This window comes from Stenotrophomonas pavanii (assembly GCF_900101175.1).
Lineage (GTDB): Bacteria > Pseudomonadota > Gammaproteobacteria > Xanthomonadales > Xanthomonadaceae > Stenotrophomonas > Stenotrophomonas pavanii.
This window is the reverse complement of the sequence record NZ_FNFQ01000004.1, coordinates 1-230686: the sequence shown is the minus strand read 5'-3', so window position 1 is coordinate 230686 and position 230686 is coordinate 1. Positions and strand designations below refer to the sequence as shown.

The window sequence follows — 230686 nt, the reverse complement described above, 5'->3', positions numbered from 1 at the left end:
CGGCTGACGCAGATCAAGATGTCGCGGTAACCGCTTCGCGCGTCAACCCTCTTCATCCGTGAAACCATGCTGTGCACGCAGCATCGGGTCGGTATCGATCATGAACACATGGAACAGGTGTTTATGGTCCCGCGGCCAGCTCCCCTGCAACAGACGCCACGACGCCACATCCACGCGCGGCAGCTTCCGTTCCAAGTAGTAAACACGGCTGCCATCGCCCGAGAAGTGTCCGCCCAGCAAACGCCAGCGCGCGTGATCCACGCCGGGCAGAGGCTTCCCGTCGCAATAGACGCTGTTGTCGTCAACGGCGTACAGCGGATCCTGCGGGATTGTCTGCAGCAGATCGCCGCGCAGGCAGTGCTTCATGCGTCGGCCGCAGTACCAGCCGCCGTGATCGTCGGTACCGTAGCCGCCGCCCATACTGCGGAAGGTGGCGCAGTTGGCTTCGGCCAAGGCTTTCAGCGAAGTCCCGTATTCGAAGTAGAAATTGCGCTTGTCCAGCCAGTAATCACCGCACTGGCGGAAGCTGTCGCGGTCAATCGCGGGTGGAAAGACAGCCAAGCGTGGTTTCGGCTCTATGGATGCCAATGCACCAAACAGAAACGCCGGGCATCGCCCGGCATTTCAGTCACAGCATGGAAGGGATGAACCTCAGTACTTGCCGTCAAACGCGAAGATCGGCTTGCGCGTCTTCCACGCACCAGCAGTAAAGTCCGGGAACTCCAGCGTCTGGAAACCGTTGGCGATCGACTGCTCACTCAGTGGTGTGATCGCACTCCAGGTCACCGCATCGTAGATGTCGATCGGCATCGGTGCCTTGGCCTTCAGCGCTTCAACGAAGGCATGGATGACGAACCAGTCCATGCCGCCATGCCCTGCACTCGCGGCGGTGTCGGCGTTCTGCTTCCACAGCGGATGCTCGTACTGGTCCTGGTACTTCTTGAACTCCTCCCACTGGTGCGGCGGGCTACGGCCTTCGATGTGGATCGAATGGTTCACGTCCATCCACAGGCCCTTGGTCCCCTGCACGCGGAAGCCCATCGAGTACGGGCGCGGCAGCGAGGTGTCGTGCTGCAGCAGGATGGTCTCGCCGTTCTCGCAGGCCAGCGTGGTGGTCACGATGTCGCCGAGCTTGAACTTCACCTGGGTGCTGGGGTGGGTGGTGCCGCCACTCTTGGCCACGGTGTATTCGTGCAGGCCGCGCGCCTTGGTCGCAAAGGCATTGATGTGGGTGAAGCGGTTGCCACGGTTGATGCCGGTGTACATCGCGCATGGGCCGATGCCGTGGCTGGGATACAACTCGCCGTTGCGCTCCACCGAATGCTCGGTGCGCCAGCGTGCTTCGCTCCAGCCCTTGGGACCGAATTCCACGCCGCTGTCATACGGCTGGTTCGGGTCGCCGGAATTGAATTTCACGCCGCGCAGGTCGTGCTGGTAGCCGGCCTGCAGATGCACCAGCTCGCCGAACAGCCCCTGGCGCACCATCTGCAACGCCGCCATCACGTCGCGACGGTAGCAGACGTTCTCCAGCAGCATGTACGGGGTGCCGGTACTCAGCTGGGTCTTCAGCACGTCCCAGTGGTCCTGCAGGGTGATGCCGGCCACCACTTCGCAGCCCACGGCCACGCCGGCCTGCATCGCGGCAATCGCCATCGGTGCGTGGTATTCCCACGGCGTAGCGATGATCACGCCATCGATGCCCTTCTGTTCCAGCAGGCGCTTCCAGGCATGGGTATCACGATCCTGGCCATAGGTCTTCGGCGCCGGCTTGCCCGCCTTGGCCACCATCTCTGTGGCACGGCCCAGCATGATCGGCTCGATATCGCAGAGGGCAACCACTTCGACGTCGTCGCGGCGCACCAGCTCCTTCAGCAGCACCAGCCCGCGCATGCCGGTGCCGATCATGGCCAGGCGCACCTTGCGCCCGCGTGCCCAGGCCGGGCTCTGCGGCAGCAGGCTGCTGGCGGCGACAGCGGCGCTGGCCGCGATGAATTCCCTACGCTTCATGGCAGACATCTCTCCTCTTGGCAGCGTGCCGGCCACAGCCGGCACGCCAGGTCACGCAAACGGAATTACTTGAACCGGTAGCCGATGGTCACACTGTAACCACGGCCGAAGATGGTTGCGTAGTCACTGGAGTCACCCAGGAAGCTGTTCGGATCGTAGAACGGCAGGCGGTTGAACAGGTTCTTGACGGTGAAGCTCAGGTTCCAGGCATCATCCGGGCGCCAGGTGACGCTCATGTTGGCGGTCCACCACGACGGTGCACCATCGCACTTGCTCTTCTGCAGGGCCAGGTAGCCGCCGGTGCAGGTTTCCTTGTTGTTGCTCTCTTCGTCGATCTGGTCGGTGGCCCACTTGGTGCCGCCGACGTAGTTGACGAACATGCTGGTGGTCACCTGCTTGTAGGTCCAGTCGGCATTGAGCGTGGCGCGCAGGCGCGGGTTGTTGTAGTAGCCCACCACGTCGCCGTAGTACCAGCCGTTCTCCGCGTCCATGTAGAAGCGGTTGCGGTTGGCGATGGTGGCCGCCAGGCCGATGTTCAGGTTGCCCCAGTCGCCCAGCGAGAAGCGGCTGCGTGCGTCGATGTCGAAGCCGTCGATCAGGGTCTTGCCACGGTTCTTGTACTGGCCCACCACGCTGGCCACGTTGCCGGCCGAATAACCCGGCAGCACCGACGGGCAGCTCACGCCGCTGGCCGGATCGGCGCACATGGCCGCCAGCTGCGCCAGATTGGCACGGTCGCTGTCGGTGATCGGCGAGCGCGACATCGAGATGATGTCTTCCATGCGGCGATAGTCCGGCGCGACGATTTCATTGTTGCGGTAGATGAACCAGTAGTCGGCCGACACCGACAGCCAGCTGGCCGGCTCGTAGACGAAGCCGAGGGTGGCGATCTTCGCCTTCTCCGGCTTCAGGTCCTTGTTCGGCTGGGTCATGCGCGCCACGGTACGGCTGCAATCGACGTTCAGCAGGGTCTTGCCGAGATCGACGTCGCCCGGCCGCTGCGACTTCAGCAGCAGGTTGGCGATGGCATTGGTCTCGCCGCAGCGCAGTTCGTCACGGAAGCCACCGAGCTGTGCGAACACGCCGCCATTTCCGGACTCGGCCAGGCTCGGTGCGCGGAAGCCGGTGGAATAGGTGCCGCGCAGCATCAGCTGGTCGAACGCCTGGTACTTGAAGCCGATCTTCGGCGCGACGTTGGCGCTGAAGTTCGGGTACTTGTCCACGCGGACCGCCGCATCCAGTTCCAGCTTGTCGGTGATCGGTGCCACGGTCTCGGCGAACAGCGCGTAGGTATTGCGCTTGCCATCGAACCACGAGCCCCCCTGCTGGGTGATCAGGCCGTTGGCCGCGTCGGCATTGCCCGGGGTGTAGAAGGTCTCACGGCTGGCATTGAAGCCGAACGCGGCGCGCATCTCGCCGGCCGGCAGCTGGAACAGCGGGCCTTCGATCTTGCCATCCAGGGTATGCAGGCGGGTCCACGACTGGATGTCGAAGGTCGGGAACGCTTCACGGATCAGCGCGGCGTTGGCTTCACTGATCTCGCCGAACTTGTACGCCGGATGATCGGAGATGATCACCCGACCGGTGCCCGGATCGACCGTGTATGGGCCGAAGGCCTTCTCGAAGCCCTTGGTGTTGACGTTGATCGTCTGGTAGGTGGTGGAGTGCGTACCAGCGCTGGCGAATGCGGTCTCCCAGTTCCAGTCACCCACATTGCCACGTGCGCCCGCCAGTACCCGGTAGCTCTTGTCAGTGTTGCGCTGGCCGAAGTAGTTCGGGCCGGCATCCTGCAGCAGGTAGTTCAGGCCGACCACCCCGCCCATCATTGCCTTCAGCTGCGGGCTGGCGTGGTTGTATTCGTTGTTGGGGCCCAGGAACGGGTACAGGAACTGATTGACGGTGTTGCCGGTATTGCGCGAGAACCAGCTGGTCGGGTTGCCGGTGGTGGTGCCGTAGGTGCGCGGCGTACCGCCGTTGGCGCGCAGATCGATGTCGGTGTAGGTGGCCTCGGCAAAGATCTCGGTGTTGTCGCCGACCAGGAACGTGCCGTTGAGGTAGGCGGTGTTGCGCTCGGACTTGGCGCCGGCATCGATCTCGTTGTTCATCCAGGTTTCCCAGACGCAACGCGGGCCGGCCGCTTCACTGGTCAGCACGTTCCTGCAGCCCGGTGCGGCTTCCTGCACGCGGCGGCCGGTGACCGGATCGAACGCGAAGTAGGTACCCGGGTTGAACTCGCCCGGCTTGCTGCCCACGCCCAGGCGCAGGTTGTTGAGGTAGTTCGGGTTGTTGACGTAATACTGGTCGGGCCGCTTGTCGTAGAAGTCGCTGAGCGGAATCGCGTCGCGGCGGTACATGTTCACCGCGCCGTAGATGTTGAAGCGGTTCTCGGCCAGGTCACCGAAGCCGGCGGTGATGCTGGCCTGGCGCTCGCCGTAGGAGTCGATGCGCGAGGACGTATCGTTGGTGAAGCTGACCTCGGCACCCTGGAAGTTGCGCTTGGTGATCACGTTGATCACGCCGGCCACCGCGTCGGTGCCGTACACCGCCGAGGCGCCGTCGGTCAGCACTTCCATGCGCTCGATGGCCGCGGCCGGAATCGCATCGATGTTGACGAACTGGGTCTGGAAGCCGGCCGGTGCACCGTAGTACGACAGGCGGCGACCGTTCAGCAGGACCAGCGTGCCCTGGGCACCGAGGCCACGCAGATTGGCCTGCGAGGCACCGTCGGAACCGGTGAACAGCGACCGCGCATCCTGCTGCGCCGGGCGTGCGGCCGGCAGGTTGTCGAGCACCTGCAGCAGCGTGCGCGCGCCCATGTTCTGGATGTCCTGCTTGCTGATCACCTGCACCGGCGAGGCGGTTTCAACGTCGGTGCGGCGGATGTTGGAGCCGGTGACCTCGATGCGGGCCAGGTCAGTGGCCTTGTCCTTGCTCTCCTGGGCGAAGGCAGGAACGGCAACCGACAGCAGCACGCCGGCGATGGCCAGCGACAGCGGAGCGATCGAACGACAGGGGGGGCGGTGGTGGCGGGCGGGCAACATCGGGGTTCTCTCCTGGCAGGGGTGCAGCGCGATAAGTGAGCGCGTGGGCGTTCGGCGGGCAAAACGCTCCCGGGCCACGGCCACCAGGGCCATGGTCGGAATGGGCGGGGGGAGGAGCGGTGTTACGAGGGGGTCATGGGGCGACGATGCTGGCGGAGTCGCCCTCCTGGCCGATCAGTACGGCGTTGGCCCAGTTGGCGCAGACCTGGGCGGGTTGGCTGCCCTGCGCACCCAGCGTGCGCAGGCTCAGGGTGGAAAGGCCACGGATGTCCAGCTCCGGCTTGACCACGCCGGGCGCCTTCACCAGGCCGCTGTCGTACAGCAGGCGGTTGTCGCCCCAGACCTGGAACTGCAGGCCACCGGCGTTGCGGCAGGCGTCATCGATGCCGAGATCGGCGCGCAGCAGGTGCCAGCCGCCCTGCAGGCGCAGGTCGATCCGGCTGTTGGCGCCAACACCCAGGCCCCGGCGGAACTGCAGGCCGTTCATGCGCATGCCGGCGTCGCCACGGAACGACTGGTCGGCGCGCAGCTGGCTGGCCAGCGCGGCCGGCACCGGCAGCTCGGAGAGATAGCGCTGCCGGGCCGGTCGTTCTGGTTCCTGGTGTTCGAGGATGTGGAAAGTGGACAGCGCGATCGGGCCGACGTCGCGCGGCTGCAGTGCGTCGAACGCGCGGGCGCTGCCCTGGGCGGCGGTGACCATCGGGTCGGTGCTGCTGGCGCCGTCGCCTTCCGGGTTCTGCACGCTCAGTACGCGGAAGCGCAGCAGGCGGCCGGCATGCGCCGGGAAGTCGATGCGCTGCACGCCCTCCTTCAACTGCAGGCGGCCGCGGGCGATCGGCTCGCCCCACTCACCGTTGCTGTCGCCCAGGTACACCTCATAGTCGCGTACCTGGCCGTGTTTCCAGTTCTTGTCGTTGCGTGGCGCGATGTCGATGCCATCGATCATCTTCCGCTCGCCGAAGCCGATCACCCACTCGTGGGCGCCGGTGCGCACGGCCTGGTTGCGCACACTACGGAACCAGGTGGCCGGATCGTCGTCGAAGGCGTTCTCCAGTGCGTGGCCGGGCTCTTCGGCCGGGCGGTTGACCACCAGCAGGCTGTCGGCCGGCAGTTCGCGGCCCAGCACCGGTGCGGCCGGGTAGGCATCATCGGCGGCCGCTGCCGCCACCGCGAAGTCCAGCTGCAGCTGCAGCGGCTGGCGGATGTCCTGGGTGGCGGTACGCACATGCAGCGTGCCACGGCGGTCCTTGGCATCGAAGTACCAGCCTTCGCTGGCGTTGTTGAACGCTGCCGCATCGGCCAGCGCCGGCAGCGCGCGGCCACCGGCCTGCACCGCACGTGGTGCCTGCCGGCTGAGTACGCGCAGGCCGTAGCGGCGCTGGGCCAGCTGGCCGTTGTACTGGCCCTGCACGGCGTCGATCTGCACCTGCACCGGGCCACTGCCCTGCGCCGGCGCCTGCACGCGGATCTGCTGCGTGCTCGACTCACCCTGCTGGTAGCGGCGCGTGTTGCCATCGTCTTCGTACAGCGTGTACTGCGAATCACCCTGCGGGTACAGGTCGAAGGTCACTTCATCGAGCGGTTTTTCGCCATCGAACAGCATCGACGGGTACATCGGCAGGATCGCACCGGCACGCACGAACACCGGCAGCGTGGCCAGGTCCACCTGGCGGTCCAGCTGGCGGCCGTCGGCACCGGCCTGCACGCGACGGCCATCCCAGTAGTCGATCCAGCCGCCGGCCGGCAGGTGGATGTCGCGGCGCCAGCCACGGCTGGCCGCCTGGCTGCGGTACACCGGCGCCACCAGCAGGTCGCGGCCGAGCAGGAACTGGTATTTGTAGGTCTCATCCTGCGCATGCGGATCGCGCGGGTGGTCCCACATCAGGCCACGCACCGGCGGCGCGCCGGTCTGCGCGGCCTCGTGCACCAGCCCATACATGTATGGCGTCAGGCGCATCTTCAACTTCAGGTAGTCGCGGTTGATGCTGCGGTAGGGCTCGTCGTACCACCAGGGGTGCTTGCGCGCGTTCGACGACCAGCCGCTCATGCCCATCAGCACCGGGGTGAACGCCTTCCACTGCAGGTCGCGGGTGAAGGTCTCGGCGCTGCCGCCGAAGATCGCATCGACGTCGCCGCTGGCGTAGGCCATGCCGGACAGGCCCGAACCGACCAGGGTCGGCACGTGCCAGCGGATGTAGTCCCAGCTGCTGCTCTGGTCACCGGTCCACGCTACGGCGTAGCGCTGGATGCCGGCCCAACCCATCACCGTCCACAGGAACGGACGCGAATCGGAATTGTCGAGGATGCCGTTGAAGGCCTGGCGGTTGGCGTCCATCGCGAACTGGTAACCCTTGCCGGTCCAGGCCACGTCCAGCTTCTGCACGCGGCTGCCGGCCTTGCCCACTTCCCAGGCGATCTTGTCGACGCCGTTCTCGGTCCACAGGCCGGTGCGGAAACCGTAGCCAGCCAGCCCCTTCACTGTTTCCGGCAACTGCTTGTAGCCGCAGCCATAGCCATCGTTGGGCAGGATCCAGCCACCGGGCATGTCGTGGGCGCGGTACTGCTTGGCCACGCTGTCGATCACATCGGGCGTGGTGCCGGTCGGGCCGTCGCTCCAGCCTTCGGGCACGGTGCCGGGCTTCTTGCTGTTGTCGCCGTCGTTGTAGCAATCGGCATCGCCGTAGGACAGCGCCCAGCGCGCGACCATGTTCGGGCGGCCGGTCAGCTGGGTATAGCGTTCGATCAGCTTGGGCAGGTCCGCGCCGACGAAGTAGTAGGCATCGAAGCGGTCTTCGCGATGCAGCAGCGTGGCCTGGTCGCTCTGGCGCAGGTCGTAGCTGCCATCGCTCCAGGTATTGCGCAGCATGCCCCAGCCACGGCTGCTGAGCAGCATCGGCGCCGGGCTCGGCCGATCACCTTCTTCCCAGCCACCGGAATAGGACACGTCCAGCTCGCGGCCCTTGAACTGGTAACGGCCGTTCTGCTGGCCACCACCGAAGTAGCCCTCATCGGCCTGCGAAGACAACACCTGCACGCTCTGCGTGGCATCCAGGTCCAGCGGCTGCAGTTCCTGCCACAGCGCGGTGGGCTGGCCGTTGTCCAGCCGTTCCAGGCGCAGGCGCAGCGGCTGCCGCTGTACATGCAGCACCAGCGCATCGGTGCGCACGCGGATTTCCTGCGCGTCTTCTTCCAGCTGTGCCTGCACGTTCGCCTTGGGCTGTGGCAGCACGATCGGTGCGGCCTTGTCGCCGGCGCCGGTCAGCGTGCCGTTGCGGCCGGCCTGCACCCGGATGATGTCGGTGGCCGGCAGTTCGATGCGGATCCGCGCGCCCTTGTCGGTCTGCAGGTCCCAGCCCTGCACGCCGTCGCGGCTGTCGCTGGCGCTGACCGAACGCAGGTTGCCGACCGGCTCGGCCCGGGACGGCATGGACGCCAGCATCAGTGCCGGCAACAGGGCCAGCATCAGCGGCGAGCGACGAACGCAGTTTTCCACGCGGACTCCCAACCCGTTCACCGGGCGTTTCGAAAGCGGTTGGGCCGACTCTAGGGCAGCGATTCGAAAGATGTCAACAAATTGAAAGGAAAAAGGAAGATATATTCCAGTGAAACGAAAGTTGTTGCGTTGCAGTACTTTGTGTAAGCGCTTGCAGGCGCCTGTTAAGCATTGTGCGATACGGCATTCCGCCCACCCTTTCGTTTTCCTGTGGTCCGTGCGCCGGGAAAAGTCGCCTACCCGTTTTCTTTCTTTTTACTTTCGATGTTTGACATTTCGAAAGAAAACGCAGATGGTGCGCTGGCCTAACTGGAACCTCCGAATGGACGCCACCCTGCTTTCCGATGTCCCCGCCTGGCAGCGCCTGGGCGGAGCCGATACCGCTACCGAAATCGCCCAGCAGCCTGCGCTGTGGGAAGCCCTTGCGCTGGACCTGTCGCGTGCCCGCGACCGCCTGCAGGCCTTCCTTGGCGACAGCCTCAACGACCCCAACCAGCGCGTGCTGTTCACCGGCGCTGGCAGCTCCGGCTTCATCGCCGAGATGGTGGCCGACGCGATCAACGCGCAGTGGCCGGCCGAGGTGCGCGTGGTGCACACCACCAGCCTGCTGACCCACCCGGCGCTGTACCTGCAGCGCGACCGCCCGACCCTGCTGGTCTCGTTCGGCCGCAGCGGTTCCAGCCCGGAAAGCGTGGCAGCGGTGGATCGCGTGCGCAGCGACGTGGATGACGCGCGCTTCCTCGACATCACCTGCAACGCCGATGGCGAACTGGCCCGCCGTGGCGCCGGCCGTGCCGATACCTGCACCCTGCTGATGCCGTCGGCCAGCTGCGACCGCGCCTTCGCCATGACCAGCAGCCTGACCTGCATGCTGCTGGCCGCACTGACGGTGTTCGATCGCTCTCCGTGGGATGCGCGCGTGGCGCGCCTGAAGCAGATCGCCGCGCTGGCCCGCGAAGGCCAGGCACAGTGGGATGCACCGGTGGCCGCGCTGGCGCAGCGCCCGTTCAACCGTGTGATCTACCTCGGCAGTGGCCCGCTGGAAGCGCTGGCGCGCGAGTGCGCGCTGAAGGTGCTGGAACTGACCGCCGGCCGCGTGCTGGCACTGGCCAACACACCGCTGGGCTTCCGCCATGGCCCCAAGTCGACGCTGGATGGCAACACCCTGGTGGTGGTGCTGCGCAGCGTGCAGCCACTGGCGCGCCGCTACGAGCAGGACCTGCTGGAAGAGCTGCGCCGCGACGGCGTAGCGGGCCAGGTGCTGGCGATCGGCCCGCATTCGGACATCGGCGCCGACGACGACTACACCCTCAGCGTGCCGCCGCTGGACGATCCGTGGCTGGCGCCGGTGTGGCTGGGCTTTGCGCAGCTGTTCGCACTGCAGCGCTCGGCCGCGCTGGGACTGACCCCGGACAACCCGTTCCCGGACGGCACCGTCAACCGCGTCGTCAAGGGCGTCACCATCCACCATGGCTGAGCTGATCGCCCACGCCTGCTATGGCATCGACATCGGTGGCACCAAGATCGAGCTGGTGGCATGCGATGCGGCGATGCAGGTCACCTGGCGTCGCCGCGTCGGTACGCCGCAAGGGGACTACGAAGGCTTCCTGCAGGCGGTGGTGGCGCTGGTCGCCGAGGCGGATGCTGCCCTCGGCCGCAGCGATGCGGCCATCGGCATCGCCCTGCCCGGCGTGCGCGACCGGCGCAGTGGCCGCCAGCTCAGCGCGAACGTGCCCGCACTGACCGGCCAATGCGTGGCGCAGGATCTGCAGGCGCGGCTGCAACGCCCGTTGCATTTCGGCAACGACCTGCAGTGCTTTGCCTTGTCTGAAGCGCACGGCGGCGCGGCTGACGGTTACCCCAGCATGTTCGGCGCCATCCTCGGCACCGGTGCCGGTGGCGGCTTCTGCCTGCAGGGCCGGCTGCTGTCCGGCTTCAACGGCCTGGCCGGCGAATGGGGCCACTGGAGCGTGCCCGGCCACCTGCTGCAGCGCCACGGCCTGCCGCTGCTGGACTGCGGTTGCGGCCTGCAGGGCTGCGTGGAGCGCTATGTCTCCGGCAGTGGCGTGGCAATGATCGAACGTCATCTCGGTGGCAGCGCCGCCAACGCCAGCGCGGTGATCGCCCTGGCCGAGGCCGGCGATGCGCGCGCGCGCCAGGCGCTGGACATCCATCGTGACCTGCTCGGCCACAGCCTGGCCGCGCTGGTGCTGGCGCTGGACCCGCATGTGATCGTGCTCGGCGGTGGCCTTTCGCAGTACGCGCCGCTGTATCAGCAGCTGCCGGCGGCCATCGCGGCCCATCTGTTCCATGGCGTGCAGGTACCACCAATCGTGCCGCCGCGTTTCGGCGATGCCGGTGGCGCACGCGGTGCCGCGCTGCTCGCCTGCCAACCCTCGTTTTCCTGATGTCCGGAGCCTGACCATGTCCCCGCTGCAGACCCTGCTTGCCTCCCACCGCGCCGGCGCCAACGTCGGCCTGTACAGCGTCTGCTGCAGCAACGAGCAGGTGCTGCGCGCCGCCATGCATGTGGCGCTGGCCCATGGCACCGTGCTGCTGATCGAGGCCACCTCCAACCAGGTCGACCAGTTCGGCGGCTACACCGGCATGACCCCGCCGCAGTACCGCGATTACGTCGGCGCGCTGGCCGATGAAGAAGGCTTCCCGCGCGAGCGGCTGATCCTGGGCGGCGACCACCTCGGCCCGAATGCCTGGCAGAAGCGCCCGGCTGCCGAAGCGATGACCCACGCGCGCGTGCTGATCGAAGCCTACGTCGCCGCCGGTTTCCACAAGATCCACCTGGACTGCAGCATGTCCTGCGCCGATGACCCGGTGCCGCTGCCCGATGCCGTCGTCGCCGCGCGTTCGGCCGAGCTGGCCGAGATTGCCGAACGCACCGCCGCCGAACACGGCCTGCCGCCGCCGGTCTACGTGATCGGTACCGAGGTGCCGATTCCCGGGGGTGAAGCCTCGCTGGCCGAGGGCCTGCAGGTGACCACGCCGGTCGCCGCCGCGCAGACCCTGGCCATCCACCAGCAGGCGTTCGATACGCCACAGCTGCGCGATGCATGGCAGCGCGTGATCGCGATGGTGGTGCAACCGGGCGTGGACTTCGACCACAGCAGCGTGCACGAGTACAACCCGGAGGCCGCCCATGCGCTGGCCGACTTCCTCGAGCGGCAGCCGCGCATCGTGTTCGAAGCGCACTCCACCGACTACCAGCGCGAAAGCGGCCTGCACGCCCTGGTGCGCGACCACTTCGCCATCCTCAAGGTCGGCCCGGCGGCCACCTTCGCCTATCGCGAGGCGCTGTTCGCGCTGGCTGCGATCGAGGCCGAACTGCTGCCGGCTGCACAATGCTCGCGCCTGCCGCAGGTGCTGGACGCGGTGATGGTGGCGCAGCCGAAGTACTGGCAGTCCTACTACCACGGCGATGACGCCACACTGCGCCTGCTGCGCAGCTACTCCTTCAGCGACCGCTGCCGTTACTACTGGGGCGAGCCGGCGCTGGTGCAGGCGGTGCAGACCCTGTTCGCCAACCTGGAACAGCACGCGCCGCCGCTGGTGCTGCTCAGCCAGTACCTGCCGGAGCAGTACCGCGCCGTGCGCGAGGGCACGCTGGCCAACACCCCCACCGCACTGGTCCAGCACCGCATCGGCCTGTGCCTGGGCGAATATGCCCGCGCCTGCAGCGGCAACCGCGCCGGTAACCGCAGGCACGACGCAGCTTCGGCTGCCGGCGTTCCTGCGAACGGCTAATCTCTACCTTTCCCCGCGAAACCGAGAATGGCCATGCGCAACACCCGCTCCCGCCGGCAACAGATCCTGCAGCTGCTGATCGAGCACGGCTCGGTGCAGGTGGCCGATCTGGTCGAGCGCTTCGGCGTGTCGGCGGTGACCATCCGTGCCGATCTGACCCACTTCGAGTCGCAGGGCCTGGCCAACCGTACCCACGGTGGTGCCACGCTGGTGCGCACCCCGCCGCAGGAGCAGGACATCCACGAGAAGGATGCGCTGAACCTGCCACTGAAGGAGTCCATCGGCGCCTGTGCGGCGCGCCTGGTGCAGCCGGGCGACAACATCATCATCGACTCGGGCTCGACCACGATGACGCTGGCCCGCCACCTGCGCGCGCATCGCGACGTGACGGTGATGACCAATGGCCTGAACATCGCCTGGGAACTGGCCAACGCGCCGGGCATCAACGTGCTGCTGACCGGCGGCCTGCTGCGCCAGCAATCGCTCTCGCTGCAGGGCAGCCAGGCCGAAGCCAGCCTCAACTCGTACAGCTTCGACACCCTGTTCCTGGGCGTGGATGGCCTGGACCTGCAGTTCGGGCTGACCACCCATGACGAAGCCGAAGCCCGTCTCAACCACCGCATGGTCGAACGCGCGCGTCGCATCGTGGTGCTGACCGACGCCTCCAAGTTCGGCCGCGTCAGCCTGCACCGCATCGCCCGCCTGGACCAGATCCACGCCATCATCACCGACGCCGGCATCGATGACGCAACCCGCGAGGGACTGCAGCGGCTGGGCATCGACGTGATCATCGCCGAGCCTCCCGCATGACCGATACCCGTTCCCTGCACGGCCGCATCCTCACCCCACTGGGTTGGCGGCGCGGCCACGTCCACTTTGATTCGCATGTGCGCCAGCTGCAGGCGGATGACCACAGCGGCGCTGATGACCCGCAGCTGCCGGTGATCCTGCCCGGCTTCATCGACCTGCATGTGCACGGTGCGGCCGGCGTGGACCTGATGCAGGGCGGCGACGTGGCGCGCACCATCGCCCGCACCCATCTGCGCTTCGGCACCACCACGCTGCTGGCCACCACCATGACCGCCGGCCTGGACGAGATCGCGCACGCGCTGCAGGGTGTGGCCGCCGCCATGGCCGCGCCCGACGCCGATGCGGCATGCATCGTCGGCGTGCATCTGGAAGGCCCCTTCATCAGCCCGCAGCGATTGGGCGCGCAACCCGACCGCACCCTCGAGGCGACGCTGGCGCTGGTACAGCAGCTGCACGCGCTGGCGCCGATCCGGGTGATGACACTGGCGCCGGAAATCGGCGAGCACACCGCGCTGATTCCCGCACTGTCGGCACTGGGCATTCGCGTGCAGCTCGGCCACAGTGCGGGCACTTACGAAGAAGGCGTGGCTGCCCTGCAAGCGGGTGCCTCCGGCTTCACCCACCTGTTCAACGGCATGACCGGCGTCGATCACTATCGCCCAGGCATCGCTGCGGCCGCGCTGGCGCATGCGCAGTACGCCGAGATCATTCCCGACCTGCAGCACATCCACCCCGGTGTGATCCGCCTGGCTGCGCGCGCGATCCCGCGCCTGTACGCGGTGACCGACGCCACTGCCGCCACCGGCATGCCCGATGGCGAGTACGCACTGGGCGAGCAGCGCGTGCACAAGTGTGGCGGTTGCGTGCGCCTGGCCACCGGCTCGCTGGCCGGCAGCGCGCTGACCATGGACCAGGCACTGCGCAACCTGGTGCGCGTCGGCCTGGACCTGGCCGATGCCTCGCAGCGGGTTTCCACCTTCCCGGCCGACTACCTGGGCCTGGGCGATCGCGGCCGCATCGCGCCCGACGCCCGCGCCGACCTGGTGGTGCTGGACGCCGAGCTGCGCCTGCAGCAGGTGGTGGTCGGTGGGCGGGTAGTCGATCTGAACGCCGCAGACGCTTGATAGCTGCGTTCTTGTAGAGCCGAGCCATGCTCGGCTGCTTTTCGTACCGACATCGATGACGTCCGCGCCGTGCTTCGCGCGGCAAGCCGAGCATGGCCCGGCTCTACATGAAGCGCGCAAGCAAAATGCCCCAGCCACGCACCATCCCCGTTATTCCAGGAATACGCCGATGACCGCAGCCGCCGCACCTGCCGTACCCGCTTCCCCCACCCCGCGCTGGCCCGTACGCTACCTGCTCTTCATCGGCGGCCTCGGTGGCCTGCTGTACGGCATCGACATCGGCATCATCGCCGGTGCCCTGCCCTACCTGGAGGCAACGGCCAGCCACGCCTGGCAGCTCAGCAGCCAGCAGCTCGGCTTCGTGGTGGCGGCGGTACTGCTGGGCAGCGTGCTGTCCTCGCTGTTCGCCGGCATGGTCGCCGACCTGATCGGTCGCCGCGGTGCGATGCTGCTGGCCGGCCTGCTGTTCACCGCCTCCATCCCGATCATGGCGCTGGCCTCCGGCTATACGCCGCTGCTGCTGGGCCGCCTGCTTCAAGGCGTCAGCGGTGGCCTGATCGGCGTGGTGGTGCCGCTGTACCTGGCCGAGGTCCTCAGTCCCGAGCGACGTGGCCGGGGTGCGGCAATGTTCCAGCTGCTGCTGACCATTGGCCTGGTGCTGGCCGCACTGATCGGGCTGTACCACGCACATGCGGTGGATGCCGCCGCCGAAGCGGTGCGCTCGCTGCCGCTTGCACAGCAGGCGCAGGAACTGTTCACGGTGAAGGATCATGCCTGGCGCACCATCTTCTGGAGTTGCCTGGCGCCGGGCCTGTTGTTCTGCGCGGGCATTTTCTGGCTGTCCGAATCGCCGCGCTGGCTGGTGCGTCGCGGTCGCATCGACGACGCCCGCCGCAGCCTGCAGCGTGTGCTTCCCAGCGCAGACGTCGAGCCCACGCTGGCCCAGATCCAGGCGCCGGAATCGAGCAGCAGCGACGGCAGGCGCGACCCCCTGCTCAGCCGCCGCTATGTGGTGCCGTTCCTGCTGGCCTGCGTGGTGCTGGCCTGCACCCAGGCTACCGGCATCAACTCGGTGCTGGCCTACGCGGTGAACATCCTCAACCAGGCCGGCCTGTCCGGCTCGGTCGCCAACGGCGCCGACGTGGCAATCAAGCTGCTCAACGCGGTGATGACCGTGGTCGCCCTGCTGCTGGTCGACCGCAAAGGCCGCAAGTTCCTGCTGATGCTCGGCAGCGGCGGCATCTGCGTGGCGCTGCTGGCCGCCGCCACCCTGTTCTTCCAGGCCGAGCGCGGCCGTGCCGACGTGCAGCCGCAGCTGCAGGCGGCGGTCAGCGGCGACGGCCTGCAGCTGGTGCTGGACGACGCGCAGTGGCAGCGCCTGGGCAATGGCATCGACAGCCAGGGCCGGCCGATGCAGCTGACCGTGTCGTACGCCTATGGTGACTTCACCAATGTGCGGGCCCTGCGCAGCGACAACCTGACTGATCGCGAGCTGCGCATCGAGCGCGCCGGCACCGTGCAGGCCGACAGCGTGATCGGTGCCTTCTTCCGCAAACTGCATCTGAACCCGTTTGCCGACCCGGCCAGTGCCGCGCAGGCACCGCTGCGCATCGAGCAGGCCCGTATCGGCCCGGTACCGCCGCCGGCCCATGGCTGGGCGGTCGCTGCCTGCATCCTGGTGTTCGTCGCGTTCTTCGCGGTCGGCCCCGGCGTGTGCGTGTGGCTGGCGCTGTCAGAACTGATGCCCAACCGCATCCGCTCCAACGGCATGAGCATCGCCCTGCTGATCAACCAGTTCGTGTCGACCACCATCGCCGCGATCTTCCTGCCGACGGTGGGCCACTACGGCTACGCCAGCATGTTCGTGTTCTGGGCGGCGTGCACCTTCGTGTTCTTCCTGGTGGCCGCGTTCTGGCTGCCGGAGACCAAGGGCAAGTCACTGGAGGAGATCGAGGCACGGTTCGCACGGTAGCGGTCGACCTTGGTCGACCTCCGCGCGTAGCGCGGTGGCGCGCCCGTCACTGACCGGTGATGTGCCTGGCCAGCGCCTGCGCCTCGGCAACGCTCGGCAGCCCGCTCAGCATCATCGATTCCCCGAACGGGCCTTTCACCGTCGCCACCATCAGCACGCGGCCATCCACGCTGATCGCCGCTCGCTGGCCGACCAGTGCTGCCGTGCCATCGTGGATGCGCTGGTGCGCTTCGGGTCGATAGCGGATCTGCAGGCCAGGTTGCTTGTCCTGATCCAGCACGTAGCGCACATCGGCGATGTCGGCGCTACCGGCAATCGGCGGCTCGCGCAGGGCCAGGGTTTCACCTTGCCAGCGCGCCGGAGTGCCGTTGCCGGCCGCATCGACCGCGCTCAGGCGCACGTCCACACCGGCGCGCGGCGGGTGATCCTTGCCACCGGTCAGCGCGTGCGGAAGGCCACCCGGCGCGCAACCGCTCAGGGCCAGTGCCACCCCCAGCAACAACGATGGCACCGCCCTCATTTCAGCTTCCGCAGCTTGAAGGCCACCAGCACCTGCAGCAGCCCGTACAGCAGGCTGCCAATGCCGATCCACAGCGTGGTCACCGCCACGCCTGCATACGGATTGGCCGCGAACAGCAGCCCCAGCACCACTGCCAGCACGCCACTGAGGATCAGCAGCCACTCGCCCTGGATCTGCTTGCGCACGCGAATGGCGAAGACGATGCGATAGATGCCGGCTACCAGCAGCCATGCCGCCAGGAACAGCACCAGCACGCTGGCGGTGACCAGCGGGTTGATCACCGCCAGGATGCCGAAGCCCAGCGAGGCGATGGCATACAGCGCCAGCCAGCCGCGCGAGGCACCGCTGCCGCCGCTGATCAGTGCGAACAGACTGATGACGCCTTCGATGATGGCCATCACGCCCAGCGTCCAGGCCAATGCCATGGCTGCGGACAGCGGCCAACCGATGGCGATGATGCCGAAGCCGAGCGCGACCAGGCCATACAGCAGCAGGATCCACCAGCTACGGCCAACCGCCGACAACAAGGGAGACAGGGGGAAATTCATGGCCACTCCTTCGATCCGGAATCGGCTTCATCCTAGCCCGTTGCGATGAAGGGAGCGATCACGGCACCCGCGCGCACACCCACACCCGCACCTCTTCGGCGCCCACGCAGCGCAGGGTTTCGGCGACTTCGGTTACCGTGCTGCCGGTGGTCATCACGTCGTCGACCACCGTCAGACGCGTAGGCACCGGACCGTGGACATCGAACGCATCGAACAGGTTTTCCCTGCGCTGTTCGGCCGTGCGTTCGGACTGCGGCGCTGTGTGCCGCTGCCGGTACAGCCCCTGCCAGACCGGCAACGGCAGCAGCCGGCACAGCTCGGCAGCCTGGTTGTAGCCGCGCTGGCGCAGGCGCCGGCGGTGCAGCGGCACCGGCACCAGCGGCGGGCATGACCAGGGCGGTGGTGCGCGCTGCATCAACTGCGCCAGCAGGCGACCAGCCGCCAGGTCCTGATGGAACTTGTAGCGCAGCAGCAGCTGGTCCACCGGCGGCAGTATGCACGTCCCAAATTCTTGTCGCCCATGACAAACATTCATCACATATTCGAAATTTGTGTCGCTGAATTCGTGTACGTCATTGATCCATGAATCTCACGCACACTGCGCCACGCAGGCGACAAGAATTCATGCTCAAGCGCGGGGTGCAGCACGTGCATGAACTGCAGTGTGTCTGGACGTCCACTCCCAAGTTCACAGCAGGGGGATCGTGCCAAATAGGCCTGTGGTGTTTGTAATCTCAGTAGTCGCAGATCTCAGTCAACATCGACTCTCGGCCATCATGTGCGACGCGTCTTGCTTCATTCGAGAAGTAGTTGTCAGTGAGGTCGCCCTGCTCGATGGCTGCCGCTTCCTCTCCTACACGGATGGACCAATGAGCGGCGTTTCGGCCGAATACTTGCGCTGCTTACGTTCAACCAGCCACACCGAGCTGGTATTGCTTGGCCGTGGTCGCATCGGACCACGGCGCCTCGCATACTGGCCTATGTGCTGCCAGCGAGTTCCGCAGGAGCGTGGCTGCGACTTGCACGTTCGGATTAGACCAGTTTTATGCAGCGCACTGGCGGGACGGCGCCGCCAGTAACGGCCATGGAGTACCTGGCAGCCCTGGTCGAGCTGATCGTTGCTGCCGCCCCCAAGGGCCAATGTCCGGAGTAAAGGTCTTCCATTGCAGACGGACGTGCTGGTACACGGTGATTGACCATGCAGGCGGTGAGCGGCAGTGGTGACCACCGCAACATCCAGTCGATGAATTCCGGGAGACGCGCACTTCGAAGTCCTCCCGGTGGATAGATGATGTGTAGTGGAAACGACGGTCGGGCCCAGTCAGGAAGAACTTCGACCAGTTCGCCGCGGCGGGAATTCTGGCCTTGGCCGGATTAACGCCAACGACCTAGATCTCTCCTAGATCCTTGAGCACGGTTTGCCCCTTTTGCAGGAACCCAGCCAGCAGCCGGCCTCCCGCCACCCGCCGGCCCAGTTGCTCGTTGAGGTGGCTGGCCTGCAGGCGCGCATGGGCCAGTAGATCCGTCTGGGCCATGCTAGGAATCACAGCCTGGAGCGGTTCGCCTGGCGACGCCAGCTGCCCCCCAATCGGCTGGGCCACACAAGGGCGCTGGTTGCCGCTTTTGGCATATGCCGTGGCCATCATCCGGCCGTTCTTCGGCGACCAGCCACCAAGCACCAACTCGGTCCCGAGCTGCTCGATCGGCAATCCCGCCTTGGCTGCCGCCTTCTCGTAGTTTGGCCACAACTGGTCCACCACAAACCCCAGCTCGGCAGATAACTGTTCCATTGAGAAATCTGCGCGAAAGCTGGCCTGCAGCGCCAACTCATAAATGCGAAGGAAGAACTGCATAGAACCTCGCGTAGCAAACACAAGGTTGTGCTGAGGGATCAGCAGCAGCTTTGCCCCAGCGGAATGTGCCCCTGTGAGAGCATCCTCTGCCAAGGTATCTACCGCAACGACAAGGTGGTCACGAGTGAGCAAAAGGTTGAGGATGCTCATGGCGAACTCGTCCAGACGATCGCAGACTATCGCCTTCCCGCCCCTTGCCTGTCCAGACTGCCATGACCTCCGAGATCACAGAAATCCTTGACCGCCTCCACGCTTGCGAGGCCGCGCTTGAGATGCACCGCGGCTACCTCAAAGCAATGGAGTATGGGTTGCGGGTTTCGTTTCTAACACACCAAGACCAAGAGATCCTTCTCGACACGTGGACCAGACCGCTTCCCTCGATCGCTCATAGCCACGAGAGAGTCGGTGGTCAGCAATTTGCGGCCGCATTCCAGCAATCCCTAACAGTTCTCACTGAGCAGATCGGAGCTGAGTGCCATAGACCTTAAGCAGCCAAAGCGTGCAGCTCAGCGAGTGCGGCAATGTTTGCTCTCAGCCAAAAGGAGACGTCTCATCTACAGCAGCTTGACCGCGAGTTCCACTGAATCATGCCTTGTCTGAGCAGCGCGGCTTCCAAGCAGAGGTCCCTCGTGGCAGAACCAAGAGTGAGATGGCGAAGTCATAGTGGTCGGCAGTGACCTTCATTTCACGAAGACTTGTTCCACTTGCCACATATGGAAACCAGAGCTTAGCGTCCGTTTCAACGCCTATCGTATTCTTCGGCACGTCACTAGACGCAAGTACATCGTCTGGGACTGCGATGACCTTCCGCCGCGACGGGAAGAACGCCCCGCTACGAAACGCGGACTGGCTTGCTTTGGACTTCAGGACGTAACCATCGCGGTGAATAACTACCACAGCGTTGTGGTCCGTGTAACCAATCCAGCGAAGTAGTGCAGCAGTCAGAGATACGCCGTATCTATCGGCACAACCGCTTATGGCATCAAGACTAGCGTCAGTGCCCATCTGCGCACGAAAGTCGTCTAGCGGCATCAACAATGTCGACGCGAAGTAGTCCGCCTCGGCTTCAATATCCCGTTCATCCAGGTCGAGATCGACCATATCTTCATCGGTGCACTGAAAGCACTCGCGTTCATGGCGGTGTAATAAATAGTGCCCTAGTTCGTGAGCCTGGGTGAATTTGATCCTGCCGAGTGACCTTAGGGCACTGTTGTACAGAAGAAGCCAGCGTTTGCGCCTGTCATCCGGGAACAGAGCGCCGTCGAAGTTGTTGATCGCCTCCCCACGCACCTCGGTTATGGGGTCATCCCACTTGAAGATGTTCGCGGCCTCCAACGCCAGGCCCTGCACGTCTATAGGAAATCTAGGCGTGCCGTGGGCTTGCGAGATGGCATTTAGCAGATTCGTAAGCCTGTAAGCGGCCTTCGGCGGGGTCAGCGCCGCGGACCTATCCCTTTCTGAAGCTGTCGACGATCTTCCTGACACGTTCCCTGTCCTCCGGCTCAAGGTTGCTGTAGTTGCGGAAGAAGGCTTCATCCAAGTGCCTCTCCTCCGGGCTCCCGGCTTCTTCGTGAAGCAGGAAGTCGACCGTAACGCCAAAGACGCCAGCGATCGCACCCAGCTTCTCAGCTGAGGGACTGGGAGCTTCCTTGCGATTCTCTATCTCCCACAAATAGCTCTTACTGATGCCACTGGCATCCGCCAAGGCGTCGAGTGTGAGGCCGGACTTTTTCCGAAGATCTTTGACCTTGGTCTGAAAGGCTTTGTTCATGTTTGTGCATAAGGTCAGTGCAATCGCAAGTTGCACTATACCGAACAAGATGTTTGACAGTAGCGAATGTACACGGCACACTCCGCTTTGTTCGGTCAACCGAACATCCACTCATGCAATACCGATAGCGCCCAAGGAGGCCAGTATGAGCAAGCCCAGTGGACTCAAGCCGGGTCAGCCCGCCCCGACGTCGGGTCAGTACCAGATCATCGGCCCACGTGGGGGGCAAGGTCCCGAGCGCACCGTAGTGCGCCGGGAACCCCTGCCACCGACGCCGACCCGCGGATCAACCTACCGACTGGTCGATCCCACCAAGACAAAGCGCTGAGCTAGGTCGGAGGGGCGGTGCCTGGATGCGGCCGCCCCCTCTCCGGGCTGATCAAGCCATCAAATCCCGCGAGCGACCCGTGCGGACAGTCGAACCGAGCGCGCGAATCGTGTCATCAGGAGAGAAGCAATTGAGTACCAGTCTTCAATCGGCTGCACGTCCAGGCATCGCCTACGAGAACCAGCTCCTAGGTGCCTTCATCTACGCATTGGGTTACGAGAGCGGTAGAACTGGAAAACCCTTGCCTGTGAATCTGTTCCAGCAGACCCCTCTCGACGGCACGTTCGGCGATCTCATCGCGGGGGGGGACTGGTGTGTGGCGTTGGAGTTCAAGCGCAGCTGGCCGGCCGCACGCTCAGAACGCGGCAAGTGGCCACCGGCCAACCTTCAGCGCTATCTGGAGGATAAGCAGATGCAGGATATCGCCAAGAAGGCCCATTTCTTGTGCTTCGGCGCCAAGGATCAAGATGAAATAACGATTGGTGCAATGCGCTACTCCGCATTCTTGCGGGACCCCGAAGCGAGCAAAGGTCAGGCCACCAGAGGAACGGCGATGGTGGATCTCCTGGTTAACTGCACTGGGCTTGATAGACAAACGTCTCCGCTTGGCGTGGCACCAAGGGTCCTCGAATCCTATCTGAGGCGACTCAGCGTAATGAGGAAGCTGATGGGAAGCGGAGAACCGCCAGCGCAGTGGCTAGCCGTCGCCAGTACGGCGCAAGGCTACAGAATCCGGTCGGCTGATTCATTGGAGCAGCTCCTTGATATGCCAAAAACCCGCTCATGGGAGAGATCCGCTGAGTTGGGCAGAACGCCCGAGCACAAGAAGAGCTTCGACCGGGAACGGTAGGTCTCCCAATACATTGCCTTGCACCCCTGCGATGACAGTTGATACGCGCTACTCGCAATCGACGTCCGCTTTCGGCCAAAAGCGGACATTTGCCACGCCCGCAACAAACCTATCTAGTTCGCCGGTCGTACGTTTAGCACGCGTCCAATAAATTGAAGGCACAGCATGCTGTACCTTCGTAGCTTGCGCCTACGGACTCAGGAGGCCTTAAGGTTGGTTTTCATCCAGTCTCTGATTCCCTCAAGCTTCGCCCCCGCCTTCACGTTGAAAGTCAGATCCTTGTCCCAGGAAACCCCCTTGCCCTGCGCAAAAACAGCTCGATACTTCTTGATCATGTTTGACGGGTCGTCGGCCAGTTCCTGCATCAATTGCGGAGTGCTCCAGACACTGTAGCTGAAGGCCTCTCCGAAATGCTCTTCAAGAATTTCCGGCAGTTCTTCGTAGCGAATCGTGTCGCCTGCCAGATAGACGATCTCGTTCCGAATTGGCGGCGAGTGGAACATGATCTGTGCAGTCATGGCACCAATGTCGTCAGGAGACGTCAGCGTGACTGAGTTGGCACCTGATCCGAGCGCGTGGACACTTCTGTTGGCAAGGTCGATAACACCGAATTCAGGTTCGAAGAGATAGCTGGTGAACATTCCGGTGGAAATGACAACCCAGTCCATCGCCGACTGCGCGCGGAGATAGTCGCGCACGTCCAACTGCGCATCGAACAGATCTTGCGGCCCCCCGCGGCCGATGGCATCGAAGTCAGCGCCGAACTGCCAGGGGAAATATCGCGGGATGCCCGACTTCACCGCCGCGCGGGCCACCTTCATCGGGGTATCCAGCCCTGCTGCGTAACCAGCGCAACCAATTACAGTGTCATAACGAGAGAACAGCTCCGCCAGCTCGTCGACGGTTGCCTTGACGAGATCACCTGGGACAAGGGCCACACCAAGCGAACGGATCTCATCGATGACGGCGCGCTTTTCTGGCAGCGTAGATTCAATCGACGCATTCCGAAGCATCACACTGATTGTTGCGCCATGGTTGTTAGCCATGCGGGCAAGGTTGCGGATGACCGGCATCCCGAGTTCGCCGGCGCCCAGTACCAAGATCGAGCGAGAATCAATCGGTGTAGACATTGGAACCACCATGTGTGCTTAAGATGAAAGCGATTCTGCCCCTTCCACCCTTGCCACGTAAGAAGGCACACCGATGATACCGGACGCACCATTCATGAGTTCAGAAGATCTGCTGCGGCATTCCCAATCTATATGTGAGGGAATGAGCACTGATGATGACGGCCTTCGGCGTGAGGTTCTTATGCATGCAGGTAGCCGTTGGTCCTTGGGAATCATACACACGCTTGGCGTGTATGGAACATTGCGTCACGCGGACGTGGCGAGACGAATGACAGGAATCACTCAACGCATGCTGACGCGCACGCTGCGTCAGCTGGAAAGGGATGGCTTGATATGCCGGCAGGACTTCGGGGAGGTGCCCCCTCGCGTGGAGTACAGCATCACCCCTCTGGGGAAAGACCTTCTGGTGCTGATGATCCCTATGTGGACTTGGGTGGTGCAGCACGCTGAAGACTTCCGAAGCTGTCGACAGGAATTCGATGCAAAAACAGACGGAACCTCCTCCCTCTGATACGTCCAGCACCAGTCCGCTGCCTGAACTGCCTTGCAGATTCGTTGAAGAAGGCTCCCCTCGCCGCCCAGGTATGAGTGAGCCTTGCGATTTATGACCGAGCGGTCTAAAGTGAACGCATGCCCATTTCTTCAACCCCGACACCGCCACGCCGCGGGCGCCCACCCAAACCCGGTCGCGGGTTCGAGGATACCCGCGGTGAAATGATCCGTGTTGGTTTGGAATTGTTGACTGAGCGCAGCTTCTCAGCGACAGGCGTTGACGCTGTGGTGAAGAGTCTGGGAGTTCCAAAGGGCTCGTTTTACCACTACTTCGACAGCAAAGAGGCCTACGGCCTGGCTGTGCTTCAGGCGTACGACGCCTATTTCTGCCGCAAGCTTGATCGTCACCTCCTTGACGTAGCGCGGGATCCCTTGGATCGAATCGTCGCGTTCATGGCTGATGCCTGCAATGGACTACAGCGATTCCAGTTCCGCCGCGGGTGCCTGGTCGGCAATCTTGGGCAGGAAGTCGGCACCCTGCCCATCGCTTTCCGAGATTGCCTGCTGAGCGTGTTCAATGGATGGGAGCTTCGACTGGCCAACTGCCTACGGCTCGCCCAGGCTCGGGGTGACCTGTCCTCCGCCGCTGACTGTAAAGCGATTGCGAGTTACTTCTGGATAGGCTGGGAGGGCGCAGTCCTGCGCGCCAGGCTGGAGGGCGGCGTCGCGCCATTACAGATCTTCTCGCAGTGCTTCATTGCAGGGTTGCCTCGGTAGTCGCTTTTTTGCCCATTTCTAGTCGATCGGTCTTAATTGCGAGGCGTGATCGTACATCAACGTGAGGAGCAGATATGTTCAACGCAGTGCACATCAACAAGGTCGCAGACAAGCTCGAGGTTGCAGTCGCGCAACTGGCGGAGTCAGCGCTGCCACCAGGCAATGTCACAGTTCGTATTGCCTACAGCACCTTGAACTATAAGGATGCGATGGCCATCACTGGCCAGGGAGGCGCGGTGGTCAGAACGTTTCCCATGGTGCCAGGTATCGACTTTGTCGGCACTGTCAGTGAGTCTGCAGACGCCCGCTACAAGATTGGTGACTGGGTCATTCTCAATGGCTGGGGAGTTGGGGAGCGGTATTGGGGCGGACTCTCGCAGGCAGCCCGGGTAAATGCCGATTGGCTGATCCCCTTACCTCAAGGCATGAAACCGCAGCATGCGATGGCTATTGGTACGGCTGGCTATACAGCGATGCTGAGTCTGCTGGCCCTGGAGCGGCATGGGCTCACGCCGGAGGCCGGAGATGTCCTGGTCACAGGCGCCAGTGGAGGCGTAGGCAGCTTCGCCATTGCGCTCCTTGCGGCACGTGCGTACAGGGTGGTCGCGTCCACCGGACGCCTTGAGGAGGCCGAATACCTAAAAGACCTGGGCGCCGCCGAAATTATTGATCGAAGGACCCTATCCGAGCCTGGTAAGCCCCTTCAACAGGAGAGGTGGAGCGCTGCCATTGATTCAGTGGGAAGCCATACACTGGCCAATGCTTGTGCCGCGATCAAGGCTGACGGCGCCGTGGCTGCGTGCGGGCTGGCCCAAGGCATGGATTTCCCCTCCACGGTAGCTCCCTTCATCCTGCGCGGGATCAGTCTTCTCGGCATCAACAGCGTGACACGTCCTACGTCGGAGCGAATCCAGGCATGGGCTCGACTCGTAACAGATGTTGATGTGCGGAAGCTCGATGCGATCACCCATGAAATCGGTCTTGGGGACGTAATCGAAAGCGCACACGGGCTGATGGCCGGCAAGGTGCGGGGCCGTATCGTGGTCGATGTGAACCGCTGACGGCTTGCTTCAGTCGATTTGCAGCAACGTCTGCGCACGTCTTCAGGTGATAGGAAAGGCGACGTTTAGCGCGACGGTCGGCGATCTGCACAAGCGAAGCTTCCTGTCACAGTAACCGCGGGGCGGTCCGCTTTCCCCGCTTACAGTCGCCGGCGGGCGCGCAGCCGATCAGGGTCGTGCTTCGTAATCCCGCAGGTATGTCCGCTTCCGGCCAAAAGCGGACATCGAATGCCTGAAATATGACGCCCCGCGGGGCGAGTTCCGCTTGAACGAATCTGTTAGATCTCTGTACGCTGGATCGCTCTCAGCTTAGTCATTTGGTTGTCACCATAGGGCGTCAGCGTCCAATATGTAGCCGTGTCTTTCACGCTGCGATTCTTGCTGCTCTTGGTAATCAATCCTAGCGCGCGAAGTTGGATCTTCACGGTCTGGAAATCGTCTCGAAGCACAGCGAAATCAAAGAACTTTTGGCCTTTGAAACGCTTCTGTGAGTGCAGGTCTTCGTATTCCTTCGATCTCACAAGGCTATTGAGAGCTATCTGCAGGCCAGACTCATCAGACTCGTCGATCATGAGCGGTGCAAGCGCTGAGAAGATTTCGTCCCAGGTGAGGACAGAGTCCCCCGAATAGGTCTCTCCGTTGTGCCTGTACTCTGTTGTAGACGCTATGAAGCTATAAGCGAGAGAGACCTGATCACCGCCTTGCGCCAACGTGCTAGCACCTTGCGGTGCTTCAGTTGCTACCGCTGAAAGTTTCCGCTCCAGTTCATCCACTGTCCTACGAAGGGACAAGATCTCAGTAGTAGCACTCTCTGACGGAACCTGATCACCTCGCACCCAGCCAATACTGGGATGTGTCTTGATCAGTTTGACGAGACTGCGACTGACTTGGCTTCCGAGGTCAGCCGGAGAGTCCCAGAAGCGACACATGCGCTTCTGGACAAACTCTCGGAACTCTCCAAGCTTCTCTCGCCCGCTCTCCGACTGCTCCGATTTGCTCGTTGCGATCTGAGATGGGTCTTTGTGGACAAAGCCAAGAATTGGCATTCCTTTTTCCAGCGCGTATCGGTATTCCATCTCGGTGTAACTATGGCCGTTAGGGCCGATGCTGCCATAGCGCCCCCCTAGGATGACCATGTAGTAGTCACAATCATCAATGACCTTTTTGATGAGCGTCCATTGGTCTTCGTTTGCGGCTGGAAACAACTCCATGCCAGATGGGATGCAATCAAGTTCAAGCAATGCCTGCATCACTTCCTGACGCTCTTGCTGCAGGTCCGCGAACGTCGAGCTCACAAAAACCTGGTATCGCTTTTCCACGCAGTACTACCTCCAGAGACGGAACGTTCGAACTAAGCCGAGCCGCGAAGCGGCTTCGGCTCCAATGAATTGTTAGACGGCATCCGCGTGAACAGCTGAAGGTGATAACTGCCGTGTAGTGAAGGATAAGCGGAACCTGAGGATACAAAGCCAAGGCTAGCCAAAGCCCGGTGCATTGGGACGTTGCGTGTGCGCGAAGTGGCAAATACTCCACTGCCATCAGTTAGGGACAATGCAGCTTGTGAAAGAAGCCGAGCGTAACCATTGCCTCTGGCCTCCATGGCGATGAACACCCAGCCAAGCTCATACGGGTAAGAGTCCTGCGGCAGTTCTATCCCCGAGGAAGATGAAACTCTAGCGCGATACCCAGCATTGGGATGTTTGAGGGCGGCTACTCCGGCCAAGCGCCCGCCAAATTGCAGGAACGCCAAGTTAGCGGCGCTCATGACACGCTGTTTCAGCCCGCCGACTGCAACCTCTCCGCCTTGCTCTACAAGAGCGACAAAGTCACAGATTTCTGTGGCCGAGCAGTTGCTTGGGGTTTTTGAAAAGATCTCGTATGCACTGTCCATGCCAGCAACTACCTACTAGACGGACCCCTGCGTCCGGACTTAGTCTTCCCAAACGCACCGTGCGATGAGTTTCCTTTATTACAGCTTGATCTTAGGGCTACAGGCTCCGGCTAACAAGCCTGCCTATAACCGGACTCAGCGTTGGGCTCGGCGACCGCACCAATGTCCGCTCCGGGGCGAGAAGCGGACATTAGATCAACGCTATGGATTGAGCCACTCCATTGACCCGGTTGCAACATCAACTAGATAGTACCAATCCGTCCTGCCGTTGATCTTGTTGGCCTGGTCGAACGAGACAACCGGGCACTGACCTGGGACGACTGCTCCACAGACCAGCGGAAGGGCCAAAGTGTCCACTTCGGGTCGAATCGGAGAATAGCACCGGGCCAGGCGCCCACGCAGTGCTGATGTCCGCTTCCGGCCAGTAGCGGACATTCAACGCCTTAGTTAAGCGGCGCCGCGAAGCGGCATCGGATTGAACGAATTGTTAGCCAGCACTCTCTTCATTTGGACTCAAGCCAATGACGTTCAAAAGCATTCTCCCAAGTGGAGTTGTGCTGGGCGAGTGGTACGAGAAACTTTTAGTGAATGCGTCGATCTCGGGCTGCTTATTGCGATCTAACTTAAGATTTCGTTGAAGCAGTCCAAGGCCTTCTAGGTGTGATTTGTAACTCTCTTGAAGAGTGTGCCGGTCTTGTTCAACTTGGGGTGCGCCGATGTAGGCCCTGGCCGGCTGCAAGATGGATTTATGGGTCTTCCAGAACTCATCTGGCGCGCCGATATATGACCCAATGAATGAACGAAGCCAGATTACTTCAACGTCGTTGATCTCACCAAGAATTCGAAGAAGATGACGAGAGTCGTTTTGGCTTTCTTCCTCTTCCGTGAGGCTGTGTGAAACTAGAGATGCTAGGTACTCTCTGCGTTCATCGCTTGTCGAGCGCGCCGCCTGTCGCATGGCTTCTTCTGTGAGTTCTGCAAATTTTTCGTCAGAGAAACGACGATGAATAAAATCATCTTCCAATTGGTTGATTCGCCTATCCAAAGCGGCGGCAAATTTTGTGATTCTGTCAATTCTTTGATTAGGAATGATCGTGCCGGCTAATTCAACCAGCAGCGATCCAGCAAATGGAACTGCACCAAGAATCGACTTTGCCCCAGCTGCTACGTAGTCGATTGCTTTATTCTTGATTTCGGAAGGGCTGGAAGAGTCGTCTGTCATGTGCTGGCTAACGCCTGAATTAAGCCGCGGAGCGGCATCGGCTTGAACGAATTGTTAGCCGGTCCTTGTGCGCTAGTGATGCGCAAAGACCGGCTGCCCATTGCTTGTAGAGCGAGCGCCGCAAAGAACCATTGAGGCGGCCAATACCTGCCAGAATTCCTCATAGTCCGCGTTTCGTCCTTCGTCTTCAGCGGCCCAGAAGAACGGAACGGTCCCGCTTGGATCTCGGCCTGTGTTGGCGAGAACAATGTCATGCATGCGCAGCAATCTGAATTGCAGGAAGTCAGAGTAGAGCAGCCGCGTAACTGACTCCATTACCTCAGGTGAGAGGTAGGCGGAGTAGATCTGCAACGTGGTCGTGATCTCTCTTGCCCCTTCAGTCGCGGCTCGCTGGAGCATGGTGTGCCATTTGATCTCGGCAAAAGAGCCATCCGCGTACGGCGATGAAGAATTGAGATCTAGCGAGGCCAGGATACTTCGACGATCAGTGGAAAGGAGGTCCAGTGGGGACTCTGGGGTAGCGCAATGCTTTTGCCAAATTGCCGAGTAGGAAATTGGATGGACGGTATGGTTAATCGCCTTTAGCAATTGTGACCTACCAATTGCGGCAATCTGTTCCTTGGTTTTTTTGCTTTTTGCCTGATCGCTCTTATTCCGCGCCGTAACCAAGATAGATGCCACGAGCGCTAGAAGACCTATAGCCAGAACGCTCCAGCCAAAGGGCGTGAGCTTTAGTAGTCCGCTCGCCTTTGAGTCCCACTTAGGAGAGCCGATTACGGCTGCAACCGCCGCTATGAAAGCGATGAGTGGCGGTACATAGTCGAGAATGGTTGAGCGGAGCTTTTGCATTTAGCGGCTAACGCCTGAATTAAGCCGCGCTGCGGAGCGGCGGCGGCTTGAATGAATTGTTAGGTTGCTGCCGATAGAAGTTTGACGGCAACCAATGAAAGCCCCTGAAGCAGCGCTGCTGTCCCTGCGGCAGCCGCCCCCACCTACTCCACATCAATTGGCAACGTGCTGTGGCAATGAAGGCGTCGCCGAAAACGTCAATCTCCGGATGGCCATGACTCTGTCCTTCCGGAAGTAGCTTCACTCTTACCACGGACGATATGTACCAAAATATTGCTGCCAAGAACGCACAAGCCATAGAGCCCTAATTGAAGGCTGCGCTGTAGTCAATCGCCATCATCCCCCCCCCTGAATTCGTTCTGAGCAACCTAACTACCTAATAGACGGACCCGTGGGTCCGGTTATCCGACTTACCCACAAAGCACCGCATGGTGGGCTTTCCCCTTGATACAGCTCGATCTTAGGGCGGCGGGGTCCAGCTAACAAGCCAGCGTATGACCGGACCCAGCCGTGGGCTCAGGGACCATCGCAAGCTCGCTCCGGTAGAAATGCAGATGTCCGCTTTGGGTCGATAGCGGACTCTAGCATTCTTGGTCGCGCCGCCTGGCGCCGGCATGTCTGCTTTCGGCCAGAATCTCACGCTGTGAGACGCCTGATGCTGATGATCGCTCAGTCGACCACGAGATGGGCGGGGATCATGGAACGAGGAAACTGGGTGGTGGTGCGAGCGTACGGTCTATCGGCGTCGCTGCTGGTGCTGGCCGCGCTATGTGTAGCCATGCTTTCAGCTTGGCCCCAGAACCCTCTGCTTGCTGGTCTGAAGTCCATGGCCAGCTTGGTGCCTGTCGGCCTTGTGGCCGCAAGCCTGGGGCTGATGGGGATGGCTACCTACCGGCTGCGCAGGTGGCAGCGTGGTGCGGGCCATGACTGCTCTCATTGCGGTGGGCCGCTCGGCCCCGAGCGTGCCGGCCGCGCCCGGATGGGAGGTGCCTATCGGCGCTGCTATGCCTGTGGCTCCAACGTCAACCATCGACACTACCAGTAGACGGCAATGATCGGGCCGGTCGGGTGCTGTCCAGGTTCAGCCACTTGAGCGCAGTGGTTTGAGTCACGAGGATGGCGTACTCCAGCATGGTGCCGCCTGCGGCAACCTTGGCGCGATAGAAGCCGATCAATCGAGATCGTTGCCAGAAAGTCTAAGCCCGCAGGAAGAAGGCCATTGCCAAGCAGGGCTAGTGGATCCCACCCAAGCGGTGGGTTGGAACAGCGCCTTCACATCTAGACGGCACCACTGAAAGAGATAGCCTTGAATCGATTGTGCTGGAAGGGGCTCCCTGACGGGAAAATTACCAGATTCACTCCGCCTGGGTGGGCCGCACTTGGGAAGATTAGTCCGTCGATGGAAACGCCATCGTCTCGGGAAAAAGACTGAGCTACGTACTCACAAACGATCTGCGAGGGGACATAGTCAACATGTTCTCTGCCATCCTTATCGACAGGCTGTGTGATTGCCGTCACGAAGCCGGTCAAGAACAGCGCCCTGATGCGCTCAGACCTTAGGTCAGTTGCAAAGACGGAGGGCGCTCGGGGAAGCTCCACCAAGTCCACAACGTTAAGCAGTCGATCGGTACGGAAGACCGCGGTCGCGGGCAACGTGCCTTCGGGGGCCGCGCCGATCTCCGCAAGGGCGGTTTTCGCATCGAACGCGGCATAGAAGTATGGGATCCCTGCAGGGTTCATACGGCCGGCCGTGGCCTGCTCTTTCGGAGGCGGCCCTAGGGTCGCCCCTGATACCTCAATGGATCCGTCAGCCGGGAGATACCTTGCCCTGTACAGTTCCGTTCCGGTATCGAGCGGCCTGATCAAGGAGCTTATTTCCACACCGACGACTTCCAGCATGTCGGCGACGGGTATCTCCTGCGAGTCCGTATCCGTACGAACATTTCGGAAGTTGAATCGAGTCTGATGCTTCACCGCATAGGAGAAGCTCTTCCAGGAGTGGAGCATGAGTTCCTCGTCCTGGACATCCGCCCAATGCCCGCGCGCAGCTTCAACCCAGTATCCAGTGACATCAGCCTCGACAATATCCTCACGCAGCGCGTCGGCCGGATAGAAGCCGAGCTCGTCCAGAACATCGTCCGTGTCCAGGGTGGGAACGATCCACCCTCCGTCCATCCAAGGAGTACCCGCATTTGCAGGCTCGGCGTAGTACTTTCCCACCACTTCGTAGAGGTGTTCTTGAACGTGTTCGACAGCAAGAACAGGGATGCTGCTCTTGTCACAGTAGTCGCACTCGCCTTGGCAAATGTTGGCCTTCGACAGTCGCCAGATATCTGCCTGATTCAGGCAATCCTCGCAGGTGCTCCCCTCGATGGAGCTCCAGCCTCTCTCCTGATCCTCCATCCATTCGTGCTTTGCCCGTCCCATTGTTACGCCCCCGAGCGACCCATGCTGGCGCGAGTATAGCTACAGAGAGCGATGTCTTTGGTCGAGGCGGCCGGTCCTTGGGGCGGCTTCCAAAAGGGGCGCAAGATCCTACGCCGGTCCCAGGCACTGGGTAGCCGCTACTCATATCGGAGGCAATTCAGTTCTAGAGGGCAAGCCCAGGGCGCCTAAGTGCTTAAAACTATAGAGGAGGGGCTAGGGGTTTGGTATGCGCAATCTAACTGCCAGTCGCGCAATTTATGAACCAGTCGCGTTCAATGTGAATCGTGACAGAGGTTGAGCTTGATCCAACTATGAAAACCGAATCAGACACCCACAACAAGAGCTTCAACGACCGCCTCTACGACGAATACCTCAACGAGCAGTCATTCCGGACAGTACTGCACGCCGGCACCGAGATCGAAACCTGATGGCGGGAATACGACGTCGAACGACAAAGGAAGATGCGGAGCACTTGGCACCAGCTGCCCTAGCCCAACAGATGGCGATCAAGGCCACTGCAGTGCGACTTGGACTCCCCTGATCTCTGCTTCTGAAATCAGGGCATGCGGGAATCACCAGGCAGTCGATAGCGAATTTTCATATACAATAAGAGCATGTAAATCAAGTGTGACGAAATATGAACTGGATTGCGGGTGTCGATGAAGTAGGTTCTGAAACTCAAATGTCAGAAGGCTGGACTTACGCCATCCTGCCTGACATCGCCATCTCAGCAATTGATCGCGCCGTTTCAAGTTGTGACGTCAAAAATTTTCACGGGAAGAAATTCAAGAAGGCACAAGAGTCGCAGTATGAGACTTTTCTTTCTGCAGCACGGGATGAGCTGATTAAACATCAGAACTCATCTCTAACATTTACGCTTCTTAATCTCTCCTGGAAGAGTACGTTCATTGATTTCTCGAACCGGCTAGTTTCCGGGGGGCTGGGAGGCGCGGGCGTGAATGATAGCGATGCGCTAGCGATAGCCCAGCACCTCTTTCCCGGCCTTATCACTTTCCAGCGACTTACAGCGTCATCAAATCTGGAAGCTATCGATATTGAGATAGATTCAGATGATATTTCCAATAAACTCTCGCTGAATACAGTCTTGATCAATGGACGATCCGTGCCGGTAGCCAATCTTCTGCGCTGGGCATACGAGGCGCATAGAAAACAACGGTTTCAAGGCTCACCCAGACTCGGCACTGGCGGCATTCGCGCGTTGAGCGACGCCAAATCGCGCGCCATCCAATTGGCTGACGTATTTGGAAACTTCGCGCTTTCCTACATTTTCGTCCAGCATGGCGACCAATCCAAGAGTCGCATCGTCAAGGCGGGAATATTCGAGAGAGTTTTTGGTAACGAGATCAAGCCCGGCCCTATCCTTAGCGATACAAGGTTGTCAGGTAAAACCTTGAATGATATTGAGATTTCTCATTCGGGCGCGCTGACACTGCGGCTGGGCTAGTAGCAGAAGGCGAGGAAAGGTTACGTCGCCCGAGGGAGCGACCGCACAAGTACCACCAGTAGACCAAAACGTGATTATCGATCGCATCCGCTCTATCACCTCTATCCCAGCGTGGACGTGAGCGTACTCATCTACGATCGACACTCCTGACCTCTGATCGAGCACGACACTTCCAATGCTGCTTCGTCGAACATCCTGGTGTGCCCAGTCTCATTTCATCAGGCACAGAGCCGTGATCCACGCCGCAGCGGATCACGATAGTGCCGCATAGCACGATCATCTTCGGACGACTCCTGGCGCTTGGAGCATAACTGGCATTTTGACGCAGCCTAGCGCTGGCGCACACAGACTTTGGTTAGTTCGAAAGGGGGTTATCGGAATCGGAGGCCCGACAAACGTGCTACCCAGGGCCCAGTGGGCAACTTGAATGCTGTTTCCACAGGGAAACAAAGTTGGCCCACACCGCGCGCGGAGCATCCCAATGTTTCCCCGGGGAAACATCTCTGAAGCGTGCGGTCGCGAAGGCAGCAACGTTAAGTTTGCGCACATTCGACCTCGTCCGTGAGAAATCGCGCATCACGACATCGAAGTTGCGATCCGCAAACGTGCTTTCGTAACACACCTTAAGCCCTCGCAACTCCCTGATTCGTCAGGAAGTCAAAATTTCTGTCGCAAGCCTCAGATGGATGCTCATCAGCAAAGCATGCGGAACCTGCGCTACTGATCTTTGCTATCCGCGGGAAATCGTTTAGGTTCTCCCGATGCACAGTTCAATCCAGTTGCTGGCCCTTCGCGCAACCAGCGAAGACGATCTGGCAGAGCAAATCACGATGGATCACGGCCTCTTCGTGCCAGTGGCTGACGCTTGGCAGGCACTGGGCTATCCGTCGCAGGGAGCTGCGCGCCGAGCGGCCGCCAGCGACAGGCTAGGCATGGAGTGCATTCAGATCCCAGGGAGAAGAGCCCGCGTGGTGAGATCTGTCGATCTGGCCCATTGGCTCTTCCGTCACTTTGGCAGGTCAGCATGACCACAAGTACGGCAACCGACACAGGAGGCTGCGCACTGAATTAGGCCGAACCTGAAAAGCAAAGCCCGTGCTTAGGGGCACGGGCTTCGCCTACAACTGGGCTTGTCTGCTTTGGAGGCTAGACGAGCCCAAGATAGGATCTTCTTGGGTGCCCGTCAAGGCGGGACGGCTTTGCTTTGCGCCTAGAAAATGGGCAAGTCAAATGTACCGCGACAAGCCGATCAGGCCGGGGAGGGCGAAGGAACGACACCCTCAGTACGACCGGAGGACTTGGTGCGCTCCGATCTGCTGGTGTGGACCCCAGCTTTCACGCCCCGCACGCGTGAACGCCACATTGCCCCATTGCCACAAGAGGAAGTTGAGCGCCACGCAAGATCTCTTGGTGTGACTCCTCCTGGGATCGAGTATCTGATCTCGGCCATCCTCCTCCCCCCGGCCAGAAAGGTCGGAAACTCGCACGGAACAAACCGAATTGGCGAACGCCATGGCTACGTCCAGGGGAGCTTTCTCTCAGAGGACTCTGAAGCGCGTGTTCAGACCGAGTCAGATGGTGAGATGGCCTTTGCGGAGATCGTGTCCTGCAATCCGTCTACGTTGATCCTCTTGGATCAGCCCAGCACTGTCGCGGTGACCTACGCCGACTCAATTGGTCGCCGACAGCCACGTAGGTATACGCCAGACTACCTATTGGTCATGTCTGACAGAGTGGTCGCGATTGAAGTTAAGCCCTTACAGGCACTCCTGAAAAACCACCAACGTCGTCCAGACCTTTGGACGTTCCACGATGGAAGATTTTCCTTCGGCCCCGCAGAAGACCACTTCGGATCCATCGGTATCGACCACGAAGTTGTTCCGACTGAGACAATTCCTTGGATTCTCGCCCGTAACCTCTCTCTGTTGGCACCCGTCCCCCACCCCATCACCGATGCCGACCAGGCGGCGATCAAAGCAGTGCAACGTGCGGTTCATCGCAGGCAGCCGGTGTCCATTGAAGGGGTAATGAACCATTGCGGTCTGGCGAGCGGACTGCCGGTACTCCAGGCCATTCTGCTGCAGAAGGTATACGTGGATCTCTCCCGGTGCTGTCTGTGGGAACCCGACTCCTCCACAATCTGCTCAACCCTTGACCGGGCCACAAAGATTGGCATTGCGATCGAGCAGAGGGATCACGTGCTGCAGAGAGGCCTCGGCGAGGCCGAGCAGCTGTTCAATCCGCGATACCTTGAGAAAATTGGGTTCCGGCTTGCCGTCATCAACGGACAGGCCCTGGCCCTGTTTCCCGAATCAGCTGGGGTTAGCGAACGAACTGTTCAGCGCTGGCGCGCGAGCTATAGAGATCATGGACTAGCAGGACTCGCGCCAAGATCAGAGAACGCCGGCCGCCCCCGCTCGATTACGGATGTCAATCTTGACACCGCAGCTTGCCAGATAGCGTCTGATCGATCGTCAGGGAATGGGGTGACGATTGAGAAGTCCTATGCGAGCTACTGCGTGACAGTGGAGAGCATGAGCGCAGGGCCGCATGGGCTTCATCCAATGTCCAAGGCGTCCTACAACCGGCTATGGCACTTACGCGATCACAACAGGATCGACGCACTAAGGGCTGGAGGTAAACGAGCTGCCAATGCGGACGCGGGGCGTGTGGCCACTGAGAAACAAGCTCCACTTGCCGTCATGCCATTCCAGATCGCCCAGGTAGATCACTGCACTTTGCCCGTGGCCTGCGAGGCAAAGGGCGACGCGATCCTCAGCATGCTAGTTGACCAAGTGAAGGAGGAAGTACTCGCGTGGATAATTCTGTTCTCACCGCCAAGTTCGACTACAAACGCTCTACTCCTGCGCGATTGCGTCCGCAGGCATGGACGGCTTCCTAGGACGATCTACTCCGACGGCGGTAGCGACTTCCGCAGTGATGCCTTCCAGCTATCCCTTTGGGATCTCAAGATCAACTTCCTCCAGCGAGGAGCCGCACACCCGAAAAGTGGGAGTCAGGTTGAGCGTAGACATAACCTAGTTCAGGAAGCGGCCATTCGTGGAGCAACAGGCTTCAAGGTAGACGTAAAGAGCAGCCGCGCCGTATCTGCTAGTCATAGCCCTGAGGCCAGAAGTAAGCAACTGCGTAGCCGAGTTCTCAAGAAAGTCTCCTTGGCTATAGACATGATCAACCAGGGCACTGCGTGGGAAGGTGCGCCAAGCCTCATCGACATGCGCCATCACCTAGAGAAGATCTATGGAGAACAGGGTGTTCCGGTCAAGAAGGATCTCCATTTCTTCATTACCACTTCACCCTTCATTGAAATCCGCGGCTACACCAACCCTCGGGGCGCCATCCGCTGGGATCAGCGCTACTTCACCTCGACGGTCCTTATCTCGAAATCCATCACGGTTGCGAACCTCTCACCTCGACTTGATCCAGAGAGTGACGGCAACGTCATCTACTTCTATCTCGATAAAGCTTGGCATAGGGCAGTCTGTCGGAAGCACAGTCTTCGCGCAGGCATCAGCGACGAACTTCTCTCCGGAACCGCATCATTCGCCACCAGACCTTCGTCAGAAAGGGGGATCCATCCAATGCACAAGGCGATAGAGATGGAGCAGAGAGCATACGATCAGGCGGCGCGGGCTGATGACTTCGTTCCCACTGAAGGCTCTGTAAAGGCAGGCAGGAATTCGGAGCTCTCGGAACAGTCCAGACAGGGCTTGGCCGACAGTGAGCAGCTTCCTCCGACTTGCACATCCAGCCCGTGTGTGGACGACGGCTGGGATGACGTCCAGCCGGCACCTGTGGATCCTGCGACAGGTATCTCATGACGGCAGAGCCAACGTCATTCGAGCGCGATCTTGATCGCATCACGCCAAGACTCATCGGAGTTGTCGGGCATCGCAACTTCATAGCGACGGAGGTATTCCTTAGAACATTCTGCGAGAACATCGGCGGAGGAAATATCATTGCGATCATTGGCCCATCAAACTGCGGGAAGTCTCTTCTTCTCCTGAGGCTAGCCAAGCATCTCCGAGAGGTTGTCTTCAAAGCGGCAAAGCCAGAGTCAACACCCATCATTGGCGCTTTCGTCCTGCCTTCTAATGATTCTCGCGTAACGCCGAAGTACGTGATTCAGATGCTGCTCGGCGATGCTCGCCATCCTCTTTACGATCCGGTGAAGCTAGAGCAGTCGCGCCATCGCGGAAGTGCTGGATCCAAGACTGAGGCCGACCACCTAAAGCTGCTCAGGAACCTGTTCTCCATCAGCAGGATCGAGTTCGTACTGCTGGATGACGCACAGAGCATTGCACGCACGAAGAACGAAGAGTTCGGAGCCACGCTTCTGGAGGCCCTGAAAGTACTGTCAGGGCCGGGACAGAACCTCGTCCTCACCGGGGGATATGAGCTACTTGGTCCACTGCTAGCCCACAGAGCACACCTGGCAGCGAGAGTTACGATTGTCCATTTGGCCCCCTATGAGGGCGAGGCTGACTATGGCGCTTGGCAGAGCATCATCAAAGCTATCGAAAAGGCCAACCCCCATGGCATCGGCGAGGGTGGCGCACTGAGATCCTGCAGTCGCGAGCTCTACATCCAATGCCATGGGTGCATTGGTGTTCTGGACAAACGTCTCCAGCAGGTGATTGCGTACGCAGCCGCCTGTAACGAAAGCATCACCGCTAAGATGATTCGCGCAGTCAAGCCGGTGCAGGCCGAATGGTCCACGATTGCGAAGGACATCGAGCTTGGCAAGGCCGCCCTTGCTCAGGTTTCGGATGTGATCACGCCCGGAGCACCTCACATCGACTCAAACCGCGAGGGCGGCCGCTCCTCAGAGCGCACTGAGGGCACGAAGAGCAGCACCAGCCAAGCACGTAAGAATCGACCCGCCGGCAGTCGTCCATTCCAGCGAAAGCCTGCACGAGTTCCAGGAGGCTGATTGATGAACACCTTCTTGCTACCTGTCCAACCCCTATCGTTTGGAACTGTGGAGACCGAGTCGCTCTCGTCCTTCTACTCACGAGTGGCGATTCTTCACGGATACGGCAGCTCGCAGCTCCTACGAGCGCTGCGGGGCGCCTTCAATCCAGGTGCCGCCGCCGACGGCGAGTCCAGGCTTTACACGGGCAATGGGCTCAATGGCACAGGTCAATGGGTAAGGGGAGTTTCGGATCTCCTGGAACGGGGACTTGGCAGAACCGACCTCAGCAGGCTCACGTTGTTCGCGCTTCCGTCACACCTCCCCAGGACGAGCCGGAGCGTGCGTGCTGGAACAAAGAACATCGCGCGTCTACGCACCTGGTGCGAGATGTGCTTGTTGGAAGATGCCAGGCACCATATCGGTGCACATGACCGGCTGATCTGGAGCATCAGCTACATCGAAAGATGTCCATTCCATCGGGTGCGGCTTCGCGCCAGCTGCCCATCCTGCTTCCAGCCTCAGAAGTACCACAACATGAGGCTCGGCCTTGACCATTGCTACTCATGCAGTTCGTTTCTCGTTGGTGATAGAAGTCTCATCCAGCCGGACTTGCATCCCCACTACGGAGAGCAGGAGTGCGTAGAGCTGGTTTCCGCTATTGCATCCGGAGACATCTCCAGTATCGCCCCCGATGTTGTCCCCCGGTTCTATCGCACGTTGAATGCGATGTGTGTACCTTTACACCGAATTGATAGGCGCAAGATGAAGGAGAAAGTTTCTTCTCGGGGAGTGAAGAACTCCTCGACTTTGAGCAACTTGATCGATATTTCCGTGCGACACCAAGTCTCGATCGTGCAGCTTGCGACTGAGCCTGAGCTTGCTGCAAAAGCCTCCTTCGGACTGGCTCTGGCCTGCCCAGGCAAAGGGGTTCCCTTCGAAGGGCGTAGTTACAACGAGATCATTGATGACGTTCGCGCACTAATGGAGAGGGGACTTGCTGCCCCTGATGGAATCCGCATCCCAACACTCGCTGAGATCTCTACACTGTTTCACCTGCGCAGCTTCTCGTTCCGACTTGAGTTCCCAGACCTTGCTCAGAGCTACGTAGGGAAAGTTAGACGACAGGCGCAACTGATGCTACGGCGAGAGACGGGCATGGCGCTAATTGAGCGTCTTGAGCTAGAAGGGAAACTCCCATACCTCACCGATGGAGAAGTGCGGAGCATGCTCGAGGACGAGCTCGACATGAGCCACGGATCAGCCTGCACGCTGCTTCGTCAATGTAGGCGGAGGCGCACCGCCCGAACTCCTTAGACTGCCGAACCTTAGCGCACTGACCCCATCCTTAGTCCAACAAGGCTCAATGGAGTAGAAAGCATGCCCCACCTTCCGAGCAGCATCTCGAAGCGTGCCTTCTCAGCACTTGCAAGGATCGGTGAGATTAGTGAATTTTCCAAGCCTTCAATCCATTCATTGGATCAGGACGAGATCCTCAGTAAGAGCTTCAGCTTCCTCGAGTTTGAGATGCGCGGAATGCGCGTACTCCTAGCCTGCTCGCGCGGTGGGCACAAGTTGGACTGGATAGTAGCCATGCACCTGGCCTACCGAACATCAGGGCTGTACGACATAGTGACCGTCTCAGCTGAGAATCTTGTGACCGCGGAGCGGGTGGCATTGATGTCCGCCGGACTGTCCTACATAATCATAGATCGAGAGATCTTCATCCCAAATCTGAGCGTCAACACTGCCGCAAGAACTCCCGCCCCCCTTCCCAGTGCCAAGCTGTCGGTCGCGACACAGGCCGTGCTTACTCATGCGCTCAACAACGGCAAGTGCCGCTATGAGATTTCCGGGACGTTAGCCGAACTCGCAATTCCGCTGAAGCAGCTCCGCTGTGTCAGCCACGAGCTAGTTCTTGCCGGAGTTGGCGCAGTAGATCGCATCAGAGCAAGGTCTCATGTCGAGATGGATGAGTGCAGTGTCACTTGGGCGAGAGTGGAGCCAATGCTGTCGACTCCGGTCATCGAAGTTCTACGTGTTCCCACGCGCTCCGCGGCGCGCCTCGGACAGATGCGCGTCGCCGGTGAGGCCGCTCTCTCTTGGAGGGAGTGCAGCCAAGACGAGCATCCGCGTCACCTTGCAATACACCAACGTTTTCTGCGGTCAATGGGCAGTGGTCTGTCACCTTATGACGCAGGTTCATTCGCCGAAATTGAGATCTGGAATCGCTGCCCAGCGAGGTTGAGTCCGCATACCACTCAGGTTGATCCCATTTCGCTCTATCTCTGTAGACGCCGTCACGCCACGCTCGCTGAGCTTGGCCGACTGCGGCAGATCATCAGCGAAAGATGGTAGATGACATGACCACCCAAACTTGATCGGCACGATGAGTGCTGCACATTCTTCACTTGGTGACCTCATCGCGAGCGCACTGTCCTTATGTTCGGCGTCCGCTCTCGTCAGACCCTGCCCGAGATCGGAACGCTGCTTAGAAGGAGTTCGGAAAGGCAAGAAGAGGGCCGGTTTTGTGTCTACTTCTCCAGCGTCCGTTCTGTAGGCTGATGTAGGAAATTTCAGGGGGCGGAAATCCCTTGAGCCTCCAGGTACTCACGAACAGTGGCAAGTTCGCCGATCCGACCCGCACACATCAAGCGTAACGCTGTGTCTCCGTTGAAAGGAGCACCGGTGTTTGGACGGCGTACCCAAGTGTTTGCTTGCTGCTCATTAGGGAACAACGTGTGCAACGCACGATAGATACCGAGCAGATAACTGATCCGTTCTAGCGTCTCAGGCAGGAGGTCATTCACCTCGAACGCCTCCAATCGTGCCTGCGCGACGCTCACAGGTACTCCAAGAATACCCGCTTGTTCTTGATGGGTTAGATTCCAAGCTTCTGCAATTTCCATGAACGCCCGCAGAGCTGGCGCCGCAATGCCGGCCGCGCTTCTTTCATTGGGCCTTCTCATTGTACCGTTCTCATGGGTGCTCCTAAGCCGTGTTACTCCCTGTTAGTACCCGCCTGGCCGAGCTGACCCCTTCTGATGGGGCGGCGCCAAGGTGTTTTCCGTTCTGGTCCGTTCGACCAATCGTCGACGTGCAATGCTGAAACCATCGTCGTCAGGCGAATAGGGAGATCCAAACAGCGGAATCTGAACCCAGAGATGCTCTTGTCCAGGGTGTACGTACGGACCATGATCATCGAGCAGCAACGCCTCGCCCAGGCAAGGTGTTACAAGACGGAGGTCCTTTGTCTTTCCCGTCCAGTGAACGTAGTGCAGACCTGCGAACCAATCGGGGGCACTGCCCTCCCGACGCAGTAGATTGGCAATGCTCCGAAAGCGCTCCTCCGACACAGTTGTGAACATCATCAACTGACTGAATTGCGATTGAACATCTTCCAAGAACTGATGGAGGCCTGGCCTTGGAATCTGGCTGATCGCGTTGGAGATAAGCGTTCCTTCGAGGTCTAACGCCAAGATGGTCGGCTTCATTTTCTGCCTCTGCTAAGGGTGCATCCGTATACCTTGCTCCCGAGGTCACTCACTGTCCATATCGTGAGCCTACTGGTACGCAATTCTGTTCTTGCTGGTACGCACATCGCGTGAGCCAACTGGTACTTCTTGCATGTAGCTCGCAAAGGGACCACCTTAACCAAGCCGTGTCCCAGCGATCCACTCTGGCGAGAGACAATGCCAGACCTGACGGATCAACGCAGCAAGCCTTGCATCGCCCGCTTGCATCACGGCTCTCTTTCTTCCCGCGACGAGGGTGCCGTACATGTTTAGAACTAGCCTCTCCCATCCGCTACATGTCGCTACGCTCGCTGTAGGAAGTAATGGCGGCGCGATAGGCGTGACATTCGCACCGGGGAAGCATCAGAAGGCGGCCATGACGGGAACATGGAACCGCGATCTCAACGTGGATCTACGCGCGATTCACAGATGGGGGGCCACACACCTGATTTCCCTCATTGAGCCGTGGGAATTCGATGAGCTCAGGATCGTGGAACTGCCTCAACGAGCAACAGCTCTAGGCATCGCATGGTATGGGCTTCCAATTGTGGATGGTGCAGCTCCCGACAGGATCTTCCTGAAGGAATGGCAGGTACTTGGCCCAGCACTCTGTCAGGAGCTTCTGGGTGGACGTCGAGTTGTGGTGCATTGCAAGGGCGGACTCGGGAGAGCTGGCACCATTGCTTGTATGTTGCTACTGGAAACGGGGATGGCTGCGACTGGCATGCAGGCCATGGACCTAGTCCGTCAGGTTCGACCTGGTGCGATCGAGACACGTGAGCAGGAGGATTTCATCTGCGCCTGGAACACAGAGCGTCCGATATAGGACCAAGTATGCGACGCAACGCTCCAAAGGTGTACCTCAGCTAGAATTGAGTGGCACGTAGCTTTTGGACTCTACCGCAACTATCGGAAGAGATCAGCGACAAACATTGTGGAATTCTGCCGCCAATCATTTCTAACGTGCGTAGGCAGGTACAGCAGGCTGGCATGCGTGGCCCTCTGCGGCGGTGCTTCCTCGCGGCAGCTGCCGCAGACGATCAGGGCCGCGTCCGGCAACGGCAGCGCACAACGCAGGCAGGCACGACCGGCCCAGGGCAGTTCGGCAAGGCAGGCGCGGCACAGATCGAGATCATCATGGCCCGGATCGCCGCAGACCAGGCAGCGGAGTGGCAGCAGGATGCCCAACAGTGCGCGGGAGACACGGGTTGCCGAATGCAGGAGATCAATACGCATCCCCCATGCTTCATCGCGCCCCCCCGTGCGGCCATCGGCGAAGGACCGATGGCAGTGTCGGGGCTGCCCGCAACAGCGGAGGGTGCTACCGATCAGGAAGGGCGTTCGCCCTGCACAGGCCCGGTTGATGCAACGGCCGACGCCAGCAACACCTCCGCCAGCCCACGGTAGATCGGCACCCGGCATACCAGCCCGGACACGCCCCGCGCGATCAGCACCGTGGCCAGGATCGGCAGCAGCAGATCACCACTATCGGTCAGCTCCAGCGAGATCACTGCCGAGGTCAGCGGTGCCTGGGTGACGCCGGTCAGGTAGGCACACATGCCCAGCAGCACGAACGCACGCGGATCCACGCCCGGCATCAGCACCGCCAGGTTGTGGCCCAGTCCCGCACCGACCGCCAACGCCGGCGAGAACAGGCCGCCGGGAATACCGGCCACGTACGATGCGAGGTTGGCCAGCAGCTTCATCAACCCGAACTCGTGGCCGACCATCGCCTGCCCCTGCACCAGGCTGCGCGCCTGCTCGTAGCCGGTACCGAACGCGCCGTCGCCGAAGGTCAACGCCAGCGCCACCACCACCAGGCCGCAGCCTGCCGCCAGCAGCACCGGATGCCGCTGCCGCAGCTGGCCCAGCCAACGCGGGCGGCCCGCCGCACTGGCCAGCACCGCGCGCGCGAAAAGGCCGCCCAGCAACCCGGCCACCACGCCGCACAGCAGGATCGCCAGCCAGCCCTGTCCCAGCGGCAACCGCGCGCTCACATGGCCGAAGTAGGTGTAGTTGCCGAGCAGGCCCAGCGACACCACGCCGCCGACAATCACCGCGGTCAGCAGGGTGCCGGAGAACCGATGCTCGAAACGGCCGCTGAGCTCCTCGATGGCGAAGACGATACCGGCCAGCGGCGTGTTGAACGCCGCGGCAATGCCCGCTGCACCCCCGGCCAGCAGGAAATGCGAGAGCTCGCGGGGATCCTTGAAGCCGAACCAGCGGCCGAACAGGTACATCAGGCTGGCACCCACATGCACGGTCGGGCCCTCGCGGCCAACGGACGCGCCACCGAGCAGCGAAAACGAGGTCAGCAGCAGCTTGCCGGCTGAGACCGCAGGCGACAGATTGGTCTTCCGGAAGGGCTCATCGGGCTTGTCCAACGCAGCGATGACCTGCGGAATGCCGCTGCCCCGCGTGGGTTTCAGCACACCGGACGTGAGCCAGGCCAGCAGCGCGAAGATGCCGGGCGTTAACAGCAGGGCCCACCATGGCGAGTGCGCGGTGATGCGCTGGAACAGATGGAAGGCCGCGTCGCTGGCCTTGGCGAACAGGATGGCCACCAGCGCTACGGCCACAGCGCCGCCCCAGAGCGCGGCACGACGGCGCCAGGCTTCGCTGAGAACCAGCGCGGTGATGCGGCCGCGGAGGCGATGGAGATCGGTCATGGGGCACAGTCTGCGCGCCAGCGCTTGCGTTGGGCAGCGGCTATTGTGGCTGCAGGCCTTGCAGGATGCGGTGAAACGCGCAAGTGCGGGTGCTCGCCGATAGCACCTGCCGTGTGCAGATACCTACGCGTGCAGACGCTCCCGCCACCGGCGCTTCTCCACCGCACGCACGTTGGGCTGCTGCCGCAGCCACTCCAGATATCGCTGCAGATGGGCCAGCTCGTCATCAGCCGGATCACCGGTGAACTCACGCACCTCGACCAGATTTCCGTAGTTTCTGGCGTACTTGCCGGGCGTGTCATCGATACCGATCATCTGCTCCAAACGGAAGCCGTGGCGCTTCAGCTTGCCCAGCCGCTTCTGCGAGGTGTAACCGCCGGTTTCCCAATCACGGGCCATGCTGCACCGCGGCGCGGACCACAGGAACGCCAGCGGACGCCCCGGCATCAGCCGGTCCACCAGCGGTTCGGCGTACCGTTGCCCGGACGACGTCCACACACCCACCGTGAAATGGGCAAACGCATAGTCGAGGAATGCCTGCAGATGGGGCCGCAGGTAGACGTGGTAGCCGACGAGGCGGAAATCCGCGGGTCGCTCCAGTTCACGCTCGCTGGCATGCACCAGCGTCTCATCCAGATCGAGTATCAGCAGCTTTCCGCCCTGCGGCATCGTGTCCGGTTCCATGCGCATCCTTCTTTGCCCTAGCTGCCGCCATCTTCTGGATGAACTTCAGCATGTGTCCTTCCAGCAGGTAGATGTAAGCACAGTTCCAACGAGGTCCTGGTTGGCGCAAGCCTACTGCCGGATGCGCACTTCGCAGCAGCCCATCCGCGTGAGGTCGCCCTGCGCCTGCAACACGCCCCGTTCCACCAGCATGCGTACACGCTGTGCATAGAACACATCGGGAATTCCCGATCGGCACTTCGGTTGCAGCGACATGACCATGCCCACAATACAGGCGATCTTTCGGAACTGCCCGTCGCAGAGGGAGAACAGCTGCTCATCGATCGAGGCGATGTCCTCGTTGGTCAGCGCGGCGATGTTCTGCCGCGCCTGGTCAGTGAGATGGGCATCGTTGTCGGAGCGCTCGTCCGTATCGCGCAGGCAGCCATTGATGGCCAACAGGCGAACCAGCACATAGTGGCCGAAAGCCTCGAGCTCCTCTTTCGGCAACGTCGCCGGATCGAGCTGCCCTGCCGGGTAATCCTTGAAGGTCACGAAGACGTGGTGCTTCCACTGCCCTGGCGTGTCGGACTGGCGCAGATCATCCAGCACCACGCGCAGGCCGCCGTCGGGCAGTTCGGCAAGACTGCACAGGACGGCATCACGGCGGGGCGGGTAGGTCTGATAGCTGTCCAAGGGAAACTCGCGAATCCGTACGCAGCAGCAAACGTACACCGCAGAGTGTCGTTTTAGCACCCTTTTACACCGTAAACTTAGAAATCGGCAATTTGGTTGACAGTCCGAGGGCGCCCACCCACACTGCCGCCCTCGCTCCACTCGTATCCAAGGTCCCGCCATGGCTGCTGCCATCCGCCACGACTGGCAACACGACGAACTGCAGGCGCTGTTCGATCTGCCGTTCCCCGAGCTGCTGTTCCGCGCCGCCGCGGTCCATCGCGAGCACTTCGACCCGTCGCAGGTGCAGGTGTCCACCCTGCTGTCGGTGAAGACCGGCGGCTGCCCGGAAGACTGCGCGTACTGCCCGCAGGCACAGCGCTACAGCACCGGGGTGAACGCGCAGAAGCTGATGGACACCGACGCGGTGCTGGCCAAGGCACGCCAGGCCAAGGCCGCTGGCGCATCGCGCTTCTGCATGGGTGCCGCGTGGCGATCGCCGAAGGACCGCGACATCCCGAAGGTGGCGGCGATGATCGCCGGGGTGAAAGCACTGGGCCTGGAGACCTGCGCCACGCTGGGCATGCTCAGCGGCGAACAGGCGCGCGCGTTGAAGGACGCCGGCCTGGACTACTACAACCACAACCTCGACACCGCGCCGGATTACTACGATTCGATCATCCACACCCGCCAGTACCAGGACCGCCTGGACACGCTGGCGCACGTGCGCGATGCCGGCCTGAAGACCTGCTGCGGCGGCATCGTCGGCATGGGCGAGACGCGCGCGCAGCGCGTCGGCCTGCTGCTGGCACTGGCCACGCTGCCGGCGCATCCCGATTCGGTGCCGATCAACAAGCTGGTGCAGGTGGCGGGCACGCCGCTGCATGGCAGTGCCGAACTGGACCCGTTCGAGTTCGTGCGCATGATCGCGGTGGCGCGCATCGCCATGCCGCGCTCGATGGTGCGGCTGTCGGCCGGTCGCGAGGCGATGAGCGACGAACTGCAGGCGCTGTGCTTCGTGGCCGGTGCCAACTCGATCTTCTACGGCGACAAGCTGCTGACCACCGGCAACCCGGAGAGCGAACGCGACCTGGCCCTGTTCGCGCGGCTGGGGCTGCAGCCCATGGCGGTGCAGGTGGATGCCGAGGGCCACGACCGCGGTGGCACCGTGCACGCCGATATCAGCGCCGAAGCGCCCGCCTGTGGCTGCGCTCACGCGGCCTGAGACGGGCCGCAAGCAGGCGTCGCGGCAACGCGCTACCCTAGCCGCCCCGTCGCTGCATTCAGCCGCCATGGCCCGCCCCGACCTGACCGCCCGCCTCCACGCCCAGCGCGCCCTGCGCGATGCCCAAGGCCGTCGCCGCACGCGGCGCACGGTCAGCCGTCGTGATGGCGTCCGCCTGGAGGTGGACGGCCAGTGGCTGACCGGCTTCTGCAGCAATGATTACCTGGGCCTGGCCCAGCAGTTCAGCGTGGTCAATGCGCTGCAGGATGCAGCGGCGCGCGAAGGCGCCGGTGCCGGCGCCTCGCACCTGGTCTGCGGCCACCACGCCCTGCATGACGCGCTGGAACGCGAAATGGCCGAGTGGCTGGGCTATCCGCGTGCACTGCTGTTCGGCAGTGGCTTCGCCGCCAACCTGGCCGTGCAGCAGGCGCTGCTGAGCGAAGAGAACGACGTCTGCGTGCAGGACAAGCTCAACCACGCCAGCCTGCTCGATGCGACGCGGCTGGCCGGGGCACGCCTGCGCCGCTATCCGCACCTCGATGCCGAAGGCGCGATGCGCCAGCTCAAGCATGCGCCTGACGGTGCGGCGATGCTGGCCACCGACGGTGTCTTCAGCATGGATGGCGACATCGCACCGCTGCGCGCATTGTCGCTGGTGGCGCGCCTGCAGCAGGCGCTGTTCTATGTGGACGATGCGCACGGCGTGGGCGTGGTCGGTGACGGCCGCGGTGCCGTGGCCGCCGCCGGACTGGGCGTGGACGATGTGCCGCTGCAGCTGGTCACGCTGGGCAAGGCACTGGGCGGTTCCGGCGCGCTGGTGCTGGGCCGCGACGACCTGGTCGAACACCTGGCCGAAACCGCACGCCCGTACATCTACACCACTGCGATGCCACCGCCGCTGGCCGCGGCTGCACTGGAAGCGGTGCGCCTGGCGCGCCGTGACAACTGGCGCCGTTCGAAACTGGCCGACCTGATCGCGCTGTTCCGCGGCGAAGCGCGCCGCCACGGACTGGACCTGATGGCCTCGGAAACGCCGATCCAGCCGCTGCTGTGTGGTGACGATCATCGCGCCATGGCGATGTCCAGGGCACTGGAACAGGCCGGTTGGCTGGTCGGCGCGATCCGCCCGCCCACCGTGCCCGAAGGCAAGGCACGCCTGCGCGTCACCCTGTCCGCGCTGCACACCCCCGAGCAGGTGCGTGGCCTGGTGGAGGCCATCGCCAGCGCGCGCGACCGCGTGGACCTGGCGATGCGCGACGCCGCGCCGCCGCCATTGCCTGTCTTTGCCTGAGCCTGCTGTCGTTTTCCCATGCATATCGATGTCACCGGCCAGGGGCCGGACCTGGTACTGATCCATGGCTGGGCCCTGCAGGGCGGTGTGTTCGCGCCGCTGGTGCAACGCCTGGCCGACCGGTTCACCCTGCATTGCGTTGATCTGCCGGGCCATGGCCACAGCCGCGAAGACACCACGCCGTTGCGCCTGCCGTTCGTGGTCAACGCCATTGCCGCAGCCACGCCGCCGGCGGTGTGGTGCGGCTGGTCGCTGGGCGGCCTGTTCGCGCTGCACGCCGCCGCGACACTGCCGAAGGTGCGTGGGCTGGCGATGATCGCGGCCACGCCACGCTTCGTGCGTGGCGATGACTGGCCGCATGCGGTGGAGCCGGCGGTGTTCGAGCAGTTCGGGCGCGAGCTGGCCACCGACTTCGGTGGCACCCTGGAACGCTTCCTGGCGCTGGACGTGATGGGCTCGGCGCACGCCCGCGAGGAGCTGCGCACGCTGCGCCAGCACCTGGTCGAGCGTGGCGCGCCCAGCGAACGCGCCCTGCTGGAAGGCTTGCGCCTGCTGGAGAGCACCGACCTGCGCGGCGCGCTGCCGACGTTGGCCAGGCCCAGCCTGTGGATCGCCGGCCAGCGTGACCGGCTGGTGTCTCCGGCGGCGATGCAGGCCGCCGCGGCACTGGCCCCGGGTGCACAGGCACTGACCATCGCCCATGGCGGCCACGCGCCGTTCCTCGGCCATGCCGACGAGGTAGCCAGCGCCCTGCAACACTTCGTTGCCGGCCTGTCACCGGTCGATGGCGGACAATGAGTCCCCTCCGAATTCCGCAGGATTGACGCATGGATCTGGGTATCAACGGCCGCTGGGCACTGGTCTGCGGCGCAAGCAAGGGGTTGGGCCTGGGCTGCGCGCGGGCGCTGGTGCGCGAGGGCGTCAACGTGGTGATCGTGGCCCGTGGTGAGGCAGCGCTGCAAGTCGCAGCCGAAGCGCTGCGCGCCCTGCCCGGCGCGGCGGAGATCCGCGCGGTCGCCGCCGACGTCACCACCGAGGCCGGCCGTGCCGCGGCGCTGGCCGCATGCCCTCAGGTGGACATCCTGGTCACCAACGCCGGCGGCCCACCGCCCGGCGACTTCCGCAGCTTCGAGCGCGATGACTGGATCGCCGCACTGGACGCCAACATGCTGGCGCCGATCGCGCTGATCCGCGCCACCGTCGACGCGATGATCGCGCGTGGCTTCGGCCGCATCGTCAACATCACCTCGTCGGCAGTGAAAGCGCCGATCGACATCCTGGCGTTGTCCAACGGCGCGCGCAGCGGCCTGACCGGCTTCGTCGCCGGCCTGTCGCGCCGTACCGTCGCGCACAACGTCACGATCAACAACCTGCTGCCCGGCCAGTTCGACACCGACCGCCTGCGCGCCAACTTCGCCCACAGTGCGGGCAAGGACGGCAATGCTGCGGAAGTGGCCGAACGCCGCCGCCAGCAGATCCCCGCCGGCCGCTTCGGCACGGCGGACGAATTCGGCGCCGCCTGCGCCTTCCTGTGCAGTGCGCAGGCCGGTTACCTCACCGGGCAGAACCTGCTGATCGACGGCGGCGCCTACCCCGGTACGTTCTAAGAGACTCTCGCAATGCCGTCCCATTTCGATGCCCGCCATGTCCGCCGCGCGTTCGCCCGCGCTGCCAACAGCTACGACGCCGCCGCCGCTCTGCAGCGCGAGGTGCAGGCGCGGCTGGTGGAATCGCTGGACTACCTGGAAGCCCGCAAGCCGGAGGTGGTGCTGGACATCGGCGCCGGCACCGGCCACGCCAGCGCGCTGATGAAGAAGCGCTGGCCGAAGACGCAGGTCATCGCGCTGGACGTCGCATTGCCGATGCTGGACCAGGCCAAGCGCCAGGCCGGGTGGTGGAAGCCGTTCCAGCGCCTGTGCGGCGATGCCGCCGCGCTGCCGCTGGCCGACAACAGCGTCGACGTGATCTTCAGCAACCTGTGCCTGCAGTGGGTGGACGACCTGCCGGCGGTATTCGCCGGGTTCCGTCGCGTGCTCAAGCCCGGGGGCCTGCTGTTGTGCTCCACCTTCGGCCCGGACACGCTGGTGGAACTCAACGAGGCCTTTGCGGCCGCCGATGACCGCCCGCACGTAAGCCGCTTCGCGCAGATCGCCCAGTTCGGCGATGCGCTGATGATGGCCGGCTTCCGCGACCCGGTGCTGGACCGCGACCTGTTCACCCTGACCTATGACGACCTGCCCTCGCTGATGCGCGAGCTGCGCGCGATGGGCGCGACCAACGCACGGGTGGACCGCCGCCATACGCTGACCGGGCGTGGCCGTTTCGCCGCAGCGGCAGCGGCGTATGAACCGATGCGCCGCGCCGACGGCAAGCTGCCCAGCAGCTGGGAAGTGATCTACGCCCACGCCTGGGCACCTGACCCGGGCGCGCCGATCCGCGAAGGCGGGCATGACGTCGCCTCGGTGCCGGTGTCGGCGATTCCGATCCGGCGCAAGCAGACCTGATCGCCCGGTCGTGCCGGCCGCTGGCCGGCAACCTCACGATTCCCTGGTGGATCTCTGCCGGCCGGCGGCCAGCACGACCTCATGCCACGCCGTACGCAGGGTTGGCACGCACCAGACCCGCGCCGTGTCGGCGGCTGATCGCCCGGTAGTGCCGGCCGCGTGCCACGCCGTACGCAGGGTTGGCACCCAACAGACCCGCGCCGTGTCGGCGGCTGATCGCCCGGTAGTGCCGGCCGCTGGCCGGCACCTCATGATTCCCCGGTGGACCTCTGCCGGCCAGCGGCCGGCACTACCGCATGCCACCCGCCCAGATCAGGTTTCCGCCCTCAGGTATTGGCCGGCGAGCTCAGCGGCGGGCGCACCAGGTCGCGATGGAAGAAATAGATCTCCTGAACCAGGAAGCGCCAGCTGGTGTGGAAGCTGCGGAAGCGCGTGCTGGGCGTGGACGAGGCCAGCGCATCAATGCCCAGCGCCCTGCTTAACCGCAACGCGCGCGCCATGTGCAGCGGATCGCTGACGATGATCACCCGGTGCAGGTCGCGCTGGTCCATCAGTCGTTTGGCTTCCACCAGGTTCTGCACGGTGTTGCGCGAGGCGGTCTCGATCAGGATCGCATCGTCGGGCACGCCATGCCTGAGCGCGTAGCGCCGCGCCACCTGCGACTCGGAAAAGCGCGCGCCGGTGCCACCATAGCCGCCGGTGAAGATCAGCAGCGGCGCGTAGCGGGCTTCGTACAGGTCCAGGCCGTGGCGGATGCGCTCCTCGAATACCGGTGACGGCTTGGCGTCATAGGCCGCCGCACCCAGCACGATGATGGCGTCGGCCTTGGCCGCCTGGTCGCGCTCGCCGACCCAGACGATCCAGGCGGTCACGCCCAGCAGCCAGATCACCAGCACCACGAACAGCCGCCACAGCCAACCCAGCAGGCCGGTGCGGGGGCGGTGCCGGTCGCGGCTCATGCCGCCCCCCAGCGCAGTGCGGGCAGGTCGACGTTGCCGCCGGACAGCACCAGGCCCACGCGCAGGCCCGCGAACCGCTGTGGTTGCGCCAGCACGGCGGCCAGCACAGTGGCCGAGGACGGCTCGACCACCTGCTTGAGCACGTCCCACAGCAGGCGCATCGCGGCCATCGTCGCCGCGTCATCGACCACGATCACCTCGGCGTTGGCGTTGCGCAGCAGTTCGAAGTTGGGCGCGCCGACCAGGGTACGCAGGCCGTCGCAGATCGTGTCCGGGGTGAACGCGCCCTGGCGCTCGCCTGCGGCCAGCGAGCGCGCGGTGTCGTCGGCACCGGCCGGTTCGGCCAGCACCAGCCGGGTCTGGGGACTGGCCAGCTGCAGGGCCAGCGCGGTACCGCTGGCCAGGCCGCCCCCTCCGACCGGGACCACCAGCACGTCGAACGGACCGTCGCTGTGCAGCAGCTCCAGGGCCGCGGTGCCCTGCCCGGCCATCACCGCCGGGTCGGTGTAAGGGTGGACCAGTGACGCGCCGGTATCGGCCTGCACTCTGGCGCAGGTGGCCTCACGGTCGGCGATGGTCGGCGGGCAGCGCCAGAGCGTGGCGCCATGGCGGGCAATGTTGGCCAGCTTGGCCGCGACCGCGCCTTCGGGCACCACCACGTGGCACGGAATGCCGCGGGTGCGCGCCGCCAGCGCCAGCGCGGCGCCGTGGTTGCCGGACGAATGGGTAACCACGCCGGCACTGGCGCGATCGGCATCCAGCGACCACACCGCGTTGCAGGCGCCGCGGAACTTGAATGCGCCGCCGCGCTGCAGGTGCTCGGCCTTGAAGGCCAGCTGCGCGCCGGCCAGCGCATCGAGCGTGCGCGAGCGCAGCACCGGGGTCACGCTGGCGTGCGGCGCGATCCGCGCAGCGGCAGCCAGGACATCGTCGGCACGGGGCAACAGTGAATCGCTCATGACGCAAGATTAACGTATGCCCCCGCGCTGGCGACCCCGGCACAGGTCATGCCAGCATGAGGGCCTTCGCCTCCATTCATCCTGGCCAGTGAAGTTAAGGGCAGATTCAATGCCTGCGCACGAAGCTGGCAGCACAACCCGTCCTCTGGGGGGACCCACCATGAAAACGCGCCTGATGCTTGCCGGTGGCCTGCTGCTGGCCCTGACCGGCTGCACCACCTACGACTATGTCGGCGGTGGCCGCAGCGGCGGCTACTACCACGGTGCGCCGTCGGTGGAGTACCGCTACCCGGCCGGTTATCCCTACAACTACGGCTACCCCTACTACGGCGGTTATGGCGGCTACTACGGCGGCTATGGCAATCCGTACTACTCGCGCCCGATCTACCGCCCGCCGCACAACCACCGTCCGCCACCGCGCCCACCCGGCAACGGTGGCGAGAACCGTCCGCCGCCGCCGCCGCGGCCGTCGAACAACGGTGGTTCGCCGTGGCGGAACATGGACTCGATGCGTCGCCCGCCGCAGTCGAACATCCAGCCGTCGGCGCCGCCACCGCCGGCCCGTCCGGCCCCGGCGCCGAGCGCGCCGAGGATGAACGGTTCCCCGTGGCGCAACATGGATCGTGGGACGCAGCGCACAGTTGAGCGCTGAACCGTCTTGCATTTCACCCGGTCCAGGTTGCACTCTACGGAACCGGTGACGGCCCGCGTCACAAAGTGACAAAAACGACACGGGCCGCCGCAAAAAGCTCTACGTCGATATCCGACAGGAACATCTGGATCCCCCCTGTTCCGGCCCTGTCGGATGTCGGCACCTCTGAAGACAGACGGCCCCGCACTGCGGGGCCGTTTGTTTTTGGGGCACGTTGTTCTGGTGCCGCCGCCACGGCATCCACGCATGGCGTGGATCCACCCAAGGCCCGTCATCAGTAGATCCACGCCATGCGTGGATGGAGCTCCCCCGATAGCCTCCAGAAAAAACAGGGCCGGACAGTCCCCCGACTGCCGGCCCCCTGCTTCCCCACCGTGCGCCTGTACCGGCCCCTGTTCCAATTCCGGTCACGGGCGCCTGCGGCGCCAGCCACGGTGGGTGCTATTGGGTTATCTGCAAAAATCCTGCCAACTTTAGCGCTGATTTCGGCGCCGGCCGGCCGACGCCCACGTCCGGGCCCCGAATGGCGCTAAAATCGCCACCCCTGCGCCGGCCCCGGCCGCGCCCGCCCCAGCTGAACAGCCCCCATGAACCCGTCCTTCCATCGTTACGACGTCATTGTCATTGGCGGTGGCCACGCCGGCACCGAAGCCGCGCTGGCCGCGGCCCGTACCGGCGTGCGCACCCTGCTGCTGACCCACAACATCGAAACGGTGGGCGCGATGAGCTGCAACCCGGCCATCGGCGGTATCGGCAAGGGCCATCTGGTCAAGGAAATCGACGCCCTGGGTGGTGCGATGGCGCATGCCGCCGACCGTGCCGGCATCCAGTGGCGCACCCTCAACGCCTCCAAGGGCCCGGCCGTGCGCGCCACCCGCTGCCAGGCCGACCGCAACCTGTACCGCATGGCGATCCGCGCCATCGTTGAAGGCCAGGCCAACCTGACCGTGTTCCAGGCTGCCGTCGATGACCTGGTCATCGAAGGCGACGCCGTGCGCGGGGTCATCACCCAGACCGGCCTGCGCTTCGATGCCGAGGCCGTGGTGCTGACCGCTGGCACCTTCCTGGCCGGCAAGATCCACGTCGGCCCGACCCAGTACGCCGCCGGCCGCATGGGCGACCCGCCGGCCACTACGCTGGCGGCGCGCCTGCGCGAGCGTCCGTTCCAGGTCGACCGCCTGAAGACCGGCACGCCGCCGCGCATCGACGGCCGTTCGCTGGACTACAGCGTGATGGACGAGCAGCCCGGCGATTCGCCGCGCCCGGTGATGTCCTTCCTCGGCTCGGTGGACGAGCATCCGCAGCAGGTCAGCTGCTGGATCACCCACACCACCGAACAGACCCACCAGATCATCCGCGACGCGCTGCACCGCTCGCCACTGTACAGCGGCCAGATCGAAGGCATCGGTCCGCGCTACTGCCCGTCCATCGAGGACAAGGTGGTGCGCTTCGCCGAGAAGGCCAGCCACCAGATCTTCGTCGAACCCGAAGGCCTGGGCATCGTCGAGATCTACCCCAACGGCATCTCCACCTCGCTGCCGTTCGACGTGCAGCTGGAGATGGTGCGCAGCATCCGCGGCTTCGAGAACGCGCATATCACCCGCCCGGGCTACGCGATCGAGTACGACTTCTTCGATCCGCGCGGGCTGAAGGCCTCGCTGGAAACCAAGCTGGTCAACGGCCTGTTCTTCGCCGGCCAGATCAACGGCACCACCGGCTACGAAGAGGCCGCTGCGCAGGGCCTGCTGGCCGGTCTCAACGCTGCGCGCCAGGTGCGCGGGCTGGACGGCTGGTGCCCGCGCCGCGACGAGGCGTACCTGGGCGTGCTGGTGGATGACCTGATCACCCACGGCACCAACGAGCCGTACCGCATGTTCACCAGCCGCGCCGAGTACCGCCTGCAGCTGCGCGAGGATAATGCCGACCAGCGCCTGACCCCGGCCGGCCGCGAAATGGGCCTGGTGGATGATCACCGCTGGAGCGCGTTCGAGACCAAGCAGGCCGCCGTCGCCGCCGAGCGCGCGCGCCTGGGCGCGCTGTGGGCGACCCCGGCCAATGCACTGGGTCGCGAGGTACAGGACACGCTGGGCGTGGCGGTCAGCCGCGAAACCAACGTGCTGGACCTGATCAAGCGCCCCGAACTGGATTACGCGCAGCTGATGCAGGTGCCGTCACTGGGCCCGGCGGTGGCCGACGCCAAGGTGGCCGAGCAGGTGGAGATCGGCGTGAAGTACGCCGGCTACCTGGACCGCCAGCGCGAGGAGATCGAGCGCCAGCAGCGGCATGAAGCCACGCCGATCGCCGAAGGCTTCGACTACGCCACGGTGCGCGGGCTGTCGGCCGAAGCGCTGCAGAAACTGGAGCGCGTGCGCCCGCAGACCATCGGCCAGGCGCAGCGCATCCCGGGCATGACCCCGGCGGCGATCTCGCTGCTGCTGGTGCACCTGGAGCGTGCCCGCCGCGGACGCGTGGCGTAAGCGGTCGCACCTGCTTCTGGTGGGTGCCGACCAAGGTCGGCACCTACCAAGGCCTCCCGCCCCGGTAGATCCACGCCATGCGTGGATGAAGGCCTTTATGCCGACCCAGGTCGGTACCCACCGGAGCGGAAGACACACCCACATTGGCGGGCGCGTTACCGTGCGTCCGCGCCACCGCCCAGCACCTTGAACAGCGTCACCCGGTTTGCCGCTTCCTGCTGCTGCAGCGCGATCAGGTCCTGCTGCGCGGCAAACAGGCTGCGCTGCGCATCCAATGCCTGCAGATAGCCGTCCAGCCCGGTGCGGTAGCGCGCCTCGGCCAGCGTGTAGCTGCGCTGGCTGGCGGCGACCAGTGCCCGTTGTGCCTCCATCTGCGTGCCCAGGTGATCGCGCGTGGCCAGGGCATCGGCCACTTCAGTGAAGGCCTGCTGGATCGCCTTCTGGTACTGCGCGATGCCGATGTCCCTGCCGATCTTCGAGGCATCCAACGATGCCTTCAGCGCGCCGGCGTGGAAGATCGGTGCGGTGATGCTGGGCGCGAACGACCAGCCGCGGGTACCGGCCGAGAACAGCGACGACAACGCGGTGGAACTGTGGCCGTAATTGGCGGTCAGCGTCAGCGTCGGGAAGAACGCGGCGCGCGCGGCGCCGATATCGGCGTTGGCCGCCTGCAACGCGTGCTCGGCCGACAGCACGTCCGGGCGCTGCAGCAGCACGCTTGAGGGCAGGTTGGCAGGCAGCGGTGCCAGCGCCACGCTGCCGTCCAGTGCCTGCGCGCCGGGCAGCAGCGCCGCCTCCAGCGGCGCGCCCACCAGCAACTGCAGCGCATCACGATCCTGCGCCTGCTGGGCCTGCAGCCTGGCCAGCGCGCCGCGCGCGGCGTCCACGCTGGTCTGCACCTGCGACAGGTCCAGGCCCGAGGCCAGGCCCTGGGCATGGCGGGCTTCGGTGCGCTGCAGGGTCTGCTGCTGGCTGTCCAGGGTCTGCCGGGTGAACGCCAGCGACTGTTCGTCGGCCGCCAGCGCCAGCCAGGCCGTGGCCACTTCAGCCACCAGGCTGGTGCGCGCGGCACGCTGGTTCTCGGCGCTGGCCAGCCAGTTCTGCAGGGCCTCGTCCTTCAGGCTGCGGATGCGCCCGAACAGGTCCAGCTCCCAACTGCTGATCCCCACCTGCACGGCATCGGATTCGGTCACCTGGGTAGCGCCGGTTTCGCTGTTGGCATCGCTCACCCGCGCACGGGTGACGCTGCCGCTGGCGTCCACCGACGGCAGCAGCGCCGCGCGCTGGATGCGGTACTGCGCGCGTTCCTTCTCCACCTGCAGCACCGCTACGCGCAGGTCGCGGTTGTTCTGCAGCGCCAGTGCGATGACCTGCTGCAGGCGCGGTTCCAGGAACAGGTCGCGCCAGGCCGGCATCGCCAGTGCCGGTTCGGCCGCGCCGGTGGCGGCATTGCCGAACTGCGCCGGCACCGGTGCCTCGGGACGCTGGTAGTGCGGGGCCATGCTCACGCAGCCGCCCAGCACGGTGGTCATCGTTGCGGCCGCCAGGGCGCGCAGCAGCATCGGCTTCATGGGCTTGCCTCCGGGGCAGTGGCGTCGGCCGGCGCGCGGCCCGGGAACAGGCGGCGCACCAGCAGGTAGAACAACGGCACGAAGAACATGCCCAGCACCATCGAGGCGACCGTACCGCCGGCCACGCCCGTGCCCAGCGAACGGCGCGCGGCCGAACCGGCGCCGGTGGCGAACACCAGCGGCAACACGCCCATCAGGAACGCCAGCGAGGTCATCACGATCGGCCGCAGCCGCAGGTAGACCGCCTGCAGGATTGCGTCGCGGGTGCTCCTGCCCTGCTGTTCGAGGATGCGCGCGAACTCGACGATCAGGATGCCGTTCTTCGCTGCCAGGCCAATCGTGGTCAGCAGGCCAACCTGGAAGTACACGTCGTTGTTGAGGCCACGCAGGTTCATCATCAGCACGGCGCCGAATACGCCCACCGGCACCGCCAGCATCACCGCGAACGGCACCGCCCAGCTTTCATACAGCGCGGCCAGGCACAGGAACACGAACAGCAGCGAGATGGCGTACAGCATCGGCGCCTGGTTGCCCGACAGCTGTTCCTGGTAGGCCATGTCCGACCAGGCATGGCTGAAGCCTTCCGGCAGCGTGTCGGCCAGGCGCGCGATCTCGGCCATCGCCTCGCCGGAACTGACGCCCGGTGCCGGCTGGCCGGTGATCTCCATCGCCGAGACGCCGTTGTAGCGTTGCAATGCGGCCGGGGCACTGGTCCAGTGCGCGCTGACCAGCGACGACAGCGGCACCATCTGCCCAGCCTGGTTGCGCACGCTCCAGCGCTCGATGTCCTGCGGCTGCATGCGGGCTTCGGCCGTGCCCTGGATGAACACCTTCTTGATGCGGCCCTTGTAGATGAAGTTGTTGACGAAGTCGCCACCCAGCGCTGCGTTCAGGGTGTCGTTGATGTCCTGCGGATTCACGCCCATCGCCTGCGCCTTGGCGTCGTCCACCTTCACCGCATACACCGGCGCGTCTTCCAGGCTGGCGTAGCGCACGTTGACCAGCTTCGGGTCGCTGGCGGCCTTCTTCAGCAGTGTGTTGCGCGCGGCCACGGCGGCGGCATGGCCGGCACCGCCTTCGTCCTGCAGTTCCAGGGTGAAACCGCCGGCATCGCCCAGGCCGAGGATCGCCGGTGGCGAGGTGATGAACACCTGTGCATCGGGCACGCTGGCCATGGCCCGGGTGAGTCGTGCGGCGATGGTATCGGCGTCATCCTTGCGGTCGTCCCAGTCCTTCAGGCGGATGAACGCCTGGCCCACGTTCTGGCCGCTGCCGGTCACACTGAAACCTGCGGTGGCCTGGATCGACAGCACGCTGTCGTCCTTCACTGCCGCCGCACTGAGGCGGTCCATCACGGCACGGGTCTGCTCCAGGGTGGACCCGGCCGGCAGCTTCACCAGCGCGTTGAGCATGCCCTGGTCTTCATCGGGCAGGAACGCGCCCGGCAGGTGCCACAGCAGCAGGCCGGTGGCCACGCTCAGCACCATGTAGAAGAGGACGCCCAGCGTGCGCCGGCCGAGGAAGCGGTCGACGCGATGGCGCAGGCCGTTGGAGGTGCGCTCGAAGCGATGGTTGAACCAGATGAAGAACTTGCCCAGCAGGCTGGGCTCGCCACCGCGGTCGCCATGCGGATGGCCGCCCTTGGGAATCGGGTGCAGGATGCTGCCGCACAGCGCCGGGGTGATGGTCATCGCCACCAGCACCGACAGGATCATCGCGGCGGCGATCGTCACCGAGAACTGGCGATAGATCACGCCGGTGACACCGCTGAAGAACGCCATCGGCAAGAACACCGCGGTCAGCACCAGCACGATGCCGACCAGCGCGCCGGTGATCTGGCCCATCGCCTTCAGCGTGGCCGGCTTCGGTGCCAGCCCTTCGAAGGTCATCACCCGCTCCACGTTCTCCACCACCACGATGGCGTCGTCCACCAGCAGGCCGATGGCCAGCACCAGCGCGAACATGGTCAGGGTATTGATCGAATAGCCGAAGGCGGCCAGCACGCCGAAGGTGCCCAGCAGCACCACCGGCACTGCGATGGTCGGGATCAGCGTGGCCCGCCAGTTCTGCAGGAACAGGTACATCACCAGCACGACCAGCGCGATCGCCTCGATCAGGGTGATCACCACTTCCTTCAGCGAGATGGTCACGAACGGCGTGGTGGTGAATGCCACGTGGTAGGTGTAGCCGTGCGGCCAGTACTTCTGCAGCTGCTGCAGCCGTGCCTCGACGGCCTTGGAGACGGCGATGGCGTTGGCACCGGCATTGAGCTCGATGCCCAGCGAGGCCGACGGCTTGCCGTTGAACGTGCTGATGCTGTCGTAGCTTTCCGGTCCCAGGCCGATCGTCGCCACGTCGCCCAAGTGCACCACGCTGCCATTGGCATCGGCCTTGAGCACTACCTGCGCGAACTGCTCGGGGGTGTGCAGGCGGCTGCGTGCGGTGACCGTGGCGTCCAGCTGCTGGCCCTTCAGTGCCGGCTGGCCGCCCAGCTCACCGGCCGATACGTCGGTGTTCTGCGCCTGCAGTGCAGTCTCGATGTCCGACGGCATCAGTGCGTACTGCCGCATCTTTTCCGGGTCCAGCCAGATGCGCATGGCGTATTCCTGGCCGATCGGCTGGATGTTGCCGACGCCGCTGACGCGGCTGATCTGGTCATCGATGCGCGCCTCCATGAAGTTGGCGACATCGAAGTTGTCCATGCTGCCGTCTTCGCTGGTGAACGACAGCACCTCGAAGATCGAGCCACTGGACTTGGTGATGGTCAGGCCGTTCTGCTGCACCGCCTGCGGCAGCGTGGCCATCGCGGCCTGCAGCTGGTTCTGCACCTGCACCTGCGCGGTGTCCGGGTTGGTGCCGGTGGCGAAGACCAGGTTGACCTGCGCCGAGCCATCGGAAGCACTGGTCGAGGTCATGTACATCAGGTGGTCCAGGCTCTGCTGGGACTGCTCGATGACCTGGGTGACCGCGTTTTCCACGGTCTGCGACGAGGCGCCGGTGTAGGTGGCGCGGATGGTGATGGTGGGCGGAGCGATCTGCGGGTAGCGGTCCACCGGCAGGATCAGGATCGCGAGCAGGCCGAGCAGGCTGACCGCGATGGCGATCACCCAGGCGAAGATCGGCCGGTCGATGAAGAAACGAACCATGCGCGGCAGGCCTCAGTGCGACTTTTCGTCGGTGTTGCCGTTCGGGTCGACCGCCGGCATTGCAGCCAGCTGTGCCGTGGTGGCGGCCACCGGCTTCACCTGCTGGCCCAGCGATACCGCACTGCCGTTGCTGACGATCACCCGCTCGCCGGCCTTCAGGCCCTGGGTGATCTGCCACTGGTTGCCCACCACCTGGCCGGTGCTGACCCGGCGCTCGACCACGTGGTCCCTGGCATCGAGCAGGCGCAGCAGCGGCTCGCCGCGCTCATTGCGCAGCACCGCCTTCTGCGGCACCAGCAAAGCGCGCGCATCGGTGGCCATCGGCAGCACCGCCTTCAGGTACATGCCCGGCAGCAGCAGGCCCTCCGGGTTCGGAATGACCGCGCGCAGCACCACGTTGCCGGTGCCCGGATCGACCGCGCTGCCGACGAACTCCAGCGTGCCTTCATGGGCATAGCTGCTGCCGTCCTCCAGCAGCACCTTCACCTGGGCCTTGCCGTCGATGGCCTTCACCAGGCCGGCATCGAGTTGCTTGCGCAGCGCCAGCATCTGCGTGCTGGACTGGGTCACGTCCAGATAGACCGGGTCCAACCGTTGAATGGTCGCCAGCGCGGCATCCTGGCCGGCGGCAACCAGCGCGCCGGCGGTGACGCTGGAGGTACCGATGCGGCCGTCGATCGGTGCGGTCACCCGGGTGTAGTCGAGGTTGATGCGGGCGGCCTGCAATGCAGCGCGCGCAGCAATCACGTTGGCCTGTGCCTGCTTCAGCGCCGAGGTGGCATCGTCGGCATCCTGCTTGCTGGCCGCATCCATGCCCAGCAGCGCGCGGGTGCGCTCGGCCTTGGGCTGCGCCGACAGCACGCTGGCCTCGGCCTGCGCCAGTTGGCCACGGGCGGTATCGAACGCAGCCTGGTACGGCGCCGGATCGATCTGGTACAGCAGCTGGCCGGCCTTGACCTGCTGGCCTTCGGTGAACAGCCGCTGGCGGACCAGTCCGCCGACCTGCGGCCGCACCTCGGACACCTCGAACGGCACCGCACGGCCGGGCAGGGTCTGCTGCAGTGACAGCGGCTGCGCGCGGGCGGTGATGACGCCCACTTCGGGAGCAGCCGGAGGTTCGGTCCGGCCCGCCGAGCAGGCCGCCAGGGCCAGCAGCAGGGGCAACATCAGCGGACGGGGGGAGCGGGACAGCGGGCGCAGGAATGACATGGGGGGGCGTGGGGGCTTGCGTTGACCCGTGCACGCTGCCGTGAAAGTGTGCAGAGAATATGGAGATTGTGCGACCGGCTCAGCGGGCGCTTGCTTTCGGCGCCGCATGCGCCGCTAATGGCCCGGCGATGGCGAAGATACGACTCAAATTCGGCCTGACCGCGAAGACCTTCCTCGCGATCTTCACCGCCTGCCTGCTGGTGCTGGCAGTGAACGGTATTGCCAGCCGCGTGGCATTCCAGACCGGCTTCCTGGACTACCTCAACGACCAGGGCGATCTGCGCATGCAGCGCGTGATGCCACACCTGCAGCGCGAGTACCGCACGCACGGCGGCTGGGAGCATCTGCGCGGTGACAGTGACCGCTGGGCGCGGCTGCTGCGCCCGGATCTGGCCCATGGGCACGAGGGGCCCGTGCCGCCGCTGTCCGACCAGACCGGCGTTCCCTCCCGCCTGGGCCTGTTCGATGCACAGCATCGGTTCGTGGCCGGCAACCCGGACGCGACCAGCGACGACGAGCCGCACGCCGTGCAGGTCGATGGGCACACGGTCGGCTGGCTGGGCATGGTGCCGTTCCAGACCGTGATCGCCACCAATGACCTGAATTTCTACAACACCCAGATGCGTGCGTGGTGGGTGATCGGCATCGCGCTGCTGCTGGTGACGGTGCTGCTGGCCTGGCTGGTATCGCGCGCGCTCCGGCAACGCCTGGCCAAGCTGGCCGCAGCCACCCATCGGCTCGCTGCCGGCGACTACGCCACCCGCATCGAGCGCACCAGCGATGACGAGCTGGACGCCCTGGTCAACGACTTCAACCGGATGGCGCAGGCGCTGGATGATACCGAACGCAACCGCCGCGCCTTCATCGCCGATATCTCGCACGAACTGCGCACGCCGCTGGCGGTGGTGCGTGCCGAACTGGAAGCCATCGAGGACGGCATCCGCCCGCTGGACCGCGCCAACCTCGGTGCCCTGCAGGGCGAGATCCGCCAGCTGGGCAAGCTGATCGACGACCTGCACGACCTGTCGATGACCCAGTCCGGCGGCCTGGCTTACCGCTTTGCCCCACTGGACGTGGCGGCGCTGCTGCGCAGCGAGCTCAATGGCATGCGCGTGCGCTTCTCCACAGCGGGGCTGGCGCTGGAGGAGGATCTGCCGGCCGCGCCGCTGCAGGTCTCCGGCGACGAGCGGCGGCTGCAGCAGGTGCTGGCCAACCTGCTGGAAAACGCGCTGCGCTATACCCATGCCGGCGGCCGCGTGCGCGTGCAGGCTGCGCGCGCTCCCGCCGGCGTGCAGCTGATCGTGGAAGACACCGCGCCGGGCGTACCGGCCGACAAGTGCGCGCTGCTGTTCGAGCGCTTCTACCGCGTGGAGAGTTCGCGCAACCGCGCCAGCGGCGGCAGCGGGCTGGGCCTGGCCATCAGCCACAACATCATCCTCGCCCACCACGGTCATATCCACGCCGAGCCCTCGCCGCTGGGCGGGCTGCGCGTGGTCGTCACCCTGCCGGAGTCCGTATGAGCCTGTCCCCCGCCGCGTCCGCGAAGATCCTGATCGTCGAGGATGAGCCACGCCTGGCCTCGGTGCTGCGCGACTACCTGGCGGCCGCCGGTATGACCAGCGAATGGGTGGACGATGGCAGCCAGGTGATCGACGCATTCGCGCGCTACCAACCCGATCTGGTGCTGCTGGACCTGATGCTGCCGCAGCGTGATGGCGTGGACCTGTGCCGCGAACTGCGCGCCAGCAGCGATGTGCCGGTGATCATGGTCACTGCGCGGGTGGAAGAGATCGACCGCCTGCTGGGCCTGGACATCGGCGCCGACGATTACATCTGCAAGCCCTTCAGCCCGCGCGAAGTGGTGGCGCGGGTGGTGGCAGTGCTGCGCCGCTACCGTCCGGACCCGGCTGCACGCGCCAACAGCGGGCTGCACATCGACGAACCGGCGGCACGCGCCACCTGGAACGGCAGGGGCCTGGACCTGACGCCGGTGGAGTACCGCCTGCTGCGCACCCTGTTGGCTACGCCAGGCCGGATCTGGGCGCGCGATGAACTGCTCGACCGCCTGTACCTGGACCATCGCGTGGTGGTCGACCGTACCGTCGACAGCCATGTACGCAACCTGCGCCGCAAGCTGGCCGACACTGGCATGGAAGGCGAACCGATCCGCTCGGTGTACGGGATGGGTTACAGCTACGAACCCTAGCCGGTAGTGCCGGCCGCTGGCCGGCAACCGCAGAATTCAAGGTGCGCCCATGAGGTTGCCGGCCAGCGGCCGGCACTACCGGTGCGCAACTGCGTTACAGTCGAGCACGCTCGACATCAACGGATCACGACTGCATGGACGACATCCACCCGATCGCGCCGGACAAGCGCGCCGCCATTCTTTCCAGCCTCGCCGACATCGAACAGCGCCACGACGTGCGCGTTCTGCTGGCGTGCGAGTCCGGCAGCCGTGGCTGGGGCTTCTCGTCGCCGGATAGCGACTACGATGCACGCTTCATCTACGTGCATCGCCAGCCGTGGTATCTCACCGTCAACGAGAGCACCGGCCCCGGCAATGCGCAGCGGGACGTGATCGAGCTGCCGATCGACGATGCGCTCGATGTCAGCGGCTGGGATCTGCGCAAGGCGCTGCGACTGGTTTCAAAGTCCAACCCGACGCTGATCGAGTGGCTGCGCTCGCCGATCGTGTACCGGCAGGACGACGCCGCCGTGGCGCAGCTGTGGGAGGCAGCAAAGGCCTTCTATTCGCCGCTGGGCACGTGGTGGCACTACTTCAACATGGCGCGCTCGAATCATCGCGGTTACCTGCGTGGTGATACGGTGCGCACCAAGAAGTACCTGTATGTGCTGCGCCCGCTGCTGGCCTGCCAGTGGATCGAGCACGAGCAGACGCCACCGCCGATGGCCTTCGAGGATCTGCTGGACCGGCGGCTGCCGGAGGGCCCGGTGCGTGAAGCGATCGATGCCCTGCTGGTGGTCAAGCGCGCCAGCGCTGAGGTCGCCGCGGGACCGCGCATTGCAGCGATCAGCGACTTCATCGAGGGCGAGCTGGCTGCCCGCGCAGCACAGGCGCCATCGTTGCCCGCCGGACAGGGCGACAGCGCCTGGCTGGACGCACTGTTCCGGCAGATGCTGGCCGAGCACGCGCCTGCATAGGCGACCGCGCCTGCGTCTGGTAGTGCCGGCCGCTGGCCGGCAACCTCATGGGCGCATCTGGATTTCTGCGGTTGCCGGCCAGCGGCCGGCACTACCACGCGGTGTGCGGACCACGCAGGTATCATCGGTGCGAACGCCCTGATTTCCGGAGAAACCGATGAACCCGCTGCGCCCCTTCCGCGACAAGATGCCCGTCCTCGGCGAGCGCGTGTACATCGATCCGGCCTGCACCGTCATCGGCGACGTGGAACTGGCCGAGGACGTGTCGGTGTGGCCGGGCACGATCATCCGCGGCGACGTCAATTTCGTGCGCATCGGTGCACGCACCAACGTGCAGGACGGCACCATCATCCACGTCAGCCACCACAGTCCCTACAACAAGGCCGGCTACCCGACCCTGATCGGCGAAGGCGTGACCGTCGGCCATGGCTGCATCATCCATGCCTGCAGCATCGGTGATTACAGCCTGATCGGCATGGGCGCCTGCATCCTCGACGGCGCCCGGGTCGAGCGCCATGGCTTCGTCGGCGCCGGTGCGGTGGTCGGCCCGGGCAAGGTGGTCGGCGAAGGCGAGCTGTGGGTGGGCAACCCGGCACGCCCGGCGCGCACGCTGAGCGACAAGGAGATCGAGTCGCTGCACTACTCGGCCGACCACTACGTGCGGCTGAAGGACGAATACCTGGGCTGAGCGGCCAACGCCGCCATGCGGCTCTGCTAAAGTCTGGGCCCGACCAGGACCTGTCGAGACCCCCCATGCCTGTGGCTGCCTGCCGGAGAGGACTCCGGCGCCCACAACGAAGGCCATCGCGCTGATGGCCGCACCGATGCTCGATACCTACCGCGAGGTGGTGACGCCGGAGGGTGTGCCGCTGCAGCTGCCGGCGGCCGGCCCGGTGCCCCGGGCGATGGCCTGGCTGATCGATCTGGGCGTGCGCATCGCGGTGCTGGTGCTGATGTCGATCCCGCTGGCGCTGCTGGACACGTTCGGCTCCGGGCTCGGCCTGGTGCTGATGTTCCTGGTCTACTGGGCCTACCCGATCGTCTGCGAAGCGCGGTGGGGCCGCACCCTGGGCAAGCGCGCACTGGGCCTGCGCGTGCTCGCGCGCGACGGCGCGCCGGTGGGCTGGATGGCCGCCATCACCCGCAACCTGCTGCGCACCGTGGACATGCTGCCATTCGGCTATGCGCTGGGCCTGGTCAGCAGCCTGTTCGATCCGCATGGCCGCCGCCTCGGCGACCTGGTCGCCGGCACCGTGGTGGTGCATGCACCGGTACTGTACCTGCCGCCGCCACCGACCATCGACAGCGCGCTGGCGCCGCCACAGCCACTGCGGCCGGAGGAACAGGCCGCGCTGATGGCCTTCGCCGAGCGCGCACCACGGCTGTCGTCGGCACGCCAGCAGGAACTGGCCGGCATTGCCGAACCCCTGACCGGCACCCACGGCCAGGTCGGCGTGCTGCGCCTGTATGCCATGGCCAACTGGTTGCTGGGGCGGCGATGAAGCAGGAACAGTTCGTCGCCCGCTACCAGCAGGAATGGCAGGACCTGGAGCACTGGCTGCTGCTGCGGGCCGGCGCTTCGCGCCGCAAGCGCCGCCAGCGCAGCGAGCTGGCACTGGACGACAGCGCGTTCCCGCAGCGCTACCGGCGCCTGTGCCAGCAGCTGGCGCTGGCCCGCGAGCGCGGCTACAGCCCGCAGCTGGTGCAGCGCCTGCAGCAGCTGATGCAGCAGGGCCACAGCGTGCTGTACCGCACGCCGCCGACGCGCTGGCGCGGTGCGCTGGAATTCCTGGTGGCCGACTTCCCGCTGCTGGTGCGCAGCCAGGCGCGCAGCATGTGGGTGGCGCTGGCGATGTTCGCGCTGCCGGCGGTGGCCTGCTTCGTGCTGGTGCAGGTCTACCCGGACCTGATCCACATGGTGATGGACAACCGCCAGATCGCCGAGATGGAGCGCATGTACGATCCCGCTGCCGAGCGCCTCGGGCGTGACAGCGGGACCGACTGGATGATGTTCGGCCACTACATCCTCAACAACATCAGCATCGCCCTGCGCACCTTCGCCAGCGGCCTGCTGGCCGGGCTGGGCACGCTGCTGGTGCTGCTGTTCAACGGCGTGATCATCGGTTCGGTGGCTGGCCACCTGCAGCACATCGGCCATGGCGATCCGTTCTGGCGCTTCGTCGCAGGCCATGGGGCCTTCGAGCTGACCGCGATCGTGATCGCCGGCGGTGCCGGCCTGCAGCTGGGCATGAAACTGCTGGCCCCCGGCCGGCGCAGCCGCCTGGACGCGCTGGTCGAGGGCGGCCGCATCGGTGCCCGCCTGTGCCTGGGCGTGGCGTTCATGCTGCTGGTGGCTGCGTTCATCGAAGCGTTCTGGTCGTCGATTGCCGAAGTGCCGGCGTGGGGCAAGTTCAGCGTGGCCGGCGTGCTGTGGGCCGGTGTGCTGCTGTGGCTGTGGCGCGGCGGGCGCGGAGGCGGCCATGCGCATTGACCACCTGGACGTGGTGCTGCGCGCGCGCAGTGGCTGGGAAGCGATGGAGCTGGGCAGTGCCCTGTCGCGCCGCCACGCACGCGCGGTGTGGGGCAGCTGGCTGCTGGCCAGTGCGCCGCTGTTCGTGGTCTTCAACGCGCTGGGCTGGTGGCTGGATGCATTCGGCTGGGCGTGGCTGGCAATGTGGTGGTGCAAGCCGCTGTTCGAACGGGCGCCGCTGTACGTGCTGTCGCGTGGCATCTTCGGCGAGCCGGTGGGTACGCTGGCGGCGCTGCGCGCGCAGCGCCGCTGGGGCAACGCTGGCTTCTGGGGCTACCTGGGCTGGCGCCGCTTCAGCGTGCTGCGCAGCCTGTGCCTGCCGGTGAACCTGCTGGAGGGCAATGCGCCGGCCCAGCGCGGCGCACGCCGCCGTGCCGTGGCCGCTGGCGCGGCGGGTGCCGCTGCCGTGCTGACCGTGGCCTGCATGGCGTTTGAAGCGGTGCTGGTGTCCGGTGCGATCGGCGCGGTGTTCATGTTCATGCCACTGGAGCTGATGTCCGAATCGTGGCGGGCCGCATGGGACATGATCGGCCGGGACACGCCGGCCTGGGCGCAACTGGGCTTCAACCTGGCGTGCTGGCTGGCCTCGGTGCTGATCGGTCCGTTCTACGTCGGCGCCGGGTTCGGCCTGTACTTGAACCGGCGCACGCAGATGGAAGCCTGGGACGTGGAGATCGCCCTGCGCCGCCTGCGCGAGCGTCTGCTGCCGGCGGCATCGACGCTGGCCCTGCTGCTCTGCCTTGCGCTGCCGCTGGCCTGCGCGCCCGCGCACGCGCAGGACGCGCAGACGGTCGCTGCGCAGCCCGACGATGCCGAAGCGAACGACGACAGTGCGGGAGAACCGGCCACCGCGGAGAACGACCCGGCCAACACGCCCACCGTGATCTTCGGCGCGGCGCCGGTGGATACCGCCGGTTTCCGCCAGGCGGTGAACCGCGCCTATGAAGATCCGCTGCAGCGCCCGACCCGCCAGGTCACGCGCTGGAAGCCGATCGAACAGGCCGAGGACAAGAAGAAGGAAGAGAAGACGCTGCAGCGCGAACGCGGCGACACCGGTGAGCGCAGCAACCGCAAGGCCGGCATCGCCTGGCTGGCGCGCCTGGCCGAATGGGGCCTGTGGGGCCTGCTCGGCGTCCTGCTGCTGGTCCTGCTGTTGACCGCGCGGCTGTGGCTGCCGTGGCTGCGCGGCAGTGGCCGGCGCAAGGCCGAGGCTGCACCGCAGGTGGTGGAGGAACAGGTGGAGCTGCCGGTCGTGCTGCCGCCGGACGTGGCGACCCAGGCCGGGCTGCTGTGGGACCAGGGCCGGCCGCGGCAGGCGCTGGCCCTGCTGTACCGCGCCAGCGTGCGCACGGTGGGCGAGCGCAGCGGCATCGCGCTTCCCCCCGGCGCCACCGAAGCGCAATGCCTTCGCGCCTCGCGGCGCATGCCCGACGCCACCGACCGTGACCTGTTCGCGCGCATCGTGCGCATGTGGCAGTACGCCGCCTACGGTGGCCGCCTGCCCAGCCGCGCCGATTTCGATGCGTTGGCCGACACGCTGCGCCAGCAGTACAGGTGGCTGGCATGAGCCCGCGCCTGTTCTGGTCGCTGCTGCTGGGCGCGCTGGTGCTGTTCGGCGTACCGCTGACGATCCTCTACCTGCGCACGCATGAGCGGGTCACCGAGACCGTGCAGCTGCCGCCGCAGGGCGAGGCCGGCTACAACCCGCTGTACGTGCTGGGCCAGGCACTGCGCGCCGATGGCATCGAGGTGCACTCGCGCCCCCGGCTGGAGCTGCAGCAGATGGCACTGGGCCGGCACGATACGGTGGTGCTGCTGCAGGACAGCAGCGAGCTGCCGGCACCGACGGCCAGAGCGCTGCTGGACTGGGTGGATGGCGGTGGCCATCTGCTGGTGCGCACGCCACCACCGGCCGAGGACGACGCCAGCAGCACGCAGGGCCCCCTGCTGGACCAGCTGGGCGTGGACAGCCTGTACCAGCGCAGCCACTGCCAGCCATTCCACGTCATCGATGATCCCAGCCACGTCGAGTTCTGCGGCGGCCGTCGCTTCACGCTGGGTTTTGCCGCCAGTGCGCGGGCTGAACGGCGCTGGGGCAACGAGCACGGCCTGGTGTTCGCACGGCTGCACCATGGCCAGGGCAAGGTGAGCGTGCTGGCCGACATGGAATTCATGCGCGGCGAGGTGGAGTCGCCGGCGGCACGCCTGGCGTCGGCTGCGGGCAAGGCCAGCGACGGCCTGCACGATCTCTCGCACCGCGACCTGACCCGTTACCTGCTCGACCCGAATTACGGCAAGGGTGCATTCTGGCTGGTCTATGCCAGCCGCCCGCCGTCGCTGTGGGCGCGCCTGTTCTACCAGGGCTGGCCGCTGTGGGCGCCGCTGCTGCTGGCCCTGCTGGGCTGGTTGTGGGCCCGCTCGCAACGCTTCGGCAGCCTGCTGCCGTCGCCGGTGCTGGAACGCCGCTCGCTGCTGGAACACGTGCGTGCCAGTGGCGAGCTGCTGCTGCGCTTCGGCCACGGCGCGCGCCTGTACGACGCCGTGCGCGCCCTGTTCCTGCATCGCCTGCGGCTGCGCGCACCGGTAGCCGCTGCCCTGGACGGTGCGCCGCGCGATCAGGCCATCGCCGAACTGCTGAAATGGCCGCAAGGCCGTGTTGCCAGCGCGCTCACGCCCCCGCCACCGCACGATTCCTCCGCCCTGCGCGAGCGCATCCGCTTGCTGCTCCAGATGAGATCCCTGCTATGACCGAAGTCCCCGAGCTGCCGGCGGCCGCCAACGCCCGCCTGATCGAACGCGTCGATGCCATCCGCACCGCCGTTGGACACGCCTTCATCGGCCAGGCCGATGTACTGGACCAGATCCTGGTGGCGCTGCTGGCCGGTGGCCACGTGCTGATCGAGGGCGTGCCCGGGCTGGGCAAGACCCTGCTGGTGCGCGCACTGGCACAGGCCCTGGAGCTGGACTACGGGCGCGTGCAGTTCACCCCCGACCTGATGCCCAGCGACGTCAGTGGCCACGCGGTGTACGACCCGAAGAGCGAGAGCTTCAAGATCCGGCGCGGCCCGGTGTTCACCAACCTGCTGCTGGCCGACGAGATCAACCGTGCCCCGGCCAAGACCCAGTCGGCCCTGCTGGAAGTGATGCAGGAAGGCCAGGTGACCATCGAGGGCAAGGCCTTCACCCTGGCGCCGCCCTTCATGGCGCTGGCCACGCAGAACCCGCTGGAGCAGGAAGGCACCTACCCGCTGCCGGAAGCACAGCTGGACCGCTTCCTGCTGAAGGTGCTGATCGACTACCCGCAGCTGGAGGACGAGAAGCGCATGGTGACCGCGATCACCAGCGGCCGCGCTGCCAGCGATTTCGACCTGAGCCAGGTGCCGCGTGTGCTCGGTGCCGGCGAGCTGCTGGAACTGCAGCGTGCCACTGCGGCGATCACCGTCGATGACGAAGTGATCGACTACGCGGTGCGGATCGTGGCGGCCACGAGGCAGTGGCCGGGCATCGCCGTCGGCGCTGGCCCGCGCGGCAGCATCGCGCTGGTCCGTGCCTCGCGCGCACAGGCGGTGCTGGGCGGCCGCGACTTCGTCACGCCGGACGACGTGCGCGATATCGCCCGCCCGGCGCTGCGCCACCGCATCGCACTGGCGCCGGAACTGCAGATCGAGGGCCAGGGCGCCGACGACGTGCTGGGCGCGCTGCTGGCCAAGGTGGAAGCGCCGCGCCGATGAGGCCGGCCCCGCTGCTGCTGGCGCTGCTGCTGGCCTGGGCCGCCCTGGGCGGGCTGGTGCTGGGCGGATGGCTGCCGCGCTGGAGCTGGGCACTGGCAGCCGTGGCCATCGCGTTGCCCGCCCTGTGGGACCTGTGGCGGCAGTGGCGGCGTGCATCGCCGCAGGTGCAACGCGAGCTGCCCGAAGCGCTGGCACTGGGCGTGCGCCGCGAGGCGGCGTTGCGCCTGCAGGCCGAGCAATCGATGACCGTGCAGGTGTTCGACCTGGTGCCCGGCGGCTGGCCGCTGGAATCGCTGCCGCAGCGCGTGCACCTGCAGGCCGGTACGGCGTCCACGCTGCACTACCACCTGCAGCCGCTGCAGCGTGGGCACTTCCGCTTCGAGGGGGTGCACCTGCGCATGCGTTCGCCGTGGCGCCTGTGGTGGCAGCAACGCACGCTGCCGCCGGCGCTGGAGGTGCGGGTCTATCCGAACTTCGTGCCGCTCACCCGCTTCGCATTGTTCAGTGCCGACCAGGCCTCGCGGCTGGTCGGTGCGCACGTGAAGCGCCGCCGTGGCGAAGGCACCGACTTCCACCAGATGCGCGAGTACCGCATCGGCGACAGCCTGCGCCAGCTGGACTGGAAGGCCACCGCACGTGCGCGCAAGCTGATCTCGCGCGAGTACCAGGACGAGAAGAACCAGCAGCTGCTGCTGATGCTGGACAGTGGCCGGCGCATGCTGGCCAGCGAAGGCGGACTCTCGCATTTCGACCACGCATTGAACGCCTCGCTGGTGGTGGCTTACCTGGCGCTGCGCCAGGGCGACGCTGCCGGCCTGTACGCTGCCGGGGGCGAACGCCGCTGGGTGGCGCCGCAGCGCGGCATGGGCACGGTCGAGCACCTGCTGCGCGCCAGCTATGACCTGCAGCCACGTGCGGTGGCCACCGACTACCTGGCCGCCGCCACCGAGGTATCGCTGCGCCAGCGCCGGCGTGCGCTGGTGATGCTGGTCAGCAACGTGCGCGACGAGGACATCGAAGACCTGCTGGCCGCGGTGCGCCTGCTGCAGCAACGCCACCTGGTGTGCGTGGCCAGCCTGCGCGAGCGCGAACTGGACGGCGCACTGGAGGGTGACGTGCAGACCCTGGAAGACGCCACCCAGGCCGGTGCCGCCGCGCTGTACCTGCAGCAGCGCGCGAAGGCGCACGAGGCACTGCGCAGCGAGAAGGTGATGGTGCTGGACGTGACCGCCGACGCCCTGCCCGGCGCGCTGGTGGAGCGCTACCTGGCGGTGAAGCGCGAAGGGCTGCTCTGACCGGAGTTGCCGCCGCCGGGCATGGCCCGGCGCTACCGACGCATCTCGTTGGTGGGTGCCAACCTTGGTTGGCACAGAACCCACAGCGCCGACCAAGGTCGGCATCTACCAGCAACGGTTGCCCGCCAGCGGCCGGCACTACCCCTGCAACAACCGCCGCTGCAACCGCGCCACCGCGCGCTGCAGCAGCACCCGGTTGCGGGCCAGCTTCATCCACTGCGGCAGGCGCGAGAACATGGATCGATGATGGCCGCGGCCCTCGCGCAGCGTCGCGCTCGCGTATTCGTGCAGTGCCTGCAGATGTTCGGCGTTGTAAGCCCACAACAGGCCCGCGCGGGTCGATTCGACCAGGCGCAGCGGCAACCCGAAATGCGGATCGGCCGGCTCCGCGTCACGCAGGGGGCGCGTCGAGACGGTGACCTCGGTGCTGCGGTCGCACTGCGCGCATCGGGCGGGGAACGATGCAGGCGCAGGCATGCCAGCGGGAATCCGCCGGCATACATGCAGCCACTGATGCCCACAGAATCCACAGGGCTGGCGGCCCAGCATGCAGACCGCCCCCACCCAGTCGCCGCTGTCCAGCGCAGAACTGCAACCGGTGCAGCGGAAACGCGCGGTCCACCGATAGGGTTCCCAGCGGGCGATCACCCAACCGGGAGTGTCACAGCGATGGCAGCAGACGGCGACGCGGTCCGCGAAGGCCTGCAGGCTGCGCCCGTCATCGAAATGCCGACCCGGCACGGGCGTGGCACGCCCATGCCGGCCAGGCCAGCGCCGCACCGTCATCAGACGTAGATCCGCGTCGGCGCCTCGTCGACGATCGCGTGCGGCACGAAGCGCGCACTGTCGCGGGTGATCGCGCTGTCGTCCTCGCGGATGCCGATGCCGCAGGCGTGGTCACCGATCACCCAGCTGCCGATCAGCGGGTAGCCGCCTTCGAAGCGGGTCAGCGGATGGGCGCGCTGGATGATCGCCGGGCCATCGTAGGGACCGTCGCTGCGCTGGGTGCTGCCATCGGCCAGGTGCATCTCGATGTTGGCGCCTTCGCGCGAGAACAGCGGCTTGCGCACCCAGCCCGAGGCCAGCGTGCTGCCATCGTCGAAATGCGCTTCCAGCAGGTTCGGATGGCCGACGTTGCGCTGCCACAGCAACGGCAGGATGCCCTTGTTGCTCAGCACCGCCTTCCACGCCGGCTCCAGCAGCTGCACACCCGAGCCGGGCAGCGCGCGGCCGAACTCTTCGGCCATCAGGTCTTCCAGCGGGTACAGCTTGAACAGCGTGCCGATCACCGAATCATCCAGCGCGGTGAAGCGGCCGTCCTCGGACAGGCCGATGTCCTCGATGGCGATGGCCTGGCCATGCAGGCCGGCCTGGGATGCGCAGTCACGCAGGTACTCGACCGTGCCACGGTCTTCCTCCGAACTGCCGACCGCGCTGAAGTACAGCGGCGGCGGCAGCTGCGCGGCGAGTTCGCCGAAACGCTCGACCAGCGCTTCGTGGATCGCGTTGAACTGGTCGGCATGCTGCGGCAGGCGACCGGCATTGCGCTGGTCTTCCAGCCACTGCCACTGGAAGAAGCTGGCCTCGAACAGCGAGGTCGGCGTGTCGTAGTTCAGTTCGTACAGCTTGGCCGGGCCGGTACCATCGTAGGCCAGGTCCAGGCGCCCATAGAGGTGCGGCTGGCGCTGACGCCAGCTGTCGGCGATCCAGTCGCGGTAGTGCGACGGAATCGCCAGCTGGTCCATCAAGCGTTCGCTGCCGATGACATCCCCGACCAGATCCAGCGCCATCTGGTGCAGCTCGGCGCTGGGATCTTCGATGTCCTGCTCGATCTGGCGCAGGGTGAACGCGTAATACGCGCGTTCATCCCAGTACGGCTGGCCGTCGATGGTGTGGAAGCGGAAACCCGCCTCTTCCGCGCGTGCCCGCCACTGGGCACGCTCGGCAATCCGGATGCGCTGCATGGGTCGATCAGCCGCCGTAGCTGCCGCTGCTGCTGCGGCGTGCGCTGGTGTTGCCGAAGCCACCACGGCTGGCAGTGACCGCACGGTTCGGTTCGCTGGTGACCGGCGCCAGGCCGGCCTTGCCGGCGCCGATGCCGCTGGCGGTGTTCAAGCCACCGGTGCCACCCGGTGCCGGGCGCGCCCAACCCGCATTCCTGTCCTGGTAGGCCGGCGCCGACGCCGGTGCCTGCGGCGCCAGGCCGCCGCGGTTGCTCAGCATCTGCGACATGAAGAAGCCCATCATCATCGGGCCGATGAACGACGTGCCTGCCGAGGTGTGCTGCTGCACGCACTGCTCCGGCTTGTAGTCCTTCTCGCAGGCTTCCTTGCTGGCGTACTTCGGCGCCGCATCGGCGGCCTGCTTCTGCGCTTCGGCGAAGGCGTTGCGGCACGACGAGGGATCGCCGGTAGCCTCGGTGCAGGCCTCGACGGAGGTATACAGGCCTTCCTGCACCTTCACCTCCGGCTCCTTCTGGCAGGCGGTGAACAGCAGCGGCGCGGCGCTCATCAGCAACAGCGCGGTGGTGCGGGAACGTTTCATGGCCTCATGCCCTGTCGACGGATCAATGCCCCAATGATGCCAAATCCGGGCCAGCAACCGGAATCGGCAAAGTGCGAAAGATGAACGGCCTTTCATCTTCGTCGCTCTCCATCATCGACGCATGGCGTGGATCTACCGTGTCGACCAGGGTCGACACCTGCCAAGAGCAACGCAGAGCGCCGTCCCCCGCAGCCGGACCCACCCCGCCATCCCACGGATAGCCCCGCTGTTGCTGTTGAGGTTGCCGGCCAGCGGCCGGCACTACCGCGGGTGCGGGCGCAGCCCGGCCGGACCACCTCCGGTGGTTGCAGCAGCAACCGAAAAAATTGGCCATGATCGGGCGACCCCCACGTCGTACGGCCCGCCCGTTCCGCCCGCCATGCCCGAATACCGTTCCCGTACCTCCACCGCCGGCCGCAACATGGCCGGCGCCCGCGCCCTGTGGCGTGCCACCGGCATGAAGGACGGCGACTTCCACAAGCCGATCATCGCCATCGCCAACTCCTTCACCCAGTTCGTGCCCGGCCACGTGCACCTGAAGGACCTCGGCCAACTGGTCGCGCGCGAGATCGAACAGGTCGGCGGCGTCGCCAAGGAATTCAACACCATCGCCGTGGACGACGGCATCGCGATGGGCCACGACGGCATGCTGTATTCGCTGCCCAGCCGCGAGATCATCGCCGACGCCGTGGAGTACATGGTCAACGCGCACTGCGCCGACGCGCTGGTGTGCATCAGCAACTGCGACAAGATCACCCCCGGCATGCTGATGGCCGCGCTGCGCCTCAACATCCCGGTGGTGTTCGTCTCCGGCGGGCCAATGGAAGCGGGCAAGACCAAGCTGTCCGAGCACAAGCTGGACCTGGTCGATGCGATGGTGGTGGCCGCCGATGACAGCGCCTCCGACGAGAAGGTGGCCGCGTTCGAGCGCAGCGCCTGCCCCACCTGCGGTTCCTGCTCGGGCATGTTCACCGCCAACTCGATGAACTGCCTGACCGAAGCGCTGGGCCTGTCGCTGCCGGGCAACGGCACCACGCTGGCCACCCATGCCGACCGCGAAGCGCTGTTCCGCCGCGCCGGCCGCCTGATCGTCGAACTCTGCCACCGCTGGTATGGCGGCGAGGATCCGACGGCACTGCCGCGTGGCATCGCCACCCAGGCCGCGTTCGCCAATGCAATGACCCTGGATATCGCCATGGGCGGTTCCACCAACACCATCCTGCACCTGCTGGCCGCTGCGCAGGAGGCGGAGGTCGACTTCGACCTGACCCATATCGATGCGCTGTCGCGGCGCGTACCGCAGCTCTGCAAGGTGGCGCCGAACACGCCCAAGTACCACATCGAGGACGTGCACCGCGCCGGTGGTGTGTTCGGCATCCTGGGTGAACTGGACCGTGCCGGCCTGCTCGATACCACGGTGCCGACCGTACACAGCGCCAGCCTGGCCGACGCACTGGAACGCTGGGATGTAGTGCGCAGTGACAACGACACCCTGCATACCTTCTTCAAGGCCGGCCCGGCCGGCATTCCCACCCAGGAGGCTTTCAGCCAGGCCACGCGCTGGCCGACGCTGGACGTGGACCGTGCCGAAGGCTGCATCCGTTCGTTGCAGCATGCGTATTCGCTGGAAGGGGGCCTCGCCGTGTTGCGCGGCAACCTGGCCGTGGATGGCTGCGTGGTGAAAACCGCCGGCGTGGACGAATCGATCCACGTGTTCGAAGGCCCCGCGCGCGTCTATGAAAGCCAGGACGCCGCCGTCGCCGGCATCCTCGCCGACGAAGTGCAGCCGGGCGAGGTGGTGGTGATCCGCTACGAAGGCCCCAAGGGCGGCCCCGGCATGCAGGAGATGCTGTACCCGACCAGCTACCTGAAATCGAAGGGGCTGGGCAAGCAGTGCGCGCTGCTCACCGACGGCCGTTTCTCCGGCGGTACCTCGGGCCTGTCGATCGGCCACGTCTCGCCGGAAGCCGCCAGCGGCGGCACGATCGGCCTGGTGGAAGACGGCGACCGCATCCGCATCGACATCCCGGCCCGCCGCATCGACCTGCTGCTGGATGAGGCCACGCTGGCCCAGCGCCGCGCCCATGCCGATGCACGCGGCTGGAAGCCGCGCGCGCCGCGCCCACGCAAGGTCACCAGCGCGTTGAAGGCCTACGCCCTGCTGGCCACCAGCGCCGACAAGGGCGCCGTACGCAACACCGCCCTGCTCGGCGATTGATGCCGATCCGGTAGTGCCGGCCGCTGGCCGGCATCTGGAAAAAGGGGACGGAGGGGATTAAGTCGTTTGTGCCTAAAACGACTTAATCCCCTCCGTCCCCTTTTTGACGGCCAGCGGCCGGCACTACCGGTCAGCCGATCACGCGCTTGAACGGTGGCAGCGCGTCGATGATGCGCTTGCCGTAGCGGCGGGTCAGCAGCCGCGAGTCGAGGATCACCACGCGGCCGGTGTCGGTGGAGGTGCGGATCAGGCGGCCGGCGAACTGGGTCAGCGTGCGCAACGCATGCGGAATGGCGATCAGGTTGAAGGCATTCAGCCCACGCCCCTCAAACCATTCACTGAGGGTAGCGGTCTGCGGGTCGGTCGGCACCGCGAACGGCACCTGGGTGATCACTACCGTGGTGCAGGCTTCGCCGGGCAGGTCGAGGCCCTCGCCGAACGAGTTCAGGCCGAACAGCACCGAACCCTCGCCTGCCTCGACACGCCGCAGGTGTTCCTCGATCAGCCGGGTCTTGGACATCTCGCCCTGCACCAGCACCTGCTTGCGGCGCGCGGCCGGCATCAGGCCGGCCACCTTCTCCATCTTCCAGCGCGAGGTGAACAGCACCATCGAGCCCTTGGCCCAGTCCAGTTCGGTGTCGAGATAGCGCGCCACTTCGCGCGGATGGCCCTCGCGGTCGTCCGGCGTGACCGGAAATTTCGGCACGATCAGCTCGGCCTGGTTGGGCAGGTCGAACGGCGAGGACAGCGAGACCATCTCGGCGTCTTCGGGGATGCCGTTGTCGATCGCCAGCGACTGGAAATCGCCACCACCGGTCAACGTCGCCGAGGTCATCACCACCGAGTCCACTTCATCCCACAGCAGCTTGCGCAGCACGTGCGCGGCCGACACCGGCGAGCCGTGCAGCACCAGGTCGCCATCGCGGGTGGCGGTGACCCAGCGCGCCATCGGCGGCGCGCCATCCTTGTCCTCGCGGCGCCAGGCCTGCCACAGGTTGTACTGCTGCTCGATCATCTCCAGCGCCATGCCCAGGTTGCGCTGCAGGCGCTCGCGCGCGGCATCGTCCGGCTTGCCCTTGGCTACCTGCGCGGTGGCCGCATGCGCCCAGTTGTAGAGGCTGCGGGTATCGTCGGCCAGCGCCTCGATCGGCTCGCGCCAAGCCTCGGGCAGGCGCCCGTTGGCCGCGCGCCACATCGGCTCTTCGTCCGCCGGCGCCGGCATCCACACCCGCTCGACGTGGTCACGGAACGCGCGCAGCTGCTTGGCGACGTTGCTGGCGACTTCGATCGCTTCGTTCGGCAGCAGGTTGCCGAGGCGGTCCTTGTCGACCGCGCGGTAGGCGCCGGCGATCAGGATCTGCAGGCGGCCGGTACGCTTGGCCATCTCGTCCAGCGCCAGGCTGGCCGCGCCCTGGTCGATCGCCACGTTGCCGATGTGATGGCCCTCGTCCAGCACCAGCAGCATGTCCGACGGCGGGGCGATCAACGGCTGGCCGTTGTCACTGTCACCGATCGACAGCGCCGACAGCAGCAGCGCATGGTTGGTGACCACGATCTGCGCATCGCGCACGGTATTGCGCGAGCGCAGCACCGCGCACTGCGCCGAGTAGGCACAGCGGCGCCCGGCGCAGCCCGAGGCCGGCGTGGTGATGCGGCTGCGCAGGCCGGGGCTGATGGTCTCCGGCGCATTGTCGATATCGCCATCCCAGCTGCCGCTGGTGAAGGCGTCGGTCAGGCGCTTGGCGATGTCCATCTCGATCGGCGCCAGCGGCCGGTCGAACAGTGGCGCGTCGTCCTCGAACATGCCGCCCTGCGAGCCCTCGCCCTGCGCCTCGGCGGCATTGCGCGTGCACAGGTAGCGGGTGCGTCCCTTGGCCAGCGCCACGGTCGCTTCCAGGCCGGTGGCCTTGAGGAAATTGGGAATGTCGCGCTCGACCAGCTGCGATTGCAGCGCCACGGTGCCGGTGCTGATCACCAGCTTCTTCTTGGTGGCCAGCGCAATCGGTACGCCCGCGGTGAGGTAACCCAAGCTCTTGCCGACGCCGGTGGGCGCCTCGACCACGCCAACGCCACCGCTCTTCGACAGCGCGCGCGACACCACGCCGATCATCTGGCTCTGCGAGCGGCGGGTGGAGAAGCCGGGCGTATTGGCCTGCAGCGTCGTGTACGCCTTGCGGATCGCGTCCTTCAAGGGGTCATCGAGCGTGCGCGGAGCGGCGACGGTTTCGGTCACGCCGGGAGTTACCGTGGCTGGATCAGGCCGGTCATTGTCGCATGGCCGGCCGCGTTCACTGTTGCCGGCACCCTGAACGAGCCAGCGACGACGCCCGCCGGCGCGCACGGTCCGAAGCCCGCGCCGCACAGGGGCGAAACACGCCGGGCGTGGCCCGGCGCCAGCGCTCAGGCGACCGGGGCGGGACGGCTACGCAGCAGGCGCACCAGCGCCCACACCAGCAGCACCACGCCGATGGCCTCGACCATGGCCAGTGCGAAATGCAGCACGCCGAGGATGGCACCCATGCCCGACACGGCGCCGAAATTACCACTGCTGACCAGCCACATCGGCAGCATGCCCGCCGCCAGGCCGCCCAGGCTGGACAGCAGCAACAGCAGCAGGCCGACCAGGGCACCGGTGCGGGTGGCATCGCGCGGCGCGCCGACCACCCAGACCAGGCCGATGCACAGCGCGATCAGCACCGGCAGGCGCACGCCGACCATGCTCAGCACGGTCACCATCAACGTCGTGCTGTCCATCGATCAGTCCTCGCCGGCCAGCACGGCCGAGCCCTGGCGCAGCGACTGGTAGACCTCGTCGGTCTGCGGGCGCACGCCGTGCCACTGCAGGAAGCTCTCGGCCGCCTGCTCGACCAGCATGCCCAGGCCATCCACGGTATTGCGGCAGTTCGCCGCACGGGCCCAGGCCAGGAAAGCGATGGCCGCCTCGCCGTAGTTCAGGTCGACGGCGGTGGTCATCGAATTGACCAGCGACAGCGGCAGCTTGAACTCGACGTCGCGGTCGCGCCCGGCCGAGGTGGCATTGACGATCAGTTCGAAGTCGCCCAGCTCGCGCAGGTCTTCCCAGTAGCGGCTGATCGCGCGGCCCGGCTCGCCCATCGCGTCGATCAGTTCATCGGCGCGCTCCGGCGTGCGGTTCACCACCACCAGTTCGGTGATGCCGGCATCCAGCAGCGCCGGTGCGACGCTGCGCGCCGAGCCACCGGCACCGATCATCAGCACGCGGCGGCCACGCAGGTCCAGGCCATGGCGGTCGGTCAGGTCGCGCACCAGGCCGATGCCATCGGTGGTGTCGCCGTGCCAGCGGTCGCCCTTGCGCAGCAGCGTGTTGACCGAGCCGGCGCGGCGCGCCCGTGCGGTCAGCGTGGTGCACACCGAGAACGCGGCTTCCTTGTGTGGCAGGGTGACGTTGGCGCCGACACCGCCCTCGGCGGCGAAGGCGTCCAGCCCGGCCAGGAAGGCATCCGGCGCCAGGTCGATCGCACGGTAGTCGATGGCGATGCCTTCCTGGCGACCGAACGTCGCGTGGATCTGCGGCGACTTCGAGTGGGCAACGGGGTGTCCGAAGACGGCGTAACGGTCGGTCATGGAATCCTCAAGCTGGCTAGACTGATGCTCTTTCATGCACGGATCTGGATGATGCGCATCACCCCGCCCCTGCTGGTGCTCGCCGCCAGTCTACTCTCTGCCCCCGTGGCGATGGCGTTGAACGAGTACGGCATCGAAGGCATGGGCGTGGTCTCGACCCGCGCCGACGAGGGCCGCGCCACGATCAGCGCCGATGGCCAGCGCATCGTCTTCGCCCGCCGCGGCGAGGCCGGCTGGGGCCTGTGGGAGGCGCGCGTGGTGGACGGCCGCTGGCAGCAGGCCCAGGCACTGCCGGTCAGCGTGGCCGGTGAAGCCCGCGATCCCTACTTCAGCCGGGATGGCCGCTGGCTGCTGTTCGCGGCCGGTCGCGAGGGCGCGCTGGCGCTGTACCGCGCCGCGTTGGCCGCCGACGGCCAGCTGGGCCCTGCGCAGCCGCTGGCCGGTGACGGCGGGCGCCGGGAAGAGCGCGGGCCGGCGCTGAGCGTGGACGGCAAGCAGCTGCTGTTTGCCCGCCAGCAGGGCCGCGGCGCTGGCTGGGATCTGTTCGTGGCGCCGCTGGATGCGAACGGCAGGCGCGGCCCGGCCAGCGCGCTGAGCGCATTGAACAGCGCCGACGATGAAACCGACGGCGACTGGCTGGGCCAGGATGGCGCCGTGGTGTTCAGCCGCGGCAGCGGTGCAACCGCGCAGGTGTGGAGCAGCGGCTGCGCGTGGAGCGGCGCGGCGCTGCAGCCGCTGGGGCTGTCGTTCAACCAGGCCGGCGGCTGGACCGGCGCGCCGGTGATCGACAACGCCAAGCCGGCGGAGATGCTGGTGGTCAGCAGCGCGGCGAAGGCCCCGCGTGCCGGTGGCGTGGACGTGTACCGGTTGGCGGTGCCGAAGGTGGCGGCGGTGGCCGGGTGCGTGCGGTAGATCCACGCCGCGCGTGGATGGCGCCCGCGAAGGGGTCAGAGCGCTTTCCTGCGGAAAGGGATCCGACCCCGGGCATTGCCCGTCAGCGCGACAACACCTTGGCACGCTGCTGCTCGTACTCCAGCTCACTCAGCTGGCCGTTGTCCTTGCGCTGGTTCAACGCGGCCAGCTCGGCCTGCACGCTGTCCGGCAGCGCCTGCTCACGGGCCACGCGGCGGGCAGCGGAGAGCTGTTCCGGCGGGCGCTTGCCGGCCCGCCACGCGGCGATGAAGACACCGACGATGATGGCGCCGAACACCAGCGTACCGGTGCCCCAGATCAGCCATTGCATCCATCCCAGTTCGGGTCCCATCGCGCAGTCCTCCGTCTATCGTGGCGCTATTGTCAGCGCTCGCGCAGCCATCGCGCCACCTGCGGCGCGAAATAGGTCAGTACGCCGTCGGCACCGGCCCGCTTGAAGCCCAGCAGCGACTCCAGCACGCAGGCACGCTCGTCCAGCCAGCCGTTGGCGAAGGCGGCCTTCATCATCGCGTACTCGCCACTGACCTGATAAGCGAAGGTCGGCACGCCGAAGGTCTCCTTCACCCGGCGCACCAGGTCCAGGTAGGGCATGCCCGGCTTGACCATTACCATGTCGGCGCCCTCTTCCAGGTCCAGCGCGATCTCGCGCAGGGCCTCGTCGCCGTTGGCCGGGTCCATCTGGTAGGTCTTCTTGTCGGCCTTGCCGAGGCTGGCCGCGCTGCCCACCGCATCACGGAACGGGCCGTAGAACGCCGAGGCGTACTTGGCCGAGTAGGCCATGATGCGCACGTTGATGTGGTTCTCGGCATCCAGTGCACGGCGGATCGCGCCGATGCGGCCGTCCATCATGTCCGACGGCGAGACGATGTCGACGCCGGCCTCGGCGTGCGACACCGACTGCTTGACCAGCGCTTCGACCGTGATGTCGTTGAGCACGTAGCCCTTGTCGTCGATGATGCCGTCCTGGCCGTGGGTGGTGTACGGGTCCAGCGCCACGTCGGTCATCACTCCCAGTTCCGGGAAGCGCGACTTCAGCGCGCGGATCGCACGCTGCGCCAGGCCATCCTCGGCCCACGCCGCCGATGCGTCCAGCGACTTCAGCGACGGGTCGATCACCGGGAACAGGTCGATCACCGGAATGCCCAGCTCCAGCGCCTCTTCGGCCACTTTCAGCAGCTCTTCGATCGACAGCCGCTCCACGCCCGGCATCGACGGCACTGCGGTGCGGCCCGCCAGTTCGTGCACGAACACCGGGTAGATCAGGTCATCGGTGGTCAGCGTGTTCTCGCGCATCAGGCGACGCGAGAACTCGTCGTGGCGCATGCGGCGCGGGCGGTAAAGCGGATGGGACATGGCAGGCTCCGAAGAGTGGCTATTGCAACAGGTAGCCCTGCGGCAGCAGGGGTTCGGGCAATGGGCGTTCGCCGAGCGCGTCGAGCTGGTCGATCTCGATCGTGCGCACCAGCGCGTCCAGCGGCAGGTCGTTCGGCTCCAGGCCGAACGGGTCTTCCATTTCTTCGCCCAGCTGGTCCAGGCCGAAGAAGGCATAGGCCAGCACCGCCGACAGCACCGGCGTGCCCCAGCCCAGCGAACTGGCCAGGCCGAACGGCAGCAGCACGCAGAACATCCACGCGCAGCGGTGCAACAGCAGGGTGTAGGCGAACGGCAGCGGCGTGGTGAGGATGCGCTCGCAGCCGGCCTGGATCGACGACATGGCGTGCAGCCGCTCCTCCAGCTGGGTGTAGAGGATCGGATCAAGCTCGCCGGCGCGCAGCGCCTGGGCCAGCTCGGCCGCGATCATCGACAGCAGGGCATCGGGCACGTTCTCGCGCTGGCCCAGCTGCTCGCGCTGCGGCTTGTCCAGCCATGGCAAGGCGGCCAGGGCCACGATGCGCCCACGCAGGCGTGCGGCCAGCGCATGGGCGAACGCAGTGGTGAGATAGGCGATGCGACGGCGGCGGCCGGGGTCATCGGCCAGCAGCAGGTTCACCTGGCGGGCCAGCGAACGCGATTCGTAGACCAGCTGGCCCCACAGCTTGCGGCCTTCCCACCAGCGCTCGTAGCAGGCGCTGTTGCGGAAGCTGAGGAAGATCGACAGGACCAGGCCGAGCAGGGTGAACGGCGTGACCGACACGCGCTCGATGCCGGTCGGCGGGGCCAGCTCCACCACCGCCGCCACGGCGATGGACAGGATCAGGATGGCCAGCACCTTCGGCGCGATCGCTTTGACGATCGAGCCGCGCAGGATGTACAGCAGTTGCCAGCCGTGGGGACGGGGTCGGATGATCATCGGGCAGCCGCGCCGGGCGCGGATTCACAGGCACGCGGGGGGCTCGCGCAGCCGCTCATTGTACGCCCCTGCCCGGCCGGCAGCCGTGCACCTGCGACGCCCTGTCGCACCCGGCGCCGGGGTCAGATCACGCCGCCCCCCAGGCCCAGGCGCAGGATGCCGACCACCACCACGATGCCGTTCAGCACCAGCCCGGCCCAGGCCCGGCCGCGCTTGCTGGGGTGGGTGAACAGGATGCCCAGCGCGGCGATCACCGCACCGACGGCGGCGAACGGGATCAGGAACCAGTTGCCCCAGCCGAGCAGCGGAATCAGCGCCAGGATCATCCACAGCAGCGCCAGCACGCCCCACAACAGACTGATCACACCCATTCCGCTCTCCCGTCGTTGGTTCCTGTCCCCACCATAGTCGTTCCCGCTGCCGCCGCCTACTGCCCTTGGCGGGGCTGTCACCCGCACCGTGATAGCGTGCGGCCGTGGCTGCCCTGGCCGGGGGGTTGGCACCGATTCAGAGTAGCCCGCCGATGATCGCAACCAGTCCTACAGGGGTCGTGCCATGAACATCCGTTGGGCCGCGTTGGCGGCCATCCTGCTGGTCGCCGCCGGTTGTGCCAGCACCTCCAAGGTCATGCTGGGCCGCGCCCGCGCGCCGATCGACCCGGCACTGGTCCAGATCTATTCCACGCCACCGGCCGGCTCCCAGGAAATCGCGCAGCTGGAATCGGCGTCTGCCGTGGGCTTCGGCACGCAGGGCCAGACCGACGCTGCAGTGGCGCGCCTGAAGCGTGAAGCCGCCGCACTGGGCGCCAATGGGGTGGTGCTGATGGGCGTGGGCAGCAGCGGCTCGCCGGTGGGCATGTCCGTGGGCGCCGGCACGTTCGGCTCGCACGTGGGTGGCGGCGTCGGCATTGGTATTCCGACCACGCAGAAGCGCGCCGCCGGCGTGGCGATCTGGGTACCCAACCCGGAACCGCCGGCGCGGTTGCCGACGCAGGTGATCACGCCGCAGCGGTGACGCGGCAGCCTCACCGCAGGTAGTGCCGGCCGCTGGCCGGCAACCTCAGAAATCCTCTCTACGCCAGAGGAATGCCGGCCAGCGGCCGGCACTACCGGAGGGGTTCAGCGCGTGTACTTCGGCACGAACACCTTGTTCACCGCGTCGGCCAGCTGGTCCGGCGGCAGCAGGCCCTGGTCGAGCAGGAAGTTGTTGAACGCGAGGCGATCGAACTTCGCACCCAGTGCCAGCTCGGTCTGCATGCGCAGCTCCAGGATGCGGGTGTAACCGTAGAAGTAGCTGCCGGCCTGGCCCGGCATGCGCACCATGTAGCGGTCCAGTTCCTGGGTGGCCATCGCCTTGGACAGGCCGACCTGCTCCATCAGCACGCGCTCGCCGTTGGCGCGGTCGGTCAGGCCCAGGTTGAGCATCGGGTCGAGCATTGCGCGCGCGGCGCGCAGCAGGCGGAACTGCAGGGCGATCATCTGCCCGTCCAGCGGTTCGTAGGGCACCATCTCGGCCTCGGCATACAGCGCCCAGCCTTCCACGTTCACCGAATTGAACGCGAACATGGTGCGTGCCAGCGACACGCCACGCTCGACCATCGCGGTGAACTGCAGCTCGTGGCCGGGGCGGCCTTCATGCGCGCTCAGCGTCCACGCCGCCGCACCGAAGTTGAAGTCGTCGTACTGCGCGCCCGGGCCCGCCGCCGGATTGCCCAGCGGCAGCACGAAGGTGCCCTGCTGCCCGGTGTTGTTGACCAGGGGCGCCGGCAGGAAGTGCGGTGCCGGGCTGGCCGCGCTCTCGGCGGCCGAACCCAGGCGCATCTGCATGGCGCGCTTGGGCACGTCGACGATGGCGTGCTCGCGGATCAGCGGATCGATCGCGTCGATCACCTTGCGGTAGTGGCCTTCAAGATGGTCGTCGGCGATCTTGTCGGCCTTCAGCGCGCGGATCACCGCCACCGGATCGCTGGGATCGGCCACCTTCAGGCCCTTGGCCTTCACCACCAGCGGCGCCAGCTGCTGCATCGCCGAGCGGGTTTCCATGAACTCCAGCTGCGCGCGCTGCATCAGCAGCTTCGGATCGATGTCGATGCCGACCTGCTTGAGCTGGTAGGCGTACAGCGGCGCCGGCAGGCGCGCATCGGTGCGTGCCTTCGGCAGCACTTCCTTGCGGGTCCAGGCAGCGTAGTCCTTCATCTGCCCGGCCAGGGTTTTCATCGCCTCGTCAGCGTCGGCGATCTGGTACTTCTTCAGCAGCGACTCGATGCCGGTGATGTAGGTCTCGACGTTGTCCAGCGACTGCTGCACTTCGATCTTCGTCGGCTGCAGCAGGCTGCTGTCCTTCAAGCGCTCTTCGTAGCGCTGGCGGGCCAGCGTGGTGAACGCGGTGCCGCCCGGCTGCAGGCCGGCATAGGCCTTGAGGCGGCCAAGCGCCTTGGCACGGCGCTCGGCCGGCACCTGGTCGGACAGCAGCAGGTTGAGGCCGCTGAACACCGTCTGCGGCGCATCGCTCCACGGCAGCAGGTACTTCTCGTTGAGCTCGCTGCCTTCGATGTTCTGGTTGGCGGCATGGATCATGATCTCCAGGTCCTGGCGGACGTTGGGATCCTTCTCGGTGGCCAGCTTCGCCTTCAGCTCATCGCGGGCCTTGGCCATCGCGGCACGGTAGCGCTTGCCGTTGTCGGGGCCGAGGTCGGCGACCTTGTCGTCGTAGCCGGGCACGCCGAAGAAGCCGGTTTCTTCCGGCTGGAACGGGCCCTGTGCATCGAGCAGGATCTGCGCCAGCGCATTGCTGCGGGCCACCCAGGCCGGGCTGGCCGGCGTGGCGGCCTTGGCGGCGGGTGCGGCCAGCGCCGGCGGTGCGGACAGCAGCGGTGCAGCGGTCAGGGCCAGGGCAACGGCCAAAGCGATCGGCTTCATGGTGCACTCCAGGACAGGGTTGCCCGCACCCTACGCGCTCAGCGCGGTGGCGACAATCGGCGGGAAGTCATGGCGGGCTGGTTGTGCAGCCGGGGCTCCGCGGAAGCCCGCCGGCGTAGAGTCGACTGTCAGTCGACTATCGCGCGCAGCGCGGCGGTTTCGCTATCTGATCGAAGAGCAGTCGACTGACAGTCGACTCTACCCGGTCGACTCTACCCCGTCGACGTCCCGCAGTTGCCTGCCCGTGGAGGTCACATCGCAGCCGTCGGCGGGCATTCGCCGCGCTCGCGGCAGGCCTGCAGTTCGCATTCCTGCGCGGCCTCATCGTCGTCCAGCGCGGTCAGGTCGAAGGTCTGCCTGTCCTCGCCCAGCACGTACATCACCGGGTAGTCCCACACGTCGTCACTGCGGGTGCCCTTCACGAACAGCCGGCCGTGCGCGCGGGGACCTTCCAGGGCCACGGTCAGGCCGACGTCACGCTGGCCGTTGATCGCGGTCTGCATGCTGCCCAGCGGCATCGATTCGGCACGCAGCGGCTCGCCGAAGGCTTCCACCAGTTCGATGCTGCAGCCGGCGCGACGCAGCGCTTCGCGCATCGGTGGGCTCTCGCGTGCCGCCTCGCTCCAGCGCAGCACGCTCCAGGCCACCGTGCCACCGGCCCCGCCCAGCACCAGCAGCACGGCCACGGGCATCGCCCAGCGCCAGTGGCGGGACCACCAGCCGGCGGGCTTCGGGCCGTGGGTGGGAATCGGCGGCGGCAGTGTCATCGGCGGGCTCCTTCCCGTCTGTGTTTCAAGGCTTCAGGCAGCGCCCCAGGAAGGCTTCGGCCACACGGTAGCGATGCAGGGCATCGGCGCCGGACAGGCCATGCTTGGCACCCGGGTAGGTCATCAGCTCGAACGGCTGGCCGCGCTTCTGCAGCGCGCTCATCAAGCTGGTCGAATTGGTGAACAGCACGTTGTCGTCCGCCATGCCATGGATCAGCAGCAGCGGCGAACGCAGGCCATCGATGTGGGTCAGCACGCGCGCTTCGCGGTAGCCGGCGTCGTTGCGCGCCGGCAGGTCCATGTAGCGCTCGGTGTAATGGCTGTCGTACAGGCCCCAGTCGGTGACCGGGGCGCCGGCCACGCCGCAGGCGTACTGGTTCGACGCCTTGGCCAGCAGCATCAGGGTCATGTAGCCGCCGTTGGACCAGCCCTGCACACCGATGCGCGCCGGATCCACCCACGGCTGCTGCTTGAGCCAGGCCACGCCGCGCAGCTGGTCGGTCACTTCCACCGTGCCCTGCTTCCCGTACAGCGCACCCCCGAAGTCGCGGCCGCGGCGCGGGGTACCGCGGTTGTCCAGCGAGAACACCACGTAGCCCTGCTGGGCCAGGTACTGGTTGAACAGATGGTCGCCGCGGCCGGGCCAGCTGTCGGTGACGGTCTGGCTGGCCGGGCCGCCATAGACATACACCGCCACCGGGTAGCGCCTGGACGGATCGAAGCCGGCCGGCTTGATCAGGCTGTAGTGCAGCGGCGTCTTGCCGTCGGCGGCGCTGAGCGTGCCGAACTCGACCGGGCGCTGCGCGTCGCGGTAGCGCGCATACGGGTGCTTGGGATCGGCCAGATCGTTCTCCACCAGCGTGGCGATCTTCTCGCCGTTGGCGCGGAACAGCTCGATCTGCGGCGGCGTGGTGCTGTTGGACCAGCTGTCCACATAGACGCTGGCGTTGCGGGCGAAGCTGGCGCTGTGCATGCCCGGCGCCTTCGACAGGCGCTGCGGCTCGCCGCCCTGCAGCGAGACCGCGTAGATCTGGCTTTCGCGCGGGCTTTCGATGCCGGCACGGAAGTAGGCCTTGTCGGCCGTCTCATCCACCGCCAGCAGCTCGTCCACCGGCCAGTTGCCGTGGGTCAGCGCGGTGGTCTTGCCCTTGCTGTCGATGCGGTACAGGTGCTGGAAACCGGTGCGCTCGGACGACCACAGCACGCTGCCGTCTTCAAGGAAGCGCAGGCTGTTGTGCAGCGGTACCCAGGTCGGGCTGGTTTCGTGGGCGAGTACGCGCTGGCGGTTGGAGTCGAGTGCCACTTCCACCAGGTCCAGCTGCTTCTGGTCGCGCGACTGGCGCTGGAAGCTCAGGTGCTGCGGATCGCGCCAGTCGACGCGGGCCAGGTAGATGTCCTGTTCCTTGCCCAGGTCGATCCAGCGCGGCTGCGCATCGGCGGCCGGTGCGATGACGCCCAGCTGCACGCGCACGTTGGCGTCGCCGGCGGCCGGGTAACGCTGTTCGATCACATCGGTGCGGTCGGCGTAGACCTCGTAGCGCTTCTGCACCGGCACCGGCGCCTCGTCGATACGGGCAAAGGCAATCGCCGAATCATCCGGTGCCCACCAGTAACCGGTGTGGCGGTCCATCTCTTCATCGGCGACGAACTCGGCCACGCCGTTGCCGATGGTGGTGCTGCCGTCGTGGGTCAGCTGCAGCTGCCTGCCGCTGGCCAGGTCGATCACCCACAGGTTGCGGCCACGGATGAAGCTGACGAAGCCGCCCTTGGGCGACAGCTTGGCGTCGGTGACGAAGCCCTCACCGTGGGTCAGCTGGCGCACGGCCGCCGCGCCCTGCTGCTTGAGGTCGTACAGGTACAGCTCGCCGCCCAACGGGAACAGCAGGCGCTGTGCGTCCGGCGCCCACTGGTAATCGACGATGCCGGTCATGGCGGCGATGCGCTGGCGCTCGCGGCGCGCCTTTTCCTCATCGCTGAGGGTCTCGGTGCCGGGCAGCACCACCTTGGAATCAACCAGCAACCGGGTCTGGCCACTGCCGATGTCGTAGGTCCACAGATCCAGCTGGTTGCGATCGCTGTCCTTGCCGCGCAGGAAACTGACCTGCGAACCGTCCGGCGCCACCTTGGGCTTCATCAGGGTCGGGCCGGACAGCGGCAGCGGGCCGGTGATGGCCTCCAGGGTCAGCTTTTCGGCGTGGGCGGCGGTACTGGTGGCGAGCATGAGGGCAAGCGAAGCGAACAGGTGGCGCATGGAGGATCCCGGCAAACGGCAGGTCCGCCCGGCGGCAGGCGCGGGGCGGTCGTTCCTCCATCCTAACCAAGCCCGTGCGGGAAGGCAGCATGACCTTCTGCCCATGGCGGCGCACTGGAGGGTCAGCGCCCTTTGCGCTGCAAAGGGATCCGACCCTCCGGGGCCACCTGCCGGGGTCAGCGCTGGCCGAACAGGTGCTTGCGCTCTTCGTCGCTGAGCGGCTTGCCGGCGTTCGGGTTCACCTGCTGGCGCAGCGCATAGGCGCGCTGGGTGGCCGGGCGCGCGGCGATGGCCTCGTGCCAGCGCTTGAGGTTCGGGAACGCGGCGAAGTCCACCGGCAGCTTGTCGTAGGCGCCGACCCACGGGTAGCTGGCCATGTCGGCGATGGTGTACGCATCGCCGGCCAGGAAGGCGTGCTGTGCCAGGCGCTTGTCCATCACCCCGTGCAGGCGGCGCACCTCGTTGTCGTAGCGCTCGATGGCATAGGGAATCTTCTCCGGCGCGTACACATTGAAATGGCCCATCTGGCCACTCATCGGGCCCAGGCCCGCCATCTGCCAGAACAGCCATTCCAGCGTGGTCACGCGGCCACGCGCGTCGCTGGGCAGGAAGCGGCCGGTCTTCTCGGCCAGGTACAGCAGGATCGCGCCGGACTCGAACACGCTCTGCGGGGCGCCGCCATCGGCCGGGGCGTGGTCGACGATGGCCGGCATCTTGTTGTTGGGCGAGATGGCCAGGAACTCTGGCTTGAACTGGTCACCCGAGCCGATGTTGACCGGGTGGATGCGGTACTCCAGGCCGGCTTCCTCCAACAGCAGGGTCACTTTGTGGCCGTTCGGGGTGGGCCAGTAATACAGGTCGATCATGGCGTCGGCTCGGGGTGCGGAAAGGAACCTGAAGTCTAGTGCGTGAGTTGGGTTGGCACCGTCATGGCGGGCCGGTAACCTCGCCTCTCCCCCGAAACGCAGCATCCCCCGCATGAGTGCAAACCGCCCGCCGCTCTCCCCGTTGTCCACGTTGATCTTCGCCTCGCGCTGGCTGCAGCTGCCGCTGTACCTGGGCCTGATCGTGGCGCAGTGCGTCTACGTGTTCCTGTTCGGCAAGGAACTGTGGCACCTGATCTCGCATTCGGTGTCGATGGGCGAGCAGCAGATCATGCTGATCGTGCTGGGCCTGATCGACGTGGTGATGATCTCCAACCTGCTGGTCATGGTGATCGTCGGCGGCTATGAGACCTTCGTCTCGCGCCTGCGCCTGGAAGGCCACCCGGACCAGCCGGAATGGCTGAGCCACGTCAATGCCAGCGTGCTGAAGGTGAAGCTGGCGATGGCGATCATCGGCATCTCCTCGATCCACCTGCTGAAGACCTTCATCGCCAGTGGCGCGTTGAATGGCATCCCGCTGTGCACGCCGGAGCAGATGAGCGTGGCCGCCGCCAACATCGGTGTCGCCCGCTGCTCGATGCTGACCCCTGACGGCGTGCTGTGGCAGACCATCATCCACTGCGTGTTCATCCTGTCGGCGATCGGCATCGCCTGGACCGACAAGCTGATGTCCAACGGCCACAGCAAGCCGCACGACAAGACCCACGACCACTGAGGTCGCCGCCAGCCACGGCATGATGGCCGCGGACCCACCCGGCCACCACCCCTTGCGCGGGGCGGTGGCCGGGATGCTAGATTGCATCCTCGCCGTTGCCGGCGGTGGCGTCGGGAAACGCCACCCTGCCGCGCCTGGACCACGGGTCCCGGCCATGCATATCAATGATTTACGTCACGTCGTCTTCTAAAGGGGAGCAGGATGTCGCACGTCTCAACGATCACCGCCGCGCGCCGGTGGCTGCCGGTTGCCCTGGCACTGGCGCTGGCCGCCTGCTCGGGCAAGGAAGAAGCCGCTGCACCGGCCCCGGCCTCCGCGCCCGCCGCCGCTGCGCCGGCCGCGCCGGTGGTCGCCGCCAAGGTGCAGTCGATGGGCACCGAGCAGCTGCGTGAGTCGGCCAGCCAGGCCCTGCGCGAGAACCGCATGTACGCGCCGGCCGGCGACAACGCCATCGAGTACTACCTCGCCCTGCGCGACAAGACCCCGGACGACGCCTCGGTGAAGAGCGCGCTGACCGACCTGCTGCCGTACACGCTGATCGCCGCCGAACAGCACCTGGGGCGCGAGGACTACACCGAAGCACAGCGGCTGGTGGCGCTGATCGAGAAGGTCGATGCCTCCGCGCCGGCCCTGCCGCGCCTGAAGGACGGCCTGGCCAAGGGCGTGCAGAACGCGGCCAAGCGCACCGAAGCCGAAGCCGAGAAGGCCAAGAAGGACGCCGAGGACCGCAGCAAGCAGCAGACCGAACAGCAGCGCCTGGCCGAGCAGCGTGCCAAGGAAGCCGACGCGGCCAAGCAGATCGCTGCCCAGCAGGACGCCGCCCGCCGCGACAACGAGCGCCAGGAAGCCGAGCGCCAGGCTGCGGCCCGCCGCGAAGCTGAGCAGAAGCAGCAGCAGGCTGCCGCCCAGCAGGCCAGCGCGGCACGCCAGGCCGCAGCGCCTGCGGCCGCTGCGGCACCCAACCTGCGCCCGGTCAGCACGCCGGCACCGCGCTATCCGTCCGAGGCGCTGCGTGCCGGCACCTCGGGCGAGGTGCTGGTGGAGATCACCGTCGGCACCGACGGTTCGGTGACCAATGCCCGTGTGCTGCGCGCAACGCCATCGCGCGTCTTCGATCGCGAGGCCATGAACGCGGTCAAGCGCTGGCGCTTCGAGCCGGTCAGCGCACCGGTCACCACCCGCCGGACCCTGGTGTTCGCCCCGGGCGGCAGCTGACCGCAGAAAAGGGGACGGAGGGGATTAAGTCGTTTCCGCCCCGCAATGACGACAAGGCCCGGCCTGTCCGGGCCTTGTCCGTTTCAGCAGGCACTGTCGATCAGGCGCTGCAGTGCCGGATCGCGCGCGGCCAGCACCTGGAACAGGCCAAGCGCATGCAGGCCCGGCAGCAGCGCACGCAGGTCGGCTTCGGCGGCGGCGCGGGTGGCGTCGTTGCTGGCGGCGTCCTGCCAGTCGCGGACACTGGCAAGGAACGCGCCGACGCTGCCCTTGCGCACGGTGAGGCCGTTTACCTGTACTTCGTTCTGGTGGTCGGGAAGGATGTCCTGGGGCTGCATCGGGGCGGCTCGTGTTGGATGGGCGCCCAGTGTGGCGCGCGCGGGTCGGCGCTTCTGCCGTATAACTGCCAATGGATATGGCAGATCAGACACCGACCGGCTTGATTGATCCGGCATTGGCGGACGCCGACGACGGCCCCATCGTGCTGGCCGGCCAGCTGCGCGTGCCCGGAAGGCGGCGCACCGCCCGCCACCAGCACCGGCGCGGTCAATTGCTGGGCGCCCATCAGGGCCTGTTGCGGATCGAAGCCGGGAATCTGCAGTGGCTGCTTCCGGCCGGGCACGTTGCCTGGATACCGCCGCTGCTGCCCCATGCGCTGCTCGGGGCAGACGGGTTCGATGGCTGGAGCCTGTACGTCCGCGCCGATGCCGGCCTGGATCTGCCCCCGCTGCCCCGTATTTTCCAACCCGATGCGCTGTTGCAGGCGGCGGTGACGCGCGCACTGCGCTGGCCGCATCAGGCACTGGACGCTGCGCAGGCACGCCTGGCCGGCGTCCTCGCCGATGAGATCCGTGCCAGCACTCCCTTGCCACTTGCCCTGCCACAGCCGCGGGATCGCCGGTTGCGGCGGATCGCGGCGGCGCTGGCGCGATCGCCGGACGACCTGCGCAGTGTCGAAGCGTGGGCAGCCACCGGCGGCCTGTCCAGCCGCAGCCTCGCCCGCCGGTGGCAGGCCGACACAGGCATGACCCTGGGCCATTGGCGGCAACGCCTGCGCGTGCTGCTGTCGCTGCCACGCCTGCTGGCCGGCGAGCCGGTGACCCGCGTCGCGCTGTCGATGGGATACGACACCCCAAGCGCGTTCATCACCGTGTTCAAGCGCGAGATGGGTGTGACGCCCGCGCGGTACGGAAAAGGGGACGGAGGGGATTAAGTCGCTTCTGACTCCTCCGATACGCCTGCGCGGCATTACCTGATGCCCCACGCCACGGTGCCGATGCCAGGCTGAGACCCCCTTCGACCTGGGAATCCCATGCCCCGACAAGCGCGCCTGATGCTGGCCGGCCAGGCCTATCACGTGATCCAGCGCGGTGTGAACAAGGGTGCGATCTTCGTCGACGACATCGACCGGCAACTGTTCCTGCATCTGCTGCACAGCGCTTTCCTCAAGCACCGCGTCGCACTGCATGCCTATGCCCTGATGGACAACCACGTCCACCTGCTGGCCACGCCATCCACGCAGCGCGGGCTGGCCGATGCAATGCGCATGCAGGGCAACAACTATGTGCAGGCTTTCAACCAGCGGCACGGCCGCACCGGTCCCCTGTGGCAGGGCCGCTTCCATTCCTCAATGATCGACAGCGACGGCTACCTGCTCAGCGTATACCGCTACATCGAACGCAATCCCGTTCGTGCCGGCATTGCTGTCAGCGCTGAAGATCATCCGTGGTCCAGCGTGCACGGCAACCTTCAACGACGCGATGATCCCATGCTGACCCCGCATCCCGCATTCAGAGCGTTGGCCGCGACCGCTCGCAACAGGACGACGGTGTATGCGCGATTCCTGCGCGATGTGAATGCGTCCGCCGATCTGCCCGCAATCCGTAGTCATAGCGCCAAACAGCGCCCGTTGGGGGATGCTGCCTTCCTGCGGATGGTAGAGCAGACGCTCGGGCGCCCGGTGGCGATGCGAAGACAAGGCCGCCCGCGCAAGGAGGGGACGGGAGGGGCAGAAACGACTTAATCCCCTCCGTCCCCTTTTTCTGGTCAACCCGAAATGGCCAGGCGCTCGTTGTGGTAGCGGCGCACGGCGGCGAACCACAGTACGGCGGCCAGGCCGAGGCTGGCGCCGAGGTAGATCGCCCAGACTGCGGGGGTAATGGTCTCGTGGCGGATCACCTTCAGCAGCATCTGGTTCTGCGACAGGAACGGCACGGCGTACTGCCACAGCTCGCTCTTCAGCGGATAGGCCACCAGTGCGTAGCCGGGCAGCATCGGCAGCAGCATCAGCCAGGTCATGTGGCTCTGCGCTTCCTTCATGCTCTTGGCCGCGGCCGACAGGAAGGTCAGCAGCGAGGTGCCGATCAGCAGCATCGGCAGCATCACCAGTAGCATCTGCAGCATCGAGCCGACGTTCATGTTGAACTGGCGGCCGATGTTGCCGGGTGCGATCTGCGCGCTCACCTTGAAGGCGACCAGGGTCAGCAGCAGCGACACGAAACCGACCACGCAGGCGGCGGCGATCTTGCCGCTGACGATCGCGCTGCGCGAGCCCGGCGTGGCCAGCAGGGGTTCCAGCGACTGCCGCTCGCGCTCGCCGGCGGTGGCGTCCATCACCAGGTAGGCGCCACCGATGAACGAGGTCAGTGTCAGCAGCACCGGCAGCAGCATCGACAGGATCATGCCGCGCTTGGCTTCGGCACTGGCCAGGTCCTGGCGCGCCACGTCCAGCGGGCGGGCCACCTGTGCGTCGATGCCGCGTGCCATCAGGCGCAAGGCACCGACCTGGCCGTTGTAGGTGGCCAGCGCCGCCTCCAGGCGTGCACTGGGTACTTCGGCCGCGCGACGCGTGCTGTCCTTGATCACCTCCACCAGCGCCGGCTTGCCCTCGGCCCAGTCCTTGCCGAAGTCATCGCTGATGCGCAGCGCTACATCGATGTCCTGGCTGCGGATGGCCTCGGCCAGGTCCTTCGGTGCCGGTGCGGCATTGAGGCCCTGTGCAGCGAGGAAGCGCACCAGGTTGGGTGCGTTCTCCGCACCGATGGTGGGAATCTGCAACGGCGCTTCGATCTGGGTGCGCACCCGGCTCTCGGCCAGCTTGCCCATGCCCAGCAGCAGCACCGGGTACAGCAGTGGCCCGAACAGCAGGGTCAGCAGCAGCGTGCGCCGGTCTCGCGACAGGTCACGCAGCTCCTTGCGCATCACCGTCATCAGGGTCGACATCATGCTCATGCGTGCAGGCCCTCTTCGCTGCCGATCAGTTTCACGAACGCGTCCTCAAGATTGGCTTCACCGGCCTGTGCACGCAGCTCGTCGGCGCTGCCGGCGGCCATCACCGTGCCCTTGGCAATGATCACGATGTGGTCACACAACGCGCCCACCTCCTGCATGATGTGGCTGGACAGGATCACGCAGCGCCCTTCTTCGCGCAGGCCCAGCAGGAAGCGGCGCAGCGCGCGCGTGGTCATCACATCGAGGCCGTTGGTCGGTTCATCGAGGATGACGTTGCGCGGGTCGTGCACCAGCGCGCGGGCGATCGCGGTCTTGGTGCGCTGGCCCTGCGAGAAACCATCGGTCTGGCGGTCGAGGATGTCGCCCATGTCCAGCGCGTGCGACAGCACCTCGATGCGTTCGCGGATGCGCTCGGCCGACAGGCCATGCAGCTCGCCAAAGTAGGCGATGTTCTCGCGCGCGGTCAGGCGCTTGTAGACGCCACGTGCATCGGGCAGCACACCCAGGTGGCGACGCACCTCGACGGGATTGCGTGCCGCATCGATGCCATCGACAGTGATGCTGCCCTGGTCGGGCGTCATCAGCGTGTAGAGCATGCGCATGGTGGTGGTCTTGCCGGCACCATTGGGGCCGAGCAGGCCGGTGATCTGTCCGTCGCCAGCGCGGAAGCCGACGTTGGAGACCGCCTGGATGCGGCCCGTGCGGGTATCGAAGGCCTTGTGCAGGCTGTCGGCGACGATCATGGTTCCCATCCGTTGAACGAGGTGAACGCCGGCACGTAGCTCAGCGTGTCCAGGCAGCCGGCATCCAGCGCCTTGGCATCGGTCGTGTCGATGAACTGGCCGAGCAGGCGCGGCATGCAGCCGGCGGCCAGGGTGCCATGGCCCTGGCCACGGGCGACCAGCGCACGGCCGTTGGGCAGGCCCTTGAGTACCTGCGCGGCATAGCGCGGCGGCGTCACCGGGTCCAGCTCACCGGACAGCAACAGCGCCGGCACGTTGCTGCGCAGTGGCACCGCATCGGTCGCCGGCGCCGGCCGGTGCGGCCACACCGGGCAGGCGGCGAAGAAGGTACTGGCCACCTCGTTGCCGAACAGCCGCGCCGGATCCTCGGCCGGCGCGTGGTAGCGCGGTGCATCCTCGCTGCAGATCACCGACCACTGCATGCCGCGGTTGATCTGGAAATCCATGCTGCGGTTCGCACCGCGGGCCAACGACGCCAGCGGCGCGTAGCGGCCATGAGCGGCCTCATCCAGCACCAGCGGCAACAGCGAGGAATACTGCGGCACGTACGAGAAGGCGAAGGCCAGGCCGACCACACTGTCCGGCGTCAGGACATCCTGCCGCGGTGCGTTGGTACCCGGGTCGCGATACTCGACCGGGACCGGCGCACGGCGCAGGGTGTCGACCACGCTGCGCAGCTGCGCGCGGGTATCGGTCGGGAAACGCTTGCTGCAGGCGGCGTCCTTGCGGCACTGCGCCGACTGCAGGGCGATCGCATCCTCGAACGTGGTCGCGAAGTCACCGCCGACCACCAGTTCGTTCGGTATCACGCCATCGATGACGATGCTGCGCGTGTGCTGCGGGTAGGCACCGGCGTAGCGCTGGGCCACGCGGGTGCCGTAGGAACCGCCGACCAGGTTGACCTTGTCCACGCCGAGCGCCGCCCGCACCGCATCCAGGTCGGCGATGGCTTCGGTGGTGGTATAGAAGCGCGCATCGGCGCGCCCCTGCAGCGACGCGGCGCAGCGTTGGGCGTAGTCGCGCAGCGAGGCCTCCGAAGACGCGTCATCTTCGCCCATCGGCAGCTCCTTGCCGTCCGCGCCCAGGCAGCTGAACGGGTTCGAGCCGCCGGTGCCGCGCTGGTCGATCAGGAACACGTCACGCTGCTTGCGTACCTGGCGCAGCGCGGTGTCGACGACGACGGCCACTTCGCTGGCCGCCTGGCCAGGGCCACCGGCGAGGAAGAACACCGGATCGGGCTGGCTGGAACCGCTGCTGCCCGATTCCAACCAGGCGATGCGCAGGTCGATGCGGCGAGCCTCAGGCCGGGCCCGGTCCTCCGGCACCTGCAGGGTGGCGCACTGCGCTTCCACGTTGGCGCTGGCGCCGACGGTGGACAGCGTGCAGGGCTGGAAGTCGATCGTGCCGAAGCGGCGGCTGGGTGCATCGCTGGCGCTGCCGGCGTCGGCCGCCGGCGACGGGCTGCACCCGGCAAGCAACAGGCTGGCCAGCATTCCGGCCAGCGCGAGGTGGTGTCTTTGCATCGTGCTCGTTTCCCCTGGAGGACGTTCCTGTCGACCACGACGGGCTGCCGCGGAAGATGTGACTCAACTTACACGGGCAGCGCGCCGGGGGCGATGGGCAATGGCGAATCGGCCGCCGGCGGCGCGCAGACCAGGCGGTCCCGCCCTTCGGCCTTGGCCCGGTACAGGGCGGCATCGGCAGCGGCCAGCAACGTCGACAGATCGCCCTGCCCCGCGTCCATCGCCAGGCCGACGCTGGCGGTGACCCACACCGGCCCATCGGTCAGCAGCGCTGGCCGCTGCTGCAGTCGCGCGCGGATCGCCGCCGCCCGTTCCATGGCTTCGCCGCGCGTGCCTCCAGCCAGCACCAGCACGAATTCTTCGCCACCGTAACGGCCCAGCAGGTGCTCATGGCCCTGCACGCAGTGCTGCAGCGTCGCCGCGAAATGGCGCAGCACCTGGTCGCCGGCCAGATGGCCCCAGCGATCATTGATCTTCTTGAAGTGGTCCACGTCGACCAGCAGCAGCGCCAGCGGCCGGCGCTGGCGGCGCAGCTTCTGCAGTTGCGCCTGGCCATCGGCCAGCACTGCGCTGCGGTTGAGCAGGCCGGTCAGGCCGTCGGTGCGGGCCGCGCGGCGCAGGTCCACCAGCATGCGCTCGACCAGCAGCAGTACCATCGCGAAGCAACGCGCCAGTTCCAGCATCACCCCCGCGATATAGGTGGCGAACATCGGCGAGCCGGTCCGCATGATGTCCTCACCGGCGTCGGGCGCCACCGGCAGGAACAGGCGAACCGCGTACAACGCAGCCTCTGCCAGGAACACGGCAGCGGCCAGGCGGCAGCTGGTGCGCTGCTGTGGCGGTGCATGCCGCAGCAGCAACGCGGCGATCCAGCCGTCGACCATCAGTGCGAACACGCTGAACACCAGCAGCCGCATGCCCAGGTCCGGCCACGGCACCAGGAAGGCGAAGATGCAGGCCATGAACGCGGTCGCCATCAGCAGCGGCCACCACATCGGCAACGGCCGTTGCAGATGCAGGGCCATGCCGCGCAGCATCATCAACCCGCAGCCAGCCATCGCCGCATTGCCGGCCAGCACCGCCGGCACCAGCGGCAGGTAGGGCCGCAGCGCCAGCAGGGTCACCCCCAGGGTCAACAGCCACAGGCTGATGGTCCACTGCCGCAGCACCGGTTGCCCGCGCAGTACGACCAGCAGCAGCGAGAAGCCCACCGCAATGCCGATGCAGAGCAGGAAGCCAAGCACGGTGATGGTGGGGAAATCCAGGGACATGCGGCACTCGTCGGCCGGGGCGGCGCGCGCATCTTAGCGCCTTGCCGCGCGATCCCTGCCGCCCGCTCCGGCCCGACGGCGATGCGGGGTCTGAAAACGGCGAGCACGACGGCCGGCGCTTGCGCACTATCCGCTGGAAACCCAAGGAGACGCCCATGCACACGTGGTACCTCGGTGGCATCGACCACCGCCCGTTCCTGCACCTGTTCGAACTGAGCGACAGCGCGCTCGCCGCCCTCGGCATCCAGCGCCGCTGGGCGGGCGACAGCGGCGGCCATCCCTGCCGGGTCAGCCTGAGCGATCCGCCGCCGGGCAGCGAACTGCTCCTGCTGCCCCACGTCCACCTGCCACTGCACTCGCCGTATCGCGCCTCCGGCCCGATCTTCGTGCAGCGCGGCGTGACCCGCTGCGTGCTGCCACCGGGCGAAGTGCCCCCGTACGTGCAGCGCCGGATGATCTCGGTGCGCGCCTATGACCACGCCGCGCTGATGCGCGGTGCCCAGGTCTGCGCGGGCAGCGACGTTGCCGACCGGCTGGATGCGCTGTTCGCCGACCCTGCGGTGGCCTTTGTCCAGTTGCACAACGCCGCGCATGGCTGCTTCTCGTGCCAGGCGGATCGGGTGGACAGGCAGACCACGTCGGGCAACCTCCATGACGTGATCGATGCCACGCCGGTCACGTGACGTCCAGCGCATCCGTTCAGCCCGGCGTGAAGCCTGCGGGAAGGGCTTCACATGCGCAGTCACGGATCGGCACTGCGCGGGTTCCGTCGCCCGCATCACGACTCGATACTCGCCGTGGTGCCGCCGAAAGCCCGCAACGCCGTGCAGCTCCTGCGGTCACCGTCCCCTTTCGACGACCACAAGGATGCGCCATGTCATTCCGATCCACACCGCTGCTGCTGGCCACCGCGTTCGCGGCTGCGGGCCTGTGCCTGGCCGGCAACGCGTTCGCCCACGGCACCATGACCACGCCGGTCAGCCGCGTCTATGCCTGCTTCCAGGGCAATCCCGAGAACCCGACCAATCCGGCCTGCGCCGCCGCCAAGGCAGTTGGCGGTTCGCAGGCGTTCTACGACTGGAACGGCATCAACCAGGCCAACGCCAACGGCAACCACCAGGCCGTGGTACCCGACGGCAAGCTGTGCAGCGGCAACAACCCGACCTTCCGCGGCCTGGACGTGAACCGCAGTGACTGGCCGACCACGCCGATCCAGCCCGATGCCAATGGGAAGTTCACCTTCGTGTTCAAGGCGACCGCACCGCACGCCACCCGTGACTGGCGCTTCTTCGTCACCCGCGAAGGCTGGCAGCCGGGCAGCCCGCTGCGCTGGGCCGACCTGCAGGAGTTCTGCACGCTGGGCAACACGCCGCTGTCGGCCGATGGCACCTACAAGCTGCAGTGCACGTTGCCGCAGCGCAGCGGCCAGCATGTGATCTACAACACCTGGCAGCGCTCGGATTCCACCGAGGCGTTCTACACCTGCATGGACGTGCGCTTCGAGGGCGGTGCTGGGGGGACGACACCGGCACCGCAGTGGCAGGATGCCGGCCCGGTCACCGCGCGCGGCGAGCTGCCGGTGGGAACCACCCTGGCGTTGCGCGTGTTCAATGCCGGCGGCAACGATGTCGAACGCGTGGAGGTCACGCTGGCCAGTGGCCAGACCACGGCGGCGCAGTGGCCGTTGGCGCTGGCGCGCAAGGTCAATGCCAGCGCGCAGCATGCACGCGTCGGCGTGCTCAGCAATGGCGTGATCACGCCGGCAGCCTCGGCGACCGACAACCGCGTGTACCTGAAGGACGGCAACCGCTTCCAGCTCGATACCCGCGTGCCGGACCCGGGCACGCCGTCGCCCGGCGGTGACTTCGACCACGTGTACCCGGCGGGCATCGGCAGCTATGTGCCGGGCCAGACCGTGGTGAAGGGCAGCGACGGCAAGCTGTATGCCTGCCGCCCGTTCCCGGAGGGCGCGTGGTGCAACGTCAATGCCGAGGCGTACCGGCCGGGCGTGGGCGCGGCCTGGCGCGATGCCTGGATCGCTTACTGAGAACACGCGCAGGGAACGGTGGTCGAGCACCGTTCCCTGCAAAGCGTGAGGCAAGCCAGCGGGTGAGTGTGAAGTCGCTTCCAGGCGACGCCATCCGCGTTGCCTTTCAAAGTAATCCGATGGATACGGGCAGTGCGCATGCCGAGACTTCGCGGGGTTCCACCACCCACAGGAGATCTGCATGCATCTGTCCCATCGGACGTTTTTCGCGCTGTCTGCGCTTGCCGGCATCGTCGCCTCCGGCAGCGCGTTCGCCCACGGCACCCTGTCCAAACCCTTCAGCCGCGTCTACGCCTGTTACCAGGGGAATCCTGAAAACCCGAGCCATCCGGCCTGCGCCGCCGCCAAGGCGATCGGTGGTGCGCAACCGTTCTACGACTGGGCCGGGATCAACCAGGCCGAGGCCGATGGCAACCACCAGGCCGTCGTGCCGGATGGCGAGCTGTGCAGCGGCGGCAACAGCAAGTACCGCGGCCTGGATCTGAACCGCAGCGATTGGCAGACTTCGCCGATCCGCGCCGACGCACGTGGCCGCTACACATTCGAGTTCAAGGCACCGGCACCGCACGCCACCCGCGACTGGAGGTTCTACGTCACCCGCGAGGGCTGGCAGCCGGGCAGCCCGCTGCGCTGGGCCGATCTGGAGGCGTTCTGCACGCTGGGCAACGTGCCGCTTTCGGGCGATGTCTACAAGCTGGACTGCCCACTGCCCAAGCGCAGCGGCCAGCACGTGATCTACAACACGTGGCAGCGCTCCGATTCGAAGGAAGCGTTCTATACCTGTGCCGACGTACGTTTTGAGGGGGGTGACATCACCCCGCCACCGGAGTGGGAAGACGCGGGGGCCATCACTGCGCGGGGGGAACTGGAGACCGGTACCACCCTGACCCTGCGCGTGTTCAACGCCAGCGGCAATGACCTGGAAAGCCCGAAGATCACCCTTGCCACCGGGCAGACCTCCGCCACGCAATGGCCGCTGGCGCTGGGCCGCAAGGTCAATGCTTCTGCCCAGCATGCCCGGGTGGGCGTACTGAACAACGGCATCATCACCCCCATCGCCTCGGCCACCGGGAACCGCGTCTACCTGAAGCCGGGCCATCGCTTCCAGCTCGACACGGCGTTGCCGGATCCGGTCGATCCGCCGCCGGGTGACTACGACTTCGTGTATCCGGAAGGTATCGGCAGCTATAAGCCCGGCGAAACCGTGGTCAAGGGCTCGGACGGCAAGCTCTACGCCTGCCGCCCGTTCCCGGAGGGCGCCTGGTGCAATGTCAACGCCGAAGCCTACCGTCCGGGTACCGGCTCTGCCTGGCGCGATGCCTGGATCGAGTACTGAAGCCAGGGCACCGGGGGCGGCGTAGGGTCGCCTCCGGTTTCCAGGGTTGCCGGCCAGTGCGGTTGCCGGCCAGCGGCCGGCACTACCCGGGGTTCATGCGATTGCCGGCCAGCGGCCGGCACTACCGCGGGGTTCATGCGATTGCCGGCCAGCGGCCGGCACGACCGGGGCTTACTTGCTGCTGACGTACTTCTCGCGGCGGATCTGCGGGTTGCCCAGGCCGGCGGCCTTCAGCAGCTCGGCGCAGGCATCGACCATGTCCGGGTTGCCGCACAGGTAGGCGATGTCGGTGGCCGGGTCCGGCGTGAAGCCGGCCAGCGCCTGCTGCACGTAGCCATGCTGCACGTCCGGGTGCGGGTTGGCCGGCAGCTCGCGCGACAGGCACGGAACATAGCGGAAGTTCGGGTGCTTTTCGGCGAAGCTGTAGAAATCTTCGCTGTACAGCAGCTCGCCCGGGCTGCGCGCGCCCTGCAGCAGCACGATCTTCACACCGCGTTCGGCCATGGCCTTTTCCAGCAGCGGCAGCATCGAGCGGTAGGGGGTGACGCCCGTACCGGTGGCGATCAGCAGGTAGCGGCCGTTGTGGTCGCCGGGGTGCAGGCAGAACCGCCCGTACGGGCCCGACGCGTTGATCCGGCTGCCGTGCTCCAGCGCCTCGAACAGCGCCGTGGCAGCGCCACCGGGCACGAAACTGACCGCGATGTCGACCGCCTCGCCCGGGCCCAGCGCGTGGTCGTGGATGGTCGCCAGCGAGTAGCTACGCTTGGTTTCGGTGCCGTCTGCGTAGCTGAAATGGACCTGGATGAACTGGCCGGGCTGGAAATCCAGCGGCTGTCCATCATCACGCACGAACTGGTAGTGGCCGACGGTCGGGGCCAGCATGCGGCGGCCGACCAGCTTGAGGGGGAATTGAACAGGCACGACTTTTCGGGACAGTGTGTAGCCGGGGCAAGCCCTCGGGGTCTTCTATAATAGCCCCTCCCCGCCCCTCTCCAGCGCCAGCCCATGGGCGCGAAGGCTTCGAGCTTGGCATCCCAGAACGATACGGCGCCCGCCCTGCGCGTGCGCGACCTGCGCAAGACCTACGACAACGGCACCCAGGCCCTGAAGGGCGTTTCCCTGGAAGTGGCCCCGGGCGACTTCTTCGCCCTGCTTGGCCCCAACGGGGCCGGCAAGTCGACCCTGATCGGCATCATCAGCTCCCTGGTCAACCTCAGCGAAGGCAAGGTGGAGGTGTTCGGCAGCGACCTGGTGGGCAACCGCAGCGCCACCATGCGCCTGATCGGGCTGGTGCCGCAGGAAATCAACTTCAACCTGTTCGAGAAGCCCTTCGACATCCTGGTGAACTACGCCGGTTTCTACGGCGTGCCCCGCGAGGAGGCTGAGCAGCGCGCCGAAGAGGAACTCAAGCGCGCACACCTGTGGGAAAAAGCACAGGTGATGAGCCGCACGCTGTCCGGCGGCATGAAGCGCCGGCTGATGATCGCCCGCGCGATGATGACCCGCCCGCGCCTGCTGATCCTGGACGAACCGACCGCCGGCGTGGACATCGAGATCCGCCGCGACATGTGGCGCGTGCTGAAGGAGATCAATGCCGCAGGCACCACGATCATCCTCACCACTCACTACCTGGAAGAAGCCGAATACCTGTGCCGCCACCTGGCGATCATCAACCACGGCCAGATCGTCGAGCAGGGGCCGATGCGCACCCTGCTGGCCAAGCTGGACGTGGAAGGCTTCCTGCTGGACATCGACGGCGACCTGCCGGCGCAGCTGCCGGTGATCGAAGGCGCGACGCTGACCGCGCCGGACCCGCACACCCTGGACATCGACATGCCGCGTGCGATGGACCTCAACCGCGTGTTCGCCACGCTCAACGCGTCCGGCATCCGCGTGCGTTCGATGCGTACCAAGAGCAACCGCCTGGAGGAGCTGTTCGTGCGCCTCACCGGCAACCTGGAGAAGCCTGCATGAGCACCACCGAGCTGACCGACGGCCAGCGCAACCGCATCGCACTGATGACCATCGTGCGCCGCGAAGTCGCCCGCATCATGCGCATCTGGGGCCAGACCCTGGTGCCGCCGGCGATCACCATGACCCTGTACTTCCTGATCTTCGGCAACCTGATCGGGTCGCGCGTGGGTGACATGGGCGGCTACACCTACATGCAGTTCATCGTGCCGGGCCTGGTGATGATGAGCGTGATCCAGAACAGCTACGGCAACATCAGTTCCTCGTTCTTCGGTGCCAAGTTCGGCCGCCACGTCGAGGAACTGCTGGTCAGCCCGATGCCGAACTGGGTGATCCTGTGGGGCTACGTGGCCGGTGCCGTGCTGCGCGGCCTGATGGTGGGCGTGATCGTGCTGATCATTGCGATGTTCTTCACCCCGGTGCGCATCCCGCACCCGCTGGTGACGCTGACCACGGTGCTGCTGGGCGCGACGATCTTCTCGCTGGCCGGCTTCATCAACGCGGTGTACGCCAAGAAGTTCGATGACGTGGCGATCGTGCCGACCTTCATCCTGACCCCGCTGACCTACCTGGGCGGCGTGTTCTATTCGGTGAAGCTGCTGCCGGGCTGGGCCGAAGCGGCCACGCACGCGAACCCGATCTTCTACATGGTCAATGCGTTCCGCTATGGCCTGCTGGGCAGCAGCGACGTGCCGGTGACGGTGGCGTATGCACTCATGGTCGGTTTCGTGGTGGTACTGACCCTGGTGGCGCTGTGGCTGCTGCGCCGTGGCGTGGGCATGCGCAGTTGAGACCTGCGTGGTAGTGCCGGCCGCTGGCCGGCGACACTGGATCCACGCCATGCGCGGATGCAGCAGCCTGTAGAGCCGAGCCTGTGCTCGGCTCTTTTTTGCCTGCAATCTCCGGCACAATCGCAGTTCTGATTCCCCCAGAACACGGTGAACGTGCAATGCGCATCCTGATCCTCGGCGCCGGCGGTACCGGCGGATACTTCGGTGGTCGCCTGGCCCAGGCCGGCGTCGATGTCACCTTCCTGGTGCGCCCGGCACGCGCCGCACAGCTGGACCGCGACGGCCTGGTCATCCGCAGCCCGCTGGGCGATGCCCGCTTCCCGGTGCAGCACGTCACCGCCGATGCGCTGCCCGCGCTCGCTGCGGAGACGCCGTTCGATCTGGTCATCCTCAGCTGCAAGGCCTACGACCTGGACAGCTCCATTGACGCCATTGCCCCGGCCGTTGGCGCGGGCACCACGGTGCTGCCGATCCTCAATGGCCTGCATCACTACCACGCGCTGGACGCGCGCTTCGGCCGTGAGGCCGTGCTCGGCGGCCTGTGCTTCATCAGCGCCACCAAGGCACCCGATGGCGCGGTGCTGCACCTGGGCAAACCGGCCAAGCTGACGTTCGGCGAGCGTGATGGCGGTGCGGATTCCGCGCGCGTGCGCGCCTTCGCTGCGGTCTGCGCGAAGGCCAACCTGGACCACGTAGCCAGCGACCGCATCGGCCAGGAACAGTGGATCAAGTACACCTTCCTGACCGCGCTGGCGGCGGCAACCTGCCTGCTGCGTGCCGACATCGGCACCATCGTCGCCACCGATGATGGCCAGGCCATCGTGCGCGGCCTGTACGACGAATGCCTGGCCGTTGCCGAAGCCGCCGGCGAACCGATTCCCGAGGCCGCGCAGGACACCGCGCGCGGCACCCTGACCCAGGCCGGCTCGGCACTGAAGGCATCGATGCTGCGTGACCTGGAAGCGGGCCAGCAGGTGGAGGCCGAGCAGATCGTCGGCGACATGCTGGCGCGTGCGCGCAAGGCCGACCAGGAAGCGCTGCTGCTGCAGGTGGCCTACAGCAGCCTGCAGGCCTACCAGGCGTTGCGCGGCGCGTGAGCCTCAGCCCGCAGGCGAGCGCGCTGCCGGGACGGGTGCTGATCCTCGGCCTGGGCTGGAGCGGACGCGTGCTGGCCGCGCAGCTGCAGGCGCGCGGCGTGCAGGTTGCCGGGACAGTACGTGATCCGGCAGCGTCACCCGACGATGGCCTGCGGCGGTACCCGTTGCAGGCCGGTACCCCGCCTGCGCCCGGCCTGCTCGAGGAGATCGCGCGCGCCGAGGCCGTACTGTGCAGCGTACCGCCCGATGCCGAGGGTGACCCGGCGCTGCGCATGCTGCTGCCGGCGCTGCACGCCAGCCCGGCCTTGCGCTGGGTCGGCTATCTGTCATCGACCTCGGTGTATGCCGACCGTGCCGGCGGCTGGATCGACGAATCCAGCGTGGCGGACGCCACTGAAGCCGTCGGCGTGCAGCGCCGGCTCGCGGAAGCCCAGTGGCGTGCGCTGGCCGAGCAACGCGGCGTTGCCTCTGCGGTACTGCGCCTGCCCGGTCTTTACGGACCGGGTCGCAATGCGCTGCTGCAGTTGGCGCAGGGGCGTGCACGCCACGTGGTGCGCCCCGGCCTGGTGTTCAACCGCCTGCACGTGCAGGATCTGGCCGCGGTGATCATCGCGGCGATGCAGCGACCGGTCGCGCAGGGGATGTACCTGCCCAGCGATGACGAGCCGGCACCGCCGCAGGACGTGCTGGCCTTCGCCGCGCAGCTGGGGGGATTTGCGATGCCACCCGCCGTGGCCTGGGATGACCCGGCGCTGAGCCCGGCCCTGCGGCGCTTCTACCAGAGCAGCAAGCGCATCAACAGTCGCGGCACGCGTGCCGCGCTGGGGTGGCAGCCGCGATTCCCCAGCTACCGTGAGGGCCTGCGCGACCTGCTCCGGTAGTGCCGGCCGCTGGCCGGCAATCAGGATGTGCTGCCGGCCAGCGGCCGGCACTACCATCAACCCGCGTCGGGCAGGCGGAAGAACGCACGCGTGGCGGCAGTGGCATTGGCCGCAGTCACGGCCACGTCCTCGCCCCGGTCACGGGCCAGTTCTTCCACGATGTGCGAGAGGAACATCGGTTCATTGCGGCGGTCCTTCGGCATCGGCTTCAGCGTGCGCGGCAGCAGGTACGGTGCGTCGGTCTCGATCATCAGGCGGTTGGCCGGGATGTTCTTCACCAGTTCGCGCAGGTGCGCGCCGCGGCGCTCGTCACACAGCCAGCCGGTGATGCCGATGTACCAGTCCTGGTCCAGGTAGTCGAACAGCTCATCGCGTTCGCCGGTGAAGCAATGCACCACCGCCGGGCCGATGCGGCCTTCGAAGTTCTTCATCTGTGCCATGAAATCGGCGTGCGCGTCGCGCTGGTGCAGGAACAGGGGCTTGCCGTTGTCTGCCGCCAGCTGCAGCTGGCGCTCGAACGCACGGTGCTGGGCCGGACGCGGCGAGAAATCACGGAAGTAGTCCAGCCCGCACTCGCCTACCGCCACCACTTCGGGGTGGGCATGCAGCGCGCGCATTTCAGCATCGCATTCCTCGGTGTATTCCACCGCGTGGTGCGGGTGCACGCCGGCGGTGGCGTACAGGAAGCCCGGGTGCTGCTGCGCCAGCTGCAGGGCCAGCGGCGAGTGCTCGCGGCTGGCGCCGGTGATGACCATCTGCACAACGCCGGCCTGGCGCGCGCGGTCCAGCACGGCATCGCGGTCGCGGTCGAAGGAGTCGTGGGTCAGGTTGGCGCCGATATCGATCAGGTGCATGGGGGGCTACTGGGCAGTATTCGTGCACATTGTAGCGCCCGCCTCGGCAGTGATCGGCGGGTCAATGAGTGTGGCGGTCGTGGCGCTCCCAGCGCTCCGGCAAGTTGAGCGCAGCGCAGGGCTCGCACACCAGGTCGCCATTTCGTTGGCGGATGAACCGCATCCCCGCGTCGGGGCGTGCTGCGCAGGACTGGCGCGATCCACCTCCGACCAACAGCCGGAAGCCGTCTGGATTGTGGCACACGGTCAAGGTATTGAAGGTCGGCCCCATCCTGCTGCGCGCGAACTGGGCGAAGAAGATGAAAGCCTGGTCGCCGGAGATTTCCAGCGAAGGAAAGTCCGGCGAACGCAGAATGCCCTGTTCATAGGCACGCCGGATCGACAGTTCATCGCTCATGCCCTGCGGCAGGTAGCGCTGCTGAACGTCCGCACCCAGCAGGCGCGCCATCGGGTGGGCTGTGTCGGACGGCGCGGCGCTGGCACTGTTGCACGTAGGCAGCAGCAGGAGTGAGGCAAGCAGGAGGCTGGGACGCATGGGCAGGCCGGAGGCAGGGCGCGTTACCAGAACACCCCGACCTTGCGGGGTCAAGCCACGTCGGCGCCGGGACGTTTATCCTTGGAACATGAAACCGCCTGTTTTCCCGATCTCCACGCTGATTCCGCAGGTACTGGACGTACTTCGACAGCACTCTCGATTGGTGCTGGAAGCGCCACCTGGCGCCGGCAAGACCACCCAGGTGCCACTGGCGCTGCTCGATGCACCGTGGCTGCAGGGGCGGAAGATCATCCTGCTGGAGCCGCGCCGGGTCGCTGCACGCAGTGCCGCGCTGTTCATGGCGCGACAGCTCGGCGAGGACGTCGGCGGCACGGTCGGCTACCGCATCCGCTTCGAGAACAGGATCTCGGCACGCACGCGCATCGAAGTCGTCACCGAAGGCATCCTGACCCGCATGCTGCAGGACGACCCGATGCTGGAAGAGGTCGGTGCGATCCTGTTCGACGAATTCCACGAGCGCCACCTCAGTGGCGACCTCGGGCTGGCGCTGGCGCTGGACGTGCAGGCGCAGCTGCGTGACGACCTGCGCCTGGTGGTGATGTCGGCCACGCTGGACGGCGAGCGGCTGGCACGCTTCCTCGATGCACCGCGGTTGAGCAGCGAGGGCCGCAGTTATCCGGTGGCGATCAGCCACTTCCCGGCGCGCCGCGATGAAACCCTGGAACTGCAGGTGCGCCGCGCCGTACAGCAGGCCCTGGCCGAGCATCCGGGTGACCTGCTGGTGTTCCTGCCAGGCCAGCGCGAGATCGCGCGGGTGCAAGCGGGCCTGCAGGAATCGCTGGATGCCGGCGTGGAGGTGCTGGCCCTGCACGGTGAACTGCCGGTGGAACAGCAGGCGCGCGTACTGCAGGCGGCCAGCGATGGGCGCCGCCGCGTGGTGCTGGCCACCAACGTCGCCGAGTCGTCGGTGACGCTGCCCGGCGTGCGCGTGGTGATCGACAGCGGCCAGGCGCGCGAGCCGCGCTACGACCCTAACAGCGGCTTCACCCGGCTGGACGTGGTGGCCATCGCACAGGCCTCGGCGGACCAGCGCGCGGGCCGTGCCGGCCGCGTGGCCGAAGGCGTGGCCTGGCGGCTGTGGCCGCAGTCGCAGCGGCTGGAGCCGCAACGCCGCGCCGAGATCGACCAGGTGGAACTGGCCGGACTGGCGCTGGAACTGGCCGCCTGGGGCAGCACTGACCTGCGCTTCCTCGATCCGCCGCCGGCGGGTCCGATGGGCGCGGCGCGCGAACTGCTGCAGCGGCTGGGCGCGCTGTCCAGCAGTGGCGCGATCACCGCACTCGGCCGGCGCGTGCTGGCGCTGGGCACGCATCCACGGATGGCGGCAATGCTGCTGGCAGCGCCCGATGCACGTGCGCAGGCCCTGGCCGCCGATCTGGCTGCCCTGCTGGAAGCGCGCGACCCGTTGCGCCAGGGCGGTGACGCGCTGGCGGCCCGCTGGCGCGCACTGGCCGCGTTCCGTAACGGCCGCGCGCCGGTGGACGCCCATCGCAGCGGGCTGGCCGCCATCGATGCTGCCGCCAAGCAGTGGCGACGACGCCTGCGCTGCGAGACCGCGCCGCCGTCCAGCATCGAGGCGCACGAACTCGGTGACCTGCTCGCACACGCTTTCCCCGACCGGATCGGTTTCCAGCATCCCAGCGATCCCCTGCGCTACCTGCTGGCCAATGGTCGCAGCGCGCGCCTGCACGAGCTGAGTGACCTGCGTGGTGAACCGTGGCTGGTGGCCAGCGAACTGCGCTTCGAAGCGCGCGATGCGCTGCTGCTGCGTGCCGCCCCGGTGGATGAGGGCCGGCTGCGCAACGCGTGGCCGGAACGCTTCGTCACTGAAGACGTGGTGCGCTGGGACAGTGAACGCCGCGCCCTGGTGGCGCTGCGCGAGACCCGTTTCGACCGCATCGTGCTCGACAGCCGCTCCGCTGGCCGGGTCGATCCGCAGCATGCCGCGCAGGCGCTGACCGATGCGGTGGCCGAACTCGGCCTGCAGGCCCTGCCGTGGACCGAAGGCCTGCGCCAGTGGCAGGCCCGTGTCGAATCGCTTCGACGCTGGATGCCGGAACTGGATCTACCCGACTGCAGCGACGCGGCCCTGCTGGCCAACCGCGCACAGTGGCTGCAGCCCGCGTTTGCCGGCAAGAGCCGCCTGGATGCGCTGGACGAGTCCAGTTTCGGCGAGGCGCTGAAGTCACCGCTGGAGTGGTCACAACGGCAGCTGATCGAGCGTCATGCACCCACGCGCATCACCGTGCCGTCCGGACTGGAGCGGCCGATCACCTATGCGCTGGACAGCGAGCGCGGCGATCCGCTGCCGCCGGTGCTGGCGGTGAAGCTGCAGGAACTGTTCGGCCTGGCCGATACGCCGCGCATCGCCGATGGCCGCGTGCCGCTGACCCTGCACCTGCTCTCCCCCGGCGGCCGCCCGCTGCAGGTCACCCAGGATCTGCGCAACTTCTGGGAGAACACCTACGCCGAAGTAAAAAAGGAAATGAAGGGCCGCTACCCGCGCCATCCGTGGCCGGATGATCCGTGGACGGCCACGGCCACGCACCGGGCCAAGCCGCGCGGGACCTGAGGGGTAGTGCCGGCCGCTGGCCGGCAGCCCCGTGGCACCAGGTGGAGCGCATTGCCGGCCAGCGGCCTGCACTCCCCCTAGCGGACCTGCCTGATCCTGAATGGCTACGCTGAAGTCACACCGCCTGCGTCCCCGACTGACATACCGTTTACGGGCAACGCGCGACACTGGACTTCGACCCGAGGCAAAGGACCCCCGCATGAGCAAGCTGACCGTGATCACCGACCGCGCTCTGGAGCGCGCCCTGGACCTGGCCCATAGCGCCGGCGACGGCTTGAAGAGCGCCGGTGGCAGCCTGCGCCATCTTGGCCCGCAGGCCAGTGACTGGATCAAGACCGGCGCGGCGCTGGGCGCCGTCAAGACCGGTGGCAAGGTCGCCACCAAGTTCGCCCGCCGCAACCCGGCCGTGACCATCGCCGCCGCTGCAGTGGGCGTCGGCCTGCTCGGCTATGCGCTGTACCGCAAGCAGCAGAAGAAGAAGGCCGCCAACGGCCACGTGGTGAATGGGCAGGCGCAGCGGATCAGCGCGCGTGACCGCCGCAACGATACCGTGGTGGACGAGCACAGCGATATCGGCAGCGACGCGTGAATCCACCGGGGTCGGATCCTTCCGCAGGAAGGGCTCTGACCCCAGGGCAGCGCATGAGGGCCGGACGCCGCAAGGCCTCCGGCCCTTTCTGTCTCAACCGATCTGCCGCCACTGTCCGGGCTGCAGGTCGTCCAGCCGGTAGGGTCCGATCGACACCCGCACCAGCCGCAGTGTTGGCAGGTTCACCGCCGCCGTCATCCGCCGCACCTGGCGGTTGCGCCCCTCGCGGATCGTGATCGCCAGCCAGCTGTCAGGCACGGTCTTGCGGAAGCGTACCGGCGGATCGCGCGTCCACAACGCGGGAGCCGGATCAAGGCGTTCGATCTTCGCCGGCAGGGTCGGCCCGTCATTCAGTTCCACCCCGTCGCGCAACCGCTGCAACTGCTCGTCACCGGGCGTGCCTTCCACCTGCACCCAGTAGGTCTTGTCGGCCTTGTGCCGGGGGTCGGTGAGCTTGTGCGCCAGGGTGCCGTTGTCGGTCAGCAGCAGCAGGCCCTCGCTGTCATGGTCCAGGCGGCCGGCGGCATACACGCGCGGCGGCAGGCCGAACCCGGCCAGGGTCGGCCGTGGCGGCACACTGCGGTCGGTGAACTGGCAGAGCACGTTGAAGGGCTTGTTGAAGGCGATCAGCATTGCAGGCACGGCAGGCGGCGGGTGTGGGCATTGTCCCATTCCCGCATCGCCGCCGCGATCACCACTCAGCCGAAGACCTTCCTTTCCATCAACAGCGCAACGAGCACCACCGCGGCGCCGCACGTGGCGGCAGCGTTGGCGCGGTAGCGTAGCCGCACTACCGGTGGGCAGGCCCTGCGCGCACGTTCGTCCCACAGGCAACCCACGAGCAGCACCGCAAAACCTGCCGCCGCCACGAGATCATGCACGTGACCCGCATGGAACACGAAGTCGTACAACCGCGGCAGCGCCATCAATGCGAAGGCGAAGTACAGAACCTTCTTCAACTATCCATGTCCTTGAATTCGATTAGGCCGCAGCGCGCGCGGTGAGCCGAGCATCGGCTCGGCTCTACGGGGCACTCCACGCTGGCGCTACGGCGTGCCGGCTTACGGCTTGATGAAGCGCAGGGTCATGCGGTCGCTTTCGCCGATCGCCTGGTACTTCGCATCATCGGCCTTGTCGTGCTGGTTGGTCGGCGGCAGCGTCCACACGCCGTTCGGGTGGTCCTTGGTGTCACGCGGGTTGGCGTTGACCTCGCTGCGCGCGTCCAGTTTGAAGCCGGCGGCTTCGGCCATTGCGATCACCTGCTGCTGGCCGACATAGCCGGTGTCATCGTCATCGGCCACGTCGGCCTTGGCGCGGTGCTCGACCACGCCCAGCACGCCACCGGGCTTGAGCACGTTGAAGAAGCCCTGGAACATGCCCTGCGCCTGGCCAGCCTTGCGCCAGTTGTGCACGTTGCGGAAGGTCAGCACCACATCGGCTGAATTGGCCGGGCCGAACACCGGCTTGGCCGGATCATAGGCCACCACGGCAGTCTTGCCGAACTGTGCCGGCGCGCCGGCGTACTTCTTTTCCAGGCTGTCGCGGCTGCGCTGCTGGTAGTCACGGCCGCGACCCTCGGGCACCGCCATCGGATCGACCACGGCAGCCACGTAGCGGCCCTTGTCCTGCAGCAGCGGCGCCAGGATCTCCGAATACCAGCCGTTGCCGGGCGTGATCTCGATGACGGTCTTCTCCGGCGTCACCTTGAAGAACGACAGCGTCTGCGCCGGGTGGCGGAAGCCGTCGCGCTTGACGTTGTTGGCATCACGGGTGGGTGCCTTCACCGCCGCCTCGATCGCCGGTGACACCTGGATCTTCGCCGGCGCCACCGTGGCCGGTGCGGCGAACGCAGGAACAGCGGCAATCAGGGCCGAAGCAAGCAGCAGGCGGCAACCACGCAGGGACGAAACAGGCATCATCGGAGCGACTCCAGCGGAAGATGCGGCGAGACTAGCAGCCGCGGCGCACCAGGTGTTCACAAAACGTTAGCTGCGCGCCTGACGCGGAACACTGTTTTGTGGTTGCCGCCGCAGCACGGTCACACAACGCGTTCTATTCTGGAGCACTTCCCCCAAGGAGTCCGTGCCCATGACGGCAACCCGCGAACTGGGCCGTTCCGGCCTGCATGTACGTCCGCTCGCCTTCGGTGGCAACGTGTTCGGCTGGAGCGCCGATGAGAAGGCCAGCTTCGCCCTGCTCGATGCCTTCGTTGACGCCGGTTTCAATCTGGTCGACACCGCCGATGTGTACTCGGCCTGGGTGCCGGGCAATGCCGGCGGCGAATCGGAAACGCTGATCGGCAAGTGGTTTGCCCGCAGCGGCAAGCGCGACAAGGTGGTGCTGGCGACCAAGGTGGCCAAGTGGGCCGAGCGCCCTGGCCTGACCCCGGACAACATCAATGCGGCGGTCGAGGATTCGCTGCGCCGGCTGCAGACCGACGTGATCGATCTGTACCAGGCCCACGAGGATGACGAGGCGACGCCGCTGGAAGCGACGCTGGCCGCGTTCGGCCGGCTGATCGAAGCCGGCAAGGTGCGCGCCATCGGTGCGTCCAACTACAGCGCCACGCGCCTGGCCGATGCCCTGAAGGTGTCCACCGACTACAAGTTACCGCGTTACGAAACGCTGCAGCCGGAGTACAACCTGTATGACCGTGCCGGCTACGAAAAGGAGCTGGAACCCCTGGTGCAGCGCGAACAGATCGGCGTGATCGGCTACTACGCGCTGGCCAGCGGCTTCCTCAGCGGCAAGTACCGCACGCCGGCCGATGCAGCCAAGAGCCCGGCGCGTGGCGAGACCGTGGTGAAGCGCTACCTGAACCCGCGCGGCCTGCGCATCCTGCAGGCGCTGGACGACGTGGCCAGCAAGCACAGCGCAAGCGCTGCGCAGATCGCACTGGCATGGCAGATCGCGCGGCCGTCGGTCACCGCACCGATCGTCAGCGCCACCAGTGTCGAGCAGCTGCACGACCTGCTGGCAGCGGCCAATCTGTCGCTGAGCGTGCAGGACATCGCGCAACTTGACGCCGCCAGCGCCGAAGCCTGAGACCCGGTGGTGCCGGCCGCTGGCCGGCATGACACAGTCAGGTAGTGCCGGTCGCTGGCCGGCATGACACAGTCAGGTAGTGCCGGTCGCTGGCCGGCATGACACAGTCAGGTAGTGCCGGCCGCTGGCCGGCATCGCGCGGTAAAGAAGAAAATAATTGAACAAAATGGTTGCGCGCGACTAAATCGTGGTTTATCGTGCGCACCTCGTTTCAACGACCACTGGAAACTTCCCTTGAACGCGCATTCCGTCGCCATCGCCAAACTGCTGCCATGCCTGCGCATGGACGTGCTGGCGCGCGCGTTCGGCAGGGAAGCCCAGCTGACAACGGCCTGATACCCGCCCTGCGGAGATCGGCCACCCCGATCTCCGAGGCCTGACGACGCCCTCGGAACGCAAGTCCCGGGGGCGTTTTCGTTTGCGTCGGCACAAGGACCCGCGATGCCAGAACTGCACCCCGCGCGGCAACCCGCCGCTCACTGACCCAGGATTTTCCCGCCCCGCCGAAGGATTTACTTCGCGATTGGCGACGCCTGGACATTATCTGCATCGCTCCCAAACATTATCGCTCGCGATAATGTCGGTGGCCTGCACCCTCGATTCTCCAACGGTCCCGTTTCCACCACGGGCTGGTGCGCGCGGCGTTGCCGTGGCGTATGCCGGAGGTCGCGGACATGCCATCGCCTGGATCGCCTGCTGGAGGCAGGCACCGGTTCGCCGGTACGCGGTTCGATTCCGCGCGGTCCCCAACTGGATAGCTCAGTAGGGTAGAGCAACGGATCCTGATTCCGTCTGTCGTGGGTTCGATTCCCACTCCAAACCACATGACCTGTCACGTCATGACCTGAAGCAACACCCGGGGCGCAAGCCCCAGCGGCCATCGTCGCCGTCCACGGTCATCGCCTTCGGGCAGGAACGTGGAAGGCAACGGACCGCACGCCGGGCCCCGGCCCGCCGCCACTGCCAGCCACGTTCCGCCCTGGTGCTGCCTGCAGGGAACGACGATGGCAGCACTGCCGGTGCACCGAAGGCTCCGCGCGCGGACCGTCCGCCGATGGCCGCCCTCTTCCGCTGCCTGCACGTGGTGTGCAGGCGGCCGCGCCACGACCTGATCGACCCGGGTCATGGCGATTCATCCGCAACGGGTCGAACCACCAGAGCCATACAAGGAGAGACTCCCATGTTCTGGACCATCAAGGTCGTGATCGGCGACGGCGAGCGCGGCCTGGTGTATCGCAACCGTCGTTTCCAGCAGATCCTGCTGCCGGGCGTGCACCGCCTGTCGCTGTTCGGCGGCCGCCCGCACGTGGACATCCACACCGCATCGAAGGGCGCGGCCTACACCGGCAGCGACCAGGACAGCCTGATCGAAGCGCTGGGCGCACAGCTGGACACCCACTTCGTGCTGGCCAATGTCGGCGCCACCGAGGTCGGCCTGGTGCTGCGCAATGGCCGCATCGATGAAGTCCTGCCGCCGGGCAGCCGTCGCCTGTACTGGCGCGGTTCGGTCGACACCCAGGTGCGCGTGATGGCGCTGGGTGACGAGCCGCGCATTGCGGTGGACGTGCAGCAGCGCCTGGGCCAGCTGGGCGTGCTGCCGCGTGTGGCGGTGATCAGCACCGTGCCGAGCGAGTCGGTGGGCCTGCTGTTCATCGATGGCACGCTGCGGCAGACGCTGGACGCCGGCCTGCACGCGTTCTGGAACTTCAACGGCAACGTGTCGGTGGAGCGCGTGGAACTGCGTGCACGGTCACTGGACGTGTCCGGCCAGGAGCTGCTCAGCCGCGACAAGGTGACCCTGCGGGTGAACCTGGCCGCGACCGTGCAGGTGGTCGACCCGGTGCGTGCACACCGCACGCTCAGCAATGCCGATGAGTTCGTCTACCGGCAGCTGCAGTTCGGCCTGCGCCAGGCGATTGCCGCGCGCAGCCTGGACGAGCTGCTGGGCGACAAGGCGGCGCTGGACGGTGAGATCGCCGCCCATGTGCAGGCGGCGATCGAGGGCCACGGCGTGCGCTTGCTCGGCGTCGGCATCAAGGACGTGATCCTGCCGGGCGAGATGAAGGAGATCCTCAACGGCGTGGTGCTGGCCGAGAAGCAGGCCCAGGCCAGCGTGATCCGTCGCCGCGAGGAGGCCAACGCCACGCGTTCGCAGCTCAACACTGCAAAGCTGATCGAGGACAACCCGGTGCTGATGCGCTTGAAGGAGCTGGAGGCACTGGAGAAGGTCACCGAGAAGATCGACACGCTCACCGTGTTCGGCGGCCTGGATGGCGTGCTGAAGCAGCTGGTGACGATCAGGTAGGGGGTAGCGGCGGCGCAGGGACGCGCCGCCGGCCCATCAAGGACATACACGAAGACATGGACACGCAACAGAACTATCAATGGCTGCACGCCGAGGGCACCACGCCGATCAAGGGCTGGGTCAACGGTGTGCCGCTGGAAGCGCAGGCGCATGAGCAGCTGCGCAACATCGCCGCGATCCCGTTCGTTGGGCCGTGGGTGGCCGTGATGCCGGACGTGCACCTGGGCAAGGGCGCGACCGTGGGCTCGGTGATCCCGACCCGCGGTGCGATCATCCCGGCCGCAGTCGGCGTCGACATCGGCTGCGGCATGGCGGCCGTACGCACCACGCTGCGCGCCAACGACCTGCCCGATGACCTGCGGCAGCTGCGCAACAGCATCGAGCGCAGCATTCCGGTCGGCAATGGGCGTGGCGGCGAGCATCACCGCATGCCCGACAGCATCCACACCCGGTTGGTGCAGTCGGGCCTGGCCAACGGCCTGGAGAAGATCAAGGACAAGCACCGCAGGATCCGCACCGACAAGCTCGACCGCCAGCTGGGTACGCTGGGGGGTGGCAACCACTTCATTGAACTGTGCCTGGACGAGGCGGATACGGTGTGGGTGATGCTGCACAGCGGGTCGCGCGGCACCGGCAACCTGATCGGTACCTACTTCATCGAGAAGGCGCGCGAGGAACTGGCCCGGCGCGTGCTCGGCTTCCACCTGCCGGACAAGGACCTGGCGTTCTTCATGGAAGGCGAGCCGCTGTTCGATGACTACGTCGAAGCCGTGTCGTGGGCGCAGGACTATGCCCGGCAGAACCGCGAGGCGATGATGTCGCGCGTGCTGGCCGAGATGCGCCACCGGTTGCCGAAGTTCCAGCTGGCGGCGATGGCGGTGAACTGCCACCACAACTACGTGCAGAAGGAAACGCACCACGGGCAAGAGCTGCTGGTGACCCGGAAGGGGGCCGTCAGTGCCCGCGAGGGTGAGCTGGGCATCATTCCCGGCAGCATGGGCACGCGCAGCTACATCGTGCGTGGCAAGGGCAACGCCGACAGCTTCCACAGCTGCAGCCACGGTGCCGGCCGGGTGATGAGCCGTGGCGCCGCGCGCCAGCAGATCACGCTGGCCCAGCATCGCGAGGCCACGGCGCACGTGGAATGCCGCAAGGACAGCGGCGTGCTGGACGAGTCACCGGCCGCGTACAAGTCGATCGACGATGTGATGGCCGCGCAGCTGGACCTGGTCGAGGTGGTGCACACCCTGCGCCAGGTGCTGTGCGTGAAGGGGTAACCGAGCGGTGCCGGCCAAGGCCGGCCGCTACCAGAGCAGCACGTCGCGTCGGGGGTCAGATCCCTTACTGTGAAAGGGATCTGACCCCGGCACATTCAGCGCGGCACGCTGTCTTCGGCCACCAGCGCGTGGTGCACGCCGATGCCCGCGCGCACGCCTTCGGCCATGGCCAGGGTGATGTTGCCGACCGTGGTCGCATCGCCTGCGGCATACACGTTGGGCACCGAGGTCTGCTTCATCATGTCGACCTCGATCAGCTCGCCCAGCGGGCTCTCGGCCAACGTGCAGCCCAGCTGCTGCACCAGCGGTGTGGCCATCACCTGGGTGGCCGGCACGAACAGCGCACGCTGGGCGATGCGGCGGCCGTCGGCCAGCTCCACCTCCAGCCAGGTCGGCTGGTCGCCCTGCACGCGCAGCACCGGTGACGTCTCGATCTGCACGCCGCGCTGCTGCATGGCGGCGCGTTCCTCATCGGTGATGTCCCGTCCCATGCTGAAGAACGTGACATTGCCCCAGTCGGCGAACAACGGTGCCTTGCTGGCGGACATCGGATGGCCACCAAGCAGGCCGATGGCGCCGCCACCCACTTCGTAACCGTGGCAGTAGGGGCAGTGCAGCACGGTGCTGCCCCAGCGCTCGGCCAGACCCGGCAGCGCCGGCAGCTGGTCGGCGATGCCGCTGGCCAGCAGCAGCTTGCGCGCGGCCAGCACTTGGCCATCGGCGGTCCGCACTTCCACGCCCTCTGCGCTGGCGTTGGCCTGCAGGGCCTCGGCATGGACCCAGCGCACCGTGGGGTAGTCCAGCAGCTGCTGGCGCGCGGTCTTCAGCAGCTCGGCACCACTGATGCCATCCAGCCCTGGCACGCCGTGCGAATGGCTGGCGAAGCGGTTGCGCGGCGAGCCGGCGTCAATGATGGTGACCGGGCGGCGGGCACGGGCCAGGATCAGGCCGGCGGCAATGCCGGCATAGCTGCCGCCGACGATGAGCACATCAGGATTCATGGTGACCTTCCAGGGAACGGTGATGGGCGAGATGGCGGGCGAAGTCGGCGCCGAGCTGGTCCAGCGTGGTCGCCCGCAGGCGCGCCTCCAGCAACCGCTGTGCCTCGCGTGCCCCCTCCAGCAGCGCGCTGTTGACCAGCTGCTGGATCGGGCAGCCGCGGCCGGCGTCGCGGGTACCGACCTGCACCAGGGGCGGTGCGCCCACGGCCAGGTAGATGTCATGCAGGGTGATCGCCGCCGCATCGTGGGCCAGCTGGCTGCCACCCCCATGGCCGCGGGTGCTGCGTACCAGGCCGGCCTTGTGCAGCTGTGCCAGCAGGCGGCGGATCACCACTGGATGGGTCGGCAGGCAGGACGCCAGCTGCTCGGAGGTGCGTGGGCCATCCTGGCCGACCAGGTGCGCCATCACGTGCAAGGCGTCAGAGAGCGGGTTCGCGGATTTCATGTAACTACATTAGTTACATTTATATCCCCTGTCCAGGGTCCGTATTTGTTCCATATGGACACATTTGTCCTATGAAACACTTCCTTCACATCACTAAACGAAACGCTAATGTGATGCTTGTCGCACTTCAGCGGAAGCGTAGCGGGTCGATACCGCATTGCCCCTTCCCGAGAGTGCTTCCCGATGAATGCGTCTGTCCGTGCTCCGCGCCTGCAGTCCAAGCTGCTCGGCGCGGTTTCTGTTGGCTTGGCCGTGGTCCTGCTGTGCGCACTGGCAGGCCTGGCCTCCGCCTGGTTGAAGTTGTCCACCGAGGTCCCGCCCGAAGTCGCGCACAGCCGCGATGCCGAACGCCTGCAGCGTGAGTTCCGTGGCCAGGTGCAGGAATGGAAGAACGTGCTGCTGCGCGGGCACGACGACGCGCTGCGCCAACGCCACCTGGATGGCTTCGACAGCGAAGGCCGCCTGGTCGAGCAACTGGCCAAGGGTCTGGCCACCAGCCCGGACCCGCGCACGCGTGAGCTGGCGCAGGCGTTCGTTGGCCTGCACGCGCAGCTGCAGCAGGACTATCACGCGGCGCTGCAGGCATTTGCCGCGGCCGGCTACGATCCCGCGGCCGGCGACAACCTGGTGCGCGGCAAGGATCGCCCGGTGGCGATGGCACTGGATGCGCTGAGCACGCACGCCACGCAGGTGGCTGAAGCGGCGGTGGCGTCCCGTTCGCAGCAGGCCCGGCAGACCCTGCTGCTGTGCGCGGCACTGACCGTACTGGCCGCCGTGCTGCTGCTGATCGGCCTGGCCTGGTGGCTGCGGCGCGCGGTGGTGCAGCCGGTGCTGGCGGTGGAAGCCGCTGCACGTGCGGTGGCCGCCGGCGACCTGCAGCACGTGGTGCAGGTGCGCAGCCGCGATGAGATCGGCCGCCTCGCGCAGGCCATGCAAGCGGTGCAGTCCACCCTGCGCAGGGTACTGGATGCCCAGGCCGCGATGGCACAGGCGCACGAGGCCGGCACCATCAGCCATCGCATGGAGGCCGATGCATTCCCCGGCGCGTTCGGCACCATGGTGGCCGACTGCAACACGCTGGTCGATGCGCATATCCAGGTGAAGATGCGCGCGATCTCGATCATGGGCCGCTATGCGGTCGGCGACCTCAGCCAGGACATGGAACGCCTGCCCGGCGAGAAGGCGGTGATCACCGAAGCACTGGACATGGCCAAGCACAACCTCGGCAGGATCAATGGCGAGATCCGGCGCCTGGCCGAAGCTGCCGGCGCGGGAGACTTCAGCCAGCGTGGCGACAGCGCGAGCTTCGAGCACGACTTCCGCGCGATGGTCGATGGCCTGAACCGCCTGATGCAGACCACCGAACTGAACCTGGGCGAAGTCTCGACGATGCTGCGCGCGATCGCCGATGGCCGCCTCGGTGCACGCATGCACGGTGATTTCCAGGGTGTGTTCGCGCGTATCGCCGGCGATGCCAATACCACCGCCACGCAGCTGGCGACCATCGTCACCGACATCAAGCACGCCTCCGGCAACATCCACACCGCCGCCGCGGAGATCGCCGCCGGCAACAATGACCTGTCGCGCCGCACCGAGCAGCAGGCCGCCAACCTGGAAGAGACGGCAGCATCGATGGAGGAACTGACCTCCACTGTGCGCCAGAACGCCGAGCACGCACGCCAGGCCAACCAGCTGGCGATCGGCGCACACACGGTCGCCTCGCACGGCGGCAGCGTGGTCGGCCAGGTGGTGGCGACGATGGGCGCGATCGAGACCTCGTCGCGGCAGATCGCCGACATCATCAGCGTGATCGACGGCATCGCCTTCCAGACCAACATCCTGGCGCTGAATGCCGCCGTCGAAGCGGCACGGGCCGGTGAACAGGGCCGCGGCTTTGCGGTGGTCGCCAGTGAAGTGCGCACACTGGCGCAGCGTTCGGCGGCGGCCGCGAAGGAAATCAAGTCGCTGATCGAGGCCTCGGTGGAACAGGTCGGACAGGGCGCGCAGCGCGTGCGTGAGGCCGGCGACACCATGGCCGAGATCGTCGCATCGGTGCAGCGGGTGACCGACATCATGGCTGAGATCTCCGCGGCCTCGCAGGAACAGAGCGCGGGTATCGAACAGGTCAGCCAGACCGTGGTCCAGATGGATGGCACCACCCAGCAGAATGCCGCGCTGGTGGAAGAAGCCAGCGCTGCCGCGCGCAGCCTGGAGCAACAGGCCAACCGCCTGATCGATGCGGTGGATGTGTTCGACCTGTCGACCACGGCGGCGGCGAAGGACGCGTTGGCGCGCGCGGCCTGAGCAATCTTCCGGGTTCCCCACGTCGCGGGGATCGGTGACGCCCGACCGTGGGTCGGGCGACGGCGGGAATCGGTGCGGACCCACGGTCCGCACCCACCAGGGCCCGCGGCGGACCTGCGGTCGTATACGGCGGCGCAATGCACCGTTGCCGGCATGCACACGGCGACTGGCCTACCCTTTCGTGGACATTCCCGCCTCCCTCCCCCTCTGCTGGAGCCCCCCATGACTGTCCCCGCCTTCGGTCTCGGCACCTTCCGCCTGAAAGACCAGACCGTGATCGATTCCGTGCGCAACGCGCTGGAGGTTGGCTACCGCGCCATCGATACCGCGCAGATCTACGGCAACGAAGCCGAGGTCGGCCAGGCCATCGCCGATTCCGGCGTGCCGCGCGACGACATCTACCTGACCACCAAGGTCTGGATCACCGCGTTCAAGCGCGATGCGCTGCTGGCCAGCCTGCGCACGAGCCTGGAAAAGCTGCGCACCGAGTACATCGACCTGGCGCTGATCCACTGGCCATCGCCGAACGACAAGGTTGACGTGCCGATGGAGGAGTACCTGTCCGCACTGGCTGAAGCCAAGGCGCAGGGCCTGACCCGTGAGATCGGCATCTCCAACTTCACCATCGCGCAGACCCGCAAGGCGATCAGCATCCTCGGCGCCGGTGCCATCGCCACCAACCAGATCGAAATCCACCCCTACCTGCAGAATCGCCTGCTGGTGAAGTTCCTGCAGGACAACGGCATCCACATCACCGCCTACATGAGCCTGGCCTATGGCGAGGTGATCAAGGACCCGGTGATCCAGGCCATCGCCGGACGCCACCAGGCCACGCCGGCGCAGGTCGCGCTGGCCTGGGCGCTGCAGCAGGGCTTCTCGGTCATTCCGTCCTCGACCAAGCGCGAGAACCTGGCCAGCAACCTGGAAGCAGCAGCGATCCGCCTGACCGACGAAGACATGGCACAGATCGCCAAGCTCGACCGCGGCCATCGCCTGGCGAACCCGGAAGGCATCGCGCCGGCCTGGGATTGAGGCAGTGTTGTTGCAGAGCCGCGCGCACGCTCGGCTGCTGCCTCGCTGGAGCCGAGCCTAACTCGGCTCCACAGGAGGTGCCGACCAAGGCCGGCATCTACCAGAAGACGGGGATCATCCCCTGCCCTGCAGCAACCACCCACGCATTGCCGCACTGACCTCCTCCGGCTTTTCCATCGGTGCCAGGTGCCCACAATCGGGCACCACCACCAGCTGCGAGTGCGGCACCATCGCGTGCATTTCTTCGCTCACCGCCAACGGCGTGATCCGGTCATTGGCCCCGCACACGATCAGCAGCGGATCGCGGTAACCGGCCAGCACGTCGTGGCCGTCACGGCGCTCCAGTGCGCTCTGCCGCAGGAAGACGTCCGCACCGAGGCGGGCGGTCATGTCACGCACGCGCTGCACCAGCACGTAGTCGTCCAGCCGGGACGCATCGATGTAGCTGCGCATCAGCACATCACCGAAACCATGGAACTTTCCGGGCAGGCGCACGCTGGCGCGCTGGCTGCGGCGCTGCTCGGCACGTTCCGGTGAATCGGCGTGGATCGAGGTATCGATCAGCGCCAGCTGCAGCACGCGCTCTGGCGCAATGCGCAGGATCTGCTGGGCCACGAAGCCGCCCAGTGAGAAGCCAGCCAGCGCAAAGCGCGCCGGTGCCTGTGCGAGCACGTCCTCGGCCACCGCCTGCAGGGTCTCGCCACGGGTCTGGTCGCCGACCGTACAATCGGCGATGTCGGCCAGGTCAGCCAGCTGCGCGCGCCACAGCTCGGCATCGTTGAGCAGGCCAGGCAGCAGGAGCAGGGGGATACGGTCGGTCATGGCGGTATTGTCGCGCCGGTGCGGTGAGGGAACCATGCCGCAACGGGCGGTTGCGTTGTAGAGTCGAGCAAGCTCGACTCTCCGATACGGACGCGACCATGGCAGACCCCTACAACGGCGGTACCCCCACCCCACCCGCGCTGCGCTTCGACGATTCGCTGGTCACCACCGCCTTCGAGCTGCCCGGCCATCGCGTCGTGCGCAACCTGGGTGTGGTGCGCGGCATCACCGTACGCTCGCGCTCGATCGTCGGCAACTTTCTCGGCGGTATCCAGACGATCTTCGGCGGCAACATCACCATCTACACCGAGCTGTGCGAACAGGCTCGCGAGGAAACCTACCGCGACATGGTCAAGCACGCGCGGCAGCTGGGTGCCAACGCAATCATCGGCATGCGCTACGACGCCACCGATGTGATGACCGGGCTGACCGAGGTGCTGTGCTACGGCACGGCGGTGGTGGTGGAACCCACGCGTTGAAGCTGTAGAGCCGAGCCCATGCTCGGCTCAGGCGTGCCCGTATGATGCTAGGCAGCCGAGCGTGGGCTCGGCGCTACACCGGGACGTCGGGCACTTCGACCTGCTGCACCGGCAGCGTCACCACCATCACCGTCGGGTCATCCGGGTCCAGCCGGGTCTTGAAGCCCAGGCTCTGGCACATCGCCAGCATGGTGCTGTTCTCGCGCAGCACCTGGCCTTCGACCACGTCCAGCCCCAGCCACTTGGCGTACTCGATCATGATCGCCATCAGCCGCCAGCCGATGCCGTGGCCCTTCAGGTCCGAGCGGATCAGGATGCCGTACTCGCCGCGGTGGTAATCGGCATCGGCGTGCAGGCGCACCGCGCCGAGCATTTCGCCACTGCGCGGCTCGATCGCCACCAGCGCAATCGAGCGCGCGTAGTCGAGCTGGGTCAGGCGCGCGATGAATTCGTGGCTGAAGTGCTTCACCGACTGGAAGAAGCGCAGGCGCAGGTCTTCGTCGCTGACGCGGGCGAAGAACGCGCGGAACAGCGCATCGTCTTCCGGCCGCACCGGGCGCACGAACGCGCGGCCGCCATCGGACAGTTCGATGGTGCGCTCCCACTCCTTCGGGTACGGGAACACCGAGAAGCGCGGATGGCCGCGGCCCTTGTGCAGGATGCGCGACGGCGCCACCGCCACGCGCGCGTCGAGGGCGAGGATGCCCTTGCCGTCGACCAGCAGCGGGTTGATGTCCAGCGTGCGTACTTCGGGAATGTCGGCGGCCAGCTGCGCCAGCTTGACCAGCGCCAGCGCCAGTGCGCGCTCGTCGGCGGCGGGCACATCCCCGTAGGCCTTGAGGATGCGCGAGGCGCGGGTCTGGCCGATCAGTTCATGGGCCAGGCGCAGGTCGAGCGGCGGCAGTGCCAGCGCCTTGTCATTGATCACCTCGACTGCGGTGCCGCCACGACCGACCACGATCACCGGGCCGAACGTTGCGTCATCGGCAATGCCGACGATCAGCTCACGCGCTTTCGGGCGCACGATGGTCGGCTGCACCAGCAGGCCGTCGATGCGCGCGTCCGGCCGCAACTGGCGCGCACGTGACAGGATCGCGTTGGCCGCGCTCTGCACCGCCGGCAGCGTGGACAGGTTCAGGCGCACGCCGTCCACTTCGGACTTGTGCGGAATGTCCGGCGACAGGATCTTCAGCGCTACGGACGCACCGCGTTCCAGCAGTGGCTGCGCCAGGTCCATCGCTTCGTGCGCATCGCGCGCGTGCATCACCGGCGCGGACGGAATGCCGTAGGCCTTGAGCAGCTCGTGCGTGGCCAGCGGGTCCAGCCACTGCTGCCCATTGGCCAGCGCGGCATCGACCAGCGTTCGCGCGGCCGCCGCATCGACGTTGAAGTCCTGCGGCAGGCTGGGCGGCGTTTCCATCAATGCGTTCTGCGCCTCGCGGTAACGCACCAGATGCTGGAAGCCGCGTACCGCCTCGGCCTCGGTCGGATAGGTCGGCACCCGTGCCGCGTTGAGCGTGGCGGTGGCCTGGTCGTCGTTGCCCAGCCACACCGCGAACACCGGCTTGTCGCGATGATGGCGCGGACGCAGGCCGAGCGTGCGGGTGAGCGCCTGCGCAGCGTCTGCAGACGACGTGAATGCGGTGGGGACGTTGACCACCATCACCGCGTCGTTCTCGTTGTCGGCCAGCAGCGCTTCGATGGCCGCGGCATAGCGCTCGCCATCGGCATCGACCACGATGTCGACCGGATTGCTGCGCGACCAGCCCTGCGGCAATACCGCATCGAGCTTCTGAACCGTGCTGTCGGACAGGGTGGCCAGCGTGCCACGCAGCGCGATCAGCTGGTCCACGGCGAGGCGGCCGACGCCGCCACCATTGCTGAGGATGGCCAGGCGGCGGCCGGGGAACGTGCCCAGCCGCCCGAGCGATTCGGCGGCGGTGAACAGCTCGTCCAGCGCGCCCACGCGCAGCAGGCCGGCGCGGTTGAAGGCGGCGCCGTACACATCATCGGCACGGGCCAGGGCCTGCACATGGGTATCGCGGCTGCCCGGCTGCACGCGCTCGGCGCGGCCCGACTTGACGACCACCACCGGCTTGGCGCGGGCGGCGGCACGCGCGGCCGACATGAACTTGCGCGCATCCTTGATCTGCTCGACATAGAGCAGGATGGCGCGGGTGCGGTAGTCGGTGGCGAAGTAGTCGAGCAGGTCACCGAAGTCGACGTCCATCGTGTCGCCCAGCGAGACCACCGCGGAAAACCCGACCGAGCGCGCCACGCCCCACTCCACCAGCGCGGCGGCAATGGCCGAGGATTCGGAGATCAGCGCGAGGTCGCCGGCCTGCGGGAAATGTGCGGCGATGCTGGCATTGAGCCGCGCGTGCGGCGCGATCACGCCCAGGCAATGCGGGCCGAGGATGCGCAGGCCATGCTTGCGCGCCACCGCCTCTACCTGTGCCGACAGCGAGCCGGGGCCTTCGCCCAGGTGCGCGGTGAGGATGATCGCGGCCTGCACGCCGCGCTCGGCGGCGGTGCGCACCACCTGCGGCACGATTGCCGCTGGTGCCGTGATCACCACCAGGTCAGGCACCCAGTCCAGGTCCTTCAGCCGCTTGACCGTGCGGATGCCATCGATCTCGGCGTGCCGCGGGTTGATCCACGCCACCTTGCCGGGGAAGCCGGTGCCGCGCAGGTTGCGCATCACCGCACGGCCGGCCGAGCGCTCACGCGGGCTGCCGCCGATCACCGCGACCGACTGCGGACGGAACACGGACTGCAGGTGGTAGGTACTCATGCGCCTACGGTACCCAAAAAAGGGGACGGAGGGGATTAAGTCGTTTGTGCACAAACGACTTAATCCCCTCCGTCCCCTTTTTTCGTTACAGCAGCGTGCCGTGCAGGATCAGCGCGGCGATGCTGAAATAGATCACCAGGCCGGTGACATCCACCAGGGTGGCCACGAACGGCGCCGAGGCGCTGGCCGGATCGAAGCCGAGCCGCTTCAGGACGAAGGGCAGCATCGAGCCGGACAGCGAGCCGAAGGTGACGATGCCGACCAGTGCAGCGCCGATGGTGATCGCCAGCAGGATCCAGTGCTCGCCGTAATCATGCAGGCCGCCCAGCTGCCAGATCACGATGCGCACGATGGCCAGGCAGCCGAGGATCGCGCCGAGCACCATGCCGGTCGGAATCTCGCGCAAGGCCACCTTCCACCAGTCGCGCAGGCGCAGCTCGCGCAGTGCCAGGCTGCGGATCAGCAGCGACGTGGCCTGCGAGCCGGAGTTGCCACCCGAGCTCATGATCAGCGGAATGAACAGGGTCAGCACCACCGCCCGCGCCAGTTCGTCCTCGTAGTGCTGCATCGCGCTGGCGGTCAGCATCTCGCCCAGGAACAGCACGCTCAGCCAACCGGCGCGCTTGCGCAGCATCTCGAAGAAGCCGATCTGCATGTACGGCTTGTCCAAGGCTTCCATGCCGCCGAACTTGTGCGCGTCCTCGGTGGATTCCTCGATCAGCGCGTCGAGCACGTCGTCGACGGTGACGATGCCCAGCATCTGCTGCTGCGCATCGACCACCGGGATCGCCAGCAGGTCGTGGCGGCGGATCAGCCGCGCGACTTCCTCCTGGTCCATCAGTGCATCCACTGTCACCGGCGGATTGACCTGGGCCACGTCCAGGATCGACTCCTCCGGCAGGCCGGTGATCAGCCGGCGCATGGTCACCACCTGCTGCAGCTGCTGGCTGGCCGGGTCCAGCACGTAGATCGCGTACACCGTTTCACGCGTGCGCTCGACCTGGCGGATGTGCTGCAGGGTCTGAGCCACGGTCCAGCTGGCGGGCACCGCCACGTATTCGGTGGTCATCAGCGCGCCGGCGGTGTTCGGCGGGTAGCTCAGCAGCTTCTGGATGACCTGGCGGGCGTCGCTGCCCAGCAGCGGGATCAGCCGTGCGCGCTCTTCCTCATCCAGCTCGTGGACGATGTCGGTGGCGCGGTCATCGGCCATCAGACCGAGCAGGGCGGCGGCGCGGGCCGGTGGCAGCGCGGCCACCAGCTCGCCGCTGCGCTGCAGCTCGGGTGCTTCCAGCATTTTCACTGCACGCGGCAACGGCAGCGCGGCCAGCGTTTCCGCGGCGCGGGTCAGTTCCAGCGTGTTGAGGAATTCCACCGCATCGGCGGTGTTGTAGTTCGCCAGTGGTGCGGCCAGGGCAGCGGCATCGGCCACCGGGCGCAGCAATTGCTTCTGGTTCATCGGTTCTGCCTTGTGGGGTGCGACCTCGCGCAACGCCAACGCAGGCAGACCGTCCCGATGTCAGGCGGTGGCCATCGCTGGCGTCGAACGAGGTCGACTTCTACTGTCGCTGGACATGGGTTGGGGACTCCGGGATGCGTGTGCGGCGGTCGCGCCGCCAGCGGCGGGCAGTCTGGACCCGTGCGCCATGCAGGTCAACCCGCTGGCCCTGCGCCAGGCGCCGGCATGGCAGGTTGTTCTCGTGCCTGCACCGGCCGGCGCGCATAATGGGGCCGTGGCGCTCGCCACGCCTTTCCCCCGAACGGACGCACTGCGGGCTTCCCCGATGACCAGGTATTCCCATGCATAGCGGTGGTCTGGAACTGGCCCTGGTGCTGTTGCTGGCAGCGGTCATCGCCGTGCCGGTGTTCAAGAAGTTCGGCTTCGGCGCGGTGCTGGGCTATCTGGCGGCGGGCGTGGTGCTGGGCCCGGACGGGTTGGGCTTCGTGCAGGACGCCGACCGCATCCTCGGCGCGGCCGAGATCGGGGTGGTGATGCTGCTGTTCGTGATCGGCCTGGAGCTGTCGCCGGCGCGCCTGAAGGTGATGCGGCGCTCGGTGTTCGGTGCCGGTGCGGCGCAGGTGGCGCTGTCCGGGCTGGTGCTCGGCGGCCTGCTGCTGCTCGACCATTTCCAGTGGAAGAGCGCGCTGGTGGTGGGCGTGGCGCTGGCGCTGTCGTCCACCGCGGTGGGCCTGCAGCTGCTGTCCGAGCACAAGGCGATCAACAGCGACCATGGCCGGCTGGGCTTTGCCATCCTGCTGTTCCAGGACCTGATCGCGATTCCGCTGCTGGCGGCCATCCCGCTGCTGGGCGGGGTGAAGAACGAGACCCTGCGCATCGAGGATGCAATGGTGGCGCTGGGCGCGCTGGCCGTGGTGATCCTGTGCGGGCGGCCGGTCCTGCGCCGGGTATTTGGCATCATCGCGCGCACCCGCAGCCCGGAAGTGTTCACCGCCACCGCCCTGCTGGTGGTGCTTGGCACCGCCTGGTTCATGCAGGAAGCCGGCCTCAGCCCCAGCCTGGGCGCGTTCCTGGCCGGCGTGCTGCTGTCCGATTCGGAATTCCGGCATGAACTGGAAGCGCAGATCGAGCCGTTCAAGGGCCTGCTGCTGGGCCTGTTCTTCATTGCCGTGGGCATGGGCATCGACCTTGACCGCATTGCCGCCGAGCCCTGGCTGATCGCGGCCGGCGTCGCGATCCTGCTGGTGGTCAAATTCAGCCTGCTGTACGTGATCGGCCGCATCGCCCGGCTCAGCCGGCGACAGTCGCTGCTGCTGGGCAGTGTGCTGTGGCTGGGGGGCGAGTTCGCCTTCGTGGTGTTCAACGAAGCGCAGCGCGCGCACCTGCTGGGCAATGCCAACCACGACCGGCTGGTGGCCATCGTCGGCCTGTCGATGGCGATCACGCCGCTGCTGATGATCGTGCTGCTCAAGCTGCTCGGCCAGGAGAAGACCACACCGCGCGAGGCGGCCGAGGCCGACAAGGTGGCACCCGACAACCGGCCCAAGGTGCTGATCGCCGGCATGGGGCGTTTCGGCCAGGTGATCGCGCGCCTGCTGACCGCGCAGAAGGTGCCGTTCGTGGCGCTGGAGGCGAACCCGGACACCGTGGCCGACCTGCGCCGCTTCGGCAACCAGCTCTACTACGGCGATCCGACCCGGCCGGAGATGCTGCGCGCCGCCGGCGGCGAGCACATCGATGTGTTCGTGATCACCGTGGACGACCCGGAGACCAACCTGCGCGCCGTGCGCATGGTGCGCCGGCTGTACCCGGACGCGAAAGTGCTGGCGCGCGCGCGCAATCGCCAGCATGCGTGGCGCCTGATGGACATGTCGGCCGAGCCGTTCCGCGAGGTGTTCGGTACCAGCCTGGAGATGAGCGGCCGCGTGTTGACCGCGCTGGGCGTGGCACCGGACGTGGCCGAGCGCCATGTGCAACGCTTCCGCGAACACGACGAGCAGCTGCTGCGCGACCAGTATCTGGTGTACGACGACGAGGCGGCGGTGATCCAGACCTCGCGCGATGCACGCAATGACCTGATGCACCTGTTCGAGGCCGACGCGGAAAGCGACGACACCTAGGTGTGCCGATCGAGGGTGGACCTGGTAGTGCCGGCCGCTGGCCGGCAGCCTCGGTATCCCGGAGGTCTCAGGAGGTTGCCGGCCAGCGGCCGGCACTACCCACTGCGGATTCCGACCCCGACCCTCAGCCGTTGTCGCGCAGGAACCGCGCCATCGACGAAACACCCGGCACGCGCGGTTCGAATTCGCCGGCCACGTCGATGAAGCCGCGCATCACTGCGATCTCGCGCGGACTGCGGTTGAGGCTGTCCCGCGCCTCCGGATCGGCACCGGCACGCAGCAGGCGCTGCACCAGCAACGGCAGGCCATGCAGCGCGGCCAGGTGCAGCGGACCGAAGCCGCGCGGGTCACGCACGTCCAGGCTGACGTCCTCATCCAGAAGCCGTTCCACCGCCGCCATCACCACCTGCTCGTCGCAGGCGGTGCCCGGCTCGGCACGTGCGCCCAGCAGCAGCAGCAACGGCGTGACCGAGCCCGCCGCCGCCTGGTCCGGTTCGGCACCGGCCAGCAGCAGGGTGTCGAGCAGGGCCAGCAGGCGGGAGCGGTCGCGGGCGCTGAAGCCATACAGCGCGGCACAGTGCAGCGGCCCCAGTTGCTGCGCGTCACCGGCATGCACGTCGGCACCGGCGGTGAGCAGGCGCGCGGCGATGTCCGGCAGGCCCAGCGCCGAGGCCAGCATCAGCACGGTCACCCCGCCCGGCAGGCGGTGTTCCAGCTTGGCGCCGGCATCAAGCAGAGCCGAGACAATGTCCACCTGGCGCATGCTGACCGCGGCCGACAACGGCGTCGCGCCACTGGCGGCAGCGTGCTGCGGATCGGCGCCGCGTGCCAGCAGCAGGTCGGTCACCGCCAGGTGGCCACCGCCGGCGGCACGCAGCAGTGCCGTGCAGCCCTGTGCATCGACGGCGTCGACGGCAAATCCCAGATCGATCAGGCGACGCACCGCGTCGACATCGCCGGCCATGGCCGCGGCCGGCAGATCCGCTTCGCGCAGGGTACGGCGCGGCAGCGGCCACACCCGCCAGTCCAGCCAGTCGGCCAGATCGCGGCGGCCGATCGACAGCGCCACGCCCAGCGGCGTCTGGCCATCGGCAGCACGCGCTTCCGGCGAGGCACCGTGCTGCACCAGCAGCTTCAGTGCGCCTTCGCGGGCCAGCGCGGTGGCCAGGTGCAGTGCGGTCATGCCATGACTGTCGCGCGCCTCGCGATCGACGCCCGCCTTGAGCAGGGCCTGCTGCAGGCGCAGCCAGCCCAGGCGTACCGCCAGCGACAGCGGTGGGTCACCGGCCGGCGAGGCTGCGAACGGGTCCGCGCCACGTTCCAGCAGTTCCAGCGCCAGCTGTTCCAGGCCGCGGGCGGCCTGGTCGTGCTGCGCGCAGGCGGCCAGGAAGCGTGCCAGCCCACCGCGGCCGGCCGGTGACAGGCCGCGCTGCAGCATCACCTGCAGCGCCGGCACCGCGTCGATCCCGCGCGACAGCAGCGCGAACATCGGCGTATCGGCGCAGGCGTCGCGCACATAGGGGTCGGCACCGTGGGCCAGCAGCCAATCGACCGCGCGCGGCTCCAGTGCCAGCTCCGGATCGAGCAGCAGGCCGCCGAGTTCCTCCGGCTGGCACAGCTTGGCCAGCGCGGCCATGCCATCGGTGTTGCCGAAGCCCAGCGCTTCGCGCAGCAGGGTCAGCGGCGGACGGTCCGGCAACAGGCCGCTGGCGCTGGCCGCTTCACCGCGCTCGGCCAGCCCATCACTGACGGCTGCCGGCAGCGGATAGGACGGGTCCAGCAGGGCCACGATCGCCCAGCGGCCCGCTTCGGCCGCGTAGTCCACCGCGCGGCGGCCAACCGGGTCGGTGGCGTCGGCGGCGATGCCCAGTTCGACCAGGCGCTTGATCAGCAGCGGCGAGACATCCTCGGCCATCACCGCCAGCTGCACCGCATTGCGGCCTTCGCCGTCCACCGCGACCAGGTCCGGCTTGTGCGGCAGCAGGTGCTCGACCACGGCGGCACGACCGGCACGGGCGGCTTCCAGCCACGGCGTGCGGCCCAGTGCATCGCGCGCTTCCAGGTTGGCGCCGGCGCCCAGCAGCACGCCGATGATCTCCACGTGGCCGGCCAGCGCTGCCTCGTGCAGCGCGCTGCGGCGCTGGCGATCACGCGCGTCGGCGCGTGCCTTGTGCTTGAGCAGCAGCTGCACGCCGGCCGGATCGTCGTCCTCGGTGGCGGCGGCGGCCAGCAGCACCGGGGTGCCTTCGGCCGGTTCGCTGCGTGCACCGCGCTCGAGCAGGAAACGGGCCAGGCGCCAGTTGCCGACCTGGCAGGCCACTGCCAGCGGCGACCAGCCGTCGCGGTTGAGTGCATCCACTTCGGCTGCGGCATCGCGCAGCAACGCCGCCACACCCGGGTCGGAACTGCGCGCGGCATGGTGCAGCGGGGTGTTGCCGTCGCTGTCGGTGGCGCGCGAATCGGCGCCGTTGGCGAGCAGGGTCATCACCGCTTCGGGACGGCCATGCCAGCTGTCGCGGGTGGCGGCCAACAGCGGCGTCATGCCCCGGTGGGGCGCATTCACATCGACGCCGCGGGCAATCAGTTCGCGCAGCAGGCGCAGGTCCGGCAGCACTGCGGCCAGCACCGCCAGGCTGCGCTGGTCACGCCAGTCCGGGTCCGGCAGCGCGTAGGGGTCGGCGCCGGCCTGCAGCAGCTGCAGGGCACGGTCGACGCGGCCGTGGCGGGCGGCTTCATACAGCGCAGGGGTCAGTTCCTGCGGCGCCATGGCTTCCAGCGGCGCGGTGTCCGCCACCGCTGCGAACATCGGTTCGTGGTCGCTGCTGGCCGCCGCCAACGGGCTGGGCCGCAACGACACCAGCGGCGCGGGCGCGACCCGCTGCAGCAGCAGGTGCAGCAGCGGCGACAGCACCACGACCGCCAGCGCAGCCGGCCAGCGTGCGCTGTCCGGCAACAGGCCCGGCCAGGCCGGCAGCACCACCAGTGCGGCCAAGGCGATCACCAGCGCGGCCACGCCAAGACCACGCCAGGCGGTCAGGTCGCGGCCGGCCAGTGCCTGCCAGTGCTGGGCCAGGCTGCCATCCAGGCGTTCGACATCGTTCCACAGCGGCCAGGTGCGCCAGGCCGCCAGCAGGCCGGCACTGACCAGCACGCTCAGGCCCAGCACCGCAGCCAGGCTGCCGCTGTCACGCAGTGCCGCCAACGGCCAGGCCAGCAGCAGGGCCAGCAGCAGCGGCGCGGCGGCCCACAGCGCCAGCAGCGCCGGCAGGTCCTGGCGAGCCACCAGCGCCAGCGGCCGCAGCGCGCGGCTGCGGCGCCACCACGACACCCCCAGCGCGAACGCCGGCTGCGCCAATGCGGCAAGCAGGGCACCCGGAACGCCGCCCACTGCGGCGCCCAGCGCCAGCACGGCACCGGCGGCGAAGGCGATCGACAGGACGCGCGGTCGGGAGGCGTCAGTCATAGTGACGCGGCATCAGGCTGGCCACCGACGGCGGCACCTGCAGATAGAACCCGCGTTCGCTCATTTCACTGCGGACCTTTTCCGGATCGGCCTGGGCCAGGCGGCGCTGGGCATCCAGGGCCACTTCCAGGACGAAGGCGAGCGCCCCCAGCGAGCTCAGCAGCGGCGCGGGCAGCGCACTGAAATCATCGCGTCGGGGAACGTAGACGTAGGTGTCCGGCTTGAGTTGGCTTTTATAGACGTAGGCGTGCATGTCCGCGGGACGATAACCCGGGAAGAGCCATGATTGTGTCGGAAAGCCGACAGCGGGGAAAGCCGTCAGCCGACGATGGCGGCGTGATCGGCGGCGTTTCCCCGGCGGGGTTCAGCAATGTGGCGGCGACGTTCAGCCAGCGCCGCCGCCACACGGGCGCTTACTTGACCTTGGCGTAGGTGCCCTTCAGCGCGACACCGGCGAGGATGGCGCCGGCGTAGCACTCGTAGTTGGTGCTGCTCTTGAACTCGTTCTTCTTGTAGTAGCTGACGATGTCGACCACGGCGTTGGCGCCGCGCGACTTGGCACCGTCCTGCAGCGCGCGCAGCGCCGACAGCGCGACCCAGCGGCAGGCCTCGGCATCGCTCTTGTTGGCCGCGTTGGTCTTCTTGTTGGTCACGTCTTCGCCCAGGCGCTGCTGCACGCTGACCGGCTGGCCGGCCAGGTAGAAGCGCACGCTGCCGTCAATGCCGGCGTCCTTGGCGGCCTGCGAATTGACCAGTTCCTGCAGGGACTGTTCGACACGCGTGTCGCGGGCAGAGGCGGTGGAGGTCAGGGCCAGCAGCGCGGTGGCAGTGGCGATCATGAGAGTGCGGCGCATCGAAACTTCTCCTTGTCAGGGGTGCGGGTGGGTAGCGGAAACAGTGCGGTGGGACGGTGGGTCACTCGCGCCAGCGGCGGAACACCAGCGAGGTGTTGATGCCGCCGAAAGCGAAGTTGTTGCTCATCACGTACTCGGCCTGCAGCTCGCGGCCCTGCCCGGTGATGAAGTCGAGCTGGCCACAGCGCGGGTCGACCTCGGCCAGGTTCAGGGTGGGCGCGAACCAGCCGGCGCGCATCATCTCGATGCTCAGCCAGGCCTCGAACGCGCCACAGGCACCCAGCATGTGGCCGACGTAGCTCTTCAGCGAGCTGATCGGCACGCGGTTGCCGAACACCTGCGCGGTGGCCTGGGTTTCGGCGATGTCACCGTGGTCGGTGGCGGTGCCGTGCGCGTTGACGTAGTCGATCTGCGCCGCGTCCAGGCCGGCATCTTCCAGCGCCAGGCGCATGGCCTGGGCCATGGTGTCGGCGCTGGGCTGGGTGACGTGCTGGCCATCGCTGTTGGTGCCGTAGCCGACCACCTCGGCCAGGATGGTGGCGCCACGCGCCTGCGCGTGTTCCAGGTCCTCCAGGATCAGCGTGCAGGCGCCCTCGCCCAGTACCAGGCCATCACGGCCGGCATCGAACGGGCGCGGCGTGGTCTGCGGCGCGTCATTGCGCACGCTGGTGGCGAACAGCGTGTCGAACACCGCCGCAGCGGTGGCATCGAGCTGCTCGGCACCGCCGGCCACCATCACCGTCTGCTTGCCGCTGCGGATCGCTTCATAGGCCGCACCCACGCCCTGGCTGCCGGAGGTGCAGGCACTGGACGTGGTGTACACGCGCCCGGACAGGCCGAAGAACACGCCGATGTTGACCGGCGCGGTGTGGCTCATCATCTTCAGGTAGGTGGTGGCACTGATGCCATCGGTGGTGAACTCGTTGAGCATGCGCCCGAATTCACCGGTGGCCTCATGGCTGCCCGACGAGGAACCATAGGCCACGCCGGTACGGCCGCTGCGCAGCACCGGGTGCTCGTGCAGGCCTGCCTCGCGCAGCGCCACCTCGGTGGCACGCACCGACATGATCGCAACCTTGCCCATCGAGCGGGTGGTCTTGCGGTTGTAGTTCGGCGGCAGCTCGAAGTCCTGCGCCGGCGCGGCCAGTTTGGTGTTCAGGCCGGCATACACATCCCACTCGGGCATTGCACGCACGGCATTGCGGCAACTGCGCAGGTGCGCTTCGATGGTGGGCCAGTCGTGGCCGAGCGGACTGATGGCGGCGGCGCCGGTGACCACCACGCGACGATCGGCGGCCATCAGATCATGCCTCCGTTCACCGAGATCACCTGGCGGGTGATGTAGCCGGCCGGCTCGGACAGCAGGAACGCCACCGTCGCCGCCACTTCGTCGGGACGACCGACGCGGCCGGCGGGAATCAGCTTGAGCGCGTGTTCAACCACTTCATCGTTGAGCATTTCGGTCTCGATCAGGCCCGGGGCCACGCAATTGACGGTGATCTGGCGGCTGGCCAGTTCCAGCGCCAGCGCCTTGGTGGCCCCGATGATGCCGGCCTTGGCGGCGCTGTAGTTGACCTGCCCGCGGTTCCCGGCGAGCCCGGATACCGACGACAGGGTGACGATGCGGCCCGGCTTGCGCCGCCGCACCATCGGCATGATCAGGGGATGCAGCACGTTGTAGAAGCCATCCAGGTTGGTGTGGATGACCTGGTCCCAGTCGTCGGCCGACAACGCCGGGAAGGCGCCGTCACGGGCGATGCCGGCATTGCAGACCACGCCGTAGTACGCGCCATGCGCTTCGACATCGGCCTCCAGCGCGGCCCGCGCAGACGCGCGGTCGGCCACGTCGAACACCAGCACGCGGGCCTGCTGGCCCAGTGCCTCGATCTCGGCCACCACCGCCTGCGCTTCATCCACGCGGCTGCGGCAATGCACCACCACGTCGAAGCCGTCACGCGCGATGCGTAGCGCGATGGCCCGGCCAATGCCCCGGCTGGCGCCGGTCACCAGCACGCTTCGATTCCCTGTCATGCCTGTCCACTCTCCAGATAGGCCATCGCGTCGGCCGGTTCGAACACCGACACGTTGGCTGTCGCCCATTCGTCCTCGCCTGCCAGGATGCGGCAGGCGAACATCCCCAATCCATTGTCGCCCAACAGCTCGCAGCGCGCCTGCACGCGCAGCCGCGATCCGCTGGGAAAGCTGCTGCGCGGGCTGCTGTAGCGGCGGCTGCCAAGCAGGAAGCCCAACTGCGGCGGCTTGCCGGCCGCACGCGCACGGCAACCGGCCCAGGCCGCGATGGCCTGCGCCATGTATTCGATGCCGACCCACGCCGGCACCTGGCCCTCCTCGACGAACAGGCCCGCGTCGGGCACCACCAGCTCGGCCTCGATGGTGTCCTGGTCCCAGTGCGTGATGCGCTCCAGCAGGCACATGTCCTGGCGGTGCGGCACCACCTCTTCGATCGCGTACAGCGTGTTCATCGACGCTCCAGCGCCAGCACGGCATTGCTGCCGCCGAAGGCGAACGAATTGCTCAGTACCCGCCGCGCCGGATGCGCCAGGCGGGTGGCCGGTGCGACCAGCGGCAGCACCGGCAATGCGGGGTCGGCCACGCCGTCCCACCAGTGAGGTGGCAGCTGCTGCTGCGGGTTCTCGGCCAGCACGATCCAGCACAGCGCTGCCTCGATCGCGCCCGAAGCACCCAGCGTGTGGCCGGTCAGCGGTTTGGTTGAACTGGCCGGCACGCCGTTGCCCAGCACCTGCGCCACCGCCAGGCTTTCCATCGCATCGTTGTGGCCGGTGGCGGTGCCATGCAGGTTCACGTAGTCCACCTCATCGGCCGCCCAGCCGGCGCGCAGCAACGCCTGCTGCAGGGCATCGATGGCGCCAAGCCCCTGCGGGTCGGGGGCGGACATGTGGTGCGCGTCGGCCGACTCACCCCAGCCGGCCAGGCATACCGGGCCGGGCTCGCGGGTGAGCAGGAACAGCGCGGCGCCCTCGCCGATGTTGATGCCGGCGCGATGCTGCGAGAATGGATTGCAGCGCAGCGCCGATACCGATTCCAGCGCGCTGAAGCCGGCCACGGTGAAGCGGCACAGCGAATCGGCACCGCCGGCGATCACTGCATCGACGATGCCCGCGCGCAGCATGCGTGCGGCCGACATCAAGGCCTTGGCGCTGGACGAGCAGGCGGTGGACAGCGTCCATGCCGGGCCCTGCGCGCCACTGCGCTGGCGCACGAACTGCGCGGCGGTGCCCATTTCCTGCTGGGCGTAATCGAACCCGGGCGGCCATTGGCCCTGTTCGGCATGGGTGCGCAGGGCCTGCTCGGATTCACCGATGCCCGAGGTACTGGTACCCAGCATGACCGCCACGCGTTCGGCGCCGTGGCGGGCGATCGCGGCGGCCACCGCCGGTGCGATCTGCGCCAGCGCCACGTCAAGCAGGGCGTTGTTGCGCCCGCGCAGGGCGGCCGGCAGTTCTTCCAGCGTCGGCAGCGGTGTACGCACCTGCCCCAGCGCCAGGGTGTGTCCCGGCAGCAGGGTATCGTTGTCGCTGAGCCCGCCCGGCACGCCGGCGAACATCGCCGACGCCACCGCGTCGCGGCCATCGCCGAGCGCGCAGACCACGCCCAGGTCGTTGAGGTAGATCGGTGCACTCATCGATCCGGCCCGGCCATGTCGATCGATTCGATGCGCAGCGCATAGCCTTCGGCCCGGTTGTCCAGCTGCACGCTGCCATCGTCCAGGCGCTGCAGCTGCAGCCACACCGTGCCATCGCGCGACAGGCTGCGCTGATGGCCATCGTCGCGGACCTGCCAGCCGGCCGGCAGTGCGGCCGCGATGGCCGCGGTCGGCCACAGCGCGAACTGCAGGTCATCCAGCACGCGCTCGGCGCGCACCTGCGGCGGCAGCCACGGCGCGCGCTGCTGGGTCAGCTGCTGGCCGTCCCACTGCAGGCGCACACCGGTCTGGCCCATCGCCTGCACGGCCAGCTGCACCTGCTGCGCATCGGCTTCCAGCAGCGCATCGAGGTCGCGTTCATGGCTGCCGAAACGGAAATGCAGTTGCTGCTGCAACGCCAGCGGCGCCGGCAGGCTGGCCGGCGACAGGCGCAGCGGCGGCAGTTCCACCAACGGCTTCGGCATGCGGCCGGCGCAGGCCGCCAGCAGCAGGCTCAGCAGCAGTGCCGTGGCAGGGGCGATCAGGCGCCGCACAGCTGCTCCAGCACGCGCATCCGGCGGCCACTGTCATCGGCCACGTACGGGTTGTTGGTGTCCCAGGCGTAACCGGCCAGGATGGAGCTGATCATGTCGCGCACTTCGGGCTGCTGCTGCGGGTGGTAGATGATCTTCTGGAAACCGCCTTCGTACCAGCTTTCGACGAAGCGGCGGAAGGTCTTCACGCCCGCCCGCAGCGGGACCGAGAACTCCGCTTCCCAGTCCACGGCTTCGCCGGCATAGCGGCGCGCCAGGCATGCGCTGGCCAGCTGCGCGGACTTGAAGGCGATGGTCACGCCGGACGAGAACACCGGGTCGAGGAACTCGCCGGCATTGCCCAGCAGGGCATAGCCCGGCCCCCACAACGAACTGACATTGGCCGAGTAGCCGGTGATGCGGCGTACCGGCAGCACCGCCCATTCGGCATTGGCCAGCAGCCGGGTCAGGTTCGGATCCTCGCCGACGATCGCCTGCAGTTTCTGCAGGTCGTCGCCGTCGTAGCGCTCGAAGAACGACGGCTCGGCCACCACGCCCAGCGAGCAGCAGCCGTTGGAGAACGGGATCGTCCAGTACCAGACGTCGACGTGCTCGGGGTGGGTGGTGATCAGGATCTTGTTGCGATCGAAGTCCGCTTCGGCCGGGATGTTGTCGCGCACATGGCAGAAGATCGCGCCGCGCACCGGGAAGTTGGACGGCGACTCCAGCTGCAGCAGGCGCGGCAGCAGGCGCGCGAAGCCCGAGGCGTCGAGGATGAAATCGGCCTCGATGCGGTACTCGCTGCCGTCCGGGCGGCGCACCGTCACCGCCGGCTGCTCGCCCGGCTCGACCGACAGCACCTCGTCGCCGAAACGCAGCGTGGCCCCCATGCGCTCGGCACCGCGCGCCAGCACGTTGTCGAAGTCGGCGCGCTGCACCTGATAGGTGGTGCCCCAGCCCGGCGAGAACTTCTTCCTGAAGTCGAATGCGGTACGCGCTTCGCCGTGCACGAAGGCGGCCCCGTTCTTGTGCTGGAAGCCCGCCTCGACCACGTCCTGCAGCAGGCCGGCCGCCTCGATGTACTCCATGCTCTGCGGCAGCAGGCTTTCGCCGATGGAAAAGCGCGGGAACTGCTGGCGTTCCAGCATCAGGACCTGGCGGCCCTGCTGGCGCAGCATCGCCGCGGCCACCGAGCCGGCCGGACCGGCGCCGATGATCAGGATCTCGGTACGTTCGACAGCATCCACAGCAGTGTTCATCGGTGCGTCCTTGTTGCTCGATCAAGTGGAAAAAAGAAAGTCGGGAAAACCGCGGTCAGGCCGGCGGCAGATCGTGCGGCGGCGGCCGGAACAGCGGCGAGATCAGCCAGACCAGGCCGATGCCGAACAACAGGGTCAGGCCAAAGGCGCGCAGCGCCGGCGTCTGCGACAGGCCGAGCAGGCCGAACGACAGCCAGGTGCTGGCCGCGCCCACGCACACGGCCAGCCACGCGCTGGCGTCGCCGCGGTGCTCGATCAGGAAGATGCCGTAGTCGATGCCCATGCCCAGCAGCAGCATCAGCGCCAGCACGTTGAACAGCTGCAGCGGCTGGCCGAACAGGCCCAGCAGGCCCAGGGTCAACGCACCGGCAACCAGGGTCGGTGCGAACACGCGCCAGGCCTGGCGGCGGTAGCGCAGCCACAGCGCGCCGAACACCAGCACGATGCCGACCAGCAGCAGCCCCCCCATCAGCTTGCGGTAGTGGCCCAGCAGCTGCGAGAAGTCGGCGGTGCGATCCACCCAGCGCACGCCGGGCAAGCCCTCGGCCGCGCCACGCAGGGTCGCCAGCGCATCGGCGCGCGACAGGTCGTCGACCATCACCACGCTGATCATCTGCCCACCGACCTCACCCACCCACAGGTAGCGGAACGGCTGCGACGCCGGCGAGGCCAGGAATGCCTCGGCGGTCAGCGGCGTGGTGGCGAAGTCCGGGCGCGGCAAGGGTTCTCCGACCGCATCGGACACGGCCTGCAGCACGCCCGGTTCCACCTTGGCGGTCAGCGCGGCGTCGGCCTGCTGGCGTGCCGGCGACGGAAGCCAGTCACTGATCGCGCGGTAACCGCCGATGCGCCTGTCGGCGGCCAGCGCACGCAGGCGTCCGGTCAGCGCCTCTTCGCGCTGCAGCAGCTGCGCAGCGTCGCTGCCCTGCACCAGATAGAACTGCGCCGGGCTGGGCATGCCCAGCAATTGGCTCAGGCGGATCTGCTGGGCCATCAACGCCGGCGGCGAGGACTGCAGGCTGCGCAGGTCGTCGTCGCTGTGCAGGCGGGCAATGCCGATGGCGGACAGCGCCAGCGTGATCACCACGAACACCGTCACCGGCCGGCGGCCATGCAACCGCGGGAAGCGCTCGAGCGTGTTGCCCAGCCACTGCGAGAAACGGGTCTTGCGGATCTCGCCGCCATCCAGCCACGGGAACCAGAAGATCACCGTGAGGAACGCGGCCGCCAGGCCGACCACCGAGAACAGCGCCATCTGGCGCAGGCCCGGGAACGGCGCCAGGCCCAGGGCCAGGTAGGCCAGCGCGCTGGTCAGCAGGGCCAGCCACAGGCCCGGCAGCAGGTGCCGCAGCAGTTTCCAGCGGCGATCGGCCGGCTCGGCCTGGCGCGACGCAAACCAGTGGATGCCGTAATCCTCGGCCACGCCCACCAGCGATGCACCGAACACCAGGGTGAGCACGTGCACCTTGCCGAACACCAGCACGGTCACCGCCAGCGCCACGCCACAGCCGATCAGCAGCGACGCGGCGACCAGCAGGATCGGGCGCAGCGAACGGAACGCCAGCCACACCAGCAGCAGCACCGCGGCCAGCGAGCCCCAGCCGATGGTATTGATCTCACGGTTGGCCTGCACTGCGGCCGCCTCGGCATGCAACGGCACGCCGGCATGCAGGATTTCCAGCTCCGGCGACACCGCCCTGGCGGCCTGCCCGGCACGTTCCAGCAGGCCATCGAGATGGCGCTCGCCATCCAGCTGGAACGCCGACCCCGGCGTATCGAACTGCAGCACGGCCCAGTGCCTGCCCTCGGCTTCGAGCAGGCCGTCATCGCCCAGCCGCAACCCTGAGCCCTGCGCCTGCTGCTGCCACCATTGCGGCCACAGCGACAGCGGGTCTTGCCGCCAGTCGGTCAGGCGCGGGGCGCCCATCGGGCCATACAGTGCAGCCAGCGCCTGCTCGGCCAGCGCGCCCGGCTCGCTGCCCTGCAGCTGCTCGCGCTGGGCCGGCGTCAGCAGGCGGTCGCGGTACGGCGCGTAGAACGCGCGCGCCTCGTCGAACCAGCCTTCGATCGAACCACTGGGCACCAGCAATGCATGGTCAACGTCCTCGGCCATGGCCGCAGCGAAGGCCGCCTGCGCGCGCTTGGCGGCAGCGCCATCCTTGCTGCCCAGCAGTACCACCACCTGCCGCGAGCTGCCGTCGGCAATGCGCCGGGTGACGTCGCTCAACAGGCGGTCATGGGCATCCTGCGGCAGCAGCGCGAGGATGTCGGTGTCGATCCGCGACTGCTGGCTCCACAGGTGCCACTGCTGCGCGCCCAAGCCCAGCAGCAGCACCAGCCAGGCGATGCCCAGCCAGTGCCACCAGCGCCGCAGCCGCGCCGCTGCGTTCGATGCGACGGCCTCACTCAAAGCGGCGTGCCTCGTCAGCGCTGAGGGTGGCCGGTGCCTCGCTCAACGCGCTGAACTGGATCTGCGTGCGGTCCTTGTTGGCCTCGACGATCTCGACCTGGCGCACGTAGCGGTCACCCTGCAGGGTCAGCGACTGGAAGGCCTTGGCCAGCATCGCCGACTTCGGCGTCAGGCGCAGCCGCCAGCCCTGCCCTTCACGGCTGGCCGCCACATTGAACTGGCTCGACAGCGCCTGCACGTCGCCGCTCATCAGCGCGAACATGATCGCGTTCACCGAACGCATCGCCGGCTGCTGCCGTGCGTCGAGCTCGACACGGGTGCTGCCATCGCGCTGGCGGCTGAGGATGCGGTCGGCGGTGACCACCACTTCGGAAGGGAACGGCTTGAGCGTGGCCCAGATCACGCCGTGCTGGCGCGCGACCACGAACTGGCCCTGCGAGCGCAGCGGGTTCTTGAAGCCGCTGACCTGCTTTTCCTGGCTGAACTGGCCACGCAGTACCTCTGGCCGCGCCACCGCCTGGGTGATCGCATCGATGGCAGGGTCGGCGGCCTGCACCTGTGGTGCGGCAACGAAGATCAGCGCGCACAGCAGCACGCTCGAAAGACGGACAAGGGTGTTCACGGTGCAGGCACTCCCAGGCGTTCCCACAGTACCGGCGGGCACTGGTACAGCATTTCCTTGCTGGCCGCGTCCACCGCGACCTGGATGGTCATCGCGCGCGTCAGCACCTGGCCGCTCTGCGCATCGAGGATTTCATACTCGATCTTCAGCCGGTTCTCCCATTCCACGATGCGCGCGACCACGCGCAGGGCCTGGTTGAACAGCAGCGGCCGCACGTACTTCACCCGCGCATCGACCACCGGCCACAGGTAGCCCGATTCGAGCATCTGTGGATAGTCGTAGTCGTAGCGACCGAGCAGCGCGCAGCGCGCGATCTCGAAGTACTTGAAGTAGTTGCCATGCCAGACCACGTTCATCGGATCGCAGTCATGGAAGGCAGGGGTCAACGCGATTTCGCCAACCCGTTCGATGGCCTCATTCACCGGCGTACAGCTCCCAACGTTGCGCGCGGATCTCCACCAGCAGTTCCCGCAGTTCGCGATCCAGCGCGCGGTCTTCTTCGACCAGGGCGATGCGCTGCCCCAGGTCGGCGTACATGTCGGCCAGACTGCCATGCAGCTGCGCGTTCAGGCCAACCCGTTCGCGCAGCGCCAGGCCCTGGCGGGCAGCGATCAGCATCGCGGCCACCACCTGCTCGGTCAGCTCGATCACGCGCAGGCAGTCGCGCGCGGCAATGGTGCCCATGCTGACCTTGTCCTGGTTGTGGCACTCGGTGGAGCGCGAGAACACGCTGGCCGGCATGGTCTGCTTCAGCGCTTCGGCGGTCCAGGCCGAAACGCTGATCTGCAGCGCCTTCAGGCCATGGTTGATGGCCGCGCGCGGGCCGGTGGCGGCCGACAGGTTGGCCGGCAGGCCATGGCTGTAGCGGGCATCGACCACCAGCGCCAGCTGCCGGTCAAGCAGATCGGCAACGTTGGCCACGGTGTTCTTCAGGGTGTCCATCGCCAGTGCGATGTGGCCCCCGTAGAAGTGGCCGCCGTGCAGGATGCGCTCGCCATCGGCATCGATCAGCGGGTTGTCGTTGGCGCTGTTCAGCTCGGTTTCGATCAGCTGGCGCAGGAACGGCAGGCTGTCTTCCAGCACGCCGATGACGTGCGGAGCGCAGCGCAACGAGTAGCGGTCCTGCAGGCGCTGTTCGTTGCGCGGCGGGCGTTCGCTGTGCAGGTCGCTGCGCAGGCGCGCAGCGATGCGGCCCTGGCCCGGGTGTGGCTTGGCGGCGAACAGGGTTTCGTCGAAGTGGTGCGCGTTGCCGTCGCTGGCCAGCACGTTGAACGCGGTCAACCGCGTGGCCATGCGGGCCAGGTAATCGGCGCGCTGCCAGGCCAGGCAGGCCAGGCCGGTCATCACCGCGGTGCCGTTCATGATCGCCAGGCCTTCCTTCGGCCGCAGCTTCAGCGGGGTCATGCCGATCTTCGCCAGCACTTCGGCCGCCGGCTGCACGCGGCCGTCGTGCAGCACCTCGCGCTCGCCGCACAGCGCCGCCGCCACGTACGACAGCGGGGTCAGGTCGCCGCTGGCACCGACCGAGCCTTCGGCCGGGATCATCGGCAGCACGTCGTGCTGCAGCAGCGTGGCCAGGCCTTCCAGCAGCGGCACGCTGACGCCGGACATGCCGCGCACCAGCGACGCCAGGCGCGCAGCCAGCACCGCACGGGTCTCGACCGGGTCCAGGTAACGGCCCAGGCCGCAGCCGTGGTAGGTGTACAAGTGGTGCGGCAGCTCGGCCACCAGCGCCGGCGGGATGTTCACCGTGCACGAGTCGCCATAGCCGGTGGTCACGCCGTAGATCACGCCATCCTCGCGCAACAGGCGGTCGAGGAAGTCGGCACCGCGCTGGATGTGCGCGCGGAAGGCCGGTGCGTCGCTCAGTGCGGCCTCGCACTGGCGCTGGGCCAGGGCAGCCACGTCTTCGATGGTCAACGGTGCATCGCCAAAGCGGCACACGGGTACGGCGTCAGTCGTCATGCGGAGCCTGATCCCAGAAGGGGAAGAAATTGAACCAGTCCAACGGGGACTGGATGACCTGGAGTTCCAGCCAGCGCGCGAAGCGCTGTGCCTGTTCGGCCAGCGCGGCGTCGCGCGAGCCACGCGGCAGTACGATGCGTTCGGCGAACTGTTCGAATGCCACCCGATAGCCGTCGCCCTCGTGCAGGCAGGCCATGGTGTAGACCGGGCACCCCAGCGCCGCGGCGAGCACGTAGGCGCCGATCGGGAACGGCGCGCGGTGGCCCAGGAAATCGGCGGTGACGCTGCGGCCACCCTGTACCGGCGTGCGGTCGCCGACGATGGCAACGAAGCCCCCCGCCGCCACGCGCTCGGCCAGCATCACCGCCGTGGCCGGCCCCATTTCGGTCACCTGCACCAGTTCCACCGCCGCCAGCGGGTCCAGCCGCTGCAGCAAACGGTTGAAGCGCTGCGCGTGCGCGGTATGCACCAGCACGGTGATGCGGAATCCCGGCACCTGCTCGGCCAGCACCTGGCACAGCTCCAGGCAGCCGATGTGCGCGGTGAGGATCAGCCCGCCCTCGCGGCGCGCGATCTTCTGCAGTACCAGGTCGCGGTGCAGGTGGATGCGGTCGGCCGGGTAGCGCCCGCCCAGGCCGAGGATCTTGTCCAGCATCGTGTCGGCGAAGGCGAAGAAGTGGCGCAGGCTGTCACGCCGTGTCGGCGCGCGGCCGAGCACGCCGCTGTGCGCCTGCAGCCGCTGCAGGTACTGCATCGAGGCCTGGCGCCCTACACGGTTGCCCAGCCAATGGCAGGCCACCACTGGCCACACGCACAGGCGGAACGGCCAGCGCCCGAACCAGCGGTGCACCCAGCACAGGAACAGCACGCCGGCCACCGACGTCGATTCGCCGATGTCGGCCCAGTGCGGGGCGCCCTGCGCGGCCGCCATCTCAGCGCTGCCCCCGCAGGCGGCGCCACAGCAGGCGCGGCGCACGCCAGAGCATGCCGAAGAACAGGCGGGTATGCATGCGGCTGATGCGCACGTTGTCGCGCCACACATCGAAGTGCGACACGCCATCGGACGGATAGGTCACCCGCGTGGCCAGGTGCTCGACCGGCAACCGGCGCCAGTACAGGCGCACCATTATTTCGGTATCGAAATCCATGCGCCGGCCGATGGTCTCCTCACCGATCAGGCGCAGCACCGGCGGCAGCGGATACACGCGGAAACCGCACATGGTGTCGCGCAGGTGCAGCGACAGCGTGTTGATCCAGACCCAGATGTGGGTGGCGTAGCGGCCATACAGGCGCGCCTTGGGAACACTGGCGTCGTAAGCCGGAATGCCGCAGATCACCGCCTCGGGATGGGCGCGCGCGGCTTCGATGAAGCGTGGCAGGTCAGCGGTATCGTGCTGGCCGTCGGCATCGATCTGCAGCACGTGGCTGTAGCCACGCGCGCCGGCCTCGGCAAAACCGGCCAGCATCGCCCCGCCCTTGCCCTGGTTGATGTCCAGGCGCAGCAGGTCGACGCCCTGGCGCTGTGCCAGCGCGCGCAGCACCGCCGCGCACCTATCGTGCGAACCATCGTCGACCAGCAGGCAGGGCAGCCCCGCGGCCTGCACGCCATCGACCACCGCCGCGATGGCGTGCTCGTGGTCGTAGACGGGAATCACCACCAGTGGCGCGAATGCGGCACCGGCAACGGCCGGATCAGTCCGCATCAGCGAAAACCACCCTGCCGCTGGCATGCACACCGTGGCTGGAGGTGTAGCGGAAGGCCAGCACGTTGCGTGCGGCATCCCAGTCCAGCTGCAGGGTCAACTCGTCACCGGGGCGGGCAACATGCTGGAATTTCACCGCATCCATGCGCACGAACGCGGCCGGCATCACGAACGCCTGCCGGGCGAAGCGCACCGCCCAGTCCAGCTGCGCCACGCCGGGCAGGATTGCCGCCTGTGGGAAGTGGCCCTGGAACGGCCGCAGCGCCGGGTCCAGGGTCATGCGCAGGGTGGCGCTGGCGGCATCGCGGCGGTCCCACGCCGGCACCGGCATCAACGGCTGGAACAGCGCCGCCAGCGCGGCCTGGGTCACCTTGCCCTGCGCATTGATCGGCAGCGCCTGCACCAGCCGCCAGCGGCGCGGCCGGGTCACCGCGTCATGCGCGTTGGCCAGGCGTGCGCCCAGGCGCTGGCCCAGCGCCCGCCGCGCAGCGTCACCGCCCTCCAGCAGCGCCGGGTCGGCCGGCACCACCACGGCGGCCAGCTGCTCGCGATGGCCCGGCAGGACCAGTACACGCGCGTCATCCACCTCGGCGTCCTCGCGCAGCGCGCGTTCCAGCGCATCCAGCGATACCCGGCGTTCCTCGATCTTGACGATGCGGTCGGCCCGGCCCAACAGGCGGAAGCGGCCGTCGGCCAGGGCTTCAACACGGTCCTGGGTGCGCCACCAGTCAGGGGTGTCCAGATGCGCCGAGGCCACCGCCAGGCAGCCGTCGTCGATCCGCCACTGCACGCCCGGCAACGGCTGCCACGGCGGCAGGTCGGTGTCCCAGCGGCGCCAGGCGATGCCGCCGGTCTCGCTGCTGCCGTAGACCTCGGTCGGGGCCACGCCCAGCCACTGCCGCACCTGTCGTGCCGCTTCTTCCGGCAGTGGGCCACCGGAGGAGAACACCGCGCGCAGGCGGCCGTGCAGGCTGGCCCAGTCGAGCTGCTCGGGCAGGCGCTTGAGGTGGGCCGGCGTTGCCACCAGCACCGTGTCGGTACCGGCCAGCGCGCCGACCAGGTCTTCGTGGAAGAACCGGCGCGGATGGATCAGGCGGCCGGTGGCCAGTGGCCACAGCACGCGGAACAACAGCCCGTAGATGTGCTGGTGGGAGACCGTGCCATGGACCTGCACACCCTCCATCTGCGCGCCGAACGCGGCCTGCAGCGCCTCCACCTCGCGCGCCAGCTGGTCCAGCCGCTTGCCGATCGCACTGGGCTGGCCGGTGCTGCCGGAGGTGAACACGCACAGCTCGCAGGCGCGCTCGTCCAGCGCCTGCAGCCCGTCGTCCAGCACAGCATCCGGTGCGGCCAGCGGGCGGTAATCGGCACAGACATCACCGGCGAAACCGCTGACCTGCGGCTGCAACGCCTGCAGCGTGGCCGGCAGGTTGTCGGCGGCCAGGAACACCCGCTTGCCGGCATGCCAGGCACCGAACAGCGCCGCGGCAAAGGCCACGGCGTCATCGAAGTACAGGGCCCAGTCGCGGCCTTCGGCCGCCGCAAAGGCGGCGCGCCAGGCCAGCACGCGCTGGCGGAAGCCGGCATGATCGATCACCTCGCCATTGCAGAGGCCGACGCTGCGCTGCGGCCGGGCCTCCAGCAGCAGCCGGTCCAGGGCAATCCACTCAGCCATGCGCGTGCGCCGCCTTCACCCGCCGCCGCACCAGCCACTCCCCTGCGAACAACACACCCATCATCACGTACGCCAACAATCCGTTGTAGAGCATCCAGGCCCGGTCCGACGCGTACAGCGCGGTCAGCAGGGCCAGGCTGCCGTTGAGAACGAAGAAGCCGCACCACACCTGGGTGACGCGGCGGGTATAGGCCACCGCGAACGGGGGCAGGTCCGGCTCCTGAAGCCGCGCCAGGCGCTCCACCAGCGGCGGCCCGAAGCGGAGGCTGGTGCCGAACACCGCCAGCATCACCGCATTGACCAGCACCGGGTACAGCTTCAGCGGCAGGGCCTGGTTGAGCACGGTGGCCAGCACGGCCAGCAGGCCAGCACCGGCGGCGGCGGCCCACCACAATGGCTGGCGCGTGGTCAGCGCACGCAGCAGCGCCAGGGTGAACAGCAGCAGCGACAGCCAGCGCGGCTCGAAGCGGCCCATCGCCAGGTACACCAGCAGCGGGTAGGCGAGCGAGATCGCTGCCACCACGACGGTACGTGCGCGAGCCATGGCGAAGCCGCCGGCGCTGCGGTCAGGCGGCTGCCTGGTCCGGCAGCAGTCCATGCACGACATCAACGATGTCCTGCACGGTGCGCACGGCCTTGAACGCTTCCGGCTGCAGGTTGCGGCCGAGCAGGGGCTTGAGCTGCACGATCAGGTCGACCGCATCGATGCTGTCGATGTCCAGGTCGTCATACAGGCGCGCCTCGGGGGTGATCCGGGCGGCGTCGATCTCGAAGCTGTCGGTCAGGATGCTGACGATGCGTTCGAACAGTTCATTCTTGGTCATGGCAATTCCTGGCGCCGTTACGACTGGCGGGCGGCGACGAACTCGCCGAGCGCGCGCACGCTGGAGAAATGGCGACGGGTTTCTTCCGAATCGGCCGACAGGCTGACACCGTACTTCTTCTGCAGTGCCAGGCCCAGCTCCAGCGCGTCGATCGAATCCAGGCCGAGGCCCTCGACGAACAGCGGCGCGGTCGGATCGATGTCCTCCGGCGTGATGTCCTCCAGCGAAAGGGAGGAAATGATCAATTCCTTGATCTCGTGCTCAAGTGCTTGCACGGGGCGGATCTCCAGACAGGTCGAAATAACGAGAAAGGTGCTCGGTGACGCGGCGTGCTGCCAAGGCATCCCCCCTTGGCGAGTCGTCATCGGCCAGGAAGGGCGCGATCGGGATATCTTCGCCGATCTGCAGCCGAACGTGAAAGCGACGTGAGGGTACACGATACCACTTCTGCCCCTTGGTCAACGTGGGCGGGGTGCAGGTGATCCGCACCGGGGTGATGTCCAGCCGGCCACGGACGGCGATGTTGGCGGCCCCGCGCTGCAGCCGCGGCGGCTGGCCCGGCACGCTGCGGGTGCCCTCCGGGAAGATCACCAGGGTGCCGCCCGCATGCACCGCGGCCACGCAGTCATCGACCAGGCCCGCCCCGTCGTCGTTGGCGATGTAGCCGGCCGCCCGCACCGGGCCGCGCATGAACGGGTTGCAGGCCACGGCCCGCTTCACCACACAGTCGGCGTTGGGCAGCAGCGAGATCAGGCAGACCACATCGATCAGGGTCGGATGATTGGCCAGCACCAGCAGGCCGTCGCGCTGCAGGCGCTCACCGCCCTCGATCTGGTAGGTCATCACCCCCAGCGCACGCATCAGGCGCAGGTGGCTGGCAAAGGCGACCTGGACCACGCGGCGGGCGCGGCGGCGGCGGACCACCGGGTCGCGCATCAGCAGCAGCACCGGCATCACCAGCACGCCCAGCAGCAGGCCGCCAACGCCGAACGCGGCAAAGCTCAGGCCGGTGCCGAGCACCCGCCAGGCGTGATCGAGGCGGCGCAGCGCCTCAGCCACGGCGTCCCCAGCGCCAGCGCTGGCCCTGGGCCACATGTTCCAGCGCCGGCGCGCCGGACAGCAGGAAGCGGTGCAGGTCCAACGCGTGCGGCAGCGTGCCCGGGGCGGTGTCGGCCGTGGCCGGCGCCGCGTCCCACTGCAGCGAGAGCACCGGCTGACCCGCTGTCGGTGCCGTCAATCGCCAGCACCAGGCAAAGAACGGGTCGGGTTCGTCAGCGAACGTCGCGTAAATCTCGGGAAGGGGCGACTCGTAGACGACCACCCGCACCTCGCGGGCACCGTCGGCCAGCAGACCGGCGGCCTCCAGGCAGGCGGCCTCGACCGTGGCCTGTCCAGCGGCCAGCGCCAGGTAGTTGCCGCGGTGGCCGCGGGCGATCGAGTACAGGGCAGCGATCGCGTTGTGCACCGACAGGCCGAACCCGGTCGGGGACAAAGGCTGATCGCTGGCCAGCGCCCCCAGCAGGTCCATCGAACGGGCCACGTCACCGTGGCGGCTGGCGAACACCAATGGGACCTGGCTGTCCGCGCCCTGCCCATCCTCGCACCAGCAGGCGGTCTGGATCGCCATCCGGCCCAGCCGCTCGATGCGGCGGCGCTGCATCGCCGGGATCTCGGCCAGCGCCGGCGTGTCTTCGCCCTGCGGCAGGTATGGCGCACCGGCCCAGCCCAACCACTGGCTACGCTCGCTCAGGCCGGGCGCCCAGGCGGCCCAGTCGACGATGGAGAATTCGATCATTTAGCGACGGTGCTTCAATGGGAGAACGATAGGCACGAGCCATTACGGCGACGCGCGGCGGCCCCCCATTCCTGCAGCCGTGCGTCCGTCCAGGACGTCGCCGGCTGCCCCCCTGGCTGCCGGAAAGGAGCGCACGCTAGCACGTCCTGCCCGGGGTGTGCAGGTTTCACATTCCCCAACACGGGGCCCGGCACCGGCGGGCCCCGCTTTCAATCCATCAGTGGTAGCCGGTATCGGCGTGCACCTTGCCGCGGAACACCCGGTACGACCACGCCGTATAGCCGAGGATGACCGGCAGCAGAATGACCAGCCCGACCAGGGTGAAGCCCAGCGAGGAGGCCGGCGCGGCGGCCTGCCACAGGGTCATCGACGGCGGCAGCAGGTACGGCCACATGCCCAGTACCAGGCCAAGGAAACCGAGCACGAACAGGGCCAGGCTGAGCAGGAACGGCGGCAGGTCGCGGCACGGATGGGTCGCGCTGCGCCACAGCGCGGCGGCCACCGCCAGGGTCAGGAGCGGCACCGGCGACAGCCACCAGAAGTTGCCGTCGCTGAACCAGCGCGCCATCAGCCGCGAATCGAGGAACGGCAGCCAACTGCTGACCAGCCCCATCGCCGCGATCACCGCCACCACCAGCGGGCGGGTCATCTGCCGCGCCAGCGCCTGTACGCGCCCTTCGGTCTTCAGGATCAGCCAGGTGCTGCCCAGCAGCGCATAGCCGGCCACCAGCGCAGCACCGGTCAGCATCGCGAACGGGCTGAACCAGGCGAACGCGCCGCCCTGGTAGGCACCGTCCACCAGCGGGATGCCCTGCACCAGGGTGCCCAGGATCACGCCCTGGGCAAAGGTCGCCAACAGCGAGCCGAGGCCGAACGCCACGCTCCACAGCCGGCGCGACCGGTGTGCCTTGAAGCGGAACTCGAACGCCACGCCGCGGAACACCAGCGCCACCACCAGCAGCAGCACCGGCAGGTACAACGCCGACAACAGCACCGCGTAGGCCTTCGGGAACGCCGCCAGCAGCCCGGCGCCGCCCAGTACCAGCCAGGTCTCGTTGCCGTCCCAGATCGGCGCGGCGGTGTTCATCATCAGGTCCAGCTGCTCCTCGTCCTCGGCGAACGGGGCCAGGATGCCGATGCCGAGCACGAAGCCATCCAGCACCACATACATCAGCACGCCGAAGCCGATCACCGCGAACCACGCCACCGGCAGCCAGGTCATCAGGTCCATGTCAGCGCTCCTCCAGCGGTTCGTCGGCCGCCGACAGCGGGCGTGCCGGGGTGTGGCTGCCATGGTCCAGCGACGGCCCCTCGGCATACGGCTGCGGCCCGTGGCGCAGGATCTTCACCAGGTACCAGATGCCCCAGCCGAACACGAAGGCATAGCCAACCACGTACACGCCCAGCGACAACGCCGTCATCCACGCGCTCTGCGGGCCGACCGCATCGGCGGTGCGCAGCAGGCCATAGACCACCCACGGCTGTCGGCCCATCTCGGTGACGAACCAGCCGGACAGCAGCGCGATGAAGCCGCTGGGCAGCATCCAGTTCCAGCCGCGCAGCAGCCACGGTGAATCGAGCAGCCTGTTCCGCCACAGCTGGAACGCCGATACCCAGGCCAGCAGCAGCATCAGCGTGCCCAGCCCGACCATGATGCGGAAGGCGAAGAACACCGGCGTCACCGGCGGCCGCTCGCTGGCCGGTACCGAGGTCAGCGGATCGAAGGTGCCGTCCAGCGAATGGGTGAGGATCACGCTGCCCAGCTTCGGGATGGCCACCTCGAAATCGTTGCGCTCTTCCTTCTCGTTGGGCAGCGCGAACACCACCAGCGGTACGCCCTCGCCTTCCCGGGTTTCATGCCAGTGCGCTTCCACCGCCGCGATCTTCATCGGCTGGTGCTTGAGCGTGTTCAGGCCATGCATGTCGCCGACGAAGATCTGCACCGGCACGGTCAGCGCGGCGAATGCCACGGCGGCGATCAGCATGCGCCGGCCCGCTTCCACGTGCGTGCCCCTGCGCAGGTACCACGCACCCACGCCACCGATCACGAAACAGGTGGTGATGAACGAACCCAGCGCCATGTGCGCCAGGCGGTAGGGGAACGAGGGGTTGAACACCACCTGCCACCAGTCCACCGGATGCACGATGCCGTTGACCATCTCGTAGCCGGCCGGCGTATGCAGCCAGCTGTTGGACGACAGGATCCAGAACGTGGAGAACAGCGTGCCCAGCGCCACCATGCAGGTGGACAGGAAATGCAGGCGCGGCGAAACCCGGCCCCAGCCGAACATCATCACGCCGAGGAAGCTGGCTTCCAGGAAGAACGCGGTCAGCACCTCGTAGGTCAGCAGCGGGCCGATGACCGTACCGGCCACCTCGCTCAGCCGCGGCCAGTTGGTGCCGAACTGGAACGCCATGACGATGCCGCTGACCACGCCCATGCCGAACGACACCGCGAAGATCTTCTGCCAGAAGAAATACAGCTCGCGCCACACGGGCAACTTCGTGCGCAGCCAGCGCCATTCGATGAAGGCCAGCCAGCTGGCCGTACCGATGGTGAAGGCGGGGAACAGCACGTGGAAACTGATGACGAATCCGAACTGGATCCGGGACAACAACAACGCGTCCAAGGGACGCCTCCTGCCTGCGACCGGTGGGATACCGGACCACTTTAGGAGGATTTCGTTAAGGTGGGATGCGACCGGGTGACGCGCTGCTTCACTTTGTCGCAGGGCTGCGTGAAGGCCGCCGGGCATGGCCCGGCACTACGGATTAAGCGCTTTGGTAGCTGCCAACCTTGGTTGGCACACACACCCAAACGCCGACCAAGATCGGCATCTACCAGCAGCGATTGGAGCGGCCCATCACCCGGCGGGTGCCTCAGTGCCAGAAATACCAGGCCGCTGCAGCCAACAGCGCGCCAAACAACAGCACCTGCACCACCACATAGACCACACCACTGTCGCGTGACTCAGCGGCAATGCGCTTCTGCAGCGCCTCGCTCACATCCGGCGTTGCTTCCTGCTGCGCCTGCTCACGCAACGCCTGTGCCAGCGCGCGCGCTTCCGCATCGCGAGGGTCGGTCGGTGGGTTCACAGCAGCTCTCCGGCGGTGGCATGCCGCGTCAGTTCCTGCTTCAGGACCTGTCGCGCGCGGTGCAGGTGGCTCTTGATGGTACCGCGTGCCAGCCCGGTCACCTGTTCGATCTCGGCCAGATCGAAATCCTCCAGGTAATGCAGGCCGACGATCAGGCGCTGCGGCGCGCTCAGCCGTTCCAGTGCCGCGCCAAGCTGGCGCCCGGCCTGCAGGGCCTCGCTCAACTCGGCGGGCCCGGGGCCTTCATCGCCGATCCCCAGTTCCTCCGGCACCTCCACCGCCACCATCCATTGCGCCTCCAGCCGCCGCCGGCGCAGATGCTGCAATGCAGTGGTGTAGGCGACCCGGGAAACCCAGGTGCGCAGCGAGGATTCAAAACGAAACCGGTGCAGCTGGCGGAACACCGCAAGGAAGGTTTCCTGCAGCAGGTCGGCGACCTGGTCGCGGTCGCCCACCATGCGTCCGATCACATGCGCGCAGGTGCGCTGGTGGGTCTCCACCAGCTGCGCGAAGGCCGCCTGCGAGCCATCGATGATGGCCCGCACCAGGGCATGGTCCCCATCCAGCGGTTCGGCGGGTGCCGCCGTCGCCGCCGTATCCTCGCGGCGACGGCCCCGCAGTGCCGACAGCGCTTCGCCGAGCAGGCTCATGCGCGGGGCGCCCCCTGTGCCCGTGGCATGTCCTGGCTCAGCCCTTGCGTGCGGCGGGACGGGTGAAGTGCCAGGCCAGCAGCTGGCCCAGGCCGGCACTGCCGACCAGCGCGGCGGCGGCGCCAAAGGTCAGGTCACGGGCACCGATGGCTTCCAGCAGGGCCATGGCCATGGCCAGGCAGACCAGGCTGATGCCCCAGCGAAGCGCGCCCTGGCGGCGGCGCTCTTCTTCCAGCACGGCCAGCGAGCGGATCACTTCCTCCGGCACGTGCGGGGCCACCAGCTTGCTGCGCGCGCGCGCATCGGCAACGGCGTGGATCGCGTAGGCGATGCAGATGAAGAGGGTGATCGGGATCAGTTCCTGCATGGTCGGGCTCCTGTTCGGTGGATGATGCGGGTTCAGGAGAATGGATGCGCGAGGCCGGCCAGCGGTTGCACTACTTTGCCAATCCCGCTGCCATGACCTGTGGCCCCTGCCCCCGGCCCTTGCGGCTGCTACGCTTGCCCGGTTTCCTCTTCTGGTGCCGTCCGCCCATGTCCCGAGTGCTGCCCCTGTCCCTCCTGCTGTCGGCCGTGCTGGCCGCACCGGCCGCGCATGCCGCGCCGACGCCGATCACCATTGAACAGGCGATGGCCGACCCGGACTGGATCGGTCCGCCGGTCGAGAAGGCCTGGTGGTCGTGGAACAGCCAGCAGGTGGAGTATCAGCTCAAGCGCAACGGCAGCCCGGTACGCGATACCTTCCGCCAGCCGGTGGCCGGCGGCGTGGCCGCGCAGGTGGCTGATGACCAGCGCGGCACCCTGGACGTGGCCGAGCCGGTCTACGACCGCAGCCGCAGCCGCAGCGCCTTCGTGCGCAATGGCGATGTGTTCGTGCGCGACCTGCGCAGCGGCGCGCTGACCCAGCTCACCCGCAGCAACGAGCGCGCGGGCAACGTCAACTTTGCCGCCGACAACGGCGTGATCTGGCGCGTCGGCCAGAACTGGTTCCACTGGACCGCCGCCAGCGGCGTGCAGCAGGTGGCCAGCCTGAAGGCCGAGAAGGACCCGCGCACGCCGCCGAAGGCCGACGTGCTGCGCGACCAGCAGCTGCGCACGCTGGAAACCCTGCGCCGCGACCGCGAGCAGCGCGAGGCATTGAAGGACCAGGACCAGCGCTGGCGCCAGGCCGACCCGACCCGCGCACCGGGCCCGGTCTACCTGGGTGCCGACGTCGAGATCGGTGACAGCGTGCTGTCGCCGGACCTGACCCACCTGATCGTGGTGACCAAGCCGAAGGACTTCGACGACGGCCGCACCAGCAAGATGCCGCTGTACGTGACCGAATCGGGCTACGAGGAAACCGAGGACACCCGCACCCGCGTCGGCCGCAACGGCTTCGAACCGCACACCCTGTGGTACGTGGACGTGCGCACCGGCAAGGCCGAAAAGCTCTCGCTGGCCAGCCTGCCGGGCATCAGCACCGACCCGCTGGCCGAACTGCGCCGCAAGGCCGGCAAGGACGCGCTGAAGGGCGAGCGCAGCGTGCAGGTGATGAGCGACTTCATGGGCGGTGGCATCCGCTGGAGCGCCGATGGCCAGCAGGCCGCCGTGATGCTGCGTGCCAACGACAACAAGGACCGCTGGATCATCAGCGTCAATGCCGCCGACGGCCGCGTGCAGAACCGCCACCGCCTGACCGACAACGCCTGGATCAACTGGGGCTTCAACGATTTCGGCTGGATGGCCGATGGCCGCACGCTGTGGCTGCTGTCCGAGGAATCGGGCTTCTCGCACCTGTACACCCAGGCCGGCACCGCCAAGCCGCAGGCGCTGACCAGCGGCAAGTGGGAAACCTCGGCGCCGGTGCCGTCGGCCGATGGCAAGGGCTTCTACTTCCTGTGCAACCAGCAGGCGCCGCATGACTACGAAGTCTGCGCGGTCGACACCGGCAGCCGCCAGGTGCGCGAGCTGACCAGCCTCAACGGCGTGGAGGATTTCTCGCTGTCGCCGGACGGCCAGCAGCTGCTGGTGCGTTACTCCGGTGCCTACCTGCCGCCGCAGCTGGCGGTGTTGCCCAGTGCCGGTGGCCAGGCACGCGTGCTGACCGACACCCGCACCGCCGACTACAAGGCACGCCAGTGGATCCAGCCGAAGCTGGTCGCGGTACCGTCCAAGCACGGTGCCGGCGTGGTCTGGGCCAAGTACTACGAGCCGGAAAACAAGGAACCGGGGAAGAAGTACCCGATCGTGATGTTCGTGCACGGCGCCGGCTACCTGCAGAACGTGCACCAGCGCTACCCGGCCTACTTCCGCGAGCAGATGTTCCACAACCTGCTGGTGCAGAAGGGCTACATCGTGCTGGACATGGACTACCGCGGCAGCGAGGGCTACGGCCGCGACTGGCGCACGGCCATCTACCGCAACATGGGCCACCCGGAACTGGAGGACTACAAGGACGGCCTGGACTGGCTGGTCGACACCCAGCAGGGTGACCGTGACCACGCCGGTATCTACGGTGGCTCCTACGGCGGTTTCATGACCTTCATGGCGCTGTTCCGTGCGCCGGGCACCTTCAAGGCCGGCGCCGCGCTGCGCCCGGTGGTCGACTGGCACAACTACAACCACGGCTACACCAGCAACATCCTCAACACGCCGGACATCGACCCGGAGGCGTACCGTGTGTCCTCGCCGATCGAGTACGCGCAGAACCTGCAGGACAACCTGCTGATCGCCCACGGCATGATGGATGACAACGTGTTCTTCCAGGATTCGGTGAACCTGACCCAGCGCCTGATCGAGCTGCACAAGGACAACTGGTCGATCGCACCGTACCCGCTGGAACGCCACGGCTACGTGCGCGCCGATTCCTGGCTGGACCAGTACAAGCGCATCCTCAAGCTGTTCGAGCAGAACCTGAAGTGAGCAACACCGCGGCCACGATCCGGATCGTGGCCGCGGTCATCCTGGATGACCGCGGCCGGGCGCTGCTGGTGCGCAAGCACGGTGCCCGCCGCTTCATCCAGCCCGGTGGCAAGCCCGAACCCGGCGAAGCACCGCTGCAGGCGCTGGCCCGCGAGCTGGACGAAGAGCTGGGCGTACAACTGTGCGCCGATGCCGCCATCGCGCTGGGCACGTTCGAGGACTGGGCGGTGAACGAGCCCGGCCATCGCGTGCAGGCCCAGGCGTGGTGGGTGCAGGTGCACGGCACGCCGCAGGCACGCGCCGAGATCGCCGAACTGGCCTGGGTGCCGCTGCAGCCGCCGCATGGCCTGCCCTTGGCACCCTTGAGCGAACACCATATCCTGCCGGCGGTCGCCACCCGGGTGACGGCCCGCTGAGCAGGCGGGCGCCGACTGCAAGGACATCGGATGTCAATGTCGATCCCGTCGATCCCCTCGCCGCCGTCCCCGGCCTATCACGCCTGGGTGCGCCCGGTGGCACAGGCCTCGTTCTGGCTGTCACTGCTGCTGACGGTCTACTTCGTGCTGCAGGGACTGGTGCTGTGGCCGCTGCACAACCTCGCGCTGTGGCGCCTGGTGGAAAGCGAAGTGCAGCACCAGCAGCTGCACAGCCTGATCTGGCTGCTGGCGCACCCGGTCGCCGCATCGATGGTCGTCGCGCTGTTGTGCCTGGCCTCGACCGTGTCCAGTTGGGGCCTGCTGCGTGAACGTCGCTGGGGCCTGTGGAGCTTCGTGGTACTGCTGCTGCTGAGTGGCTTGACCAACTTCGCGGCCGCCTGGTGGCTGGACCTGTTCATGGGCGACTTCATTCCGCTGCTGGCCGATGACCCGGCCCTGCTGCAGGAGCTGCAGCTGAAACGCTGGCTGATCACGCTGACCGTGGTCGGCATGTCGTTCGTGCTTCTCGGCCTGCAGGGCTGGCTGGCCTGGCGCCTGCTGCGACCGGATGTGCGCTCGCGCTTCCGCTGACTCCCACCCGGCGTGCGCGGGTCCCCGGCACCGCCCGGCGTTCTTCCTTTGATCGTCAAGGAGACGACATGCGCACAATGCGCTCACTCACGCCGTACCGCCACTGGATGGCCTGGGCGTTGCTGCTCGCCGCGCCGGTAGCCGCCGCCGCACAGTCGCCGCAATGTGGCCTGTTCAAGGCCGACGAAGGCAGCAGCACGCTGCGCGTCAGCTCATCCAACCGTGGCGAGCAGAAGCACTTCGGCAGCGCACCCACGCCGGTCGCGTTCCAGCAGATCGAAGGGAAGCTGCAACTGGTCAATCTGGAATACGGCCTGCCCAGCGCGCTGCAGGTGCGCGACCGTGGCCGCACGCTCGAGGTGGACGGCACGATCTACAACCTGCAGGCGCCTGCACAGTGCGCCGCAGCCGCCACGCCGGCTGCGGGCAGCTGCCTGGCCGATGCAGCGACCTGCCTGGACAACCGCCACGAGGCGACTCCGACCGCGCTGGAAGCGGCGTGCCGGGAAGGCGTGCCGGGCATGTGCCTGCAGCTGGCCGATCGCTGGCATGACGAGGCCAGGGCGCCGGCCACGCCGGATGAGGCGCAACAACAGGCCATCCTCGATACCGCACTGGCCGGCATCGCACTGCCTGCGCCGTGCCGGGATGGCGGCTTCAGCAACGAAACACCGGCCTGTGCAGCGGCGCTGGAAGCGGATCCGGCGCTGCAGGAGCAGATCGTCAAGGCCGCGATGGGCGCGGCGATGGTCGAAGCCGTGAGCTCCGTGCTGTCACCATCCACGCCGGTGGTGATGCCAGCCGTGCAGCGCCAGCAGCTGTTGCAGTTGTGCCAGCAGGTCAGCCATGGCGGCTTCTGCAGCCGCGTGGCCGAGCTCTCGTGGGAGTCCGGAGATCACTTGCAGGCGGTGCAGGCACTGGCCGTAGCGTGCGCGCCCGGCAATGACAGCGCCGCCTGTGAGCGCCTGCCTGCGTTGCAGGCGCTGGGCACCTCGTTGCGGCCGCAGCCGGCAACGGCACTGCCCTGTGGCAACTTCCACGCCGAGGGTGGCCTGATGGACACGCTGGACTTCGGCGATGCGGGACGGGTCGGCATCGGCTGGGACAGCCAGCTGCGTGCCCGTGTCGAAGACGGCGACATCCGCATCCGCCACGACAAGGGCGGTGACTTCGTGCTGCGCCCGTTGCCCGGGGGGCAGCTGCTGGGCCTGGACACGTGGACCCGCTTCCAGGTATTCGTGCCGACCGGCGAGGGCGCGAGCACCTGCAGCCCGCCGAAACACTACACGGTGCTGCCGCTGCCACGGGACTGCCCGCAGGCACTGGCCAGCGGCGGTGCCGAAGCGTGCTGCGCGGAGGGCAAGCTGCAGGGCTGCAACATCCTCGGTAACCGCCTTGCCCTGTCCGGCCAGTGGCGACAGGCCGCAGAGCACTACGCCACCGTGTGCCGTGCCGGTGTCCGCGAGGGCTGCGAGAACCTGGTCGCGGCGCAGGGTCACAGCGGCGACGTGGATGCCCACGCGACGCTGGAGCGGCTGTGCACTGCCGACCGCAGCGGGCGCCACGTCGCCTGCGACGTGCTGGACACCGGAAACTGGAGCGCCCTGGAGCTGGGTCGCGTCCTGCAGGAGGCGGTGGACGGTGCCGCCGCGGGCGACACTCCGGCGCCGCGTGCTTCCAACCGCAAGCGCTGAGCCTGCCAGCGCCTGTCCGCAGCGTTGCCCGGGCCCTGCGGTAAAGTAGCGCCATGAACGAATTCGAGCGCGTGCGCGCCTACCTCACCGAGCTGCAGGACCGCATCTGTGCGGCGATCGAGGCCGTCGATGGCCGGGCCCGCTTCCAGGAAGACCTGTGGCAGCGTGCCGAGGGCGGTGGCGGGCGTACCCGCGTGCTGCGCGACGGCGCGGTGTTCGAACAGGCCGGCATCGGCTTCTCCGACGTGGCCGGCAGCCGCCTGCCGCCGTCGGCCTCGGCCAACCGCCCGGAACTGGCCGGCGCCTCCTGGCGCGCCACCGGCGTGTCGCTGGTGTTCCACCCACTCAATCCCTACGTGCCGACCACCCATGCCAACGTGCGCTTCTTCCAGGCGCAGCGCGACGGCGAAGTCGTGGCCAGCTGGTTCGGCGGCGGCTTCGACCTGACCCCGTTCTACCCGTTCGACGAGGACGTGCAGCATTGGCACCGGGTCGCACGCGACCTGTGCACGCCGTTCGGCGAAGAACGCTATGCCGCGCACAAGCGCTGGTGCGACGAATACTTCTTCCTGCGCCACCGCAATGAAACGCGCGGCGTCGGCGGCCTGTTCTTCGATGACCTGCACGGCGACTTCGAGCGCGATTTCGCTTATCTGCGTGCGGTCGGCGATGGCTTCCTTGATGCGTACCTGCCGATCGTGCAGCAGCGCAAGGACACCCTCTATGGCGAGCGCGAACGCGAGTTCCAGCTGTACCGCCGCGGCCGCTACGTGGAATTCAACCTGGTCTATGACCGCGGTACCCTGTTCGGGCTGCAGAGCGGCGGCCGCAGCGAAAGCATCCTGATGAGCCTGCCGCCGCGGGTGCGCTGGGAGTACGGCTTCTCGCCTGAACCCGGCAGTGCCGAATCGCGCCTGGCCGACTACCTGGTGCCACGCGACTGGCTCTGATCTTCCGGCGCCGCGCCTGACGCGTGGCGCCTTCTCGCGCCTGTGGTGCGCCCTGCACCGGACAGGCCCTGCTCTGCCTCCTTCAAGGATGACCCCATGCCTGTTGCTGTTCCCTTCCGCCCCCGCGCCGCGGGCTGGCGTGCCCTGCTGGTGCTCGCGCTGGCCTCGGCCAGCCTGCCGGCCGCGGCGCAATCGATGGCCTGCGGCACCTACAAGGACAGCAGCGGCAACACCACGCTGACCATCGAGAGCGAAGGCCACGGTTTCCTGTCCGGTCCCTACCAGGCCACCGAGCAACTGCGCATCGCCCGCCAGGAGGACGTGCTCGGCACCGGCAACCTGTCCACGGGCCAACTGGAAAACTGGTACTTCTCGGACAACGACCGCACGATCAGCACGCCCTATCGCGAGTTCACCCGTGAGCGTTCCGCCGCGTGCACGACGATGCCGGAACCCATCGAGGGCGGCTGCGTGATGAACACCTCCGAGTGCCTGGAGGCGTTGCCGGAGGCCGAACCGCTGAAGCTGCATGCCTGGTGCGCCGAAGGCGTGGGCGCGGCCTGCATGCGGCTGCTGGAGACTTACCAGCGGCAGGCCAAGGAGGCCGCCCCGGCGCCTGCACGTACCGAGCCGCCGATGCCTGAGATCTGCAAGGAGGATTCCGCCTCCTTCAATGCCGAGGGCTGCAGGGCGATCGCCGAGGTGATCGGCGCGGAGATGATGGGCAAGGCCGTGCTCGGCCTGCAGCATTCGGTCGACCCTGCGTTGCCATCCGCGCAGCTCGATGAGCTGGCCGTACTGTGCCGGCAGCAGCACGGCGAGACGTTCTGCGCCGACGTTGCCGAGGCGCTGTGGAGTGGTGGGCGCCTGCCGCAGGCCCACGAGGCGCTGCAGCTGTCGTGCGCCCAGCGCGCGGAGGGCGTGGCCTGCGGCCGCGCCGAGGCGCTTGCCCGCCTGGCCTCGGTACCGGCCGCTGCACTGGCCCCGGTGCCGGCTTCCGCGCTGCCCTGTGGGAGCTATGAAGCGGAGTACGGCGTGCTCTCGCAGCTGCGCTTCCTCGAGGGTGGCCTGGTGGAAGCCGGGGGCCGCGACCAGCGCCTGCGCGCGAGCCTGCAGGACGGTCGCATCCTCATCCATCGCGACGTCGGCAGCGACTTCGTACTGCAGCCGCTGAAGAACGGAAACCTGGCCAGCGTCGACGGCGGCAACCGCTTCGCCTACTACGAGCGCAAGCCGGGCTCAGGCAATGCCAGCTGCGCACCGCCGGTGGCCTTCGTGGAGATCCCCCTGCCGCTGGACTGCCCGACCCTGGACCGCAAGGACGGCGCCAAGGCCTGCTGCACCGATGGCAAGCTGCTGGGCTGCAAGGTTGCCGGCGAGGCACTGTTCAACAACGAACAATGGGCCGCATCGCTGCCCTACTTCCAGACGCTGTGCAGCGCGGGTGTGCGCGAAGGTTGCCTGGCAATGGCCGCGGTGTATGCGCATACCGCGGACCCGAAGATTCCGCAGGCCATGGCTGCGACCTGTGCGAAGGAGGGCAAGGGCACCCACGTCGCCTGCGATGTGGACGCGACGCGCAACTGGCCGGCGCTGAAGGCCGAAGCCGCTCCCTGAGGCCAGGCACCTGTTGAGCCGGGCGCATGCCTGGCTCCGGGCGCAAGGCAGCCGAGCAAGGGCTCTACAAGGTCAGGCGCTCTTCCTGGCAATGATGGTGATGTGCCCGGTCGTCTCCAGCAGGGCGATCTGTACGTCTTCGATCTGCAGCCCGCCCTGCTGGCGCAGCGCGGCGTCGAAATCTGCACGGCTGATCAGTTCGCGGCGGAGAACGCCCTCCAACAGCCGGCCATCACGCGCGATCACGGTGGGCTCTCCTTCGATCATCCGCTCCATGCGCCGATTGCGGGTGGTCAGCCAGCCCACCCCATAGTTCAGCACGATCAGGGTGGCCGCCAGCAGCAGGCCACCGCCCAGCGAGGTGTCGGTGCCCAGCAGCGCGTTCTGCACCGCGTTGCCCAGCAGCACGATCAGCAGCACGTCGAAGGGCGTGATCTGCCCCAGAGCCCGCTTGCCGCCCAGCCGGACCATGCCCAGCACCACGACATAGACCACCACCGCGCGCAGGATGAATTCCCACCACGGCATGGCCAGGGCGAACAGGTCGGGCATGGTCTTCCCCTGCGGAACGGTGGCCCAGCCTAGCACCCGGGGTCGAGATGTTCCGGCGGCACAAATAAAAAGCCCCGCTGACCAGGGGGAGGTCAACGGGGCCGGGGAACGGGCACTTGGGGAGGAGTCCCCGTTCCGAGATCTGCTCCAGGGGATGGGAGAGATCCACAACAGGCATTGCGCCTGTCGGGAGTTATAGAAGCACTCCGAACACTAACGGTTCGTGAAGGGGCCCCATTTAATGAATTTCAATCGGGGCAACATTCATGGTCGAGTCAGAAACACCCGACTCATGAACAAATTCACGTCGTTTTCGGCCTGAAACACCGTCAGTGTGCTTCGTCCCAGTTGTTGCCGACGCCCGTGTCGACCACCAGCGGCACTCGCAGTTTGGCCGCTTGCGACATGCGCTCCACCACCTGCAAACGCAAGTCTTCAACGAAACTGCTTTCGGTTTCGAACACCAGTTCATCGTGCACCTGCAGGATCATCCGTGCCGGTGCCCCGCTGTCGCGCAGCCACTGGTCCACATCCACCATCGCGCGCTTGATGATGTCGGCGGCGGTGCCCTGCATCGGCGCGTTGATCGCCGCGCGCTCGGCACCGGCGCGCAGGCCCTGGTTGCGGGCATGAATGTCGTTCAGGTACAGGCGGCGGCCGAACAGGGTTTCCACGTAGCCCTGGTCACGGGCCTGCTGGCGCATCCGCTCCATGAAGTCGCGCACGCCCGGGTAGCGGCTGAAGTACAGGGCCACGTAGTCCTGCGCCTGGCCACGGTCGATGCCCAGGTTGCGGGCCAGGCCGAACGCGCTCATGCCATACATCAGGCCGAAGTTGATCGCCTTGGCGGCGCGGCGCTCGTTCGGGGTCACCTCCTCCAGCGTGCGCCCGAACACCTCGGCGGCGGTGGCACGATGCACGTCGGCGCCCTGCTCGAAGGCGCGCACCAGGCCCGGATCCTCGGACAGGTGGGCCATGATCCGCAGCTCGATCTGCGAATAGTCGGCCGCCAGCAGCTGGAAGCCTTCCGGCGCCACGAACGCGCGGCGGATGCGGCGGCCGTCCTCGGTGCGGATCGGGATGTTCTGCAGGTTCGGGTCCGAGGAGGACAGGCGGCCGGTGGCGGCACCGGACTGGTGGTAGCTGGTATGCACCCGGCCGGTGTCCGGGTTGACCATCTCCGGCAGCTTGTCGGTGTAGGTGCTGCGCAGCTTGGCCAGCCCGCGGTAGTCGAGGATCACCCGCGGCAGCTCATGCTGGTCGGCAATCGCCTCCAACGCCTCTTCATTGGTGCTGGGCTGGCCCTTCGGGGTCTTCACCACCGCCGGCAGCTTCAGCTCGTCGAACAGCACCGCCTGCAGCTGCTTGGGCGAATCCAGGTTGAAGCTGCGCCCGGCCAGCTCGGTGGCCTTCTGCTGCGCGGCCAGCATGCGCGAGGACAGGTCCTGGCTCTGCCGGCGAAGTTCGTCGGTGTCGATCCGCACGCCATTGGCTTCAATGCTGGCCAGCACCGGCACCAGCGGCATCTCGATGTTGCGGTACACGCTGTCCAGCGCCGGCTCGGCCAGCAGCTGCGGCTGCAATGCGTGGTGCAGACGCAGGGTGATGTCGGCGTCTTCGGCCGCGTAGCGGCTGGCTTCGTCGATGCCCACCTGCGAGAACGGGATCTGCTTGGCGCCCTTGCCGGCCACGTCCTCGAACTTGATGGTGCTGTAGCCCAGGTAACGCAGGGCCAGCGAATCCATGTCGTGGCGGGTGGCGGTGGAATTGAGCACGAAGCTCTCGAGCATGGTGTCATCGTGGTAGCCCTGCACCGCCACGCCGTGGCGGCGCAGCACATGCAGGTCGTACTTGCCATGCTGGCCCAGCTTCTTTTTCGCCGGGTCCTGCAGCGCCGGGCGCAGTGCGTCCAGCACCTGCTGCATCGGCAGCTGGGCCGGCGCACCCGGGTAATCGTGGCCGACCGGAATGTACGCCGCCCTGCCCGGCTCGACGGCCAGGCTGATGCCCACCAGCCGGGCGCGCATCGCGTCCAGCGCGTCGGTCTCGGTATCGAAGCTGATCAGGTCGGCCTGCTGCAGGCGTTCGACCCAGGCCTGCAGCTGCTCGGCGGTCAGCACGGTCTCGTATTCACCCGGTGCGGACAGTGCCGGATCCAGCGTGCCGGCGGCGGGCGCCTCGACGCTGCCACGCGCGAAGCCGGCCGCAGTGCCGCGTAGGCTCGGGGTCGCCTCGCTGGCGGCCACCGGTGCCGGCACCGGCGCTCCCAGCTCCTTCAGCGCCTGGGTGAAGCCATAGCGCGTATACAGCTCGGTCAGCTCCGGCACATCCTGCTCGCGCAGGGCCAGCGTGGTCGGGCTGGCGTCCAGCTGCACGTCGGTACGGATGGTCACCAGCTCGCGGTTCAGCGGCAGCCGCTCCAGCGCGGCGCGCAGGTTCTCGCCGATCTTGCCCTTCATGGCCGGCGCGGCTGCCATCACGCCGTCCAGGTGCTGGTACTCGGCCAGCCACTTGGCGGCGGTCTTCGGCCCGCACTTCTCCACGCCCGGCACGTTGTCGACCGCGTCGCCCATCAGCGCCAGCAGGTCGATGATCTGGTCGGCGCGCACGCCGAACTTCTCCATCACCGCCGCGTCCGAATCCATGCGGCTGCCGGTCATGGTGTTGACCAGCTCGATGCCCGGGCGCACCAGCTGGGCGAAGTCCTTGTCGCCGGTGGAAATGGTCACCTTCAGGTCCTGCGCCAGGCCCTGAAGGGCCAGCGTGCCGATCACATCATCGGCTTCCACGCCGGGGACGCGCAGGATGCTGATGCCCAGCGCTTCGACGATGCGGCACATCGGCTCGACCTGGCTGCGCAGCTCATCGGGCATCGGCGGGCGGTTGGCCTTGTACTGGTCATACAGGTCGTCACGGAAGGTCTTGCCCGGCGCGTCGACCACGAACGCGACGTAGGCCGGGCGCTCCTTCAGCGTCGAACGCAGCATGTTGACCACGCCGAACAGCGCGCCGGTGGGTTCACCCTGTGCATTGGACAGGGGCGGCAGCGCGTGGAACGCGCGGTACAGGTAACTGGACCCGTCGATCAGGACTAATCTGCTCATGGGCCGATTCTACGCGCCCGTGCCTGCACCGCGGCGACACGGCGCGCACACCGCGATGGGGCATAATCAGGGCTCTTTCCAGGCAAAGGCCCCCGCCGATGAAGACCCTGATGCTGGCTTCCCTGCTCCTGCTCGCTGGCTGCGCCAGCATGGGTGGCGCGGGTGCTCCCCCGGTGGACGTCAAGGGCGCGGATGTATCCAAGCGCACCATGGACAACGGTGACACCATCGAGGAATACCGTGTGTCCGGCCAGCTGCGCATGGTCAAGGTGACCCCGTCGCGCGGTGCCCCGTTCTACATGTACGACAAGAACGGCGACGGCCGCATGGACAACGACAAGGACGGCGTGTCGCCGGTCTACTGGAAGCTGTACAGCTGGTGAGGTGACCGAGGTTGTGACCGGGGTCGGATCCCTTTCCACAGGAAAGGGCTCTGACCCCCTCGGGGCCGTCGGCACGGCCCCCGATCCCCCACAAAAAACAACGCCGGCGCGCATCCTGCGGCCGGCGTCGGGTCCCCTCCCCGGGAACGCTTGAATCAGCGGGTATGGATCAGCGGATGACCAGCACCGGCAGCGTGCTGCGCGCCAGCACTTCTGCGGTCTGGCTGCCCAGCAGTACACGGGTCACGCCACGGCGGCCGTGCGAGGTCATCACGATCAGGTCGCTGTTGCGCTCGCCGGCGGTCTCGATGATGCCGTCGGCCGCGTAGCGGTCCAGCACGTGTACCGGGTTGGCGGTGATGCCCTGCTCGGCGGCCTTGGCCAGCGCCGGCTGCAGCACCTTCTGCGCCCCTTCCTCGCGGTCGGCCTTGTACTCGGGGCTGTTCATGTAACCCACGCTCCAGCCCATGGCGTCGTACATGCCGACCGCCCACGGCTCGGAAACAGTGACGATATCGACCTCGGCGTTGAGGTCCTTGGCCAGCTCCAGGCCCTTCGCCAGGCCCTTGTCGGCCAGCTCGGACCCGTCGGTGGCAATCAGGATGCGCTTGTACATGGTGGGGCTCCGTGGCGGTCTGCCAGATGGGAACGACACCATTGCACACCGGATGTGGAGGCGGCGCCTTGAGCAGGATCAATCCGGCGTCGCGCAGCGGCCTGTGCGCATCGTCACGTGGTCCGGGGGACAGGCCCGGCCCGCCCTTCTCTGTAGAGCCGAGCCCGTGCTCGGCTGCTTCTGGCGGGAAAGGCAGCCGAGCATGGGCTCGGCTCTACGACAACGTCGCTCAGGCGATCTGCACGATGCGCGCGTTCTGACACAGCGGGTAGCTGGCCACGAATTCGGCGATCGCATCGCGCATCGCCTCGAACGATTGGCCGTACATGTACAGCGCGGTCTCGGTCGGGCCCTGCCACCAGCTGCAGATCTCGCCCAGGCCGTCGATGCTCTCCGACAGCTGCTCGAACACGTGGTTGGAATCGCACTGCTCGTAGACGTCGTCCGGCAGGTTCAGGCCGTCCAGGTAGATGCCCAGGCCCTCGGTCACGCCGAAGCTGCGGTCGGCCTCGCCGGCGCCGTGGATCTTCGAGCCCTTCGGTGCACCCAACTGCTCCAGCAGGTCGATCAGCTTCGGCACGCCATCGGCATCGACCAGCGCCACTTCGATGTCGCCGTATTCGACCTCACCCAGATCGGACATCGCAGTGCCGCCGCCCGTCAGCTCGCCCACCTGGGCCGCCTGCAACAACGCGTCAAGCGGATCCTCGAACAGTTCATGGCGATGTTCGGGTTGCAGCTTGGCATTCAACGTCACGGTGACGTGCAGCGTGGGTTCGGTCATGGGGGCGTTCCTGGAAGAAGTGCCGCCTATTGTAGAGCCGGGCCGATGCTCGGCTGCTTTTCGCGCCAGACGCCGCCGAGCATCGGCTCGGCTCTATAACAGCCCGTCAACGCAGGAATGGCGTGACCTTGCGCTTCAGCAGCTCCACCAGCACCGGGTCCATGTAATCGTAGTCGTCCGGGATATCCAGGCAGATCACCCGCTTGCCGTTCAGCCATGCCTTGTAGCGGCTGGACAGCCGGTTGCGGTGGGCGCGCTCCATCACGAACACGATATCGGCCCACTGCAGCAGCTCAGGGCTGAGCACTTCCTCGGCCTCGGCCAGCAACCCGGCCGAGGCAGTCTCGATGCCCGGCCAATCGGCGAATACCTGCTCGGCGGTGGGGCTGCGCAGGCGGTTCTGGCTGCAGAGGAAGAGCACGTTGCGGGTCATGCGCGCAGCCTAATCGGGGCCGGATCCCTTTTCCAACGGAAAAGGCTCCGGCCCCAACCACGTGCATTCGGCGATGGGGTCAGAGCCCTCCCTTCGGGAGGGATCTGACCCCTGAACGGTGATCAGATCACCGTCAGGTTGGCGTAGGCCATCACCAGCCACTTGCTGCCGGCATCAGCAAACTCGACCTGCACGCGGGCGTGCGCGCCGCTGCCTTCGTAGTCGGTCACCATGCCTTCGCCGAACTTGGGATGGGTGACCAGCGCGCCGAGCTTGACTGGCGGCGCCTCGATCGAGGCATGGCCCATCACCCGGCTGGCGCCCATCGAGGCCGGCCGCGAGACCTGCACCTTCGGGCGCACTTCGTGCAGCAGCTCGCGCGGAATCTCGCGCAGGAAGCGCGACGGCAGGCTGTAGTTGTCCTGGCCGTGGATGCGGCGCGACTCGGCGTAGCTCAGCACCAGCTTCTGGCGCGCGCGGGTGATGCCGACGTAGGCCAGGCGGCGCTCTTCCTCCAGCCGCCCGCTTTCTTCCAGCGAACGTGCGCTGGGGAACAGGCCGTCTTCCATGCCCGCCAGGAACACCAGCGGGAATTCCAGGCCCTTGGCCGAATGCAGGGTCATCAACTGCACACCGTCCTCGCCGGCCTGCGCCTGGCCTTCACCGGCCTCCAGCGCGGCATAGGCCAGGAACGCGACCAGCTCGTCCATGTCCTCGCCCACTTCCTCGATGTCGTCGGCGCGGCGCACGAATCGCGAGGCGACCGAGACCAGTTCGTCGAGGTTGTCGGTGCGCGATTCCGAATCCAGCGAATTGCGGCTTTCCTTGCTCCAGTGCTCGCGCAGCTGCGAGCGGGCCAGTACGTGGTCCACGCGCTCGGCCAGGGTCATGTGCACGGTCTGCGCCTGCAGCTCGTTGACCAGCCCCAGGAAGCCGGCCAGCGCATTGCGCGCGCGTGCGGCCAGCGCGTTGCCCTGGGTGACCAGCATGGTCGCTTCCCATAGCGAGATGCCCTGCGCGCGTGCCTCGCGGCGCACTTCGTCCAGCGTACGGTCGCCGATGCCCCGGGTGGGCGTGTTGACCGCGCGCTCGAAGGCGGCGTCATCGTTGCGGTTGGACAGCAGGCGCAGGTAGGCCAGCGCGTCCTTGATTTCGGCACGCTCGAAGAAGCGCATGCCGCCATACACGCGGTACGGCACCTGCTCGCTCAGCAGCGCTTCTTCCAGCGCGCGCGACTGCGCGTTGCTCCGATAGAGCACGGCCACTTCGGTGTAACTGCCACCGTCGCGCACCCACTGGCGGGCGCGCTCGACGATGTAGCGCGCCTCGTCCATCTCGTTGTACGCGGCGTACAGGTCGATCGGCTCGCCGTCACCGCTGTCGGTCCACAGCTGCTTGCCGATGCGATCCGGGTTGTGCGCGATCACCGCATTGGCTGCGCCGAGGATGTTGGCGGTGGAGCGGTAGTTCTGCTCCAGGCGGATGGTCTGCGCGCCCGGGAAATCGCGCAGGAAGCCCTGCACGTTCTCGACCTTGGCGCCGCGCCAGCCGTAGATGGCCTGGTCATCGTCGCCGACCACGAACACGTGGCCGGAATCGCCGGCCAGCACGCGCACGAAGGCGTACTGGATGGCATTGGTGTCCTGGAACTCGTCCACCAGGATCTCGCGGAAGCGGGCGCGGTAGTGCGCCAGCAGCGCCGGGTTGTCGCGCAGCAGTTCGTGCGCGCGCAGCAGCAGCTCGGCGAAGTCGACCAGCCCGGCGCGGTCGCAGCGCGCCTGGTACTCGATGTAGGCCTGGCGCATGGTTTCCAGCCACGCATCGTGCGGTTCGGGCTGGATGTGCTGCGGGCGGCGGCCTTCATCCTTCTGCGCGTTGATCCACCACGCGATCTGCTTGGGCGGGTACTTGCCGTCGTCCAGCTCCAGCGCCTGCACCACGCGCTTGACCAGCCGCAGCTGGTCGTCCGAATCCATCACCTGGAAGCCTTCGGGCAGCTTGGCGTCCTGCCAGTGCAGGCGCAGCAGGCGGTTGGCCAGGCCGTGGAAGGTGCCGATCCACATGCCACGGCTGCCGTTGGGCAGCTGTGCGTCGATGCGGTGGCGCATTTCGCCGGCCGCCTTGTTGGTGAAAGTCACCGCGAAAATGCCGTGGGTCGGCACGCCGTCGACTTCATGCAGCCAGGCGATGCGGTGGGTAAGTACGCGGGTCTTGCCGGAACCGGCACCGGCCAGCACCAGGTGGTGGCCGGGGGGAGCGGAGACGGCTTCGCGCTGGGCCGGGTTCAGGCCATCAAGCAGGTGGGAGACATCCATACCCCCATTTTACGGCATCGCCGTCGCGGCTCCTGCGACCACCTGGGTGGCCAGTGCCTGCGCCTGCTGACGCAGTTCAGGCACCGCCAGGCTTTCCCACAGGCTGCCGATGCGCAGGCTGCCGAGCACGCCCAGCCGTGCCTGCGGCTGGCCCCCAGCGGCACACAGACGGTCGCCCGGCACCGTGCTGTCCAGGCCCAGCCCATGCGGGCCGGGGCGGGCCAGGCCATCGGCCTGCAGCTGCTGCAGCAGCGGATTGCGCAGCGCGCTGGCGCGGGTTTCCACACCGGTGGCGTTGATCACCCCGCTGATCGTCCACTGCTGATCCTTGCCGGAGGCATCGCGACCCGACAGCCGCAGGGCATCGCCTTCGCGGCCGACGCGTTGCAGGCGGGACCGGTGAATACGCAGTTGGCCGCTTTCGATCAGCGCCTGCAGCTGTGCGTCGACCTCTTCGGCGATGCGGTGGCGATGCACGTCCCAGTAGCGCACCACATGGCGCAGGAAACGGCGCTGGTCAGCCGCGTCGAGGCTGCACCACAGCGCCTGCCCGTGTGGACGGATGCGGTCCATCACGCCCTGCCACGGCAGGCCGTCGGCCTGCGCCTGCCGCGCGAACCCGCGCAATGCGTGCAGGCGCTGGCGCAGGTTCATCGGCAGCAGCGTCGCCGGATCGAACGTGGGCAGGCCGCCATGCGCATGCGGCAACGGCAGCAGCCCATGGCGCGAGATCACATGCAGCGGGCCGGTGTGGCCGGCTGCAACCAGCGCCAGCACGGTGTCGGCCATGCTCAGGCCGGAGCCGACGATGGCCACGGCCTGCTCACCGGCCAGGGTGCGCACGCCGTCGTAGTCCCAGGCCTCGATCACATCGTCGGCGGGCAGTGCCTCGGCACCGGCTACCGGCAGCGGCCGCATGCTGTTGCCGGTGGCCAGTGCCACCTGCGCGGCATGCAGCGTCTGTCCATCGCCGAGTGCCAGCTGGTAGCCGTGGTCATCCGGCTGCAGGTCCAGCACCGGCTGCGCGATCACCTGCAGCTGCGCCGGGCTGGCCGCGGCGGCCTCCTGCAGGCGCTGCTGCAGGTACGCCGCAAAGTAGTGGCGGCACACGTAGCGCTCGCCCAGCACCTCTCGCGCCTCGCCCGGGTAGGCGTTGGCGGCCATCAGGTAGTCGAGGAAATCGCCAGGCTGGTCGGCAAACGCACTCATCTTCGCCGCCGGCACGTTCAGCAGGTGCTCCGGCCACGGCGTGGCATAGGCGATGCCCTGCGCCAGCTGCGAGGCGGGTTCGAAGATGGCAATCGCCAGCGGCGCCTGGGCCTGGCGCAACACCTGGATCGCCACCAGCACCCCGGCCGCACCACCACCGATGATTGCCAGGTCCAGTTCGCCATTACGCGGTGAATCAGTCATGCGCCGATTGTAGGCCATCGGCGATGACGGGCCGGGTTGCCGAAGCGGGCGGGAACGACCGCTGTAATGACGGGAATGACGGAAACGTCGGAAACGACAGGGTAGAGTCGACTGTTAGTCGACTGCTCTTGCGATAAAAATCCCGCGCTGCGCGCGATAGTCGACTAACAGTCGACTCTACCCCGCCGGTTGCATCCACCCCATCGGTTGCATCCCCCCTGCCGCTCGCATCCACCCCGCCGGTTGCGCGCTCCGCTCACATCAACGCATCGGCCAGTCGTGCGATGCCTTCGCGGCTGCGCCGCCACGTGGGGCGGCTGCGCCACTGCTGCAGGTCCAGCTGCCGCGACTCGCGCAGGTAGCCATCCTCGATCGCGCACAGCTGCTGCACCAGCGCGCGGTCGTAGCAGACCAGGCCGATTTCCGCATTCAGCGCGAACGAGCGGATGTCCATGTTGATCGAGCCGAGCACGGCGATGTCCTCGTCCACGCTCATGTGCTTGGCATGCAGGAACTGCGGCTCGTACAGCGCGATGCGCACGCCACAGCGCAGCAGTTCGTCGTAGTAGGCCTCCTGCGCCCATGACGTCAGCCGCTGGTTGTTGCTGGCCGAGAGGATCAGCTGCACCTGCACACCGGACAAGGCCGCAATGCGCAAGGCGCTCAGCGTGGCTTCGTCGGGCACGAAGTACGGGGTGACCATCACCAGCCGGCGCCGCGCCAGGTGGATCAGCGCCGCCACCGCATCGCGTGCGTTGCTGTACGGATAAGCCGGGCCGCTGGGCAGCAGCTGGGTAGCGATGTCGTCGCTGCACTCGGGCACATCGGCGATCACGTCCAGGCGCTGGCCGGTTTCCATGTACCAGTCGCTGGCGAAGACCGCTTCCAGATGCGCCACCGCCGGGCCGCGCACGCGCGCCACCAGCTCGCGGTTCGGGTGGCCGGGCACGAACTGCGGACCGGCCAGGTTCTGCGAACCGACATAGGCCACTTCGTTGTCGATCACCGCGATCTTGCGGTGGTTGCGCAGGTCCATGCGCCCGCTGCGGCGCCAGCGCAGGCCACCGGGCAGCATCGCGCGCACCTCGATGTCGCGCGCTTCCAGGCGCTTGCGATAGGCGCGCAGTCCGCGCTTGGCGCCTACCGCATCGAGCAGCACACGGCATTGCACGCCACGTGCAGCCGCACGCTGCAGGGCCTCGACGATCGCCTCGCCCACCGCGTCGTCGAACATCAGGTAGTACAGGAGGTGCACGCGGTCTTCGGCCTGGTCGATATCGGCGATCAGCGTGTGCAGCGATTCGTCGTAGTCGGTCAGCAGGTCGACCGCGTTGCCGTGCACCGGCATGAAGTCGCCCTGGCGCTGCACCAGGGGCACGATCTCGGCGCTGGCGGTGTCCGGCTGCGGTGTCCAGCGCAGGCGATGCTGCAGCGCCTGTTCTTCGCGGATGACTTGCGAGGCCTCGGCCTGGCGGCGGATGCGCTCGCGCGACAGCCACGGGTGGCCGAACAGCAGGTACAGCGGCAGGCCCAGCAGCGGCACGAAGCCGACCAGCAGCAGCCAGCTGCGCGCGGCCCCCGGCGTGGTGCGGGTGGGAATCCAGCACAGCGCGACCAGCCGGATCAGCCAGTCGATCAGCAGCAGGTAGGAACCCAGCAACCACTCGAACAGCATCGTGTCGCCCGTCGGGAGGTGATGGGCCATTCTGCCCACCGGCCCTTGTCGAGTCGAGCCGCGCTCGACGGCCTTTCGGTCCGACGGCAGAGCAGCCGAGCCTGGGCTCGGCTCTACAGGACGGCTCAATGCCGCACCGGCACCTCGCACAGCTGCCGCACCGCGTCGGCATGGCGGCGGCCGTTGAGCGCCATGCAGGCAATGGCCTGTGCGGCCCGCTCCAGCTGCGCCTCCGGCAGCGGCGACGGCGCGCCGTTGGCCAGTGCCAGGTGGTGGTCGCACAGCAGCAGCGCCATGCCCTCGATGCCTTCCAGCATGCGCTGCAGGCGCAGCCAGCCCAGTTCCAGGTCCTGCCGGTGTGATGGGGTGTTCATGCAACCTCCTTCAACGGATCTGGCCACCGGTGAAGGTGGCGGACGATGCGTGGTTGCAATACCGGGAAGCAATCAATCAGCAAACGAACCGGCGGGCGCAAGGCCCCCTCGCACCGTCCGCCATAGAGGCGGATAGGTCACCAACCGTCGCCGGAGGGATCTCCGGCGACGGCGGGCGAGTCTACTGATTGATTGACTTCACGGGATTGCAAGCCCGACCGCTGCAACCGCAGCGGCTCGCCATCATGGGCACGGCCACGCCCGTCGTTCCAATCGATTTGAACCGTGCGAGGCGCCGGAACCGGTAGGAACAATCACTTATCGCATATAGCCCTTCGCTCCAGGCATGGCGCCATTGGCGACAGCGTGCGCAGGGTCTGCCCCAGTGCCGACCAACGGTCGGCACCCACCACCTGGATGCCGGGCATGAAAAAACCCGCCACAAGGGCGGGTTTTTCGCGGGGACCAGCAATCCGTGCGGATTACTTGATCTTGCCTTCCTTGTACAGGACGTGCTTGCGCACGACCGGATCGTACTTCAGGAATTCCATCTTCCCCGGGGTGTTCTTCTTGTTCTTGTCGGTCGTGTAGAAGTGGCCGGTACCGGCCGAGGAAATCATACGGACCTTATCGCGCTTGCCTGCCATGATGCTTTACTCCTCAGACCTTTTCGCCGCGCGCACGCAGCTCAGCCAGAACGGAATCGATGCCGTTCTTGTCGATGGTGCGCAGTGCATGCGCGGAAACACGAAGCTTGACCCAGCGGTTCTCGCTGGCCACCCAGAAACGGCGCTCGTGCAGATTCGGCAGGAAACGACGACGGGTCTTGTTGTTGGCGTGCGAGACGTTGTTACCCGTCTGCACTCGCTTGCCGGAAACCTGGCATACGCGGGACATTGCGCACCTCGATAGTAGTAGTTGTCAGCCCGTAGCCCGGGCGACGGCGGCCTCGGTGGTTGCCCACCACACGTCAAGAGAATCAAAGGGTTACGCTGGCGTTGGGCGGCCGGGGACGTGCTCCCGGGGGCGCCGCCCGAAAGAAAACCGGACACAGCGAGCCGCGCATTATGCACGGGTTCAAGCACTTGCGCAAGTTACCCACAGGCGGGGACTGAACCGGCAGGGCCGGGCGCCCGCCAGCCGGCATACTGGCCCGGATCACTGCGGAGCTTTCCATGCGGCTGCTGGCCCTGACCTACGGAACCGAAGGCGATACGCGTCCGCTGGCCATGCTCTGCCATGGGCTGATCGGCGCAGGCCACGCGGTGGCACTGCTGGCCGATGGCGGCACCCTGGGCAGCGCGCAGGCCCTGGATGTGCCTCACGCGGCCCTTGAGGGCGACATCCATGACGAAGTGGTCGCCCTGGTGTCGCGTGGCAACGGTGTTGCCGCCGCCAGTTCCGGTCTGGCACGGATGGCGCTGCAGCATGTCAGCGGCTGGATGCGCCAGGCCGATGCGGCCGCAGAAGGCTGCGATGCGATTCTGACCGGCGGCCTGGCGGCCTTCGTCGGCATGAGCGTGGGCGAACGCCGCGGAATGCCGGTCATCGGCACCGGCATGATCCCGCTGACCCCGACACGGGCCTTCCGCTCTCCGTTTCTGCCGCCCGGACGTTCGCCGGGCTGGTTGAACCGCGCCAGCTATAGGCTGGTCAACGGCCTGATCTGGCGCCAGTTCCGCCGGCCGATCAACGCGGCACGCCAGCAACTGGGGCAATCGCCGCGCCGCGCGTTGTGGTCCGGCCTGCCGATGCTCTATGGCATCTCGCCGCAGCTGCTGCCGCCACCGGCGGACTGGCCGGCCGACCACATCGTCTGTGGCCAATGGCGGCTACCTGATGCGCCCTGGACGCCCCCGGTCGATCTGCAGGCCTTCCTCGATGCCGGGCCGCCGCCGGTGTACCTGGGCTTTGGCAGCATGACCGGGTTTGATCGCGAGCGCGTGCTGCCGGCCCTGCTGCAGGCGCTGGCACCGCGCCGGGTGCTGCTGTTTCCAGGGTGGGCCGGGCTGCCGACGGGCGCGCTGCCAGCAGATGTGTTCGTGCTCGGCCCGACGCCACACGAAGCACTGTTCCCGCATTGCGCACTCGCCATCCACCATGGTGGCAGCGGCACCACGCATTCGGCCTGCCGCGCCGGCATTCCCTCGCTGGTGATGCCGTTCGCCGCGGATCAGTTCTTCTGGGCCGATCGCCTGCATCGGTTGGGCGTGGCACCGGCACCGTTGTCACCGAAGCGACTGGATGCAGCAACGCTGGCGGCAGCCATCACCTTCGCTGAAACCGACGCAACACGCGCACGCGCGGCAGCCCTGGGCGCGGCGATGAGCCATGAGGACGGGGTGGCACGTGGCGTGGCAATGATCGAGCGCTGGTTGCGGCCGGTGTAACAGCGGCCAGGCCTCAGCGCAGGTGCGGAATCACCTGCGCCAGCAGATGGGCATCCTTGAGCGCGCCGTGCAGGCCGCGCTGGCTGGGAATGCGCAGGCGCTGCAGCACATCATCCAGCTTGTTGCCTTCGCCCGGCCAGCGCCCGCGCGCCAGCTTCAGGCTGCAGGTGATGCGGCAGTGCTGGGCCAGCGTGCCGGGGATACCGGACAGACGCAGCTCGTTGTCCAGGAAGCCCACATCGAAGGTGACGTTGTGCGCGACCATCTCGCTGCCGCGCAGGAAGTCGAGCAGTTCAGCAGCCTTGCTGGAAAACAGTGGCTTGCTCACCAGCATCGCATCGCTGATGCCATGCACGCGCTGTGCGCCCCAGTCGACCCTGCGCTGCGGCTGCAGGTACGTGTGGAACTGGCGGCCGCTGAGCTGGCCATCGATCAGTTCGACGGCACCGATTTCGATCACCCGGTGCCCCAGGCGGTGGGAGATGCCGGTGGTTTCGGTATCCAGTGCGACGATGCGGCTCATCAGGGTGTGCGTTCTCCAGTACGTGCACGCCGATTTTCGCACGCGACCGATGCACTCACCCCAGCGCTTCCACCACCCAATCAATGAACACCCGCAACCGCTGGCTCATGTGCCGGTTCGGCGGGAACATCACGTGCATCGGCATCGACGGCAGTTGCCAGTCCTCCAGTACCGGCAGCAACTCGCCACGCGCCACGTGCGGGTCGGCCATGTAGCTGGGCAGCGCCACCACGCCGAGTCCGGCCAACGCAGCGGCCAGATAGGCGTTGCCGTCATCGAAGCCGACCGTATAGCGGCCCTGCACCTCGACGCGTTCATCGCCGCGCTGCGCGCTCAACACCCGCGCCCGGCCACTGCGCGGGCTGAGGAAGCCGACCATGTGGTGATCGGGCCCTTGCAGCGCGCGCGGATCGGTCGGCAGGCCGAAACGCTGCACATAACCGGGGCTGGCGTGGAAACCGATCGGCAGCGCAGCCAGCGGCCGCGCCACCAGTGCCGGGTCGGTCGGGGTGCCACCCCGGATCACACAGTCGACGTTGTCGGCGATGACATCGACCTCGCGGTCGCTGACGCCGACGTCCAGCTGGATGTCCGGGTAGCGCGCCTGGAAGTCCGGCAGCGCCGGCACCAGCCGCAGTCGCGCGTAGGGTCCGGGCACATCCACGCGCAGGCGGCCGCGCGGCTGGCTGGCTGCGTCACCCAGCCCGCCCTCCACCTCTTCCAGCTCGGCCAGCAGGCGGGCGATGCGCGGGTAGTAGGCCGCGCCGTCGGCGGTGACGCTGACCCGGCGCGTGGTGCGGTTGAGCAGGCGCAGCCGCAGGTGTGCCTCCAGCTGCTGCACCAGCTGGGTGACCGTGGTGCGGCTGATCTGCAGCGTGTGCGCGGCGCGGGTGAAGCTGCCGGTTTCCACGACCCGGGCAAACGCCCGCATCGCCTCGAAACGGTCCATGGCGGGCCATGATTGTTTGGAATTGACAATCAATCTAGGCCGATCATCGCGGTTTATCCAGACAGCACTGGCGCGGAGGATGGCGTTCTCTCCCAAGGGATCTTCCCCATGTCACAGCGTGATGTCGTTTTCCCCACCGGCCGCCAGGCCCTGTACGAGCGCAACCGCTACTCGCCGGCGATCCGATCCAACGGTTTCCTGTTCGTCTCCGGCCAGGTCGGCAGCCGCGAGGACGGTTCGCCCGAGCCGGACTTCGAGGCGCAGGTGCGCCGCGCCTTCGAGAATCTCAATGCGGTGTTGGCTGCTGCGGGCTGCACGTTCGATGACGTGATCGACGTGACCGTGTTCCTGGTCGATCCCGAGAAGAACTTTGAGAAGGCCTGGGCGATCGTGCCGGAGTATTGGGGCGAGGCGCCGCACCCGACCCTGACCGGTATCGGCGTGACCTGGCTGTACGGGTTCCAGTTCGAGATCAAGGTGATCGCGAAGCTGCCGTGACACGGGTAGTGCCGGCCGCTGGCCGGCAACGCGGTGGGGTCGAAAAGCGTGTCGACCAAGGTCGACACTTACCGGAGCACAGGCGCGCGGCGCACCCGAACGATGTGGTGGGGTCAGAGCTCTTTCCGGAGGAAAGGGATCCGACCCCGCGCCCGGCCCAGCTGAACGGGAGATTCCGACGAATTCCCGAAGCGGCCATTGATATTGTATCCGTCGAAAACCGCTTGCTAGCCTCCCGTCCATGCGCCGGATCGCCCGCCACCTCCGCTCGACCCTGCTGATGCTGCTGATGGCGGCATTCGTGGTCGTGCCGGTGGCCGACGTGCTGGCCTGCGCGGTCGAACCGCACGACACCACGGCGGTGCACGTGGAAAGCAACGCCAATGATGCCGAGGGTGACAGTGACGGCAAGCACACCGGTGCCTGCAGCCACAACCACTGCCACCACTCCAACCTGAGCCTGCCGGCCAGCACCCTCGCCGCCTTCGGTGCGCCGCTGCCGGCGCGCTGGATGAATGCCGGCGACGCGGCGACCTATGCGGTCGCCCAGGATGAATTGACGCGTCCCCCCCGGGCGTGAGTTGAGCGCGTCCCGCGATTGCGGGCTCCCGTTTCACTCACAACCGGAATCCCCCTATGTCGATCCTGACACCTCGGTCGCTGCGTGCGGCCGGGCGGGTCGTCGCCGTGTTGCTGGGCCTGGCCCCAGCGGCAGCGGTGATGGCGCAAGCCGCCCCTTCCTATGACACCCTGCTTGAACGCCTGGACCAGCTGCCCGGCACCCGCGTCGGTGCGGCGCTGGCCGAGGCCGCCGATGCGCGCGCCGACCAGGCCCGCGCACTGCCCAACCCTTCCCTGTCCTGGTCGGCCGAGAACGCCTGGGGCACCGGCTCCTATGGCGGCATGGGCAAGGCCGATACCGTGCTCACCCTGTCCCAGCCGCTGGAGGTCTGGGGCCAGCGTGGCGCGCGTGTCCGTGCCGCCCGTGCCCAGGCACAGGCCGCCAACCTGCGTGGTGCCCAAAGCCGCAGCGACGTGGCCAGCCAGCTGGCGGTGATCTATGCACAGGCGGAAAGTGCACTGCGCCGCTACACCCTGGCCGAAGAAGCACTGAGCCTCACCCGCGCTGACGCCAACGCGGTCAACGCGATGGTCAAGCAGGGCCGCGAGCCGCAGCTGCGCGCCGTGCAGGCGCAGAGCGAAGTCGCCAACGCCAGCGCCGCGCTGGATGAGGCGCAGGCCTTCCGCGATGCCGCGCTGGCCCGCCTGGCCGGTGCCGCGCTGCTGGATGCGCCGGTGCAGTCGATCGGCGACAGCCTGCTCGACCGTGCGCCGCCGCTTCCACGCGGTGCCATCGATACCGCACTGGCGGTGCGCATCGCGGAAGCCGAGGCCGATGCGGCGGGCAAGCTGGTCGACGTGGAGCGCAAGCGCGCCCTGCCCGACCTGAGCGTCACCGCCGCGCAGACCCGCTTCCGCGAAGGCGGCGAGCGTGCCTACAACCTCGGGGTCAGCCTCAGCATCCCGCTGTTCGACCGCAACCGCGGGGGCATCCGCGCCGCCAATGCCGACCAGCGCGCAGCCGAAGCACGCCTGGACCAGCAGCGCCGCGACAGCGAGGCCGAGCGCCTCTCCGCCGTGGCCGGGTTGAAGGCCGCCAGCAGCCGTACCCGCGCCGCCGATGAAAGCGTGGTCGCCGCCGAGGAGGCGTATCGCCTGGCTCGCATTGGCTTCGACGCCGGACGCATCTCGCAGCTGGAACTGCGCAGCACGCGCAGCGCCCTCATCGCCGCCCGCGGCACCGCCGTGGATGCGCGCCTGTCGCGCGTCGCCGCGGAAATCGATCTTGCCCGCCTGGAAGGGCGCGCACCCTTTGTGGAGGCCCCATGACTCTCTCCCGTACTTTCCCGCTGATCGGCGGCGCGCTGCTGGCCGTGCTGCTGGCCGGCTGCGCTGGCAATGCGCAGACGCCTGCAAATGAAGACCCGGCTGCGGCCAAGGCCGGCACCGACGACGGCCATGGCCACGCGTCCGACAGCAAGGAAGCCAAGGCCTCATCCGCAAAGGCGCCCGCCGATGCGGATGAGGGTGTCGTGCAGTTGACCCCCGAGCAGATCAAGGCGTCCGGTATCGAAGTGGTCGCGGTCGGTCGTGGTGGCGGTGGTTCCACGCGCCTGTCCGGCCGCGTCGAACCGTCGGTCGGTGCACGTGCCTCGGTGGCTTCGACCGTCACCGGCCGCGTCGAACGCGTGCTGGTCGCGCCGGGCACCGCGGTGAAGCAGAACCAGGCACTGGCCATCGTAGTCAGTGGCGAAGCCGCGGTGTTCCGCGCCAATGCGCTCGCCGCATCGGCCGAAGCCGAGGCTGCGCGCCTGGCCTATGGCCGCGACAAGGCATTGGTCGAGCAGGGCGTGGTCGCCCGCCAGGAAATGGAAGCCTCGCGCGCACGTTCGCTGGCGGCACAGGCCCAGGCCGCCGCCGCGCAGGCCCAGGCCGCCGCCAACGGTTCGCCGGACAGCAGCGGCCGTGTGCGCATCACCAGTCCGGTGGCCGGCATCGTCGGCAACGTGCAGGTCACCCCGGGTGGCGTGGTCGCCGCCGGCAGCGCGGTGGCCGATGTCGCCGACCCGACGATGAACGAGCTGGTGTTCACCGCACCGCCAGCGCTGGCGGCACAGGTCACGCCGGGCATGACACTGGAAGTGAGCGCGCCGGGTGGCAGCTTCACCGCCACCGTCACCGGTTCGGCCGCCGATGTGCGCCAGCAGGGCGGCGTCGCGGTGATCCGCGCCACGCCGGTGGATGCGTCGCTGCCGCCGGCCGGTTCGCCGGTATCGGCCGTGGTCGTTACCGAAGGCCAGGATGGCTCGCTCAGCGTGCCGGCCGATGCGGTGCAGAACGTTGATGGCAGCAGCGCGGTGTTCGTCGCCGTCGAAGGCGGCTTCAAGGCGCAGCCGGTCCTGGCCGGGCGCCGCGCCGGTGACCGCATCGAGATCCTTGGTGGCTTGACCGGCAGCGAGCGCATCGTCGGTGCCAATGCCTTCCTGCTCAAGGCCGAACTGGCCAAGGGCGAAGCCGAGCACGGCCACTGAGGAGGCGACCATGTTCAAGCTGATCATTGAAACAGCGGTGCGCCACCGCTGGCTGGTGGTGTTCATGGCCGCGCTGATCGCCGCCGTGGGCCTGTTCCAGCTGGGCAAGCTGCCGATCGACGCGGTGCCGGACATCACCAACCGCCAGGTGCAGATCAACACGGTGGCACCGGCGTTGACCCCGGAGCAGATCGAGCGGCAGGTGACCTATCCGCTGGAAACCGCGCTGGCCGGCATTCCCGGCCTGACCACCACGCGTTCGCTTTCGCGCAATGGCTTCTCGCAGGTCACCGCGATCTTCACCGATGCCACCGACATCTACTTCGCCCGCCAGCAGGTGGCCGAGCGCATGCGCGAGGCGTCCGAAGACCTGCCCGACGGTGCATCGCCGATGCTGTCGCCGGTCACCACCGGCCTTGGCGAGGTGCTGATGTGGACGGTGGACTTCACCGCGTTCGACCCGGCCAAGGTGGCCAAGCCCGGTGAAGCCGGCTGGCAGGCCGGCGAGGTCTACCGCACGCCGGAAGGCAACCTGCTGCGTACACCGGAAGAACGTGCGACCTACCTGCGCACCGTGCAGGACTGGATCATCGCGCCGCAGATGCGTTCCAGCCCGGGGCTGGCCGGGGTCGATACGGTTGGCGGCTACGTCAAGGAGTACGGCGTGCATCCGGACAGCGCCAGACTGGCCGCGCATGGCCTCGGCCTGGCCGACCTGGTCACCGCCCTGCAGCGTTCCAACGTGCAGGCCGGCGCCGGCTTCGTGCAGCGTGCCGGCGAAGGCCTGGTGGTGCGTGCCGATGGCCTGGCGCTGACCACCGACGACCTGGCGCAGGCACCGGTGGCCACCCGCAATGGCGTGGTGGTGCGCGTGGCCGATGTGGCCACGGTGGAACTGAGCCGCGCGCCGCGGCTGGGCGCGGCCAGCCGCAACGGCCATGAAGCCGTGCTGGGTACCGCGCTGATGATCGCCGGTGGCAACAGTCGCACCGTGGCGCAGGCAGCTGCCGCGCGCCTGGAGCAGGTGAACAAGTCACTGCCGGCCGACATCGTGGCGGCACCGGTGCTGGACCGCAGCGTGCTGGTCAATTCCACCATCAAGACCGTGGCCAAGAACCTCACCGAGGGCGCGCTGCTGGTGGTGGTGGTGCTGTTCCTGCTGCTGGGCAACCTGCGTGCGGCGATGATCACCGCGCTGGTGATTCCGCTGTCGTTCCTGTTCGCAGTGATCGGCATGAACCGCTTCGGCATCAGTGGCAACCTGATGAGCCTGGGTGCGCTGGATTTCGGCATCCTGGTGGACGGTGCGGTGATCGTGGTCGAGTCGACCCTGTTGATGCTGGGCCAGCGCCGCGCCGAACTGGGTCGTGCGCTGACCGCGATGGAACGGCTGCGCGTGGCCGCCGATGCAGCGCTGAAAATGGCGCGACCGGCGGCGTTCGGCCAGCTGATCATCCTGCTGGTGTTCGCACCGATCCTCACCCTGGAAGGCGTGGAGAGCAAGACGTTCCACCCGATGGCGGCGACCTTCATGCTGGCCCTGGTGGGTGCCTTCCTGTTCTCCTTCACCTTCGTGCCGGCGACGGCCGCGCTGCTGGTGCGCGAGCCCAAGGTGAAGGACGGCGATGCGCATGCGGACGACGGCGAGCACGAAACCAGGCTGATCCGCGTGCTGCGTGCGCGCATCGAACCGGTGGTGCGCAAGGCCGTGGCGCACCCGCGCACGGTGCTGGCCGGTGCGGTGATGATGGTGGTGGTGGGCGTCGGCGCGTTCTCGCTGCTGGGCCGCGAGTTCATGCCGACGCTGGATGAAGGCAACGTGGCGATGCAGGCCCTGCGCGTGCCGTCGACTTCGCTGGAGCAGTCGCTGGCGATGCAGCTGGCGCTGGAGAAGGCGATCGCCAAAGAGCCGGAAGTGGAAACCGTGTTCTCGCGCACCGGTACCGCCGAGGCGGCCATCGACCCGATGCCGACCAACATCTCCGACAGCGTGATCGTACTGAAGCCGCGCAAGGACTGGCCCGATCCGACGCTGGCCAAGGACGCACTGGTGGCGCGCTTCGAGAAGCTGGCCGGGCAGCAGCTGGGCAACAGCTTCGAGTTCAGCCAGCCGATCGAACTGCGCTTCAACGAGCTGATTTCCGGCGTGCGGACCGACCTGGCGGTGATGATCTTCGGCGATGACTTCAGCCAGCTGCAGAAGGTGGCCGACCAGGTGGCGCTGAAGCTGCGTGCGGTGAACGGCGCGGCCGACGTGCGGGTGGAACAGATCTCCGGCCTGCCCACGCTCAATGTGGCGATCGACCACGTGGCGGCGGCGCAGTACGGGCTGACCGCCGCGGATGTGAGTGACGCGCTGTCCACCGGCATCGGCGGTACTGCGGCTGGCAAGATCTTCGAAGGTGATCGCCGCTTCAACGTGGTGGTGCGCCTGGACGATGCCTCGCGCAACGATCCGGACCAGCTGGCCTCGTTGCCGATCGCCACGCCTGCGGGGCTGGTGATTCCGCTGTCGTCGGTGGCGCGCATCACTGTGAGCGAAGGACCGAACCAGATCAGCCGCAACAACGGCAGCCGCCGCGTGGTGGTGCAGGCCAACGTGCGCGGTCGCGACCTGGGTGGCTTCGTCGGCGAGGCGCAGGCCGCGGTGGCCGACGTGGCGCTGCCACCGGGTGCGTACCTGACCTGGGGTGGCCAGTTCGAGAACCTGCAGCGCGCGGAGAAGCGGCTGGCGACGGTGGTACCGGTCGTGTTCCTGCTGATCGGCAGCCTGCTGTTCATGGCCCTGCGTAGCGGCAAGGAAGCCATTCTGGTGTTCAGCTGCGTGCCGTTGGCGCTGGTCGGCGGCATCCTCGCGCTGCTGCTGCGGGGCATGCCGTTCTCGGTATCGGCGGCGGTTGGCTTCATCGCCGTCTCCGGCGTGGCCACGTTGAACGGGCTGGTGCTGATGCAGGCAATCCGCGAACGCCTGGACGCCGGCGACCTGCCGCTGCAGGCGGCGATCAACGGTGCCTCCAGCCGCATCCGCGCGGTACTGACCACGGCGCTGGTGGCCATCGTCGGCTTCATCCCGATGGCGATTGCCAGCGGTTCCGGTGCGGAGGTGCAGAAGCCGCTGGCCACGGTAGTGATCGGCGGACTGATCACCGCCACCGTGCTGACCCTGCTGGTGCTGCCGACCTTCGCGGCGCGGGTAGCCAAGCCGCGGGCGGTGGGTTGAGGTGAGAGGGGGTCGGAGCCCTTTCCAAAGGGAAGGGATCCGACCCCGTGACAGGGTCGGATTGCCGGCCAGCGGCCGGCACTACCCGGTAACGGTCAGGCCTTCTTGCGCTCGGCGATATAGGCCTGGATCTGCTGTTCCAGCACCGGCAGCGGCACCGAGCCCTGCTTGAGCAGGGTGTCATGGAAGCCCTTGATGTCGAACTTGTCGCCCAGCTCCTTCTCGGCCTGCGCACGCAGGCGCACGATGGCGATCTCGCCCAGCTTGTAGCTCAGCGCCTGGCCCGGCCAGGAAATGTAGCGGTCCACTTCGGTGGTCACTTCATGCTCGCTCAGCGCGGTGTGGTCACGCAGGTAGGCCAGCGCCTGCTCGCGGGTCCAGCCCTTGCTGTGCACGCCGGTGTCGATCACCAGGCGCGCCGCGCGCCACATCTCATAGGTCAGGCGGCCGAAATCCTCGTACGGGGTTTCGTAGATGCCCATCTCCACGCCCAGCTTCTCGCAGTACAGCGCCCAGCCTTCGCCATAGGCGGAGATGTAGGCGTTGCGGCGGAACTCGGGCAGGTTCTTCTGCTCGGCGGCGATCGCGCCCTGCAGCGAATGGCCCGGATCGGATTCATGCAGGGTCAGCGCCGGCAGGTTGTACAGCGGGCGCGATGGCAGGTTGTAGGTGTTGAGCCAGTAGGTACCCATGCCACCGCGGCCGGCCGTCCAGAACGGTGCGATGTCCGGCGGCACCGGCACGATGGTGAAGCGTGCGCGCGGCAACGTCATGTACTTGCCGAGCTGGCCGTCCGCCCGCTTGGAGATCCACGCGGCGCGCGACAGCAGCTCTTCCGGCGTCTTGGCATAGAACTGCGGATCGGTGCGCAGGAAGGTCAGGAACTCGGCGAAGCTGCCCTTGAACTTCACCTGCTTGATGATGTCGTTCATCTCGCTCTGGATGCGGGCAACTTCCTCCAGGCCGATCCGATGGATCTCGTCCGGCGACAGGTCCAGCGTGGTGTATTCGTGGATCTGCTGCCGGTAGTACGCCTTGCCATCGGGCATCGCTTCGGCGGCCAGGGTGGTACGCGCCTGCGGCACGTATTCGTTGACGAAGAAGGTGCGCAGCTGCTGGAACGCCGGCACTACCTTGCCGCTGATCGCCGCACGCGCCTGCGCCTGCAGCCTGGCCTGTTCGGCGGCCGGGATGCTGTTGGGCAGCTTCTTGAACGGCGCGTACAGCGGCGATTCGGTCGGGTCCTTCAGCTCGGCGACGGTGGCGATGGACACTTCCCGGCCGTCGAGCACCGCGCGCGGCACGCTGAAGCCACGCTTCAGGCCAGCGCGCATGTTCTCGGTCTGCTGGCCGAAGTAGCGCGGCACATCGTTCAGGCGCGCGATGTAGTTCTGGTAGTCCTGCACGGTCTTCATCTCGCGCCGCGCCATGAAGGACAGGTTGGACCAGAACGAGGAGTCGGCGTTGAACGGCATCTCGTAGGCGCGCAGGCGTACTTCCTCGGCCAGGTTGAACACCTGGTCGTGGTAGATCGCGTAGTTGACCTGGTTGTCGGCCGACAGGGTCTTCGGGTCGATCTTCTTCAGCGCGGCCAGGGTCTCGTCCCACACCTTCAGGCGCGCCTGCTGCGCGGCCGGGCCGACGTCGGGCATGCGGGTGGCGTTGGCGGGCGCGTCTTCATCCTCGCTGGCCTCGCCACCTCCCTGCTGGCGCCACTTCCACTCCTTCTCGTACAGCGCGCGGAAGGCGGCGTCGGCGGGCGATTCGGTGGCCACGCTGGCCGGTGCGGCAGTGGCGGACGGCGCGGCGGCCAAGGCCACGGTGGGGGCGGGCAGGGCGAGCAGCAGGGCTACAGCAAGACGGGTTTTCACGAGCACAGGTTCCCGGGAAGGCAGACCCCGATGATGGCACCGCCCACGGCCCGTGGCATGGGACGAAGGTCCTGCCTGCAGCGCCGGAGGCGCGTGGTAGAGCCGACTGGGTAGAGCCGACTGTCAGTCGGCTGCTCTTCCGCCAGAAGTGGCAAAGCCCGCGCTCCGCGCGAAAGTCGACTGACAGTCGACGCTACCCATGGCAGGCACCCCGCAGGCCTCAGTGGCTGGCCTTGTCGCGCTTCCAGCCGCGGTGCTTGATGTCCAGGTGCAGGCTGTACAGCGCGGTGAACGCCGGGAACAGGTTCTGCAGCACGCCCACCGAATCCTGCTTGGCCGAGAACAGGAAGTAGCTCAGCGTCATCAGGCTGCCGAGCACGCTCATGTACCAGAACAGGCGCGGGATCACCGGCTTGCCGGCGCGCTTGGACGCGACGAACTGGACCAGCCAGCGGCCGCCGAACATCAGCGCGCCGGTATAGCCGATCAGCTTCCAGCCGGTCACGTGCAGGCCGGTCCAGTACAGCCAGGTCAGCGGCTGGTCTAGCCAATGCAGCTCCAGATCCATCAACGCTCCTCCACCGCGGTGCGCTTGCTGCGGGTGATCAGCCAGGCCACGCCACGCAGGTCACGGATGCCGACCAGCGCGCGGCCGAGGTTGTTGTACTTGGACACGCCAGCGGTGCGGTGGCGGTGGTTGACCGGCACGCTGGTGGTCTTCCAGCCGGCGCGCTGCATCAGCGCCGGCAGGTAGCGGTGCATGTGGTCGAAGTACGGCAGGTCGAGGAACGCGCTGCGCTCGAACAGCTTGATGCCACAGCCGGTATCGGGCGTGTCATCGCGCAGCATGCGGGCGCGGATGCGGTTGGCCCAGCGGCTGGCCCAGCGCTTGCTGCCACTGTCCTGGCGGTTGACGCGCCAGCCAGCGAACAGCTTCACCTGCGCATCGGCAGCGTCGCGCGCGGCCAGCAGCTTGGGGATATCGGCCGGATCGTTCTGGCCATCGCCATCCAGGGTCGCGATCCACGGCGCCCGCGCATGCTTGACGCCGGTGCGCACGGCGGTGCTCTGCCCGCTCTGGTTCACGTGATGCAGTACCCGCAGTTCCGGCGTGGTCGCCTTCAGTCCCTGCAGCACCGCCAGGGTGTCATCGCGCGAGTGATCGTCGATGTAGACGATCTCGAACGGCAGCCGGCCACGCAGCGCAGCGGTGATTTCGGCGACCAGCGGGGCGACATTGTCGCGCTCGTTGAACACCGGGACGACAACGGAAAGCTCGGGTTGGCTCATAAGGCACTCGGCCAAAGGGGGGACAAAGACCGCGCATTCTCCGCAGCCGAGGTTATCCGAAGATGAACCCGGCAGCGTGAGGATCCGTCCTCAGGCGCGATCACCAAAATACTCGCGGCACCACTGCACCACCGGCGGCAGCCCTGCTTCGATCGGGGTCACCGCATCGAAGCCGAAAGCGTCATGCGCGCGCCGGGTATCGGCCATCGTGCGCACCATGTCGCCGGGCTGCATGGGCTTGTAGACCTTCTGCGCGGGGCGGCCGGCAGCCTGCTCGATCACGCTGATGAAGCGCTCCAGCTCGACCGGCGTATGGTTGCCGAGGTTGAACACCCGGTGCGGCACCGGACCATCGGACGGATGCGCGAGCGCGCCGAGGATACCCGACACGATGTCGGAGACATGTGTGAAATCGCGCTGCATGCGGCCTTCGTTGAACACGTCGATCGGGCGCCCGGCCAGCACCGCGCGCGAAAACAGCAGCGGCGCCATGTCCGGCCGGCCCCACGGGCCGTAGACGGTGAAGAAGCGCAGGCCGGTGGCATGCAGGCCGTACAGCTGCGCGTAGGTATGGGCCATCAGCTCGTTGGCGGCCTTGGTCGCCGCGTACAGCGAGCGCGGCTGGTCCACGCGCTGGTCCTCGGAGAACGGCGGCGTGGCCGAATCGCCGTAGACCGAGCTGCTGGAGGCGTACACCAGGTGCTGCACGCCACCGTGGCGGCACAGCTCGAGCATGTTGACGAAGCCGACCAGGTTGCTGTCGACGTAGGCGTGCGGGTTTTCCAGCGAATAGCGCACGCCGGCCTGCGCGGCCAGGTGGATCACCGCGCTCGGCTTCACTTCATCGAACAGTGCGGCCAGGCCTTCGCGGTCGGTCAGGTCCAGGGTGCGCAGGTCCAGCGATGGGCACAGCGCGGCCACGCGGTCGCGCTTGATCTGCGGATCGTAGTAATCGTTGAAGTTGTCCAGGCCGACCACCGACTGGCCGGCCTCCAGCAGGGCGCGGGCGGTGTAGGCACCGATGAAGCCGGCAGCGCCGGTGAGCAGGAGGGTCATTGCAGTTGCCTGGAATTCAATGAGGACAGGTGCAGAGGATACGCCGCAGGCTCAGAACAGCCCGAAACGCTTCCTGGCCACGTTGGTGCGGCCGGGTTCGATCACGTCCTGGATCTTCTTCGCATCGAAGCGGTCGAGCAGCGCCTCGGCGCCCTTCTTCAGCTTCAGGTCCATCTCTTCCGGATACAGCGGAACCAGGGTCATGAAGCTGATGGTCCTGCCGTCGTCCAGTTCCAGCGTGGCGAAGTCATCCGGGGTAGTCACCGGCGGCAGCACGATGGCGCCGTCGAAGCCCACGCCCGGCGCATAGGGCTCGCTGGGATGGCCGTTGGGAATGGTGTGGCCGAAGCCCAGCCAGGTGTCGTACTCGTGCGGCAGCCGCGCCATGCCCTTCAGCAGGCGCACCGGCCAGTAGTTGCGTTCGTCCTCGAAAGCGTCCTGGGAGATCGGCCAGTCGGCCGGCAGGGTCACCATCAGTTCCATGTAGCGCGGCACGTCCGCACCGACCTCGGCGGGCACGGTCATCGGCAGGTCGCTCATGCCGGAGGTGACCAGGCGCAGGTACGGGAACTGGTCATTGGCCGGCACCACGTGCACGTCGATGTGCACCAGGTCGGAGATGATCTCGTGGAAGACACCGGACACCGGGCCCAGATGGCGTTCGAGGTGGGCGCTGATCGCCTCGATGTGCTGTTCTTCGCCGATGGCGAGCGCGAAGTCCTTCTGGCGGCTGTGCACCAGGATCGGGCTGCCGCCCGGGCTGACGTCGTCGAATGGGTTGCTCATGTCCTGCTCCCTGGATGAAGCCACGGACCGGAGAGCAGTGCATCCCCCGGTGCGCGCGGCGGTGCGTTCCCTGTCATCTACAGACGCGGCAGGAACAGGCCGCATCCCCTGTCGCGGCGCCGGGCTCAGCCCTGGCGCGTACGCAGCTTCTCCAGCACGCCGTCGAGGGTGTCCAGGTCGGTGTAGTGGATGATCAGCTTGCCCTTGCCGCCGCGGCCATGATTGATCGCCACCTTGGCGCCCAGTGCTTCGGACAGCTCGGTTTCCAGCGAGGCGATGTCGGCCTGCTGCACCTTCGGCGTGGCCGCCGCGCGGTTGCTCGGCACCTTGCCGGCGGCAAAGGCCTGCGCACGGCGCTCGACCTCGCGTACCGACCAGCCTTCATCGGCCGCTTCCTGGGCCAGCTTGCCGGCCAGCTCGGGGGCCAGGGTCAGCAGCGCGCGGGCGTGGCCCATTTCCAGGCGGCGGGTTTCCAGCAGCAGGCGGATTGCCACCGGCAGCTCCAGCAGGCGCAGCAGGTTGGACACCGCCGCGCGCGAGCGGCCGACGGCCTCGGCGGCCTCGGCATGGGTCAGGGTGAACTCGCTGATCAGGCGCTGCAGCGCTTCGGCTTCTTCCAGCGGGTTGAGGTCTTCGCGCTGGATGTTCTCGATCAGCGCCATCGCGATGACGGTGCGGTCTTCCAGCTCGCGCACCACCACCGGCACTTCATCCAGCCCGGCCAGCTGCGATGCGCGCCAGCGGCGTTCACCGGCGACGATTTCGTAGTTGCCTGCCGGCAGCTGGCGCACCAGGATCGGCTGGATCACACCCTGCGACTTGATCGAGTCGGCCAGCTCGGACAGCTTGCCCTCGTCCATCTCGCGGCGCGGCTGGTACTTGCCCGGCTGCAGCTGGCCGACCGGCAACTTGCGCAGCACTTCACCCGGCAGCGGCTCGATCACCGCAGTGGTGGCCTGCACCTGGCTGACCGCGCCTTTCGGGCCCAGCAGCGCGTCCAGGCCACGGCCGAGGCCTCGCTTCTTGGCTGCCGGCTTGCTGCTGGTCATCAGACGATCTCCACGGCCTTGCCGGCCTTGTTGCGTTCGTTGTTGCGGCGGATGATCTCGCCGGCCAGGCCCAGGTAGGCCACGCCACCGCGCGAGGCGCGGTCGTAGCCGACGATGCTCTGGCCATGGCTGGGCGCCTCGGCCAGGCGCACGTTGCGCGGCACGATGGTGCGGAACACGCGGTCGCCGAAGTGCTCGGTGAGCTCGGCCGACACTGCGTTGGCCAGGTTGTTGCGCACGTCGAACATGGTGCGCAGCACGCCTTCGATCTCCAGCGCCGGGTTCAGGCTGGTGCGCAGCGCTTCGATGGTTTCCACCAGCGCGCTCAGGCCTTCCAGTGCGTAGTACTCGCACTGCATCGGCACGATCACCGAATCGGCGGCGGCCAGCGCGTTGAGCGTCAGCAGCGACAGCGCCGGCGGGCAGTCGATCAGGATGTAGTCGTACTCGTCGCGGATCGGCGCCAGCGCGCGCTTCAGGCGCTGCTCGCGCTCGCTCTGGCCCATCAGCTGGATCTCGGCGGCGGTCAGGTCGATGTTGCCGGGCAGCAGGTCGTACCCCTCGGCGGTCTGCACGCGCACGTCGGCGGCACTGTTCTCGCCCAGCAGCAGGTCACAGGTGGAGGCGGCCAGCTCGCGTTTGTCCACGCCACTGCCCATGGTCGCGTTGCCCTGCGAATCCAGGTCGACCAACAGCACGCGCTTGGGTGCGTTGGCCAGGGAAGCGGCCAGGTTGACGGCGGTCGTGGTCTTGCCGACGCCACCCTTCTGGTTGGCGATGGCGATGATGCGGGCCATGCGGGTGTGCCTCGTCGACGTGTGCTGGGACCGGTCATTATGCGTACAACCGGCCCCTTGCGGAAATCGTGGATCGCCAACCCGTTGTTCCACAAGGGGCTGGCGCCGGGAATCAGGGGCCTGTAACGGTGACCAGGTGGCGTTCGCCGGCCAGCCCGGGCACGTTCAGCGGGGTCACCTCGCGCACCTGCCAGCCCGCCGGCAGGTCCGCGATCTCCTCATGGGGGTAGACGCCCTTCATGGCCAGCAGCACGCCACCGGGCCGCAACAGGTGGCCACCGACGCGGACGATACCGGCCAGGGTGTCCATCGCGCGCGCGGTCAGCTGGTCGTAGCGACCGGCCTCGTCCAGCGCCTCGGCGCGCGATTCGGCCACGCGGGCGTTGTCCAGGCCGAGCTGGCGCACGGCCTCGCGCATGAAGCGCGCCTTCTTGCCATTGCTCTCGACCAGGGTGACCTGCAGGCCCGGGCAGGCGATCGCCAGCGGGATGCCGGGCAACCCGGGGCCGGTGCCGAGGTCGGCCAGGCTGCCATCGGCCACGAACGGCTGCATCGCCAGCGAGTCGAGCAGGTGGCGGGTGACCATCTCCTGCGGGTCGCGGATGGCGGTGAGGTTGTAGGTGCCGTTCCAGCGGTGCAGCAGGGCCAGGTAGCGCAGCAGCGGCGGCGCCAGCGCGGCATCCAGGCCCATGCTGGCCAGGCCCTGTTCCAGCGTGGCGGCCACGCTGGCGGGAAGTGGGTGTTCGCTCATGCCGGCATTATCGCCGGTTTTGCACGCCGATTCCCCGCTTCAGTGCGGATACCAGGCCAATGCGGCGCGGAACTGGCCGCTGGCCTGCCACTCGTGCAGGTGCCAGCGCGCGGCCTCGCCCAGCTCCGGGTCGCACCAGTGCAGGTGCAGGGCGCCGTCGGCCCCCGGCGCCAGCTGCAGGCGGTGCAGGCCGAACGAGATGCCCTGCCCGTGCGCCTTCAGGATGGCCTCCTTGACGCACCACACGCGGAAGAACCAGTGCTCGCGGTCGGCCTCGTCCAGGCGTTCCAGCCAGGCCACCTCCTGGGGGTGGAAGAAGCGCCGCACGATCTCCAGCAGGCGCGGCCGCGGCCGCAGCAGCTCCAGGTCCACGCCCAGCCGCACGCCTTCGCCCAGCGCCACCAGCAGCACCTCGCCGCTGTGGCTCCAGCCGGTGCCGTAGTGGGCCAACGGGCCGCTCAGCTCCGGCCGGCCCTTGTCATCGCGGACCAGCGGCAGCGTCTCCGGATCAGCCCCGAGGGCCTGCGCCAGCACCTGCCGCGCCTGCGGTTCACCCCGCTGGCCGGGCACATGGGGGCGCCGCCAGACGGTCACCGGACCGAAGCGCCACGGGCCGTCGAGGGTGGCTGGCAGGCTCATGCGCACGCGCCCGTCACGCAATTGCACGACGGGTTCACGGCCGTGCGCGTCAACTGGTCACAGTTCCCCACCGGAGGTTCGATCATGGGCATCATCATCTGGCTGATCGTCGGCGGCATCGTAGGCTGGCTGGCCAGCATCATCATGAAGCGCGATGCCCAGCAGGGCATCATCCTCAACATCGTGGTCGGCATCGTCGGCGCGCTGATTTCCGGCTGGCTGTTCGGCGGCGGCATCAACGAAGCGATCACCCTTCGCACCTTCCTGTTCTCGCTGATCGGTGCGGTGATCCTGCTGGCGATCGTCAATCTGTTCACCCGCAAGAGCATACGGTGATCTGAGGGTAGTGCCGGCCGCTGGCCGGCAGATGTTCCAGAACGGGCCCGGCAATCGTCGGGCCCCGTTCGTTCAACCGATCTGCACCCACGCCGGCGCGTGGTCGCTCGGGCGTTCCCAGGTGCGCGGCTCGCGGTCGATGCCCGAGGCCACCGCACTGCCCTTCAGCGCGTCTGAGACCAGGGTCAGGTCAATGCGCAGGCCGAGGTTGCGGCGGAAACCGGCCGCCCGGTAATCCCACCAGCTGAAGGTACCCGCCTCGTCGTTGTGCAGGCGGAAGCCATCGTGCAGGCCCAGCTGCAGCAGCTTGGTGAGCGCGCCGCGCTCGGCGGTGGAGGTCAGGATGTGGTTGTCGTTCCATACCTCCGGGTCGTGCACGTCGCGGGCGTCCGGGGCGATGTTGAAGTCGCCCATCACGATCAGCTTCGGGTAGCGCTGCAGTTCTTCGGCGATCCAGGCATGCACCGCTTCCAGCCAGCGCAGCTTGTACGCGTACTTGTCGGTGCCGATGTCCTGGCCGTTGACCACGTACAGGTTGATCACCCGCAGGTCGCCGAAGGTGCCGGCGATGACGCGCTTCTGCTCGTCCTCGAAACCGGGAATGCCGATCTGCACGTCCTGCGCCGGCTCACGCGACAGCAGCGCCACGCCGTTGTAGGTCTTCTGGCCGGCGAACACGCTGCGGTAGCCGGCGGCGATCAGCGCCGAATCGGGGAACTTGTGGTCCTCCAGCTTGGTTTCCTGGATGCCGACGATGTCCGGGCCGAAGTCCTTGAGCCACTGCTCCAGGTGCGGCAGGCGGACATTGAGCGAATTGACGTTCCACGAGGCGATTTTCATGCGGGCATTCTACCCGGGTGCGCTTGGCACGCGTGCCACCCCAGGTGGGCACCCACCGGTAGTGCCGGCCGCTGGCCGGCAACCCCATGAACCGTCGGCAAGACCCCGCAGTTGCCGGCCAGCGGCCGGCACTACCGAAGCAGCAGCTTCAACAACCCCGCAATCTTCGAGTACGGCGGGCGCAGCCGGTCGCTGGCGGCCCAGCGCGACTGCCACAGTACCGGCAGCCGCTTGCTCATCGCATCGAACCCGGCCCGGCCATGGTACGCGCCCATGCCGCTGGCCCCGACCCCGCCAAACGGCAATCCATCGGCGGCGAAGTGCAGCAGCGTGTCATTCACCGTCACCCCGCCGGCCACCACCTGGCCGAGGATGCGCTCTACCGTCGCCGTGTCGTGGCTGAAGGGATACAGCGCCAGCGGCCGGTCGCGGGACAGCACGTCGGCCAGCGCCGCCTCCAGGTCCGGATAGGCCCGCACCGGCAGGATCGGCCCGAAGATCTCCTCGCGCATCAGGTCCAGGTCGTCCGGCGGGTCCAGCACCACGGTCGGCACCAGCAGGCGCTCGCGGTCGGCGCGCGCGTCGTCCACCTGCGCCAGCGGAATCACCGGCACCCCGCGCTGCCGCGCCTGTGCCAGGTAGCCCTGCAGGCGCCGGTACTGGCCTTCATTGATGATGCGGGTGTAGTCGTCGGCATCGCTGAAGTCGCCATAGCGCTCGCGCACCTGCTGCTGCAGCGCCTGCACGAACTCGCGCTGGCGCGCGGTATCGATCAGCACGTAATCCGGCGCGATGCAGGTCTGGCCCGCGTTGAACCACTTGCCGGTGGCCAGCCGTGCGGCGGCTTTGTCCAGCGGGAAATCACGGCAGACGATGGCCGGCGACTTGCCGCCCAGTTCCAGCGTGACCGGTACCAGATGCTCAGCCGCGGCGGCCATCACCTTGCGGCCGACCGCCGTCGAGCCGGTGAACAGCAGATGGTCCAGCGGCAGCGAAGACACCGCAGCCGCCACGTCCGCCCCACCCTGCACCACCGCCACCCGATCGGGCGGGAACACACTGGCCAGCAGATCGGCCAGGAACGCACTGGTGCGCGGCGTGTGTTCCGAAGGCTTCAGCAGTACGTGGTTGCCCGCAGCGATGGCGGTGGCCAAAGGCACCAATGCCAGCGTGACCGGGTAGTTCCAGGGCGAGATCACCCCGACCACGCCCAGCGGCGTCGGCCGCAGCTGCGCGCGCGCCGGCCACAGCTTCCATCCCGCCGATGCCCGCTGCGGCTTCGACCAGCGCCGCAGGTGGCGGCGCAGGTGGTCGATGGCCGACAGCACGCTCATGCCATCGGCCAGCTTCGATTCAACGTGGGCGCGATGGCCGAAGTCCTCGGCGATGGCCTGGGCCATTTCGTCCAGTCGCGGCTTGAGCGCCTCGCGCAGGCGGCGCAGGTCGGCTTCGCGCTGGTCCAGCGTGGGGCGGTGAGCCTGCCACGCGCTGCGCAGGGTGTGCAGGAGGGCGGGGAGGTCTTCCGGCGTAGTGGTGGTCATGGGCCGACTATACGGGGTGCTGCGCAACGCAATGGTAGTGCCGGCCGCTGGCCGGCAAGGGCTTCATGTGCGCGGCGATTCAGGAGGTTGCCGGCCAGCGGCCGGCACTACCGGATGCGGGCCGAGTGGGCACACCCCACAAACAGAAAGGCCACGGTCTGCACCGCGGCCTTTCCTTCACTGCATGGAACCCACCGGTTACTTAGTGATATCCACGTCCTTGGTCTCACGCAGGAACAGGCCGCCGATCACCACCGACATCAGCGCGATGATGATGGGGTACCACAGGCCGTAGTAGAGGTTGCCGGTACCGGCCACCAGCGCGAACGAGATCGCCGGCAGGAAGCCACCGAACCAGCCGTTGCCGATGTGGTACGGCAGCGACATCGAGGTGTAGCGGATGCGGGTCGGGAAAAGTTCGACCAGATAAGCGGCAATCGGACCGTAGACCATGGTCACGTACAGCACCAGCAGCCACAGCATGAAGATGGTGCCGGCGATGTTGATGCGGGCGCCATCAGCCTTGGCCGGGTAGCCGGCGGTGGTCAGGGCGGTCTTCAGTTCCGCACCGAATGCATCGGCCTTGGCCTTGCCTTCTTCCTTGGTCAGGCCAGCGGCCTCATACGAGGTGACGCTGGCACTGCCCACGTTCACCATCGCCAGCGAACCGGCGGCGGCGGGCTGCACGTCGTACGGCACACCGGCCTTGGTCAGCGCGGCGGTGGCCACGTCGCAGGAGCTGGTGAACTTGCGCAGGCCCACCGGATCGAACTGGAACGAGCAGGTGTTCGGATCGGCCACGACCAGCGCCGGCGAGCTGCTGCGGGCTTCTTCGATGGCCGGGTTGGCGAAGTGGGTCAGGCCCTTGAAGATCGGGATGTAGGTAACAGCTGCCAGCAGGCAGCCGGCCAGGATGATCTTCTTGCGGCCGATACGGTCGGACAGCCAGCCGAAGAAGATGAAGAACGGCACGCCCAGCGCCAGCGCCGCCGCGATCAGCAGGTAGGAGGTGGTGGCATCAACCTTCAGCATGCTGCTGAGGAAGAACAACGCGTAGAACTGGCCGCCGTACCAGACCACGGCCTGGCCGGCCGCCGCACCGAGCAGGACCAGCAGCATCAGCTTCAGGTTGCCGCCCTTCAGGCTGTCACGGAACGGCGTCTTGGAGCCCTTGCCTTCCGACTTCATCTGCTGGAACAGCGGCGACTCGCTCAGCTGCAGGCGGATCCATACCGACACGCCCAGCAGCAGGATCGATACCAGGAACGGGATGCGCCAGCCCCAGGCTTCGAAGGCTTCATTGCCCAGGAAGTAGCGGCAGGCCAGGATGATCAGCAGCGACATGAACAGGCCGAGCGTGGCGGTGCACTGGATGAAGCTGGTGTACAGGCCGCGCTTGTCGTCCGGCGCATGCTCGGCCACGTAGGTGGCGGCACCGCCGTACTCGCCGCCCATCGCCAGGCCCTGGGCCAGGCGCAGGATGATCAGGATCACCGGCGCGGCGAAACCGATCGAAGCGTAGTTGGGCAGTACGCCGACCAGGAAGGTCGAGATGCCCATGATCAGGATGGTGACCAGGAAGGTGTACTTGCGGCCGATGCGGTCGCCGAGGCTGCCGAAGAAGGCCGCACCGAACGGGCGCACGAAGAAGCCGGCGGCGAACGCCAGCAGGGCGAAGATCATGCCCGTGGTTTCATTGACGCCACTGAAGAACTGCTTGGCGATGATGGCCGCGAGCGAGCCGTACAGGAAGAAGTCATACCACTCGAAGACCGTGCCGAGGCTCGAGGCGAAGATGACCTTCTTGTGGCCCTTGGTCAGGGTGCCCGCTTTATGTGCGGTGCTGGGTGTACTGGACATGGGACGTTTTCCCTCTGTAGGTGCCGACCACCGGTCGGCACTCAGTCTCGGTAGGTGCCGGTCACGGGACCGGCTCCGCTTTGGGTAGGTGCCGGCCGCTGGACCGGCTCCGCTTTGGGTAGGTGCCGGCCGCTGGCCGGCACGCTCTTAGAAGCTGTACTTGGTGGTGAACTGCAATCGGGTGATGTCACCCTTGTTGCCGTTCTCCACTTCGCGACGGCCGTACATCAGCTCGGCGCCGATATCGACCTTGGGCAGCGGCGAATAGAAGATGTTGCCGCGGATGCTCTGCACGCTCTTGGTCACCAGCGGGCCGAGGATGCTGTCGTTGTCGTAGTCGCTGCGCGCGTAGATCAGGTTGGTGCGCAGCTTCGGCGAGAACGCATGCCGCCAGCCCACGTAGCCGGCCAGCACGCCGGTCGGGTTGAGCTCGTCGCGGGCCACGTCGTAGGCGCTGTCGGCGGTGATGCCCAGGCCGATGTAGCGGGCGATGCCTTCGCCGCCGGTGAGCTGGTAGTGCAGCGAATCGCTGTCACCCATCACCCACTTGCCGCCCAGGGTCAGGCCGCCAGCCACCTTGTCGGCCTTGGCGCCGGTGGCCTGGTTGTCGACCTTCAGCTGGCGGACGATGCCGCCGACACCGAAGGTGCCCCAGTCGCCCTTCCAGCCATAACGCATGGTCAGATCGGGCAGGCTGCCACGGTCGGAGTTGGCGCTGGCGTTGGTCCACGCGCCGGTGACCGGATTGCGGGTGCCGGTGAGGGTGGTGGTTTCCGGGTTTTCCAGCGCGACGCTGAAGCCGCCCTGGGTGTAGCGCACCTGGGCCTGGCGCACGAAGATCACGCCGTCGGTGGGGCCGACGAAGTCGACCGCTTCGGGCAGTGCGGCCGCGTCCATGAAGTTGGACCAGGTCTGGCCGGCCAGCCAGTTGTTCCAGTACATGTAGGCGTGGCGCAGGGTCACGCCATAGGTGTTGGTGGCGGTCTGGTTGCCCAGCGAGTTGCCGAAGAAGTCCATCTCGAAGAACGCACCGGCCTTGTTGCCCGATTCGCTCACGTTGTCGATGCCCAGGTTGAAGCGCGAGAACTTGGCATGGGCATTGAAGTCGGTGCCCGACCGCTTGCCGCTGCCGCCGGCGCCTTCCACCGGGGTCTGGCCCGGCAGGTACAGCGAGCGGCCGGTGGCGTCGTCGGCCAGCTGTCCATCGCTGGTCTGAGTGGCCAGGAAGTCGGCCTTGATGAAGCCGCCGATCTTGACCGTGGTGCCCGGTGCGGCGCCCGGGGTGAGGGTGGTGACCTGGATCGGCTGCTTGCCGGCCGGCACCTGCGCGACCGGCTTCTGCTCGGCCTGCACCGTGCGCACTTCGGTCACCGCCTGCTGGGTCTGGCTGATCTGGGTCTGTTGTTGTTGCTGCGAAGACAGCAGCAGCTGGACCTGGCGTTCCAGTTCGGCAACGCGTGCTTCCAGTGCTTTCTCTTTGGCGGTCTCTGCGAACGCCATGCCCGGCGCGACCAGGGCGACCAGCAGGCAGGCCGCCAAAGGTGTGCGCACGGCTTTCAACGTACGGTGGCTCATGTTGCCCTCTCTCCCAAGTGGCAAGGTGATGCCGCGCGTGGGGCACGGTCGAGCCGAGACTGCGGGGCGATTATGTACAGCGGCTATTCGCCATTGGTCGAACCCGCCCCTGCTGGGCGCTCACTTTCGACCATGGTCTAACCAGGGTGGTGACGCGACCGGGGGTGGATGGGGCAAACTGAGGGGGATCGGTCGCTGCGATGCTGCGACCGCACATACAAAGTCAACGTGCAAGTGAGGGTGCCATGGCTGATATCTACCCCGTCGATCCGCAGTTCGCCGCCAAGGCACGCATCGACAAGACGTCGTACGAACAGCAGTACCAGGCATCGGTGACCGACCCGGATGGTTTCTGGGGCAAGGCCGCCGAGCGCCTGCAATGGATGCGCAAGCCGACGAAGATCAAGAACGTCAGCTATGACCTGTCCAACTTCCACATCAAGTGGTTCGAAGATGGCGAGCTCAATGCCAGCGTGAACTGCCTGGATCGCCAGCTGGAAACGCGCGGCGACAAGACCGCACTGCTGTTCGAGCCGGACGGCCCGGATGCACCGGCCCAGCATGTGACCTATCGCGAGCTGTACGAGCGCACCTGCCGCCTCGGCAACGCGCTGCGCAACCTCGGCGTCAAGAAGGGCGACCGGGTCACCATCTACCTGCCGATGATCGTCGACGCCGCGGTGGCCATGCTGGCCTGCGCGCGCATCGGTGCGATCCACTCGGTGGTGTTCGGTGGCTTCGCGCCGAACTCGATCGCCGACCGTGTCAGCGACTGCCAGAGCAAGCTGATCATCACCGCCGACGAAGGCCTGCGCGGTGGCCGCAGGATCCCGCTGAAGGCCAACGTCGATGCCGCGCTGAAGCTGCCGGGCACGAATACGGTGGAGACCGTGCTGGTGGTGCGCCACACCGGCGGCGCGGTGGACATGCAGGCGCCGCGCGACCGCTGGTTCCACGATGTGGTGGACAGCCAGCCGTCCACCTGCGAACCGGAACGCATGAACGCGGAAGATCCGCTGTTCATCCTTTACACCTCCGGTTCCACCGGCAAGCCGAAGGGTGTGCTGCACACCACCGGCGGCTACCTGCTGTACGCGGCCTACACCCATGAAGCGGTGTTCGACCTGCGCGAAGACGATATCTACTGGTGCACCGCCGACGTCGGCTGGGTTACCGGCCACAGCTACATCGTGTACGGGCCGCTGGCCAACGGCGCGACCTCGCTGATGTTCGAAGGCGTGCCGAACTACCCGGACACCTCGCGCTTCTGGAACGTCATCGACAAGCACAAGGTGACCATCTTCTACACCGCCCCGACCGCCATCCGTGCGCTGATGCGCGAAGGCGAGGAGCCGGTGAAGAAGACGTCGCGCGCGTCGCTGCGCCTGCTCGGCAGCGTCGGCGAGCCGATCAACCCCGAAGCCTGGCGCTGGTACTACGAAGTGGTCGGCGACAGCCGATGCCCGATCGTCGATACCTGGTGGCAGACCGAAACCGGCGGCATCCTGATCTCGCCGCTGGCCGGCGCGATGGACCTCAAGCCCGGTTCGGCCACCCTGCCCTTCTTCGGCGTGCAGCCGGCGCTGGTCAATGCCGATGGCGAGATCCAGGACGGCCCGACCGAAGGCAACCTGATCATCCGCGATTCCTGGCCGGGCCAGATGCGCACGGTGTACGGCGACCACCAGCGCTTCATCGACACCTATTTCCGCACCTACCCGGGCAGCTACTTCACCGGTGACGGTTGCCGCCGCGACGAGGACGGCTATTACTGGATCACCGGCCGCGTCGATGACGTGATCAATGTGTCCGGCCACCGCATCGGCACCGCCGAAGTGGAAAGCGCGCTGGTCTCGCATCCGAAGGTGGCCGAAGCGGCGGTCGTGGGCTTCCCGCACGACGTGAAGGGCCAGGGTATCTACGCCTACGTCACGCTGGTGGCCGAAGAGGCGCCGAGCGACGAGCTGCACAAGGAGCTGATCGCCTGGGTGCGCAAGGAGATCGGCCCGATCGCCACGCCGGACCACCTGCAGTGGGCGCCGGGCCTGCCGAAGACCCGCTCGGGCAAGATCATGCGCCGCATCCTGCGCAAGATCGCCGAGAACGCGCCGGACCAGCTGGGCGACACCTCGACCCTGGCCGACCCGTCGGTGGTGGCCTCGCTGGTGGACGAACGCAAGGTGCGCTGACGTACGACCCGGGGCCGGACCCCGGGGTCGGATCCCGTTCCGCCAGGAACGGGCTCTGCCCCCCCGGAGGGTCTGGCCCCATGCAGTTTCCCCCCACGGTTCCCCCCGACCATGACCACCCTCCTGATTGCCGATGACCACCCGCTGTTCCGCGAAGCCCTGCGCGGGGCGGTGCAGCGGGTCATCCCCGGCGTGCAGTTGTTCGAGGCCGACAGCGTGGAAGCGCTGTACGCACTGGCCGACCAGCACAACGACGCCGACCTGGTCCTGATGGACCTCAACATGCCTGGCGCACAGGGTTTCAACGCGCTGGTGCACATGCGCTCGCTGCACCCGCACCTGCCAGTGGTGGTGGTGTCCGCGCGCGAAGAAGCCACGGTGATGCGCCGCGCGCTCGACCACGGCGCGCTCGGCTTCATTCCCAAGTCCGCCGACTCGGACACCATCGGCCACGCACTGGGCACCATTCTTGATGGCGAAACCTGGGCGCCGCCGGAGGCGCACAACGTGCCGCCCACCGGCAGCGAAGAACGCGAAGTCGGCCAGCGCCTGCGTGAGCTGACCCCGCAGCAGTTCCGCGTACTGCAGATGCTGGGCGCAGGTCGCTTGAACAAGCAGATCGCCTACGACCTCAACGTCTCCGAAGCGACGATCAAGGCTCACGTCACCGCCATCCTGCGCAAGCTGGGCGTGACCAACCGCACCCAGGCCGTGCTGATGGCCGGCAAGCTGGCGATCGACGACGACGCCATCGTGCTGCCGCCGGAAGAAGATTGAGGGAGTGCCGGCCGCTGGCCGGCAGTCACCTGGAACGCCTGAAAACGCCCTGGTAGGTGCCAAGCTTGCTTGGCACGCGTCTACCGACGCAGCTGCCGGCCAGCGGCCGGCACTACCCGGCGCTGCTGCGCTCGCGGTATAGCCATCGCTATACAAACCAGCCCTGCCTGCGCGTTTCGCTGGAAATGCGCCACGCACGAATCGCGGTGCTAAGCTTCGCGTCCCCTTGGGGAGTAGCCGGATTCCTTCGCAGGAATCGTCCACGTCAACATACTCGGCCAGTGCGCCGTGGCGTGGACAACCATGATGGTTGGCGAGACCAGCGGCCCGCGCGCGCAACGTCAGGTTGGGCGCGAGCGCGAGCCGTGCGTCCGTCCTTGCCCGACCTCAGCAGCTGTCCATGTCCCCCATTTCGATCCTCCTGATCGGCTTTGCCATGTCCACCGATGCCTTCGCTGCGGCGATCGGCAAGGGTGCGGCCATGCGCAAGCCGGTGTTCCGCGACGCACTGCGTGCCGGCATCATCTTCGGCGTCATCGAGGCGATCACGCCCATCATCGGCTGGCTGCTGGGCCGCGCCGCGCTGCAGTACGTCGAAGCCTTCGACCACTGGATCGCCTTCGGCCTGCTCGGCGCGCTGGGCATCCACATGATCTACAACGGCCTGCGCCCGGACAGTGCCGAGGACGACGAAGACCCCTCGCAGCATCACGGCTTCTGGAAGCTGGCGCTGACCGGTTTCGCCACCAGCATCGACGCGATGGCGGTGGGTATCGGCCTGGCCTTCATGGACGTGCATATCGGCGTGATGGCCACGGTCATCGGCCTGTGCACGCTGACCATGGTCACCGTCGGCATCATGCTCGGCCGCGTGCTGGGCAGCATGGTCGGCAAGCGTGCCGAGATCATCGGTGGCGTGATCCTGGTGATCATCGGCGCGACGATCCTGTACGAGCACCTGCACGGCGTGGGGTAAAACGCCGAGAGCGAGCGATTGCGTGGTTGCCGGCCAGCGGCCGGCACTACCAGACGTCACATCCACGCATGGCGTGGATCTACTGCCGGGCTGATGAAGCTCTGGTAGATGCCAGGCTTGCCCGGCATGGTTTCACGTCGTGGTTGCCGGCCAGCGGCCGGCACTACTGCGCGTCGCGCAGCGCGCCCAGGAAGGCACGCAGCGAGGCCGGCTTGATCGGCTTGGTCAGCACGCGGTAGCCGCGTTCGCGTGCCATCCGCTTCAGTTCGTCACGCCCATCGGCGGTCAGCAGCGCACCCGGCAGTGGGTAACCGGCTGCTTGGCGCAACGCCACCAGCGCGTCCAGGCCGTCCATGCGGTCGTGCAGGTGGTAGTCCACCAGCATCACCTGCGGGCGCTCGGCGATCTTCTCCAGTGCCTGGTCAACGGTGGCGGCAGTGATCACCTGTACCTGCCAGCGACCGAGCAGCGCACGCATGCCGTCGAGGATCTCCTCGTCGTTGTCCACGCAGAGCACGCGCAGGCCCGCCAGTGAGTCGCTGCGCACGGGTGCGGCTACAGCCTGTACCGGCGCGGCCAGGTCCGTATAACCCGGCAGCGCTGCCACCCGCGGCAGGATGATCGAGAACATCGAGCCCTTGCCGACCCGGCTGCGCGCGCTGAGGCGATGGTCGAGCAGGCGCGAGATGCGCTGGCAGATCGACAGGCCCAGGCCCAACCCCTGCTCGCCCCAGTCGAACGGCTGCTGGTAGCGGTGGAACTCATCGAAGATCTGCCGCATGTGGTGCTCGGGAATGCCCGGGCCGGTATCCCAGACCTGCAGCTCCACTTCATCGCCACGCTGGCGCACCGCCAGCACGATGCGGCCCTGGCGGGTATAGCGCAGCGCGTTGGCCAGGAAGTTCTGCAGCACGCGCCGCAGCAGGCGGCGGTCGCTGCGCACCCAGGCCGGGCGCGCAAACAGGTCCAGGCGCAGGCCACGGCCGGCCGCGACCGGCGTGTACTGCGCCGCCAGCTCGCGCATCAACGCACTCACGTCGAATTCGCCGATCACCGGATGCAGGCCACCGGCGTCGAGCCGGGAGACATCCAGCAGGCCATCGAGCAGTTCTTCGGCGGCACGCAGCGACGCATCCACGCGTTCGGCCAGGTGCTTCTGTTCGTCGCTCACGTGGTCGCTGTCGCGGAGTGCGGAAGCAAACAGGCGCGCAGCGTTCAGCGGCTGCAGCACGTCGTGGCTGATCGCCGCCAGGAAGCGGGTCTTCGACTGCTGCGCGACCTCGGCCTCATGCGAGCGCTCGGCCACGCGCTGTTCCAGCGTTTCGTTGGCTTCCAGCAGCGCCTTCTCCGCGTGCTTGTAGTCGGTGATGTCGTTGTAGCTGGTCACGTAACCGCCGCCGGGCAGCGCCTGGCCGCGCATCTCGATCACCTTGCCGTCGCTGCGCGTGCGCTCGAACACATGCGGCGAACCGGCGCGCATGTAGCCGATGCGGCGATTGATCTGCACTTCGATATCGCCCTCGCCCAGCTCGCCGCGCTCGGCGTTGTAGCGGATCAGGTCAGCGACCGGGCGGCCCACATAGAGCATGCCGTCGGGGTAGCCGAACATGTCCTGGTAACGCCGGTTCCACGCGGTCAGGCGCATGTCCGGATCGACCACGCTGACCCCGGCGCTGATGTTCTCCAGCGTGGTCGACAGGATCTCGCGGTTGAAGCGCAGCTCCTGCCCGGCTTCGTCGAGCACCGCCACCACTTCGCCCAGGTCCATGCCCGAACCACGCAGCAGGCTGGTCAGCAGCAGGCGCGCCGAGGCCGCACCAATCGACGCGGCCAGCAGGCGCTCGGTGAACTGCACCCACGGCCGGTCCGCAGGCGCCGAAGACTGCAGCTCGCGGCCCAGCGACTGTGCCTGCTCGAAGAACGAGCGCCGTGCGTGGCGCTCGCCGACCACGCGCGAGGCCAGCGCCAGCAGGTCGCCCACGTGCACGTGGCCGGGCCAACCACCGGCCACCGATGGGCGCTCGGCATACGGGTCGAGGAACGGTGCGGCGCGCAGGCGCTCGTCGACGCCGGGTCGCCAGCGTGCGGACACCAGCATCATCGTCGCCGCATTGACCAGCAGCGACCAGAACGTGCCGTGGGTCAGCGGGTCCCAACCGGTCATGCCGAACAACTGCTGCGGGCGCAGCCACTCGATGCCGAACGGGCCGTGCTGCACCCAGGCGGCATCGACCCAGCCGGCCATGGTCATCGCCGGCAGCAGCAGGGTGTACAGCCAGGTGGCAAAGCCCAGCAGCATGCCCACCTCGACGCCGCGTCGGCTGGCACCGCGCCAGTACAGGCCGCCGATCAGCCCGGGCGCGAACTGCGCTACCGCCGCGAACGCCATCAGACCGTACGAGGCCAGCGTGCTGTCGTTGCTGCTGGTGCGGTAGTAGCTGTAGGCCATCAGCGCCAGCAGCAGGATCGCCAGGCGGCGGATCCACAGCACGCGCGAGGCGACGTCGGCCGCCTCCTGGTGGTCGCCGCTGCGACGCAGCAGCACCGGCATCACCAGGTCGTTGCTGACCATGGTGGCCAGGGCGATGGACGACACGATGACCATGCCGGTGGCAGCCGAGAAGCCGCCCACGTAGGCGATCAGCGCCAGCGCATTGCGGCCTTCGGCCAGCGGCAGGGCCAGCACCATCGAGTCGTCGGCCACGCTGCCGCCGGTGCCGAACAGGGTCACGCCGGCGGTGGCGATCGGCAGCACCATGCCGGAGATCAGCACCAGGTAGCCGCCGAACATCCAGCGCGCGCGGCGCACGTCGCGTACGTCACCGCACTCGACCACGGCCACGTGGAACTGGCGTGGCAGGCAGATGATGGCGAGGAAACTGAGCAGCGTCTGCGAGATGAAGCCCACCGGCGGCAGGCCAGTGAACAGCGTATGCACTGACTGCACCACCGCGTCGGTGCGGTTGCTCAGCCACAGGTAGGCGAACACGCCCACGGCCAGCATCGCCAGCAGCTTGATCACCGATTCGAAGGCAATCGCCAGCATCATGCCGTGGTGGTGCTCGGTGGCATCGACCTGGCGGGTACCGAACAGGGTGGCGAACAGCGCCATCAGCAGGGCCACGTACAGCGCCGGATCGGTGAAGAAGCCGGTGGGACCGGTGTTGCCGGTCAGCACCTGCAGGCTCATTGCCACCGCTTTGTACTGCAGGGCCAGGTACGGAATGATGCCGATCAACGCGATGATCGCCACCAGCGCCGCCAGCCGCCGCGAGCGGCCGAAGCGCGAGGAGATGAAATCGGCGATGGAGACCACGTTCTGGCTGCGCGCGATCAGCGCCAGGCGCTCGATGATGCGCCAGCCGAACAGCAGCAGCAGCAGCGGGCCGATGTAGATCGGCAGGTAGCCCACGCCGTTGCGCACGGCGGTGCCGACCGCGCCGTAGAAGGTCCACGACGAGCAGTACACGGCCAGTGCCAGGCTGTAGACCACCGGCCGCAGCCACGGCCGGTCGGGGTACATCGGCCGACGGTCGCCCCACCACGCCACGCCGAACAGCAGCGCGGCATAGGCAACCGAGACCAGCAGCAGGATCCAGCTGGAGACCACGCGCGCGTTTCCGTCGGAAGAACCCGCAGTGTAGGCCAGGCGTGGCCGGGGGTGCGGGCGCGTTGGGGGCAACCACCCCCACCAGGGTGGGGGCCTACGTGGTGCGGGCCACGACCGTGGGTCGTGGCCGGCGTCTTACTGGGCCGGCACGCCCATTTCCTTCAGCAGTTCCGGTGCCGGGTAGACCTTGGCCAGCAGCCAGCGCAAGTAGCGCATGTCCACGTGCACGGCGCGCTTGTAGCGCGGGTCGAACCACCAGCTGGCGCTGACCGACTCCCAGTTGCTGTCGAAGTTCAGGCCGATCAGTTCACCCTTGGCATTGAGCACCGGCGAGCCGGAGTTGCCGCCGGTGGTGTCCAGGTTGGTCAGGAAGTTGACCGTCTGGGTGTTCAGCGCCGGGTCGGCGGTGCTACCGAAATCACCCTTGGCGATCGCCGCCAGCAGCGGCTTGGGCGCATCGAACGGATAGGCGTTGGTGTTCTTTTCGACGATGCCGGCCACGGTGGTCACCGGCGAGTAGGTCACGCCATCGCGCGGGTGCAGCGCCTCGACCTTGCCGTAGCTGATGCGCAGGGTGCGGTTGGCATCCGGGTACACCGCGCGGCCCTGCTTGGCACGCCAGGCGAACAGCGCCTGCATGTACGCCGGTCGCAGGCGCAGCTGCTCGCCTTCGCGGGTCTTGCTCTCGTTCTCGATGCGCAGCTGCGCGGCCACCAGCGGGCCGGCCACGGCGATCAGCGGGTCGGCGGCCAGGGCCTTGCCTTCGCGCGCAGCCGCGAAGCGCGACAGGCGCTGCGCCTCATCGCCCAGCTGGGTCCCGGCATACAGGGTGTCCAGCGCCGTGGCCAACTGCTGCGGGGTACGGCCGAAGGCCGCGTCGAACTCGGCCACGCGCTGCGCGTCGGGCAGCTGCTGGTAGCGGGTCAGCAGGGTGGTCAGCAGGGCCTTCTCGACCTCGGGCGCGTAGCGACGCTGGACCTGCTTGAGCACGCCTTCGATCATCGCCTGGTCGCGCTGCTGGTAGCCGCTCTCGCGCTGTGCGTCCGGCTTGGCCGATTCGATCCGCAGGCGTTCCAGCAGCAGCGCCGAGCGCAGCAGCTGGCTCTGCGCGGCTATCTGTTCCAGCAGCAGGTCGCGCTCGCCCACCGCCGCGCCCTGCGACAGGTTGGCCAGCAGCGCCTTGATGTCGCCCTGGTACCTGCGGTCGGCGGCGGCCAGCATGGCCCGCTCGTCGGCGGCACGCTGGGCCTTGGCGTCGCTGCGCAGCAGGCCTTCCAGCTCGCCGGCGGCGCGCTTGCGGTTGTTCTTCAGCGACTGCAGCTGCGAGGCGTAGCGGGTGCGGGCCTGCGCGTCCTTGGCGCTGGCCGCCTCGATGGTGTCGATCATCTGCTGGAACACCGACACCCGGCGCGGCAGCACGGTATCGATCTGGCCGGCGAATTCGGCCGCGGTGCGGTGGCGGTAAGTGATGCCCGGGTAGCCGGCCAGCATCGCGTAGTCGCCTTCCTTCGGGCCCTCGACCGACATCTGCAGGTGTGCCGGCGCCTGGTAGGGCACGTTGTCCTTGCTGTAGGGGGCCGGCTTGCCGTCCTTGCCCACGTAGGCGCGCAGCAGGGTGAAGTCGCCGGTGTGGCGCGGCCACATGAAGTTGTCGATCTCATCGCCGTAGTTGCCGATCGCACGCGGCGGTGCGTACACCAGGCGCACGTCGCTCAGTTCCAGCTGGGCGATGCGGTAGAAGTCGGTGCCGTAGTACATGTTGGCCACCGAGCAGCGCACGCTGCCGTCCTTCTCGCACTCGGCCACGATCTGCTTGCTGGCCGCATCCACGGCGTCGAAGTAGGCACGGCCGGTCTTGCCACGCGCCTCCGCCAGCACCTGGTCGGTCACCTTGTCGAAGCCGACGGTGACCAGCACGCGGAAGTCCGGGTTGGCCGGGCGCTCGTCGGCACGGCCGTTGGCGATGAAGCCACCGTTGATCAAATCGTGCTCGGGCGAGCTGTTGTACTGGATCACGCCCATCGCCACATGGTGGTTGGTCAGCAGCAGGCCGTCGGCGGACACGAAGGAGCCGGTGCCGCCACCGGCGCGCACCACCGCGCTCAGCGGCGGCGCGGTGACATTGGCCAGGTCGGCCGGATTGCCCTTGAAGCCTGCCGCCTGCAGCGGCTTGGCCAGGTCCGGCAGCTGGGTCGGCATCCACATGCCTTCATCGGCATGGGCACCGGCGGCGAGGGTCAGGCCCAGGGCCAGGGCGGTGGGAAGGGCTTTGCGGGCAGACATCGGCGTTTCCGGCAGTACAGAACAGCCCGGGACCATAGCCGCTGGGGACCGATGGGGCAACGGCCGATGGTTGGGGCGACGCGCACGGTAGTGCCGGCCGCTGGCCGGCAATCACCGCAGCCACGCATGGCGTGGCTCTATTTCTCCCGCCGCCAGTTGATCGACCCACGGTTTTCCACGGTGCTCGACTCCACTTCCACGTCGAACCCGCGGCGCAGCAGGTACTTCAGCGTGATCACCGAACCGGCACCGACCAGCGACACGCCGTAACCCACGTACAGCTTGGGCGAGATGTACTTGCCGACGCCGATCACCGAGCCGCCCAGTGCGCGCGACTGGCTCACGCCGGCATCGTCCAGGCCCAGCTTGGCGCCCAGCTGCGAAGCCAGCAGGCCGCTGCCAGCCGAGAGCGCCGCCGAGGCCGCGTTGACCTGCTGCGCCTGGTCGCTGCTGGCACCGGTCAGGCTGCGTCCCAGCACTAGATAGGCCAGTGCCTCGGACTGCGACATCGCCGGATCGGACCACACGTCCGCCCGCGGCTGCTGCGCACGCCCGGTCACGTCGATGCCGGCGGTGACATCACCGATCCGGCGCTCGGCGCGGATGTTGATGCGCGGGTCGGACACCGCGTTGTAGTTCCAGTTGAGGTTGCCGCGGGTGATGGTCAGGTCCTGCCCATACGCCTTGTAGCGGCCACTCACTTCCAGGCCGCCATTGGCGGTCATTTCGCGGCCGGGCTTGGCCCAGACCTGCATCTTGCCGGTCAGCGCGCCCTTCAGGCCGAACCCGGTCATCTTCACCTTGTCGCCGAGGCTGACCGTCAGGTCCATGTCCAGCGGCGAGGTGCGCGACTCTTCCGGATCGGCCGGGTCCAGCACCACCACGTCTTCGGACACCGAGGTGCCGCGGTCCAGGCGCTCCAGGTCGATGTCGGCCTCGGGCACGTGCACGGTGCCACGCAGCTCCATCGCCGCCTTGGCCAGGGTGAAGTCGAGGTTGGGGTTGGCGACGATGCGCAGCTCGCTGGTGTTGGACAGCAGCACGTTCTCGCCGTGGATCTTCAGCTGCAGCGGCTGTGCATCACCGAACCACGACAGGCCGCCATCCACGTACAGCGTGCCCTGGCCCGAATTGGCCTGCGCGGTGATCTTGGCCGAACCGTCGGGCTGGGCCACGAAACTACCCTTGCCCTGGTCGAAGGTCAGGCCCAGCGCGGGGAATTCGCCCTTGAAGTTGCTCAGCTGCGCGTCGCCGCCCAGCGACGGCTGCCCGCGCGTACCGCGCAGGCTGACGTGGCCTTCGATCAGGCCGGTCGGGCGCACGATGTCCGGCGAGAACAGCTCCAGCCAGTACAGCCGCGACATGTTGAGGTAGAGCTCACCGTTCAACGGTGCACTGGCTTCCCAGCCGGTCTGCATCTTGGCGTCGACGAAGCCATTGCCCTGGAAGCCCATGCCCAGGTAGCCCTTGATGCTGGCCGGGGTCATGTCGAGCTTCAGCGAGAACTGGTCATAGCGCACCAGCTCGCCACGGGTGGTATCGCCCACGGTGTTGCGGTTCTCGCCCAGGCGCACGCCGCCTTCCTTCGAGCGCACTTCCACATGGCCTTCCCAGGCCGCGCCACGCGGGCGGATCTGCGCGTCCAGGCTGACGTCGCCGCGCAGATAGATGCGGCGGCCGGACTGTGGCGGCAGCCACGGCTGCACCAGCGCCAGCGGCAGCGCGTCACTGCGCACCACCAGGCCTTCGCGCGGCCAGTTGGCCTGTGCGCACAGCGCGCCGCTGCTGGCGGCGGCCAGGCAGGCTTCGGACAGGGTGTAGGTGCTGCCGTTGATCGCGAACGCCGCCGGTGCACGCAGCGACCAGGCATCGCCCTTCACCGGTGCGACGCGCAGCGAGGCCAGCTCGCCACGCCACTGCGGACCCTGCTGGCGCACGCTGCCCTGCAGCTCGATCGCGCCCATCTCATTGCGGGTCTGCGCAGCCAGGCGCAGGTTGGACACACTGCCCTGCGCATCCACGTTCAAGCGCTCCAGCAGCATGCCGGCGTTGACCTGCTGGCCCTGCACCGCCAGCGCGCCGCTGTCGCCGCGCCACGGCAGGTGGCCCTTGATGCTCACGCTCTCGGCGCCGTAGCCGTCCCAGTTGAGGTTGTTGCCGACCAGGTCGGCGGTGATGTCCGGCGCATCGCGCGGCCCCTTCACCTGTACCTGGCCACGCAGGCCACCATCGGCACCGGGCAGCAGATCACTCAGCTGCAACGGTTCGAAACGTGCATCGATGTCGAGGCGGTCGCCGACCTTGCCCGACGCGGTCACCCGGCTGCTGCCCAGCGACAGCTTCAGGTCACCCTGGCCCTGCGCGCCCTGCAGTGCGAACTTGCCCTGTGCATCAAGGTTGCGCTGGCGCAGGATGCCCTTCAGCGACGGCAGGTCGACGGTGGCTTCCAGCGTGCCGGCCGTGCCCGGTGCAGCGTTGGCTGGAGGCGGCAGCTGCCGTCCCTTCGAGGCCAGGTTGCCGGACAGCCGGCCGTTCCAGCCCGGCACGAAGTAGCCGGGGTCGAAATCCTTCAGCGTGGCCTTGGCATCCCAGTCGAGCTGCGGTGCCCAGGCCACCTGCCCTTCCACCTGCAGCTGGCCACCCGGCGTCTGCGCCTGCAGCTGGTGGATCGACGCGGCCTGGTCATTGCCGCGTACGTCGAACTGCAACTGCGCCTTCTGCGCCTCGCGTTCGATCTCGGCACGGCCGATCGCCGCCCAGGCCTTCAGGGTACCGGCCAGGCCGAAGCGTGCTTCCTTCAGGGTGACCGGCACCGGTGCGCTGCCAGCCGTGTTCGGGTCGGGTGCCGGCACGTAGGTCAGATCGCGTGCGACCACGGAGAAATTGAGTTTCTGCTGGCCTTCCTGGCTGAAGTCAGCGGTGCCCTCCAGGCGGGCTTCGCCGCCGAGGCCCTTCACCAGCAGCGGTGAGACCTTCAGCACCTGGTCCTGCAGCGACACCACCGACGGTGCCAGTTCCAGTTCCTGATCGCCCTGCTTCACCCTGCCGCGCAGGTTGGCATTGCCGCCCTTGCCGGCGGCGGTGAAGTCCAGCGACAACGGCGCAATCGCCGAGTTCGCCAATGCCGGCGAGAGCAGCGACAGATCCAGTTCGTCGCTGCGTACCGTGGCATTCCAGGTCGGGTCGGTGCGGCCGTCGAATACCAGCATCGCCTGCAGCGGCTTCGGCGCGCGCCCGGCTACGGCCACTTCCATGTGCGACAGGTCGCCACGTGCGACCAGGCCCACCGTAGCGGCGGTGCGCCCGCGCGGCGCCGGCAGCACTGCGGTCACGGTCACGTCGGTGTCGTAGTCCTTGGCCGGGATGTAGCGGCCCTGGGCCGTAAAGTTGCCCAGGTCACTGTCCACGACCAGCTTGTGCGCCTGGAACTCGCCGTTGGCGATCTCGATGCCGCCACGCACGCGGCTGATGTCGATCACCGGCTCGTTGGCCTGGCTGATGCGGAAGCCATCGATGGCGATGACATCGGCCTGGATCGCCAGCGGCATCTCGATCTGCGGCAGCGAATCGGGCCACGACGGCAGCTTGAAGGGCTCATCGCTCTTGGCCAGGTTCAACGTCGCGTTGGTCAGCTCCAGCTTGTCCAGCAGCAGCTTGCGGCCCAGCAGCGGACGCAGGTCCGGCTCCAGGTGCGCGCGCTCGGCGTGGAAGTGGATGTCGTCGTAGCGGAAGTCGACGTTGTACAGGGTCAGCGGGCCAGCCACCGGGCCGTCCACCTTGTCCCAGGTGAAGCTGGCGCCCACCGGCAGGCGCGCCACCACCTGGGCCAGCAGCACATCGCGGCCGGCCACGGTCTGCAGCAGCCAGTACACCGCCAGCAGGGCCAGCAGCACCAGGCCGATCACGCCCACCCCGGACCATGCCCAGAAGCGCCGGCGGCGGTAGAAGCGCACGCGCGGCGGCGGCGTGCTCGCGGTCGGTGCGGGCGTGCTCACAGGTCCGCTCCGATGTTCAGGTACAGCTGGAACTGCGAATCCGGGTTGTTCAGGCCATGCGCCACGTCAATGCGCACCGGGCCCACCGGCGATTTCCAGCGCACGCCGAAGCCGACGCCGGTGTGCAGGTCGATGGTGTTGTCAAAGGCGCTGCCGGTATCGACGAACACCGCCGCGCCCCAGGGGCCGCCATTGAAATAGTGTTCGTATTCGGCCGAGCCGATCACCAGGTTCTTGGCGCCCAGCGCGTATTTGTCGGGTTTGGGCGTGCGCGGGCCGACTTCGCGGTAGGCGTAGCCACGGATGCTGCGGTCACCGCCGGCGAAGTAGCGCAGGCTCGGCGGCATCGCCACCAGGTCACTGGTCCAGGTGGTGCCGCCTTCACCGCGCAGGATCAGGCGGTTGCTTTCACCCACCGGGATGTACCAGCGCAGCACGGCGTTGGCCTGCACGAAGCTGGTATCCGAGCCAGCGCCTTCCACGCCGGCACGCACCGTCGCCGCGCCGCTGATGCCCTTGCGCGGGAACATCTCGTCGTCGACGTTGACGTAGTCGGCAACCATCTGCGGGTACACCAGCGTCGAGGTGTTGTAGACGGCATCGGTGAATTCGGTGCCGGACGCGTAGCGCCAGCGCTCGCGCAGTGCGTTGATCGAGGCGATCGCGGTCCAGTGCTCGTTGATCTCGCCGCTGCGGCTGGCGATCAGCTTGAAGTTGCGCAGATCGATGTAGTCGGTCTGCTCGTCGTACGCGCTGGCGGCGAAGGTATACCAGCCGTCGAGCCAGTTGAAGGCCGGAATGCGGTAGCTGGTGACCAGGCTCTTGCGCTTCTGCGCATAGTCCAGCTGCGTGTTCATCTTGTGGCCGCGGTTGTTCAGGAAGCGCCGCTCGATGCCACCGCGCACACCCGGGCCGCTCTCGCTGCCGTAGCTCAGGCCGGCGGTGTAGATGGTGCGCTTGGCGCGCGTCAGCTTCACATCCACCGGCACTTCGCCGTTCTCGTCGGCCTGGTCCGGGCGCGGCTGGATGTCGATCACGCTGAAGTAGTCCAGCTTGGTCAGCGACTCGCGCAGCCGGTCCAGCTTGCCCTCGTGGTAGTAACTGCCCTGGTCCCAGTAGACCAGTGGATCGAACAGCTTGTCGACGAAGTAGTCCTGCTGGAAGCGCACCGGGCCCATGTTGTAGCGGCGGCCGCTGTCCCAGGTCAGGTCGATGTCGGCGGCGTTGTCGGCGCGGGTGATCTGCACCTGGCGCTGGGTGTAGTCGGCGTCGAAGTAGCCGCGCTCGGCCAGGCGCCGGGTGATGGTGATCTTGCTGGCTTCGTACTGGGTGTGCTCGAAGCGCTGGCCCTTGCGCGGCTTGAAGGCGGCCAGGTCGTCCTGCAGGTACTGGTCGTACATCGCCGGCCCGGTGATGTCGATGTGCTCACGGCGCACGGTCACCGGGGTGCCCTTGTCGACATGGATCAAGACGCGCACATGCTCATCCTCGCGCGGCGCCTCGACCTTGATCACAGGGTTGTAGTACCCGAACGGTTCCAGCGCCTGGCGGGTCTGCCGCTCGGCCTGCGACAGCAGGTACTCCAGGCGCGATTCGCCCTGTTCCTTGCCGATCGTGTCGTACAGCGACAGCGATTCCTGGATGTTCTCGATGATTGCGGCGTCGTCGCCCTTGTCCAATCCCTTGATGTCCACCTTGTCGATGGTGCCGCGCGCGTGGGCCACGGAGGTGGCGGCCAGCGACAGGACCATCAGCGGCAGGGCGTATTTCTTTGGCTGCATGCGGGACAGCATACCGACCGTAGGTGACGATGCGAAATGCATCACGCCATCGGGGATCGGTTGTTAAGTGGCGGTCAAAATACGCGCCTCTGTGGCGATCATCGCAATTGCAGGCGAGGATGCCGGCATCGTGCGCGATGCCGGCGATGACCCCGATGGACATCCGCCGGCCGCTGGCCGGCAATCCACAGGTCGATGCGATGCGCGGTGGCAATGCCGGCCAGCGGCCGGCACTACCGATACGGGCATCAGCTCGACAGATGCTCGATCGCCGCCACCTTGCCCAAGCGCTCGCCCAGCATCGTCAGCAGCGCAAGGCGATTGCCGCGCAGTGCCGGATCCTCGGCATTGACCATCACGCCATCGAAGAACGCGTCGACCTGCGGACGCAGGCGGGCCAGGCGCGCCAGCACCGCCACGTAGTCCTTGTGCTGCAGGCTGGCGCCGGTGTCGTCGATGGCGGCGGTGACCGCTTCGGCCAGCGCGCGCTCGGCGTCCTCCTGCAGCAGCGCCGGGTCGATCTGCGCCGGAATGTCGCCCTCGGCCTTGCGCAGGATGTTGCGGATGCGCTTGTTGGCCGCAGCCAGTGCTTCGGCTTCCGGCAGTGCGGCGAAGGTGCCGATCGCATCCAGGCGGCGGTCGAAGTCGTACAGCGAGGCCGGCTTCAGTTCGGCCACCGCGTTGAAGTGCGTGGCCGGCACGCCCTTGTCGCTGTAATAGCCCTTCAGGCGGTCGAGGATGAAGTCGTACAGCTCGCCGACATCGGCCTGCACGTTGCGCGCGGCCAGGCCGGCGTTGGCGCTGGCCAGCAGCGCGCGCAAGTCCAGCTCGAAGCCGCTTTCGATGATCGTGCGGGCCAGGCCCAGCGCATTGCGGCGCAGGGCGAACGGGTCCTTGTTGCCGGTCGGCTTCAGGCCCGCGGCGAAACCACCGGCCAGCGTGTCGACGCGTTCGGCGATGGCCAGCACCTTGCCCAGCGGCGACAGCGCGATGTCATCACCGCCGAAGCGCGGCTGGTAGGCCTCGTCGATGGCCAGCGCCACCTCTTCCGGCTCACCACCGGCCACGGCGTAGTGGCGGCCCGCGATGCCCTGCAGCTCCGGGAACTCGTTGACCATGCGCGACTGCAGGTCGTTCTTGGCCAGCTCGGCAGCCCGCCTGGCCTGCACCGGATCGGCGCCGACCTGCGGCGCGATCACCTCGGCCAGGACCGCCACGCGCGCCACCTTGTCGGCCACGCTGCCCAGCTTGGCCTGGTAGGTCACCGTCTTCAGGCCGTCGCCCATCGACGCCAGGCCCTGCTTCAGGTCCTCGTCGAAGAAGAACTTGGCATCGGCGAAGCGCGGGCGGATCACCCGCTCGTAGCCCTTGGCCACCTCGGCCACGTCCTTCGATTCGATGTTGGCGATGCCGATGAACTTCTCGGTCAGGGTGCCGGCCGCATCCAGCACCGGGAAGAACTTCTGGTTGATCTCCATCGTTTCGATCAGTGCTTCCTGCGGCACTGCCAGGAAGGCGCGTTCGAAGCTGCACAGCACCGCCGACGGGCACTCGACCAGGTTCACCACCTGCTCCAGGTTGTCCTCGCTGATGCGGGCGCTGCCACCGGCCTTGGCCGCGGCGGCCTCGACCTCGGCGACGATGCGCGCACGGCGCTCGCTCGGGTCGACCAGCACGAAGGCGGCGCGCAGGGCTTCAACGTAATCCTGCGGCTGGCCCAGCGACACGGGCTGGTCATGGTGGAAGCGATGGCCACGGCTGATACGGCCGGCCTGCAGGCCGAACAGCTCGGCCTCCACCACCTCGGTACCGTGCAGCAGCACCAGCCAGTGCGCCGGGCGCGCAAAGCCCCAGGTGTGGTCGCCCCAGCGCATCGGCTTGGGAATCGGCATCGCCGCAATCGCCTCGCGCAGGATCTCCGGCAACAGGCTGGCGGTGCGTGCGCCCGGGGTCACCGCACGGTGCACGAAGCGCTCACCCTTGTTGTCGGTGGTCTTCTCCAGCGCGGTCCAGTCGATCCCGGCCTTGGCGGCGAAGCCCAGCAACGCCTTGGTCGGCTGGCCCTCGGCGTCCAGTGCGATGTTCAGGTACGGGCCCAGCACTTCGCTGTGCTGTTCCGGCTGTTCCAGGCCAACGCCCGGCAGCAGCACGGCCAGCCGGCGCGGGGTCGACAGCGGGCGTGCATCGCCCAGGTCCAGTGCGACGCCGCGCGTGCGCAGCCCTTCGACAATACCGTCGAAGAACGCCTGGGCCAGGCCCGGCAGCGCCTTGACCGGCAGCTCCTCGGTGCCCAGTTCGATCAGCAGGGGGGACAGTTGGCTCATCGGTTCGATCCTGTGGTGGGGGCGCAGCGCGCGACGCGTCCGGCGCCCCGGTAGTTGATGAAAAGCGGGTGGCTGCGGACGGCCCGTCAGGCCTTCTTCGCGCCCGGGAAGCCCAGCTTCTCGCGCTGCTCGTAGTACGCCTTGGCCACCGCCTGGGCCAGCGCGCGCACGCGCAGGATGTAGCGCTGGCGCTCGGTCACGCTGATCGCGCGGCGTGCATCGAGCAGGTTGAAGGTGTGGCTGGCCTTCATCACCTGCTCGTAAGCCGGCAGCGGCAGGCCCACCTCGACCAGCTTCTGCGCTTCACGCTCGCAGGCATCGAAGCGGTGGAACATTTCGTCCACGTCGGCGTATTCGAAGTTGTACGTGCTCTGCTCGACTTCGTTCTGGTGGTAGACGTCGCCATAGGTCACCGGCTGCCCGTCCGGGCCGTAGGTCCAGACCAGGTCGTAGACGTTGTCGCAGTTCTGCAGGTACATGCACAGGCGTTCGAGACCGTAGGTGATCTCGCCCAGCACCGGGCGGCACTCCAGGCCACCGGCCTGCTGGAAGTAGGTGAACTGGGTCACTTCCATGCCGTTGAGCCAGACTTCCCAGCCTAGGCCCCAGGCGCCCAGCGTCGGCGATTCCCAGTTGTCCTCGACGAAACGCAGGTCGTGCACCAGCGGGTCGATGCCCAGCGCCTTCAGCGAATCCAGGTACAGCTGCTGGATGTTGTCCGGCGCCGGCTTCATCGCCACCTGGTACTGGTAGTAGCGCTGCAGGCGGTTCGGGTTCTCGCCGTAGCGGCCGTCGGTCGGGCGGCGCGAGGGCTGCACGTAGGCCGCGTTCCAGCGTTCCGGACCGATCGCACGCAGGAAGGTGGCCGGGTGGAAGGTACCGGCGCCCACCTCCAGGTCGAGCGGCTGGATGAGCACGCAGCCCTGCTGGGCCCAGAACTGGTTCAGGGTCTGGATCAGGCCCTGGAAGGTGATCGGAACGGTCGGGGTCGCGGACATGCGTACGAGTCTTGGCCGGCAAGGGGGTGCGTTAGTATAACGGCCGACCTGCGGGGCATTCCGTACCCGGGAGGAGCAGGCAGATGGAACATCGGCTGCCGGTGGGCACGCCCGGCGAGCCAGGCGACATCCCGCTGCCGTGGGGACGCCTGCATTTCGAACAGGTCTGCGCAGCGCTGCTGGCCGATGGCCTGGTCGCCGAGCACGATGTCGAGCGCATGCGGTTTTCCGCACAGGGCGCCCGCAATGCCAGCGAAGTGCACCCGCTGGTGCTGCTGTCCAACCTCAAGCTGGCCGCCCACGACGGTGGCGAACTGACCCTGGAACGCCTGACCGAATGGCTGGCCCGGCGCACCGGCAGCCGCTACCTGCGCATCGATCCGACCCGGGTCGACGTCGCCGCGGTCACCGCGCTGGTCTCCCACGCCTACGCCCGCCGCCATCGCTTCCTGCCGCTGGCGGTGGATGCCGAACGGGTGCTGGTGGCCACCAGCGAGCCGCTGGTGCAGGAGTGGCGCCGCGACCTGCAGCACCTGACCCGCCGCAGCATCGAGCTGGCGGTGGTCAATCCGCTCGACCTGCACCGCTACACCATGGAGTTCTACGGGGTGACCCGCTCGGTGCGTGGCGCGCGCGGCGATGTCCGCGGCGAAGCCAGCACCACCCTGCCCAGCTTCGAGCAGCTGGTCGAGCTGGGCCGCACCGGCGACGTCAATGCCGACGACCAGCACATCGTGCACATCGTCGACTGGCTGCTGCAGTACGCCTACGAACAGCGCGCCTCGGACATCCACCTGGAACCGCGCCGCGAGATGGGGCGCATGCGCTTCCGCATCGATGGCGTGCTGCACAAGGTGTTCGAGGTGCCACCGGCGGTGATGACCGCCGTGGTCAGCCGCATCAAGGTGCTCGGCCGCATGGACCTGGCCGAACGCCGGCGCCCGCAGGACGGCCGCATCAAGACCCGCTCGCCGGGTGGCCGCGAAGTCGAGATGCGCCTGTCGACCATGCCCACCGCCTTCGGCGAGAAGTGCGTGATGCGCATCTTCGACCCGGATGCCGCCTTCAAGAGCATCGACCAGCTCGGCTTCAGCCCGCAGGAGGCCGCCGGCTGGAACGCCCTGGTCGAACGCCCGCACGGCATCGTGCTCGTCACCGGCCCGACCGGCTCGGGCAAGACCACCACCCTGTATTCGACGCTGAAGCGGCTGGCTACGCCCGACGTGAACGTGTGCACGGTGGAGGACCCGATCGAGATGATCGCGCCCGAGTTCAACCAGATGCAGGTGCAGGCCAACATCGACCTGGATTTCGCCAGCGGCGTGCGCACGCTGCTGCGGCAGGACCCGGACATCATCATGATCGGCGAGATCCGCGACCTGGAAACCGCGCAGATGGCGGTGCAGGCCTCGCTGACCGGCCACCTGGTGCTGTCTACGCTGCATACCAACGACGCGCCGTCGGCGGTCACCCGCCTGCTCGACCTGGGCGTGCCGCACTACCTGCTGGCCAGCACCCTCAACGGCATCCTCGCCCAGCGCCTGGTGCGCACGCTGTGCCCGCACTGCAAGCAGCCGCACACCCTTGGTGCTGCCGACTGGGCGGTGCTGGCTGATAGCCAAGCTGCATATCCAGATGCCGCCACGCCCTGTCGTCCGGTCGGTTGCCTGGAGTGCCGGCGCACCGGATTCCTCGGCCGCATCGGCCTGTATGAGTTGCTGCCATTGGGCTCGCGGCTGCGTGGGCAGATCCGCGCCGACATGGATCTGGCCGGTTTCACCCGTGCCGCGCGGGCTGAAGGGCTGCGAACCCTGCGCCAGGCCGGGCTTGAAAAGGTGGCGCAGGGGCTGACTACAATCGAGGAAGTCCTGTCAGTCCTGCCGCCCCCGGATGAACCCAGCCCCGTTCCTGATCCTTGAAACCGGCCGCCCGGTGCCGTCGCTGCGCCGCTACGGGCGCTTTCCGCACTGGATCCGCGTGGCCGCCGGGCTGGAAGAACACCAGACCGTGGTGGTCGACGTCGAACACGGCGGCGCACTGCCCGATCCGCACGCCTTCGCCGGCGTGCTGGTGACCGGCTCGGCCGCCTTCGTCACCGACCACGCCGAATGGAGTGAGCGCAGCGCCGCATGGCTGCGCCAGACCGCCCACGCCGGCCTGCCGGTGTTCGGCATCTGCTATGGCCACCAGCTGCTGGCGCACGCGCTGGGCGGCGAGGTGGCCTACAACCCGGCCGGCCGCGAGTCAGGCACGATCGAACTGGAGCTGCAGCCGCAGGCGGCGCAGGACCCGCTGTTCCAGGGCCTGCCGCAGCACTTTGCCGCCCACGCGACCCACCTGCAGACCGTGCTGCGCGCGCCGGACGGCGCCGAAGTGCTGGCACGCTCGCCGCTGGATGGCTGCCATGCCTTCCGCTGGGGGCGCCAGGCCTGGGGCGTACAGTTCCACCCCGAGTTCGCCACCCACCACATGCGCGGCTACGTGCGTGCCCGCGCCGACTGCATCGGCCGCCATGGCGGCTGCGCCCGCAGCATCGAGCGCGCGGTCAGCGCCGCACCGCTGGCCCGCCAGCTGCTGCGCCGCTTCGTTCGCCAGGCGCGGCTGTCTTCAGCCCAGCCGGCGGCAAAACAGGGATAATCGGCGGCACGGGCAAGCGCCCGGCCCCTCCTGTCCTTCCCGGATGTCCATGAAAGAGATTCGCAAGCTGCCGGCCTCGGCGGGCGCCCAGTGGTTGCTGGATACGTTCTCGCTGTACCGGCGTGCGCCGCTGCAGCTGGCCCGGATCGGCCTGGCCTGGCTGCTGGTGAGCTGGGTGGTCACGCTGTTGTCGACGCTGATTCCCGGCGCCGCCGGCATGGCCGTGCAGCTGATGACCCTGGCCATCTCGCCGATCATGTTCGGCGGCATGCTGTACGCCGTGGGTGAGATCGACGAAGGCCGCCCGGGCCTGTCCTCGCACCTGCTGCAGCCGATCCGCGACCACCGCGTCAGCCACCTGCTGGTGCCGCTGGCGATCCAGGTGCTGGCGGTGCTGCTGCTGGGCGCGCTGCTGTTTCTGATGATCGGCCGCGAAGGCTTCACCGCCTTCAGCGAGGTCATGACCAAGATGGAAGAGATCAGCCGCAGTGGCCAGCAGATCAAGCCGGACGATGCCGCGGCGCTGGTGGCCAACCTGCCGGCCAAGCGCATCGCACTGTGGATGCTGCTGGTGTTCCTGAGCGCGGTCGCACTGTCGCTGGCAATGTTCACCCAGCCGGCGCTGGTGGTGTTCGACAAGCAGAGCGGCATGCACGCGCTGCGCCTGAGCCTGCAGGGCTGCATCGAGAACATCGGCGCGATGATCGTGTTCGCCGTGCTTGGCCTGATCGCCGCGTTCTGCATCTACATCCTGTTCGTGATCGTGATCCAGATCGCGATGCTGATCGGTGGCCCGCTGGCGGCCGCCTTCATCGCGCAGCTGGTGCTGACCACGGTGCTGATGCCGCTGTATGTCGGCGCGGTCTATGCCGCGTGGAAGCAGATGTTCGTGCACCGTGGCAGCCGCGCCGCACCGCCGATCCCGACCACCCCGACCTCGAGCGACATCTTCCACGCCTGATGGGAAAAGGGGACGGAGGGGATTAAGTCGTTTATGCCCAGTGTGTGCAGCTAACGACTTAATCCCCTCCGTCCCCTTTTGGCTTTTCAGGCGGCGGGCTTCTTGACTGCCGATGACGGCACCAGCCAGCGTGCGGCGTGAATGCCCAGCTCGTAGAGCAGGCACATCGGGATCGCCAGCATCAGCTGCGAGACCACGTCCGGCGGAGTCAGCACCGCTGCCAGCACGAAGATGCCGACGATCGCGTAGCCGCGGCCTTCCTTGAACTGCTGCGGCGTCACCCAGCCCAGCAGGACCAGGATCACCATCGCCACCGGCAGTTCGAAACTGCCACCGAAGGCGAAGAAGATCGCCAGCACGAAATCCAGGTAGGCGTTCGCATCCGGGGTGATCGCGATCACGTCGGGGCTGAAGGTGGTCAGGAAATGGAACACCGCCGGCAGCACCAGGAAGTAGGCGAAGGCACAGCCGGTGTAGAACAGCAGTACCGAAGACACCAGCAGCGGCACCGCCAGGCGCTTCTCACGCGCATACAGCCCCGGGGCGACGAAGGCCCACAGCTGGTACAGCAGCCACGGCACCGCCACGAACAGGGCCACGAAGAACGTCAGCTTCAAGGGCGCGAAGAAGGCGCCGGCCGGATTGGTCGCGATCATCGTCTGCCCATTGGGCAGCTGCGAGACCAGAGGTTCGGCCAGGGCGTTGTAGAGTTTCTGGGTGAACGGCAGCAGCGCCAGCAGCACCACGCCCAGGCCAAGCAGGGCGCGCACCAGACGGCCGCGCAGTTCCACCAGATGTTCGACCAGCGAGCTCTCGCCGAAATCCTGTTCGCTCATGGCTGGCGCTCCGTGCGCTGCGTCGGCGCCACCGCACCGGCGTCAGCGGCGGTGGTCGCGTCGGGTGCAGCAGGCTCCTGTGCGGGTGCCTCCGCGGCAGGCCCGCCCAGGTGCGGCGGAACGTCCGCCTGCGCGGGTGCGCGTACTTCCTGTACCAGCTCATCGCCCTGCCGCTGCGCCTGCTGGGCTTCGCGACGCAGTGCCTCGCCGCTGGCACGCAACTGGTTCTCGGTGTCCTGCATGCCCTGGCGCACGTCCTGCATCTGCCGCTTGATCTCTTCGGCCTGCAGTTCGCGTTCCAGTTCCTGTTTCACCGAATCCCACTGGTTGCGGGCACGCCGTACCCACAGGCCGGCGAAGCGGGCCGCCTTGGGCAGGCGCTCGGGACCGAGCACCACCAGGGCGACCACCGCGATCACCAGCAGTTCGCTGAAGCCGATATCAAACACCGCGACCGCTCCGGATCAGCGAGGGCTGCGGTCGTGCTCGTCCTGCGCGGTGCGCGAGGCGTCCTGGCTGCGCGATTCATCGCCCAGCTGCGCGTTCGGCTTGTCGTCGTCGCGCATGCCCTTCTTGAATTCCTTGACCGCCGAACCGAGGTCCTTGGCGCCGCTGGTCAGGCGCTTGGTGCCGAACACCAGCAGGACGATGGCCAGCACGACCAACCAATGCCAGATGCTGAAACTGCCCATAAAGACGCTCGTTACGTTAGTGATCAGGCTGTCGAGCATAGCGCACCGGCTGTTAGCCGGCGCGCGTGACGAAAGTCAGTTCCCGCCCAGCGTTTCCGTGCGGATTTCGCCGTCGTTGACCGGCTGGAAGCCCTGCTGCTGCGGCGGCGGCGTCTGCGGCACGTTCTGCAGCGGCGCAGTGGTCGCTTCGGCCGGGGCCGCAGGGGCTGCCTGAACAGGCACAGGAGCCGCCGCCGGGGCCGGACGCGGCGCAGTGCCAGCCGTGCCGTTGCGGTTGTTGCGCGCGGCGTAGGTGGCCTCCTCCAGGCGATCGCGGAAGGCGACCACGTCCATCGACGGGGAACCGGCAACCCGCCCTTCGAAGATCATCCGCGGCGTGGTGTTGCTGCCGTAGGCCTCCAGGTTGGCGGCATCGTCGATCTGCAGCACCGCGCCATCCAGGGCGACACCGGCGAACAGCCCGCGGGCGCGCGACCACGACCAGATCTCGGCCTTCAGCTGGCCGTCGGTGGCCGCCGCGGCATTGCGGCCCACCGGGCCGGCGGCAACGCCGGCATCGGCACCGAGGGTGAATTTACCGTTGACCAGGTTGTCCAGGCTGCGGTCGTTGCGGAACACCAGCACCACGTCCGAAGACTGGACGCCGGCCTGGAAGCCGATGCTGCCACCGGTCAGCTTGACGAACACCGGGCTCGACCACGCGCCATTGGGCATGCGCACCGACATCAGGCCGTGGCCGCGACGACCGCCAATGACCAGGCCGGCCTTGATCGTGTCGGGAATGACGATGACTGCGCGGCCTTCGTCGAGCAATTTGTCCGGAATACCCTGTTCAGGGATTTCCTGGATTTCGGCCAGCACGCGCACGGCGTTGCGGGCGCGCTGGTCTTCCTGCGGTCCGGCCATGGCCTGGCTGGACAGCAGGCTGGCGGCGATCAGCAGGGCTTGGATCGGGCGACGCATGGCAGGCTCCAGAAGTCAGTCCATAGGAAGATATAGCAAGTGACTGAAATTAGTGGCGTTGTCATGAATCGCCAATGAGCGTTGCCTGCCCGCATTGACGCGGCCTATGCCGGCCATCCGAACCCTGCATCCCGGCGCGGCGCCGGATCGGCGACAATGCTCCCATGCTCGACGCACCCGATACCGCCGTGCTGGCGGTCAACCTAGGCACGCCCGAGACGCCGACGGCCCCCGCCGTACGTCGTTACCTGGCCGAATTCCTGTCCGATCCCCGTGTGGTCGCGATTCCGGCGCTGCTGTGGCAGCCGCTGCTGCGCGGCCTGATCCTGCCGCTGCGCAGCGGCCGGTCCGCGGCCAAGTATGCGCAGGTCTGGCTACCGGACGGGTCGCCGTTGATGGTTCATACCCGTCAACTGGCGGAGGCGATGCAGTCCCTGCTGCCGACGCTGAAGGTCCGCCATGCGATGCGCTACGGCGAACCGGCACTGGCCGGCGAGCTCGACCGCCTCGCCGCCGAAGGCGCACGCCGCATCGTGGTGCTGCCGCTGTACCCGCAGTACTCCACCACCACCACCGCCTCGGTCGAGGACCGGGTCGATGCCTGGCAGCGGCGCAACCCGGGCGTGACCGTCAGCCTGGTACGCGACTACTCGGTCGACCCGGGCTGGGTCGAGGCCGTTGCCGGCTCGATCCGCCGCTACTGGGAACAGCACGGCCGCGGCCAGAAGCTGATGTTCTCCTTCCACGGCATCCCGCAGCGCCTGGCCGACGCGGGTGATCCGTATCCGCAGCGCTGTGCGGCCAGCGCGCAGGCCATCGCCCACGCACTGGGCCTGGGCAAGGACGACTGGCAAATGGGTTACCAGTCGCGCTTCGGCCGCGAGCGCTGGCTGCAGCCGTATGCCGAACCCAGCCTGTGGGCGCTGGCCGAATCCGGCGTGAAGCAGATCGATGTGGTCTGCCCCGGATTCGCCACCGACTGCCTGGAAACGCTGGAAGAGGTCGCGCTGGGCTTCACCGAAACGCTGGCCGAGCGCGGCGCAACGATGCGCTACATTCCATGCCTCAACGCCGATCCGGCGCACGCGCGCGCGCTGGCGCGGCTGGCCGTGTCCTCGCTGGCATGAGTCTGCAACCGTTTGAACTCCAGGTCGGGGGCGCACGCGTCGCCGGCCTGCGCACCGCCGGTGACGGCCCGCGCGTGCTGGCCCTGCATGGCTGGCTCGACAACGCCGCCAGCTTCGTGCCGCTGGCCCCGCACCTCCCGTCGTTGCAGCTGGTGGCGGTCGACCTGCCTGGCCACGGCCACAGCGCCCATCTTCCGGCCGGCGCAAGCTACACCACGGCCGCTGCCATCTGCCACGTACTCGACGTCGCCGACGCGTTGGGCTGGGACCGCTTCAGCCTGCTCGGCCATTCGATGGGCGCCGGCATCGCCAGCCTCACCGCCGCCGTCAGTGATCGCGTCGAGCGCCTGGTGGCGATCGAAGCACTCGGTGGCCTGCGTGGCCCCGAAGAGGACACCGCGCATCGCCTGCGCGAACACGTGAACGCGACGCGGGCGCTGGCACGCAAGCAGCTGCGCGTGTTCCCCGACCTCGCCGCGCCGATCCGCGCGCGGATGATGACCAACCAGCTCAGCGAACACTGCGCGCGGCTGCTGGTCGAGCGTGGCGTGGAGCCCGTCGAGGGTGGCTATCGCTGGTGCAGTGATCCACGGTTGATGCTGCCCACGGCGATCCGCCTCAGCGAGGGCCAGATCGACAACCTGCTGCAGGCGATCACCTGCCCGACGCAGGTGATCTACGCCACTCCCGCGCAGCCCTACTATCCCGAACCGATGCGCAGCGATCGCCTGCGGCACCTGCGCGATGGACGGCTGGCGGTGTTTCCCGGCAACCATCACCTGCACATGGAGGATCCGGCGCGGGTCGCCGAAGTGATCCTGCGCTTCTTCAGCAACGACAACGCCGGCTGAGCGCAGGCGAGCACGCGCTTCACTCTGCGCGTTCGCGGCCGATACACCAGTTGCGGGCCCTTGCGCCCGCTGCACGCGGGCCCGGTCGGGCCTGCGGCGTGTGTCTGGTTCTGCAAGGAAGTCCGCATGCCCGCTCTGCTGCACCGTCACCCACAGGAAGTGGCCACGGTGTCCCGTCTCCGCGTCGCTGATCGCGCCGCATTCCTCGAATTCCCGACACATGCCCCGGTCACGCCCTGCTGCGTGCGCTGCGGCGTGGTCGTTGTCGTCTGCTGATCCAGGAGCCTCCGATGTCCATTGCATCCTCCCGTCCCCCCGATGCCGCCCGCCTGCCGCATCTGCAGCAACTCGCCCGCGGCGCTGACCGTCGACTGTTGATCGGCAGCGCGACACTGGCCGTCGCAGGCCTGGCGTTGGCCCTGCGTGGCCCGCAGGTCGTGGCCGCTGCGTGCATGGCGGCTGCGGTGCTGCCGGCGCTGTGGCTGGCAGGTCCATTGGCCGGCCGCAGCATCGCCCGCAACGGCCTGGCGGTCCTGGTCGCGCTGCAGTTGGCCCTGGCATGCACCATCGTCGGCCTGTCGCCGGCGTTGCCGATCGCCGTGCTGCTGGGGGTGCTGCTCGGCCATCGCGATCGTTGGCCGGTGTGGCTGGCCGGCAGCGTCGGCACGCTCGCGCTGCTGGTACCGCCGCAGGCGGGTGCTGCGCTGTGGCCGACGCTGCTGCAGGCCGCGATGCTCGCGGGGCTGACCCTGTTCCTCGGCCAGGTCGCGCAGCGGCTGCGCCAGCAGACCGAAGCACTGGGCCATGGCCCGCGTCGGCTCGCCGCACTCGCACGCGATATCGCCACGGGTGCCGATCTTGGGGCACATGCCGATGCCCGCGCCTATGCACCGGGTTCGCTGGCCCACGCCCTGGCCGACACTGCGCGGCACGTGCAGGCCCAGCGGGGACGGGAAGCCGCGTCGCATGCCGAGAACGCGCAGATCCGCCAGGCGCTGGATGCGTCGCGCACCGCGATGATGATTGCCGACAACGACCATGTGATCCGCTACGTGAACCGCTCGGTGGTGGCACTGCTGCGCAACCAGCAGGCGACGTTGCGCCAGGCCTTTCCTGATTTCGACGCGGAGCGCCTGGTCGGCAGCAGCATCCATCGCTTCCACGCCAACCCGGACCGCATCCGCGCGATCCTCAACGGCCTGCAGGTCGCGCACAACGGCAAGGTGCAGATCGGCCCGGTGCACTTCGCGCAGGTCGTTACGCCGGTCTTCGACGCGCAGGGGACGCGCCTGGGCTTTGCCGTGGAGTGGCATGACCGCACCCAGGAGCTCAAGCTGGAGAATGCCGTCGCGGACATCGTCGCCGCCGCCGCCGCTGGCGACCTTGGCCAGCGCCTGCAGCCAGCGGAGGGCGCCAGCTTCCTCGATGGCCTGACCGGTGGCATCAACCAGCTGCTGGATACGCTGGGCAGCACTGTCGACGAAGTGCGGCAGATGCTCTCGGCGCTGGCCAGCGGCGATCTTGATCGGCGCATGCATGGCGAGTATCACGGTGCGTTCGCCGCGATCCAGCGTGATGCCAACGCCACCGCCGCCCAGTTGGCACGCATGGTCGGTCGCATCCAGGAATGCGCGGCGTCGATCAGCACCGCTGCCAGCGAGATTGCCGCCGGCAACGGCGCATTGTCCGAGCGCAGCGAGCGCCAGGCCGCGCATCTGCAGGAGACCGCTGCGTCGATGGAAGAGCTGACCGCCACCGTGCGCCAGAATGCCGCCCATGCACGCGAGGCCAGCCAGCTGGCGGTCACTACCCAGGCCGCCGCCAGCGACGGCAATGTCGCCATGCAGCGGGTGGTCGACACCATGCAGGCGATCGAAGGCGCCTCGAAGCGGATCGGCGACATCACCGGCGTCATCGATGGCATCGCGTTCCAGACCAACATCCTCGCGCTCAACGCAGCGGTCGAGGCCGCACGCGCCGGTGAGCAGGGCCGCGGCTTCGCGGTGGTCGCCAGTGAGGTGCGCGTGCTGGCGCAGCGATCGGCCGCCGCGGCACAGGAGATCAAGAAGCTGATCGATGAGGCCGGCCGCCAGGTCGGCGAGGGTGCCCAGCTGGTGGCCGATGCCGGCCTGCGCATGCAGGGCATTGTCGGCGGCGTGGAGAATGTCAGCCACTTGATGCATGAGATCTCCGCAGCCTCGCAGGAGCAGTCGATCGGCATCGAGCAGATCAACCAGACCGTCGTGCAGATGGACCAGGCCACGCAGCAGAATGCCGCGCTGGTGGAGGAAGCGACCGCCGCCGCACGCGAGCTGCAGTCGCAGGCAGGCACGCTCACCGAGGCGGTGTCGGTGTTCCGCCAGCAGGAACTGCACGGAGTGTCGCGGGCAGCGTGATGAGGCCCTGCGTGGCACGTTGAGGAAAACGGCGCCCGCAGGGCGCCGTTTTTTTATTGCTTAGGCTTGTCGCAGGAACAACCCATGCACGCATGACGTGGTTCTAACGGTAGTGCCGGCCGCTGGCCGGCTGGGCCTGCGAAGCGTAGCTGCCAACCTTGGTTGGCATCGCTTTTTGCAGGAACACCCCATCCACGCAAGGCGTGGATCTACTTTTGATCCGCCTGCCCTCGGTAGCTGCGAACCTTGGTTGGCACCGTGGTTGCGCGTGGAGCCCCTCCACGCATCGCGTGAATCTCCCGGGACGATGCTGGGCCATGGGGTTGCCGGCCAGCGGCCGGCACTACCCGCATGTTCTGCGCACAAAGAAAAACCCCGCTGCGTGAGCAGCGGGGTTTTGGGTATAAACCCTGGCGATGACCTACTCTCGCATGGCTTGAGCCACACTACCATCGGCGCA

At 67.1% G+C, this 230686-nt stretch carries 197 protein-coding genes, 1 tRNA gene, 3 pseudogenes and 1 riboswitch (1 of these 202 cut by a window edge); of the genes and pseudogenes, 82 read left to right on the top strand and 119 right to left on the bottom strand.

Annotated features, from left to right (window positions below; translation table 11 throughout):
• On the top strand, window positions 1-30 hold the final stretch of the coding sequence (locus tag BLS66_RS09630) for a DUF5615 family PIN-like protein (protein WP_049468865.1). The gene continues 384 nt to the left of window position 1, outside the view; only the last 30 of its 414 coding nucleotides appear in the window; its start codon lies beyond the left edge, outside the window; it ends in the stop codon at window positions 28-30.
• Between the two features lie 12 nt (window positions 31-42).
• Here BLS66_RS09630 and BLS66_RS09625 read toward each other — a convergent pair whose 3' ends face one another.
• From BLS66_RS09625 to BLS66_RS09610, 4 genes are all read right to left on the bottom strand, one after another.
• Window positions 43-561 (bottom strand): DKNYY domain-containing protein, encoded by a 519-nt coding sequence (locus tag BLS66_RS09625; RefSeq protein ID WP_074725752.1) that lies wholly within the window; start codon window positions 559-561, stop codon window positions 43-45.
• Window positions 562-651: 90 nt separating this feature from the next.
• Window positions 652-2007 (bottom strand): Gfo/Idh/MocA family protein, encoded by a 1356-nt coding sequence (locus BLS66_RS09620; protein WP_057494386.1) that lies wholly within the window; start codon window positions 2005-2007, stop codon window positions 652-654.
• Between the two features lie 65 nt (window positions 2008-2072).
• Entirely contained in the window at window positions 2073-5048 is a 2976-nt protein-coding gene (locus BLS66_RS09615) for a TonB-dependent receptor (RefSeq protein ID WP_074725751.1), read from the bottom strand.
• A gap of 133 nt (window positions 5049-5181) precedes the next feature.
• Window positions 5182-8541, bottom strand: coding sequence for a TIM-barrel domain-containing protein (locus tag BLS66_RS09610; RefSeq protein WP_074725750.1), 3360 nt, complete (start codon window positions 8539-8541; stop codon window positions 5182-5184).
• A 322-nt stretch (window positions 8542-8863) separates the two neighbouring features.
• On the opposite strand from BLS66_RS09610, the gene BLS66_RS09605 reads away from it, so the two are divergent.
• From BLS66_RS09605 to BLS66_RS09580, 6 genes are all read left to right on the top strand, one after another.
• Window positions 8864-10018 (top strand): SIS domain-containing protein, encoded by a 1155-nt coding sequence (locus BLS66_RS09605; RefSeq protein WP_053461636.1) that lies wholly within the window; start codon window positions 8864-8866, stop codon window positions 10016-10018.
• Entirely contained in the window at window positions 10011-10949 is a 939-nt protein-coding gene (locus BLS66_RS09600) for an ROK family protein (RefSeq protein WP_074725749.1), read from the top strand. The genes BLS66_RS09605 and BLS66_RS09600 overlap by 8 nt, the downstream gene beginning before the upstream one ends.
• Window positions 10950-10965: 16 nt before the next feature.
• A complete protein-coding gene (locus BLS66_RS09595) occupies window positions 10966-12300 on the top strand; it encodes a D-tagatose-bisphosphate aldolase, class II, non-catalytic subunit (protein ID WP_074725748.1) in 1335 nt (444 codons plus the stop codon).
• Window positions 12301-12333: 33 nt separating this feature from the next.
• Window positions 12334-13110 (top strand): DeoR family transcriptional regulator, encoded by a 777-nt coding sequence (locus tag BLS66_RS09590; protein ID WP_049468965.1) that lies wholly within the window; start codon window positions 12334-12336, stop codon window positions 13108-13110.
• On the top strand, window positions 13107-14234 hold the full coding sequence (locus BLS66_RS09585; RefSeq protein WP_074725747.1) for an N-acetylglucosamine-6-phosphate deacetylase: 1128 nt from the start codon (window positions 13107-13109) through the stop codon (window positions 14232-14234). Before BLS66_RS09590 ends, BLS66_RS09585 begins: the two co-directional genes overlap by 4 nt.
• A 169-nt stretch (window positions 14235-14403) precedes the next feature.
• On the top strand, window positions 14404-16206 hold the full coding sequence (locus BLS66_RS09580; RefSeq protein ID WP_074725746.1) for an MFS transporter: 1803 nt from the start codon (window positions 14404-14406) through the stop codon (window positions 16204-16206).
• A gap of 46 nt (window positions 16207-16252) precedes the next feature.
• Here BLS66_RS09580 and BLS66_RS09575 read toward each other — a convergent pair whose 3' ends face one another.
• From BLS66_RS09575 to BLS66_RS09540, 6 genes and pseudogenes are all read right to left on the bottom strand, one after another.
• Window positions 16253-16726: a SecDF P1 head subdomain-containing protein gene (locus BLS66_RS09575; protein WP_074725745.1), complete on the bottom strand. Its 474-nt coding sequence runs from the start codon at window positions 16724-16726 to the stop codon at window positions 16253-16255.
• Window positions 16723-17274, bottom strand: a complete 552-nt coding sequence (locus tag BLS66_RS09570; protein ID WP_074725744.1) for an HdeD family acid-resistance protein — start codon at window positions 17272-17274, stop codon at window positions 16723-16725. Before BLS66_RS09570 ends, BLS66_RS09575 begins: the two co-directional genes overlap by 4 nt.
• A gap of 58 nt (window positions 17275-17332) precedes the next feature.
• Window positions 17333-17767, bottom strand: a pseudogene (locus BLS66_RS09565) (ComF family protein); the annotation flags it as partial.
• Window positions 17768-18662: 895 nt separating this feature from the next.
• Window positions 18663-19277 (bottom strand): hypothetical protein, encoded by a 615-nt coding sequence (locus tag BLS66_RS09555; RefSeq protein WP_074725742.1) that lies wholly within the window; start codon window positions 19275-19277, stop codon window positions 18663-18665.
• A 435-nt stretch (window positions 19278-19712) separates the two neighbouring features.
• The gene (locus tag BLS66_RS09545) at window positions 19713-20477 is read right to left on the bottom strand and encodes an ImmA/IrrE family metallo-endopeptidase (RefSeq protein ID WP_244152977.1); all 765 of its coding nucleotides are present in this window, start codon (window positions 20475-20477) and stop codon (window positions 19713-19715) included.
• 97 nt (window positions 20478-20574) lie between these two features.
• The gene (locus BLS66_RS09540) at window positions 20575-20898 is read right to left on the bottom strand and encodes a helix-turn-helix domain-containing protein (RefSeq protein WP_074725740.1); all 324 of its coding nucleotides are present in this window, start codon (window positions 20896-20898) and stop codon (window positions 20575-20577) included.
• Between the two features lie 458 nt (window positions 20899-21356).
• Here BLS66_RS09540 and BLS66_RS09530 point away from each other — a divergent pair, with 458 nt between their 5' ends.
• Window positions 21357-22076, top strand: a complete 720-nt coding sequence (locus tag BLS66_RS09530) for a hypothetical protein (RefSeq protein WP_143025147.1) — start codon at window positions 21357-21359, stop codon at window positions 22074-22076.
• A gap of 197 nt (window positions 22077-22273) precedes the next feature.
• On the opposite strand, the gene BLS66_RS09525 is transcribed toward BLS66_RS09530, so the two are convergent.
• Window positions 22274-23206, bottom strand: coding sequence for an aromatic alcohol reductase (locus tag BLS66_RS09525; RefSeq protein WP_074725785.1), 933 nt, complete (start codon window positions 23204-23206; stop codon window positions 22274-22276).
• Window positions 23207-23279: 73 nt separating this feature from the next.
• On the opposite strand from BLS66_RS09525, the gene BLS66_RS09520 reads away from it, so the two are divergent.
• From BLS66_RS09520 to acuI, 3 genes are all read left to right on the top strand, one after another.
• A complete protein-coding gene (locus BLS66_RS09520) occupies window positions 23280-23717 on the top strand; it encodes a winged helix-turn-helix transcriptional regulator (protein ID WP_083348151.1) in 438 nt (145 codons plus the stop codon).
• A 119-nt stretch (window positions 23718-23836) separates the two neighbouring features.
• Window positions 23837-24475: an acrylate utilization transcriptional regulator AcuR gene (gene acuR / locus BLS66_RS09515; RefSeq protein ID WP_074725737.1), complete on the top strand. Its 639-nt coding sequence runs from the start codon at window positions 23837-23839 to the stop codon at window positions 24473-24475.
• Window positions 24476-24549: 74 nt separating this feature from the next.
• Window positions 24550-25536 (top strand): acrylyl-CoA reductase (NADPH), encoded by a 987-nt coding sequence (gene acuI, locus BLS66_RS09510; RefSeq protein ID WP_074725736.1) that lies wholly within the window; start codon window positions 24550-24552, stop codon window positions 25534-25536.
• Window positions 25537-25814: 278 nt separating this feature from the next.
• On the opposite strand, the gene BLS66_RS09505 is transcribed toward acuI, so the two are convergent.
• From BLS66_RS09505 to BLS66_RS09485, 5 genes are all read right to left on the bottom strand, one after another.
• Window positions 25815-26855 carry a DUF4062 domain-containing protein gene (locus BLS66_RS09505; protein ID WP_074725735.1) on the bottom strand — a complete coding sequence of 347 codons (1041 nt, stop codon included), beginning with the start codon at window positions 26853-26855 and terminating at the stop codon, window positions 25815-25817.
• A gap of 32 nt (window positions 26856-26887) precedes the next feature.
• Window positions 26888-27427, bottom strand: a complete 540-nt coding sequence (locus BLS66_RS09500; protein WP_074725734.1) for a GNAT family N-acetyltransferase — start codon at window positions 27425-27427, stop codon at window positions 26888-26890.
• A 487-nt stretch (window positions 27428-27914) separates the two neighbouring features.
• Window positions 27915-28649 carry a hypothetical protein gene (locus BLS66_RS20530; protein ID WP_074725733.1) on the bottom strand — a complete coding sequence of 245 codons (735 nt, stop codon included), beginning with the start codon at window positions 28647-28649 and terminating at the stop codon, window positions 27915-27917.
• Between the two features lie 72 nt (window positions 28650-28721).
• A complete protein-coding gene (locus BLS66_RS20525) occupies window positions 28722-29498 on the bottom strand; it encodes a hypothetical protein (protein ID WP_143025146.1) in 777 nt (258 codons plus the stop codon).
• 1278 nt (window positions 29499-30776) lie between these two features.
• A complete protein-coding gene (locus tag BLS66_RS09485) occupies window positions 30777-31901 on the bottom strand; it encodes a HEPN-associated N-terminal domain-containing protein (RefSeq protein WP_074725731.1) in 1125 nt (374 codons plus the stop codon).
• A 661-nt stretch (window positions 31902-32562) separates the two neighbouring features.
• Here BLS66_RS09485 and BLS66_RS20520 point away from each other — a divergent pair.
• From BLS66_RS20520 to BLS66_RS09460, 6 genes and pseudogenes are all read left to right on the top strand, one after another.
• On the top strand, window positions 32563-33390 hold the full coding sequence (locus BLS66_RS20520) for a hypothetical protein (RefSeq protein WP_143025145.1): 828 nt from the start codon (window positions 32563-32565) through the stop codon (window positions 33388-33390).
• Between the two features lie 1301 nt (window positions 33391-34691).
• Complete coding sequence (locus BLS66_RS20370; protein ID WP_167357704.1) at window positions 34692-37229, top strand: helix-turn-helix domain-containing protein; 2538 nt, start codon at window positions 34692-34694, stop codon at window positions 37227-37229.
• Window positions 37226-38341 carry an AAA family ATPase gene (locus BLS66_RS09470; protein WP_074725729.1) on the top strand — a complete coding sequence of 372 codons (1116 nt, stop codon included), beginning with the start codon at window positions 37226-37228 and terminating at the stop codon, window positions 38339-38341. The genes BLS66_RS20370 and BLS66_RS09470 overlap by 4 nt, the downstream gene beginning before the upstream one ends.
• Window positions 38342-38344: 3 nt before the next feature.
• A pseudogene (locus BLS66_RS21060) lies at window positions 38345-38800 on the top strand (TniQ family protein); the annotation flags it as partial.
• 285 nt (window positions 38801-39085) lie between these two features.
• Complete coding sequence (locus BLS66_RS20890) at window positions 39086-39637, top strand: hypothetical protein (RefSeq protein WP_244152976.1); 552 nt, start codon at window positions 39086-39088, stop codon at window positions 39635-39637.
• Window positions 39638-39700: 63 nt separating this feature from the next.
• A complete protein-coding gene (locus tag BLS66_RS09460; RefSeq protein ID WP_074725727.1) occupies window positions 39701-40678 on the top strand; it encodes a hypothetical protein in 978 nt (325 codons plus the stop codon).
• 218 nt (window positions 40679-40896) lie between these two features.
• On the opposite strand, the gene BLS66_RS09455 is transcribed toward BLS66_RS09460, so the two are convergent.
• Window positions 40897-41289, bottom strand: a complete 393-nt coding sequence (locus BLS66_RS09455; protein ID WP_074725726.1) for an MbcA/ParS/Xre antitoxin family protein — start codon at window positions 41287-41289, stop codon at window positions 40897-40899.
• A 42-nt stretch (window positions 41290-41331) separates the two neighbouring features.
• Entirely contained in the window at window positions 41332-41814 is a 483-nt protein-coding gene (locus BLS66_RS09450) for an NIF family HAD-type phosphatase (RefSeq protein ID WP_074725725.1), read from the bottom strand.
• Window positions 41815-42100: 286 nt separating this feature from the next.
• Here BLS66_RS09450 and BLS66_RS09445 point away from each other — a divergent pair, with 286 nt between their 5' ends.
• Window positions 42101-42661, top strand: a complete 561-nt coding sequence (locus BLS66_RS09445; RefSeq protein WP_074725724.1) for a cyclin-dependent kinase inhibitor 3 family protein — start codon at window positions 42101-42103, stop codon at window positions 42659-42661.
• Window positions 42662-42804: 143 nt separating this feature from the next.
• Here BLS66_RS09445 and BLS66_RS20885 read toward each other — a convergent pair.
• The 4 genes and pseudogenes from BLS66_RS20885 to BLS66_RS09425 form a co-directional block, all read right to left on the bottom strand.
• Window positions 42805-43071: pseudogene (locus BLS66_RS20885) on the bottom strand (double zinc ribbon domain-containing protein); the annotation flags it as partial.
• Between the two features lie 92 nt (window positions 43072-43163).
• Window positions 43164-44504 (bottom strand): chloride channel protein, encoded by a 1341-nt coding sequence (locus tag BLS66_RS09435; protein WP_074725723.1) that lies wholly within the window; start codon window positions 44502-44504, stop codon window positions 43164-43166.
• A gap of 123 nt (window positions 44505-44627) precedes the next feature.
• Complete coding sequence (locus tag BLS66_RS09430) at window positions 44628-45188, bottom strand: HAD family hydrolase (protein ID WP_208596520.1); 561 nt, start codon at window positions 45186-45188, stop codon at window positions 44628-44630.
• 111 nt (window positions 45189-45299) lie between these two features.
• Window positions 45300-45863: a DUF3658 domain-containing protein gene (locus tag BLS66_RS09425; protein WP_074725722.1), complete on the bottom strand. Its 564-nt coding sequence runs from the start codon at window positions 45861-45863 to the stop codon at window positions 45300-45302.
• 160 nt (window positions 45864-46023) lie between these two features.
• Between BLS66_RS09425 and bioB the strand changes: the two genes are divergently transcribed.
• From bioB to bioC, 5 genes are all read left to right on the top strand, one after another.
• Entirely contained in the window at window positions 46024-47067 is a 1044-nt protein-coding gene (gene bioB, locus BLS66_RS09420) for a biotin synthase BioB (protein ID WP_049461377.1), read from the top strand.
• A gap of 67 nt (window positions 47068-47134) precedes the next feature.
• Window positions 47135-48358 carry an 8-amino-7-oxononanoate synthase gene (gene bioF, locus BLS66_RS09415; protein ID WP_049468838.1) on the top strand — a complete coding sequence of 408 codons (1224 nt, stop codon included), beginning with the start codon at window positions 47135-47137 and terminating at the stop codon, window positions 48356-48358.
• 18 nt (window positions 48359-48376) lie between these two features.
• Window positions 48377-49156 (top strand): pimeloyl-ACP methyl ester esterase BioH, encoded by a 780-nt coding sequence (gene bioH / locus BLS66_RS09410; protein ID WP_057493941.1) that lies wholly within the window; start codon window positions 48377-48379, stop codon window positions 49154-49156.
• A 29-nt stretch (window positions 49157-49185) separates the two neighbouring features.
• Window positions 49186-49965 (top strand): SDR family oxidoreductase, encoded by a 780-nt coding sequence (locus BLS66_RS09405; RefSeq protein WP_074725721.1) that lies wholly within the window; start codon window positions 49186-49188, stop codon window positions 49963-49965.
• 12 nt (window positions 49966-49977) lie between these two features.
• Window positions 49978-50862, top strand: a complete 885-nt coding sequence (gene bioC, locus BLS66_RS09400) for a malonyl-ACP O-methyltransferase BioC (RefSeq protein WP_074725720.1) — start codon at window positions 49978-49980, stop codon at window positions 50860-50862.
• 326 nt (window positions 50863-51188) lie between these two features.
• On the opposite strand, the gene BLS66_RS09395 is transcribed toward bioC, so the two are convergent.
• Window positions 51189-51833, bottom strand: coding sequence for a YdcF family protein (locus tag BLS66_RS09395; RefSeq protein WP_064239703.1), 645 nt, complete (start codon window positions 51831-51833; stop codon window positions 51189-51191).
• Window positions 51818-52780 carry a pyridoxal-phosphate dependent enzyme gene (locus BLS66_RS09390; RefSeq protein ID WP_074725719.1) on the bottom strand — a complete coding sequence of 321 codons (963 nt, stop codon included), beginning with the start codon at window positions 52778-52780 and terminating at the stop codon, window positions 51818-51820. The genes BLS66_RS09395 and BLS66_RS09390 overlap by 16 nt, the downstream gene beginning before the upstream one ends.
• A 160-nt stretch (window positions 52781-52940) precedes the next feature.
• On the opposite strand from BLS66_RS09390, the gene BLS66_RS09385 reads away from it, so the two are divergent.
• Both BLS66_RS09385 and mnmG read left to right on the top strand, forming a co-directional pair.
• On the top strand, window positions 52941-53432 hold the full coding sequence (locus BLS66_RS09385) for a hypothetical protein (RefSeq protein ID WP_074725718.1): 492 nt from the start codon (window positions 52941-52943) through the stop codon (window positions 53430-53432).
• A gap of 587 nt (window positions 53433-54019) precedes the next feature.
• Window positions 54020-55909, top strand: coding sequence for a tRNA uridine-5-carboxymethylaminomethyl(34) synthesis enzyme MnmG (mnmG, locus tag BLS66_RS09375; RefSeq protein ID WP_049460939.1), 1890 nt, complete (start codon window positions 54020-54022; stop codon window positions 55907-55909).
• A 155-nt stretch (window positions 55910-56064) separates the two neighbouring features.
• On the opposite strand, the gene smeC is transcribed toward mnmG, so the two are convergent.
• Genes smeC through smeA form a run of 3 tightly spaced genes read right to left on the bottom strand, consistent with a single transcriptional unit; the run spans window position 56065 to window position 61835 of the window.
• Window positions 56065-57480 (bottom strand): multidrug efflux transporter outer membrane subunit SmeC, encoded by a 1416-nt coding sequence (gene smeC / locus BLS66_RS09370; RefSeq protein WP_074725717.1) that lies wholly within the window; start codon window positions 57478-57480, stop codon window positions 56065-56067.
• A complete protein-coding gene (gene smeB, locus BLS66_RS09365) occupies window positions 57477-60626 on the bottom strand; it encodes a multidrug efflux RND transporter permease subunit SmeB (RefSeq protein ID WP_074725716.1) in 3150 nt (1049 codons plus the stop codon). The genes smeC and smeB overlap by 4 nt, the downstream gene beginning before the upstream one ends.
• A 12-nt stretch (window positions 60627-60638) precedes the next feature.
• On the bottom strand, window positions 60639-61835 hold the full coding sequence (gene smeA / locus BLS66_RS09360) for a multidrug efflux RND transporter periplasmic adaptor subunit SmeA (protein ID WP_064239465.1): 1197 nt from the start codon (window positions 61833-61835) through the stop codon (window positions 60639-60641).
• 128 nt (window positions 61836-61963) lie between these two features.
• Here smeA and baeS point away from each other — a divergent pair, with 128 nt between their 5' ends.
• The 10 genes from baeS (at window position 61964) to BLS66_RS09310 (ending at window position 72553) form a co-directional block, all read left to right on the top strand.
• A complete protein-coding gene (gene baeS / locus BLS66_RS09355) occupies window positions 61964-63355 on the top strand; it encodes a sensor histidine kinase efflux regulator BaeS (protein WP_074725715.1) in 1392 nt (463 codons plus the stop codon).
• Window positions 63352-64041, top strand: a complete 690-nt coding sequence (locus tag BLS66_RS09350) for a response regulator (RefSeq protein ID WP_074725714.1) — start codon at window positions 63352-63354, stop codon at window positions 64039-64041. Before baeS ends, BLS66_RS09350 begins: the two co-directional genes overlap by 4 nt.
• A 134-nt stretch (window positions 64042-64175) precedes the next feature.
• A complete protein-coding gene (locus BLS66_RS09345; protein ID WP_074725713.1) occupies window positions 64176-64997 on the top strand; it encodes a nucleotidyltransferase domain-containing protein in 822 nt (273 codons plus the stop codon).
• A gap of 157 nt (window positions 64998-65154) precedes the next feature.
• Window positions 65155-65685 (top strand): gamma carbonic anhydrase family protein, encoded by a 531-nt coding sequence (locus BLS66_RS09340; protein ID WP_064239467.1) that lies wholly within the window; start codon window positions 65155-65157, stop codon window positions 65683-65685.
• 124 nt (window positions 65686-65809) lie between these two features.
• Window positions 65810-66499, top strand: coding sequence for an RDD family protein (locus tag BLS66_RS09335; RefSeq protein ID WP_049465276.1), 690 nt, complete (start codon window positions 65810-65812; stop codon window positions 66497-66499).
• A complete protein-coding gene (locus BLS66_RS09330) occupies window positions 66496-67488 on the top strand; it encodes a stage II sporulation protein M (RefSeq protein ID WP_057493950.1) in 993 nt (330 codons plus the stop codon). Before BLS66_RS09335 ends, BLS66_RS09330 begins: the two co-directional genes overlap by 4 nt.
• Window positions 67478-69094, top strand: coding sequence for a DUF4129 domain-containing protein (locus BLS66_RS09325; RefSeq protein WP_074725712.1), 1617 nt, complete (start codon window positions 67478-67480; stop codon window positions 69092-69094). The genes BLS66_RS09330 and BLS66_RS09325 overlap by 11 nt, the downstream gene beginning before the upstream one ends.
• Window positions 69091-70275: a DUF4350 domain-containing protein gene (locus tag BLS66_RS09320; RefSeq protein ID WP_074725711.1), complete on the top strand. Its 1185-nt coding sequence runs from the start codon at window positions 69091-69093 to the stop codon at window positions 70273-70275. The genes BLS66_RS09325 and BLS66_RS09320 overlap by 4 nt, the downstream gene beginning before the upstream one ends.
• Complete coding sequence (locus BLS66_RS09315) at window positions 70272-71258, top strand: AAA family ATPase (protein WP_074725710.1); 987 nt, start codon at window positions 70272-70274, stop codon at window positions 71256-71258. Before BLS66_RS09320 ends, BLS66_RS09315 begins: the two co-directional genes overlap by 4 nt.
• Window positions 71255-72553, top strand: a complete 1299-nt coding sequence (locus BLS66_RS09310) for a DUF58 domain-containing protein (RefSeq protein ID WP_074725709.1) — start codon at window positions 71255-71257, stop codon at window positions 72551-72553. The genes BLS66_RS09315 and BLS66_RS09310 overlap by 4 nt, the downstream gene beginning before the upstream one ends.
• Window positions 72554-72691: 138 nt before the next feature.
• Here the strand turns inward: BLS66_RS09310 and BLS66_RS09305 are convergent, their stop codons facing one another.
• The 3 genes from BLS66_RS09305 to BLS66_RS09295 are packed head-to-tail and all read right to left on the bottom strand — an operon-like array spanning window position 72692 to window position 75097.
• On the bottom strand, window positions 72692-73339 hold the full coding sequence (locus BLS66_RS09305) for a hypothetical protein (protein WP_074725708.1): 648 nt from the start codon (window positions 73337-73339) through the stop codon (window positions 72692-72694).
• Window positions 73339-74517, bottom strand: a complete 1179-nt coding sequence (locus tag BLS66_RS09300; RefSeq protein ID WP_074725707.1) for a glutathionylspermidine synthase family protein — start codon at window positions 74515-74517, stop codon at window positions 73339-73341. Before BLS66_RS09300 ends, BLS66_RS09305 begins: the two co-directional genes overlap by 1 nt.
• A gap of 7 nt (window positions 74518-74524) precedes the next feature.
• Window positions 74525-75097 (bottom strand): DUF1190 domain-containing protein, encoded by a 573-nt coding sequence (locus BLS66_RS09295; protein ID WP_049465264.1) that lies wholly within the window; start codon window positions 75095-75097, stop codon window positions 74525-74527.
• A 379-nt stretch (window positions 75098-75476) separates the two neighbouring features.
• Here BLS66_RS09295 and ilvD point away from each other — a divergent pair, with 379 nt between their 5' ends.
• The gene (ilvD, locus tag BLS66_RS09290; protein WP_053505438.1) at window positions 75477-77315 is read left to right on the top strand and encodes a dihydroxy-acid dehydratase; all 1839 of its coding nucleotides are present in this window, start codon (window positions 75477-75479) and stop codon (window positions 77313-77315) included.
• A gap of 130 nt (window positions 77316-77445) precedes the next feature.
• Here the strand turns inward: ilvD and dinG are convergent, their stop codons facing one another.
• The 3 genes from dinG to aroE form a co-directional block, all read right to left on the bottom strand.
• Window positions 77446-79548, bottom strand: coding sequence for an ATP-dependent DNA helicase DinG (dinG, locus tag BLS66_RS09285; RefSeq protein ID WP_049465259.1), 2103 nt, complete (start codon window positions 79546-79548; stop codon window positions 77446-77448).
• Window positions 79549-79715: 167 nt separating this feature from the next.
• Window positions 79716-80069, bottom strand: a complete 354-nt coding sequence (locus BLS66_RS09280; protein ID WP_074725706.1) for a hypothetical protein — start codon at window positions 80067-80069, stop codon at window positions 79716-79718.
• 3 nt (window positions 80070-80072) lie between these two features.
• Window positions 80073-80918, bottom strand: a complete 846-nt coding sequence (gene aroE / locus BLS66_RS09275) for a shikimate dehydrogenase (protein ID WP_049465255.1) — start codon at window positions 80916-80918, stop codon at window positions 80073-80075.
• A 48-nt stretch (window positions 80919-80966) separates the two neighbouring features.
• Between aroE and BLS66_RS09270 the strand changes: the two genes are divergently transcribed.
• Window positions 80967-81830 carry a TolB family protein gene (locus tag BLS66_RS09270; RefSeq protein ID WP_074725782.1) on the top strand — a complete coding sequence of 288 codons (864 nt, stop codon included), beginning with the start codon at window positions 80967-80969 and terminating at the stop codon, window positions 81828-81830.
• Window positions 81831-81912: 82 nt separating this feature from the next.
• Here the strand turns inward: BLS66_RS09270 and BLS66_RS09265 are convergent, their stop codons facing one another.
• The 4 genes from BLS66_RS09265 to BLS66_RS09250 all read right to left on the bottom strand — a co-directional run bounded on the left by BLS66_RS09265 (window position 81913) and on the right by BLS66_RS09250 (window position 84512).
• Window positions 81913-82182 carry a hypothetical protein gene (locus BLS66_RS09265; protein WP_049465253.1) on the bottom strand — a complete coding sequence of 90 codons (270 nt, stop codon included), beginning with the start codon at window positions 82180-82182 and terminating at the stop codon, window positions 81913-81915.
• Between the two features lie 32 nt (window positions 82183-82214).
• Window positions 82215-83204 carry a porphobilinogen synthase gene (gene hemB / locus BLS66_RS09260; protein WP_049459543.1) on the bottom strand — a complete coding sequence of 330 codons (990 nt, stop codon included), beginning with the start codon at window positions 83202-83204 and terminating at the stop codon, window positions 82215-82217.
• Window positions 83205-83223: 19 nt separating this feature from the next.
• Window positions 83224-84141: a bestrophin family protein gene (locus BLS66_RS09255; RefSeq protein WP_049459544.1), complete on the bottom strand. Its 918-nt coding sequence runs from the start codon at window positions 84139-84141 to the stop codon at window positions 83224-83226.
• Between the two features lie 122 nt (window positions 84142-84263).
• A complete protein-coding gene (locus tag BLS66_RS09250) occupies window positions 84264-84512 on the bottom strand; it encodes a hypothetical protein (protein ID WP_006475755.1) in 249 nt (82 codons plus the stop codon).
• A gap of 184 nt (window positions 84513-84696) precedes the next feature.
• On the opposite strand from BLS66_RS09250, the gene BLS66_RS09245 reads away from it, so the two are divergent.
• Entirely contained in the window at window positions 84697-85155 is a 459-nt protein-coding gene (locus BLS66_RS09245; RefSeq protein ID WP_005420187.1) for a hypothetical protein, read from the top strand.
• Window positions 85156-85259: 104 nt separating this feature from the next.
• On the opposite strand, the gene BLS66_RS09240 is transcribed toward BLS66_RS09245, so the two are convergent.
• The 4 genes from BLS66_RS09240 to BLS66_RS09225 form a co-directional block, all read right to left on the bottom strand.
• Window positions 85260-87059, bottom strand: a complete 1800-nt coding sequence (locus BLS66_RS09240) for a DUF885 domain-containing protein (protein ID WP_074725705.1) — start codon at window positions 87057-87059, stop codon at window positions 85260-85262.
• 251 nt (window positions 87060-87310) lie between these two features.
• The gene (locus tag BLS66_RS09235; protein ID WP_049465248.1) at window positions 87311-87826 is read right to left on the bottom strand and encodes a cytochrome c oxidase assembly factor Coa1 family protein; all 516 of its coding nucleotides are present in this window, start codon (window positions 87824-87826) and stop codon (window positions 87311-87313) included.
• A gap of 25 nt (window positions 87827-87851) precedes the next feature.
• Complete coding sequence (locus tag BLS66_RS09230) at window positions 87852-90077, bottom strand: S9 family peptidase (protein WP_074725704.1); 2226 nt, start codon at window positions 90075-90077, stop codon at window positions 87852-87854.
• A 176-nt stretch (window positions 90078-90253) separates the two neighbouring features.
• On the bottom strand, window positions 90254-90943 hold the full coding sequence (locus BLS66_RS09225) for a glutathione binding-like protein (protein WP_049459553.1): 690 nt from the start codon (window positions 90941-90943) through the stop codon (window positions 90254-90256).
• Window positions 90944-91055: 112 nt separating this feature from the next.
• Between BLS66_RS09225 and BLS66_RS09220 the strand changes: the two genes are divergently transcribed.
• Complete coding sequence (locus BLS66_RS09220) at window positions 91056-91676, top strand: TIGR00645 family protein (RefSeq protein WP_074725703.1); 621 nt, start codon at window positions 91056-91058, stop codon at window positions 91674-91676.
• A gap of 201 nt (window positions 91677-91877) precedes the next feature.
• Window positions 91878-92891, top strand: coding sequence for an energy transducer TonB (locus BLS66_RS09215; protein ID WP_074725702.1), 1014 nt, complete (start codon window positions 91878-91880; stop codon window positions 92889-92891).
• Between the two features lie 83 nt (window positions 92892-92974).
• Here BLS66_RS09215 and BLS66_RS09210 read toward each other — a convergent pair whose 3' ends face one another.
• Window positions 92975-93229 (bottom strand): hypothetical protein, encoded by a 255-nt coding sequence (locus BLS66_RS09210; RefSeq protein WP_057493961.1) that lies wholly within the window; start codon window positions 93227-93229, stop codon window positions 92975-92977.
• A gap of 77 nt (window positions 93230-93306) precedes the next feature.
• On the opposite strand from BLS66_RS09210, the gene BLS66_RS09205 reads away from it, so the two are divergent.
• Entirely contained in the window at window positions 93307-94104 is a 798-nt protein-coding gene (locus tag BLS66_RS09205) for an AraC family transcriptional regulator (protein WP_074725701.1), read from the top strand.
• Between the two features lie 99 nt (window positions 94105-94203).
• Window positions 94204-94914 (top strand): transposase, encoded by a 711-nt coding sequence (locus tag BLS66_RS09200; protein ID WP_074725700.1) that lies wholly within the window; start codon window positions 94204-94206, stop codon window positions 94912-94914.
• A 23-nt stretch (window positions 94915-94937) separates the two neighbouring features.
• Here BLS66_RS09200 and BLS66_RS09195 read toward each other — a convergent pair whose 3' ends face one another.
• The 4 genes from BLS66_RS09195 to BLS66_RS09180 form a co-directional block, all read right to left on the bottom strand.
• A complete protein-coding gene (locus BLS66_RS09195; protein WP_049465234.1) occupies window positions 94938-96122 on the bottom strand; it encodes an ABC transporter permease in 1185 nt (394 codons plus the stop codon).
• Window positions 96119-96865 carry an ABC transporter ATP-binding protein gene (locus tag BLS66_RS09190; protein WP_049465232.1) on the bottom strand — a complete coding sequence of 249 codons (747 nt, stop codon included), beginning with the start codon at window positions 96863-96865 and terminating at the stop codon, window positions 96119-96121. The genes BLS66_RS09195 and BLS66_RS09190 overlap by 4 nt, the downstream gene beginning before the upstream one ends.
• Window positions 96862-98388 (bottom strand): alpha/beta fold hydrolase, encoded by a 1527-nt coding sequence (locus tag BLS66_RS09185; RefSeq protein ID WP_074725699.1) that lies wholly within the window; start codon window positions 98386-98388, stop codon window positions 96862-96864. The genes BLS66_RS09190 and BLS66_RS09185 overlap by 4 nt, the downstream gene beginning before the upstream one ends.
• Before the next feature lie 68 nt (window positions 98389-98456).
• Entirely contained in the window at window positions 98457-99659 is a 1203-nt protein-coding gene (locus BLS66_RS09180; RefSeq protein WP_074725698.1) for a GGDEF domain-containing protein, read from the bottom strand.
• Between the two features lie 155 nt (window positions 99660-99814).
• Between BLS66_RS09180 and BLS66_RS09175 the strand changes: the two genes are divergently transcribed.
• The 3 genes from BLS66_RS09175 to BLS66_RS09165 all read left to right on the top strand — a co-directional run bounded on the left by BLS66_RS09175 (window position 99815) and on the right by BLS66_RS09165 (window position 103042).
• On the top strand, window positions 99815-100342 hold the full coding sequence (locus BLS66_RS09175) for a DUF1203 domain-containing protein (RefSeq protein ID WP_074725697.1): 528 nt from the start codon (window positions 99815-99817) through the stop codon (window positions 100340-100342).
• A 191-nt stretch (window positions 100343-100533) separates the two neighbouring features.
• The gene (locus tag BLS66_RS09170; RefSeq protein ID WP_074725696.1) at window positions 100534-101706 is read left to right on the top strand and encodes a lytic polysaccharide monooxygenase auxiliary activity family 9 protein; all 1173 of its coding nucleotides are present in this window, start codon (window positions 100534-100536) and stop codon (window positions 101704-101706) included.
• 181 nt (window positions 101707-101887) lie between these two features.
• Window positions 101888-103042: a lytic polysaccharide monooxygenase gene (locus BLS66_RS09165; RefSeq protein ID WP_074725695.1), complete on the top strand. Its 1155-nt coding sequence runs from the start codon at window positions 101888-101890 to the stop codon at window positions 103040-103042.
• Between the two features lie 171 nt (window positions 103043-103213).
• Here the strand turns inward: BLS66_RS09165 and BLS66_RS09160 are convergent, their stop codons facing one another.
• Window positions 103214-103963 carry a ferredoxin--NADP reductase gene (locus tag BLS66_RS09160; protein WP_074725694.1) on the bottom strand — a complete coding sequence of 250 codons (750 nt, stop codon included), beginning with the start codon at window positions 103961-103963 and terminating at the stop codon, window positions 103214-103216.
• Between the two features lie 84 nt (window positions 103964-104047).
• Between BLS66_RS09160 and BLS66_RS09155 the strand changes: the two genes are divergently transcribed.
• The 4 genes from BLS66_RS09155 (at window position 104048) to BLS66_RS09140 (ending at window position 107782) form a co-directional block, all read left to right on the top strand.
• Window positions 104048-105016 carry an ABC transporter ATP-binding protein gene (locus BLS66_RS09155; protein ID WP_049459866.1) on the top strand — a complete coding sequence of 323 codons (969 nt, stop codon included), beginning with the start codon at window positions 104048-104050 and terminating at the stop codon, window positions 105014-105016.
• Window positions 105013-105804 (top strand): ABC transporter permease, encoded by a 792-nt coding sequence (locus BLS66_RS09150; protein WP_049459865.1) that lies wholly within the window; start codon window positions 105013-105015, stop codon window positions 105802-105804. Before BLS66_RS09155 ends, BLS66_RS09150 begins: the two co-directional genes overlap by 4 nt.
• 158 nt (window positions 105805-105962) lie before the next feature.
• Entirely contained in the window at window positions 105963-106901 is a 939-nt protein-coding gene (gene panE, locus BLS66_RS09145; protein ID WP_074725693.1) for a 2-dehydropantoate 2-reductase, read from the top strand.
• Window positions 106898-107782: an NAD-dependent epimerase/dehydratase family protein gene (locus BLS66_RS09140; RefSeq protein ID WP_074725692.1), complete on the top strand. Its 885-nt coding sequence runs from the start codon at window positions 106898-106900 to the stop codon at window positions 107780-107782. Before panE ends, BLS66_RS09140 begins: the two co-directional genes overlap by 4 nt.
• A gap of 56 nt (window positions 107783-107838) precedes the next feature.
• Here the strand turns inward: BLS66_RS09140 and BLS66_RS09135 are convergent, their stop codons facing one another.
• Window positions 107839-108636 (bottom strand): TatD family hydrolase, encoded by a 798-nt coding sequence (locus BLS66_RS09135; protein WP_032967280.1) that lies wholly within the window; start codon window positions 108634-108636, stop codon window positions 107839-107841.
• Window positions 108637-108697: 61 nt separating this feature from the next.
• Window positions 108698-109084 carry a hypothetical protein gene (locus BLS66_RS09130; RefSeq protein WP_123959211.1) on the bottom strand — a complete coding sequence of 129 codons (387 nt, stop codon included), beginning with the start codon at window positions 109082-109084 and terminating at the stop codon, window positions 108698-108700.
• A gap of 175 nt (window positions 109085-109259) precedes the next feature.
• Here BLS66_RS09130 and hrpB point away from each other — a divergent pair, with 175 nt between their 5' ends.
• Together hrpB and BLS66_RS09120 are read left to right on the top strand one after the other, a co-directional pair.
• Window positions 109260-111764, top strand: a complete 2505-nt coding sequence (gene hrpB / locus BLS66_RS09125; protein ID WP_074725691.1) for an ATP-dependent helicase HrpB — start codon at window positions 109260-109262, stop codon at window positions 111762-111764.
• Between the two features lie 199 nt (window positions 111765-111963).
• Window positions 111964-112353 (top strand): hypothetical protein, encoded by a 390-nt coding sequence (locus BLS66_RS09120; protein WP_049459858.1) that lies wholly within the window; start codon window positions 111964-111966, stop codon window positions 112351-112353.
• A 93-nt stretch (window positions 112354-112446) separates the two neighbouring features.
• Here the strand turns inward: BLS66_RS09120 and BLS66_RS09115 are convergent, their stop codons facing one another.
• The 3 genes from BLS66_RS09115 to BLS66_RS09105 form a co-directional block, all read right to left on the bottom strand.
• A complete protein-coding gene (locus tag BLS66_RS09115) occupies window positions 112447-112986 on the bottom strand; it encodes a pseudouridine synthase (protein ID WP_074725690.1) in 540 nt (179 codons plus the stop codon).
• Window positions 112987-113051: 65 nt separating this feature from the next.
• Window positions 113052-113312: a hypothetical protein gene (locus tag BLS66_RS09110; RefSeq protein WP_074725689.1), complete on the bottom strand. Its 261-nt coding sequence runs from the start codon at window positions 113310-113312 to the stop codon at window positions 113052-113054.
• A gap of 102 nt (window positions 113313-113414) precedes the next feature.
• Window positions 113415-114272: a class I SAM-dependent methyltransferase gene (locus BLS66_RS09105; RefSeq protein ID WP_064239493.1), complete on the bottom strand. Its 858-nt coding sequence runs from the start codon at window positions 114270-114272 to the stop codon at window positions 113415-113417.
• 169 nt (window positions 114273-114441) lie between these two features.
• On the opposite strand from BLS66_RS09105, the gene BLS66_RS09100 reads away from it, so the two are divergent.
• From BLS66_RS09100 to BLS66_RS09085, 4 genes are all read left to right on the top strand, one after another.
• A complete protein-coding gene (locus tag BLS66_RS09100) occupies window positions 114442-115398 on the top strand; it encodes an aldo/keto reductase (protein ID WP_049470769.1) in 957 nt (318 codons plus the stop codon).
• 750 nt (window positions 115399-116148) lie between these two features.
• A tRNA-Gln gene (locus tag BLS66_RS09095) sits at window positions 116149-116221 on the top strand.
• 357 nt (window positions 116222-116578) lie between these two features.
• Window positions 116579-117703 (top strand): slipin family protein, encoded by a 1125-nt coding sequence (locus tag BLS66_RS09090; protein WP_074725688.1) that lies wholly within the window; start codon window positions 116579-116581, stop codon window positions 117701-117703.
• Window positions 117704-117759: 56 nt separating this feature from the next.
• Complete coding sequence (locus BLS66_RS09085) at window positions 117760-118980, top strand: RtcB family protein (protein WP_074725687.1); 1221 nt, start codon at window positions 117760-117762, stop codon at window positions 118978-118980.
• A gap of 95 nt (window positions 118981-119075) precedes the next feature.
• Here BLS66_RS09085 and BLS66_RS09080 read toward each other — a convergent pair whose 3' ends face one another.
• Both BLS66_RS09080 and BLS66_RS09075 read right to left on the bottom strand, forming a co-directional pair.
• Window positions 119076-119981, bottom strand: a complete 906-nt coding sequence (locus tag BLS66_RS09080) for an NAD(P)/FAD-dependent oxidoreductase (RefSeq protein ID WP_074725686.1) — start codon at window positions 119979-119981, stop codon at window positions 119076-119078.
• Window positions 119971-120426: an Rrf2 family transcriptional regulator gene (locus tag BLS66_RS09075; RefSeq protein WP_049470756.1), complete on the bottom strand. Its 456-nt coding sequence runs from the start codon at window positions 120424-120426 to the stop codon at window positions 119971-119973. Before BLS66_RS09075 ends, BLS66_RS09080 begins: the two co-directional genes overlap by 11 nt.
• Before the next feature lie 183 nt (window positions 120427-120609).
• On the opposite strand from BLS66_RS09075, the gene BLS66_RS09070 reads away from it, so the two are divergent.
• Both BLS66_RS09070 and dkgB read left to right on the top strand, forming a co-directional pair.
• Window positions 120610-122730 (top strand): methyl-accepting chemotaxis protein, encoded by a 2121-nt coding sequence (locus tag BLS66_RS09070; protein ID WP_074725685.1) that lies wholly within the window; start codon window positions 120610-120612, stop codon window positions 122728-122730.
• A gap of 222 nt (window positions 122731-122952) precedes the next feature.
• Window positions 122953-123762, top strand: coding sequence for a 2,5-didehydrogluconate reductase DkgB (gene dkgB, locus BLS66_RS09065; protein WP_074725684.1), 810 nt, complete (start codon window positions 122953-122955; stop codon window positions 123760-123762).
• 114 nt (window positions 123763-123876) lie between these two features.
• Here dkgB and BLS66_RS09060 read toward each other — a convergent pair whose 3' ends face one another.
• A complete protein-coding gene (locus BLS66_RS09060; RefSeq protein WP_049459847.1) occupies window positions 123877-124584 on the bottom strand; it encodes an alpha/beta fold hydrolase in 708 nt (235 codons plus the stop codon).
• A gap of 98 nt (window positions 124585-124682) precedes the next feature.
• On the opposite strand from BLS66_RS09060, the gene BLS66_RS09055 reads away from it, so the two are divergent.
• A complete protein-coding gene (locus BLS66_RS09055) occupies window positions 124683-125063 on the top strand; it encodes a YbjQ family protein (RefSeq protein ID WP_074725683.1) in 381 nt (126 codons plus the stop codon).
• 73 nt (window positions 125064-125136) lie between these two features.
• On the opposite strand, the gene BLS66_RS09050 is transcribed toward BLS66_RS09055, so the two are convergent.
• Together BLS66_RS09050 and mgtE are read right to left on the bottom strand one after the other, a co-directional pair.
• Window positions 125137-127857, bottom strand: coding sequence for a bifunctional acetate--CoA ligase family protein/GNAT family N-acetyltransferase (locus BLS66_RS09050; protein ID WP_074725682.1), 2721 nt, complete (start codon window positions 127855-127857; stop codon window positions 125137-125139).
• Window positions 127858-127942: 85 nt separating this feature from the next.
• A complete protein-coding gene (gene mgtE / locus BLS66_RS09045) occupies window positions 127943-129313 on the bottom strand; it encodes a magnesium transporter (protein ID WP_049471211.1) in 1371 nt (456 codons plus the stop codon).
• 341 nt (window positions 129314-129654) lie between these two features.
• On the opposite strand from mgtE, the gene BLS66_RS09035 reads away from it, so the two are divergent.
• Entirely contained in the window at window positions 129655-131433 is a 1779-nt protein-coding gene (locus tag BLS66_RS09035) for a monovalent cation:proton antiporter-2 (CPA2) family protein (RefSeq protein ID WP_049459610.1), read from the top strand.
• 124 nt (window positions 131434-131557) lie between these two features.
• On the opposite strand, the gene BLS66_RS09030 is transcribed toward BLS66_RS09035, so the two are convergent.
• The 26 genes from BLS66_RS09030 to BLS66_RS08905 all read right to left on the bottom strand — a co-directional run bounded on the left by BLS66_RS09030 (window position 131558) and on the right by BLS66_RS08905 (window position 156313).
• Window positions 131558-134896, bottom strand: a complete 3339-nt coding sequence (locus BLS66_RS09030; RefSeq protein WP_057494055.1) for an ankyrin repeat domain-containing protein — start codon at window positions 134894-134896, stop codon at window positions 131558-131560.
• Complete coding sequence (locus BLS66_RS09025) at window positions 134889-135149, bottom strand: YcgL domain-containing protein (RefSeq protein WP_049459612.1); 261 nt, start codon at window positions 135147-135149, stop codon at window positions 134889-134891. Before BLS66_RS09025 ends, BLS66_RS09030 begins: the two co-directional genes overlap by 8 nt.
• A gap of 160 nt (window positions 135150-135309) precedes the next feature.
• Complete coding sequence (locus tag BLS66_RS09020; protein ID WP_005420284.1) at window positions 135310-135750, bottom strand: hypothetical protein; 441 nt, start codon at window positions 135748-135750, stop codon at window positions 135310-135312.
• Window positions 135751-135811: 61 nt separating this feature from the next.
• A complete protein-coding gene (locus BLS66_RS09015) occupies window positions 135812-137050 on the bottom strand; it encodes a beta-ketoacyl-ACP synthase (protein ID WP_074725681.1) in 1239 nt (412 codons plus the stop codon).
• Entirely contained in the window at window positions 137050-137781 is a 732-nt protein-coding gene (fabG, locus tag BLS66_RS09010; protein ID WP_049471205.1) for a 3-oxoacyl-ACP reductase FabG, read from the bottom strand. The genes BLS66_RS09015 and fabG overlap by 1 nt, the downstream gene beginning before the upstream one ends.
• A complete protein-coding gene (locus BLS66_RS09005) occupies window positions 137778-138233 on the bottom strand; it encodes a hotdog family protein (RefSeq protein WP_032960608.1) in 456 nt (151 codons plus the stop codon). Before BLS66_RS09005 ends, fabG begins: the two co-directional genes overlap by 4 nt.
• Complete coding sequence (locus BLS66_RS09000) at window positions 138230-139414, bottom strand: beta-ketoacyl-[acyl-carrier-protein] synthase family protein (RefSeq protein WP_074725680.1); 1185 nt, start codon at window positions 139412-139414, stop codon at window positions 138230-138232. The genes BLS66_RS09005 and BLS66_RS09000 overlap by 4 nt, the downstream gene beginning before the upstream one ends.
• Window positions 139411-139968 carry a DUF3261 domain-containing protein gene (locus BLS66_RS08995; protein ID WP_064239505.1) on the bottom strand — a complete coding sequence of 186 codons (558 nt, stop codon included), beginning with the start codon at window positions 139966-139968 and terminating at the stop codon, window positions 139411-139413. Before BLS66_RS08995 ends, BLS66_RS09000 begins: the two co-directional genes overlap by 4 nt.
• The gene (locus BLS66_RS08990; RefSeq protein ID WP_049471199.1) at window positions 139956-141206 is read right to left on the bottom strand and encodes an NAD(P)/FAD-dependent oxidoreductase; all 1251 of its coding nucleotides are present in this window, start codon (window positions 141204-141206) and stop codon (window positions 139956-139958) included. Before BLS66_RS08990 ends, BLS66_RS08995 begins: the two co-directional genes overlap by 13 nt.
• 55 nt (window positions 141207-141261) lie before the next feature.
• Entirely contained in the window at window positions 141262-143616 is a 2355-nt protein-coding gene (locus BLS66_RS08985) for an MMPL family transporter (RefSeq protein WP_074725679.1), read from the bottom strand.
• Window positions 143609-144238: a LolA family protein gene (locus BLS66_RS08980; RefSeq protein WP_074725678.1), complete on the bottom strand. Its 630-nt coding sequence runs from the start codon at window positions 144236-144238 to the stop codon at window positions 143609-143611. The genes BLS66_RS08985 and BLS66_RS08980 overlap by 8 nt, the downstream gene beginning before the upstream one ends.
• A complete protein-coding gene (locus BLS66_RS08975; protein WP_014648843.1) occupies window positions 144235-144660 on the bottom strand; it encodes an acyl-CoA thioesterase in 426 nt (141 codons plus the stop codon). The genes BLS66_RS08980 and BLS66_RS08975 overlap by 4 nt, the downstream gene beginning before the upstream one ends.
• Window positions 144653-146203 carry an HAL/PAL/TAL family ammonia-lyase gene (locus BLS66_RS08970; protein ID WP_074725677.1) on the bottom strand — a complete coding sequence of 517 codons (1551 nt, stop codon included), beginning with the start codon at window positions 146201-146203 and terminating at the stop codon, window positions 144653-144655. Before BLS66_RS08970 ends, BLS66_RS08975 begins: the two co-directional genes overlap by 8 nt.
• The gene (locus BLS66_RS08965; RefSeq protein ID WP_053462596.1) at window positions 146193-147134 is read right to left on the bottom strand and encodes a lysophospholipid acyltransferase family protein; all 942 of its coding nucleotides are present in this window, start codon (window positions 147132-147134) and stop codon (window positions 146193-146195) included. Before BLS66_RS08965 ends, BLS66_RS08970 begins: the two co-directional genes overlap by 11 nt.
• Window position 147135: 1 nt before the next feature.
• A complete protein-coding gene (locus BLS66_RS08960; protein ID WP_057494050.1) occupies window positions 147136-147906 on the bottom strand; it encodes a glycosyltransferase family 2 protein in 771 nt (256 codons plus the stop codon).
• Window positions 147896-149581: an ApeI family dehydratase gene (locus tag BLS66_RS08955; protein ID WP_074725676.1), complete on the bottom strand. Its 1686-nt coding sequence runs from the start codon at window positions 149579-149581 to the stop codon at window positions 147896-147898. Before BLS66_RS08955 ends, BLS66_RS08960 begins: the two co-directional genes overlap by 11 nt.
• Window positions 149574-150125 carry a COG4648 family protein gene (locus BLS66_RS08950; RefSeq protein WP_049471213.1) on the bottom strand — a complete coding sequence of 184 codons (552 nt, stop codon included), beginning with the start codon at window positions 150123-150125 and terminating at the stop codon, window positions 149574-149576. Before BLS66_RS08950 ends, BLS66_RS08955 begins: the two co-directional genes overlap by 8 nt.
• A gap of 22 nt (window positions 150126-150147) precedes the next feature.
• The gene (locus BLS66_RS08945; RefSeq protein ID WP_049471185.1) at window positions 150148-150405 is read right to left on the bottom strand and encodes an acyl carrier protein; all 258 of its coding nucleotides are present in this window, start codon (window positions 150403-150405) and stop codon (window positions 150148-150150) included.
• Window positions 150406-150422: 17 nt separating this feature from the next.
• Window positions 150423-150680, bottom strand: coding sequence for a phosphopantetheine-binding protein (locus tag BLS66_RS08940; protein WP_005411610.1), 258 nt, complete (start codon window positions 150678-150680; stop codon window positions 150423-150425).
• Window positions 150667-151464 carry a lysophospholipid acyltransferase family protein gene (locus BLS66_RS08935; RefSeq protein WP_049416042.1) on the bottom strand — a complete coding sequence of 266 codons (798 nt, stop codon included), beginning with the start codon at window positions 151462-151464 and terminating at the stop codon, window positions 150667-150669. Before BLS66_RS08935 ends, BLS66_RS08940 begins: the two co-directional genes overlap by 14 nt.
• Window positions 151457-152200: a beta-ketoacyl synthase chain length factor gene (locus BLS66_RS08930; protein ID WP_057494048.1), complete on the bottom strand. Its 744-nt coding sequence runs from the start codon at window positions 152198-152200 to the stop codon at window positions 151457-151459. The genes BLS66_RS08935 and BLS66_RS08930 overlap by 8 nt, the downstream gene beginning before the upstream one ends.
• 217 nt (window positions 152201-152417) lie before the next feature.
• Window positions 152418-153431 (bottom strand): cytochrome d ubiquinol oxidase subunit II, encoded by a 1014-nt coding sequence (cydB, locus tag BLS66_RS08925; protein WP_074725675.1) that lies wholly within the window; start codon window positions 153429-153431, stop codon window positions 152418-152420.
• 1 nt (window position 153432) lies between these two features.
• Window positions 153433-154830 (bottom strand): cytochrome ubiquinol oxidase subunit I, encoded by a 1398-nt coding sequence (locus BLS66_RS08920; RefSeq protein ID WP_074725674.1) that lies wholly within the window; start codon window positions 154828-154830, stop codon window positions 153433-153435.
• Window positions 154831-155080: 250 nt separating this feature from the next.
• Entirely contained in the window at window positions 155081-155296 is a 216-nt protein-coding gene (locus BLS66_RS08915; RefSeq protein ID WP_057494046.1) for a hypothetical protein, read from the bottom strand.
• Window positions 155293-155946 (bottom strand): RNA polymerase sigma factor, encoded by a 654-nt coding sequence (locus BLS66_RS08910; RefSeq protein ID WP_074725673.1) that lies wholly within the window; start codon window positions 155944-155946, stop codon window positions 155293-155295. Before BLS66_RS08910 ends, BLS66_RS08915 begins: the two co-directional genes overlap by 4 nt.
• Before the next feature lie 37 nt (window positions 155947-155983).
• Window positions 155984-156313: a hypothetical protein gene (locus BLS66_RS08905; RefSeq protein WP_074725672.1), complete on the bottom strand. Its 330-nt coding sequence runs from the start codon at window positions 156311-156313 to the stop codon at window positions 155984-155986.
• A 167-nt stretch (window positions 156314-156480) separates the two neighbouring features.
• Here BLS66_RS08905 and BLS66_RS08900 point away from each other — a divergent pair, with 167 nt between their 5' ends.
• The 6 genes from BLS66_RS08900 (at window position 156481) to BLS66_RS08875 (ending at window position 164118) form a co-directional block, all read left to right on the top strand.
• Entirely contained in the window at window positions 156481-158850 is a 2370-nt protein-coding gene (locus BLS66_RS08900; protein WP_074725671.1) for a S9 family peptidase, read from the top strand.
• Entirely contained in the window at window positions 158847-159266 is a 420-nt protein-coding gene (locus tag BLS66_RS08895) for an NUDIX hydrolase (RefSeq protein ID WP_049471166.1), read from the top strand. The genes BLS66_RS08900 and BLS66_RS08895 overlap by 4 nt, the downstream gene beginning before the upstream one ends.
• Before the next feature lie 30 nt (window positions 159267-159296).
• Window positions 159297-159857: a hypothetical protein gene (locus tag BLS66_RS08890; RefSeq protein ID WP_053461665.1), complete on the top strand. Its 561-nt coding sequence runs from the start codon at window positions 159297-159299 to the stop codon at window positions 159855-159857.
• Window positions 159858-159934: 77 nt separating this feature from the next.
• Window positions 159935-161551, top strand: coding sequence for a hypothetical protein (locus BLS66_RS08885; RefSeq protein ID WP_074725670.1), 1617 nt, complete (start codon window positions 159935-159937; stop codon window positions 161549-161551).
• A 53-nt stretch (window positions 161552-161604) separates the two neighbouring features.
• On the top strand, window positions 161605-162501 hold the full coding sequence (gene hemF / locus BLS66_RS08880) for an oxygen-dependent coproporphyrinogen oxidase (protein WP_057494040.1): 897 nt from the start codon (window positions 161605-161607) through the stop codon (window positions 162499-162501).
• Between the two features lie 96 nt (window positions 162502-162597).
• Window positions 162598-164118, top strand: coding sequence for a hypothetical protein (locus BLS66_RS08875; RefSeq protein ID WP_074725669.1), 1521 nt, complete (start codon window positions 162598-162600; stop codon window positions 164116-164118).
• Between the two features lie 72 nt (window positions 164119-164190).
• On the opposite strand, the gene BLS66_RS08870 is transcribed toward BLS66_RS08875, so the two are convergent.
• Both BLS66_RS08870 and polA read right to left on the bottom strand, forming a co-directional pair.
• Window positions 164191-164670 (bottom strand): DUF421 domain-containing protein, encoded by a 480-nt coding sequence (locus BLS66_RS08870; protein ID WP_057494038.1) that lies wholly within the window; start codon window positions 164668-164670, stop codon window positions 164191-164193.
• Window positions 164671-164999: 329 nt separating this feature from the next.
• Window positions 165000-167774 (bottom strand): DNA polymerase I, encoded by a 2775-nt coding sequence (polA, locus tag BLS66_RS08865; protein WP_049471156.1) that lies wholly within the window; start codon window positions 167772-167774, stop codon window positions 165000-165002.
• Window positions 167775-167872: 98 nt separating this feature from the next.
• Here polA and BLS66_RS08860 point away from each other — a divergent pair, with 98 nt between their 5' ends.
• On the top strand, window positions 167873-168157 hold the full coding sequence (locus tag BLS66_RS08860; protein WP_014038952.1) for a DUF2782 domain-containing protein: 285 nt from the start codon (window positions 167873-167875) through the stop codon (window positions 168155-168157).
• Window positions 168158-168326: 169 nt separating this feature from the next.
• Here the strand turns inward: BLS66_RS08860 and BLS66_RS08855 are convergent, their stop codons facing one another.
• From BLS66_RS08855 to rpmB, 9 genes are all read right to left on the bottom strand, one after another.
• The gene (locus BLS66_RS08855; protein WP_005411629.1) at window positions 168327-168773 is read right to left on the bottom strand and encodes a universal stress protein; all 447 of its coding nucleotides are present in this window, start codon (window positions 168771-168773) and stop codon (window positions 168327-168329) included.
• A 229-nt stretch (window positions 168774-169002) separates the two neighbouring features.
• A complete protein-coding gene (locus tag BLS66_RS08850; RefSeq protein WP_074725668.1) occupies window positions 169003-169557 on the bottom strand; it encodes a thioredoxin domain-containing protein in 555 nt (184 codons plus the stop codon).
• A 106-nt stretch (window positions 169558-169663) separates the two neighbouring features.
• Window positions 169664-169990 (bottom strand): low molecular weight protein tyrosine phosphatase family protein, encoded by a 327-nt coding sequence (locus BLS66_RS08845; RefSeq protein ID WP_057494035.1) that lies wholly within the window; start codon window positions 169988-169990, stop codon window positions 169664-169666.
• Window positions 169991-170112: 122 nt separating this feature from the next.
• Complete coding sequence (uvrD, locus tag BLS66_RS08840) at window positions 170113-172305, bottom strand: DNA helicase II (protein WP_074725667.1); 2193 nt, start codon at window positions 172303-172305, stop codon at window positions 170113-170115.
• A gap of 9 nt (window positions 172306-172314) precedes the next feature.
• Window positions 172315-173736: an FAD/NAD(P)-binding protein gene (locus BLS66_RS08835; RefSeq protein ID WP_074725666.1), complete on the bottom strand. Its 1422-nt coding sequence runs from the start codon at window positions 173734-173736 to the stop codon at window positions 172315-172317.
• A 238-nt stretch (window positions 173737-173974) separates the two neighbouring features.
• Complete coding sequence (cls, locus tag BLS66_RS08830) at window positions 173975-175393, bottom strand: cardiolipin synthase (protein ID WP_049471149.1); 1419 nt, start codon at window positions 175391-175393, stop codon at window positions 173975-173977.
• A 125-nt stretch (window positions 175394-175518) separates the two neighbouring features.
• Complete coding sequence (locus BLS66_RS08825) at window positions 175519-175767, bottom strand: hypothetical protein (protein WP_053461674.1); 249 nt, start codon at window positions 175765-175767, stop codon at window positions 175519-175521.
• 482 nt (window positions 175768-176249) lie between these two features.
• On the bottom strand, window positions 176250-176417 hold the full coding sequence (rpmG, locus tag BLS66_RS08820) for a 50S ribosomal protein L33 (protein WP_169411268.1): 168 nt from the start codon (window positions 176415-176417) through the stop codon (window positions 176250-176252).
• Between the two features lie 10 nt (window positions 176418-176427).
• A complete protein-coding gene (gene rpmB, locus BLS66_RS08815; RefSeq protein WP_005411638.1) occupies window positions 176428-176664 on the bottom strand; it encodes a 50S ribosomal protein L28 in 237 nt (78 codons plus the stop codon).
• Between the two features lie 278 nt (window positions 176665-176942).
• Here rpmB and BLS66_RS08810 point away from each other — a divergent pair, with 278 nt between their 5' ends.
• Entirely contained in the window at window positions 176943-178157 is a 1215-nt protein-coding gene (locus tag BLS66_RS08810) for a nucleotide disphospho-sugar-binding domain-containing protein (protein WP_074725665.1), read from the top strand.
• A gap of 13 nt (window positions 178158-178170) precedes the next feature.
• Here the strand turns inward: BLS66_RS08810 and BLS66_RS08805 are convergent, their stop codons facing one another.
• On the bottom strand, window positions 178171-178680 hold the full coding sequence (locus BLS66_RS08805) for a DNA polymerase III subunit epsilon (RefSeq protein ID WP_074725664.1): 510 nt from the start codon (window positions 178678-178680) through the stop codon (window positions 178171-178173).
• A gap of 55 nt (window positions 178681-178735) precedes the next feature.
• Entirely contained in the window at window positions 178736-179629 is an 894-nt protein-coding gene (locus BLS66_RS08800; RefSeq protein WP_074725663.1) for a LysR family transcriptional regulator, read from the bottom strand.
• Window positions 179630-179737: 108 nt separating this feature from the next.
• Here BLS66_RS08800 and BLS66_RS08795 point away from each other — a divergent pair, with 108 nt between their 5' ends.
• From BLS66_RS08795 to BLS66_RS08775, 5 genes are all read left to right on the top strand, one after another.
• A complete protein-coding gene (locus BLS66_RS08795; RefSeq protein WP_065177819.1) occupies window positions 179738-180127 on the top strand; it encodes a RidA family protein in 390 nt (129 codons plus the stop codon).
• A gap of 241 nt (window positions 180128-180368) precedes the next feature.
• Window positions 180369-180707 carry a hypothetical protein gene (locus BLS66_RS08790; protein ID WP_049471140.1) on the top strand — a complete coding sequence of 113 codons (339 nt, stop codon included), beginning with the start codon at window positions 180369-180371 and terminating at the stop codon, window positions 180705-180707.
• A 56-nt stretch (window positions 180708-180763) separates the two neighbouring features.
• On the top strand, window positions 180764-182017 hold the full coding sequence (locus tag BLS66_RS08785) for a TolC family protein (RefSeq protein ID WP_074725662.1): 1254 nt from the start codon (window positions 180764-180766) through the stop codon (window positions 182015-182017).
• On the top strand, window positions 182014-183219 hold the full coding sequence (locus tag BLS66_RS08780) for an efflux RND transporter periplasmic adaptor subunit (RefSeq protein ID WP_074725661.1): 1206 nt from the start codon (window positions 182014-182016) through the stop codon (window positions 183217-183219). The genes BLS66_RS08785 and BLS66_RS08780 overlap by 4 nt, the downstream gene beginning before the upstream one ends.
• Before the next feature lie 10 nt (window positions 183220-183229).
• The gene (locus tag BLS66_RS08775; RefSeq protein WP_074725660.1) at window positions 183230-186439 is read left to right on the top strand and encodes an efflux RND transporter permease subunit; all 3210 of its coding nucleotides are present in this window, start codon (window positions 183230-183232) and stop codon (window positions 186437-186439) included.
• Window positions 186440-186534: 95 nt separating this feature from the next.
• Here BLS66_RS08775 and BLS66_RS08770 read toward each other — a convergent pair whose 3' ends face one another.
• From BLS66_RS08770 to BLS66_RS08730, 9 genes are all read right to left on the bottom strand, one after another.
• Window positions 186535-188310: a DUF885 domain-containing protein gene (locus BLS66_RS08770; RefSeq protein ID WP_074725659.1), complete on the bottom strand. Its 1776-nt coding sequence runs from the start codon at window positions 188308-188310 to the stop codon at window positions 186535-186537.
• 220 nt (window positions 188311-188530) lie between these two features.
• Complete coding sequence (locus BLS66_RS08765) at window positions 188531-188878, bottom strand: lipid-A-disaccharide synthase N-terminal domain-containing protein (RefSeq protein ID WP_014648879.1); 348 nt, start codon at window positions 188876-188878, stop codon at window positions 188531-188533.
• Window positions 188878-189600, bottom strand: coding sequence for a glycosyltransferase family 2 protein (locus tag BLS66_RS08760; RefSeq protein WP_049471128.1), 723 nt, complete (start codon window positions 189598-189600; stop codon window positions 188878-188880). The genes BLS66_RS08765 and BLS66_RS08760 overlap by 1 nt, the downstream gene beginning before the upstream one ends.
• Before the next feature lie 90 nt (window positions 189601-189690).
• The gene (locus BLS66_RS08755) at window positions 189691-190656 is read right to left on the bottom strand and encodes an NAD-dependent epimerase/dehydratase family protein (protein WP_049471125.1); all 966 of its coding nucleotides are present in this window, start codon (window positions 190654-190656) and stop codon (window positions 189691-189693) included.
• Window positions 190657-190707: 51 nt separating this feature from the next.
• Window positions 190708-191442 carry a suppressor of fused domain protein gene (locus tag BLS66_RS08750; protein WP_074725658.1) on the bottom strand — a complete coding sequence of 245 codons (735 nt, stop codon included), beginning with the start codon at window positions 191440-191442 and terminating at the stop codon, window positions 190708-190710.
• Window positions 191443-191567: 125 nt separating this feature from the next.
• A complete protein-coding gene (locus tag BLS66_RS08745; RefSeq protein ID WP_074725657.1) occupies window positions 191568-192491 on the bottom strand; it encodes a ParB/RepB/Spo0J family partition protein in 924 nt (307 codons plus the stop codon).
• Complete coding sequence (locus BLS66_RS08740; protein ID WP_014648884.1) at window positions 192491-193288, bottom strand: ParA family protein; 798 nt, start codon at window positions 193286-193288, stop codon at window positions 192491-192493. Before BLS66_RS08740 ends, BLS66_RS08745 begins: the two co-directional genes overlap by 1 nt.
• 112 nt (window positions 193289-193400) lie before the next feature.
• The gene (rsmG, locus tag BLS66_RS08735) at window positions 193401-194039 is read right to left on the bottom strand and encodes a 16S rRNA (guanine(527)-N(7))-methyltransferase RsmG (protein ID WP_053504783.1); all 639 of its coding nucleotides are present in this window, start codon (window positions 194037-194039) and stop codon (window positions 193401-193403) included.
• 39 nt (window positions 194040-194078) lie between these two features.
• Window positions 194079-194678 (bottom strand): 4'-phosphopantetheinyl transferase family protein, encoded by a 600-nt coding sequence (locus tag BLS66_RS08730; protein WP_049471120.1) that lies wholly within the window; start codon window positions 194676-194678, stop codon window positions 194079-194081.
• An 84-nt stretch (window positions 194679-194762) separates the two neighbouring features.
• Here BLS66_RS08730 and BLS66_RS08725 point away from each other — a divergent pair, with 84 nt between their 5' ends.
• Window positions 194763-195014, top strand: coding sequence for a GlsB/YeaQ/YmgE family stress response membrane protein (locus tag BLS66_RS08725; protein ID WP_014648887.1), 252 nt, complete (start codon window positions 194763-194765; stop codon window positions 195012-195014).
• Window positions 195015-195086: 72 nt separating this feature from the next.
• Here the strand turns inward: BLS66_RS08725 and xth are convergent, their stop codons facing one another.
• From xth to BLS66_RS08705, 4 genes are all read right to left on the bottom strand, one after another.
• Window positions 195087-195854, bottom strand: coding sequence for an exodeoxyribonuclease III (gene xth, locus BLS66_RS08720; protein WP_074725656.1), 768 nt, complete (start codon window positions 195852-195854; stop codon window positions 195087-195089).
• Window positions 195855-195985: 131 nt separating this feature from the next.
• Window positions 195986-197395 carry a coniferyl aldehyde dehydrogenase gene (locus BLS66_RS08715; protein WP_074725655.1) on the bottom strand — a complete coding sequence of 470 codons (1410 nt, stop codon included), beginning with the start codon at window positions 197393-197395 and terminating at the stop codon, window positions 195986-195988.
• A 198-nt stretch (window positions 197396-197593) separates the two neighbouring features.
• Complete coding sequence (locus BLS66_RS08710; RefSeq protein WP_057494016.1) at window positions 197594-199255, bottom strand: MFS transporter; 1662 nt, start codon at window positions 199253-199255, stop codon at window positions 197594-197596.
• 147 nt (window positions 199256-199402) lie between these two features.
• Window positions 199403-200830: a DcaP family trimeric outer membrane transporter gene (locus tag BLS66_RS08705; protein WP_074725654.1), complete on the bottom strand. Its 1428-nt coding sequence runs from the start codon at window positions 200828-200830 to the stop codon at window positions 199403-199405.
• Window positions 200831-201075: 245 nt separating this feature from the next.
• Here BLS66_RS08705 and acs point away from each other — a divergent pair, with 245 nt between their 5' ends.
• The 3 genes from acs to BLS66_RS08690 all read left to right on the top strand — a co-directional run bounded on the left by acs (window position 201076) and on the right by BLS66_RS08690 (window position 204772).
• On the top strand, window positions 201076-203019 hold the full coding sequence (gene acs, locus BLS66_RS08700; RefSeq protein ID WP_049471109.1) for an acetate--CoA ligase: 1944 nt from the start codon (window positions 201076-201078) through the stop codon (window positions 203017-203019).
• Between the two features lie 111 nt (window positions 203020-203130).
• Window positions 203131-203796, top strand: a complete 666-nt coding sequence (locus tag BLS66_RS08695) for a response regulator transcription factor (protein ID WP_006477308.1) — start codon at window positions 203131-203133, stop codon at window positions 203794-203796.
• 222 nt (window positions 203797-204018) lie between these two features.
• A riboswitch (yybP-ykoY riboswitch) is annotated at window positions 204019-204108 on the top strand.
• 88 nt (window positions 204109-204196) lie between these two features.
• The gene (locus tag BLS66_RS08690; protein ID WP_049471108.1) at window positions 204197-204772 is read left to right on the top strand and encodes a manganese efflux pump MntP; all 576 of its coding nucleotides are present in this window, start codon (window positions 204197-204199) and stop codon (window positions 204770-204772) included.
• Window positions 204773-204935: 163 nt separating this feature from the next.
• On the opposite strand, the gene BLS66_RS08685 is transcribed toward BLS66_RS08690, so the two are convergent.
• The 6 genes from BLS66_RS08685 to glyQ form a co-directional block, all read right to left on the bottom strand.
• Window positions 204936-208382 (bottom strand): hybrid sensor histidine kinase/response regulator, encoded by a 3447-nt coding sequence (locus BLS66_RS08685; protein WP_053504778.1) that lies wholly within the window; start codon window positions 208380-208382, stop codon window positions 204936-204938.
• Window positions 208383-208517: 135 nt separating this feature from the next.
• The gene (locus BLS66_RS08680; RefSeq protein WP_074725653.1) at window positions 208518-210665 is read right to left on the bottom strand and encodes a S46 family peptidase; all 2148 of its coding nucleotides are present in this window, start codon (window positions 210663-210665) and stop codon (window positions 208518-208520) included.
• A gap of 137 nt (window positions 210666-210802) precedes the next feature.
• Window positions 210803-214660 carry a translocation/assembly module TamB domain-containing protein gene (locus BLS66_RS08675; protein WP_074725652.1) on the bottom strand — a complete coding sequence of 1286 codons (3858 nt, stop codon included), beginning with the start codon at window positions 214658-214660 and terminating at the stop codon, window positions 210803-210805.
• Window positions 214657-216453: an autotransporter assembly complex protein TamA gene (locus BLS66_RS08670; RefSeq protein ID WP_064239536.1), complete on the bottom strand. Its 1797-nt coding sequence runs from the start codon at window positions 216451-216453 to the stop codon at window positions 214657-214659. Before BLS66_RS08670 ends, BLS66_RS08675 begins: the two co-directional genes overlap by 4 nt.
• 236 nt (window positions 216454-216689) lie before the next feature.
• Entirely contained in the window at window positions 216690-218765 is a 2076-nt protein-coding gene (gene glyS / locus BLS66_RS08665) for a glycine--tRNA ligase subunit beta (RefSeq protein ID WP_074725651.1), read from the bottom strand.
• Window positions 218766-218851: 86 nt separating this feature from the next.
• The gene (gene glyQ, locus BLS66_RS08660) at window positions 218852-219763 is read right to left on the bottom strand and encodes a glycine--tRNA ligase subunit alpha (RefSeq protein WP_014648902.1); all 912 of its coding nucleotides are present in this window, start codon (window positions 219761-219763) and stop codon (window positions 218852-218854) included.
• Between the two features lie 83 nt (window positions 219764-219846).
• On the opposite strand from glyQ, the gene BLS66_RS08655 reads away from it, so the two are divergent.
• Genes BLS66_RS08655 through BLS66_RS08645 form a run of 3 tightly spaced genes read left to right on the top strand, consistent with a single transcriptional unit; the run spans window position 219847 to window position 223361 of the window.
• Window positions 219847-221682: a GspE/PulE family protein gene (locus BLS66_RS08655; protein WP_049471097.1), complete on the top strand. Its 1836-nt coding sequence runs from the start codon at window positions 219847-219849 to the stop codon at window positions 221680-221682.
• Window positions 221654-222400 (top strand): glutamine amidotransferase, encoded by a 747-nt coding sequence (locus BLS66_RS08650; RefSeq protein WP_049471095.1) that lies wholly within the window; start codon window positions 221654-221656, stop codon window positions 222398-222400. Before BLS66_RS08655 ends, BLS66_RS08650 begins: the two co-directional genes overlap by 29 nt.
• 49 nt (window positions 222401-222449) lie before the next feature.
• Window positions 222450-223361, top strand: a complete 912-nt coding sequence (locus BLS66_RS08645; RefSeq protein WP_049471093.1) for a BPSS1780 family membrane protein — start codon at window positions 222450-222452, stop codon at window positions 223359-223361.
• A gap of 86 nt (window positions 223362-223447) precedes the next feature.
• Here BLS66_RS08645 and tatC read toward each other — a convergent pair whose 3' ends face one another.
• From tatC to BLS66_RS08625, 4 genes are all read right to left on the bottom strand, one after another.
• Window positions 223448-224197, bottom strand: a complete 750-nt coding sequence (gene tatC, locus BLS66_RS08640; protein WP_005420449.1) for a twin-arginine translocase subunit TatC — start codon at window positions 224195-224197, stop codon at window positions 223448-223450.
• Window positions 224194-224646 carry a Sec-independent protein translocase protein TatB gene (gene tatB / locus BLS66_RS08635; RefSeq protein ID WP_074725650.1) on the bottom strand — a complete coding sequence of 151 codons (453 nt, stop codon included), beginning with the start codon at window positions 224644-224646 and terminating at the stop codon, window positions 224194-224196. Before tatB ends, tatC begins: the two co-directional genes overlap by 4 nt.
• 15 nt (window positions 224647-224661) lie before the next feature.
• Entirely contained in the window at window positions 224662-224889 is a 228-nt protein-coding gene (gene tatA / locus BLS66_RS08630) for a Sec-independent protein translocase subunit TatA (protein WP_049471087.1), read from the bottom strand.
• 75 nt (window positions 224890-224964) lie between these two features.
• Window positions 224965-225852: a lipid-binding SYLF domain-containing protein gene (locus BLS66_RS08625; protein WP_049471086.1), complete on the bottom strand. Its 888-nt coding sequence runs from the start codon at window positions 225850-225852 to the stop codon at window positions 224965-224967.
• A 164-nt stretch (window positions 225853-226016) separates the two neighbouring features.
• On the opposite strand from BLS66_RS08625, the gene hemH reads away from it, so the two are divergent.
• From hemH to BLS66_RS08610, 3 genes are all read left to right on the top strand, one after another.
• Window positions 226017-226979 carry a ferrochelatase gene (gene hemH, locus BLS66_RS08620; protein ID WP_057494419.1) on the top strand — a complete coding sequence of 321 codons (963 nt, stop codon included), beginning with the start codon at window positions 226017-226019 and terminating at the stop codon, window positions 226977-226979.
• Window positions 226976-227830 (top strand): alpha/beta fold hydrolase, encoded by an 855-nt coding sequence (locus tag BLS66_RS08615; protein WP_057494418.1) that lies wholly within the window; start codon window positions 226976-226978, stop codon window positions 227828-227830. The genes hemH and BLS66_RS08615 overlap by 4 nt, the downstream gene beginning before the upstream one ends.
• Before the next feature lie 290 nt (window positions 227831-228120).
• Complete coding sequence (locus BLS66_RS08610; protein ID WP_074725649.1) at window positions 228121-230226, top strand: methyl-accepting chemotaxis protein; 2106 nt, start codon at window positions 228121-228123, stop codon at window positions 230224-230226.
• The last annotated feature ends 460 nt before the right edge of the window (window positions 230227-230686 follow it).

Excerpts from the sequence above, each read along its gene's own strand:
- BLS66_RS09620 (WP_057494386.1), bottom strand. The coding sequence starts at position 2,007 with ATGAAGCGTAGGGAATTCATCGCGGCCAGCGCCGCTGTCGCCGCCAGC.
- BLS66_RS09615 (WP_074725751.1), bottom strand. The coding sequence starts at position 5,048 with ATGTTGCCCGCCCGCCACCACCGCCCCCCCTGTCGTTCGATCGCTCCG.
- BLS66_RS09605 (WP_053461636.1), top strand. The coding sequence starts at position 8,864 with ATGGACGCCACCCTGCTTTCCGATGTCCCCGCCTGGCAGCGCCTGGGC.
- BLS66_RS09600 (WP_074725749.1), top strand. The coding sequence starts at position 10,011 with ATGGCTGAGCTGATCGCCCACGCCTGCTATGGCATCGACATCGGTGGC.
- BLS66_RS09595 (WP_074725748.1), top strand. The coding sequence starts at position 10,966 with ATGTCCCCGCTGCAGACCCTGCTTGCCTCCCACCGCGCCGGCGCCAAC.
- BLS66_RS09590 (WP_049468965.1), top strand. The coding sequence starts at position 12,334 with ATGCGCAACACCCGCTCCCGCCGGCAACAGATCCTGCAGCTGCTGATC.
- BLS66_RS09585 (WP_074725747.1), top strand. The coding sequence starts at position 13,107 with ATGACCGATACCCGTTCCCTGCACGGCCGCATCCTCACCCCACTGGGT.
- BLS66_RS09580 (WP_074725746.1), top strand. The coding sequence starts at position 14,404 with ATGACCGCAGCCGCCGCACCTGCCGTACCCGCTTCCCCCACCCCGCGC.
- BLS66_RS09575 (WP_074725745.1), bottom strand. The coding sequence starts at position 16,726 with ATGAGGGCGGTGCCATCGTTGTTGCTGGGGGTGGCACTGGCCCTGAGC.
- BLS66_RS09570 (WP_074725744.1), bottom strand. The coding sequence starts at position 17,274 with ATGAATTTCCCCCTGTCTCCCTTGTTGTCGGCGGTTGGCCGTAGCTGG.
- BLS66_RS09555 (WP_074725742.1), bottom strand. The coding sequence starts at position 19,277 with ATGAGCATCCTCAACCTTTTGCTCACTCGTGACCACCTTGTCGTTGCG.
- BLS66_RS09540 (WP_074725740.1), bottom strand. The coding sequence starts at position 20,898 with ATGAACAAAGCCTTTCAGACCAAGGTCAAAGATCTTCGGAAAAAGTCC.
- BLS66_RS09525 (WP_074725785.1), bottom strand. The coding sequence starts at position 23,206 with ATGTCTACACCGATTGATTCTCGCTCGATCTTGGTACTGGGCGCCGGC.
- BLS66_RS09520 (WP_083348151.1), top strand. The coding sequence starts at position 23,280 with ATGATACCGGACGCACCATTCATGAGTTCAGAAGATCTGCTGCGGCAT.
- acuR (WP_074725737.1), top strand. The coding sequence starts at position 23,837 with ATGCCCATTTCTTCAACCCCGACACCGCCACGCCGCGGGCGCCCACCC.
- acuI (WP_074725736.1), top strand. The coding sequence starts at position 24,550 with ATGTTCAACGCAGTGCACATCAACAAGGTCGCAGACAAGCTCGAGGTT.
- BLS66_RS09500 (WP_074725734.1), bottom strand. The coding sequence starts at position 27,427 with ATGGACAGTGCATACGAGATCTTTTCAAAAACCCCAAGCAACTGCTCG.
- BLS66_RS20530 (WP_074725733.1), bottom strand. The coding sequence starts at position 28,649 with ATGACAGACGACTCTTCCAGCCCTTCCGAAATCAAGAATAAAGCAATC.
- BLS66_RS20525 (WP_143025146.1), bottom strand. The coding sequence starts at position 29,498 with ATGCAAAAGCTCCGCTCAACCATTCTCGACTATGTACCGCCACTCATC.
- BLS66_RS09485 (WP_074725731.1), bottom strand. The coding sequence starts at position 31,901 with ATGGAGGATCAGGAGAGAGGCTGGAGCTCCATCGAGGGGAGCACCTGC.
- BLS66_RS20520 (WP_143025145.1), top strand. The coding sequence starts at position 32,563 with ATGAACTGGATTGCGGGTGTCGATGAAGTAGGTTCTGAAACTCAAATG.
- BLS66_RS09470 (WP_074725729.1), top strand. The coding sequence starts at position 37,226 with ATGACGGCAGAGCCAACGTCATTCGAGCGCGATCTTGATCGCATCACG.
- BLS66_RS20890 (WP_244152976.1), top strand. The coding sequence starts at position 39,086 with ATGAAGGAGAAAGTTTCTTCTCGGGGAGTGAAGAACTCCTCGACTTTG.
- BLS66_RS09460 (WP_074725727.1), top strand. The coding sequence starts at position 39,701 with ATGCCCCACCTTCCGAGCAGCATCTCGAAGCGTGCCTTCTCAGCACTT.
- BLS66_RS09455 (WP_074725726.1), bottom strand. The coding sequence starts at position 41,289 with ATGAGAAGGCCCAATGAAAGAAGCGCGGCCGGCATTGCGGCGCCAGCT.
- BLS66_RS09450 (WP_074725725.1), bottom strand. The coding sequence starts at position 41,814 with ATGAAGCCGACCATCTTGGCGTTAGACCTCGAAGGAACGCTTATCTCC.
- BLS66_RS09445 (WP_074725724.1), top strand. The coding sequence starts at position 42,101 with ATGTTTAGAACTAGCCTCTCCCATCCGCTACATGTCGCTACGCTCGCT.
- BLS66_RS09435 (WP_074725723.1), bottom strand. The coding sequence starts at position 44,504 with ATGACCGATCTCCATCGCCTCCGCGGCCGCATCACCGCGCTGGTTCTC.
- BLS66_RS09430 (WP_208596520.1), bottom strand. The coding sequence starts at position 45,188 with ATGGAACCGGACACGATGCCGCAGGGCGGAAAGCTGCTGATACTCGAT.
- bioB (WP_049461377.1), top strand. The coding sequence starts at position 46,024 with ATGGCTGCTGCCATCCGCCACGACTGGCAACACGACGAACTGCAGGCG.
- bioF (WP_049468838.1), top strand. The coding sequence starts at position 47,135 with ATGGCCCGCCCCGACCTGACCGCCCGCCTCCACGCCCAGCGCGCCCTG.
- bioH (WP_057493941.1), top strand. The coding sequence starts at position 48,377 with ATGCATATCGATGTCACCGGCCAGGGGCCGGACCTGGTACTGATCCAT.
- BLS66_RS09405 (WP_074725721.1), top strand. The coding sequence starts at position 49,186 with ATGGATCTGGGTATCAACGGCCGCTGGGCACTGGTCTGCGGCGCAAGC.
- bioC (WP_074725720.1), top strand. The coding sequence starts at position 49,978 with ATGCCGTCCCATTTCGATGCCCGCCATGTCCGCCGCGCGTTCGCCCGC.
- BLS66_RS09390 (WP_074725719.1), bottom strand. The coding sequence starts at position 52,780 with ATGAGCGATTCACTGTTGCCCCGTGCCGACGATGTCCTGGCTGCCGCT.
- BLS66_RS09385 (WP_074725718.1), top strand. The coding sequence starts at position 52,941 with ATGAAAACGCGCCTGATGCTTGCCGGTGGCCTGCTGCTGGCCCTGACC.
- mnmG (WP_049460939.1), top strand. The coding sequence starts at position 54,020 with ATGAACCCGTCCTTCCATCGTTACGACGTCATTGTCATTGGCGGTGGC.
- smeC (WP_074725717.1), bottom strand. The coding sequence starts at position 57,480 with ATGAAGCCGATGCTGCTGCGCGCCCTGGCGGCCGCAACGATGACCACC.
- smeB (WP_074725716.1), bottom strand. The coding sequence starts at position 60,626 with ATGGTTCGTTTCTTCATCGACCGGCCGATCTTCGCCTGGGTGATCGCC.
- smeA (WP_064239465.1), bottom strand. The coding sequence starts at position 61,835 with ATGTCATTCCTGCGCCCGCTGTCCCGCTCCCCCCGTCCGCTGATGTTG.
- baeS (WP_074725715.1), top strand. The coding sequence starts at position 61,964 with ATGGCGAAGATACGACTCAAATTCGGCCTGACCGCGAAGACCTTCCTC.
- BLS66_RS09350 (WP_074725714.1), top strand. The coding sequence starts at position 63,352 with ATGAGCCTGTCCCCCGCCGCGTCCGCGAAGATCCTGATCGTCGAGGAT.
- BLS66_RS09345 (WP_074725713.1), top strand. The coding sequence starts at position 64,176 with ATGGACGACATCCACCCGATCGCGCCGGACAAGCGCGCCGCCATTCTT.
- BLS66_RS09340 (WP_064239467.1), top strand. The coding sequence starts at position 65,155 with ATGAACCCGCTGCGCCCCTTCCGCGACAAGATGCCCGTCCTCGGCGAG.
- BLS66_RS09335 (WP_049465276.1), top strand. The coding sequence starts at position 65,810 with ATGGCCGCACCGATGCTCGATACCTACCGCGAGGTGGTGACGCCGGAG.
- BLS66_RS09330 (WP_057493950.1), top strand. The coding sequence starts at position 66,496 with ATGAAGCAGGAACAGTTCGTCGCCCGCTACCAGCAGGAATGGCAGGAC.
- BLS66_RS09325 (WP_074725712.1), top strand. The coding sequence starts at position 67,478 with ATGCGCATTGACCACCTGGACGTGGTGCTGCGCGCGCGCAGTGGCTGG.
- BLS66_RS09320 (WP_074725711.1), top strand. The coding sequence starts at position 69,091 with ATGAGCCCGCGCCTGTTCTGGTCGCTGCTGCTGGGCGCGCTGGTGCTG.
- BLS66_RS09315 (WP_074725710.1), top strand. The coding sequence starts at position 70,272 with ATGACCGAAGTCCCCGAGCTGCCGGCGGCCGCCAACGCCCGCCTGATC.
- BLS66_RS09310 (WP_074725709.1), top strand. The coding sequence starts at position 71,255 with ATGAGGCCGGCCCCGCTGCTGCTGGCGCTGCTGCTGGCCTGGGCCGCC.
- BLS66_RS09305 (WP_074725708.1), bottom strand. The coding sequence starts at position 73,339 with ATGACGGTGCGGCGCTGGCCTGGCCGGCATGGGCGTGCCACGCCCGTG.
- BLS66_RS09300 (WP_074725707.1), bottom strand. The coding sequence starts at position 74,517 with ATGCAGCGCATCCGGATTGCCGAGCGTGCCCAGTGGCGGGCACGCGCG.
- BLS66_RS09295 (WP_049465264.1), bottom strand. The coding sequence starts at position 75,097 with ATGAAACGTTCCCGCACCACCGCGCTGTTGCTGATGAGCGCCGCGCCG.
- ilvD (WP_053505438.1), top strand. The coding sequence starts at position 75,477 with ATGCCCGAATACCGTTCCCGTACCTCCACCGCCGGCCGCAACATGGCC.
- BLS66_RS09280 (WP_074725706.1), bottom strand. The coding sequence starts at position 80,069 with ATGGACAGCACGACGTTGATGGTGACCGTGCTGAGCATGGTCGGCGTG.
- aroE (WP_049465255.1), bottom strand. The coding sequence starts at position 80,918 with ATGACCGACCGTTACGCCGTCTTCGGACACCCCGTTGCCCACTCGAAG.
- BLS66_RS09270 (WP_074725782.1), top strand. The coding sequence starts at position 80,967 with ATGATGCGCATCACCCCGCCCCTGCTGGTGCTCGCCGCCAGTCTACTC.
- BLS66_RS09265 (WP_049465253.1), bottom strand. The coding sequence starts at position 82,182 with ATGGGACCCGAACTGGGATGGATGCAATGGCTGATCTGGGGCACCGGT.
- hemB (WP_049459543.1), bottom strand. The coding sequence starts at position 83,204 with ATGTCCCATCCGCTTTACCGCCCGCGCCGCATGCGCCACGACGAGTTC.
- BLS66_RS09255 (WP_049459544.1), bottom strand. The coding sequence starts at position 84,141 with ATGATCATCCGACCCCGTCCCCACGGCTGGCAACTGCTGTACATCCTG.
- BLS66_RS09250 (WP_006475755.1), bottom strand. The coding sequence starts at position 84,512 with ATGGGTGTGATCAGTCTGTTGTGGGGCGTGCTGGCGCTGCTGTGGATG.
- BLS66_RS09245 (WP_005420187.1), top strand. The coding sequence starts at position 84,697 with ATGAACATCCGTTGGGCCGCGTTGGCGGCCATCCTGCTGGTCGCCGCC.
- BLS66_RS09240 (WP_074725705.1), bottom strand. The coding sequence starts at position 87,059 with ATGAAGCCGATCGCTTTGGCCGTTGCCCTGGCCCTGACCGCTGCACCG.
- BLS66_RS09235 (WP_049465248.1), bottom strand. The coding sequence starts at position 87,826 with ATGACACTGCCGCCGCCGATTCCCACCCACGGCCCGAAGCCCGCCGGC.
- BLS66_RS09230 (WP_074725704.1), bottom strand. The coding sequence starts at position 90,077 with ATGCGCCACCTGTTCGCTTCGCTTGCCCTCATGCTCGCCACCAGTACC.
- BLS66_RS09225 (WP_049459553.1), bottom strand. The coding sequence starts at position 90,943 with ATGATCGACCTGTATTACTGGCCCACCCCGAACGGCCACAAAGTGACC.
- BLS66_RS09220 (WP_074725703.1), top strand. The coding sequence starts at position 91,056 with ATGAGTGCAAACCGCCCGCCGCTCTCCCCGTTGTCCACGTTGATCTTC.
- BLS66_RS09215 (WP_074725702.1), top strand. The coding sequence starts at position 91,878 with ATGTCGCACGTCTCAACGATCACCGCCGCGCGCCGGTGGCTGCCGGTT.
- BLS66_RS09210 (WP_057493961.1), bottom strand. The coding sequence starts at position 93,229 with ATGCAGCCCCAGGACATCCTTCCCGACCACCAGAACGAAGTACAGGTA.
- BLS66_RS09205 (WP_074725701.1), top strand. The coding sequence starts at position 93,307 with ATGGCAGATCAGACACCGACCGGCTTGATTGATCCGGCATTGGCGGAC.
- BLS66_RS09200 (WP_074725700.1), top strand. The coding sequence starts at position 94,204 with ATGCCCCGACAAGCGCGCCTGATGCTGGCCGGCCAGGCCTATCACGTG.
- BLS66_RS09195 (WP_049465234.1), bottom strand. The coding sequence starts at position 96,122 with ATGAGCATGATGTCGACCCTGATGACGGTGATGCGCAAGGAGCTGCGT.
- BLS66_RS09190 (WP_049465232.1), bottom strand. The coding sequence starts at position 96,865 with ATGATCGTCGCCGACAGCCTGCACAAGGCCTTCGATACCCGCACGGGC.
- BLS66_RS09185 (WP_074725699.1), bottom strand. The coding sequence starts at position 98,388 with ATGCAAAGACACCACCTCGCGCTGGCCGGAATGCTGGCCAGCCTGTTG.
- BLS66_RS09180 (WP_074725698.1), bottom strand. The coding sequence starts at position 99,659 with ATGTCCCTGGATTTCCCCACCATCACCGTGCTTGGCTTCCTGCTCTGC.
- BLS66_RS09175 (WP_074725697.1), top strand. The coding sequence starts at position 99,815 with ATGCACACGTGGTACCTCGGTGGCATCGACCACCGCCCGTTCCTGCAC.
- BLS66_RS09170 (WP_074725696.1), top strand. The coding sequence starts at position 100,534 with ATGTCATTCCGATCCACACCGCTGCTGCTGGCCACCGCGTTCGCGGCT.
- BLS66_RS09165 (WP_074725695.1), top strand. The coding sequence starts at position 101,888 with ATGCATCTGTCCCATCGGACGTTTTTCGCGCTGTCTGCGCTTGCCGGC.
- BLS66_RS09155 (WP_049459866.1), top strand. The coding sequence starts at position 104,048 with ATGGGCGCGAAGGCTTCGAGCTTGGCATCCCAGAACGATACGGCGCCC.
- BLS66_RS09150 (WP_049459865.1), top strand. The coding sequence starts at position 105,013 with ATGAGCACCACCGAGCTGACCGACGGCCAGCGCAACCGCATCGCACTG.
- panE (WP_074725693.1), top strand. The coding sequence starts at position 105,963 with ATGCGCATCCTGATCCTCGGCGCCGGCGGTACCGGCGGATACTTCGGT.
- BLS66_RS09135 (WP_032967280.1), bottom strand. The coding sequence starts at position 108,636 with ATGCACCTGATCGATATCGGCGCCAACCTGACCCACGACTCCTTCGAC.
- BLS66_RS09130 (WP_123959211.1), bottom strand. The coding sequence starts at position 109,084 with ATGGCGCGCCTGCTGGGTGCGGACGTTCAGCAGCGCTACCTGCCGCAG.
- hrpB (WP_074725691.1), top strand. The coding sequence starts at position 109,260 with ATGAAACCGCCTGTTTTCCCGATCTCCACGCTGATTCCGCAGGTACTG.
- BLS66_RS09120 (WP_049459858.1), top strand. The coding sequence starts at position 111,964 with ATGAGCAAGCTGACCGTGATCACCGACCGCGCTCTGGAGCGCGCCCTG.
- BLS66_RS09115 (WP_074725690.1), bottom strand. The coding sequence starts at position 112,986 with ATGCTGATCGCCTTCAACAAGCCCTTCAACGTGCTCTGCCAGTTCACC.
- BLS66_RS09105 (WP_064239493.1), bottom strand. The coding sequence starts at position 114,272 with ATGATGCCTGTTTCGTCCCTGCGTGGTTGCCGCCTGCTGCTTGCTTCG.
- BLS66_RS09100 (WP_049470769.1), top strand. The coding sequence starts at position 114,442 with ATGACGGCAACCCGCGAACTGGGCCGTTCCGGCCTGCATGTACGTCCG.
- BLS66_RS09090 (WP_074725688.1), top strand. The coding sequence starts at position 116,579 with ATGTTCTGGACCATCAAGGTCGTGATCGGCGACGGCGAGCGCGGCCTG.
- BLS66_RS09085 (WP_074725687.1), top strand. The coding sequence starts at position 117,760 with ATGGACACGCAACAGAACTATCAATGGCTGCACGCCGAGGGCACCACG.
- BLS66_RS09080 (WP_074725686.1), bottom strand. The coding sequence starts at position 119,981 with ATGAATCCTGATGTGCTCATCGTCGGCGGCAGCTATGCCGGCATTGCC.
- BLS66_RS09075 (WP_049470756.1), bottom strand. The coding sequence starts at position 120,426 with ATGAAATCCGCGAACCCGCTCTCTGACGCCTTGCACGTGATGGCGCAC.
- BLS66_RS09070 (WP_074725685.1), top strand. The coding sequence starts at position 120,610 with ATGAATGCGTCTGTCCGTGCTCCGCGCCTGCAGTCCAAGCTGCTCGGC.
- dkgB (WP_074725684.1), top strand. The coding sequence starts at position 122,953 with ATGACTGTCCCCGCCTTCGGTCTCGGCACCTTCCGCCTGAAAGACCAG.
- BLS66_RS09060 (WP_049459847.1), bottom strand. The coding sequence starts at position 124,584 with ATGACCGACCGTATCCCCCTGCTCCTGCTGCCTGGCCTGCTCAACGAT.
- BLS66_RS09055 (WP_074725683.1), top strand. The coding sequence starts at position 124,683 with ATGGCAGACCCCTACAACGGCGGTACCCCCACCCCACCCGCGCTGCGC.
- BLS66_RS09050 (WP_074725682.1), bottom strand. The coding sequence starts at position 127,857 with ATGAGTACCTACCACCTGCAGTCCGTGTTCCGTCCGCAGTCGGTCGCG.
- mgtE (WP_049471211.1), bottom strand. The coding sequence starts at position 129,313 with ATGAACCAGAAGCAATTGCTGCGCCCGGTGGCCGATGCCGCTGCCCTG.
- BLS66_RS09035 (WP_049459610.1), top strand. The coding sequence starts at position 129,655 with ATGCATAGCGGTGGTCTGGAACTGGCCCTGGTGCTGTTGCTGGCAGCG.
- BLS66_RS09030 (WP_057494055.1), bottom strand. The coding sequence starts at position 134,896 with ATGACTGACGCCTCCCGACCGCGCGTCCTGTCGATCGCCTTCGCCGCC.
- BLS66_RS09025 (WP_049459612.1), bottom strand. The coding sequence starts at position 135,149 with ATGCACGCCTACGTCTATAAAAGCCAACTCAAGCCGGACACCTACGTC.
- BLS66_RS09020 (WP_005420284.1), bottom strand. The coding sequence starts at position 135,750 with ATGCGCCGCACTCTCATGATCGCCACTGCCACCGCGCTGCTGGCCCTG.
- BLS66_RS09015 (WP_074725681.1), bottom strand. The coding sequence starts at position 137,050 with ATGGCCGCCGATCGTCGCGTGGTGGTCACCGGCGCCGCCGCCATCAGT.
- fabG (WP_049471205.1), bottom strand. The coding sequence starts at position 137,781 with ATGACAGGGAATCGAAGCGTGCTGGTGACCGGCGCCAGCCGGGGCATT.
- BLS66_RS09005 (WP_032960608.1), bottom strand. The coding sequence starts at position 138,233 with ATGAACACGCTGTACGCGATCGAAGAGGTGGTGCCGCACCGCCAGGAC.
- BLS66_RS09000 (WP_074725680.1), bottom strand. The coding sequence starts at position 139,414 with ATGAGTGCACCGATCTACCTCAACGACCTGGGCGTGGTCTGCGCGCTC.
- BLS66_RS08990 (WP_049471199.1), bottom strand. The coding sequence starts at position 141,206 with ATGAACACTGCTGTGGATGCTGTCGAACGTACCGAGATCCTGATCATC.
- BLS66_RS08970 (WP_074725677.1), bottom strand. The coding sequence starts at position 146,203 with ATGACGACTGACGCCGTACCCGTGTGCCGCTTTGGCGATGCACCGTTG.
- BLS66_RS08965 (WP_053462596.1), bottom strand. The coding sequence starts at position 147,134 with ATGGCGGCCGCGCAGGGCGCCCCGCACTGGGCCGACATCGGCGAATCG.
- BLS66_RS08960 (WP_057494050.1), bottom strand. The coding sequence starts at position 147,906 with ATGCGGACTGATCCGGCCGTTGCCGGTGCCGCATTCGCGCCACTGGTG.
- BLS66_RS08955 (WP_074725676.1), bottom strand. The coding sequence starts at position 149,581 with ATGGCTGAGTGGATTGCCCTGGACCGGCTGCTGCTGGAGGCCCGGCCG.
- BLS66_RS08950 (WP_049471213.1), bottom strand. The coding sequence starts at position 150,125 with ATGGCTCGCGCACGTACCGTCGTGGTGGCAGCGATCTCGCTCGCCTAC.
- BLS66_RS08945 (WP_049471185.1), bottom strand. The coding sequence starts at position 150,405 with ATGACCAAGAATGAACTGTTCGAACGCATCGTCAGCATCCTGACCGAC.
- BLS66_RS08930 (WP_057494048.1), bottom strand. The coding sequence starts at position 152,200 with ATGATCGAATTCTCCATCGTCGACTGGGCCGCCTGGGCGCCCGGCCTG.
- cydB (WP_074725675.1), bottom strand. The coding sequence starts at position 153,431 with ATGGACCTGATGACCTGGCTGCCGGTGGCGTGGTTCGCGGTGATCGGC.
- BLS66_RS08910 (WP_074725673.1), bottom strand. The coding sequence starts at position 155,946 with ATGAGCCTGCTCGGCGAAGCGCTGTCGGCACTGCGGGGCCGTCGCCGC.
- BLS66_RS08905 (WP_074725672.1), bottom strand. The coding sequence starts at position 156,313 with ATGCAGGAACTGATCCCGATCACCCTCTTCATCTGCATCGCCTACGCG.
- BLS66_RS08900 (WP_074725671.1), top strand. The coding sequence starts at position 156,481 with ATGTCCCGAGTGCTGCCCCTGTCCCTCCTGCTGTCGGCCGTGCTGGCC.
- BLS66_RS08890 (WP_053461665.1), top strand. The coding sequence starts at position 159,297 with ATGTCAATGTCGATCCCGTCGATCCCCTCGCCGCCGTCCCCGGCCTAT.
- BLS66_RS08885 (WP_074725670.1), top strand. The coding sequence starts at position 159,935 with ATGCGCTCACTCACGCCGTACCGCCACTGGATGGCCTGGGCGTTGCTG.
- hemF (WP_057494040.1), top strand. The coding sequence starts at position 161,605 with ATGAACGAATTCGAGCGCGTGCGCGCCTACCTCACCGAGCTGCAGGAC.
- BLS66_RS08875 (WP_074725669.1), top strand. The coding sequence starts at position 162,598 with ATGCCTGTTGCTGTTCCCTTCCGCCCCCGCGCCGCGGGCTGGCGTGCC.
- BLS66_RS08870 (WP_057494038.1), bottom strand. The coding sequence starts at position 164,670 with ATGCCCGACCTGTTCGCCCTGGCCATGCCGTGGTGGGAATTCATCCTG.
- polA (WP_049471156.1), bottom strand. The coding sequence starts at position 167,774 with ATGAGCAGATTAGTCCTGATCGACGGGTCCAGTTACCTGTACCGCGCG.
- BLS66_RS08860 (WP_014038952.1), top strand. The coding sequence starts at position 167,873 with ATGAAGACCCTGATGCTGGCTTCCCTGCTCCTGCTCGCTGGCTGCGCC.
- BLS66_RS08855 (WP_005411629.1), bottom strand. The coding sequence starts at position 168,773 with ATGTACAAGCGCATCCTGATTGCCACCGACGGGTCCGAGCTGGCCGAC.
- BLS66_RS08850 (WP_074725668.1), bottom strand. The coding sequence starts at position 169,557 with ATGACCGAACCCACGCTGCACGTCACCGTGACGTTGAATGCCAAGCTG.
- BLS66_RS08845 (WP_057494035.1), bottom strand. The coding sequence starts at position 169,990 with ATGACCCGCAACGTGCTCTTCCTCTGCAGCCAGAACCGCCTGCGCAGC.
- uvrD (WP_074725667.1), bottom strand. The coding sequence starts at position 172,305 with ATGGATGTCTCCCACCTGCTTGATGGCCTGAACCCGGCCCAGCGCGAA.
- BLS66_RS08835 (WP_074725666.1), bottom strand. The coding sequence starts at position 173,736 with ATGGCCTACAATCGGCGCATGACTGATTCACCGCGTAATGGCGAACTG.
- cls (WP_049471149.1), bottom strand. The coding sequence starts at position 175,393 with ATGCTGTTCGAGTGGTTGCTGGGTTCCTACCTGCTGCTGATCGACTGG.
- BLS66_RS08825 (WP_053461674.1), bottom strand. The coding sequence starts at position 175,767 with ATGAACACCCCATCACACCGGCAGGACCTGGAACTGGGCTGGCTGCGC.
- rpmB (WP_005411638.1), bottom strand. The coding sequence starts at position 176,664 with ATGTCCCGCGTATGCCAGGTTTCCGGCAAGCGAGTGCAGACGGGTAAC.
- BLS66_RS08810 (WP_074725665.1), top strand. The coding sequence starts at position 176,943 with ATGCGGCTGCTGGCCCTGACCTACGGAACCGAAGGCGATACGCGTCCG.
- BLS66_RS08805 (WP_074725664.1), bottom strand. The coding sequence starts at position 178,680 with ATGAGCCGCATCGTCGCACTGGATACCGAAACCACCGGCATCTCCCAC.
- BLS66_RS08800 (WP_074725663.1), bottom strand. The coding sequence starts at position 179,629 with ATGGACCGTTTCGAGGCGATGCGGGCGTTTGCCCGGGTCGTGGAAACC.
- BLS66_RS08795 (WP_065177819.1), top strand. The coding sequence starts at position 179,738 with ATGTCACAGCGTGATGTCGTTTTCCCCACCGGCCGCCAGGCCCTGTAC.
- BLS66_RS08790 (WP_049471140.1), top strand. The coding sequence starts at position 180,369 with ATGCGCCGGATCGCCCGCCACCTCCGCTCGACCCTGCTGATGCTGCTG.
- BLS66_RS08785 (WP_074725662.1), top strand. The coding sequence starts at position 180,764 with ATGTCGATCCTGACACCTCGGTCGCTGCGTGCGGCCGGGCGGGTCGTC.
- BLS66_RS08780 (WP_074725661.1), top strand. The coding sequence starts at position 182,014 with ATGACTCTCTCCCGTACTTTCCCGCTGATCGGCGGCGCGCTGCTGGCC.
- BLS66_RS08775 (WP_074725660.1), top strand. The coding sequence starts at position 183,230 with ATGTTCAAGCTGATCATTGAAACAGCGGTGCGCCACCGCTGGCTGGTG.
- BLS66_RS08765 (WP_014648879.1), bottom strand. The coding sequence starts at position 188,878 with ATGGATCTGGAGCTGCATTGGCTAGACCAGCCGCTGACCTGGCTGTAC.
- BLS66_RS08760 (WP_049471128.1), bottom strand. The coding sequence starts at position 189,600 with ATGAGCCAACCCGAGCTTTCCGTTGTCGTCCCGGTGTTCAACGAGCGC.
- BLS66_RS08755 (WP_049471125.1), bottom strand. The coding sequence starts at position 190,656 with ATGACCCTCCTGCTCACCGGCGCTGCCGGCTTCATCGGTGCCTACACC.
- BLS66_RS08750 (WP_074725658.1), bottom strand. The coding sequence starts at position 191,442 with ATGAGCAACCCATTCGACGACGTCAGCCCGGGCGGCAGCCCGATCCTG.
- BLS66_RS08745 (WP_074725657.1), bottom strand. The coding sequence starts at position 192,491 with ATGACCAGCAGCAAGCCGGCAGCCAAGAAGCGAGGCCTCGGCCGTGGC.
- BLS66_RS08740 (WP_014648884.1), bottom strand. The coding sequence starts at position 193,288 with ATGGCCCGCATCATCGCCATCGCCAACCAGAAGGGTGGCGTCGGCAAG.
- rsmG (WP_053504783.1), bottom strand. The coding sequence starts at position 194,039 with ATGAGCGAACACCCACTTCCCGCCAGCGTGGCCGCCACGCTGGAACAG.
- BLS66_RS08730 (WP_049471120.1), bottom strand. The coding sequence starts at position 194,678 with ATGAGCCTGCCAGCCACCCTCGACGGCCCGTGGCGCTTCGGTCCGGTG.
- BLS66_RS08725 (WP_014648887.1), top strand. The coding sequence starts at position 194,763 with ATGGGCATCATCATCTGGCTGATCGTCGGCGGCATCGTAGGCTGGCTG.
- xth (WP_074725656.1), bottom strand. The coding sequence starts at position 195,854 with ATGAAAATCGCCTCGTGGAACGTCAATTCGCTCAATGTCCGCCTGCCG.
- BLS66_RS08715 (WP_074725655.1), bottom strand. The coding sequence starts at position 197,395 with ATGACCACCACTACGCCGGAAGACCTCCCCGCCCTCCTGCACACCCTG.
- BLS66_RS08710 (WP_057494016.1), bottom strand. The coding sequence starts at position 199,255 with ATGTCCAGTACACCCAGCACCGCACATAAAGCGGGCACCCTGACCAAG.
- BLS66_RS08705 (WP_074725654.1), bottom strand. The coding sequence starts at position 200,830 with ATGAGCCACCGTACGTTGAAAGCCGTGCGCACACCTTTGGCGGCCTGC.
- acs (WP_049471109.1), top strand. The coding sequence starts at position 201,076 with ATGGCTGATATCTACCCCGTCGATCCGCAGTTCGCCGCCAAGGCACGC.
- BLS66_RS08695 (WP_006477308.1), top strand. The coding sequence starts at position 203,131 with ATGACCACCCTCCTGATTGCCGATGACCACCCGCTGTTCCGCGAAGCC.
- BLS66_RS08690 (WP_049471108.1), top strand. The coding sequence starts at position 204,197 with ATGTCCCCCATTTCGATCCTCCTGATCGGCTTTGCCATGTCCACCGAT.
- BLS66_RS08680 (WP_074725653.1), bottom strand. The coding sequence starts at position 210,665 with ATGTCTGCCCGCAAAGCCCTTCCCACCGCCCTGGCCCTGGGCCTGACC.
- BLS66_RS08670 (WP_064239536.1), bottom strand. The coding sequence starts at position 216,453 with ATGCTGTCCCGCATGCAGCCAAAGAAATACGCCCTGCCGCTGATGGTC.
- glyS (WP_074725651.1), bottom strand. The coding sequence starts at position 218,765 with ATGAGCCAACTGTCCCCCCTGCTGATCGAACTGGGCACCGAGGAGCTG.
- glyQ (WP_014648902.1), bottom strand. The coding sequence starts at position 219,763 with ATGTCCGCGACCCCGACCGTTCCGATCACCTTCCAGGGCCTGATCCAG.
- BLS66_RS08655 (WP_049471097.1), top strand. The coding sequence starts at position 219,847 with ATGGAACATCGGCTGCCGGTGGGCACGCCCGGCGAGCCAGGCGACATC.
- BLS66_RS08650 (WP_049471095.1), top strand. The coding sequence starts at position 221,654 with ATGAACCCAGCCCCGTTCCTGATCCTTGAAACCGGCCGCCCGGTGCCG.
- BLS66_RS08645 (WP_049471093.1), top strand. The coding sequence starts at position 222,450 with ATGAAAGAGATTCGCAAGCTGCCGGCCTCGGCGGGCGCCCAGTGGTTG.
- tatC (WP_005420449.1), bottom strand. The coding sequence starts at position 224,197 with ATGAGCGAACAGGATTTCGGCGAGAGCTCGCTGGTCGAACATCTGGTG.
- tatA (WP_049471087.1), bottom strand. The coding sequence starts at position 224,889 with ATGGGCAGTTTCAGCATCTGGCATTGGTTGGTCGTGCTGGCCATCGTC.
- BLS66_RS08625 (WP_049471086.1), bottom strand. The coding sequence starts at position 225,852 with ATGCGTCGCCCGATCCAAGCCCTGCTGATCGCCGCCAGCCTGCTGTCC.
- hemH (WP_057494419.1), top strand. The coding sequence starts at position 226,017 with ATGCTCGACGCACCCGATACCGCCGTGCTGGCGGTCAACCTAGGCACG.
- BLS66_RS08615 (WP_057494418.1), top strand. The coding sequence starts at position 226,976 with ATGAGTCTGCAACCGTTTGAACTCCAGGTCGGGGGCGCACGCGTCGCC.
- BLS66_RS08610 (WP_074725649.1), top strand. The coding sequence starts at position 228,121 with ATGTCCATTGCATCCTCCCGTCCCCCCGATGCCGCCCGCCTGCCGCAT.